Genomic DNA, 230686 nt, shown 5'->3' with positions numbered 1-230686 from the left:
CTCCGCCTGACTCAGGCCGCGCCCGGCAAGCAGGGCCAGCAGCAGGCTGGCAGAAAGCCCGATCAGCGGCGCCCCGCGCACCCGCAGCGCGTGAATATGGTCCACCAGCAACGAAACGTTATCCGCCGCCAGCCAGCGTTTTTCCTGCGGCAAGGCCTGCTGATCAAGAATAAAAAGCTGATTTTCGCTTACCCGCAGGCTGGTGGTCTGTAGTGTCTGCATATCGTTAAATCCCTGTTGCGTTGTTGTATCACATTGTGTCAGGATGAATTCCAGAAGTATAGACGTCTGAACGGCTTAATCAGAACTTTTGAGGATCGAGGCAATGTCGCAATACCATACCTTCACCCCCGGCGATGCCGTGGCTTACGCACAACAATTTGGCGGCATCGATAACCCGTCGGAGCTGGTGTCCGCGCAGGAAGTGGGGGACGGCAACCTCAACCTGGTCTTTAAGATTTACGATCTCCACGGCGTGAGCCGCATCGTAGTGAAACAGGCCCTGCCGTACGTTCGCTGCGTCGGCGAATCCTGGCCGCTGACCCTCGACCGCGCCCGCCTCGAAGCGCAAACGCTGGTGGAGCACTACCAGCACAGCCCGCAGCACACGGTGAAAATCCACCATTTCGATCCAGAACTGGCGGTCATGGTGATGGAAGATCTCTCCGATCACCGGATCTGGCGCGGCGAATTAATTCGTAACGTCGACTACCCGCAGGCCGCAAGCCAGCTGGGTGAATACCTTGCTCAGGTGCTGTTCCATACCAGCGATTTCTATCTGCATCCGCATGATAAAAAAGCGCAGGTCGCCCGGTTTACGAACCCGGAGATGTGCGAAATCACCGAGGATCTGTTCTTCAACGACCCGTACCAGATTCACGAGCGTAATAACTATCCGTCCGAGCTGGAGGCCGACGTGGCCGCCCTGCGCGACGACGTGCAGCTCAAACTGGCGGTAGCGTCGCTGAAGCATCGCTTCTTCTCTCACGCCGAAGCCCTGCTACACGGCGATATTCACAGCGGATCCATTTTTGTCGCCGAGGGCAGCTTTAAAGCCATCGACGCGGAATTCGGCTTTTTCGGCCCGATCGGCTTCGATATCGGCACCGCCATTGGCAACCTGCTGCTCAACTATTGCGGGCTGCCGGGACACCTGGGGATCCGCGATGCCGACGCGGCCCGCGAACAGCGTCTGCGCGATATTCAGGTACTGTGGAACACTTTCGCCGAGCGCTTCCAGTCCCTGGCGACGGAGCAAACCCGCGACGCGGCCCTCTCCTGCCCCGGCTACGCCAGCCTGTTCCTGAAAAAAGTCTGGCACGACGCCATTGGCTTCTGCGGCAGCGAGCTGATTCGCCGTAGCGTCGGCCTTTCCCACGTGGCCGACATCGAAACCATCCAGGATCCGGCCATGCGCCACGACTGCCTGCGCCACGCCATCACCCTCGGTAAAGCGCTGATCGTCATTGCCGATCGCATTGAGAACGCCGAGGATCTGATCGCCCGCATTCGTCAGTACGGCTAAGCCCGACAACACGCTCCCCGGTGGCACGCGGCTTACCGGGGCAACCGTGCCGCGACTATCCCTGATACTCAATCACCGACAGCCCGCCGTTATAATCGGTGCTGTAAATAATCCCTTGGGCATCCACAAACACATCGCAGGACTGAATCACCTGCGGGCGTCCCGGACGCGTATCCATCATGGTCGCCGGTGCAGCAGGTACCAGCGCCCCGGTTTCCACCGGCCGGTAAGGGTCCGAAATATCATAGGCCCGCACGCCAGCGTTCTGATAAGTGGCGAAAATCAACGTTGAGCTGACAAAGCTACCGGGGCGGTTTTCATGCAGGTTATGCGGGCCAAAATGGGCCCCTTTCGCCACATAATCGGTCTCCTGCGGCTGCGGGAAGGTAGAAATACTCACCGGGTTGGCCGGCTCACGGATATCAAACAGCCAGATCAGCTTCTCGCCATCCTGCTGGTTATCCAGCACCGCCTCATCCAGCACCACCAGCAGATCGCGGTCCGGCAGCGGCAGCGCCGTATGGGTCCCGCCACCAAACGGCGGGCTCCAGTTACGGTGGCTAATCAGCTTCGGCTGAGTGCGGTCCTTGACGTCGAGCAGCGTCAGGCCGCCGTCGCGCCAGCTACCGTATGCGGTATCCCCGGCGATAATGGCGTGATGCAGCGCGTAACGCTTGCCCTCCGGCCACTCCGCCGTCTCTCCCGCCGCCTGATGCATCCCCGGCAGCCACCAGCGCCCGGCCACTTCCGGCTTACGCGGATCCGCCATGTCGATAGTCAGGAAGATGTAGTCGCTAAAACCGTCGATCAGCGCAGAAACATAGGCCCAACGGCCGCCAACGTACCAGATCCGGTGGATACCGATCCCGTCGAGCGACAGAAAACCAATTTCGCGCGGCTTATCAGGACGGGAGATATCAAACACCCGCAGCCCGGCGCTCCAGCCGCGATCCTGCACATCGCTCACCGTTTCCCCCACCGAACGGGTGTAATACACTTTTTCGTCGGCAAAGCGGGTATCGGCGAACAGATCCCGGGCGTTGATCACCAGCAGAAGATCGTCATGGGCCTGCAAATGGACGTTCCAGGTTCCCGGCGGCGCGGCAATGTAGTTCACCGTCTGCGGATGGCACGGGTCGCGCACATCTACCACCGAAAACCCCTGCGACACCATATGGCCGATATAGGCAAAACCACGGTGTACCATTAGCTGGACGCCGTCCGGGCGTCCCCCCTGATCGCTATGCCCAATCAGCCGCATATTGCGGCTGTAATCGGGGCGCGGGAGTGCCGTCGCCATACCTGCTCCTTATTTGTTTTTTGCTTCCAGCGTGGCGAACCACGGGGCGATAAAGTCTTCGGTCTGACCCCAGCCCGGAATAATTTTGCCCAGCGAGGCCACGTTAACCGCCCCTGGCTGCGCCGCCAGCAGCGCCTGCGGAATCGCCGCCGCTTTGAAGTCATAGGTCGCAGGGGTCGGCTCGCCGGCAATTTTGTTGGCGATAAGCCGCACGTTTGTGGCCCCGATAAGCTTCGGATCCACCGCGACGCTGACCTTCCATGGGCTGCCGGCTTCACGCATCAGCTGCAAGTCCTGATTCGAGATGTCGATGCTGTAGAGTTTGATTTCGGTGCGGCCGTTCTCTTTCAGCGCCTTATAGGCCCCCTGGCTAAACGCATCCCAGGTGCCCCAGATCGCATCGATTTTGCCTTTCGGGTACTTGGCTAAAATGGCGCCGACTTTATTGGCGGTATCGCCCTGCACGTCGGAAGAGACCGCGCCGATCGACTCCAGCTCTTTAATTCCCGGGTTTTGCTTGAGCAAAGTCTGGTAAGCAGCCTGGCGGCGCTCCATCGGCGGGAAACCGGCCACCCACAGTTTGATAATGTTGGCTTTGCCGTTGAAATCCTTCACCAGCTGGCCGAAGGAGAGATCGGTCAGCGAAGCATCATCCTGCTGGGTGACGGTCACACCCGGGATCTCACCGCTGACGGCGGTGTCGAATACCGCCACTTTGATACCGGCATCCACCGCCTTTTTCACCAGCGCGGTAGAGTACGGATCGCGCCCCTGAGAGAGAATAATGCCGTCGTATTTCTGGCTAATCGCCTGATTCACGAAGTCCTGGAATTTGGCGTCATCGCCGTTGCTGAGGAAGGTGCTCATTTTAAAACCGAGCTTTTTGCCCTCCTGAATCGCCCCGGAGACAAACTGAGTGGTGTTATCGTCGGAGCCAAGATTGCGAATGACCGCGATACGAATCGGCCCTTCATGCCCGGCAATGGCCGCCGGGACCGGCGTCGGGGTTTCAGCAAAGGCCGCCGCAGAGTTGAACAACCCCAATGCGATGAGTGAATACGTTATCTTTTTCATGGTGTTTACCCTGTCATTTTTATGTGCGGCGCTGAAAGTAGGTCAGTGCTAGCGCGCCAGCCAGCACCAGCCCTTTAATAATGTCCATCGCGTAGTACGGCACCGACAGCATCACCAGGCCGTTGGAGAGGACGCCAAGAATCACCGCCCCCACCAGCGTACCCAGCGCGTTCGGTTTGCCGGAGCCCGCCAGCGAAAAGCCGATCCACGCCGCCGCCACCGCATCCATCAGGTAACCGCCGCCGGCGTTCACCTGAGAAGATCCGATACGCGATGCCAGTAAAATGCCGCCCAGTCCCGCCAGCAACGAGGCGATCACGTAGGCCGCCACTTTGTAGCGGGTAATGCGCAGGCCGGAGAGACGCGCGGCCTCAGGATTGCCGCCAATAGCGTACATCCTGCGCCCGTGGGTGGTGAAAGAGAGCGCCAGTTGGGCAATCACGGTCACCACCAGCATGACAATGACAATCGTCGGAACCTGCCCCAGCGCGCCAAAGGCCGCCGGAATGGTCCCTTCCGCCATATCGCCGCTCGGCAACACCATGTTCTCGGTGATCGAGCCGCCGTAGCTGTAGGTCATCGCCACGCCCTGGATAACAAACAGGCTGGCAAGGGTGGCGAGCATGTCGGGAATGCGCAGAATGACGATTAAAAAGGCGTTAAACAGCCCCACCAACGTACAGAGCGCGAGGGTGACCACAATCGCTTCCGTGGTGCCGAAGCCGTGCCAGACAAACAGGGAAATCACCAACGCGTTGGCCAGAGAGGCGGTCGACCCCACCGACAGGTCAAAACCGCCGATGGTCAGCGAAATGGACACGCCGATCGCAATCACCGTCACGATGGCGATGGAGCGCAAAATGTTAATGATGTTGAACGGGTCGAGGAAGTTGTCCGACGCGAGGCCAAACACCGCAATCAGCAGCACCACGGTCAGCAACATGCCCCACTTATAAAGAAAATCAAAAAACCGCTGACGGCCCGATACCGTCGCGTTCACTGCCAGGGCCTTACTCACGCTGCTGCTCCTCCGGTGGAGTAATAAAGAAGTGTCTCTTCCCGGGCTTCAGCGCCCGGTATTTCTGCCACGATGCGCCCGTCCCACAACACGCAAATACGGTCGCACAACCCCACCAGCTCTGAGAATTCACCCGAGGCGTAGATCACCCCTTTTCCCTCTCGTGCCAGCCCGTCGATCAGGGTGAACAGGTCGGTTTTTGCTTTCACATCGACGCCTTTGGTCGGCTCGTCGAAGATCAGGACGTTGGCGCTGCCGCGCAGCCATTTGCCGATCGCCACCTTCTGCTGATTCCCGCCGGAGAGGCGGCGCAGGGTCTGGGCCGGGCCGGTGGTGCGAATACCCACGCGGGCGATCACCTCCTCCGCCCAGCGCCACGCCTGGCGATGCCCGAACAGGCTCCAGCGCGAAAAGCTGCGATCGGCGCTGACCGCGAGGTTCATGCCGATCGGTTCATCGATAAAAATGCCCTCTTTGCGCCGCTCTTCCGGCACCAGCGCCAGCCCGCGCATCACCGAATCCGCCGGGTCACGCGGCCGCCATGGCTGGCTGTTCAGCTCGCCGTGGTTCAAACGACTTTTACTGGCGCCAAACAGCGCTTTGCACAGTTCGGTTTTCCCGGCCCCGGCTAAGCCCGCGATGCCAAGGATTTCGCCCTTGCGCAGACGCAGTGAAATATCCTGCAGCAACCCCTCGTCGTGCAGCCCCTCGACCTGCAGCAGAATCTCTTCGCTGTGGGGCGGGCGCGGCGGCGGGAAAATATCCTGCAGTTCGTGGCCGAGCATCTTCTCGACGATCTGCTCCCCGCTGAGATCCGCCATCGGGCCGCTTTCAATCAGCTTGCCGTCGCGCAGGACCGTCAGGGTGTCGCAGATCGCTTTCAGTTCGTGAATGCGATGGGAGATAAACACCACGCCAATCCCCTGCTGTTGCAGGCGACGCACCACCGTGAACAAGCGCTCACTTTCATGCTGGTCCAGCGGTGCGGTGGGTTCATCAAGAATCAAAAAGCGGCAATGATGCGACAGCGCGCGGGCCAGCAGGATTTGCTGCTTCTCTGCCAGGGTGCAGCTCTCGATAGTGCGGCGCACGTCGAGGCTGATATCCAGCTGAGCCAGCGCTTCACGCGCCTGCTCGCGCACCCGACGCCAGCGAAAACGCAGCCCCGGCTCCGCCAGACGATCCAGCATGATGTTTTCCGCAATGGTCAGGCCCGGCACCAGCGCCACATCCACCTCTTGCTGCACCAGGTGAATGCCCAGCAGCTTCGCATCCCGTGGGGAGCGAATGCTCACCGGCTGGTTATTGATAACAATCTCACCCTCATAATGGGCGTGCGTACCGCACAGCACCGCCATCAGCGTCGATTTCCCCGCGCCGTTGGCGCCGGTCAAGGCATGCACCGACCCGCCCCGCAGAGTGAAGGCGACCTGACTGAGCGCCCTGAAGCCGGAAAAGGCCAGGTTAATGCTGTTCATCTCCAGACGATTCACTGCCGTCCCCCGCAACCTTTGTCATTAATGTTCTGATTTAACGAATTTTTCACAGCTGCCCTTGACTGACAACTGCGTAAAAGGCATAAGATAAAACGAAATAATATTAGCCATCCGGATGTCCAGACATAACATCAGGTTAGCAAAACGAAATAAGGACAGCGTTCATGAGCAACAGCGATATCCGTGTGGTACCCGGCCCGGCCAACTATTTCTCCCATCCCGGTAGCCTCGCCCGGCTGCACGATTTTTTCAGCGACGAGCAGCTCTCCCGGGCAATCTGGATCTACGGTGAACGCGCCATCGCCGGTGCGGAATCCTTCCTGCCGGCGGCATTTCACGCCGAAGGGGCCAAAAAGGTGCTGTTTAAAGGGCACTGCAGCGAAAGCGACGTCGCGCGTCTGGTCGATGAGGCCGGCAACGATAGTCGCGTGGTGATTGGCATCGGCGGCGGCGCGCTGCTCGATACCGTCAAAGCGCTGGCCCGACGCCTGGGCCTGCCGGTGGTGGCCATCCCGACCATCGCCGCCACCTGCGCCGCCTGGACCCCGCTGTCGGTGTGGTACAACGATGCCGGCCAGGCGCTGCAGTTTGAAATCTTCGACGATGCCAACTTCCTGGTACTGGTGGAGCCGGAGATTATCCTCAATGCCCCGGCGGAATATCTGCTGGCAGGCATCGGCGATACCCTGGCGAAATGGTACGAAGCGGTGGTCCTCGCACCGAAACCAGACACCCTACCGCTGACCGTGCGCCTTGGGATTAACGCTGCGCTGGCGATCCGCGACGTGCTGCTGGAAAACAGCGAAACCGCTCTGGCGGACCAGCAGCGCGGCGAACTGTCGCAGGCGTTTCGCGATGTGACCGATGCCATCATTGCCGGAGGCGGAATGGTCGGCGGTTTAGGCGAGCGCTATACCCGCGTTGCCGCCGCGCACGCGGTACATAACGGCCTGACGGTACTGCCGCAGACCGAGAAGTTCCTCCATGGCACCAAAGTCGCCTACGGCATTCTGGTGCAGAGCGCCCTGCTGGATCAGGACGAGGTTCTGGCTCAGTTGGTGAATGCTTACCGTCGCTTCAACCTGCCCACCACCCTGGCGGAGCTGGACGTGGATATCCACAACCGGGATGAGCTGGACAAGGTGATTGCGCATACCCTGCGCCCGGTGGAGTCAATTCACTTCCTGCCGGTGGCGCTCAGTGCACAGCGGCTGGCGGCGGCCTTTGAGAAAGTGGAAAACTTCCGCAGACAGGTACATTGACGCCGCGCGAACTCGCTCTATACCTAATGATGGTTCTCCCACTCATTGTACGAGGTCATCATGCAGATCGATTTAACGGGTAAAAAGGCGTTGGTCACCGGAGCCAGTCGCGGCATCGGTCGTGCGATTGCGTTATCACTGGCGCAGGCGGGTGCCGATGTGGTGATTACTTATGAAAAGTCCGCCGGGAAAGCGCAGGAAGTGGCCGACGAGATCGTCGCCCTTGGCCGCCAGGGCGCGGCGATTCAGGCCGACAGCGCCAACGCTCAGGCGATTCAGCAGGCCGTCGCCCAGACGGTTGCCACCCTTGGCGGGCTGGATATTCTGGTGAACAACGCCGGGATCGCCCGCGGCGGCCCGCTGGAGTCGCTGTCTCTGGAAGATATCGATGCGCTGATCAACGTCAATATCCGTGGCGTCGTCGTCGCGACTCAGGCGGCACTGCCGCATCTGCCCGACGGCGGGCGGATTATTAACATTGGCAGCTGTCTCGCTAACCGCGTGGCCTCACCGGGAATTGCGGTCTACGCCATGACCAAGTCCGCCCTCAATTCGCTGACCCGCGGCCTCGCCCGTGACCTCGGCCCGCGCGGCATTACCGTTAACCTCGTACATCCAGGCCCAACCGACAGCGATATGAATCCCGCCCACGGTGAACAGGCTGAGTCACAGCGTCAGATGATTGCGTTAGGGAAGTATGGACAGGCGGACGATGTCGCCGCCGCGGTGACATTTCTGGCCAGCCCGGCCGCCGGGCAAATTTCCGGCACCGGTCTGGATGTCGATGGGGGACTTAATGCCTGAGAGGGTGGCTTAGCAACACTTCGCCCCCCCTTTGCCGCCGTATCGGGCATCCTGGCGCTCGCGGAAAAACTCTTCATAGGTCATCGGCGTCTGCTCAGGATGGGTCTGGCGAATATGCTCGACATAATTATCGTAATCGGGCACGCCAATCATCATTTTCGCCGCCTGGCCCAGGTACTTCCCGGCTTTTGAAAGCGTATCAAACATAGTGGTCTCTCTTAACGGCCCCTTTCCGCGAACGGAAAGGGGCAACATCTTAATGTGCGCTCTTGGTCTGAGTGCCCAGCGTTTGCGCATCGGCAGGCAATGGCTCGTACGGCGTCTCTTTCGCCGTCGGTTTGTTCTCTTTCAACGCCGCCAGCGCGGTTTTGATCGAGAACAGTGCCAGCACCACCACAACCACCATAAAGAAGATGGTGAGGCCAGCGTCCAGACGGTTGTTAAACACCAGCTGTGCCAGCTGCGATTCGGTGTACTGCGGCGGAATATTGCCGCTGTCGATCATCGCCTGGAACTTATTGGCAATCGCCAGGAAGCCCACTTTGGTGTCGGTGCTAAACGACTTCTGCCAGCCGGCGGTCAGGGTACAAATCAACAGCCAGCTCGTCGGCAGGAGTGCCACCCACGCATAGCGCTCGCGCTTCATCTTAAACAGTACCACTGCGCACAGCATCAACGCCATCCCCGCCAGCATCTGGTTGGCGATACCAAACAGCGGCCACAGGGTGTTAATGCCGCCTAACGGGTCAACCACCCCTTGATGCAGGAAGTAGCCCCAGGCCAGCACGCACAGCCCGGTCGCCAGCAGGTTCGCCGGCAGCGAGTTGGTTTTCTTCAGCCCCGGACTTATGACACCCAGCAAGTCCTGCAGCATAAAGCGCGCCGCACGCGTACCGGCGTCAACCGCGGTCAGGATAAACAGCGCTTCGAACAGAATCGCGAAGTGATACCAGAAGGCGACATCCATCAACCCGCCCAACGAGCCGTGCAGGATGTAGGCCATCCCCACCGCCAGCGTCGGTGCGCCACCGGCGCGCGAGATAATCGACTGCTCACCCACATCGCTGGCTATCTGGCGTAGCGTATCCGGGGTGATGCTAAAGCCCCAGCTGCTGACCACCTGCGCAGCAGACGCCACCACATCGGTAGTGCCCGCCGGTGCCAGCACCGCCATCGGGCTGTTCATGGCGAAGTAAACGCCCGGGTCGATAATACAGGCAGCCACCAGCGCCATGATGGCGACGAAGGATTCCATCAGCATACCGCCGTAGCCGATGAAGCAGGCCTGGCCTTCGTTGGCCAGCATTTTCGGCGTGGTGCCGGAGGAGATCAGGGCGTGGAAGCCGGATACCGCGCCGCAGGCGATGGTAATAAACAGGAACGGGAACATGCTGCCGGACCACACCGGGCCGGTACCATCAATAAATTTGGTAAGGGCAGGCATAGTCAGGGTCGGGCGCATGATCAGAATCCCGATCGCCAGCCCGACAATGGTGCCGATTTTCAGGAAGGTAGAGAGGTAATCGCGCGGAGCCAGCAGCAGCCACACCGGAAGCACGGCGGCAATAAAGCCGTAGCCCACCAGAATCCAGGTCAGCTGGACGCCGGTGTAATCAAACCACGGTGCCCAGGTCGGGCTTTCCGCAACCCATCCGCCGGAGACAATCGCGAACACCAGCATCACCAGGCCAATCACCGACACTTCACCAATGCGTCCCGGACGCAGGTAGCGAATGTAGACCCCCATAAAAATCGCCAGCGGGATGGTGAAGGCGACGGTATAGGTGCCCCACGGGCTGTGAGTCAGCGCTTTAACGACGATCATCGCCAGTACCGCGAGGATAATCACCATGATCATAAAGCAGGCCACCAGCGCCAGTACCCCGGCGGTCGGTCCCATCTCCTCTTTCACCAGCTCCCCAAGGGAACGGCCGTCACGGCGGGTGGAGACAAACAGTACCATAAAGTCCTGTACTGCACCGGCCAGCACTACCCCGGCGAGGATCCAGATCATCCCCGGCAGGTAGCCCATCTGCGCCGCCAGCACCGGTCCCACCAGCGGCCCGGCCCCGGCAATCGCCGCAAAATGGTGACCGAACAGCACTTTCTTATCGGTCGGGACATAGTCGAGACCGTCGTTATGCCGCACCGCAGGCGTCATGCGCGTGGGGTCAACCGCCAGCACGTTTTTGGCGATGTAGAGACCATAGAAGCGATAGGCAATCAGATAAATGCAGACAGCCGCGACGACAATCCATAGCGCATTGATCTGTTCGCCTCGGTTTAAGGCGATGTAGCCAAGAGCAAAGGCTCCAACAACGGAGAGCAATGCCCAGAAGAAATATTTCCCTGAATTATTCATCGTAGCGTTCCACCGGTAGAGTAATCAGAATGTTAAATTTTGTTTCTAGAACACAACCCGGAGTTTAACAACGTTGAAACCATACAGATGTCGTGCAGAGACAAGGATTTATCTCACATTGCTAGCGAGATCACTTCTGGTAGGAAAATGAATGTAAACAGGGGAGGATAATCTGCAACTGCATCATGGTTGATTCCCGGAGGCGGCGCTCGACGCGCCTTGTCCGGGCTACCCGCCCTCAGACAGCGGTGACCCCGTAGCCCGGTCAGCGCAGCGCCACCGGGAATCAGCCGCAGAGTATGTTCATTGGGTGCATGTCCGGGCCACCCGCCCTCAGACAGCGGTGACCCGTAGCCCGGTCAGCACAGCGCCACCGGGGAATCAGCCGCAGAATATGTTCATTGGGTGCATGTCCGGGCCACCCTCCCTCAGACAGCGGTGACCCGTAGCCCGGTCAGCGCAGCGCCACCGGGAATCAGCCGCAGAGTATGTTCATTGGGTGCATGTCCGGGCCACCGTCCCTCAGACAGCTGTGGCCCGTAGCCCGGTCAGCGTAGCGCCACCGGGAGATCAACCGCAGAGTATGTTCATTGAGTGGATGTCCGGGCCACCCGCCCTCAGACAGCGGTGACCCATAGCCCGGTCAGCGTAGCGCCACCGGGAGATCAACCGCAGAGTATGTTCATTGAGTGGATGTCCGGGCCACCGTCCCTCAGACAGCGGTGACCCGTAGCCCGGTCAGCGCAGCGCCACCGGGAGATCAACCGCAGAGTATGTTCATTGGGTGGATGTTCGGGCCACCCTCCCTCAGACAGCGGTGCCCCGTAGCCCGGTCAGCGCAGCGCCACCGGGAGATCAACCGCAGAGTATGTTCATTGGGTGGATGTTCGGGCCACCCTCCCTCAGACAGCGGTGACCCGTAGCCCGGTCAGCGTAGCGCCACCGGGGAATCAACCCAGTACGGCGGTGCCCAATCGGCAGGTACAGCAGCGGCGGCCGCGTTCATCGAACACCGCAATTTCCCAGCTCTGGCTCTGCCGCCCGAGATGCAGCGGACGGCACTCGCCGCGCACGCGACCGCTGGATACCGCCCGATGGTGGGTGGCATTCAGCTCGGTGCCGACCACGCACTGACCCTCTTCGGTCATCAGCCAGCCGGCCATTGACCCGAGCGTCTCCGCCAGCGCCGCGGACGCTCCGCCGTGCAGCAGACCAAACGGCTGATGGGTGCGGGCATCCACCGGCATCTCCGCCTCAATCAACCCGTCTTCCAGGCGGGTATAGATAATCCCCAGATGCGCCACCATCGTATTTTCACTGGTCGCATTCAGCGCCTCCAGCGTCAGCTGACGTTTCCAGGCCATTTATGCCCCCAACGTCGAGCCGCCATCGACCACGATATCCTGCAACGTGATATGGCTGGCGTGAGCGGAAGCGAGGAACAGGATGGTGCTGGCAATCTCCTGCGGGCGGGCAATTTTGCCCAACGGGATCCCGAGCTTAAACTGCTCACCAAACCCGCGAATACGGCTCTGCTCGGCATCATCGCTGACCCACAGCGTGCGCTGCATATCGGTATCGGTGGAGCCCGGAGAGACCAGATTACAGCGGACGCCGGATCCCGCCAGCTCCAGGCCGACGGTCAGCGCCAGGCTTTTCAACGCCGCCTTTGAGGCGCCATAGGCGCTCATCCCGATGCGCGGCGTATGCGCCGCATCGGAAGCCACGGTAACAATCGCCCCGCCCTGCTGACGACGGAACTGCGCCATCGTCTGCTGGAACAGGTTAAAGGCGCCGCCGACGTTGACCGCAAAGGTCTGCTGCCACGCTTCCTGGCTCAGCTCGTCGGTAGCCCCCATGCGCAAAATGCCCGCCGCATTGACCAGCACATCGAGCCGGGCGATCTCCGCCAGCAGTCGTCCGCACACCTCAGCCACCTGCTGCGCATTCGCGACATCCAGCATCTGGGTGGCAAACGGGTAGTCCTGCCCCTCAAAAGCAAGGTCAAAGCCGGTGACGTTAGCCCCGGCCTCGGTGAATGCCAGCGCCGTGGCGTAACCAATGCCTTTACCGGCGCCGGTCACCCACACGGTCTGTCCCTGAAAATCCAGCGCGGCCATTATTTCACCTCACGGCTGAGCAGCGCCCACCAGGCATCAAGGGTCGGTTTTTTCGCCAGCATCACGAAGTCGATGTCGCCGTGCACTCTACGCCAGCGCGCGGCCAGCGCCATCATGCGCACCGAATCCAGCCCGTAGTCGATCAGGTTTTCATCGTCCATCGGTTCATCGGACTCATCCAGCAACGGCAGAATCAGCGCCCGCAGCGCCGCTTTCGACGTCGGCAGCGGCAGCAGCTCTTCGGTCATCAGCACCCGACCGCAGCGACCGGCCACATACTTCAGCGACATCAGGTGCTCTTCACGGCTAAAGTCAGCCAGCGCATCGGCAACGAAGAACGGTTTAATATCCCGCATAAAGGCGTCGGTGGCGGTAGTCATACAGCCGATATGGGCATAGACGCCGGTAATGATCAGCTGATCGCGGCCGCTCTCTTTTAAGATTGCCTCCAGCGGCGAACGATGAAACGCACTGTAGCGCCACTTGACCAGCACGGTGTCGTCTTCATCCGGCGCCAGTGCCGCAATCACCTGCTGCTGCTCCGGTGAACGGGTCAGGCCCGGTCCCCACATATCATTGAGCAGCGCGCGGTCTTCATCGCTCTGGTCTTTCGGCTGGGCGGTGTAGAACACCGGAATATCGTTCTGTTTGCAGAAGTCACGCAGAGCGGCAATATTGGCGACCACTTTCGCCATCATGGCGCTGTCTTCGCCCCAGAAATTGAGGAAATACTCCTGCATATCGTGGATCAGCAGCGCGGCTCGGGACGGCTCAAAGCGCCAGTCCACTTTGTTTGCCGGGATATCGTTCGCTTCCGGCAATGCGTAAGCCTGTAATTTAGGGATGGCCATTCTGTCTTCTCCTTCAGCCCGGCTTGCGTTCGGCCAGCTGCTGACGTAATTGTTTTTTATCGACTTTGCCCACCGGCGTCAGCGGCAGCGCATCTACGCACTCAACGCGATCCGGAAGTTTAAATTCTGCGACCCCCTGCTCACGCAGGAAGCGGCGCACCGCCACCGCGCGCAGCGGTGATTTGACCACCAGCCAGGCGCAGCTCTTCTCGCCCAGCAGGTTATCTTCCATGCTGACCAGCGCGGCATGGATCACCTCCGGGTGGCGCAGCAGCAGGTTTTCCACCTCTTCTGCCGCGATCTTTTCGCCGCCGCGGTTGATCTGATCTTTTTCACGTCCCTGCACGGTGATGTACCCGTCCTCGTCGATCGAGATCAGATCCCCGGAGCAGTAGAAACCGTCCGCATCAAAGGCATCGGCATTGTGCTGCGGGCTTTTGTAATACCCGCGGAAGGTGTACGGCCCGCGGGTCATCAGACGGCCCACTTCACCGCGCGGCAGCGGGTTACCCTCGGCATCCGCCACCCAGACTTCATCGTCCGGGCACATCGGGCAGCCCTGGGTATTGATGATGCGCTCCTGGCTGTCGTTGAGGCGGGTGTAGTTCACCAGCCCTTCCGCCATGCCGAAAACCTGCTGCAGCAGGCAACCAATCTCGGTCTGGATCCGCGCCGCCAGCGTCGCCGACAGGCGCGCGCCACCGACCTGCAGCAGCTCCAGCGAACGCAGTTGCTGGTTGCCGGCCCCTTCGCGGATCGCCTGTAACCACAGGCTAACCGCCGGTGGCACCAGCGATGCCACGTTGATCTGGTGCTGCTCAATCAGCGGGAAACACAGCGTGGCGCTGGGATCGTTGGCCAGGATCACCTGACCGCCGGCGAGAAACACCCCAAGGGAACCCGGCGAGCTCATCGCGTAGTTATGGGCGGCGGGCAACGCATTCAGGTAGCGTGTCCCGGCGCTGATGCCGCAAATTTCGTTGCTGCGGCGGATGCTGTAGTCGTAGTCGTTATGGGTGCGCGGGATCAGCTTGGGCGTGCCGGTGCTGCCGCCGGAGAGCTGGAAAAAGGCCACTTCATCGGCAGGCGTGGGGTTGGCAATAAAGTTATCCGCCGGCTGGGCGATCGCCGCCGCCAGATCGTATTCGCCACGATCGTTACGTAGCAGTACCACCCGCACCGATGCATGTTGATCCACAAAACCGTTCAGAAACTGGTCGTCGGCAAACAGCGCATGCTCGCGATCGGCAATCAGCAGCGCCGGCTCGATCTGGCTGGCGTAAGCAGTAAGTTCGCTGCGTTGATGGCTGAACAACGCATTCACCGGGGCCACCCCGATGCGCAGCAGCGCAAACAATGTAATGTAGAACTCGGCGACGTTACCGAGCTGCACCAGCGCGGTTTCGCCACGCTTCAACCCCATGCGCTGGAGCGATGAGGCCAGGTTATCCACCTGTTGATTAAACTGGCGATAGCTGTGGCGGGCGTCACCGTCGATAATCGCGATAGCGTCGTTATTGGCGTGGCGGGTAATCAGATTGGTGAGCGGCAGATCCTGCCAGTAACCTTTTTCGCGATAGCGGGCGGCAAAGCTCTCCGGCCAGCGGGTAAATTCAATCATCATCGCCTCTTAATTCAAGCCGAACACGTTCAGCATGGTCGTCAGTTTGACGCCGGTTTCGCGCCACTCACCCAGCGGGGAAGAGGCCGGGACAATCCCTGCGCCAGCGAACAGACGCAGCGTGCGCTGGTGCAGACGGGCGCAGCGAATCGTCACCACCCACTCACCGTTACCTTCGTCATCACACCAGCCGACGATGCCGCCAAACAGCTGACGGTCAAACGGTTCCAGTTCGCCAATCAGGCGTTTCGCCACCAGGTGAGGGAAACCGCTGAGGGCCGGGGTCGGGTGTAACAGACAGGCCAGCGACATCGCGTTTTCCTGTGCCAGCGCCGTGCCTTCAATCGGCGTCGCCAGATGCCACAGAGTCGGCGTGTTGACCAGCTGTGGCGAGTCAGGCAGCGACAGCTCGCGGCAGCGCGGTGCCAGTACCGATTTCATCGCCTGGGTCACCAGTTCATGCTCATGACGATCTTTTCCTGACGCCAGCAGTTTGTTGCCGGCTTCACGATCCAGTACATCATCCGGCTGACGACGGGCCGAACCGGCCAGCGGCAGGGAGCTGAAATGCTCGCCTTCTTTACGCAGCAGCAGCTCCGGGCTGGCGCCCAGTAGCACGCCGCCATCCGATAACGGCACGTGGAAGTTAAAGCTGGCAGGGTTTTGCGCGATCAGGCGCTCAAGCAGCGCACCGCTGTCGACGCGATCGCGGGTGGTGATATCAATCAGTCGCGACAGGACGACCTTGTCGACTTCCGGCGTGGCGGTCAGCGCGGCAGCGCGTTCGACCATCGCCATAAAGGTATCCTGCTGCGGAATTTCCTGGCGTTCCACCACGTCCATCGGCGCCTGAACCGACGCGTAGCGTGCAGACTGTTGCTTTGCGGTACGGGAGAAGTTTTCCCAACGCTCGGGGATAAACAGCTCAGACGGTTGATGGGTATCAAACGGAATGGCGCCGACCATCACCGGTTTACGGATCCCGGCGGCCTTCGCCTCCCGGAATGCAGCCGCCATCTTATGCTGGAAGGTGCCGTCGAGCGACGCGCCATCCGCAGCAGAATGGTTAAAACGGCTAAAACATCCCGCAGTACTGAAACTGCGGTACGGCGACATAAAGAAGAAGCTTTCCGCTGACAGGGTCATTTTTTGTTCCCGCACATCCTCGGCCAGTGACGTTTCCATATCATCCTCCAAAAACGATAAAGATATTACGAATAATTATCATTTATATTTTGGTTGGCTAACCTAAAAGGTATTGCCTGGCATGTCAACCATACAAACAGCATGTTGTGCTACTTAGACTTGCATCCGCACGGTACAAAGTTGAAAATGAGACGCATTTATTTCAACCTAATCAGGATGCGAATTCGTGAATTTGTCCACTTTTTGCCGCCGTACCTTGCTGGCCTGCGGGCTGACCATTTTAGGAATGTCCTCAGTGCTGGCCGCCGACTGGCCGCGCCAGATAACCGATAGCCACGGCGTGCATACGCTGGAAAGCAAACCTCTGCGGATCGTCTCCACCAGCGTGACCCTCACCGGCTCCCTGCTGGCCATCGATGCGCCGGTTGTCGCCAGCGGCGCCACCACGCCAAACAACCGCGTAGCTGACGACCAGGGTTTCCTGCGCCAGTGGAGCAGCGTCGCCAAAGCGCGCAAGCTGACGCGTCTGTATATCGGCGAGCCCAGCGCCGAAGCGGTGGCGTCACAGATGCCGGACCTGATCCTGATTAGCGCCACCGGCGGTGATTCTGCGCTGGCGCTGTATGACCAGCTGTCGACCATCGCCCCGACGCTTATCATTAACTACGATGATAAAAGCTGGCAGGCGCTGCTGACCGACCTCGGACACATCACCGGCCAGGAGAAGCAGGCCGCCGAGCGTATTGCTGAATTTGATAAGCAGCTCGCCACCCTGAAGCAACAGATGAAACTGCCGCCGCAGCCGGTAAGCGCGTTGGTTTATACCGCCGCCGCCCATACTGCCAACCTGTGGACACCGGCATCTGCCCAGGGCCAGATGCTTGAACAACTGGGCTTCACCCTCGCCACCCTGCCTGAGGGGCTGCATGCCAGCCAGAGCCAGGGGAAACGCCACGACATCGTACAGTTAGGCGGGGAGAATTTAGCGGCGGGACTCAACGGCCAGAGCCTGTTCCTGTTTGCCGGTGACGAGAAAGATGCCGGGGCGATTTACAGCAACCCGCTGCTGGCGCACCTGCCGGCGGTAGAGAACAAGCGCGTTTATCCGCTCGGTATCGAAACCTTCCGTCTTGATTACTACAGCGCCATGCTGGTGCTGCAGCGTCTCTCTTCTCTGTTCGGCTAACGTCCCTTCCCGGCTGGCGCAACGCCTGGCTGGGATATTTCCATCGACTTAACTTTCGCTGACCGCTTCCGGGCGCTGGAACCGACGCAGTTCGTTCAGCAGTCCCATCAATATCACGCCGACAATCACTAACGCCCAGCCGCTGGCGCTCGCCGAGGCCATCGGGGTCATCATCGCCCCCAGCCCGCCCAGCAAGGCCGCGCCAATGGCGTCGCCGGTGACGTTCTGCGCGGTCCACAGGCCGTTAATACGCCCGAGCATCGCTTCCGGCGTCTGGGTCTGAATCAGGGTGTACTGCAGCAGCGAACTGATGGCGCTCAGCCAGCCGAACAGCGCCAGACACAGTGCCCCCAGCGCCCAGACCGGCATCACGCTGAACAGCGCAATCGCCACGAATGAGCCGACCGTGGTCATCAGCATCAGCGCGCCCGGCCGGGCGGTTTGCGCCAGCTGACCGCTGGTCAATGCCCCAAGCGCAGCCCCCAGCGGGATCGCCGCATACAGAAAGCCGATCTGCGAGGCTGACATCTGCCAGCCGTCGGCCAGCGCCGGATACAGCACCCGCACCGCGCTGGCCATTGTCAGCAGGCCGCCGAGCAGTGCAATCCCGCCGATCAGCGGACTATTGAAGAGGAATTTCAGCCCCGCCAGCAGCGACTTCAGCGGGTGCTCTCGCGGCTGCGGCGGCGGTGGCAGCAGCGGTAGGCGCAGCAGGGTCAAGGTGGTAATAAAGGTGCCTGCCGCCGCGAGGCCATAGTTCCAGGCCACGCCGCCGGTGGCCAGCAGCAGACCGCCGATCATCGGCGAAATCACCGAGCCCAGGCGTACCGTCAGCATGGTGATCGCCCCGGCCTGCATCAGGTTTTCGCGCCCCACCAACGCCGGTGTGGCCGCCAGCAGCGCCGTGACCCCGAGCGAAGCAAAGAAACCGTCCCAGATGCCCAGCAGATAAATCGTTATCAGCGAGGGTTCAGGCAGCAGCGCGTTGAGACACAGCCCGACAAACCCGATTCCGCAGGTGCCACGCGCCAGCAGAATCAACCGTTTACGCTCGTAGCGATCCGCCAGTACTCCGCCCACCATCAGACCGACAAACATCGAGCAGCCGGTCAACGTGACCGACAGCCCTACCTGCCAGGTCGAGTGGGTCATCATCTGGATTTGTACCGGGATCGCCACGCCCAGCAGGCCCAGCGATAAGATTGAGATAAAACGGGCAATAAAGACGGCGCGAAACGCCGGGTGGGTCTTCAGCAGGCTGAGGTTCAGCAGCCGGGATTGTCGGTTCATTACAGCGCCTTGTTATTATTTTCCATCTACGCGCGATCCTTCAGGCTGCGTCTTTGTTGGCTGCACTTTTTTAACCCGGTCATACGGTTAGCGTTACTTCCAGGCAGGCGTGCGTGTGGCGCCGCGATGCATTCTGATTGATTTTGCGTAAACCCAAAATTATTCGAGTTGCTTGTAGGCGGCAAAGCCGTAAATCCCAGGAGCTTACTCAAGTAAGTGACTGAGGCGAACGGGTGCAGCCAACATCCAGGCAACTTGAAGTATGCCGGGTATATACCATTCTTGTGGGCGATCATGCTAACATAACTGAATAGAATCGATAACGATAATTACTATCATTATCATATCAGGGATGTGAATTATGTCGTTTCCTGTGACCAGGGTGCGCGCCGTTGCCGTACCTGGTCTGTTACTCGTCTTAGCCGTGGCTATCGCCCTCAGTCTGCTCGTCGGGGCCAAACCGCTTCCATTGCACGTCGTTGTGGATGCCCTTTCGGGTACCTGCCGCACCGCCGACTGCACCATCGTCCTCGATGCCCGACTGCCGCGTACCCTGGCGGGGCTGCTGGCAGGCGCCGCGCTGGGTCTGGCGGGTTCGCTGATGCAAACCCTGACCCGTAACCCACTGGCCGACCCCGGCATACTCGGCGTCAACTCGGGTGCCAGCTTTGCCATCGTGCTGGGGGCGGCGCTGTTTGGTATCCACTCTCCGCAGGAACAGCTGCTGATGTCATTTTGCGGCGCGTTTGGCGCTTCGCTGCTGGTGGCCTTTACCGGCAGCCAGGGAGGCGGCCAGCTCAGCCCGGTGCGCCTGACGCTGGCCGGCGTGGCGCTGGCGGCCGTGCTGGAAGGACTCTCCAACGGCATTGCCTTACTCAACCCTGAAGTTTATGACCAGCTGCGTTTCTGGCAGGCCGGCTCGCTGGATATCCGCACCCTGCAAACGCTGAAAATCGTCCTGCTTCCGGTGCTGATCGCCGCCGCCGTCACCCTGCTGTTAAGCCGGGCGCTGAACAGCCTGAGCCTTGGCAACGATACCGCCACCGCGCTCGGCAGCCGGGTCGCTCGCACCCAGTTTATCGGCCTGCTGGCCATTACCGTGCTTTGCGGTAGCGCCACCGCGGTGGTTGGCCCCATCGCCTTTATCGGCCTGATGATGCCGCACATGTCACGCTGGCTGGTGGGCGCGGACCATCGCTGGTCGCTGCCGGTAACCTTACTGGCCACTCCTGCCCTGCTGCTGTTTGCCGATGTCCTCGGCCGCCTGCTGGTCCCCGGTGAACTCCGGGTATCGGTGGTCAGCGCCTTTATCGGTGCGCCGGTGCTGATCTGGCTGGTACGCCGCCAGTCGCGTGGAGGTGCAATGTGAAAACGCCTTCCCGCCGCCTGCTGCTCAGCTGCCTGATTCTGCTTGCCGCCAGCCTGATCGTCTCGCTTTTGGGACTCGGTAGCGGTCTGGTGCCGCTCAGCATCAATCAGGTCGTTTCCGCCCTGCTGGGGGATGCGCCGCGCAATATCACCATGGTAGTGACCGAATGGCGTCTGCCGCGGGTGCTGATGGCGCTGCTTATCGGCGCGGCCCTTGGCGTCAGCGGCGCTATTTTTCAGTCACTGATGCGCAACCCCCTCGGCAGCCCGGATGTGATGGGTTTCAATACCGGCGCCTGGAGCGGCGTGCTGGTGGCGATGGTGATGTTCGGCCAGAACCTGACGGCTATCGCCCTGGCGGCGATGGTTGGCGGCGTGCTGACGGCGCTGGTGGTCTGGCTGCTGGCGTGGCGCAACGGCATTGAAACATTTCGTCTGATTATTATCGGTATCGGCGTGCGCGCGATGCTGGTTGCCTTCAACACCTGGCTGCTGCTGCGCGCCTCGCTGGAAACCGCCCTCTCCGCCGGGCTGTGGAATGCCGGTTCCCTCAATGGCCTGACCTGGGGTAAAACCTGGCCTTCCGCGCCGCTGATTATGCTGATGCTGGTATGTGCCGCGCTGCTCGTTCGCCGCATGCGCCTGCTGGAAATGGGCGATGACACCGCCTGCGCGCTTGGCGTGCGGGTTGAACGTTCCCGTCTGCTGATGATGTTGGTAGGGGTGGTGCTCACCGCCTCCGCCACCGCGCTGGCCGGGCCAATTTCGTTTATCGCTCTGGTGGCGCCGCATATCGCCCGCCGCCTGAGCGGCACCGCGCGCTGGGGATTAACCCAATCGGCGCTCTGCGGCGCGCTGCTGCTGGCGCTGGCGGATTACAGCGCCCAGCGTCTGTTTATGCCCTATCAATTACCGGTGGGCGTCGTGACCGTCAGTCTCGGCGGCATTTATCTCATCGCGCTGTTAATTCAGGAGTCCCGCAAAAAATGACCGCTGAAACGACCCGTTTGCGTGGCGACCAGCTCACCCTGGCGTACGGCAAAAAGATCATCGCCGAATCGCTGAACGTTACCATTCCTGACGGCCATTTCACCGCGATTATTGGCCCCAACGGCTGCGGCAAATCCACGCTGCTGCGAACCCTGAGCCGCCTGATGACCCCGGTCAGCGGCCACGTTTATCTCGATGGCGAGCAGATCCAGCGCTACGCCAGTAAAGAAGTGGCGAAACGCATCGGCCTGCTGGCGCAGAATGCCACTACGCCTGGCGATATTTCGGTGCAGGAGCTGGTCGCCCGCGGTCGCTATCCGCATCAGCCGATGTTTACCCGCTGGCGTAAAGAGGATGATGAAGCGGTCAACAACGCGATGAAGGCCACCGGCATTACCGACCTGGCACAACAGAGCGTCGATACCTTGTCCGGGGGACAGCGGCAGCGGGCATGGATTGCAATGGTGCTGGCGCAGGAAACCGCCATTATGCTGCTGGATGAGCCCACCACCTGGCTGGACATCAGCCATCAGATCGATCTGCTGGAGTTGCTGAGCGAGCTGAATCGCGAGAAGGGATATACCCTGGCGGCGGTGCTGCACGACCTCAACCAGGCCTGCCGCTACGCGACCCATTTAATTGCGCTACGCGACGGAAAAATCGTCGCCGAGGGCGCACCGAAAGAGATTGTTACTGCCGAGCTAATCGAGCAGATTTACGGCCTACGCTGCACGATCATCGACGACCCGGTCGCCCACACCCCGCTGGTCGTACCGCTGGGACGCCGTTAAGCAAACATCCCCGGTTGCGTTGCGCTTACCGGGGCTACGTTCAGTGATGGCATGTGGATACGGTAGCCCGGATAAGGCGCTGGCGCCGCTATCCGGGAACCGGTTCAGGATTACCCCAGAATCTCCCGCACTACCGGGCCAATCGATTCGAAGGCCTGTGGCGAGATAATCTCCACGTGGGCGCAGTTCTGGCTAAAGACCTCCAGCTCTCCCACCCAGGGACCCCACACCACCTGCGGATCCATCCCTTCCTGACGGGTTTTCTCCGCGACAAACAGCGTGGCCTTGCCGTCGAATTTCGCGCTGTGCGCGGTGGTCAGCAGACGTACCGCATCGGCATAGTTGCCCTCGATCACGCTGAACAGCTCGCCGGAGGCCTGCCCTTGCTGAGCAGCCAGGAAGGCCTCGCGCTCGCGATCGATCTCCGCCAGCACTTCCGGATCCAGACCGTTGGCCTCTTTCTCCGCCCAGTTCTGCGTCTCCGGCGGCCAGGTATCCAGCAGACCGAGGAAGGCCACCGCTTCGCCGCGCTGGCGTAAACGGGCGGCGATGCCCTGCGCCAGCGTTCCTCCAAGGGAATAGCCGAAGAGGTAATATGGCCCGTGCGGCTGCTGTGCCAGCAGCGTTTGCAGATGCTGCTCGCAAACTTCATCCAGACAGGCCGCGCGCATCATTGGCCCTTCCGGTCGCGGCGACTGAATGCCGGTAATCGACCAGCGCGGGCTGAGATAGCGAGCCAGCACGCTGAACTGCCAGGCAAAGCCCGACGCCGGATGGAAACAGAACAATGTTGGTCCGTCGCTCACCCGCAGCGGAAGAATCGCATCGAAGCCCAGGCGCTGGGCCTGTTCATCGCTGAGATCGGAGGCCAGCAGCACGCTCAGTTTTCCGACCGTCGACGCCACCATCACCTGCCCCGGAGTGACCTGACGATCCAGTTCACGGCCGAGCTGCGCCGCCAGGCGCATTGCCAACAGCGAATGACCGCCAAGGGCAAAGAAGTCGGCGTCAATATCGTTGACCTCGCAGCCCAGCAATTGGCTGAACGCCTGGGCCACCGTGGTTTCAATCCCCGCCTCCGGCGGACGACCGCGCTGTTCGTTGCCGAGCGTCGGCAGCGGCAGCGCTTTGCGATCCAGTTTGCCGTTGGCGCTCAGCGGCAGTTCCGCCAGCTGAATCAGCACCACCGGCACCATATGCGGCGGCAGTTGCTCGGCCAGACGCGCTTTCAGCCCCGCGGTATCCAACGGCAGCCCGGACTCGGATACCAGGTATCCCACCAGTTGACGGGCATCGCCCCCGGTTGCTGCCGCCTGATTGAGGACGCAGGCATTCGCCACCGCCTGGGCAACATCCGGTAGCGCAGACATCACCCGATCGATTTCACCCAGCTCAATACGCTGACCGCGAATTTTCAGCTGATCGTCGCTGCGCCCGAGATACTCCACCGCGCCGTTCTCCAGCCAGCGCGCCACGTCGCCGGTCCGGTACATCCGCTCGCCGGCGGCATACGGGTCAGCAATAAAGCGCGAGGCGGTCAGATCCGGACGGCCCAGATATCCCTGTGCCAGCTGAATACCGGTCAGGTATAAATCGCCCGCCACGCCAGGAGGAACCGGACGCATGCTGGCATCAAGAATGCGCAGCCCGGTGTTCCACACCGGCCAGCCAATAGGCACGCTGTTGCCGGTCACCGCCGCCAGTTCCGCGCCACAGGCCGGATACCAGCTCACATCCACCGCCGCTTCCGTCGGGCCATACAGATTGTGTAACGGTGCGCCGGTCAATGCTTCCCATTCGCGGCACAGCCCGGTCGGCAGCGCTTCGCCGCTGCAGAAGACGCGCTTGAGCGTGCGGCAGGTCGCGACGTTTTCGCCATCCAGCGAGGCCACAAACGCGGCCAGCATCGACGGTACGAAGTGGGTCGTGGTCACGCCGTAGCGAGCAAAGAACTGCTGCATCGCCAGCGGATCGCGGTGGGCTTCCGGCTCCGCCATCACCAGCCGCGCGCCGGTAATAAACGGCCACCAGAACTCCCAGACCGACACATCGAAGCTGCATGGCGTCTTTTGCGCCACCACATCGTCGGCGCTAAGCGGGTAGTGATTCTGCATCCACAGCAAGCGGTTGACGATCGCGGTTTGCCCCACCATCACCCCTTTCGGGCGCCCGGTGGAACCAGAGGTAAAGATGATATAGGCGGTGTGATCGGCCTGTGACAGCGCCAGCGGCGCGGCATCGCCCGCCGCCAGCGGCTGCTGATAGCACAGACTTTCAAGGCCCGGAATATCACTAAAGCGCGCCAGCTGATCCTCAGAGGTAATCAGCAGGGTCGGACGCGCGTCCTCCAGCATCATGCGCAGACGGTCGTCCGGATAGCCGGTATCCAGCGGTAGCCAGGCTGCACCGGCTTCGACGATACCGTGCAGCGCGAGGGTCAGGAACACCGATCGCGGCAGCGCCACCGCCACGCTATCGCCCGGTTTCACACCGCGTTCACGCAGCAATTGCGCCAGCGCCACCACCTGCTGGCGCATTTCGCGGTAGCTAAACTGCCAGCGGGCATCCACCAGCGCCGGGGCATCCGGGGTTTTCTCCGCCTGCGCCGCGACCAGCGCGCTCAGCGTGGTCACCGGAAGCGCGACGCCGGTATTATTGACCTGCGCCAGCTGTTCCGTTTCGTCGTGTGACAGCATATTGGCTTCACCGCAGCGCAGCGCCGGATCGGCGGCAAACTGGGCCAGCAGCGCAGACAGGCGCGCCACGTGGTTGCGCAGCGTCGCTTCGTCATAGCGGGCTTTATTGGCCAGCACTTCCAGCGACAAGCCACCGGACTCATCCGGGAACAGCGCCAGTTCGAGATCGTTGACCGGGCCGGTCGCTAAGGTGTGGGTCACGGCCTCAACGCCATCAATATCCAGAATGTAATCAAAGACTTTAACGTTCAGCACCGGGCCAAACAGCGGCTCATCACCGGCGGCTTTGCCGCTATCGCGGACAATCTGTTCAGCGTCGTAACGCTGGTGACGACGCATTTTTTTCAGCTGTGCGGACAGACGCAGCGCCAGCTCGGCGAGGGTTTCCTGAGCGTCGATATGCACCGCCAGCGGCAGCACGTTAAGCACCGGGCCGCTGGCGGTCAGCGCCGCGGATCCCATACGCCGCATAAAGATAAACCCGGCGGCATAATCCATCCGGCTGCATAAGCGACCGAGCCACAGGATCGTCAGCGCCAGCGCCAGATCGGCACGCTGACACTGCGGCAGGCTGGTCGCCAGGCGGCTGAACAGACCGGCGTCAACATCCAGTTTTAACCGCCAGATGTCGGTGCTGGTCGCGCGTCCAGCCAACGGTGCAGCCGAGAGCGAGGCCGGGGACGGCAGCGCTTTTCGCTGCGCCATCCAGAACTGTTTATCCCGCTGCCAGGCATCGCTGCCGTAGTATTGCTGGTACTCTTCCACCACCTCGGCGAAAGGCGTAAAGGGAGATGCAGGCGTCTCTTCTCCACGTTGCCAGGCACGGTAAATCGCGGCGATCTGGCGGGTAATCGCTGGGAAACTGAAGCCATCTACCAGTAAATGGTGATAACGCTGATACCAGTACCAGCAATCATCCGCCACCCGTATCAGCTGGTGACACACCAGGGGATTGCCGCCATCGACCCGCAGATTCTGTCCAAGGTCGGCCTGCATTAGCGCCAGCGCGGCGGCATGGGGATCGTGCGCATCGCGCAGATCGTGAGAATCAGGTTCAGCAAAAGTGCGGCGCTCATCGACCCATTGCCAGGCTTCGCCGTTATCTTCGCAAAACCGCATGCTGAGGGTATCGGCCTGCGCCAGACCGCTGACGATAGCGCGTCCCAGCAGCGCCGGGTCAAGGTTGCCGCGCAGTTCAACATAGTGGGCCACGCTCCATGCACCGGGCAGCGTAGAGAGCCGCTCCGCCATCCAGATCCCGGACTGTGCCGCCACCAGCGGTAAACGAGTGGTCATCTTCGACTCCTTAGCGTGCATGGTGTGCGGGGGTGAGGGTTGTCCAGTTCTCGGCCAGCCAGGTGTGGCATGCCTCTGAGGGCTGCGGTGGGCAGACCACCGTCCAGCCTTGCGGCAGGGCGCAGTGGTGCGGCCACAGGCTGTACTGCTGCTGTTCGTTGCGCAGAATATAAAACTGCCCTTGCGGATTATCGAAGGGGTTGCTGAATTGCATACCAAACTCCTGTCTCTACTCGCCATCCTTCACGGTACTTTGGCGCAGGCTGCCGCCATCGCGTCATCGCAATGATGTTGAGTCTGAAGCGCGCTTTGTCAGTGGTCGCGGCTCAACGGCTGCCATAGCTGGATTAATCCTGCCGTCAGCCCGCCACGCCAGCAAAGCGCATCGTGCCCGCCGTCAACCTGACGCCAGAAAATCGTCTGCTGTGTGTGTTGTAATTGCGATAAAAGCGCCTGGTTGGCGCGAAAAATCAGCGGCTCACGCTCACCGGCTTCCAGCCAGATCCGCAGCCCCTGCGGGTGAAGTTGCCCCTGGCTCAGACGCTCAATCAGCAGGCCCGTTCCGGCGCCGCCGCGATGCGGCCACCAGTAGGATCCCGACTGACTCAGGACGCAGCCAAAGCGTTCCGGCCAGTACAGCGCGGCAAACATCGCCGCCAGACCGCCAAAGCTCTGCCCGGCGACCACGGTACGATCGGCGCGGTCGCTGAAAGGGGCGATGTGATGCACCTGGGGTAATAACTCTTCCTGCACCGCCAGCCAGAAATCCGCATTGCAGGGCAGTTCCCGGCCACGATGTTCGTTATCAATGACATCAATCAGCAAGTAGACCGCCGGCGGCAGTTTTGCTTCGCGTGTCAGCCCGGCCAGCGCCGGCCAGACCGGCATGCTTTCGGCCCAGAACTGGCCATCCAACAGCACCGCCAGCGGGCGTTCTTCGGGCGCGTCATCGCCGGTGGTGTAAATCCATATCCGCCGGGTGTTGCCCAGCCTGACGCTGCGCCATTCAATGCAAACCGGCGCAGACGCGGGAGTGTTGCGCGGCGACCAGCCGGGTTGTTCCGGCGCCTGCGGGAGCTCCAGCGCCGACACCGCGTGGCCGCGCCCGCCCTTCCAGCTTTGTGGGTTTAACGGGTCGGCAATCGCCCGCGGCAGCAGTTTGCGCCAGCCTTCGCGCAACAGCATGCGGTCCGGGCTGCCGGCGTTGAAAATCTCAGGGGCGAAGTCGTCTTCACGGTCGGAGGGAATAAAGCAGTAGCTGCCGCGCCAGGTCGGCGACAGGGTCGTTTGCCAGCGCCAGGCATCGGTGCCAGGCACACGCGTTAGGGTTTGCGGTACGGCATTCTGGTGATGGTCGGTCACGCCGGTGATGTAAATCCACACTCGCCGGGTCGAGGAAGTCTCTTCGCCACCCGCCGGATCCCGCCACCAGAATGTCACTAAACAGCGGTCATCACAGGCCTCGGACTGCGGTCCGGAGAGCGTCTGCCACCATTCATCACTTCCTGTTATTAACATCCCGTTATTAACCCTATGTTTATCGTGATTTTTCTCAACAAACGTAATTTTTATTGATAATATTATTGATAACTATTTGCATTTGCAATAGCGTATTACCGCCCTTTGGGAGAGTCACTTCTAATTACACAGGTCAGCGAAGGTCATTCGGTTAGCGACGGAATGCCTGGGCCATCAACTGACGACATTTTTTGCGGCCTCCCCTCCCGGTGGGATGGGACTTCAGGGGAAGGCGGCAACGAAAAGCAGGACGTAAAATGAATAACAAAATCAAATCATTGACCTTACTGGTCAACCTGGGAATTTACGGTGCGGCCTTCCCGCTGTGCGCAGAAGAGACCCTCGATAGCCAAAAAACGGCCACCGAAGAAACCATGGTGGTGACTGCCGCCGAACAAAACCTGCAGGCGCCTGGCGTCTCGACCATCACCGCCGATGAAATTCGTAAACGTCCACCGGCCCGCGACGTTTCAGAAATCATTCGTACCATGCCGGGCGTCAACCTGACCGGTAACTCCACCAGCGGCCAGCGCGGTAACAACCGTCAGATTGATATTCGCGGCATGGGCCCGGAAAACACCCTGATCCTGATTGATGGCAAACCGGTCACCAGCCGTAACTCCGTGCGCCTGGGCTGGCGCGGCGAGCGCGACACCCGCGGCGACACCAGCTGGGTTCCGCCAGAAATGATCGAGCGTATCGAGGTCATTCGTGGCCCGGCCGCCGCCCGCTACGGTAACGGCGCGGCAGGCGGCGTGGTCAACATCATCACCAAAAAAGGTGGCGATGAGTGGCACGGTTCATGGAACACCTATATGAACGCCCCGGAGCATAAAGACGAAGGCTCCACCAAGCGTACCAACTTCAGCCTCAGCGGCCCGCTGGGCGGCGATTTCAGCTTCCGCCTGTTGGGCAACCTGGACAAAACTCAGGCTGATGCCTGGGACATCAACCAGGGCCATCAGTCCGAGCGTACCGGCATTTATTCCGATACCCTGCCCGCCGGGCGCGAAGGGGTTAAAAACAAGAATATCGACGGTGTCGTGCGCTGGGATTTCGCGCCGATGCAATCCCTGGAGTTCGAAGCGGGCTACAGCCGCCAGGGCAACCTCTACTCCGGTGATACGCAGAACACCAACTCCAACGACCTGGTGAAAGAGAACTACGGTAAAGAGACCAACCGTATCTACCGTAACACCTACTCGGTGACCTGGAACGGTGCCTGGGATAACGGTATTACCACCAGCAACTGGGCGCAGTACGAACATACCCGCAACTCACGTAAAGGTGAAGGTCTGGCCGGGGGAACCGAGGGGATCTTCAGCAGCAATCAGTTCTCTGATATCGACCTGTCCGACGTGATGCTGCACAGCGAAATCAGCATTCCGTTCGATCTGTGGGTCAATCAGAACCTGACGCTGGGCACCGAATGGAACCAGCAGCGCATGAAGGATAAGGCGTCAAACACCCAAACCTTTATGGGCGGGACCATCCCAGGTTACGACAGCACCGGTCGTAGCCCGTACTCGAAAGCCGAGATTTTCTCTCTGTTTGCTGAAGACAACATGGAGTTGACCGACACCACCATGTTGACGCCGGCGCTGCGATTCGATCATCACAGCATTGTCGGCAATAACTGGAGTCCTTCCCTGAACCTGTCCCAGGGGCTTTGGGATGATTTCACGTTGAAAATGGGCATCGCCCGCGCCTACAAAGCGCCGAGCCTGTATCAGACCAACCCGAACTACATTCTCTACAGCCGCGGCCAGGGTTGCTACGCGAGCCAGGCCGGTTGCTACCTGCAGGGTAATGAAGACCTGAAAGCAGAAACCAGCATCAACAAAGAAGTTGGCCTCGAGTTTAAACGCGATGGCTGGCTGGCGGGCGTCACCTGGTTCCGCAACGACTACCGTAACAAGATTGAAGCGGGCTATTCGCCGGTTTACACCAACGGTAGCGGCACCGATCTCTACAAATGGGAAAACGTCCCGAAAGCGGTTGTTGAAGGTCTGGAAGGCACGTTGAACGTACCGGTCACGGAAACGGTGAACTGGACCAACAACATCACCTATATGCTGCAGAGTAAGAACAAAACCACCGGCGATCGTCTGTCGATTATTCCGGAATATACGCTGAACTCCACTCTGAGCTGGCAGATTCAGGAAGACGTTTCCGTGCAGTCGACCTTCACCTGGTACGGCAAGCAGCAGCCGAAAAAATATAACTACAAAGGTCAGCCGGTCACCGGCAGCGAGAAAAACGAGGTTAGCCCGTATAGCATCCTCGGCCTGAGCGCGACCTGGGACGTCACCAAATATGTCAGCCTGACCGGCGGCGTGGATAACGTCTTCGACAAGCGTCACTGGCGTGCCGGTAATGCCCAGACCACCGGCGGCGCGACCGGCTATATGTACGGCGCAGGGGCTGAGACTTTCAACGAACCGGGTCGTACCTGGTACATGAGCGTTAATACCCACTTCTGATTGTCCGCTTGATCTCCCCCGCCCTCTTCTCATGGAGGGCGGAGGGAGGAATCTGTTAACATCCTTCGATGCAAATCCAACACGCAATCATTCAGCTTGCCGGCCACTCGCTTATGCGGGTTGATTTCGATCCGGCGACGTTTCAGGCCACCGATCTCCTGTGGCTCCCTCACCATGCCCGGCTCGCTAACGGCGTGCGTAAACGGCAGACCGAGCATCTTGCCGGCCGTATCGCCGCAGCTTACGCCCTGCGGGAAGTGGGCGTAAAAGCGATCCCTGGGATTGGCGAGCAGCGCCAGCCGCTGTGGCCCGCGCCGTGGTACGGCAGCATCAGTCACTGCGAACATAGCGCGCTGGCGGTGGTCTCTGAGCGTCCGGTCGGCGTTGATATCGAACGGCTGTTTTCGCCGTCTCTGGCGTCGGAGCTGGAAAGCAGCATTATCAACCCGGCGGAGTGCGCGGTGCTAAACGCGAGCGGACTGCCCTTTGAACTGGCCCTGACGCTGGCGTTTTCGGCGAAGGAGAGCGGGTTTAAGGCGTGCCATCCGGACACTCAAGCCGGAACTGGTTTTAGCGACTTTCAGTTGGTGCATATAGAGGAAGGACGTGTGCTACTTCGGCTATCTACCGGGGAGTGTTGGCTGTCATGGATGAGGGACGATGAGTACGTCATTACACTCTGCGCGTGCTAAAAAGCGAAAACCCGCGCGGTCATCCGTACGGGTTAGTCATCCAACGCAGCGATAGAATCAGCGCATCTGCGTTGCCCGCTCAGCAATGGACGCGGCATCAAAACCGTGGTGTTTCCGCAGCCAGCCGCGATCTGCCGCCGCAGCATACTCACCATCAGGAATCCCGAGGCGCTTAAGCGTCATTCCCGCACCGGCTTCTGCCAGCACTTCTGCCACCAGGCTACCCAGGCCACCGTTGACGTTATGCTCTTCCACCGTAATTACCGCTTTGCACGGTTTCAGCGCAGCCAGCAGCGCGGCGGTGTCGCAAGGACGGATCGACGGAACACTGACCACTTTTGCCGCAATCCCGGCATCAGCCAGAATCTGCGCGGCATCAACGATTTCATGAACCGTAGAGCCGGTTGCCACCAGCGCAATATCTTCGCCTTCGCGCAAGGTCACTACAGCCCCCGGCACGAACTGATAATGTTCATCATGCAACTCCGGCAATGCTTTGCCGTCGAGACGGATATAGACCGGCCCTTGATAACCAATAGCATAATCAATAACCTGCCGACATTCTCGCGGTGAGGAAGGGGCAAAAATCTGGATATTACCGAAGCCGCGCATCACCGCCAGATCGTCAATCGCATGGTGAGTGCTCGCCAGTGGGCCGTAGCTGGCACCAGCATTAAGACCAAACAATTTGACGTTGGTATTGTTGTAGCAAACGTCGACTTTAATTTGCTCGTTAGCGCGGGAAATCAAGAACGGCGCGGCGTTACAGGTCACCGCCACTTTCCCGCCCAGCGCCAGCCCTGCCGCCATTCCGACCATGCTCTGCTCGGCGATACCCACGTTAACCAGGCGGCCTGGAAATTGTTTAATAAACGGGGCGATTTTCGCGGTCGACGTTGAGTCAGCAACGACGGGGACCAGATCGACACCACTCTCAACGGCATCAATAAACGCCTGAACCATCACGCTCGCCAGATGTTCTGCATTACTCATCTTTCAGTTCCTCCAGTGCCAGTGCAATTTCTTCGCCCTTCGGTACCCGGTGGTGCCATTCCGGACGCCCCTGGATAAAGGAAATACCAGCACCTTTGGTGGTGTTGGCGATAATCACGTTCGGTTTGCCTTCCTGTTTCAGAGCTTCCAGAGTCGCAACCACCGACGCCATGTCGTTACCCTGGCATTCGGTTACCGCCATACCAAAGGCTTTCCATTTTTCAGCCAGCGGATCGGTATTCATAATTTCGCGCGTCGGGCCGGCCAACTGGAGGTTGTTTTTGTCATTAATAATGACCAGGTTATCAAGCCCATAGTGTGCTGCAGCCAACGCAGCTTCCCAGTTACTGCCTTCAGCCAGTTCACCATCACCAGTGATTAAAAAGATGCGGCGGGAGCTGTTACTTTTTTTCGCCGCCAGCGCCAGCCCTACGGCGACAGGCAAACCATGCCCCAGCGCACCGGTGTTCAGCTCAATACCAGGGGTTTTCTGACGAACCGGATGGCCCGGAAGATGTGAATTCGCATGCTGGTAGGTTTCCAGCCACTCAACAGGGAAGAAACCGGCTTCGGCCAGCACACAGTAATAGCAGCCGACCGCGTGACCTTTCGACTGAATATAGATATCGCGCTGGTCATCAGCCAGACGGTCCGGCGCAACGTTCATAATACGAAAATAGAGTGCGGTGAGCAGTTCCACCTGCGACAGGTCGGCGCCGGTATGTCCGCCGGCCGGGCTGTTGGCATTAAGCCTGACAATGTGACGACGCACTGCGCGAGCTTTACGCTCTAGTGCCTGAACATCATAGCTATAGGGATTCATTTAATACCTCTGAATTTATTTTCAACTTGGAATATTTATTCCGTCAGGGACTAAAAAAACCAGACATCCCCAGGCAACGCATCGCAACTCTTCCGCCGCAGCATCATACTCAGGAACATTCTGCCTCCTTACCACCAGGCAGATCTGCGCCTGGGTACTTTTCAGTTGATCCGAAAGTCGATTGAATATATATTCATTATCGATTCTTTATTCAATTATGCTATCACTGTTTTGTTTTTGTCCATAGCTGATTTTGAGGATTGGCGAAAGTTAGATATCCATCACACTTAAATGTCTTCTCTTTTCGCGTATGATAATGAGCTCTAACATAATGGCTGCACGTAAATGATTTTCGGGGAAATATATGGCTAAGCAGGATGAACAACGGCTATTAGTTAAGATTGCCACGCTTTACTATCTTGAAGGACGCAAGCAGTCCGACATTGCTCAACTTCTCTCGCTTTCTCAGTCATTTGTCTCCCGAGCGATTACCCGTTGTCAAAAAGAAGGCGTTGTAAAAATTAGCGTTGTTCAGCCATCGAATATTTTCCTTAATCTCGAAAAAGGTCTTGAGGATCGCTACGGAATTAAGCAAGCCATCGTGGTCGATACCGAAGAGGACGCCAGCGATCACACGATCAAGCGCGCCATCGGCTCTGCAGCGGCCCACTATCTGGAAACGCGATTACGCCCGAAAGATCTGATCGGTGTCTCCTCGTGGAGCTCAACCATCCGCGCGATGGTGGATGAAGTACATGCGCAGAATCTTAAGGCCAGCGGCGTGATTCAATTGTTGGGCGGCGTAGGACCCAACGGGAACGTGCAGGCGACGATCCTCACCCAAACCCTGGCGCAACATCTCAACTGTGAAGCCTGGCTGCTCCCTTCCCAGAGCATTGAAGGCTCTACCGAGGAGAAAAATCGTCTCGTCGCCAGTAAAGATGTCGCCGATGTCATTGCGCGTTTCGACGAAGTGGACATTGCTATCGTCGGGATTGGTATTCTTGAGCCTTCGCAACTGCTGAAAACGTCAGGGAACTACTACCACGAAGATATGCTTCAGGTGCTGGCTGAACGTGGTGCAGTCGGGGACATATGCCTGCACTACTACGATAAAAATGGCCAGGCCGTGTTAAGCGACGATGAAGATCCTGTTATCGGCATGGCCCTTGAGAAGGTGAAGAAGTGCCCTAACGTGGTTGCCCTTGCCGGTGGTAGCGATAAGGTTGCGGCTATCAAAGGCGCGTTATCAGGTGGTTATATCGATGTCCTGGTCACCGACTACCCCACCGCACGACTACTTATCGCCGGCTAATTTTTCACTCTGCCACTTTACCGCAGCCTTTACGCTTTCTAATGAGCGTAAAGGAACTGCAAATAAATATTTATTTTTCAAAAAGATAATCACACACCCCAACGCTCTCGTCTATCTCTCCTCGCATGCTTCACCGATCGGATAAGTGTGATTGCCAGCACAATTGATGACTTTGCCTGTAGCCCGACGGGAAGTTTCTGGCTAAGGTATCAAATAAATAATCACTATCGAATATATATTCAGTGATTAAAAAAGTGAAAACGAATTGTCACATCATGGCCTGCTAAGACGCATTGCGATAAAGAGGACTATCTTGCTTACCCTCTCAGCGCCAGGACGAAGTGTGACTCAGGAGACGACCTAATGCAGGTAACATGTAAAGAGTTCATTATTGCCCTGGACGAAGGCACCACTAACGCCAAAGCTGTCGTGCTCGATAGCCGTGGCCACGTCGTGGCAAAATTCTCTCGGCCTCTGGCCATTCAAACGCCGCGAGAAGGCTGGGTAGAGCAGTCGGGCGAGGGTCTGGTTGAGGCCTCGCTTGACGTTATCGCTAAAGCGGTTGAGCACGTTGGTGCTGAAAACGTCGCCGCATTAGCGATTAGCAACCAGCGAGAGACTGCCATCGGCTGGTACCGTCAGAGCGGTAAACCGATTAACGCCGCCATCACCTGGCAGTGCACACGCAGCGCGACGTTTTGCGATGAACTGCGCCGCAACAACAAAGAACAGCAGATCAAAACCACCACTGGTTTGCCGATTGCCCCCCTGTTCTCAGCCTCAAAAATGCGCTGGTTACTGGAATCCGTTCCTGAGGGCCGCCTGCTGGCAGAGCGTGGAGAGATCTGCCTTGGCACTATCGACAGCTGGCTGCTGTGGAATTTAACCCAGGGCCAGGCGTTCTATTGCGATCACTCTAATGCCGCACGTACCCAATTGCTGAATCTGCAAACCGGGCAGTGGGATAACGAGATGCTGGCGCTGTTCCAGATCCCGCGCGCCGCACTGCCGGAGATAAAACCCTCCAGCGGATTATTTGGCTACACCCGCGGGCTTAGCGCCATTCCGGACGGTATTCCGGTGATGGCAATGGTTGGCGATTCCCACGCAGCACTTTTCGGGCATGCACTGGGCGAACCGGGCTGTGTGAAAGCCACCTACGGTACGGGGTCATCGGTGATGGCGCCGGTAAAATCCGCACAGTGCGACATCGACGCACTGGCCACCACCATCGCCTGGCACGACGGCGACAGTATCACCTACGGGCTGGAAGGTAATATTCCACATACCGGCGATGCCGTTGCATGGATGGCTGATAGCACCGGCCTGAGTGAGTTATCCGATGCCGAACTGGCCCACGAACTCAACACCCTTCCCGCCTCTGTGGAATCTACGCTGGGCGTCTATTTTGTACCGGCCTTAACCGGCCTGGGTGCGCCATGGTGGGATGACAGCGCCCGTGGCGTGATTTGCGGCCTGAGCCGCGGCGTCAAAAGAGCTCATCTGATCCGTGCCGCGCTGGAGTCCATTACCTATCAAATCGCCGACGTGGTCGTCGCCATGCGCCAACAGGATGACTTTCAGCTGACAGCATTAATGGTCGACGGCGGCCCGACAAAAAACGACTGGCTAATGCAGTATCAGGCCGATCTGTTGGGGTGCCCGGTAATGCGCAGTGACGTCGCGGAACTTTCAGCGATCGGCGCAGCCTTGCTCGCCCGCAAAGCCCTGAATCCAGGCTCCGTTACCGACCTGAAAGCGTTCTTAACCGAACATAGCGAATTCATCCCCGACATGGCCCGCCATCAACGCTTGCAGAAAAGATGGCTGGAGTGGCGCCATGCGGTGAACAGAACATTATGGAAACCGGCAACGTCCGCCTGATGCCCACCAGGGAATCTCGTATGTGACGACCCTTAATCACTAACAAAAGGAGACTTCCGGCCCATAAATTTGATTTTCAGGCCTTACGTTGTTTCACCGTACCCGACAATAACAACCAAGAGAGATAATTGTCATGAAATTACGTTTAACGCTTTTAACTGCTGCTACCCTGACCGCTTTTTCTTTTGCCGCCCATGCCGCAGAAAAAGGCACCATTATGATCATGGTAAACTCACTGGATAACCCGTATTACGCCTCCGAAGCCAAGGGTGCCAGCGAGAAAGCAAAAGAACTGGGATACCAGACGACTATCCTGTCCCATGGCGAAGATGTAAAAAAACAGAATGAGCTCATTGATACTGCCATCGGCAAAAAGGTTCAGGGCATTATTCTGGATAACGCTGATTCTACCGCCAGCGTCGCCGCCATTGAGAAAGCCAAAAAAGCGGGCATTCCCGTGGTATTAATCAATCGCGAAATTCCTGTCGATGATGTTGCACTTGAGCAAATTACACATAATAACTTCCAGGCAGGTTCGGAAGTCGCCAACGTATTTGTCGAGAAAATGGCGGAGAAAGGAAAATATGCCGAACTGACCTGTAACCTTGCAGATAATAACTGCGTTACCCGCTCTAAATCGTTCCACCAGGTCATCGATCAATACCCGGATATGGTCAGCGTTGCAAAACAAGATGCTAAAGGGACATTAATCGACGGCAAACGCATTATGGACAGCATTCTGCAAGCGCATCCTGACGTAAAAGGTGTGATTTGTGGTAACGGCCCCGTTGCTCTCGGCGTGATTGCCGCGCTGAAAGCCGCAAATCGCACCGATGTTGTGGTTGTCGGTATCGATGGCAGCAACGATGAACGCGATGCGGTGAAAGCCGGAACGCTACAGGCGACCGTCATGCTTCAGGCTCAGGCTATTGCCGCTCAGGGAGTCACCGACCTCGATAACTACCTGCAAAAAGGGGAAAAACCGGCGAAGCAGCGCGTTATGTTCCGCGGCATTCTGATCACACAAGACAATGCAGACAAAGTTCAGGACTTCAATATCAAGTCTTGAGTTCGGGTTGTTGCGCCCCTACGGGGGCGCACAGGAGAGTATTATGTATAAAAAAACCTGGCTGGTACTGGCTGTTCTTACTCTCGGAGGCTGCCGTATTGTCTCTCAGCAGGAGCTGGCCGATCTGAAATCCCCGCCCAATCCGCACATGACCAATATCGACCAGACCTGGCAAGACCAGGTGGTTCCTCAGGTCGTGGCTAAGGCTCGTCCTGTCGCTGAATTAATGACCGCCCTGCGTTCAGCGAAAGATATCGATAGTGCCTGTAAAAATTTAGGCTATCGCGCTCAGGATGAAAACCCGTGCATTTTTTACGTGAAAGTTGAAGGCAATATCACCAATATCGATTCCACTTCCCGTAGTGGAAAAATGACAATTCACGATACCAGTGGCAGCAATGTCGTCGTACAGATTGGTCCAACCCTGCGCGGCACGCTATTACGTGATGGGTATCAGGGAGCCAGTTATCAGGACTTTAACGACCAGGTTCTTTTTGGCGAATATGGCCGTGCAATTAACGAACATGCGGTAAAAATGATCGCCGCCGCGCAAGTTAAAATGGGCGATGCGACGCAAGTCTATGGCGTATTCTCAGCCTGGGATATTCCGCAATCCATCCCTGATATTACGCCAGCGAAGATTGTTCGTTTGGGAGGACAATAACATGCAACAGCAAGAACTCGTCACTCCCCAACCAGTCGAATCTGAAGTTATTATCGAAACCCGCGAATTATCTCGCGTTTATCCGGGCGTGATCGCCTTAGATAATGTGAACTACCGGGTCTATCGGAATAAAGTTAACGTTCTGATCGGTGAAAATGGTGCGGGTAAATCCACCATGATGAAAATGCTTGCTGGTGTTGAAACGCCCTCATCGGGTCAAATTATTCTTGATGGGGCGCCGGTCACACTTGGCTCAACCCATCAGGCAGAAAAGAATGGCATTAGCATTATTTTTCAGGAATTAAATTTATTCCCTAACATGAACGTCATGGATAATATTTTCATGGCTAACGAATTTTTTCAGAAAGGCAAAATCAACGAAAAATTCCAATACGCGCTAGCCAAAAAATTACTAGAAAGGCTGGAACTTGATGTCGACCCTTACACTCAACTTGGTGAACTGGGCATAGGCCACCAACAGATGGTCGAAATTGCGCGCGCGCTCTCTAAAGATACGCGTGTATTAATTATGGATGAACCTACTTCTGCACTCAGTCAGTCGGAAGTCAAAATCCTGTTTAACGTTATTGAACAACTCAAACGCCGCGGCGTTACCATTATTTATATTTCTCATCGTCTGGAAGAACTGATGGAAATTGGCGATCACATTACCATTTTCCGCGATGGCCGCTTTATCAGTGAACGACAGGTTAACGATGCCAGTATTCCCTGGATTATCGAACAGATGGTCGGCGATAAGAAAAAGCATTTCGACTACCAGCCCGCACCAAAGGGTGAAGCCGTTCTTGCCGTCGACGGTCTGACGGCCCTGCACCCTAGCGGAGGCTACAAGCTGAATGACGTGACCTTTACCTTAAGTAAGGGAGAAGTCATTGGCATTTATGGGTTGCTCGGCGCAGGACGAACGGAACTGTTTAAAGGACTTGTTGGGCTCATGCCTTGCCAGAATGGCAGCGTTCAGCTTAATGGCGAAAATATTGAAAAGTCCCCCTTTCAGGCACGCTTAAAAAAAGGACTGGCGCTCGTTCCTGAAGACCGACAAGGCGAAGGCGTGGTGCAGATGATGTCGATTCAATCGAACATGACCTTATCTGATTTTAGTTTGCAGGGTTTTCGTCGGGCGTGGAAATGGCTGAATCCGCAGAAAGAAATTACCTGCGTCAAAGAGATGATTCGTGAACTTGCTATCAAGGTTAGCGACCCCGACCTGCCAATTACCTCCTTAAGCGGTGGTAACCAACAAAAAGTGGTGCTTGGCAAAGCATTAATGACGAAGCCTGAGGTCGTTTTTCTTGATGAACCGACCCGCGGTATCGATGTCGGCGCTAAAACCGACGTTTACCACCTGATCGGCAAAATGGCCCACCAGGGCCTGGCTGTGATGTTCTCTTCATCTGAACTGGATGAAGTCATGGCGCTGGCTGACCGAATTCTGGTGATGGCCGATGGCCGTATTACCGCCGATTTACCGCGTCATGCGGTTACCCGCGAAAAATTAATCGCGGCTTCAACACCTCAAGATTAATCAGGCTGGAATCCATCATGAACCAGAAATATATGATTTATATGTACCTGCTGAAGGCCAGAACGTTCATCGCTCTGCTGCTGGTAATCGCATTCTTCAGCGTGATGGTACCGAATTTCCTGACCACATCTAACCTGCTGATTATGACTCAGCACGTGGCGATTACCGGCCTGTTGGCCATCGGCATGACGCTGGTTATCCTCACCGGGGGAATCGACCTCTCCGTCGGCGCCGTCGCCGGGATCTGCGGAATGGTCGCGGGAGCGCTGTTAACCAACGGACTGCCGTTATGGAACGGCAGCGTTATCTTCTTCAATGTGCCTGAAGTGATTCTGTGCGTTGCCCTCTTCGGGGTGATAGTCGGTTTTATTAACGGTGCCGTGATCACCCGTTTCGGCGTTGCGCCCTTTATCTGCACGCTGGGCATGATGTATGTCGCCAGAGGCTCTGCCCTGCTGTTTAACGACGGTAGCACCTATCCCAACCTTAACGGCATGGAGGTACTTGGCAACACTGGTTTCGCTACGCTGGGTTCCGGTACCTTGATGGGAATATACCTGCCAATCTGGCTGATGATCGCCTTCCTGCTGCTGGGCTACTGGCTGACCACCAAAACCCCTCTGGGCCGCTATATCTATGCGATTGGCGGTAATGAATCCGCCGCTCGTCTGGCCGGCGTTCCTATTGTTAAAGCAAAAGTGTTTGTTTATGCCTTCTCCGGTTTGTGTTCCGCGTTCGTTGGCTTAATCGTCGCTTCGCAACTGCAAACTGCCCACCCGATGACCGGCAATATGTTCGAAATGGATGCCATCGGCGCCACCGTGCTCGGCGGAACCGCGCTGGCAGGAGGTCGTGGCCGGGTTACCGGATCGATCATCGGCGCCTTCGTTATCGTCTTCCTTGCCGATGGCATGGTGATGATGGGGGTCAGCGATTTCTGGCAAATGGTCATTAAGGGCGTGGTTATCGTCACCGCCGTCGTCGTCGACCAGTTCCAGCAAAAACTACAGAACAAAGTCATCCTGATGCGCCGCCATGATGAAAAACTGGCAGCGGCCGGGGCCACCAGTTAATAAGGTTTTTATTACCCCGCCGGACCCACTTGCGTCCGGCCTACATGAGGGAAAAAACATGCAAAGAAATTTCCACAACAAAACGGTTGTTATCACCGGCGCATGCCGCGGAATTGGTGCCGGCATTGCTGAGCGTTTTGCACGTGATGGCGCAAATCTGGTGATGGTCTCTAATGCCGAACGCGTCCATGAGACGGCGGAAGTACTGCGTCAGCGCTACCAGGCCGACATCCTGTCATTGCAGGTCGATGTGACCGATGAGGCGCAGGTGCAGTCACTGTATGAACAGGCCGCGGGACGTTTCGGTACTATTGATGTCTCAATCCAGAACGCAGGCGTCATCACCATCGATTATTACGATCGCATGCCAAAAACCGACTTCGAGAAAGTGCTGGCCGTAAATACCACCGGCGTCTGGCTGTGCTGCCGTGAAGCCGCTAAATATATGGTGAAACAAAACCATGGCAGCCTGATTAACACCTCTTCCGGCCAGGGCCGTCAGGGCTTTATCTACACTCCGCATTATGCCGCCAGCAAAATGGGCGTCATCGGTATTACCCAAAGCCTGGCGCACGAGCTGGCGCCATGGAATATCACGGTTAACGCCTTCTGCCCGGGCATCATTGAAAGCGAGATGTGGGATTACAACGACCGCGTATGGGGAGAAGTCCTCAGCACCGAGCAAAAACGGTATGGCAAAGGTGAGCTCATGGCGGAGTGGGTCGAAGGAATTCCGATGAAGCGCGCCGGTAAACCGGAAGATGTCGCCGGTCTGGTGGCATTCCTGGCGTCGGATGATGCCCGCTATCTCACCGGACAGACCATCAATATCGATGGCGGCCTGATTATGTCGTAAACCGCTAGCCTGTCGTCCCCGGGTTGTGGCTAACGCCTTACCCGGGCTACACGCCGCTTCAGGCCACGAGATATTTATTCAGAGAGTAATGACTATGATTGCGAAAGATTTTGCCCAGCAACTGTTTAATCTGCAGGACCGTGTAGCCTTTGTAACAGGCGCAGGTAGCGGTATCGGTCAGATGATTGCCTACGGACTCGCCAGCGCCGGCGCTCGGGTAGTCTGCTTCGATCTCCGCGAAGATGGCGGCCTTGCTGAAACCGTTAAAAATATCGAAGCTATTGGCGGACAGACCTGCTTTTCTACCGGCGATGTACGCCAGCTCAGCGAGTTACGCGAGGGTGTCAAACTGGCTAAAAATCGCTTTGGTCGCCTTGATATCGCGGTCAACGCCGCAGGTATCGCTAACGCCAACCCGGCGCTGGAGATGGAAGCCGAACAATGGCAGCGGGTTATTGATATTAACCTCACCGGCGTGTGGAACTCCTGTAAGGCAGAAGCTGAACTGATGCAGGAATTCGGCGGTGGCTCGATCATTAATATCGCCTCTATGTCCGGCATTATCGTTAACCGAGGTCTCGATCAAGCTCATTATAACTGCTCCAAAGCTGGCGTTATCCACCTGTCGAAAAGCCTTGCCATGGAGTGGGTCGATAAAGGGATCCGCGTTAACTCTATCAGCCCGGGATACACCGCTACACCGATGAACACCCGCCCTGAGATGGTCCATCAGACCCGTGAATTTGAAAGCCAGACGCCAATTCAGCGCATGGCGAAAGTCGAAGAGATGGCAGGACCGGCGCTGTTCCTCGCAAGCGATGCCGCATCATTTTGCACCGGCGTAGATCTGGTCGTTGATGGTGGTTTTGTCTGCTGGTAAGCCTTCTGGAAATACAACGATACGGGGAGTGTCATTACAGCATTATGCAGGGTGGCGGCGCTATTGCTGTTAACCGGTCGATTTTCTTTCGCCGCCCATCCTGCGCCTTCATCAGTTAAAAAAAGGTGCCTGAAGGTTCCTTACCCAGCCTGCGGATAGGCGGGGATGACTCCCCGCATACCGGCTACTTCTTCGTTTCGTAAGCGAGAACGGCCTTAAACTCCATATGACGCTCTTTGATACTTAACTCACACAGCGAGTCGCGTACCATTAACGTCAATCCCAGTGCCGTCAGACATAACACCATGATTGCCACCAGGGCATACTTTGTCAGCATCTCGTTGCCTCCATGCGAAGAAGAGGCTACTATCCAACGTGCTAGGTTTGGATTGTAGGCCTCAGGTTGATGGGAACATCTCCTGGGGCTTCGTCTTTCTGAATCCTCACCTCAGCCTGAACTCAGAAAGCCTCAGGCACCCGCCGTCATCATACGCTTCCCTGCGTATACCACTGTCTATTTAACCAGCTAAAATCATTTTTCAGAAAACGTTCAGACGGCCTACATCCCTGGGAAGGTCACGCTGTTGCCCGGCGCTTCGCGATGCAGGTGGATAAAGTTCAGATGGCGCTCGTACTGATCGAGAATATCGGTGATCACCTGCTCCTTGCTGTAGTCCATCAGGTCATTGCCCTGGCTTCCTTCCAGCAGGAAGGTTTCCAGACGATAGTAGGTCGACTTGCCGCTACGCGCCCGGTAGGTAAAGCCGGGAATGGAATACTGCTGCGGCCAGATCTGATAAACAAAGTTCTGCTCATCGCCCATATGAACCAGCAGATCGAGGTGGCCCAGGTTGTCCCCCTCTTCCGGCGGCAGGCTTTTCAGTTCGACGTAAGCGCCGCGCAGCTTCAGCTCCTGCGCCACCTCTTCCATCGCCGGGAAGCACACTGTCTCCATCATCTGGAGGGTATAGCGCGTACCGGGGTAGTTCATCAGACGCGACAGGCGCTTCTTCCAGCTCAGACGATCCTGCACGCCCAGCGGACGTGGGGCAGTATCCCGATTGGCGCTCTCGCGGCGATAATCTTCCACCTTCAATGACTTATACAATCCCGCCATCACGAAAAAGATCACGAAACTAAACGGCAGTCCCATAATCACCGTGGCGTTCTGCAGGGCGGAAATACCGTTGGTCATCAGCATCCCGAGGGTCAGTAAACCAATCACCACTGACCAGAAAATCCGTAACCAGTTAGGCGCATCGCTGTTGATATCCTTCAGCTTCGAGGTGAAATTGCCCAGCACCAAGGCCCCGGAATCGGCGGAGGTGACATAAAACAGCAGGCCGGTGATCGTCGCGACCGAAGCGCTAAAGGTAAACGCCGGATACTGCGCCAGCAGGTTATAGAAGCCGCGCTCCGGATGCGCGACCGCCTCTGCGGCAAAGGCCGCATTGCCGTGGATGATTTCATACAGCGCACTGTTGCCGAACACCGACAGCCACAGCAACGTAAAGGTGAACGGAATAATCAGCGTCCCCAACACGAACTGACGGATGGTGCGCCCGCGCGAAATACGTGCCAGGAACAGCCCGACAAACGGCGACCACGCAACCCACCACGCCCAGAAGAACAGGGTCCAGTTGTTCATCCACTCTACCGGGCGGTCGAAGGCGAAACTGTTCAGCGTCATGCCCATAAAGCGATTCACATAGTCGCCGACGTTAAGCACCAGCGCATTGAGCAGAAACTCGGTATCGCCCATAAACAGGATGAACAGAATCAACCCCAGCGCCAGCATCACATTCAGCTCGGAAAGAATACGAATGCCTTTATCGACCCCGGAGGTCACAGAAATAGTCGCGATAATCACCGACAGCACGATAAGCGCCGCTTTCGCCCCCAGCGAATCCGGAATATCGAACAGCACGTTGAGGCCGTAGTTGAGCTGCACAACGCCAATCCCAAGAGTGGTGGCGATACCAAAAATCGTCCCGATAACCGCGGCGATATCCACGCTGTGGCCGATAGGACCATTAATCTTGTTGCCGAAGATCGGATAGAGCGCAGAGCGGATGGTGAGCGGCAAATTATAACGATAGCTAAAGTATCCCAGCGCCATCCCCATCAGGGCATACATCGACCAGCCGGTCAGCCCGTAATGAAACAGCGTCCACACCATCGCCTGGCGCGCCGCCTCCATGGTCTGCCCCGCCCCTTCCGGCGGCTGCATATACTGGGTCACCGGCTCGGCGACAGAGAAGAACATCAGGTCGATGCCGATCCCGGCGGCAAACAGCATTGCCGCCCAGCTCAGCACGCTAAACTCCGGTTTCGAGTGCTCCGGCCCGAGCTTCACCGACCCGAAGCGCGAGCAGGCAATGCACACCACAAACACGATATACAGCGTCGCGGCCAGCAGATAATACCAGCCAAAAGTCTTTGAAACCCAGTTCAGGGTACGGCCAATCCAGGCCGCGGAAAAATCGCTGAAGAAGAGAGTCATCAGGGAAAACAACAAAATCAGTCCCGCGGAAGTATAAAAAACCACCGGATTGACTTTGTCCTTTTCTCTGCTCGGCGAAAGGTCTGTCATCCATTCTCCTTACTGTTTTTGCAACTATTAGAATCAAAATCCGCAACAATTAAGACACACTTTATATTGAACGTCCAATCAAAAACCGCTTTAATATATAAACAAAGCTGATGAATAGAGTCTGAAATATGCCCAAACTGGGGATGCAACCGATACGGCAGCGGCAGCTGATTGACGCCACGCTGGCCGCCATTAATGAAGTGGGAATGCACGATGCCACCATCGCGCAGATTGCCCGACGGGCTGGGGTATCCACCGGCATCATCAGCCACTATTTCAAGGATAAGAACGGGCTGCTGGAAGCGACGATGCGTGATATCACCGGCCAGCTGCGCGAGGCGGTACTGAGCCGCCTGCACGCCCTGCCCGCAGCCTCTCCACAGGAGCGGTTGCGCGCCATCGTAGCGGGCAACTTCGATGACAGCCAGATAAGCAACGCGGCGATGAAAGCCTGGCTCGCCTTTTGGGCCAGCAGCATGCATCAACCGATGCTCTATCGCCTGCAGCAGGTCTGCAGCCGGCGCCTGCTGTCGAACATTGTCTATGAATTCCAGCGCGCCCTGCCGCGCGAAGCGGCGCAGGAGGCCGGTTACGGTCTTGCCGCGCTGATCGACGGGCTGTGGCTACGCGCGGCGCTAAGCGGTAATCCACTGGATAAAGCCCGCGCTGAAACGCTCGCCGAACACTTCATCAGCCAGTATTTGCCACCGACTTCTCACTAACGGAGGACCCATGTCCCGAATGGCCGAACAACAGCTTTATATCCACGGTGGTTATGTTTCCGCCACCAGCGGTAAAACCTTCGAGACCATCAACCCCGCCAGCGGGGAAGTTCTGGCGGTCGTCCAGGCCGCCGGTCGCGAAGACGTCGACCGGGCGGTAAAAAGCGCCCAGAAAGGGCAAAAAATCTGGGCGGCAATGAGCGCCATGGAACGCTCGCGCATTCTGCGCAACGCGGTCGATATTCTGCGCCAGCGCAATGACGAACTGGCGCGTCTGGAAACCCTCGACACCGGCAAACCGCTGAGCGAAACCGCCGCCGTTGATATCGCCACCGGCGCTGACGTGCTGGAGTACTACGCAGGCCTGATCCCGGCGCTGGAAGGCAGCCAGATCCCGCTGCGCGAGAGTTCCTTCGTCTATACCCGCCGGGAACCGCTGGGCGTGGTCGCCGGGATCGGCGCCTGGAACTACCCGATCCAGATAGCCTTATGGAAATCGGCCCCGGCGCTGGCCGCCGGTAACGCGATGATCTTTAAACCGAGCGAAGTCACCCCGCTCAGCGCCCTGAAGCTGGCGGAAATTTACCGTGAAGCGGGCCTGCCGGAAGGCGTGTTTAACGTGCTGCCGGGGATCGGCGCTGAAACCGGGCAGTATCTCACCGAGCACCCGGATATCGCCAAAATCTCCTTTACCGGCGGCATCGCCAGCGGCAAAAAAGTGATGGCCAACTCCGCCGCCTCCTCTCTAAAGGAAGTGACCATGGAGCTGGGCGGCAAATCGCCGCTGATCGTCTGCGAGGACGCTAACCTCGACCTCGCCGCCGACATCGCAATGATGGCCAACTTCTACAGCTCAGGCCAGGTCTGCACCAACGGCACCCGCGTGTTTATTCCGACACGCTTTAAAGCGGCATTTGAAGAGAAAATCCTCGCCCGCGTGGCGCGCATTCGCCCCGGCGATCTGTTTGAGGAAAGCACCAACTTCGGGCCGCTGGTGAGTTTCCCGCACCGCGAAAACGTGCTGCGCTACATCGAGAGCGGCAAACAGCAAGGCGCCCGTCTGCTGTGCGGCGGCGATGTCCTGAAAGGGGCCGCGTTCGACCACGGCGCGTGGGTCGCCCCGACGGTATTTACCGACTGTCACGATCGGATGACCATCGTGCGCGAAGAGATCTTCGGCCCGGTGATGTCGATTCTGACCTACGACGATGAAGCCGAAGTGATTCGCCGCGCCAACGCCACCGAATACGGCCTCGCCGCCGGTGTCGTCACCCCGGATCTCAACCGCGCCCACCGCATCATCCACCAGCTGGAAGCGGGTATTTGCTGGATCAACAGCTGGGGTGAATCCCCGGCGGAGATGCCGGTTGGCGGCTACAAGCACTCCGGCATTGGCCGCGAAAACGGCGTGCAGACTCTGCAGAACTACACCCAGGTAAAATCCATCCAGGTTGAGATGGGTCAGTTTCAATCCATATTTTAACCAGGAGGTCATTTTTGCAATTTGACTACATCATTATTGGTGCCGGTTCCGCCGGCAACGTACTGGCGACACGACTGACGGAAGATCCCGACACCACCGTCCTGCTGCTGGAAGCAGGCGGCCCGGATTATCGTTTCGACTTCCGCACCCAGATGCCCGCCGCGCTGGCCTTTCCGTTACAGGGCCGGCGTTATAACTGGGCCTACGAGACCGAGCCTGAACCGCATATGAACAACCGCCGCATGGAGTGCGGACGCGGAAAAGGCCTCGGCGGATCCTCGTTGATTAACGGCATGTGCTATATCCGTGGCAACGCCATGGATCTCGACAACTGGGCCACCGCGCCGGGGCTGGCCCAGTGGAGCTACCTCGACTGCCTGCCCTACTACCGCAAAGCGGAAACCCGCGATATCGGCGCCAACGATTATCACGGCGGCGATGGCCCGGTGAGCGTCGCCACACCAAAGCAGGACAACAATCCGCTGTTCCATGCAATGGTGGAAGCTGGCGTGCAGGCCGGTTATCCGCGTACCGAGGACCTTAACGGCTATCAGCAAGAGGGCTTTGGCCCGATGGATCGCACCGTGACGCCGCAGGGGCGTCGCGCCAGCACCGCCCGCGGCTATCTCGACCAGGCCCGCGAGCGTCCTAATCTGACTATCCGCACCCACGCGCTGACCGATCATATTATTTTCGCCGGCAAGCGCGCCGTTGGCGTCGAATGGCTGGAGGGCGATAGCACCGCGCCATCAACAGCCACCGCCAATAAAGAAGTGCTGCTCTGCGCGGGCGCCATCGCCTCACCGCAGATCCTGCAACGCTCCGGGGTCGGTAACCCGGAGCTGCTGCGTCAGTTCGCTATTCCGCTGGTCCACGCCCTGCCCGGCGTCGGTGAAAACCTGCAGGATCATCTGGAGATGTATCTGCAGTACGAATGCAAAGAGCCGGTGTCGCTTTACCCGGCGCTACAGTGGTGGAATCAGCCGAAAATCGGCGCCGAGTGGCTGTTCGGTGGCACCGGCGTCGGCGCCAGCAACCAGTTTGAAGCGGGCGGATTTATTCGCAGCCGGGATGAGTTCGCCTGGCCGAACATCCAGTACCACTTCCTGCCGGTAGCGATTAACTACAACGGCTCCAACGCGGTGAAGGAACACGGCTTTCAGTGCCACGTGGGGTCCATGCGATCCCCAAGCCGCGGCCACGTTCGGCTCAAATCGCGCGACCCGCATGATCATCCGGCGATTCTGTTTAACTATATGTCCAGCGAACAGGACTGGCAGGAGTTCCGCGACGCGATTCGCATTACCCGCGACATCATGAATCAGCCGGCGCTGGATAAATATCGCGGTAGGGAGATAAGCCCGGGCCTGGACTGTCAGAGCGATGCTGAACTGGATGAGTTCGTGCGCAACCACGCGGAGACCGCCTTCCACCCCTGCGGCACCTGCAAAATGGGCTACGACGAGATGGCGGTGGTCGATGGTGAAGGCCGGGTGCACGGGCTGGAAGGACTGCGGGTGGTCGACGCCTCGATTATGCCGCAGATTATTACCGGCAATCTTAACGCCACCACCATCATGATTGGCGAAAAAATGGCCGACGCCATTCGCGGCCGTCAGCCGCTGCCGAAAAGCACGGCGGCCTATTATGTCGCTAATGGCGCGCCGGTTCGACGCTGAGCATGGCGACGGTGTCGACGTCACGTTGAACGCGGCTGAACCATGCTGATATGCATGCCGGGCGCCTTGCCCGGCAATGCCAGAAAATCACGCGCAATCGCGACACGCTTCCAGCCGTTTTAGCTGTCGCCCATCGGCATCAAAATTATCTGCGGCCAGCCACCTGCGCAGCACCGCATCCCGCGCCGGCCATTCACTATCGATAATCGATAGCTGATCGCTGTCGCGGGTGCGTCCTTTACGCACCAACTTCTGTCGCAGGCACCCTTCCCAGGTGAATCCCAGCCGCTCCGCCGCCCGCCGCGAGGCGACATTCATCGAATCGCATTTCCACTCCAGCCGGCGATAGCCCTGCTCGAAGGCGTATTGCAGCAACAGCCACATCGCTTCCGTCCCCAGCGCAGTATTTTTCATCTGCCGCGACCAGGTAACATGGCCGATTTCAACCGTCCCCATCGCGCGGTCGATGGCCATATAGCTGACCAGCCCCACCGCTCGCCTGGTATGCAGGTCGATAACCGCATACGGCACCAGCGCGTCATCGTTCACTTTCCCGGCGACCCAGTGGGCGGTGGCCTCGAGGCTCTCTGGCCGTGTGCTGGCAAGCCAGGTCCAGTCGCTCTCATCGCCCAGCGCGTAGGCGGCAAACAGATCGGCGGCGTGGCGACGCACGTCCAGCGGTTCCAGCAGACAAAAACGCCCGCCCAGCGGCAGACGCTTCAGGACGCAGGCGCCTTGCCAGTCGGCGACCCTGTCGTTCACCCACTGACCATACTGATTCATTTCCGGCATGACCTTACCCCATTGATTGGTAACCAAATAGTTATATCAAGTTGCAATGTGCCCGGAAACCACGCCACCGTTTTTTTCGTTTATAACTCAAGCGTATTGGTTATTCTTTTTCCGCATAAGCTTATCGGTATTTTGACTTTACGACGGCAGTGAAGCGGCCTAACGTAGCGAAGCATAAATAATCAAAACAACATTTTTCAGGGATTGCTCATGACCAAAAAACTGCTGCCTTTACTGGTACTGACCGCGCTCTCCGCCAGCGTCCATGCCGCTACACCGCCAACTACCCTGGTCGTTGCCCAGGGACTCGACGATATTGTCAGCCTCGACCCGGCGGAAGCCAATGAGCTGTCCAGTATTCAGACGGTGCCGAGCCTCTATCAGCGCCTGGTTCAACCGGACCGCGACAACCCTGAAAAAATCACCCCGATTCTGGCGGAAAGCTGGCAGGCAGATCCGGCCGCCAAAACGCTGACCATCAAGCTCAAGCCCGACGCTAAATTTGCCTCCGGCAACCCGCTGCGCCCGGAAGATATTATTTTCTCTTACACCCGCGCGGTCACACTGAATAAGTCCCCGGCCTTTATCCTCAACGTGCTCGGCTGGCAGCCGGACAACATCGCCAGCCAGCTGAAAAAGGTGGATGACCACACGCTGGAGCTGCACTGGACCGCCGACGTCAGCCCGGCGGTTGCGCTGAATATCCTCTCCACGCCGATCGCCTCCATCGTCGATGAAAAGCTGGTGGCCCCGAACGTCAAAGATAACGACTTCGGCAACAGCTGGCTGAAAATGCACTCCGCGGGCAGCGGCGCGTTCAAAATGCGCGTCTATCAACCGCATCAGGCCATCGTGCTGGAAGCCAACGACAGCTCGCCGACCGGTGCGCCGAAGCTGAAAAACGTGATTATTAAGAACGTCCCCGACCCGGCGTCCCGCCGCCTGCTGATTCAACAGGGCGATGCCGACGTTGCCCGCGATCTCGGGGCCGATCAGATAGCGGCTCTGCAGGGCAAACCGGGCGTCACGGTGCTGAGTATCCCGTCCGCCGAGCAGAACTACCTGGCGTTCAACACCGGCAACAGCGCCAACCCGCTGCTGAAAAACCCGGCCTTGTGGGAAGCGGCACGCTGGCTGGTGGATTACGACGGCATCACCAAAGATCTGCTCAAGGGCCAGTATTTCGTCCATCAGAGCTTCCTGCCGGTCGGTCTGCCGGGCGCGCTGGACAACAATCCGTTTAAATTCGACCCTGAGAAAGCCAAAGCGATCCTCGCCAAAGCCGGGATCAAAGATGCCCACTTCACCCTTGATGTTGAAAACAAACCACCGTTCATCACCATCGCCCAGTCGATGCAGGCCAGCTTTGCTCAGGGCGGCGTGAAGATCGATCTGCTGCCGGCCGCCGGTAGCCAGGTGTATGCCCGGGTGCGCGCAAAGCAGCACCAGGCGGCGATTCGTCTGTGGATCCCTGACTACTTCGACGCCCACTCCAACGCCAGCGCCTTCGCATGGAATGATGGTAAATCCAGCACCGTCGCCGGCCTGAACGGCTGGCAGATCCCGCAGCTGAACAAAGAGACCCAGGCCGCAGTCGCCGAAGCGGACCCGGCAAAACGCCTCGATCTGTATAAAAAAATGCAGGAAGAGTTGCAGCGCAGTTCGCCTTACGTCTTCGTTGATCAAGGGAAAACCCAGATCGTGGTCCGCGATAACGTCAAAGGTTATCAGCAGGGTCTGAACGCCGACATGGTCTGGTATGACCGGGTAACCAAGTAACGCCTGGGGCAGGTACGATCAGGTAGCCCGGACAGGCGCAACGCGCCGCCTCCGGGAACGCAGGCCCGATACCTTATGTTTTCCCGGTGGCGCGACGCTGACCGGGCTACAACGGATCGCACCAGCTGATAACACTGCATTTTTTACCGACGGAATAACCATGTCTGCTGTTTTACCTACCAGAGCAGAGCGGCGCAGCGCGCGCCCTCTGCTCGCGCTGTTTCAGGGGCTGTTCACCCTGGCGCTGACCCTGCTCGGTCTGCTGCTGGTGACCTTTGCGCTCTCGGCGCTGTCGCCGGTTGACCGGGTGCTGCAAATCGTTGGCGATCATGCCAGCCAGTCTACCTACGATCAGGTTCGCCACCAGCTCGGACTCGACCGCGCCCTGCCGGTGCAGTTCTGGCACTACCTGGTCAACCTGGCCCACGGCGATCTGGGCATTGCCAGCTCCACCGGCCAGCCGGTGCTGCAGGATCTGCTCGCCACCTTTCCCGCCACACTCGAACTGGCCACGCTGGCGCTGATCGTCGGCGCGCTGCTTGGGGTTATCTCCGGCGTGCTGTGCGCGCGCTACGTGGGGTCGCCGTGGGATCTGGCGGTTCGCACCTTTACCCTGATTGGCAACTCGGTGCCCATTTTCTGGCTCGGCCTGCTGATGCTGGCGCTGTTCTACGCCAGGCTGCAATGGACGCCAGGCCCCGGACGACTGGACGATATTTATCAATATACCGTCGAGCCCCGGACCGGCTTCGTGCTGATCGACACCTGGCTCTCAGGCGATAAAGCCGCGTTCATAAACGCCATCGGCCACCTGCTGCTGCCGGTGCTGCTGCTGGGATACTATTCGCTGGCCAGCATTACCCGCCTGACCCGCTCCGCCTGCCTTAGCGAGATGAACAAAGAGTACATCCTGCTGGCCCGCGCCAAAGGCGCCAGCGAGATGACGATTCTGCTGCGCCACGTGCTGCCCAACATCCGTGGCACCCTGCTGACGGTGATCGCGCTGGCCTGGACCTCGATGCTCGAAGGGGCGGTGCTAACCGAAACCGTCTTCTCCTGGCCGGGAATTGGCCGCTACCTGACCACCGCGCTGTTTGCCGGCGATACCACCGCCATCATGGGCGGCACCTTGCTGATTGGCGCGAGTTTTGTCTTCATTAATAACCTCACCGACCTGCTGGTCCGGTTGACCGACCCGAGGGTGCGCTGATGCCGGCCTATCTGTTTTTGCGTCGCCTGCGTCGCTCCCCCGCCGCCTTTTGCGGGCTGGTGATTATCACGTTGCTGCTGCTGGTGGCGCTGTTCGCCCCCTGGCTGGCGCCGCTCGATCCCAACTGGCAGGATGCCGCCGCGCGGTTGCAGGGGCCGGGAGCGCAGCACTGGCTCGGCACCGACAGCTATGGCCGCGACCTGCTGTCACGTCTGATTTACGGCGCGCGCCCGGCGCTGGGGCTGGTGGCGCTGGTCACCCTTATCACCCTGCCCGTCGGTCTGCTGGTGGGGATTTTGTCCGGCTATTACGGCGGCTGGCTGGAGCGGGTTCTGATGCGTTTCACCGACGTGGTGATGTCGATGCCGCGCCTGATCCTCGCCTTTGCCTTTGTCGCCATGCTCGGGCCGGGGCTGGTTAACGGCGCGCTGGCGCTGGCCCTCACCACCTGGCCGGCCTATGCCCGTCAGGCACGCAGCGAAATTCAACGCCTGCGCCACAGCGATTATCTGGCCGCCGCCGAAATGATGGGAATTCGCGGCTGGCGCTTGCTGGTCGGCCATATTTTGCCGCTGTGCCTGCCTTCGGCTATCGTGCGGCTGGCGCTGGACCTGGCGGGGATTATTCTTGCCGCCGCCGGGCTGGGCTTCCTTGGCCTCGGCGCGCGTCCGCCGATGGCGGAATGGGGGGCGATGATTGCCGACGGCATGCAGGTCATTTTCGATCAGTGGTGGATTGCCGCCGCCCCTGGCGCGGTGATCCTGATTGCCAGCCTCGCATTTAACCTGCTGGGCGACGGCCTGCGCGATGTTCTGGAGCCACAACATGACTGATACCCGACTCTCCGTTCGCGGGCTGTGCATCGACTACCCTGCCGCCCGGGTGGTGAATAACGTCAATTTTAGCCTCGGCAACGAGCGGCTGGCGCTGGTGGGCGAGTCCGGTTCGGGCAAATCCATGACCGCCCGCGCCCTGATGGGGCTGGTACGCAAGCCGGGAGTGGTCAGCGCCGAGACGCTGAACGTGCTGGGTCACGACCTTCTGACCCTCAACGACCGCGGCTGGCGGGCGCTGCGCGGCAACGATATCGCCATGATTTTACAGGACCCACGCTATGCGCTGAACCCGGTGCAAAGCATTCAGGCGCAGCTGGAAGAAGCGTTAACGCTGCATCAGCGCCTGAGCCGCCGCGCCCGGCTGGAGGCGGTAAAAGCCGCCGTAAATGCCGTCGGCCTCGATCTCCCGGTGCTCAGCCGCTATCCCGGCGAGCTCTCCGGCGGGATGGGCCAGCGGGTGATGATCGCCATCGCGCTGCTTAACAACCCGAAAGTGCTGATTGCCGACGAACCCACCTCGGCGCTCGACTCCCGATTGCGTAATCAGATACTCGAACTGCTGGTGGAACAGTGCGAACAGCGGCAAATGGCGATGCTGTTAATAAGCCACGATCTGCCGCTGGTGGCGGAACATTGCCATCGGGTGCTGGTGATGTATCAGGGCATGCAGGTGGATGAGATGCTGGCGCGGGAACTGCCTCAGGCGACCCATCCCTATACCCGCACGCTCTGGACCTGCCGCCCCGATGCCGGCACCTATGGCCAGATGTTGCCGACGCTCGACAGAACCCTGGATTTTACGGAGGCGGCACATGGCAGTCGTTAATCTCGATGCATTGCAGGTCAATTTTGCCGATAAAACGGCGGTTTCCGCCGCCAGTTTCAGCGTTGAGGCGGGGGAAACCTTCAGCCTGATCGGTGCCTCCGGCTGCGGGAAGTCGACCATTTTACGGGTGCTCGCCGGTCTTCAGCGCGAGTGGCATGGCCGGGTCGAGCTCTTCGATAAGGCCATCACCCCCGGCGTGCGTTTTCAGGGGGCATTGCGGCGCAACGTGCAGATGGTATTTCAGGATCCCTACGCGTCGCTGCATCCCAATCATACGCTGTGGCGCACCCTGGCAGAGCCGCTGAAAATTCATGGTATCGACGAGATTACGCAGCGGGTGACCACCGCGCTGGAACAGGTAGGGCTGCCGGCGGATGCCGTCCAACGTTATCCGCATCAGCTCTCCGGCGGCCAGCGTCAGCGCGTGGCGATTGCCCGCGCCCTGCTGCTGCGCCCGCAGATCCTGCTACTGGATGAGCCAACCTCGGCGCTGGATATGTCGGTGCAGGCGGAAATTCTGAATCTGCTGAACCGCTTGAAACAGGAGCACGGAATGACCTATCTGCTGGTCAGTCACGATGCCGATGTGATTGCCCATATGTCAGACCGGGCGGCCTTTATGGCGCAAGGGGTGATTCAGCGCTTCTTCGATCGCGAAGCGCTGGTGAACGGTGAACATCGGATGGGGTAAGGTTTTCCCGGGTAAGGCGTTGACGCCGCTACCCGGGAATCGTACTGCGCGGAAGTTACTTCGCCAGGCTGGCAAAGCGGGTGAAGACGCTGTCAAAAATCGCCAGCCCTTTCGCCACCTGCTCGGCGCTGATGGTGCATGGCGGCACCACGTGGATACGGTTTTCCACCACAAACGCCAGCAGACCGGCCTCGGTTAACGCGCCTTTAATCGCCGCCATATCCGCGGCGGTTAACGCCGTTTTCTGCTCACGATTGCTGACCAGTTCCAGCGCCTGGAACAGACCACGGCCGCGCACATTACCGATAATCGCGTGTTTTTCCGCCAGCGCTTCCAGCCCCGGACGCAGCACTTCATTACCGATGGTCGCCGCGTTCTCCACCACTTTCTCTTCTTTCATCGCGTCAATGGTGGCGACAATCGCCGCCATCGCCAGCGGGTGGCCGGAATAGGTCAGCCCCCCGGCAAAGAAATGGTCGTCAAAGTAGCGGGCGATAGGCTCGCTGATCAACACCCCGCCTGCCGGTACATACCCGGCGTTCACCCCTTTGGCGAAGGTCACCAGATCCGGCACGATGCCGTCCTGTTCGAAGGCAAACCAGCTACCGGTACGCCCAAACCCGGCCATCACCTCATCGAGGATCAGCACGATGCCAAACTCATCGGCCAGTGCCCGCACGCCTTGCATATAACCGTCAGGCGGCACCAGGATCCCGGCGGTTCCCGGAATCGACTCCAGCAGAATCGCGGCAATGGCGGTCGGGCCTTCACACTCGATCATTCTGCGCAGATGGGCCAGCGCACGCTGACACTCTTCCTCTTCCGTCAGCGCGTTAAATTCGCTGCGATAGAGGTACGGGTTAAAGAAGTGCACGTGCCCACGTGAATATTCGTTCGGTACGCGACGCCAGTCGCCGGTGGCGGCAATCGCGCTACCGGTATTGCCGTGGTAGGAGCGGTAGGCCGACAGCACTTTATCGCGCCCGGTGTACAACCGCGCCATCCGGATGGCGTTCTCGTTTGCGTCCGCCCCGGCGTTGGTGAAAAACACCTTGCTGAAGCCTTCCGGCGCCAGCTCGACAATGCGTTTGGCCGCTTCGCCGCGCGCCAGGTTGGCGGTGGCCGGCGCAATGGTCACCAGCTCATCCATCTGCGCTTTCATGGCCGCCAGCACGCGAGGATGCTGATAGCCGATGTTGACGTTGACCAGCTGGCTGCTGAAATCAAGGTAGGTATTGCCTTCGTAGTCCCACAGCTCGCAGCCTTTAGCCCCGGCAATCACCAGCGGATTGACATTGCCCTGTATCGACCACGAATGAAAGACATAAGCACGATCCAGTTGGCGTACTTCATCGTTGCTTACCGTAACATCGTTCTGTAATGCCAGCTTCATACCCTGCCCTCTCTCATGTCGTTGTTGTTGGATTCATCATTGGCTGCACAGCGGGAAAACGGATAGAGCCAGTGCGAGGAAAATGATGTGACACCGTGTCACATCGCCATAGCGCGACTGGCTCTGTGCCCGTCGGGTGAGCGTTTTTATACTCGTCATACTTCAAGTTGCTTGGGTGTTGGCTGCCCCCGTTCACCCCAGTCACTTACCTGAGTAAGCTCCTGGGGATTTACGGCCTTGCCGCCTACAAGCAACTCGAATTATTTAGAGCATATGGTGGGACGACAACCTGCACAGGAGCATGAGATGACAACGAGCAAAGTGGTGTTTATTACCGGGGCAACCTCGGGATTTGGAGAAGCGGCAGCACAGGTCTTTGCCGAGGCGGGCTGGTCATTGGTCCTCAGCGGGCGTCGTGTCGAGCGGCTGAAGACATTACAGGATAAGCTCGCCGCGCAAGTCCCGGTGCATATTATCGAACTCGACGTCCGCGACAGCGACGCGGTGGCGGCAGCGGTGGCGGCGCTTCCCGCTGAGTTTGCCGATGTGACTACGCTTATCAATAACGCCGGGCTGGCGCTGTCGCCGCTGCCGGCGCAGAAGGTCGATCTGGAAGACTGGAAAACGATGATCGATACCAACGTCACCGGGCTGGTGAACGTCACTCACGCGCTGCTGCCGACGCTGATTAACCACGGCGCCGGTGCCAGCATCATCAATATCGGCTCTATCGCTGGCCAGTGGCCCTATCCGGGCAGCCACGTATATGGCGCCAGCAAAGCCTTTGTGAAGCAGTTTAGCTATAACCTGCGCTGCGACCTGCTCGGAACCGGCGTGCGCGTCACCGACCTGGCTCCGGGCATTGCCGAGACGGAATTTACCCTGGTGCGCACCAAAGGCGACCAGGCGGCGTCGGATAATCTGTATCGCGGCACCACCCCGCTGAGCGCGATGGATATTGCCGAACAGATGTTTTACATCGCCACCCTGCCGGACCATATGAATATCAACCGCGTTGAAGTGATGCCGGTACGTCAGGCCTGGCAGCCGTTCGCCATTGACCGCGATTAAGGTTTTAGGGTTTGTAGCCCGGACAGGTGCCTCAAGCATCTGTCCGGGCTACTGCATTGATTAGCGGCTGCTTTGTAAAAACTGTCTGACGCGTTCGGAATCCGGGTTGGTGAAAAACTTCTCCGGCGGCGCTTTCTCAATCAGCAATCCTTTTTCAAGAAACACCACTTCATCTGACACCTGACGAGCAAAATCCATTTCGTGGGTCACCACCACCATGGTGTATCCCTCTGCCGCCAGCGCCTTCATCACCCCCAGCACCTCATTGACCAGCTCGGGGTCCAGCGCCGACGTCGGCTCATCAAACAGGATCACCTCCGGCGACATCGCCAGCGAACGGGCAATCGCCACCCGCTGTTTCTGTCCGCCGGACAGGGTAATCGGCCAGGCATCGGCTTTGTGCGCCATCCCCACCTTTTCCAACTGCTGCAGGGCGATAGCATTGGCCTCATCGCGCTTCATGCCTTTGACACGAAGCAGCGCTTCGCTGACATTCTGCTGCACGCTCAGGTGCGGCCACAGGTTAAAGCTCTGGAACACCATCCCCACCCGCTCGCGAATCTTTGACAGCTGGCGGTGGGACATGGCCTTACCGTTTTGTTCGTCAATCCCCAGACGCTGGCCGCCGATGTGGATCTCGCCGCGGTCCGGCTGCTCCAGCCAGTTCATACAGCGCAGAAGCGTCGATTTACCAGAGCCAGACGAGCCTAAAATACTCACCACTGACCCCTTTTCAACCGTCAGGTTGATGTCGCGCAGCACCTCAATATTATCAAACTGCTTGGAGACGTTTTTAATACTCACAGCCGTTGTATCAGGCATGACTCATTCCTCTTTTGGCTCCCAGAGCGCTCAGTCGTTTGATCAGCAGCTCCAGCACAATGCTGACGGCCCAGTACAACGCAATGGCGACAATAAACGCGTTAAACGGGATGAAATAGGTCGCCTGGACGCTGTTGGCCGCGGCGGTAATCTCCTGAACGGTAATAATGCTCAAAAAAGCCGTATCCTTCAGGCAAATAATCAGCTGGTTACCCAGTAGCGGTAATGCTGATGAGACGATATTCGGCAAAATAATTCGCCGGAATATTTGATAACGCGAAAAACCCTGGGCGACGGCGGCTTCGATATAGCCCCCGGAAAATACCCGGCGCTGGCTGCGCAATATTTCAAAGAAATAGGCGCCGTGGTAGATAATTAACGCAATCAGCCCGGCGGTCCATGCTTCCATACTGATCCCGACTTCCGGTAATCCGTAATAGAGCAAATAGGCCAGAATCAGAAAAGGAATAGCTCGCATTAAGCTGACAAAGCCAATAATTAACCGGTTCAGGGTCTTTTTCTGATATTCGGTTAAATAGCACAAGACGATGCCGGCGATAAATCCAACAACGGCCGCCGTAATAAAAAGCTCAAGGGTGGCGAGCAATCCCGCGATAAAGCTGTCGCGCACTGACCAGATAACGGCCCATTGATTCATAGATCCTCCTGTGATTATCGCGCCAGGCGTTTAGCTTTGCGTTCCGCGATGCTTTGCAATTTCAGCAGCGTACCGATAAGCACGACGTACAGCAGACCCGCCGCAAGGATCGGCGACAAGGGTTCGTAAGTGACGGATGAAATTCGGTTGGTCACGCGGGTCAAATCGACCACGCCGATCACCGCGATCGCCGGGCTGCCTTTGATCAGGAACGACATTTCGTTGACCAGTGCCGGCAGGCTCTCGATCCACATCTGCGGCAACATGATGTAGCGGAAATAGGCCCAGCGCCCCATCCCCACGGACTCTGCCGCTTCGCGCTGCTCACGAGGGAAAGTACGGAAGGCGTTACGCCAGATTTCCGCGTTAAATGCCGACGTGTTGAGGGTCAGCGCGACAATAGCCGCCATGTTTTTATCGAGGTTGATCCCCACGGTAGGCAGCGAGAGAAACAGAAACAGCACCAGCGTCACCAGCGGCGTGGCGCGGGCCAGGCTGATATACACCACCAGCAGCTGATCGATAACCGGCAGGCGTAACATCCGCACCAGCGCAATCAGCAGGCCGATCATAACGCCAAAAGTAATCGCAATAGCCGAAATCCAGAGGGTCGTCCATGCGCCTTCAATCAGTAACTGCCAGGAAATTGCGTCCATAGGGCCCTCCTTCGCATTAACACGCGGCGGTTACCCGCCGCAATTTGTCAGAAACCAGCCAGCTTATGGAACTGTTCCGGGTTGGTAATCGGCTCTGTCGGGAGGTCATCGTAGGTTTCGCCAAACCATTTTTTCTGCAGCTCGGCGAGCTTGCCGGTCTCACGCATATGGTTCATAAATTTGGTCATATAGGCCAACAACTGCGGTGAGTTTTTCGGAATCGGCCATGCCATATAGCCAGGACCAGACACCGGTAATCCCTTGGCGAAGACCTTCGGTTTGGCTTTTGCGAGGTCGTTAACCGAAATGACCACGTTAATCACGTAATCGAGGCGCTTGTTAGCCAGGTCGGCGTAGGCTTCCGGGTAGGAAGGGTATTCCACCACCGGCCCCAGCTTGCCGCCGCCTTTCTCGAGCATCGCTTTCAGCTCCGGCAGACGCGCCAGCAGCGCGCTTCCCGCCTGAACCCCCACTTTTTTACCGCTGAGGTCGGCAATGGTATTCAGCGAATTATCACCGGCACGTTTGACAAAATAGTGCTGGGCGGACGCCCACGGCGGGGTGAAATCAAACACTTTCAGACGGTCGTCGGTAATCACCGCCCCGGTTAACGCCATATCGTACTGGCCGGTTGATACCGCCGCTAATAATCCGGTCCACGGCAAAATACTTTGCTCAACATGGAATTTTGCATATTTGCGCAATTCATCTAGCATATCTTTGTTGAAGCCATCGGCCTGGCCGTTATTCATAAAGTTAAAAGGCGCGTAATCATCTTCCGTCGCGACTTTCAGGGTGCCGGACTTTTCAATTTCCGGAAGATCTGCGGCGACTGCGTGATAAGAAAAGGCCATTGCCATTACGGCGCCAAGACACATTGAACCTAATGATTTTTTCATCAATCCACCCCTAAATTAATTCGCCAGACGTGTTCATTCCCGAACATGAAAAGGTTTTGCAAAATATGTGCCGATGGACGTTCCGGTCCGCGGCTGATGAATACATTTTTAATGTAGAGACGGTTTTAAATTTCTCGATAGAGCCAGATTCGCTACGGGGATGTGTCAGTCAATTTCAGGGTGGTATGGAATTTGCTCCAGTTCCTGTAGCACGCGTTTGCGTAAGGAGCTGAGCATGATCCGACACCTGTTACACGTTGATTTCGACCCGCACCGCGGTTTGCAGGAGCAGGTGCGCGAGACGCTGATTAACGCCATTCTGGGCGGGATTTTTTCCGCCGACACCCCGCTCCCTTCCTGCCGCCAGTTGGCCAGCCAGCTGCGGGTATCACGCAATACCACCGCGCTGGTGTTTGAAAGTCTGGTGAACGAGGGCTATCTGATCAGCCGCCCGCGCAGCGGGTATTATCTGCATCCGGATTACCAGCATTCCCCTGCCGCGACCATGGATACTGCACCGCCACGCGAGAGTTCTGCACCACGATGGGGCACGCGACTGCAGATCACTCCCAGCCAGCAGGAGTCGATTCTCAAACCGGCGGGCTGGATGAACTACCGCTATCCGTTTATCTACGGGCAGCCGGACACCCGCCAGTTCCCGCTGGCTACCTGGCGTTCGGCGGCCAACTGGCTGCACGGCGGCGTGCGTGACCCGGCATGGGTGGTGGACCATATCGACCAGGATGTGCCGATGCTGATTGAGCAGATCCGCACCCGGGTGTTGCCGAAGCGCGGGATTGTGGCGGCGCCGGATGAGATCCTGATTACCCTCGGTTCGCAAAATGCGCTGTACCTGCTGACCCGCCTGCTGATGTCAGCGAAGACCCGCGTGGGCGTGGAGAATCCCTGTTTTCGCGAGGCCATCAACACCTTCCTGCTCGCTGATACCGATATTGTGCCGCACCCGGTGGATGAACAAGGCATTGTTCTTAACGACGCCCCTTGCGATTACTACTACGTCACCCCCGGCCACCAGGTGCCGACCGGCGTGGCGATGAGCAAGGCGCGACGCAGCCAGCTGCTGGAACATGCCGCCCGCCACGACGCGGTGATTATTGAGGATGATTACGACTCGGAAAGTAACTTTATGCTCAACCCGCTGCCGGCGCTGAAGGCCAGCGACCGCAGCGGCAGAGTGGTATACGTCAGCAGCCTGTCAAAAGCGCTGTCGCCGGGCCTGCGGCTGGGCTTTATGGTCGCCGACCCGGACCTGATTGACGAAGCCCGGGCATTACGCCGGCTGGTGTATCGTCATCCGCCGACCAATATTCAATATCAGATGGCCCATTTCCTCGCCCAGGGTCACTACGAAACCCATCTGCGGCGCTACCATTACGACTCCGCCCAGCGCTGGGATCGCCTGCATAATGCCCTGCAACACTACATGCCGGAGTGCCGGATTATTGCCGGCAGCGAACATGCCAACGCCTTCTGGTTGGCGACTCCGGAGCAGATCAACACCCAGCAACTGACCTGGCGCGCCGCCCACGCCGGCGTGCTGATTGAGCCCGGCGCGCGGCATTTTCTTAGCGAGGCGCCACCGGGTAACTTCTTCCGCATGGGGTTCCACGCCATTAACCCCGACGCCATCGAGCAAGGGGTCGACGTGCTGCGCGGGCAGCTGGCGCAGATGGGTTAGCGGCCGCCACAGTACCTCTCCCGGAGGCGGCGCGTTGCGCCTGTCCGGGCTACAAAACCCAGACGGCGGCAGCCCCGTAGCCCGCCTCCGGGTGTGTCCCCCCCAGACCGCAGCAGCCCCGTAGCCCGGTCAGCGCAGCGCCACCGGGGAATGGTGCCCAGGTTACCAACCCCCAGACGGCGGTGACCCCGTAGCCCGGTCAGCGCAGCGCCACCGGGGAATGGTGCCCAGGTTGCCAACCCCCAGACGGCGATGACCCCGTAGCCCGGTCAGCGCAGCGCCACCGGGTGTGGTGTCAGGCGTCACCTATACCGCTTTCGCGTACTGCAGCATCACCTGCAGCAGCACGTTCGCCCCGGCGGTAACATGCTCCGGTGAGGCATACTCGATTTCGTTGTGGCTGATACCGTCCTTACAGGGGATAAAAATCATCCCGGTGGGCGCCAGATAGCTCATGTACACCGCATCATGCCCGGCCCCAGAGACAATCTCCCGCGCCGGATACCCCAGACGCTGCGCGGCCCCGGCAATCGCCGCCTGACACTCAGGGTGGAACGGTGCCGCCGGATAGTGGCTCACCTCTTTCAGCGCCACCGTCAGCCCGCTCTCCTGCTCGACGCGGTCGATAAACGCCCGCAGCTGGCAATCCATCTCATCCACCAGCGCATCGCTGAGATTGCGCATATCAATAGAAAACGTCACCTCACCCGGTACCACGTTGCGGCTGTTCGGATGGACCTGCACCATCCCTACCGTGCCGCGCCCCTCGGTGCTACGCCCGGCAATCGCCACCACTTCCTGCATAATGCGGGTCGCCACCTGCAGCGCATCCTGGCGCAGACGCATCGGCGTTGGCCCGGCGTGGGAGGCCTGGCCGGTCACCACGCAGTCGTACCAGCGGATCCCCAGCACGCCCTGCACGATGCCGATAATTTTCTCTTCATCTTCCAGAATCGGCCCCTGTTCGATATGCGCTTCGAAGTAGGCACCAATCGGATGATCCCCCGGCGTCTCGCTGCCGATATAGCCGATCCGCGCCAGCTCCTCGCCGACGGTTTTACCTTCTGCATCCCTGGCGGCGTAGATCGTCTCCAGCGGGAAGACCCCGGCAAACACCCCGGAGCCCATCATCACCGGCACAAAGCGCGACCCCTCTTCGTTGGTCCAGAACACCACTTCAATCGGCGCCTCGGTTTCCATCTCCAGATCGTTCAGGGTGCGCACCACCTCCAGCGCCGCCAGCACGCCGTAGTTGCCATCAAATTTACCGCCGGTTGGCTGGGTATCAATGTGGCTGCCGGACACCACTGGCGGCAGCGCTGGGTTACGCCCTTCCCGGCGCATAAACACGTTACCGATTTTATCCACGGTGACGCGCATCCCGGCCGCTTGTGCCCAGCCAATCACCAGATCCCGCCCCTGACGGTCGAGGTCGGTCAGGGTCAGGCGACAGCAGCCGCCCTTCGGCGTGGCGCCGATTTCCGCCAGCGTCATCAGAGAATCCCACAGACGTTCGCCATTAATACGGCAGGCGGCGGTCTCGGTTACGGGAGTAAAAAGGACATCACTGCTCATATTGGTCTCCTTGCATCAATGCGCTGGCCAGCGCGACCAGCAGACGATCGCTGCCGCGCGGCCCTAAAAGTGAGATACCCAGCGGCAAACCGCCCACCTGAGCGACCGGCAGCGTCACCTGCGGCCGTCGGGTCATCACCGAAATTAACAGTAGATCGTGAGAAAGACGGCGTACCGCTTCGATCTCTTCCGCCTGCGCCGTCAGCAGCGGCGCCCCGTCGGGAACGGTCGGCATCACCAGCACCGCATCACCGAGCTGCTGGTCCCACCAGGCGCTAAAACGTTCGCGCTGCTGGCAGGCAGCTTCAAACTGGGCGCTGGTCACCGCTTTACCCCAGAAGAAGCGCTCACGCACGTCCGGTCCCAGCTGCAGGCCATAACGCTCAATGGTCTCGCCCTGCGACTGCCACGCCTCGTAGCCCTGAATCTGGCGAAAGGCGAGATAGATCTCGTCCACGTCCGGCAGCGGCGCGCTCAGCGCGGTGACCGGCCCGAACTCACGGCTGATTCGTTGACGCACCGGCTGCAGCGCCTGCAGGCTGCGCAGCGGCAGGCGGGAAAACAGACCATCGTGGCTTGCCAGCTGCACATTCGCGATATCCGCAGACGCCTCGCCCAGCAGACAATCCGCGACGGTGGAGAAAACCGCGGCTGAACGGGCAAAAAAACCGCAGGTATCCATAGTGGCGCACAGCGGTTGGCAGCCGTCGAGGGAGAGACGACCGTGGGTTGGACGCAGGCCGTACAATCCGCAGTAGCTGGCCGGCGTGCGCACCGACCCGCCGGTATCGGTGCCGAGAGCAAAATCGCAGGCGTCATTCGACACCGCCGACGCCGACCCCGACGACGAGCCACCGGGAATATGGTTCGGCGCGGCACCGTTGCGCGGCGTGCCGTAATGCACATTGTGCCCGCTCATGGAGTACGCCAGCTCGCTGGTGTGAGTTTTGCCAATAAAGCGCGCGCCGTTGTCCAGCAACGTCTGCACCACCGGCGCGGTGCGATTTTTCATTCCCGACAGCGCCAGCAGATGCGGGTTGCCGCCGCCGGTCGGGTAGCCCGCCACATCGAACAAATCTTTGACCGCAAAGGTCATCCCGCTCAGCGGCCCGCTTAACGCATGGGCCACCGGATGCGCCGGATAGGGCATAAAGGCGCGAAGATCATCCTGCATAGTGGTTTCCTCTGTGCTTCAGGCGTACAGCGCCCGATGTTCAACGGACGGGCTCAGCGCCCGCCAGCGATGGCAGCTCACCACGTGGCGCGGCCCGACCTGTTCGGTGGCGGGCTGGCTCTGCGTACAGGCCGGCTGCGCGTGCGGGCAGCGTTCGGCAAAGGCGCAACCGGGCGGCAGCTGCGAGAGATCCGGTGGCGCGCCGGGAATGCAATGCAGCTCATCGCCCTTCTTCAGCCCCTCTTTCGGGCGGCTGCCCAGCAGCACCTGGGTATATGGGTGGCGAGGACGATATAAAATGTCCTCTATCGACGCCTCCTCGACGATGCGCCCGGCATACATCACCGCCACCCGGTCGGCGATCTCCACCGCCGCGCCGATGTCGTGAGTCACAAAGATAATCGACAGATCGCGCTGCTTTTGCTGCTCGCGCAGCAGGATCAGGATCTGGATTTGCACCGTGGCATCCAGCGCGGTGGTCGGCTCATCCGCCAGCAGCAGCTGCGGATTACAGGAGAGCGCGAGGGCAATCATCGCCCGCTGGCGCATCCCGCCGGACATCTCGTGCGGATAGGCATCCAGCCGCCGCTCCGGGCTGGGGATGCGCACCTGACGCAACGCCTCCAGCGCCCGCTCCCGCGCCGCCTGACGCGACAGCCCTTCATGACGACGCAGGCCTTCAACAATTTGCTGCCCGACGGTGTAGACCGGGTCGAACGCCAGCAGCGGCTCCTGGAAAATCATCGCACAGCGCGCGCCGCGGTAGCGTCGCAGCTGCGAGGCGCTCATGGTCAGCACCTCTTCCTCCCCGACTTTCAGGGTGCCGGAAAGGACGCTGCTTTTCGGCGGATGCAGGCGCATCAGGGCGCGCAGGGTGACGCTTTTTCCGGACCCGGATTCGCCAATCAGCGCCATCACTTCGCCTTTTTGCACATCGAAAGAGACGCCGTTGACCGCGTTGACCGTCTGACCGTCGCGGCGAAACTCGACCCGCAGATCGCGGATGTGGACATAAGCATCATGCGACATGGCTCACCTCCTGGATGGCGATGTTCTGATGCCAGGGCGAGGCGGGTTGCGCCATCAGGCAGGCGCTTTGATGCCCCTCGCCAATGTTTTCAAGCTTCGGCTTCACCTGCGAGCACACCGCTCTGGCATGCGGACAGCGGGTATGGAAGCGGCAACCGGAGGGTGGGGAAATCGGGCTTGGCGGATCGCCGTTCAATGGCGAGGTCAGAGTGCGGTGCTGCGGGTCCATCGACGGCATCGAGCTTAATAATGCGCGGGTATAGGGGTGGGCCGAGGCGGTAAACAGCTGTTCCGCGGGGCCAATCTCGACCACTTCACCGAGATACATCACCAGGATGCGGTCCGACAGCCAGCGCACCACGTGCAGATCGTGGCTGATAAACACATAGGTCAGCTCGAGGGTGCGCTTCAGCTCCTGCAGCAATTGCAGCACCTGAGCTTCCACCGATTTATCCAGCGCCGAGACCGCTTCATCGAGGATCACCAACCGGGGCTTCATCGCCAGCGCGCGGGCGATATTCACGCGCTGACGCTGGCCGCCGGAGAGCGCATGGGGATAACGGTGAGCAAAACGCCCCGGTTCAAGACCAACATGCGCCAGCAGATAGCGGGCATATTCGCTGGCCTCTTTGGCGCTGACGCCATGCACCCGCTGGCCGAAGGCAATGCTCTCTTCCATAGTCATGCGCGGATTCAGCGAGGCGTAGCTATCCTGAAACACCATCTGCACCTGGCGGCGATACGCTTTCATCGGCAGGCGCGATGAGCCGACCTCCAGACCATCAAAGATCAGCTCGCCGCTGTCCTGTTTCAGGAGCTGCATCAGCAGGCGCGCGGTGGTCGATTTCCCGCAGCCCGACTCCCCCACCACGCCGAGGGTTTCGCCTTTGAGCACCGTAAAACTGACGTCGTCCACCGCCTGCACCACGTCGCGGCCTTTGCCGCCGCCGGCGGGAAAGTGCTTGAGCAGATTATTGACCTTCAGCAGCGGCTGGGCCGGCCCGCCGAGGTCGGTATTGATAAAGGGTTGCATCGCTTACTCCTTAATCGCCATTGCCGCACGCAGGCGGTCCGCGAGGATATTGAACGAAATGGAGGTAATAAAGATCATCAGGCCAGGCAGCGCCGCCACCCACGGTTGGGTGTAGATAGCCGTGCGCAGGGTATTCAGCATCAATCCCCACTCCGGCTCAGGCGGACGCACCCCGAGGCCAAGAAACGACAACCCGGAGGCGAGGATCATGCACACCGAAATCAGCCCGGTGGAGAAGACGAAAATCGGCCCCAGTACGTTGCCCAGCACCTGAACGCGAATGATGGTGAAGGCGCTGGCGCCGGTGGCCCGGGCGGCCTCGATATAGTCCATATGCCGCACCTGAGCGGTGACGCTCTCAGCGATGCGCGCCACCTGCGGGACAAACACCAGCGTCAGCGACAGCAGCGCGTTACCAATGCCCGCCCCCAGCGCGCCGGAGAGCGCTATCGCCAGCAGCACCGAAGGGAAAGCGTAGAAGACGTCGACGGTGCGCATAATCAGGGTGTTGGTTTTCCCGCCCGCATAGCCAGCGATAATGCCGATCGCCCCGCCGATAAAGAAGGCGAAGACCACCGGCACAATGCCCATAAACAGCGACAGACGGGTGCCGAGGATCAGCCGCGACAGCATATCGCGCCCGAGTTCGTCAGAACCCAGCGGGAAACCGTCGGTGCCGATCGGCTTGAGGCGTAAAAACATCGATGTCTGATACGGATCTTTTACGATCAGCCACGGGCCAAACAGCGCCAGCGCCAACAGGATCAGGATAATGGCCCCGACGAAGACGCCGCCGGGGTCGCGCAGTAAACGGCGCATAACGCCGCGCCAGTAGCCTTGTCTGGCGGGGGTAACGGGCGTCACGGCCATGCTTTTGGGGGTCACAGTATCCACCATCGTCAGCTCCTCTTAATGCGCGGGTCGAGGCTGGTTTGCAGCATATCCACCAGCAGGTTGAGCACCACGAAGAACAGCGCCAGCACCCAGATGGTGCCCTGCAACAGCGGCAGGTCGCGCTGGAAAATGGCGGTATTGAGCAGCAGGCCGGTGCCGGGCCAGGAGAAGACCGTCTCCACCAGAATCGAGCCGCCCATCAGATAACCCACCTGCAGCCCCATCACCGCCAGCGCGGTTGGCGCGGCGTTTTTCACCACGTGCAGGAAGATCCGCGACTCGTTAAGCCCGCGGGCGCGCAGGCCGACGATAAACTCCTGGCTGAGAATGTCCGCCACCTGCGAACGCACGGTGCGGGCAATAATCCCGGTGGGGATCACCGACAGCGTGATCGCCGGCAGCAACATAAACTGCAGGTGCTCCCAGTCCCACTGCCAGCCCACTTCGCCAATCGGCCCGCCGCCGGTCGCCGGGAGCAGCGCGAACTTAACGCTAAAGACGATGACCAGCAGCATCCCCAGCCAGTAATGCGGCACGCTGACGCCAAACACCGACAGCACCGAAGCCAGACGGTCAATAATGCTGTTGCGGAAGTAACCGGCGACAAAGCCAAACAGGCTACCCAGCACAAAGCCGATCACCGTCGCCAGCAACGCCAGGCGCAGCGAGTAGCCGACGGCGGTCATCACTTCGCCGATCACCGGCCTTCCGGTCGCCACCGACATCCCCAGGTCGCCGTGCAGCGCCCGCCACAGCCAGTGGACAAACTGCAGCGGCAGCGGTTTATCAAAGCCGTAGGCCTGCATTAAGGTCTGACGCAGGGCTTCGGACGCATCCGGCGGCATCACCGAGACCAGCGGATCCCCCGGCGCTATCTGCACCAGCATAAAACAGATCACCGCCACCCCAAGCATGGTGGGGATGGCCAGCAGGATGCGATATAGCAGCGTATTGATCATCGGTAGCTCCCGTTACGATTACTCTTTCTTGCTCACCAGACTGAGGTCGATAAACCAGCTTTGCGGCTGGACTACGCCGGTGACCGCCGGAGATATCGCCCGCGGCCCAACGTCGTGGGCGACGAACAGGAACGGCACCTGATCGACCAGCGCGGCGTGCAGTTCACCGGCGGCTTTGTCCATCTCCGCCGGGGTAAAGGCGTGCTTCACTGCGGTGGCCAGTTTTTCGGTTTCCGGAGTGGAGAAATAGCCCCAGTTAGTGGCGACCGGCGGGAAGGCTTTGGCGGTGGAGAAGCGGATCAGGCCAAAGTAGGGATCGTTGACCGCGGCGCTGACGTTGATCGCATCGATCCCTTTCGCCGAGGGATCTTTCGCCCCGAGACGCCAGTTGGTGAACAGGGTGTTCCACTCATTCACTTTGATATCGACGTTAAAGAAGCAGCTTTTCAGGCTCTGCTGGATGTATTCGTTCATCGGCAGCGGCTGCATCTGCCCGGAGCCGGAGGCTGAGGTCGCCACCGTAACGTGCAGCGGTTTACTGGCGCTGAATCCGGCTTCGGTCATCAGTTTGCGGGCGGTTTCCGGGTCATATTTGATCTGGAAGGTTGGCTTGCCATGCCACAGGCTGTCGGCTTCATAAACGCCGGTGGCTTCGGTCATGTAACCGCCAAGGTAGCTTTTCAGCTCGGCGCGGTTCAGGCACAGGTTGGCGGCCTTGCGCACCCGAATATCTTTCCACGGGGAGCCCTCTTCGAAGGAGAACTGCCACGGCCACAGGTGCGGCTGGGTATTGGCGTAGATTTTAAAGCCCTGGGCTTTAATCTGGTCCACCGCATCCGGGGCCGGCGCTTCGATCCAGTCAACCTGTTTAGAGAGCAGCGCCGCGGTGCGGGCGTTGGCCTCCGGCAGCGGGATCAGCACCACTTTATCCACTCTTGGGATGCGATCTTTATTCCAGTAGTCGGGGTTTTTATCGAGGATCAGCTGCTGGCGGGGAACCAATTTTTCCATTTTGAACGGGCCGCTGCCCACCGCATGGGCGGCAAACTCGGTCCAGGCCAGCTTGCTGCGCGCGGCGGTATCGCCGGTGCTGGCCGGTACCGCGTCATACAGTTTCTGCCAGGCGGTGGGCGAGACGATAAACAAGTTGGTGATGTTGTACGGCAGCAGCGCATCCGGTTCCGAGGTGGTCAGCGCGACGGTGTGGTCATCAATTTTTTCCGCGCCGGTGAGGGTCGGCATGCGCGACAGCGTATTGCCAATCTGGCCCGGAGCATATTGCGGCGCGGCTTTGTTCAGCACTTTATCGACGTTCCAGACAATGGCATCGGGATTGACCTCAGTGCCATCATGAAACTTGACGCCCGGACGCAGGGTAAAGATCCAGCGGCTCTGATTTTGCGGGTCAACGTGCCACTCCGTCGCCAGGCCGGGTACCAGGCCACTTGGCTTCTCACCTTGTGACAGATCCCACTCCACGAGGGCATCGTACAGCGGAATTCCGGTGAAGCGGTTCCCTTCAAAACCCTGATCGGGCTGGCCGAGGGTCAGAGGAATATCGGCCGCGGTCATGGCGATCCGCAGCGTCGAGGCGTGGGCAGGTAACGCGGCAAGCAGCGCCAGCGCCCCGCTGACCGCGACGGCGAGACGGCATTGGCGTAAGCATAATTTTTTCATCAGCATCACATGGTCCCTGTTAAATAAATATTCGTTATTTAACAGGCAAGATGCATACCAGATCTGAATTGCCGTGAAATAAGTAGAAAATAAGGGGTAAAATAAGGATAACTTATATTATCTCAATGATTTTATTTGAAAAATAAACCTGACTTATCTTTTTGCACCGCCAGTGGGAATTCTGTTGCAGAATTGCACCAGCCGATTTTCCTGCACCCGATATCATCACGGTGCGTGACTTTATATAAAATAAATTCATCATTTTTATCCTGTTATTAATTCAGGACTGGATATACTGCCGGCTATTGCCGATCTTAAGGACCCGATGACCGTGCGCTTCTCTGCCCTTCTGCCGTTACTGCTTGTCTCTCTGCCCGCCGTTGCCAGCGGGAAATGCACCCTCACCGACCCCGCGCTGACGCTGCAAAGCTATACCGTCAATCCGCAGCGCGAGCGTATTGTGATGTACTGGAAAAAAGCGGATGGCGAGGCCTTTGGCTCACTGCGTGCGTTACTGGCAGATAGCCCGCAGGCCGATCGTATCCAGATGGCGATGAACGGCGGCATTTACGATAAGGCCTACGCGCCGCTGGGGCTGTATATCGAAAAAGGGGTGCAGAAGGTTCCGCTGAACCGCGCCTCCGGCGGCGGTAACTTTTTTATCCGTCCCGGCGGAGTATTTTATCTTCAGGGGCAAAAAGCAGGGATCGCCAGCCTCGATAAATTTAAGCCCTCTCCCGCCATTAGCTACGCCGTGCAGTCCGGCCCGATGTTAATTGAAAACGGCAAGATCAACTGGCGGCTGAAGCCTTCCGCCAGTTCACGCAAGCTGCGCAACGGCGTCGGAATTAACCGCCAGGGCAAAGTGGTGTTTATGCTGAGCGAGCGCGAAACCAATTTCTATGATTTCGCCTGCTATGCGCAGTCAACCCTCAACGTGCGCCAGATGCTCTATCTCGACGGCACCATCTCAAAGATGTACCAGAAAGGCGGCAGCATCCCGTGGCAGTACCACCCGTTCGTCACCCTGATCGCGGTAGAACGCAAATAACCGAAACGCCCCATCACTAGATCATAGCCCGGCCCAGCGAAGCGCAGGCCGGGCTAATCCAGGTGACACCACCTACATCCGCCGATGGCCCCACTCGCGCAGGCGTTGGAACAGTACGAACAGCGACGGGATAAACACGATGCCAATCACCGTTGCCACCAGCATGCCGCTGAAAACGGTGGTGCCGATAATGCGTCGGCTCTGGGCCCCGGCGCCGGTGGCGAGCATCATCGGCACAATCCCGATGATAAACGAGACCGCCGTCATCAACACCGCGCGAAAACGCCGGGTGGCCCCTTCGCGGGCGGCGTCGACCACCGACATCCCCTCCTCTCGCCTGGCCCGTGCAAACTCAACGATCAGAATCGCATTTTTGGCGGCGAGGGCGATGAGCAATATCAGCCCTATCTGCACGTATACATCGTTGGCGTACCCTGCCAGCCACAGCCACAACAGCGCCCCGCCGATGGCGAACAGCACCGACAGCATTACGCTGGCCGGCAGCGTCCAGCTCTCATACTGCGCCACGAGGAACAGCCACGCCATCGCCACCGCCGCCAGCACGATCCACACCGCCTGGTTCCCGGTTTGCTGCTCCTGCCACGAGATCCCGCTCCACGCGTAGTCATACCCCTGCGGCAGATGGGCCTGTAAAATCTGCTCCATCACGTTCATCGCCGTGCGGCTGCTGACGCCCTCACTCGCCGAACCGCTGACGGATACCGACGGGAACTGGTTATATTGCTGGATGAACGGCGCGCCCACGGTGGGCGTGATGGTCACCAGATTGCTCAGTCGAATACGCTCGCCGCTGTTGCTGCGCACAAACAGCTCGCCAATCTGCGACGCACGCTCGCGCCACTGCATCTCGTTTTGTATCACCACATGGTACACCCGGTTGTTGATACTGAAATCACCGACGCGGGTACCGCCAAACGCCGTTTGCAGGCTGTTGAAGACCCGCGATACCGGCACATCCAGCCGCGCAGCCTGATCGCGATCGACGTTGAGCGTCAACTGCGGCACGTTGCTGCTCCAGGTGGTGAACACCCGGTTCAGCTGCGGGTGCTGGTTGGCTTTCTGCAGCACCTGACGGGTCACCTGCTCCAGCTCCGCCGGAGACTGCCCGCCCTGGGCCAGAATACGTAAATTAAAACCAGATGCGGTCCCCAGCCCCGGCAGCGTCGGCGGCGCAAAGGTCATGATCGTCGCTTCCGGCATTCCCAGCAGCTGGCCCTGCAGCTTGTCCATCACCGTCTCCAGCGGCGGCCGCTGATCCCACGCTTTCAGCATCACTGAAATAAACCCGCCATTGGACGCGCTGGTGCCGTTAAGGATATTAAAACCCGAAACCTGAATCACATCCTCGACCGCCGGGTTCGCCAGCAGCAGCTCGCGCGCCTGGGTCATCACCGCTTCCGTGCGCTCCAGCGACGCGGCTTCCGGCAGCTGCACGCTGGCGAAGAAGTAACCCTGATCCTCTTGCGGCAAAAATCCCTTCGGCATATGCATAAAGCTGAACACCACCACCGCGGCGGCAGTGGCCGTCGCCATCATCGCCAGCCACGGACGACGGTTCATCCGCCCGATCAGCGCGCCATAACCATCGCGGACCTGATCAAGACCACGATTAAACCCGCGCCAGAACGCCGCCGGTTGAGCGGGTCGTGGGCGCAACAGCAGCGCGCACAGCGCCGGCGTCAGGGTCAACGCCACCACGCTCGATACCGTTACCGCCGTCGACAGGGTGACGGCAAATTGCCGGTACAGTTCGCCGACAATACCCGGTAACAGCGCCACCGGCACAAACACCGCCAGCAGGACCAGGGTGGTGGCAATCACCGGCCCGGCGATCTGCCGCAGCGCCTGCGCCGTCGCTTCCTGGCGGCCAAACCCTTCCGCCATCTTTGTCTCGACGCTTTCGACCACCACAATGGCGTCATCCACCACCATGGTCAGAGCCAGAATAATGGCGAATAAGCTCAGGGTATTGGCGCTGTAGCCCAGCAGATAAAGCACGGCAAAACTGCCAATCAGCGACACCGGAATCGCCAGGGTGACGATCAGCGTGGCCCGCCAGCTCTGCAGGAACAGCGAGACCACCACCACGACCGCCATCAGGGTCAGGGCCAGCGAGACGCCGATCTCTTTGATCGTCGCCGCCACAAAGCGGGTGGTATCGAATTTCACCTCCCAGGTCATATCGGCCGGGAAACGACTGTGCAGGCGGGTCAGCTCGGCGCGCACCGCCGTCGCCACCTGCAGGGCGTTCGCCGTCGGCGTCGGGTAGATGCCGAGATAGGCAGAGTCTTTGCCATTCAGCTGCGCCCCGGAGCTGTAGCTGCGCGCCCCCAGTTCGATGGTCGCCACGTCGCTAAGGCGCACCAGCTGTCCCAGTTCGCCGCTGCGGATAATAATCTGGCTAAAGCTTTGCGCATCGTTCAGTCGCCCGATGCCGTTGATGGTCAGCGTTTGTTGCTGACCGTTGAACACCGGCGGCGTCCCGACCTGGCCGGCGGCTCCCTGCACGTTCTGCTCACGCAGCGCCTGGGCGATATCATCGGTGGTCACGTTGAGAGCGTTCATGCGATCTGGCCGCAGCCAGATCCGCATGCTGTAGTCGCGGGCGCCGAACATCTGCACTTCGCCGACGCCGGGCAGACGGGCCAGCGCTTCCCGCACCTGAGTGCTGGCATAGTTGCTGACGAACAGCGGCGAGAGCGTTTCCAGCGGTGAATAGAGGCTGACGCCCATCAGCAGGTTACTCGCCCGCTTACGCACCTGCACCCCGTTCTGCTGCGCGTCGGCAGGCAGCTGCGCCAGCGCCTGGGAGACGCGGTTTTGCACGTCAATGGCCGCCAGATCGGCATCGGTACCGGCCGCAAAGGTCAGGCTCAGACTGTAGTTACCCTCATCGGAACTGGTGGATTCCATATACAGCATATGGTCCACGCCGTTGAGCTGGGTTTCCAGCAGCGCGGCGATAGCCTCAGCCACATCCGCCGCGCTGGCGCCAGGCCAGCTGGCGCTAACATTCACCACCGGCGGCGTAATTTGTGGATATTGCTCAACCGGAATCACCTTCAGCGCCACCGCACCAACAAACGTCAGCAGCAGCGCGATCACCATCGCAAAACGAGGACGGCGGATAAAAAACGTCAGCATCCTTTCACCTTCCCTAATTCAATAGCTGCACGTTGGCGCCGTCACGCAGGCGCTGAGCGCCTTCCGTCACCACCCGCTCGCCGGCGTTCAACCCTTTCGTCACGACAAACTGCTGTCCCTGCTGCCCGTCGAGCGTTAACCGACGCTGGGCGACGGTGGCGTTATCCGTCACCACCCAGCTAAAGAACCCCTGCGCATCCTGCTGGACGGCCGCCACCGGCACCATCAGACTCTCCTGCGGCTGACGCGGGCTGAAAATCACCGACACGCTGCCGCCCGGCAGCAGGCGATGCTGCGGATTCGCGAATTCCGCCCGCAGCACCACGCTGGCGGTGCGGCTGTCGATCCGGTTATCAACGGAGGTCAACACCCCCTCCTCACGCGTCCCCTCGGGGGCAATCTGCGCGACCCACGCCTGCTTCATCGCGCTGATATCGGCGTGCTGCCCGGCTTTGCTGTAAAACGCAGCCTCATCCAGGGCGAAAGAGACGCGAACCGGGTCAAGCTGCACGATGTCGACCAGCGTGCCGCTGCCCGGTCCCACCAGGCTGCCAACGTGAAAGCGGCTGTGGCCGATGCGCCCGCTCACCGGGGAGTCGATGCGGGTGTAATCGAGGGTGATTTGCTGCGTCGTCACGCGGGCTTTGGCCTGCTCAACGGCGGCAGCGGCAACATCGCGCTGCATCCGGGCGTTATCGACATCGTTACGGCTAATGGAGTGGTTATTTTTCAGTTGCTGATAGCGGCTTAGTAGCTGCTGGGCCTGACGTAATGACGCCTGGGCGCTTTTCAGCTCGGCGCTGGCCAGCGCCAGCGCGGCGCGCGGCTGGGCGTCATCGAGGGTAAACAGCCGGTCGCCCTGTTTGACGTACTGCCCGTCCTGGAAGTGGCGCTGCACAATACTGCCTTCGGTACGCGCGCGAATGTCCACGTCATGAATGGCTTCGATACGGCCGGGGATCTGGCGCTCAGCCGCATATGACTGGCGTTCGACAGCGGTCGCGCGGACCGGAGTTGCGGGGGCTGCGGTCGCCGTTAAGGCGTAACCGGCCAGGCCAACGGTCACCAGGACCAGGCGCATGATGTTTCTCATTGCGATTCCTTGCGGATGGTGCAGCGCCCTCCCCGGATGGCGAGGGCGCTGGCAGGTCAGACGGTTTTACGTAACGGGCGGGTCAGACGCTTCTCAACTTCCACCACCAGGAACATCCCCAGGCCAATGACCAGGGTGATCAGCCAGTAGCGCAGCGGCAGCGACTCGGTGCCAAACATCGTCTGCATAAACGGCAGGTAGATAATCGCCAGCTGCAGGAGCAGCAGCACGCCGCTGACCATCCAGATCCCTTTGTTGCGCAGGAGGCCAACATTCAGCGAGAAACTGTCGCTGCTGCGGCAGTTAATCATGTACAGCCACTGGGCGGTGACCAGCATCTGCAGCAACACGGTACGGATAAACTCCGGGCTATGGCCGCGCGGCGCAAGCCAGGCCTCAAGAATAAAGGCGGCAACGGCAATCATGGTGCCGACGAAGGCCACGCGCCAGACGGCGAAGGCATCCATCACGTGCTGGCCGGTTTTACGCGGCGGGCGATGCATCACGTTGCGCTCCGCGGCTTCAAACGCCAGGCCGAAGGAGAGCGTGGCGGAGGTCGCCATGTTCATCCACAGAATCAATACCGGCGTCAGCGGAATGATGTTCCCCGCCAGCAGGGCAATGATAATCAGCAGCCCCTGCGCCAGGTTGGTGGGCATGATAAACAGGATCGTTTTCTTCAGGTTGTCGTAGACCCGACGCCCCTCTTTGACCGAACTGGCGATGGTGGCGAAGTTATCGTCCGTCAACACCATGTCGGCGGCCTCTTTGGTCACTTCGGTCCCTTTGATGCCCATCGCGATACCGACATCGGCCTGGCGCAGCGCCGGGGCATCGTTGACGCCATCACCGGTCATCCCGACCACTTCGCCGCTCTCCTGCAGCGCTTTCACCAACCGCAGTTTATGCTCCGGACTGGTGCGGGCAAAAATGTCGTACGCCACCGCCGCTTTTGCCAGCTCGCGGTCATCCATATGCTCCAGCTGATAGCCGGTCATCGCCTGGCTGCTGTTGGTGATCCCCAGCATCTGGCCAATGCTCATCGCCGTCTGCGGGTGATCGCCGGTGATCATCTTCACGCGGATCCCGGCGGTCTGGCAGGCATGGATAGCATCAATGGCCTCCGGACGCGGCGGATCCATCATCCCGGCAATACCGAGGAACACCAGCCCCTCGCGCAGGTCATCATGGGTCAACGTGGTGCTGCCAGCGACTGCCGGTTTGCACGCGGCGGCAACCATGCGCAGCCCCTGGCTGGCGAAACGAGAAATCTCATTCTCCCAGTACTGCAGTTCGAACGGGGCGACTCCCTGCTTGGTCATCTGCTGGCGGCACATCGCAAAGATAACGTCCGGCGCGCCGGTGATTAACACCCGCTCTTGCTGGTCGATTTTCTGGTGCGTCGCCATGTACTTGTACTGTGAGTCGAACGGAATTTTCGCCACCAGCTGCGTCACCACCGCCGGCAGTTTTGCCTTCGCCGCCAGTACTTTTAACGCCCCTTCGGTAGGCCCGCCGGTGATCCCCCACAGGCCGCGCGCGTCCTGCACCAGCTGGCTGTCGTTACACAGGTCGATGGTGCGCAGATAGGTATCCAGTACGCTACCCGCTTTAATCTGCACCGGCTCGTCGCTGCCCTCGAGATAGATATTGCCCTGCGGCTCGTAGCTGTTCCCTTCCACGCGATAGCAGCAGTCGGCGGTGATAATCGCTTTCACCGTCATTTCGTTCATCGTCAGGGTGCCGGTTTTATCCGAGCAGACCACGGTCATCGCCCCCAGGGTTTCGACCGTCGGCAGCTTACGGATAATGGCGTGTTTACGCGCCATCGCCTGAACGCCCAGCGAGAGGATAATGGAGATAATGGCCGGCAGCCCTTCCGGTACGGCAGCCACCGCGAGGCTAATCAGCGACAGCAGCAGCTCGCCCATCGGGATATCGCGCAGCGCCAGGCTGAAGACAAACAGGGCGGCCATCATCGCGAGAATAATGACGAAAATCGCTTTACCCAGCTTATCCATCTGCACCAGCAGCGGCGTGCGGTGCTTCTCGATGCCGGCCATCATCTGGTTGATGTGCCCAAGCTCGGTATCCTGCCCGGTCTCGGTCACCACCCCCACGCCGCCGCCGGCGCTGATGGTGGTGCCAGAAAAGAGCATGTTGGTACGGTCGCCGAGCGGCAGCTCCCCTTGCAGCGCGGCGGTGGTTTTATCCACCACCGTCGATTCGCCGGTGAGGATCGCTTCTTCCACCCGCAGGTTGTGGGTTTCGATAAGACGCATATCCGCCGGCACGCGGTCGCCCGCCCGCAGAATGACGATATCGCCCGGCACCAGCTCGCGAGTCGGCAGGGTTTCGTGCTTGCCGTTACGCTGCACCCGCGCGTTGCTCGACAGCATGTTGCGAATACCCTGCAGCGATTTTTCGGCGTTGCTCTCCTGAACGTGGCCAATCAGCGCATTGATCACCGTGACCCCGAGGATCACCAGGGTATCCACCCAGTGCCCCATCGCGGCCGTGAGCACGGCGGCGGCCAGCAGGACAAAGATCAGGACGTCGTTAAAGTGGGCGAGGAAACGCAGCCAGGCCGGCTTGCTTTTCTTTTCAGGTAAGGCGTTAGGGCCAAAAGATTTCAGGCGCTCAGCCGCGTCGGCGCCAGACAGGCCCTCAGCGCGGCTTTTTTTCTGGGTCAGCACCTCGTCAACGCTCTGCTGGTACGCCTGCCGAGGCGTAGCATCACCGGCGGGTGTTGTATTATTAGAGTTCATCATTTTGGTCAAAATAAGTTTTCCTTTTAAATTCCGTGATTCGGAAAGCCTGAAATCATTTCTGGCCAATGAATAAATACATCGCAAGCGGACACGAACAAACGTGATTTAGTGCAATATTTAAACTCTCGCAAAATTAAAAAACTATGATAAGTTAATTCTTCATAGCAAATATCGCAGAGTAATATTAAACCCTAATCAAACGAGGTTAATATGTTTGGAATCTACCGCGGACGCCGCCTGGCACTGTACATCCTGCTAGCCATCATTATCGCTACCCTGGTGGGATATAGCACCTATACTTTTGTAAAACTGATGACCGGATAATGACGTTAACTGACATTTTAATGCTATTAATTTAATTACAAATAACACTCAAGTTATTAACGAAGAGGTGGAGATAAATAATATAAGAGCTACGACGAATGACGTAAAATAATAACAAGGGAAAGCATATTGCGTTAACCGGTCTTTTCCCGGACAATATGTTTTTTAACTGATGATTAACAAAATAATGAAGCATCCGCTCGAAACGCTACTGTCTGCCGCCGGTATTTTATTGCTGGCCCTGCTCTCATGTTTACTGCTGCCAGCCCCCTCACTCGGGCTGACGCTGGCGCAAAAGCTGGTTGATACCTTCCATCTGATGGATCTCAACCAGTTTTACACCCTGCTTTTTTGCCTGTGGTTCCTGGTGCTGGGTACGATCGAGTATGTGGTATTACGTTGGATCTGGCGTCGCTGGTTTTCTCTGGATCGCTAGGCCGGTAAAATCACGCATCCCGGCCACCAGCGCCTCGCACCAGGCCGCATAGTCATGGCCGCTGGATGACGGATGGAAGCTGACCCGATAGCCTTTTTCACGCAGCGCCTGCTCAAACGCGAGGGTATGACTGAAGACCCCGCCGTCAGGCCCTGAGGTCTCAAACCGCCCTGCCTGCAGCCAGAAGCGCACCGGGTAGCGCGGCGACTGTTGATACTGGCGGGTTAACCAGCAGGCCTCTTCATCTTTTGGCGCCCACCAGTAAGACCCCGACAGGCTCAGGACATTGGCAAACTGGCGCGGATAGCGCAGCGCCACCCACGAGGCCGCGAGCCCGCCGTAGCTGGAGCCCGCCACCACGGTTTTTTGCCGCGTCAGGTTCAGCCCCTGCTGACGCAGCCAGGGCAGCAGTTCATGGGCCATAAAGTCGGCAAAGAAGGGATTCGGCTGCAGCTCCTTCATCCGTCGCGCCTGATCGAGGCTATCGATAAACACCACGTTCACCGGCGGCAGCATATGGTGGGCAATCAGATTGTCCAGCACGTTGGCAAAGCGGTATTCATCCTGATAGGTTTTGCCATCAAGCAGCAGCAGCGTCCAGCGGGCGGGCTGCGGCAGACGTGGCCGATAGATCCGCACTTCCCGGGTATTTTGCAGAAAATCACTGCGCAGGTGGTGGCGAGTCAGGGTGCCGTAGCGCAGCGGTTGCGCCATCCGCCGTGGAGTACAATAGCGCGCCGGATCCAGCGCCAGCAAAGAATGGCGGCCCCAGCGATCGCTGGCATGGTTGACGGTGTGTGGATTGAGCGGATCGGCCTGAGCGCTGATCAGAATCGCTCGCCGAAGTTCATCCCCTTCCCCGTCAACCTGCGGCACATCCGGCGCCGGCTGATACTGCATCAGCGTATCAGCCGGGACAACATAGCTGCGAAACCAGACGTCAGAACCACCAAGTCGGAATAACGGGTCGTGCTCCCCCGCCGGCGATCCCAGCAGGAAGACATTGTTCTTCGCTCCACGCCACAGGAAAGTGACCCGCTTGTGCCCCGCCTCTACCGGCTCCACCATCGGCGTACCTTCAAGCTCACGCTCCTGCCAGAAAGCCGCGGTAGAACCGCCTGTCGCCAGGGTCTGCTTCAGCGCCTGCAAACGTGGGCTGATGGGATCCTGGGTCTGGCTTTTGCTCAGCGCGGTGGTCTCTTTCATCCGCCAGCAAAAACGCCAGCTGGCCCCTTCCTGGCCGTGGAAAACCAACGCCGAAGGGCGATTCACCGGCAGAGAAAACAGCAGCTGCTGCTCGCCGTCCGGCGGCCCGTCGGTCAGCAGCGTGCGCAGGCGTCGGTTATGTTCATCCAGCAACCGGGCGTCGGTTACGCCGTAAATCGTCGCCGTGACGTAATTCTCACCCAACATCGGCAGGTCAAAACAGACTTCACCGCTGGCATCGAATTTTCCCTGTAACTCCCCCTGCAGAGAGGGGGAATCGCCGTCGATCGCCGCCGCAGGCCGTGCACTCACCCCTACCTGCAGACCACTCCATGCCATCTTCATCGCCCGGTTTACTCTTGTCAGAATTCAGCAGTAACGCTAATGCAAATGGTAATGATTTGCAATAACACATCAAGTAATGGCAAGTCCGTTGGCGCTCCGCCGGTTACCCGGCGGCGGTCAGTTAGTGGGCGCTGTTGTGGTTATCTTTGCGGTAGGCACCCGGCGGCTGATGAAACGTGCGGGTGAAAATGCGGGTAAACGTCTGCTGCGAGTCAAAGCCGTATTTCAGGCAGATGTCATAAACCCGCTGATCGGTGTCACGCAGGTCGCGCGCCGCCATCCGCAGTTTACGTTCGCGGATATAGCGCCCCAGACTCTCCCCTTTGTACTGTAAAAAGAGACGTTGCAGATGCCATTTCGAATAACCGGAGTGGCGAGCAATATCGTCAATACGCAGCGGTTGATGCAGATTGTCATCGATCCAGCCGACAATCGTCTCAATGACTTGAGCTGAAATAGTCATCAGTTCTCTCCCCCGTTGAAGCACACTGGCAATTACTGCCACCAGCGATGAAATGATTGTGTGTTATCGGCAACCCAAACCGGCTCGCCCTGCATCGGCGTTAACAGCCGCCATGGTCGGTCTTTGCTCGCCGCAGCCAGCTTGATGTACGGGTCGTCCCAGCTGTGTTTTGCCAGCACGAAACGCCCGGCATGCCCCGGCAATACCGCGCGAGCGCGCAGATCGTCGGCGGCCTGCGCCGTTTCGTCAGGCATCATATGAATGTATTTCCAGTCCTGGTCGTACTGACCGTTCTCCAGAATCGCCAGATCCACGGCGCCAAACTGTTCGCCGATGGCTTTAAAATGCGGGCCGTAGCCGCTGTCGCCGCTGTAGTAAATCTTCTGCTGCGGGGTGACGAACATAAAGCTGGCCCACAGAGTCTGATTACGTTTCAGCCCACGCCCGGAGAAATGACGCGCCGGCAGTACATGAACCGTCAGTTCATCACTGACCGGCACCGCTTCGTTCCAGTCAGCTTCGCTGATTTTCGCCCCGTCCATGCCCCAGTAACGCAGATGCGAGCCGACGCCAAGCGGCGTCACCACGCGGTTGATTTTCGGCATCAGCGCTTTGATGGTGGCGTAGTCGAGATGATCATAGTGATCGTGGGAGATAATCAGCAGGTCGATCTCCGGCATGTTCTCTGCCCGCCAGGGATAGTCCCCGGAGAAGGCTTTATTGAGGAAGGAGAACGGCGCGGCGTAGCTGCTGAAGACCGGGTCGATCAGGATCCGCTTCCCGGCCAGTTGCAGATACCAGGAAGAGTGGCCGAGCCACACCATCACATCCTGCCCTACCGGCAGGCTGGCAAGATCGGTCTTCACCAGCGGCAGCGGCTGCGCCGGGCGCGCATTTTCACGTTTAACGACCAGAAATTCCCACCACGCGGCCAGCATATTTTTCTGTCCGGTAAAGCCTGGCGTGGGCAGCTGATTATGGAACTGGTTGTCACGATAGTTCGGCGACTGTTCCACCAGGCTGAGCTGAGCACCCTGCGGCGCACGACCAAACCCGGCATTTAACACAAACGGCAAAGCGGTTGCTGAGGCTAATAACATGATGGCGACCACGCTTAGAGTGACACGGTTCATAACCTGACCAGATGAAACCCTCTATCCTGAGGGTTGTGTGATAACACTTGATTATGAGTGAGTAAGCACTCATTATTAGGAAAGCAGCGAAAGTCGTCAAGACGATTTTCAAATTTTGACATACACCGTTGCAGTGCCATGTCCAGGCATGCTTAGATCGGGGTTTCATCACATGTGAGGTAAATTGTAGTGGCTCGTCCTAAGAGTGAAGATAAAAAGCAAGCGTTACTGGAGGCCGCAACCGCCGCCTTTGCCCAGTCGGGCATCGCCGCCTCAACCTCCGCCATTGCCCGCAGCGCCGGGGTGGCCGAGGGAACGCTGTTCCGCTATTTCGCCACCAAGGATGAGTTGCTCAACGAACTGTACCTCACCATCAAGAGCGGCTTAGTCCAGTCGATGATTGGCAAGCTGACGCCAAACGAAAAGCGGCCGAAAGAGAACGCCCGCAACATCTGGAACAGCTATATCGACTGGAGCATCCGTCATCCGATGGAGCACAAAGCGATCCGCCGGATGTCGCTGAGCGAGCGCATCACCGATGAAACCCGGAACCAGGTCAAAGAGATGTTTCCTGAGCTCAACGAGATGTGCCAGACCTCCATCAAACCGGTCTTTCAGAGCGAAACCTTCAGCGCCTTTGGCGATGCGCTGTTCCTTTCGCTGGCGGAAACCACCATTGAATTTGCCAGCCATGACGTGAAACGGGCGCCTGAAATCATCGCCCTCGGGTTTGAAACCATGTGGCTGGCCCTCCACGTGAAAGAACAGTAATGGATAATACTTCGCTGCACGCTTGCGCCCATCGTCTGGCCCTGGCCTACCCGTTTACCGAGCACTGCTGGCCGTTTGGCCCGGAGTACGACGTCTTTAAAGTTGGCGGGCGCATTTTTATGATCACCGTGACCCTGCGCGGTCGTGCGCTGGTCAATCTGAAAGCCGAGCCGCAAAAATCCCTGCTCAATCAACAGATTTACCGCAGCATTGAGCCGGGTTACCACATGAATAAAAAGCACTGGATCACGGTCGTGCCCGGTGAGGATATCAGTGAGGATCTGCTGGCCGAACTGGTTGATGATTCCTGGCATCAGGTGGTGAACAAGCTGGCAAAACGAGATCAGAAACGGCTGCGCCCGGAGCGATTTTCAGGCTAACACGATAAGTGTTATCGCATTTTTGTCTCTTATCATTCCCTCGCCTTCGCTGTACTCTTCTGTCACTAACCGCTCCGTCAGGGACGGGTTAACTTGAGCATGAAATAGTGAGGAAGAGTTATGGATATCATCTCCGTTGCCTTAAAGCGCCACTCCACAAAAGCCTTTGATGCCTCGAAAAAACTGACTGAGGCGCAAGCCAGCAGCCTGAAAACCCTGCTGCAATTCAGCCCGTCGAGCACCAACTCTCAGCCGTGGCACTTTATTGTCGCCAGCACCGACGAAGGGAAAGCGCGGGTCGCGAAAGCCGCCAGCGGCACCTACGTCTTCAACGAACGCAAAATCCTCGATGCCTCTCACGTGGTGGTGTTCTGTGCGAAGACCGTAATGGACGATGCCTGGCTGACCCGCGTGGTTGACCAGGAAGAGGCCGACGGCCGTTTCGCCAGCCCGGAAGCCAAAGCCGCGAACCATAAAGGCCGCGTGTTCTTTGCCGATATGCACCGCAAAGAGCTGCAGGACGACAATCACTGGATGGCGAAACAGGTTTACCTTAACGTCGGTAACTTCCTGCTCGGCGTGGCGGCCCTGGGGCTGGACGCAGTGCCGGTAGAAGGCTTCGATGCCGCAATCCTCGATGCCGAATTTGGCTTAACCGAACAAGGTTTCACCAGCGTGGTCATCGTCCCGGTGGGCCACCACAGCGTCGAAGATTTCAACGCCGCGCTGCCGAAATCACGCCTGCCGCAGGCGACGACCATCACCGAGATTTAACCCTCTCGCGCACGCCGCTCGCCGGCGTGCCAGATTTTTTCTGCATACCGGCCCAGGATCGCCAGCGACACCGCCAGGATCAGGAAGAACACCACCTTGTGCATGCTCTCCCAGAAATACTCGAAAAAGCGGGTGTAGAGATTAATGCCGAGGAACGTCAGGCCAAATCCGCGCAGCATCGCGTCTTCGGTTTTCAGACTGATGTAGATACAGATCCCCGCCGCTATGCCAAATAACAGCGCCCACGGCAGCCGCTGCGCCTGAGAAATGCTGTACCAGCGGTCGGGGTCGTGATAGCCGAAAATCGACAGGATCCACAGGGCGATAAACAACCAGGTCAACCCCATCGCTTTACTGACGGTCAGCAGCCGACGCTGCTGCAGCCAGTGGCGCAACAGCCAGCACAGCGCCAGCATCACGCCGGCAAACAGCACAAAGCGCAGCGGGTAGCTCATGCCTAGCCAGTAAGCGCCCCACCCCGATACGTAGCCGGTTTCCGCGCCAAACCAGTTACCCAGCGCCAGCAGAAAAAACAGCCACACCAGCCCGGAGCGGGCCGCGATACCAATGGCGCCATAAATGGCGCAGCCCACCAGAAACAACGGCGCGATGTGGCCGCTGCCGTTATCCAGCCGCTCGCCGAGTTGCCAAATCGCCACCGCGGTAAAGACCACGCCGACAAACAGAATCGCCTCGGTGCTGTAGTGCCAGTGCTGCTCCCGCCGCTGGCGACGAAAGCCCCACAGGTAGCAGCCGAGCGCAATTGCCGCCGGCAGCACGATGCGCGCCAGCGCCGAGTCGCGGAACATCACGGCCAGCCACGCCAGCAGTTCGTTATCGGCAAACAGACTGCCCAACGCAATCAACAGGCAGGCCAGCGCCGTCCAGAAGGCATAGCGGCTCAGGCGCTGCCAGTCAAAAGGCGTCACCTGCAACGTGCCCGCCAGCCGCTGGTGTTCTGCCTCGCTCAACGTCCCGGCGGCCTGCCACTCATCCAGCGCCCGGGCAATCACCCGATGTTGTTTTCTGGTTACGTTCATCTGCATTCCCTGTGGTTATCAGTAGAGGGCATCCTGCTTATCCAGCCAGGCCAGCGCCTGTTCGCCCGACTCGTCCATCGGCAGGTAAACCAGCAGCCGTGCGCCATTACGCGGGGCGGAATACCAGTACATCTGCTGCAGGCTGAAACGCCCGAGCTGCGGATGGTTGAAGTGTTTGACCTGATTCTCCACGCCGCGGACCTCATAACGTTGGTGCCACAGCGCTTCGAACTCTGCGGAAGCGGCGAAGAAGCGCGCCAGTTTATTTTCCCACAGCGGATCGCCCCGATGCTCGGCCATCGCCGCGCGGAAATAGGAGACAAAAGTCGGCAGCACATCGCGGTTTTCGATGCGGAAGCGCCAGGTGTCATTGGTCAGATAGAGGTAAATACAGTTGCGGTCTTCTTCGGCAAGCTGAGCGAAATCAATCCCCATCAGGCGGCAAAAGCTGTCGTTCCACGCGACGATATCGAAGTTGGGTTTCTGGATGCTCGCCGGCTGCGGCATCAGGCTGTCAATCAGCCGGCGGGTTCCCGGGCTGATGGCATCGCAGACCACGGCCGACGGCGCCTCCGGTGGCGTCAGTCCGGCCAGCACGAACAGGTGGCGGGTTTCCAGCGGGCTGCACTGCAGGGCGTTCGCCACCCCCACCAGCACTGCTTCCGACGGGTTCACCTCGCGCCCCTGCTCCAGCCAGGTGTACCAGGTGACGCCGACATCCGCCAGCATCGCCACTTCCTCACGGCGCAGGCCCGGCGTGCGCCGCCGTCCGACCCGCGGCAGGCCAAGCCGCTGCGGATCCAGGCTCTCGCGGCGGGCGCGCAGAAATGCCCCCAGCTGCTTACGGCTGTCATCGGGGGCGATCGACAGAGCTTCCCGTTGCGGCATTCCCGTCATATTTCCTCCAGCATGGTAGTACCAATACCAGTATAGACAGGAACTGGTACCCGTTTAATTTATCGGTAATGCTACGACCATCCGCTGAATGACGCAATGGAGCGATCCGATGAATTCGTCTGCTGTTTCACCCGGCCGTGCCGGTTTACTGCTGCTGTTGACCGGTCAGATGCTGCCGCTGATCGACACCTCAATTACTAACGTGGCGCTGGATTCGATTACCCACTCCCTCGACGCCAGCGCCACCCAACTGGAGCTGATTGTGGCGCTGTACGGCGTCTCGTTTGCGGTGTGCCTGGCGATGGGCAGCAAGCTAGGAGATAACTACGGCCGCCGCCGGCTGTTTATGTGGGGCGTAGTGCTGTTTGGCCTCGCCTCCCTGCTGTGCGGCATCGCGGGCTCCATCAGCGAACTGCTGGCGGCCCGCACGCTGCAGGGCGCAGGGGCGGCGCTGATCGTGCCGCAGGTTCTCGCCACCCTGCACGTTACCCTGAAAGGGACCGCCCATGCCCGCGCCATCAGCCTGTACGGCGGGATCGGCGGGATTGCCTTTATCGTCGGGCAGATGGGCGGCGGCTGGCTGGTATCGGCGGATATCGCCGGGCTGGGCTGGCGTAACGCCTTCTTTATTAATGTCCCGATCTGCCTGCTGGTGCTGGCGTTTAGTCAGCGCTATGTGCCGGAAACCCGCCGCGAGGCCCACGCCGCCATTGACTGGCAGGGGACCTTCAGCCTGGCGCTGATCCTCTGCTGCCTGCTGTTTCCGATGGCGCTGGGCCCGGAGCTGCACTGGCCCTGGACGTTACAGCTGATGCTGCTGGCGGTGCTGCCGCTGCTGGCCTGGATGCGGATGAGCGCGCTGCGTAAACAGCAGCGCGGCGAGCAGCCGCTGCTGCCTCCGCGCTTGCTGAAGCTCACCAGCATCCGCTTCGGGATGGCGATCGCCCTGCTGTTCTTCAGCGCCTGGTCCGGCTTTATGTTCTGCATGGCGCTGACCATGCAGTCCGGGCTGGGGATGTCCCCGTGGCAGTCGGGCAATAGCTTTATCGCCCTTGGGGTCGCCTATTTTGTCTCGGCGCTGTACGCGCCGAAGCTGATTGCGCGCTACAGCATGGGACGCATTCTGCTGACCGGGCTGGGGGTACAGATAGCCGGTCTGTTGCTGCTGATCGCCACCGTTCAACACTTCGGCCTGCACACCGCCGCGCTGGCGATGGTGCCGTCAACCGCGCTTATCGGCTACGGCCAGGCGCTGATCGTTAATAGCTTCTATCGTATCGGGATGCGCGACATCAGCGCCTGCGATGCCGGTGCCGGCAGCGCCATTCTGAGCACCCTCCAGCAGGCAACGCTGGGGTTAGGCCCGGCGATCCTCGGCTCGCTGTTTTTAACCCTCGCTCAGCGCAGCGGCGGTAACTATCCCCAGGCGCTGATCGACTTCCTGGCCGTCGAGGTGGTAATGATGCTGATATTAGGCGCCATTGCCCTGCGATTGCGCCGCCATCTGAGCGTTCACCCGGTGGCAGCGGCCTCGTAAACCCGGCGCATCACGTCTGATTTGCATAATATACATCCAGCGGTCATCATACCTGCTGGATGTACAGGAGACGTTATGCAGGAATTAATATCGCAAATTGCCGCATTAGGCATCAAAATCACCGCAACTACTTCACTCGTCATTATCTTCGGCATTATTTTACTGACGGCGATCGTCGTTCATTTCATTCTGCACAAAGTGGTGCTGCGCGCCTTCGAAAAACGCGCGCGGGCCAGTAGCCATTTGTGGCTGCAAATCATCACTCAGAACAAACTGTTTCACCGCCTCGCCTTTACCCTGCAAGGGATTATCGTCAACGTTCAGGCGGTACTGTGGCTACAAAAAGGCAGTGAAGCTGCCGATATCGTCACCACCGCCGCCCAGCTGTGGGTGATGATCTATGCCCTGCTCTCTTTCTTTTCACTGCTCGATGTGGTGTTCAATCTATCGCAGAAGTTCGCCACCGCTTCGCAGCTTCCGCTCAAAGGGATCTTCCAGGGGATTAAGCTGGTCAGCGCCATCATCATCGGCATTCTGGTGATTTCGCTGCTGATTGGTCAGTCGCCGGCGATTCTGATCAGTGGCCTGGGCGCCATGGCCGCGGTACTGATGCTGGTCTTTAAAGACCCGATCCTCGGCCTGGTAGCCGGGATTCAGCTCTCCGCCAACGACATGCTGAAACTCGGCGACTGGCTGGAGATGCCGAAATACGGTGCCGACGGCGCGGTAATTGATATTGGCCTGACCACCGTGAAGGTGCGTAACTGGGATAACACCATTACCACCATCCCTACCTGGTCGATGGTTTCAGACTCTTTTAAAAACTGGAGCGGCATGTCCGCCTCGGGCGGTCGGCGCATTAAGCGCAGCCTGAATATCGATACCACCAGCATCCATTTCCTTGATGAACAGGAGCAGCAGCGCTTAATTCAGGCAAAACTGCTTAAGCCCTACATGGATTCTCGCCATCAGGAAATCAGCGAGTGGAATCAGCAGCACGCCGCCGATAGTTCGGTGCTGAATCTGCGTAAGATGACCAATATCGGTACTTTTCGCGCCTATTTGCAGGAATATCTCCGCAATCACCCGCGGCTGCGCAAAGATATGACGATGATGGTTCGCCAGCTGGCGCCGGACGCCGACGGCCTGCCGATCGAAATTTACTGTTTCACCAGTACGGTTGTGTGGGCCGAGTATGAGGAAATTCAGGCCGATATTTTCGACCACATCTTCGCCGTGGTTGACGAGTTTGGCCTGCGGATCCACCAGTCGCCGACCGGCAACGATATCCGCTCGTTAGTGGCGGTGGGCAGAAGCTAACGATCAGGTACTGGCGCGGTCAATGACGCGCCAGTCCATCATCACCCGCTCGGCAGCGGCATCAGGATTATCGATTTTCTTCAGCAGCAGCGTCACCGCCTCGCGGCCAATCTCGCGGGACGGCTGTTCAACGGTGGTCAGCTGCGGCGAGACCATCTCCGCCAGTTCAGTGCCATCAAAGCCCATCACGGCAATATCGTCCGGCACCCGCAGCCCGGCCTGGGCTATCGCGCGTAACGCCCCCGCCGCCAGCGAATCTGCCACCGCAAACACCGCATCCGGCAACTCTTTCGCAGCCAGCAGCGTCTCCATGGCGGCTTTACCCGCGGCGGCGCTGAGATCGCTGGCATAGGCCACCTGTTGATAGCCCATTCCCCGGACATGCAGGACGTTTTTGTACCCGCGCTCGCGCAGGCGAGCATAGCGATAGCTCAGATCGTGGTTGATCAGGGCGATGCGCTGGCGCCCGCTCTCCGCCAGGCGTGACACCGCCCCTTGCGCCGCATCAATGTCGTTGATGCCGACGCAGGAAATCGTGCCGCTATCGGCGTATTCAGCGCACTGCACCCACGGCGCCTCGCCGATCATCATCGTCAGCTCCGGCAGACTGGCAAGGGCATTCATGGTAATAATACCGTCAACCACTTTGCCCGACAGCAGCCTCAGCCCCGAAGTGGAGCGCGCCAGATCGGAACCCGAATTACACAGCAGAATGCGGTAGCCGTGCTTTTCCGCTTCTTCTTCAATCCCCTTCACCACTTCCGCGCAGAAAGGGTTGGCGATATTCGACACCATCACCAGAATCATGTAGCTACGCGCCGTGCGCAGCTGGCGCGCCAGCAGGTTCGGCTGATAATTGCTCTCTTTTATCGCCTGCAGCACGCGTTCACGGTTCTTCGGCTTCACGGTATCACTGTTATTCAGCACCCGTGAGACGGTGGCCACCGACACCCCCGCCAGGCGAGCAATCTTCTGAATTGACATAACGGCTGCATTTCCTGCGATAAAAGTTATTGTGCGAAGGCTATCATAAATACGCCGTCGATGGAGGCGTGGCGGGAGAAATCGCGATGTTCACCGCGACCTGTCGCCAGCCGTTACGGGGAAAACAACAAATAATCGGGGCTATTTTCCGGGCGCGGTCAGCGCGATGATAGCGTCGTAAACCTGAGCGCCGGGACGGTGCTGTTTTACCGCCTGGCCTGACATAATAACTACGTTAAGGATGATGCCACCATGAAGATTAAAATTACGCTTCTCGCTATCGGCTGTTCACTCATTGCGCTCACCGGCTGTACCTCGTCTAAATCGTCACCAGAGCGTCACGCCTACTATTTCGTTGCCCACCGTTCCGATTTTGTCGGCGGCAATTACGCCGTGAACCGCCAGGAGAACTATCGTCTCAATCTCCCGACCTTCACCGAGGCGTATCAGCGCGGTCAGAAGGATCGGAGCAGCGGCGTCAGCGAAAGCGCGGCCCGCAGCAACGCCGAGGCGATCAAGCAGCAAATCGCCAAGGGGAGCCAGACGCAGCACGCCTTTAACGGCAACAGCAGCGATAAATGGGAACATCAGATGGAAAATAAAGACGCCGTGCTGTTCGGCAACGAACTTTCCGGCGCCTATCTGGATGGTTATCTCGGGGTGAAATAACGCCCACTGCGCCACCCCGGTGGCGCAACGTTTGCCTGCTATCGCGCGACGCGAACCCAGCGCTGCTGCTGGTGACTTTGCAGAATGGCGTCAATGATGTACATCACATCCGCCCCCTCATAGAACGAGGCGAATCGCCGCTGCTCTGCCTCCGGCATCTTCCCGGCACGCACCGCCTGATAAAAGCTCAGCATCATATTTTTAAAGGCATCCGGCCAGCCCTCGATATGGCCGCCGGGAAAATGGGCGCTGGCGGCGACATCGCGCTGCATCAGTCCGGGATCGTCGCTGAGCAACTGGTTTGGCTGCGCGCGCTGCCCAATCCACAAGCGTTGCGGAACCTCCTGATCCCACGCCAGCGAGCACTGGCTGCCGTTTAACTCCACCGCCAGGCGGTTCTTTCGCCCTGCGCTGACCTGCGATACGGTAAAGCAGCCTTTGCTGCCGTCCTCAAAGCGAAACAGCACCGACCCCATATCTTCGGTATCCACCTGCCGCGCTTCATGCTGCCGATCGTCTCCCGGCTGGCTGAAGGTTGCTTCGCCCGAAACCGCCGCCTGGCGCGTCGGCCAGACGATGGAGAGATCCGCCATCACCTCGGTGATGCGTTTCCCGGTCATGAACTGTACCGTGTCGCACCAGTGGGAGCCGATATCCGCCACCGCCCGTGAGGCACCGCCCAGCGCCGATTCCACCCGCCAGTTGTAGTCGGTTTGCCACAGCATCCAGTCCTGCAAATAGCTGCCGTGCGCTGAAAACAGCCGCCCGACCTGCCCTTCGCGCACCATGCTGGCGGCCTGCTGGACCATGGCAAACTGGCGGTAGACAAAGCTCACGCCGTGCACCACGCCGGCGCTTTCCGCCAGCGACACCAGCTCACGCGCCTCCTCCGGCAGCATACACAGCGGCTTTTCCGAGAACAGATGCAGCCCGGCGCGCAGCACCTGACGGTTAATCTCCGCGTGCAGATGATTCGGCGTACAGTTATGCACCACCTGCAATCCCGGATGCGCCAGCAGCGCCTCAACCTGCCCGTAAGCATGAGCGACATTCAGCTGCCGCGCTTTGTGCTGCGCCTGAGCCAGGTCGCTGTCACACAGCGCCACGACCTCGATATCCCCCACCCGGCGCAGCGCCTCGATATGTGCCGGGCCAATAAACCCGGTGCCAATAATGCCGACCTGAATCATCCTTGCGCCTCCTTGCCGTTGGCAAAATCATCAAACGCCCGCCCGGAGACCGGAATGATGTGGCGGCGGATAAACTCGCTGCCCTCACGCGCCCCGGCTTCAGCATCCTTCAGACAGCATTCCCACTCCAGCACCGCCCAGCCGTCGAAATCGTACTCGGTGAGCTTGCTGAAAATACCTTTGAAATCAATCTGCCCGTCGCCCGGCGAGCGGAAGCGCCCGGCCCGCTGCAGCCAGTTCTGGTAGCCGCCGTAAACCCCACTGCGCCCGTCGCGGCGGAATTCAGCATCTTTGACGTGGAAGGCTTTGATCCGCTCATGATAGATGTCGATGTAGGCCAGATAGTCCATCTGCTGCAGGTGTAAATGGCTGGGATCGTAGAGCATATTGCAGCGCGGATGGTTATCCACCCGCTGCAGGAAGCGCTCAAAGGTTACGCCGTCGTGCAGGTCCTCGCCGGGATGGATCTCGTAGCACAGATCGACCCCCTGCTCATCGAAGCTATCGAGCAGCGGCCGCCAGCGGCGCGCCAGTTCATCAAAGGCCTCATCAATCAGCGTCGGGTTGTGCGGCGGCCAGGGATAAAACTGCGGCCACGCCAGCGCGCCGGAGAAGGTCGCGTGGGCCTGCAGACCTAAGCGCCCCGAGGCGATAGCCGCCTGGCGCACCTTCTCCACCGCCCACTGCTGCCGCGCCTGCGGCTGACCGCGCAGCGCCGCCGGTGCGAATGCGTCAAACGCCGCGTCATAGGCCGGATGGACCGCCACCAGCTGCCCTTCAAGATGCGTGGACAGCTCGCTGATGGTCAGGCCATGCTCCGCCAGCCGCCCGCGAATATCATCGCAGTAGATCTGGCTCGCCGCCGCCTGCTCGACATCAAAAATCGCCGGATGATTACACGGGATCTGCAGCGCCTGATAACCCAACCCGGCGGCCCAGGCCGCGATCCCGTCCAGGGTGTTAAACGGCGCCTGCGGCCCGATAAACTGTGCCAGAAAAATCCCCGGTCCCTTGATCGTTTTCATACCACCTCCTTAAAATCAGTGCTGCTCTTTCTCGTTGTACTGGAAAGAGAAAAGGAAAATCAGTGCAATAACTGCAGCCGCCACCGCCGGGATCCACCAGAAGGTGACCCACGCCTGCGGCACGGTCTGCCCGGCCACCAGCTGGTTATACAGCGCGCCGGAAATTTGCGAGCCCAGCAGCATGCCGATGCCGTAGGTAAACATGACGATCATGCTTTGCGCCTGGCCTTTGACCTTGTCCCCCGCCACGCGGTCGGTATAGATAAAGCCGACGACAAAGAAGAAGTCATAGCACACGCCGTGCAGCAGGATGCCGAGATAGAGCAGGAAGCGCCCCTCTTCACTCACGCCGAGAGCAAAGAAGGCGTAACGGACAAACCACGCCGCCATCCCGACCAGCAGCATGTACTTCACTCCCAGACGGCGGAACAGCAGCGGGATCACCAGCATAAAGGCGATTTCCGACATCTGACCAAACGACATCGCAGTGCTGACGTCCGCCACGCCCGCATCCGCCAGATAAGAGGCGGTATAGGCGTAGTAGGTCCCCAGCGGAATAGAGATCAGCGTGGCGCAGAGCGAGAAGATAAAGAAGTGGCGCGTCTTCAGCAGCGCGAAAGCATCGGCGCACAACAGATCGCGAAATTTCACCGGGATGCCTTTGGCCGGTGCTGGGGTATGCGGCAGCGTCAGGCTATAGACCGCCAGCACCACCGAGCACAGCGCCGCCAGATTAAAGATAGTGGTGGTGTCAGAAATCCCGGTGACCCCGATACAGATCCCGGCAACGATCCAGCCGATGGTGCCGAAGACGCGCACCACCGGGAAGGTCTTATCGACGTTGCTCAGGCTGTGGAAGGCGATATTGTTGGTCAGCGCCAGCGTCGGCATATAGCACAGCGTATAGCCAAACAGCAGGCCGATCAGCAGCGCGCCATTCTGCGCCACCAGCGCCTGCGGGACGAACCACAGGATCACCGCGCCCGCCAGGTGCATCACCGCCATCACCTTCTGCGAAGCAAAGAAGCGGTCGACCAGCATCCCCAGCACAAACGGCGACAGGATCGAGGCAATCGGCCCGGCAGAAAACGCATCGCCAATCAGCAACGCCATATCGTAGCGGGTCATCACCAGCCCCAGGGTCACCGACCAGCTTCCCCAGATAAAGAACTGCATAAACATCATTAACGACAAACGCGGCACCAGAAACCGGTGCTGCACGCAGGCACTTTCACGACCTTCACTTGTGGATACCATGTTCACACCCTCAAAAAAGTAATCGATTACAAAACATCTCGAAATAGAAAGTAATCGATTACAAAAAGAAGATCCTTAGCGATATGCGTTAAGCGCGAAGACGATCACAATAATAAGCAGAGTGCCCCGACGGATGCCGGGGCAAGAGATATTACGCCGGACGGCGCAGCAGTTTGAAGACCACAAACAGGAACAGGATCCAGACCGGCAGCAGAATGGCCGACAGGCGCATGCCGTCGATGGTGCACATCAGCACCAGGATCAAGGCCAGGAAAGCAATGCACAGATAGTTGCCACCCGGCGCCAGCAGCGCTTTGAACTTCGACTCGCGGCCTTTACGTCGCTGCGCGGCGCGGAATTTCAGGTGCGCCATGCAGATCATGATCCAGTTCAGCAGCAGCGTCGCCACCACCAGCGCCATCAGCAGACCCAGCGCTTTTTGCGGCAGCAGGTAGTTCAGCAGCACCACCAGCGAGGTGATCACCCCGGAAAGGATCAGCGAATTGACCGGCACGCCGCGCTTGCTGACGCGAGCGAGAAACTTCGGCGCGTTGCCCTGAACCGACAGGCCGAACAGCATCCGGCTGTTGGAGTAAACGCCGCTGTTATAGACCGACAGCGATGCCACCAGGATGACGAAGTTCAGTGCAGAAGCCACCACGTTACTGTCAAGATTGTGGAAAATCATCACAAACGGGCTGCTGTCGGATTTGATCTCTACCCACGGGTAGAGCGCCAGCAGGACCACCAGCGAACCGATATAAAACAGCAGAATACGGTACACCACCTGGTTGACCGCCTTCGGAATGCTCTTTTCCGGATTCTGCGCTTCCGCCGCGGTAATACCGATCAGCTCCAGGCCGCCGAAGGAGAACATAATCACCGCCAGCGACATCACCAGGCCATGCCAGCCGGTGGCAAAGAAACCGCCATGACGCCACAGATTATCAAAGCCGGCTTTACTGCCGCCGTGGCCGCCAAACAGCATCCACAGGCCAAAACCGATCATGCCGATAATCGCCAGCACTTTGATCAACGCAAACCAAAACTCCGCCTCGCCGTACAGGCGGACGTTCACGAGGTTAACGGCGTTGATAATCACGAAGAAGGCCGCGGCCCAGACCCAGGTGGGGACATCGGGAAGCCAGTACTGCATATAGATGCCGGCGGCGGTCAGCTCCGCCATGCCCACCAGCACAAACATCACCCAGTAGTTCCAGCCGGAGAGGAAACCGGCAAACGGGCCCCAGTATTTATAGGCAAAGTGGGCGAAGGATCCGGATACCGGCTCTTCCACCACCATTTCGCCAAGCTGGCGCATGATCAAAAACGCTACGATCCCGGCGACCGCATAGCCAATTAACACCGCCGGACCGGCCATTTGAATCGCCGGACCAATCCCAAGGAACAAACCGGTACCGATGGCACCGCCCAGAGCAATTAACTGAATATGTCGGTTCTGTAAACCGCGATGAAGCGCCGGACCGCTATCTGCTGCGGTATCTGGCTGCGTTGACGCGTCTTTCACGTCGGTCACCTGTTAGTTTTTATGAAGGGGCACCTTTTTACACTTCTGCTGGCCCTACTTCAAGTTACAGATGCGCTGGCTTCGTTCGTGGATGACTCGATAGCGAGGAGCGAGCAGACCTGCCCGCTCCTGCATAGTGACTTAGAAGTCGTAGCCTACCGACACTTTGAACGTCCGTGGTTCGCCACGGAACAGATAGGTTCCGCTGTCATCCGCGCCGGACCAGTAGTTCTCATCCGTCACGTTATCCACGCCCGCACGCACCGTCATCTGGTTCTGATTCTCGTTCAGCGCCAGACGATAGCGCACGCCGAGATCGAGGGTGGTGAAGCTATCGATCTTCTTGGTGTTCGCCTGATCGGCGTACTGCGATCCGGAATGGTTGAGGCGGGCTGTTGCGGTCAGGCCATCGATGGGCTTGATGTCGTACTCTGCGCCCAGCACCGCATAGAATCCCGGTACGCCAATCGCGGTTTTACCATCGTTGATGCCATCTTTGGTTTTCGATAGCTCGGCTTCCAGCCAGGTGGCGCTGGCATTCAGGCGCAGGCCATACATCGGTTCGCCGAAGACGTTAAATTCAACGCCGCGGTTACGCTGCTCGCCGTTAAGGCCATAGTGTTTCTGGCTATCAAGGAATGCTGAGGGCATTTTAATCTCAAACAGCGCCAGCGAGCCGCCAATGCGGCCAAAATCAGCCTTCACCCCGACTTCATTCTGTTTGGAGTGAATGATGCCGATACTTTCACCATAGTTGGTCGCGGAGGTCGGAGCATTACTTCCCGGCTGCAGCGCTTCGGTATGGTTAGCGTATAAAGAGATAACCTCCCACGGCTTGTAGACCACCCCATAGGTTGGCATCCAGCGGCTGTCGTCATACGCATCGCTTTGCAAACCGGTGGTTTTGTCGTAGTTACGCACCACCACTTTTTGATGACGTGCGCCAACGGTAAACAGGAGCGTATCGTCCAGCACGCCCAGCGTATCGCTCAGCAACCAGCCCTGCGAACGGGTACGACCGCTGGTGAGCGGATCGTAATAGTCACCGCCGAAAGATGAATTCGCGGGAGGGGCAACCTGCTGGGTATCGTAGATATTTACCTGCGGGTTATCCGCAGCTTTAGACATCCGCCATGCCGTTTTATCGTTCTGGGTTTTCGCCGAATAGCCGACGTTCACTTTGTGCGAGACAAAACCGGTAGCAAACTCCCCGCGTATTCCGGCCATACCGCTGGCGGTATCAATGTAGCGGTTGGTATCCAGGCGTCCCGCGGTGGCGTTACCCTCGCGATCGATCAACTTAGACGCGCTGTATAAACCAATCTCATGGGCATGCTGAGCGCCCAGCGACGCATAGGCCGTCCATCTATCGACAATGTCGTACTCCACTCTCAGCATACCAAACTCATTTTCGATATCGCTGTAGGCCCAGTCTTGCGTGTAGTTATGGGTATTACCCGGGAGGCGCGGGATAAAATCGACAGCAGAAATGTTGATTCCCATCGGACCGCCATGGAACGTTTTCTTCTGATAACCAAAATCAAAAGAGCTCCGTAGACGTTCGCCGCGATAATCGAGGCCAATAGAGGCCAGGGTGGTTCTGCGCTTGTCATTCTCGACCGCCGCCTCACCTTCGCGATGCACCAGGTTTACCCGTGCGCCAAACTGGTTATCGTCACCAAAGCGGCGCCCTAAATCCAGCGAACCACCAACCTGAGAATCAGAGGTGTAATCCACACCGACGTGAGCCGTCGGGGTATCTTCCGCCCGCTTAGGCTCGAGGTTAATCATCCCCCCAACGCCTGAACTGGCGGCGCCGTTAAGCAGAGAGTTCGCCCCCTTAAAAATTTCTACCCGCTCAAGCATGGCGGTATCCACCACCTGACGCGGTACCACGCCAGCCAGCCCGCTGAGGGTCATATCATCGCCATCGAATTTGAGGCCGCGAATACGGTAGGTTTCAGCGTAGTTACCATAGCCCTGTACCGGCTGGACCCCGGCATCGTTACTCACCACGTCGGTAATGGTGTGCGCCTGCTGGTCCTGAATCAGCTTAGAGGTATACCCGATGATGCTAAACGGGACGTCCATCGCGTTTTGTTCACCCAGCATCCCAAGACGACCGCCGTTCGCTACCTGTCCGTCGAGATAAGCCGGCACCGCCAGATCGCCGCCAGATTTAAAATCACTGTCGGGAACCGCCTGGACAACCATCGTTTCTTCTGTTTTCTTGCGCTCGGCGTCGTTTTCCGCCGCCGTGGCGGAATGGGCGATCGCGCCAATGGTTAACGCCAGCAGCGTTTTCCGTAGCGGGAAAGCCGGATAGTGAGAGGTATGCATAATGTGTCCCATCGGTGAGGAAAGTAAAACAAAGGGCCCGCTGCCGGGCCCGAATTTCTTATTTCGCGTTCAGGTCGATACGGACAACGCTGTCCGGGCCTTTGGTCGAATGATCTTTGTTAAACGGCTGTTTGACGGTGACAAACAGCGTCTGGCCGTCGGCGGAGAGCAGCAGGCTGTTCGGGTTCGCCGGGATCGCCCAGCTGTGCTTCAGGGCATAACTGGTGCCGTCGAGGCTGATAACCTTGCCGGATTCGCGCTGGGAGATATAAATCTCATTGCGTACGGGGTTGAACTGCACCGCCAGCGAGTCGCCCACGTCCAGTTGCTTAATCACCTTGCCGCTATGAATGTCCAGCACCAGGGTGGTTTTGGCTTTCGAGTTGTCGGTGACGAACAGGCGGCCGGTCTTGCTGTCTTCGGCAAGGTTCAGCAACAACGCGGGCTTATCGCCGAGCGGTTTCCAGCGCTGCTCAATGCGGTTAGTGCGCGGGTTGATCACCAGAATTTCACCGCTGCCGTTGGCGGCATACAGACGTCCGGTTTGCGCAGAATAGTGCAGACCCGTCATCCATTTGCCGGTGTTTTTAATCCGCGTTTTCAGCTTCAGCGTGGTGGCATCCACCACCCAGATTTGCGCCGGATCGGCAACGGCGCCGACATACAGGGTGTTATCCAGCAGCAGGATCTGGCGCGCGCCGTACGGCAGGTCTTTGTCATTGCGCTCGCTGAACAGCAGGCGTTTTTTCACTTTACCGGTAGCGGTGTCGATGGCGCTGATGCCGCCATCCAGCGAGTTCGTCACGAACAGCGTGCTGCCGTCTGGCGTTATCTGTACCGCAAAGTTTTTCAGGTCGGTGTAGCTCAGGCCGATCGTCTTCAGGGTTTTCGGGTCGAGCTTATACACCGCCCCGCCCTGCACATCTTTAAACCCTTCCGCGCTGGCAACGTACAGGGCATCGCCCTTCGGGCTGAGCGCCATTTCGTACAGCCCCTCCGCCAGCTCGCGTTTCAGCGGCTGTGCGGCGGTAGTGGTGGTGGTTTTCTCTACCGCAGGCGGGGTGACAGGGGCGGAGCGGTGGGCAGCGCAGCCGCTTAAGACAGCAGAAATCGCCAGAGCTAATACCGGTATGGTGTATTTCATTGTGGAGATCCTTAACAAAATCAATGAGCCAGTGGTAGCTCCGCGCCGATATTATGATTTTCCGGCCTGACGAGAGTGAGCCCCACCCTGTGCCTTCGCTGTTTCCCTGTGAGCAAGTCACTGGCGCAGGTCAGTCCATGCTTAGCCTGCAAACAAAAAGAAGAATGAGAACTATACGCATTATCGAATCTCAGGCAAGTGCAATCACCCTGATTAAGAGGTAAAAACGATAATATTTTTAATTTACATCATGATATGTCGATAGTTTTGTCGCCAGATTACCGCGGGGTCGACTGCCGGTTTAGCGCTATTCAGAGGCGCAGCCCAACGCCTGTGATATAAGGAATCTGGCAAAGCGAAGTAGATATGCTTCCCGCATAAACTCAAATAAAATAAACAATCCCAAGAAAAGTTAAGAAGACCAAAGATAAAATAAACTCACCTGCATTGTACCGTTCATCACCTTACTCCGGGCAGAGTCGACACCAGGTTAATACAATTAAAGTTAATTTCAGTTTATTTCTCTGGCACAGCTGTTAACGTTCAACGCCAATATAAGACTGCTGTAGTTGTAGTAATGCGCGGATAACAGAGCGGCAGTTTCTGCCCCGCAGCAGGTGGTGAAGAACCACCAACGGACAAGGGAGTTGTGCTGTGATAAATACTGGAATCAAAATTTTGCTGGGACTGACGGCCTGCCTGGCAGGGGGAAATGTCTATGCTTCGTGCGAAATGGTGCAGCGTTCAGACCTTTCCGTACCAGCTTCACCGATAATCGGTACTGTAGCGTTGAATGCCACAGTATCTGCACCAGCCGATATGCCGCTAGGTACCATACTTTATCGAGGGGTATTCAACCGTCCGATTCAGGTAGCCATAAAATGTACTGAGCAGGGCCAGTTTTATACCTTACAGAAAATGGCAACATCGGCTGGCACTCTGGGCAAAGCCGAAGACTTTAACTCCCCCGTCCCTGTCGGCTCGGTAGTTTTTAAGACATCCATGCCCGGCGTGGGGTTTGCTTTAAATAGCGGTTACACCGTTTATGATGTTCCGCACGCAGCAGCAGTATGTGTTAACTCTAGTAATTGTATCTGGAACGGTGACAGCATAGTAAATGCCGCATCAATTATGTATTTAATCAAAACCGGGCCGATTACCCCGGGAACTATCATCGGAGCCTCACTTCCCGTTTATTCGGAACTGTTCGGTCAGGATGGTTTCATGGTCACGACAATGGCAATGCCATTTACCGGCAGTATTACCGTGCCCCCCCCCAGCTGCACCACGCCGGATGTCGCCGTAGAGATGGGTACCTGGAGCGTGGGAGATTTTCGCGGAAAGGGCTCGGGTACTGAGTGGCAAGATGCCAGCATCCGGATGACGGGGTGCGACAATTTTTACGGTTATCGCGCAGGCCATAATCTGGATAATGGCGGAACCGCTAGTCTGAGCGAACCGGTCTACAAAAATAAATATACCGTTAGTCTCTCCCCCCAGTCCGCGGCCATCGACAGCAACAGCGGCATTATGTCCGTCGCGGAGGGCGATAATTCAGCCAGCGGCGTGGGCATTCAAATAGGAATGGGGTCAGTGGCTAGCGCGGAATCCCGGCTGGTAACATTTGGTAATCCTTACCAGCAAGATATATCCAGCGCGGGTAGCACCATGACGTTTCCGCTGGCAGCCCGCTATATTCAAACGAATGAACGCCTCAGGCCAGGAAAGGCTGACGGAAAAGTCACTTTTACCATTGCATATAAATAGCTGAGCGTTTAATTACCGCCAAAGATCAGCTTTTGATTGTTTGCTTTACTACTTTTGATACAAACCACCTGACGGGAGCTGCTGCTGAGACATCTGCCATAATTTATCGCATGCTTCGCCCCCTGCCAGCGCCAGTCTGAAGTAAAAAAACATTCAAAAAAATACGATTAATAACAAAAACCAACCGCCCTCCAATAGTGGATTCACTATTAACCAAAGATTTATTAAGAATAAAAAACAAAACTTCAATTTCATTTTCTCTCTCTAGCCACTAACATACGCAAAATAATATTCATTAAGCTATAAAATTGCCCAAAACATCATGGCGCAACACCTGAAGATAACGCAATCAAATACAAAAAATTCAGCCTGGAGATAAAGTTTTTATGCGTTTTAATTTTCACATTAAATATTTATTGTCATTGTCCATGCTGTGCTCGCCATGGGCTAACGCTATAGTGCAATGTCAGCAGGATATTCCTGAAAAAAAAGAAACGTTAAGCATCATTGCAAATAATATAACCATCGGACCCGACATGCCATTAGGCACCGTGTTATATGGCGGTACCATTTCCGCTCCGATTGAATTACATCTGAAATGTAGTTCACCGACCCCTGAGAGCGGCAGTGTTAAATGGATGTTAGGTTTAGAGTCAGTCAATTTCCCTTTATCTTCCTGGTCCGGGTCGCCATTCGGCGGCCAAATATATGAAACCAATATTCCCGGCGTTGGTATTGCCGTGTGGTATGCCGGAAAAGCCGTGACAAAAGAATCCCCCGTGATGGCGTTTGAGAATCTAATTACCACCACCGAAAATCAAGCATTTTATTTTGGCATGTCCAGCATCTTTGATATTTCATTAATGAAAATAGGTAATACTCCTCCCGGAAATTACACCATTGATTCTTCCTCGTTCCCGAGCATGGTGAAATACTATGAAGCAGGGTCGAATATGGCTGGAAACTTCCCGATCATCGCCAGACGTTATCAGTTATCGGGCTCAATCAATGTCTCAGCCAGAACCTGCACGACGCCGGATGTCAAAGTTCCTCTGGGGACACATAGCGCGTCAGTGTTCTCCGCCGCCGATGGCACACCGTGGGTGGACGCATCGATTAGACTGACCGATTGCCCTGTTTTTTCGGGCTATCACTCGGCTTATAGTCGGGTCAATTTAGCCACGGGTGATATTCCCCCCACAACCAATAACCAGATCAGCATCAGCCTTGCGCCTGTGAACGGTATTTTTGATGCAGAAAATGGCGTGATTAATATTACGCCATCCGATGAATCGGCCAGAGGTGTTGGTATACAGATTGCTCATGGTACGCCCGGTACACCATCCCCTGAACCTTTTGCTTTTAACCGCCCGTCTGTCGTTAATTTGCCTAAAACGGGCGACAGTACAATAACCTACCCACTTGTTGCGCGTTATGTTAAGACATCATCGGCATTTAGTTCAGGGAAGGCGGATGGGCGCGTCACGTTTACGGTTAACTATTACTGACGCTCCGGTAACAGGTCAGCCGCACATTAGTAGCGCACCATCACCGATTTCAGTTCGGTGTAATCATCGATAAACGCGCTACCGAATTCACGCCCTGTGCCCGACCCTTTCATGCCGCCGAACGGCACCGCCGGGTCGAGAAAGGTGTGCATGTTCACCCAGACGATCCCGGCGTTAATCGCCTCAGAGTAGCGCAGCGCCTTGCGGATATTATCCGACCAGACGCTGGCGGCGAGGCCAAACGGCGAGGCGTTGATGCGGGACAGCGCATCCGCTTCGCTCTGGTAACCGATAAAACTACACACCGGGCCGAACGTCTCTTCCTGCATCAGGGTGCTGTTTTCGCTACGCACCTTCACCGCCGTCGGCAGGACAAAATAGCCCTCGCCGGGCAGCGCTTCGCCGCCGCAGACGATGGTGTCGCCCTCTTGCCGCGCCGTCTCAATCAGCTGCAGGACTTTCTCAAACTGCTGCCGGTTGGCCAGCGGCCCCATTGGCGTTTGCTCGTCCAGCGGCGAGCCGGGACGCAGCGCTGAAAGTCGCTGTTTCAGTAGCTCAAGAACCGCATCCAGCTTGCCTTCCGGCAGATAAAACCGCTCGGCGGCGGCGCAGATTTGCCCCTGGTTGAGATAGCCCGCTTCGATAATGCCGTCGGCCATCGCTTCGGGGGTGAGATCGTCGAGGAACAAGGCGGCATTTTTACCCCCCAGCTCCAGAGTGACGCGTTTCCCGGCCCCGGTCGCCGACTGCTGGACCTTCCCGCCGGTGACCACCGAACCGGTAAAACTGACCTTCGCACAGGCCGGGTGGGTAATCAGCCGCTGGGCGATATCCCCCCCGGCGCCGTTAACCACGTTGATCACGCCATCGGGGATCCCTGCCGCTTTGGCCAGCTCCGCCACCCGCAGCAGGGTCAGCGGCGTATATTCGCTCGGCTTCAGCACGATGGTGCAGCCGCACACCAGCGCCGCCGCCAGCTTCCAGATAGCGATCATGATCGAAAAATTCCACGGCACGATCCCCACCACCACGCCCAGCGGCTGGCGACGGGTAAACGCCGTGTACTTCTCGCCGGCCATCGACGGAAGCGACACATCCAGGGTTTCCCCGGTGACTTTCCCGGCCCAGCCGGCAAAGTAGCGCAGGAACGCCACCGATTGATCCAGCTCGAGCATCCGCGCCAGGGAGATGGTTTTCCCGGAGCACAGGCTCTCCAGCTGCGCCAGCTCCTCGCGATGCGCTGCCAGCTGGTCCGCCAGTTTCAGCAGCAGCGTGCCGCGCTGTAGCGCCGGCATCTCACGCCAGACGGCAAACGCCTGGCTGGCGCTCGCCATCGCCTGGGCCGCCTGATCCGCGTTCGCGGATGTCACGTTCGCTATCGCTTTACCGGTGGCGGGATTGACGACCGTCAGCGTCGGTCCGTTGCCCGGCAAGGCTTCCCCGGCAATAAACTGGCCATGGGGTTGGCGTAAAAACGCGGTTACTTCAGCAAGCAAGGTTACGTCGCTCATCGGTGGCATCCGTGGTTTCAGAAAATGTTCCCCATCCCACCACATCCGGTTCGCGCAGCCTATCGTTCTAAAGTACGTCATTCTTTCGGACGATATTCAGCCCCCCGCCGCCATGCTGTGATGGGTGCCTTAGCCAGGCGAGACAGGGTAACGCTATGAATATCAAAATCGATGCGCTGAACTACTATGGCGCCACCAAAAAATACCAGCTGCATTTTCCGGCGCTGCAGGACGATATCGAAGCCGACGTGGTGATCATTGGCGGCGGCTTTTCCGGGATCAACACCGCGCTGGAGCTGGCGGAACAGGGCATCACCAACGTGGTGGTGCTGGAAGCCCGCCATTTAGGCTACGGCGGCACCGGGCGCAACGGCGGCCAGGTGATGGCCGGTATTGGTCACGACATTGAAGCAGTAAAAAAACATGTGGGGAAAGAGGGGCTGGAGACGCTGTTTAAAATCTCTAACCTTGGCGCGGGGATCATTCGCGAGCGCATTCAAAAATACAATATCGACGCCGACTTCGTCCCCGGCTACGGCTATCTGGCCTACAACCAGCGTCAGCTGAAGACGCTGCGCCAGTGGGAGAAAGAGTTCAAGGCCGCCACCCCGGATGAAGATATCGCCCTCTATACCGGCAGCGACGTGCAGCAGGTAGTCGGCTCCGACGTGTACTGCGGCGCGCTCAAGCACATGGGCGGCGGGCAGATCCACTCGCTGAATATGCTGCTGGGGTCGGCGCAGGCGGCGCACTCGCTGGGGGTGAAGATTTTCGAATCCTCGCCGGTGGTTGAGGTGGATTACGGTAAAACGGTCCGCGTCCGCACGGCGATGGGCAGCGTCAAGGCCGCCAAACTGCTGTGGGCCTGCGACAGCTTCCTCAACAATATGGAGCCGGAGATTTACAACAAGACCCTGGTGACCTACTCCTATCAGGTGTCGACCGAGCCGCTGTCCGATGCGCTGATTGAACGCATCAGCCCGCTACGCGGCGCCTTCAGCGATATTCGCCCGGTGATCAACTACTACCGCATTACCCGGGAAAACCGCCTGCTGTTTGGCAGCGCCACCCGTTATCTTGAGTATACGCCCAACGATTTCGCCGCCTGGAACCGCACCCTGCTGGCGGAGGTCTTCCCCTATCTGAAGGATGTCAAAATCGACTTCGCCTGGGGCGGCCCGATGGCCTGCAGCGCCAACCTGTTCCCGCAGATCGGCACCCTGCGCGAGCACAATAACGTCTTCTACGTTCAGGGTTACTCCGGCTTCGGCGTTACCCCCTCGCACATCGTGTGCAAAATTCTCGCCGAGGGCATCAATGGCGGTTCCGATCGCTACCGCCTGATGAGCAGCATTCCCCACGCGACAATCCACGGTCGTGACAGCCTGCGCACGCTGCTGGTCACCGCCGGAAAACTGATGCATCAAACCGCCGGTTACTGGAAAGGCCGGAGTTAACCAGGAGAACATCATGCACGCATTTAAACTCGATCAACCCGTTCCCGAACTGCAGCCTATCGGCAGCGTCAGCCTGCTGGGCGCGACGCCGACCGCCGGCGATCCGCAGGTAGCGGGCGCCATGATTTACGGTGAACCGCAGGACCCCTTTACCTGCGGTCTGTTTTCCTCCACCCAGGGGAGCTTTACCATGACCTATCCGTTTACCGAACACGCCACCGTCCTCGAAGGCGAAGTGGAGCTGACCGTCGCCGGCGGCCAGCCACAGCGCTTCGTGGCGGGCGACAGCTGGTTTGTCAAACAGGGCACCGAAGTGGAGTGGAAAATCCTGACGCCGCGCTTCGTTAAGCACTACCTGGCCAACGTCGAAAGCCGCTAATGCCCCCGCTACTCCCCGGCGCACGGCGGCGGGGAGTAGCATCTGCTCTACATCACAGAATCAACCGCCGTTCTCCACCTTCAGGACGATATTCATTGAGCCGGATGCCAACCTAAATTATGACTATCCGGAATGGTGCTTGCTTTGCGCCACTCCCTGCCCTTCCCTATTTTGTGCAGAGGTTGACTATGTTCAGTAAAAGACTCGCCAGCCATCTCGAACGCGGCGTCGTCGGCTTTCCCACTACCCTCGCCAGCTCCGTCGGGCTGATTATGGCCAGCCCGGTGATCCTCACCGTGACCAGCGGTTTTGGCATGGGCGGCGACACCTTTGCCCTGGCGGTGCTGCTGGCGTTTATCATGATGCAGGCACAGGTCACCACCTTTGCCGAGGCGGCCACGCTGATCCCCACCACCGGTTCGGTCTATGACTATATCGCCTGTGGGATGGGGCGTTTTTTTGCGATCACCGGCGCGCTGTGCGCCTATCTGATCGTCCATATTTTTGCCGGAACCGCAGAAACCATTCTCGCCGGAGTGATGGCGCTGGTGAACTTCGAATCCATCAGCAGCCAGATGGCGGTGCACCAGAACACCTGGATGGTGGGCGTCGGGATGGTGGTGGTGTTCGGCCTGCTGAACGCCATTGGCGTGGAGATCTTCGGCAAGGTGGAAGTGGTGCTGACCTTCGGGATGTGGAGCACCCTGACCATCTTCGGCCTGTGCGGTATTTTTATGGCGCCGGTGACCCACCTTTCCGGCTGGTTCGGAACGCCGCTGAACGTCAGCGACCTCTCCGGGCTGTTCGGCTATATCGGCATGGCGATGTTTATGTTCGTCGGCTGCGAACTGGTCACGCCGATGGCCCCGGAAATTAAACAGGCCCACCGCACCATTCCGCGCGCCATGGCGCTCGGTCTGTTCGGCGTCGCCAGCTGCATGTTTATCTACGGCGCGGCCATTAACCGCCAGGTCGAAAACGTGGTGCTGGATGCGGCGACCAACGTCCATCTGCTGGATACGCCGATGGCGATCCCGGCCTTTGCCGAGCGGGTGATGGGCCATGCGGGCCAGTACTGGCTCGGCGTCGGGCTGCTGCTGGCGGGCTGCGCGACCATCAACACCCTGATGGCCGCCGTGCCGCGCATTATCTACGGGATGGCGCTGGACGGCGCCCTGCCCCGCTTCCTCACCTGGCTGCACCCGCGCTTTAAGACGCCGGTCATCGCCATTGCCATCGGCGTGGCGATCCCTTGCCTGCACGCCTGGTACCTGAACGGCGATATCGACCGGATCGTTCCGCTGATCCTCGCCGCCGTTTGCGCCTGGGGCGTGGCCTATCTGCTGGTGACCCTGTCGGTGGTGCTGCTGCGTATCCGCCGCCCGGACCTGCCGCGGGCCTATCGCTCACCGTGGTTTCCGCTGCCGCAGATTATCTCCAGCGTCGGGATTATTATCGCCATCATCAACATCACCCCGCCGGGCATGGACAGCCGCGACGTGCTGGTGCCGTTCGGCATCATGCTCGGGCTGACCGCCGCCTACGCGCTGTTCTGGACGGTGTGCGTTCAGCGGGTTAACCCATTCCGCCCGGTGCCCGTCGAAGAGGTGGTGGAACGCGCCATCGGCAACTATGAGAAACAAAACCATGGGGAGATGACGCCCGATGTCCTCCGTCCCCTCATTTAGCACGCCGTTAATGAATGCAGTCCAGCGCGATCTCGCCGGCTGGCCAGGCGAAAAGCTCAGCGAGCGCAGCGCGGTACTGCACCTTAACGCCAGCACCGATGTCACCGTCAGCGTTCGCCAGAAACGGCTGTTTATGGCGAGCATTCACAGTTGCGAATTTGTCGTTGAGGGGCCGGTCTCCCGGCCCGCTCAGGGGAAGATCCGCGCCCATCAATCCGGCTGGCTGAAACGCCAGCCGGTCACCTTTCGCGGCAGTAAAACCGCCGCTGAACTCGCCCGCTATCTCAACGGTTTTCCCCGCTTGCAGCAAACGCTCAGCGAACTGGACTATCGCCGCTTTACCTTTACCCTCGACGACCAGCGCTGGCGCTGCTGCATTGAGCCGTGGGCCGCCAGTGAAGTGGTCTGCAAAATGCCGCCGCTGCGCCGCTATCTGCGCCTCGAAAAGCAGCAGCGCATGCTGCTGTTGAGCGTCATGAGCATGATGCATCAGGCGGTCAATCAGTGGATGCAGGAGACGCTAACAACAGAAGAGCGTTCGCAGGAGAACGCTTCTCCGCGCTGATTGCGGAGAAGCGTGGGGCCGTTAGTTCAGGCCAAACTGACGCGCCAGGGTATCAAGCGCCTGGCGCTGAAAAGCGCTAAATGCTTCACGCGGTTGCTGCTGTTGAATAAATTCCAGCAGCGGATCCTCCACCGCGGTTCTCACGCCGCTCAACGCTTCCATCACCGCCAGCCCGCAGAACGGCACGTAGGATTCGGCGTAGCCCCCTTCATGCACCATCACCAGCTTACCGTCGCACAGCCGATCCGCCGCCGCCTGTACCTGTTCAGTCATCGCGCGGAAGCTGTCGCTGTGCAGCTGCATCCGCGCCAGCGGGTCCATGGCGTTCGCATCGTAGCCGCAGGCCACGATAATCAGCTCCGGTTCAAAGCGGGTCAGCGCCGGGATCACGATGGTCTCCAGCGCATAGCGCCAGCTGTCGTCTCCTGCGCCGGCCATCAGCGGAATATTGATGTTATAGCCTTCGCCCGCGCCGGTGCCGCAGTCGTCTTCCCCGGCATAGCCTGGCGGGAAGCAACCGTCCTGGTGCAGCGAAATAGTCAGGACATCGTCGCGTTGCAGATAGATATGCTGCGTCCCGTTGCCGTGGTGCACATCCCAGTCGAGGATCGCCACTTTGCCCAGGCCATGCAACGCCTTCGCCCGCTCCACGGCAATGGGAATATTGGCGAGGAAACAGAAGCCCATCGACTGGTCAGGCAGGCAGTGGTGTCCCGGCGGCCGCGACAGCGCGTAAGCGTTATCCAGTTCACCGCGTAATACCGCCTCTACCGCGGCGCTGGCCAGCCCGGCAGACAGCGCGGCTATCTCGTAGCTGCCCGGCCCCAGCGGTGCCTCTTTCCCCAGCATGCCGCCGCCGTTATCGCTGATCGCCTTAAAGCGCTCAAGATAATGGGCCGGATGAATGCGCTGCAGATCCTCCTCGCTCGCGGCCGCCGCGCTGTACAGCTGCAGCTGGGCGGTCAGACCCGAAACATCCATCAGGTTTTTCATTCGCCGCTTAGTCTCCGGCGACTCGGCATGGCCTCCCCCTGCCGGCGGCTGTACCCAGCCCCCGACCGGTAAGGTCACCGCATGCAGGCCGGTGCTGTGCCAGAAACAACGCTCATCAAAGAAGAAACCGGTTTTTCTTTTCACTCTATCCTCCTGTTAGATCACGCTTTCCGGCGGGCGAAGCCGCCAGAATCAATCCTGCCGAGAGCAAGGCGCAGCCGCCTGCCGCGGCCAGCAGCGCGTCGGCGCTGGAAAAATGTTGCAGCAGCGTCCCGGCCAGCGCCGGACCGGCGGCCATACCGCCGCCAATCACCAGATTGATGCTGTTCATCAAGCGGCCGCTGTTATCCAGCCCGGCGACGCGGGCGAGAATAAACGGCAGGACAAAGGTCCAGGTGAATTTGAACAGCACCGCCGCCAGCGCGAAGCGCAGCAGCAGCGGGTGGCTGATAAGCAGAACAATGCTGAGGATCAGCAGTCCGTAGCCCAGCCAGACCGCCATGCGGTCCGGGCGCTGCGTGCCGCGTAAGGCCGCGCCGCCGGCGCCAAGAATGCCGAACACCGTCGCCACCGCCAGGACCAGGCCAATCTGCGACGCCGTCAGGCCTGCCGCGCTCCCGATGGTGCCGATAAAGGTCCATACCGCGCTGAGGCTGATATAAAAGGTCAGGACCGCCAGCACCGCGAGAAGCTTACGCAGCGGCGCGACGGCGGGCTGCCGGCGGGAAGCCGACATCGGCTGAAAGCGCGGTGGAAACGCCGCTACCAGCGGCAGGCAGCAGAGCATGATGGCGGCGAGGATCAGATACACCACCTTCAGGCCGAAACTGGCAAACAGACCGGGGAGGATCAACAGTCCCACCATTCCCAGCAGCAGCTGGCCCAGCACCCAGAAGGCATACACCCGCGAAGGATTGGCGGTGCCCGCCGCGCAACTGATGCACAGGATCATCAGCGTGCCGCCGGCCAGCGAAGCGATAAAGCGGGCCAGCAGCAGCGTTTCATAGTGGCTTGCCGCCGCCGAGGCCAGGTTCGCCAGCAAAAACACCACTCCGGCCGCCAGCGCCACGCGGCGCCAGTTGAGGCGGCTCATCCACCACCATGCCGGGAGGGTCGCCAGGCTCATCGCCCCCAGCTCAGCCGAGAACAGATAGCCGATGTGCCCGGGGGACAGTCGCCACTCGCTGGCTAACTGCGCGGCCACCGCCGGAGCGGTCATCAGGATCCCCGGCGCAATCGCGGCAAAAATCACGATGGCGCACAGCAGGCGAGCGGTAAATACCAGGCCGGTCGGCCGGGATAAGCTGTTTTCAGTAACGGGTGTACTCGACATCGTGATGCGTGCTCCAGTCAAAAAAAACCGCCCCCCGGACAATAGCCCAGGGAGTGATACCGTCTGGCATCAGGAAAATACCGCCATTGACGGCGGCGCGCGGGATGCGATGAGTCAGATTACAGATGCAGCGTGCGCTGAGCGGATGGCATCCAGGTTCGGGAAACGAGCTCGGTACGATTGACCACGTCGGTCTTGGCGAAAATATTGCGTAAGTGGGTTTTCACGGTGGAGAGCGAAATATCCATCTGGCGGGCGATCAGCTTATTACTGGCCCCTTCGCGCACCATACCGACCACTTCACGCTCTTTGGCGGTCAGCATCATTGGCAGGTCATCTTCCTGCTCGAGACAGTCGTGAATAGCCAACTCCACCAGCGGCAGTACCGCCTGGGCGCGCAGGCGCTCTTCGCTGGAGAACGGCGCGTCGCGCATTAAGGAGATACCGGCAATAATGCGTCGGTCGCGGCGGATAAAGACTTCCGTCATGTCGCGGACGTTATTCGGCAGCATAAACTCGTGATAATAGTGACGGTGGCGGTCGCACACCCCCGGCGTCATCGCCGCCATGGTAATCGCCTGGTGGCTAAAGCGGGATGGCAGCAGCGGGTCCAGCGGCTGAAAACATTCCAGATATTGTTGATGCGTATTGGCCGAAATATTATGCAAAATATAGTCTTCGGGTTTTAAACGCTGATTAACCCGATAAAAAACCGCCGATGACAGTGGAATTAACTGTGAAATAGTCTGTAAACAACGGGCAATTATCGCATCATTACGACTGGCTTTTAATAAAGCAGACATGATTCCCCTCCCGTCGAGGTGAAAGTGCGTTAAACGCGGATGAAGACCAGATAGATGAAGCATACATTTCACATTTAAGTAACACAATCATTAACATATTAACAGTGTGATATGGGTTACAAAAAATTATTCAACACACTGTTAATTAAAGAGTTAATAATCCACATACCGTGTTGTTATCGACATTACATTAAAACATAAACAAAAGTTATTAACCTTATGGCCGCTCGCCGCGTCAGGGTTTTGCTCCCGCCGTTTTTTTATCAGTAACTCGTCCTTTAGAACGAGTGATTTTTTTAAGCGCTACTCTATACCTAATAAATATTTTCTTATCCGCTGCTTAACCATTCCCGGAAGCGCAGCTTTGTGCTGCCCAAATAATAGCGTTCGCCGGAAAAATAAATACGGAGCCATTGATGCTGAATATCGCCGCGCTACGCCAGCAGCAAATTCCGCTGGCCATTGAACCCCGGGCAACGGTGCCCTTTCATATTCTGATCAAGCCGATTGGCCCGGCCTGCAATCTCGCCTGTCGCTACTGTTACTACCCGCAGGGCGACACCCCGGTGCAAAAAATGGACGATGCAATGCTGGCGTCGTTTATTCGCCGCTATATTGCCGCCCAGCCCCCCGGCGCACGGGAGATCAATTTTGTCTGGCAAGGCGGCGAGCCGCTGCTGGCCGGCCTGAGCTTTTATAAAAAAGCGCTGGCGCTACAGCAGCAGTATGCCCCGCCGGGAGTGACGATCAGCAACAGCCTGCAAACCAACGCGACGCTAATCAACGATGCGTGGTGCCGCCTGTTTCATGAGCATCGCTTTACGATTGGCGTCAGCCTCGAAGGTAGTGAAGCGCTGCAAAACCAGCACCGCCCGGATAAGCGCGGCCAGGCCAGCTATCCGGCGGCGCTGCGCGGCATCGCCCTGCTGCATCAGCATCAGGTGGAATTCAATTTACTGGTGGTGGTGCATGACGCGATGACCCGCCATGCGGCCGCCATTTACGACCACGTTGTCAGCCTGGGCGCTCGCTATCTGCAATTTCAGCCGCTGATGAGCGAAGGCGACGCCCTGCAGCAGGGCTACCAGCTGAGCGCCGACAACTGGGGACGCTTTATGGTGGCGGTCTGGCATCAGTGGCGCAAACGCTGCGATATGGGGCGGGTGTTCGTGATGAATATCGAACAGGCGTGGGGGCAATACTTCACCCATACCAGCGCCACCTGCGTCCACGCGGCCCGCTGCGGCAGCAATCTGGTGATGGAGCCAGACGGCCAGCTGTACGCCTGCGACCATCTGATTAACGACCGTCATCACCTCGGCGCGCTCAGCGAACAGACGCTGGCCCAGGCGGTCGATAGCGCCACGCACCTGCCCTTCGGGCGCGAAAAAAGCCGCCGCCGGGAGTGTCAGAGCTGCCCGGTGAATATGGTCTGCCAGGGCGGCTGTCCCGCCCATCTCAACGACGCCGGTTACAACCGGCTGTGTGCCGGCTACTTCCGCTTTTTTAACGCAATCCTCGCCCCGTTGCGCCCGTATTCCCGGGACATGAACGGCCTGCGGGCCTGGCGAGCCGCCTTTGTCGACAGCCAGCAGCCTGCTGGCTAACCGATACCACTCCCGTGTCGCGCCGTCTGCTTAGCGGGTGCGCCACCTTCCGAGCCAGTACAGGAGAATACGCAGTGAATAAAACAGCAGTGGCCGCCACCCTGGGCATGATCCTCTCCGGCGCAGCGCACAGTGCGCAAACCGAACGCCCCAACGTGATCGTTATTATCGCCGACGACATGGGCTATTCCGATATCAGCCCCTTTGGTGGCGAAATCCCGACGCCCAACCTGCAGGCGATGGCCGAACAGGGCGTGCGTATGAGCCAGTATTACACCTCGCCGATGTCCGCCCCGGCGCGTTCGATGTTGTTAACCGGCAATACCAATCAACAGGCGGGTATGGGCGGCATGTGGTGGTACGACAGCACCATCGGTAAAGAGGGCTACGAGCTGCGCCTCACCGACCGCGTCACCACCATGGCGGAACGCTTTAAAGATGCCGGCTATAACACCCTGATGGCCGGGAAATGGCACCTCGGTTTCGTGCCCGGCGCCACGCCGAAAGACCGCGGGTTTAGCCACTCGTTCGCCTTTATGGGCGGCGGCACCAGCCATTTTAACGACGCGGTACCGCTGGGCACGGTCGAGGCGTTCCACACCTACTACACCCGCGACGGCCAGCGCGTGTCGCTCCCCGACAACTTTTACTCCAGCGAAGCCTACGCCAGCCAGATGAATGAGTGGATCAAACAGACCCCGTCGGAACAGCCGGTGTTCGCCTGGCTGGCCTTTACCGCGCCCCATGACCCGCTGCAGGCGCCGGACGAGTGGATCGCACGTTTTAAAGGCCAGTATGAACAGGGCTACGCCGAGGTCTATCGCCAGCGCATTGCCCGCCTGAAGGCGCTGGGGATCCTCCATGACGACACGCCGCTTCCTGGCCTCGATCTCGATAAAGAGTGGGAAGCACTGACGCCGGAGCAGCAAAAATACACCGCCAAAGTGATGCAGGTCTACGCGGCGATGATCGCCAATATGGACGCGCAGATAGGCTCGGTGATGGCGACGCTGAAGCAGACCGGGCGTGATAAAAACACCGTGCTGCTCTTTTTAACCGATAACGGCGCCAACCCGGCGGAAGGCTTTTACTACGAATCGGAACCGTCGTTCTGGAAACAGTTCGACAACAGCTACCAGAACATCGGGCGCAAAGGCTCATTCGTCTCCTACGGCCCGCACTGGGCCAACGTCAGCAACGCCCCTTACGCCCGCTACCACAAAACCACCAGCGGCCAGGGGGGGATCAACACCGACTTTATGATCTCCGCTCCCGGAATTGTGCATAACGGTAAGATCGACACCTCCACCATGGCGGTGTACGACGTCGCCCCGACCTTATATGAGTTCGCCGGTATCGATGCCACTAAACCGCTGGCGAAAAAACCGGTGCTGCCGATGGTCGGCGTCAGCTTTAAGCGCTATCTGACCGGCGAAACCCAGCAGCCGCCACGCTCCTCCTACGGCGTCGAACTGCATAACCAGGCCGCCTGGGTTGACGGCGACTGGAAGCTGCGGCGGCTGGTGAAAACCTTCCCGCAGGCCGGCGATGCGCCATGGGGGCTGTTCAATCTTAAACTCGACCCGCTGGAGACCCACGATGTCGCGGCGCAATATCCGCAGCGGGTGCAGGCGATGAGCGATGCCTATGCGGCGTTTGCCAAACGCACCATGGTGGTCCACGCCGACGGCAAGCTGATTGACTACGCCGGTATTGACAGCAAAACCGGCCGCTATCTCGCCGTCGATCCCCAGACCATGGAGGCCGTTCCAGCCCCGCAGGCCATTCCTGTGAGCCAGGGCAACTGAACGACCCCGGCTCTCGTTCTTCCGGACGATAGCCGGGATCTGGCCCCCTTTTTAAGGTAGGAAAAACGCAGGTAACGGGAGAAACAGAATGGCTAGAGTGGTGGTGGTAACCGGCGGTGGAACCGGCATCGGCGCCGCCTGTGCGCGGCAGATGTCGGCGGCGGGCGATACGGTCATTATTATCGGACGCCGCCTCGCCCCTCTGCAGGCGCTGGCACAGGAGACCGGCGCGCTGGCGCTGACCGGCGATGCCGCCAGCGGTAGCGACTGGCAGCACCATCTGCTGCCGGCCATTCTCGCGCAAGCGGGCGGTATCGACGTCTTGCTGTGCTGCGCCGGCGGAATGGGCAACAGCGCGGCGGCGCAGACCAGCGACCAGCAGTGGCGTCAGGCGCTGGAGAGCAATCTCGACAGCGCTTTCGCCAGCGTCCGCGCCTGCCTGCCGTCGTTGATGACCCGTCGTGGCAACGTGCTGTTTGTCGCCTCGATCGCCTCTCTCGCCGCCGGTCCCGAGGCCTGCGGCTACGTCACCGCCAAACACGCGCTGATCGGCCTGATGCGCTCAGTCGCCCGGGATTATGGCCCACAGGGGGTACGCGCCAACGCTATCTGCCCCGGCTGGGTCACCACGCCGATGGCCGACGAGGAGATGCAGCCGCTGATGGCCGCTCAGGGCATCAGCCTTGAGCAGGCCTATCGCCAGGTGTGCCGCGATGTGCCGCTGCGCCGTCCCGCCAGCGCCCAGGAGATCGCCCTCGCCTGTCAGTTTCTGTGCTCCCCGCAGGCATCGATCATCAGCGGCGCTACCCTGGTTGCCGACGGCGGCGCCAGCGTGGTGGATGTCCCGACCCTGGCGTTCTCTTCCCCTTAGTCAATAAGCAAAAAGGAACTCACATGACCGCAGAAGCCGTATTTATTCAGGTCGGCGCCCTGGCCGATGGTTTTGCCCCGCACGGCAACGTGTTGCCCGTCGCCACGTTACCCAGCGGGGAATCTCTGACCTTTTATCTGCCGGACGGAATCCGCCATCAGCTGCAGATTGCCGATGCACACAACCTTATCTGGAACGGGCAGCCGGTTGCCGGGCGCATCACCGCCCTGCGCCCCGACGTACTGTTTATCGACTTTCTCGATCCCGATCGGCAGCACGCCAGCATCAGCGCGGTGTGCAATCTGACGCAGCACAACGCCACCCTGGTTTACGGCGCGCTGCCCACCGAGCAAGCCGCTCGCCTGGATGCCTTCAGCCGCGTCGAGCAGGGTCTGCCGCTGACGGCGGTTGAGGTGAGTTTCCATTTTGCGCGTCTGAACCGCGAGCCGGGGCCGCTGCCGGCGTTCACCGGGGCGCTGGTGGGGATGCGCAACCAGTACACCTACAGCCCGACCGAGCGCTACGAGCATATTTATCTCAACGATAATTTCTATGCCTGGCAGTGTCTGGATGGGGTGGAAAAGGGGCTGGCGGATGTCGACCGCTGTCATTATGTGCAGGTGGCAGACGATCTGACGCTGTTCGTCTGGCGGGAAAAAATCATCCCGACGTTAGGGGTGATCCTGATCGATCTTCAGCAGATGCGCACCGACGGCAAGATCCTCGGCTATCAGGGCAGCGATTTTGCCGCGCTGAGTAATTTCCCGGTCGGGGCCAGCGCGGAGATCCTCAATGTCACGACGCATCGGTCATAACCGGCGATAACGGGACTGACGTTGAAACACCGGAGCCGGCTGGCTCCGGTGCCGTAGGTCAGGCGCTGGCAATTTCCAGACGCGCCAGCTGCGCGGCGTTGAGCGTCAGCTGTGCCGCACGGGCAAAGCTTTCCACCTGAGCCACGCTGGTCGCACTGGCGATCGGCGCACTCACCCCTTCACGATGCATCAGCCAGGCCAGCGCCACTTCGGCGGGTTTCGCCTTGTGCTGGGCGGCCACCTCGTCCAGCGTATCGAGAATGCGCATACCGCGCGGGTTGAGATATTTACCAATGCCGCCGCGCTGGCTTTGCGTCAGATCGGACTGCTGGCGGTATTTACCGGTTAAGAAACCGGAGGCCAGGCTGTAGTAGGTGACGACGCCAATATCGCGCGTGGTGCACAGGTCGCACAGCGCCCCTTCAAACGCCGAACGGTGATAAAGATTGTACTCCGGTTGCAGCACCTGCCAGGCCGGCAGCCCCTCTTTGCGTGCCACCTCCAGCGCGGCGGAAAGCTGCAGCGCATCGAGATTGGACGCGCCGGTAGCGCGGATTTTCCCGCTCTGCTGCAGGCCATGAAACGCCTCCAACGTCTCCGCAAGCGGGGTTTCCGGGTCCGGCCAGTGAGCAAAATAGAGGTCGATATAATCGGTGTTCAGACGACGCAGCGATGCTTCCACAGCCTGTTGGATCCAGGCTTTCTTCAGCCCTTTTTGCCCCGGAAGCCCTAAATCAGCCCCCACTTTGGTGAAGATTTTCACCTTATCGCGCATGCCGGGACGCGCCTGCAACCAGCGGCCGATAATGGTTTCAGATTCGCCGCCCTGATTGCCATCCACCCAGCGGGAGTAGACATCGGCGGTATCAATGGCGTCAAAGCCGTGATCAACGAAAGCATCAAGAATGGCAAAACTGGTTTTCTCATCGCAGGTCCAACCAAAAACGTTGCCGCCAAAGACCAGCGGGGCGATGGAAAATCCGGTTTTGCCCAAGGGACGTGTATTCATGCCGTTCACTCCTTATCGCTTATATTCTGCATCCTTCGGTACACCGCAAGGGCTGGAAAGGACAATCATGGGATAGTAAGAAAAGGAATCTTGAGGCGGGCTAATCCGTGCCCGCCGGACGCATTACCACATTATGTTCCGGAATAGACGTCAAAGCTAAAATATTTACCCGACAGTTTTTTATAGGTCCCGTCGGCCAGAATGGTGGCAATCGCGCCGTTAATTTCCTGACGCAGGGCGTCGTCTTCTTTGCGCAGGCCAATCGCCGCGCCGGCACCGAACAGCGTATTATCCTGCAAACTTCCGCCGACGAAGGCGAAATCTTTGCCCTGAGGCTGCTGCAGGAAGCTATAGTCCGCCATCATCCCGGACAGCACCGCGCCATCGATACGCCCGGATTCCAGATCCCGCACCACGCTGTCAGCTCCCTGATAGGCCACGATATTGATGCCCGCCGGGCGCCAGTGCTGGTTGACGTAGGTTTCCTGCGCCGACCCTTGCTCCACGCCGATGGTTTTGCCTTTCAGCTGCTCTGGCGTGTTGCCCGTCAGGGTGTTTTTGCGCGCCACGAGGAACACCGGGCCGTTATACAGTTTATCGGTAAAGCCAATCTGTTCTTTACGCTTTTCGGTCATATACATCCCGGAGAGAATCGCGTCGAATTTGCGCGCCTTCAGCGCCGGGATAATGCCGTCGAAATTGCTTTCGACCCACACGCATTTTGCCTTGAGCTGCGCGCAGATAGCGTTGCCTAAATCAATATCAAACCCCGCCAGCTTGCCCTGCGGGTCTTTCCATTCAAAGGGCGCGAAAGTGGGATCGACGCCAAAGCGAATTTCCTTTTGCCCTGCGGCCAGCGCCGATGTTGAGGCCATCAGCGCAACCCACAGCAGAAGAGATTTTTTCATTTTTTATCAGCTCCAGAGATCAACGGCAGTGTGTTTCAACTAACCGGGCGAAGAATGACGCGCCGGTGGTAATAATGTCATCGTTAAAGTCATAGCCAGGGTTATGCACCATGCAGCTCCCTTTACCGCCCTTCTCGCCGTTGCCCAGCAGGAAGTAACAGCCGGGACGCGCCTGCAGCATAAAGGCGAAATCCTCGCTGGCGTTCATCGGCGCCACCGAAGGCAGCACCTGCTCGGGGCCAAAGACCTCCAGCGCCAGCGATTTGGCGAACGCCGTCTCCGCGTCGCTATTGGTCAGCACCGGATAAGAGTCGTAGACCGCAACCTCGCTGGTTGCGCCATAGCTCTTGGCGGTGAACTCGGCGATCTCATGGATACGTTTAATCAGCAGATCGCGCACTTCCGGCTTCATCGCGCGCACGGTCAGCTCCATCACCGCGCTTTCCGGGATGACGTTGGAGGCAATACCGGCCTGGAAAGTCCCGACGGTGACAACCGCGGTTTCTCCCGGCGGCACGTTGCGGGCAACAATGCTTTGCAGCGACATCACCAGCGCCGAGCCGGCGACAATCGGGTCGATGGCACGTTCCGGGTGAGCGCCGTGACCGCCGTAGCCGTGAATGGTTATCTTCACCGTATCCGCCGAGGCCATAAAGTTACCGGCATAGAAGCCCAGCTTGCCGACCGGCAGCCCCGGCATATTGTGCAGCGCGAAAACGCTATCGCAGGGGAAGCGTTCAAACAGACCGTCTTTAATCATCAGATCCGCCCCGCCGATGGCCTCTTCCGCCGGCTGGAAAATCAGGTGCACGGTGCCGTTAAACTGGCAGGCTGGCGAGGCAATATACTTCGCTGCCGCCAGCAGGATGGTGGTATGACCGTCATGGCCGCAGGCGTGCATTTTTCCAGGAACGGTGCTGGCCCACGGCAGATCGGTGGTTTCAAAGATCGGCAGCGCGTCCATGTCGGCGCGCAGACCAATCGTGCGCCCCGGCTGGCCTTTTGTTAATGAGCCCACCACTCCGGTTTTACCCAATTCACGAGTGACCGCGTAGCCCCATTCCGCCAGTTTTTCCGCCACCAGCTCGCTGGTATTAAACTCCTCCAGACTTAATTCCGGATGGGCATGTAAATAATGACGGATCGCAATCATTTCATCTTCAGCGGCTTTAATTTCTGGAATCACAAAATCGGTCATGCCGGTCTCCGGGAATAAGGAATAAATGTCCTGAATAAATCAGGCTTCAGACAAACGGTTGCTGGGGAGCGAGAAAGTCGGAAGCAGTAGCGTCAACGAACAGGTTCAGACAATTAACTTATCTGGATAACTATTTAATGCAAGTAGGATTTCTGATTTCTGCAGCCGACCTCATCGCATTTACTCATGATTATTCAGCATGTTATCTTTCAGCGTCGTCAGAAATGAAGTTGCCAAAACACCGCCAGCCATCACGGAACATCCACAACACAAATCACGCAATATTCAGTTAAACAGACCATGGTTAAGGCTAAGTTTAAATATAAACTTTTAATACTTGGATTATTAACGCGTTTTTACTCTACGATTATCGGTCTTAAATCAGCGTGTCATTAGCAGGGATGAACTCAAGCAGCGTCATGGTTGCAGGATGCACAGACGCGCTCGCCCCGTGGCGTTATGCAGGCCCCGTGAGCGAGTGAGAGATAATGACAGCGCTTTATGAATGACCTGCCGAATACAGTAGAACTTAACAATGAAATATCAGGCTCTTATCATTGCATCAGCGCTGGCGATGGCCGGCTGTAGCGCACAGGGCGACACTGCCAGTCAGCAGCGCGCCAGTATCCAGAAAATACGTAGTGAAACGCTGAGTAAACTCTATACGCTGCACCCGGAAGCGCGCAGCGATATTCAGCACTCCGACGGCTATGCGGTATTTTCCAGCAACAGCAGCAAAATTTTGGTCTTCGGATTTGGTAGCGGCTATGGCGTGGTGAAAAATACCCACACCGGCAAAGATACCTATATGAAAATGGCGCAGGGCGGCGCGGGTCTGGGCGTGGGCGTGAAGCAGCAGCGGACCGTGCTGGTATTCCATGATAAAGAGGCGCTGAATCACTTTATCACCCAGGGCTACGTCGTTGGTGCCGATGCTAACGCGGCCGCCAAATATGACGATAAAGGCGTCGCCCCGGTCGCCGCGTCGGCCAACGGCATCGCCAAAGATACCGCTTCGCTGCCGTCGAAGGTGAATGTGTACGAAATCACCGAGAAAGGCTTGGCCGCCCAGGCGATGCTCAATGGCTATAAATACTGGCCAGATGATGAGCTAAATAAGTAATCATCGGTATGGTCAGCGCAAGAGGTTGTCACGCAGCCTCTTGCGCCAGCGACCGGTGTCATTTAGTTCAGGAACTGCAGATTAAGTCCGGCGAAAATTTGCCAGCGAGGCTGCCCCGGGCCACGGTCGGCAACGCTACCCTGTGGCTCAATGAAGAAGTTGTATACCGTTTTTTGGTGTTTTATCACCTGGCCAATCCCCAGCCCCAGCGGCACGCTGTAGTTATCGTTGTGAAGGTTGTAAACCCAAATCGGCGCAGAGCGAAGGTAAGTCCCTCCCCCCAATTGGTAGAAAAGAAACGGTTGAAACGTAGCCAGATTAACATCGCTACGATCATCATCGCCGGCAAAGCTATGTTGCCACGACGCGAGATAACCATACTGGAAGGTTGGACTGCTGGCATCAAACAGCACGTTGACCAGACCACCGGACCATTTCCCCGATCCAACGGCATCATCGGAGGCGGTAGGCGCGGTAATTTGTGGCCCGAAACCAAAACTCACCGCCGGGTTGCCGGTATCAATGAGCCAGGACGTAAAGAGGTTAAGATCGCCAACGCCGGTCTTGTGGCCGCCGGTCGGAGGAGCAGGATAGGTGTTGACCGGCAGCGATGCACGTAGCAACCAGTCGCTCTGCCCTAAAGAAAAGGGGGTCGCGTATCGGAACCAGAACTGATTGGCGTCTTTGTTTGTGCCGCTGACATCGCCAATATAGTAGTTCTGCATGTTGAATGCGGTCATGTTGGCAAGCGGGTTGTTGGCCTGCGCCGCGCTGCCGCCGCTATCCGCCGCCCAGCTATTACCTGCCAGCAAAGCCAGTGCACTGAAAGCCACTATATTTTTCATTGATATACCAGAGTCGAAGAGGTTATTTGAAGCGTAGACGATTTATGAAAACGGGAAGGGCCAGGGCGGGATTTAATGTTATTTCAGTGGATTATGGTGCTGCAGACGATAAGCGATGTGTATCGTTCTGGTGCGTTCGGGGGAAATGACAAAATACCCGCTTGCGTAAGCTCACATTGTAAAAGGGCAACCTCGTCAAATAACACAAGGCTGCCCTGGGGGATGACGTGAAATACTGGCTGACTCTCGCTTAGTGCGACAATAGCCCGTTCACCAGAATCGAGGTAATGATGCCGCTTGCCGCCGCAATCAGCACATAGTTGCCGTCAATATAGGACCAGTGCTGGCCCTGCGGGGGTGCAGGCAGACCGCGATCGTTCCAGTCATTCACCCGATAATCATTGCCGCGGTAATGTTCCGGTGCCGGCTGTCCTTTACGGAAATCATGGCCATTCCACGCAAAGTGGTCTTGCTCATGACGATCCTGATGCGGCTTACTTTGCCCACGATTATCGGCATGCTGGTCGCGATCCGGGCCACGGTTATCGCCGCCCTGATAGCGGTTGTCACCATGTCCCTGCGGGCCATTATTACCCTGCCCCTGCTGGCGATTAGCATCCGGGCCACCACGATTGTCGCCCTTCTGCCACTCTTGCTGTTGGCCAGGTTTATAGTTGTCATTCGGGCCATCGGCGTAGGCCAGTGAACTGAATGCACAAGCTAACATGACGGCCAGAGAAATCATCTTTTTCATAGTACACCTCCTGATATGGCTTTATTTTTACCGCCAGAATGTGGAGGAATAGTGAGTATCAGGATATCCAGGAGGATTCCTGGCAGATTGGATTCGCGTGAAAATAGCCGCTACGGCGAGCCGGGAAACACGATCGCCAATAAAAAAGGCCGCTTTCGCGGCCTTTATCAGGGATATTGTCAGTACTGGCTAGGTGACGTTGATTATTCAGTGACTTTATTTTTTAAGTCTTCAGCGCCCTTTTTGGTATCGTCCCAGCCTTTAGCTGCACCGTCTTTAGTGGCATCCCACCCTTTTTCGGTGGCGGCTTTGGTTTTATTCCAGCCTTTTTCCGTGCCTTCTTTGGTTTTATCCCAGCCCTTTTCCGTCCCTTCCTTGGTCTTATTCCAGGTTTTTTGAGCGCCTTCGCTCACCTGGCTGCCGACGCTATCGCTTTTGCCTTGTGCCGCATGTTCGGATTTCAGCTTCAGCTCATCGCCCTCGTTCTGGGCCTGATGCAGTTTTTCCTTGGCGGTATTCGCCTGTTCATGAGCCGCCGCGACGGTATCATCAGTTGCGTGTGTTGTCGCAGCAAAAACCGGGGCTGCTACCAGAATCGCAGATAATGCAATTATTGCTTTTTTCATCATGTCCTCTCTAACGTTCTTAATGTTATGAGTCACCTACAGAATGGCATAACATTCCGGTCATGACTTTAGGGATAGTTCTTAAAACTATTTCTGGCCGCATTCACCCGTTTTCAGGCTAAACCTTTCGACATTCCGGTACGGGCGTATACCTTCCAGTAAGTTTGTAACATTCCATTAAAATCCATGGCCATATACCTGCCGTTTATTTTCATACGCGAATAATTATCAAAATCATTCTATTATAAATTCGCAACGGTACTCATTTATGGCAATGAAATCAGTAAGATCGCTCATATTATTCAACGCACTCATCGGCACTCCTTTGCTGAGCTATGCCAGTCAGTATCCGCTTACGGTCACCGACCTCGACGGCCGAACCATTACCCTCCAGCATGAACCGCAGCGCATTATTTTGCAGGACGGACGGGATCTGATGGCGCTGGCGCTGCTGGACCGCGATGACCCGTTTAAACGGGTGGTGGCGTGGAATAATCTCGCGAAAAAACAGGATATTGCCACCTGGGAAATGCTCAAGCAGAAGTGGCCGCAGTCGGCCGCCATTCTGGATATGGGGTTCAGCGACAAAGGCAATGTCGACCTGGAAAGCGTGCTCTCCCGCCAGCCGGACCTGATGATTGCCCAGTTGCGCGCGAAGCCGGCGCTGACCGAAAGCGGCATCATCGGCAAGCTGGCGGCGCTGAATATACCGGTGCTGTTTGTCGATTATGAGATCAACCCGGCCAGGGACACCGCGCCCAGTATCGACCTGCTAGGCCAGGTCCTCAACCGCGAAAGCAACGCCAAAGCCTATACCGACTACTACCGCCAGCATCTGCAGGCCATTGTGCAGAAAACGGCGGCTATCACCCCGAAAGCGACGGTGTTTGTCGAAGCGCTGGCCGGCAATAGCGATGCCTGCTGCTTCACCCACGGGCATAGCGGCTGGGGCGGTCTGGTCGAGGCGGTGGGCGCCAACAATATTGGCTCACAGGTGCTGCCCGGCGCCTCCGGCTTTGTGTCGCTGGAAAAAATTATCAGCATGAAGCCCGACGCTTACATCATGACCGGCTCAAAACGCGGCAACAGCCAGGTGCTGCCGCTGGGTTATCAGGTCAGCCCGCAGGCGGTCAATACCCAGGCTCAGACGCTGCTGTCACGCACCGGCGTCAGCAATATCCCGGCGGTAAAAGGCCAGCACGCTTACGGGGTTTACCATCATTTCTACAACCACCCGTGGAATATCGTGGGGATGGAGTATCTGGCGAAAGATATCTATCCGCAGCCCTTTAGCACCCTCGATCCGAATGCGACCTACCACTACATCGTGCGCCATTTCACTACGCTGCCCGATCTGCCGTTCGTCTTTTCCTGGAAACAAGGTGAGTAACCCCGCATGAGTTCAACCACTGAACCCGGTATCCGCACGGCGACCATCGACGCGGATGACGTCATGGCGCACTATCGCCGCATCCTGCGCCGCCGCCTCGGCCTGATGCTGGTGCTGCTGCTGTTGATAGTCGCTTCCCTGTTGCTCGATTTTGTCCTCGGGCCGTCCGGCATATCGCTGCATACCCTGTGGCAAACCCTGACCGCTCCCGGCAGCACCGGCGCCGGAACCCAGGTGATCGTCTGGGATATCCGCCTGCCTTACGCGCTGATGGCGGTGGTGGTTGGCCTCGCGCTGGGGCTGGCGGGAGCCGAGATGCAGACCATCCTCAATAATCCCCTCGCCAGCCCTTTCACCCTCGGGGTCTCCTCGGCGGCGGCATTTGGCGCGGCGCTGGCTATCGTGCTGGGGATCGGCATTCCCGGCATCCCCGCCCAGTGGTTTGTTTCGGCCAACGCCTTTATCTTCGCCCTGCTGGCGGCGCTGCTGCTGGACGGCATCACCCGCTGGACCCAGGTCGCGACCTCGGGGGTGATTCTGTTTGGTATCGCGCTGGTCTTTACCTTCAACGCGCTGGTGTCGATGCTGCAGTTTGTCGCCAACGAAGATACCCTTCAGGGCCTGGTGTTCTGGACCATGGGCAGCATCGATCGCGCCTCGTGGCAAAAGGTCGGGATTTTGCTGGCGGTGCTGGCGGTGGTGATGCCCCTGTCGATGCTCAACGCCTGGAAACTGACCGCGCTGCGCCTCGGTGAAGACCGGGCCGTCAGCTTTGGTATTCACGTCCGTCGCCTGCGGCTGACCACGCTGCTGCGCATCAGTATTCTGTCGGCGCTGTCGGTGGCCTTCGTCGGGCCGATTGGCTTTATCGGACTCGTGGCCCCGCATATCGCGCGCCTGATGTTTGGCGAGGACCATCGGTTTTATCTCCCCGCCAGCGCCTGCATCGGGGCACTGGTGCTCTCGCTGGCGTCGGTGGCCTCAAAAAATCTGCTCCCCGGCGCCATTATTCCGGTCGGCATCGTGACCTCGCTGGTCGGCGTCCCCTTCTTCCTGAGCATTATTTTGCGCCATCGGGGGAACGTATGAGCCAGCACGCTCCAGAACCAACCGGGCTGACGATCGGCCATTTCAACGCCGGTTATCCAAAACGCCAGGTGATCCGCGACCTCACGGTTCCCCACCTGCCACGTGGCAAAATCACCGCCCTGCTCGGCCCTAACGGTAGCGGGAAATCAACCCTGATGCGGGCCATTGCGGGTCTTGGCCCCTCCACGGGAGAGCTGTCGCTGGCCGGGGAAAACCTGCTGACGCTGCCGTTCGCCCGGCGAGCGGAAAAAGTGGTCTATCTGCCGCAAACCTTGCCGGCCGGGGTACATCTGCATGTGCTGGAGTCGATTATCGTCGCCCAGCGTGCGGCGGGCGGCCTTCATCAGGCCGATAACCCGGCAGAAGTGATGTCCCTGCTGCGCCTGCTGGGCATTGAGCACCTGGCGCTCAGCTATCTCGATCAGCTTTCCGGCGGGCAGAAACAGCTCGTCGGTCTGGCACAGTCGCTGATCCGCCAGCCGGCGTTACTGCTGCTCGATGAGCCCCTGAGCGCATTGGATTTAAATTACCAGTTTCATGTGATGGACCTGGTGCGCAAGGAGACCCGCCGTCGGCATATCACCACCCTGGTGGTGGTGCACGATATTAATATTGCCCTGCGGCATGCCGATCATATGGTGATGTTAAAAGAGGGGCGGCTGCTGGCCGACGGCCCGCCGTCGCAGGTGATTACGCCGGAGATTTTAGCGGCGGTGTACGGCGTTCGCGGCCGTGTGGAACCCTGTTCTCAGGGGATCATGCAGGTGATTATTGACGGTCTGGCAATCCCGGCGGGATAAGCAAACGGCCCGGGTTTTGTCGCCCGGGCCGTTCGTCGTCTGCCAATTAATGGTCGAGATAGAGATAGTTTTCCCAGCTCTTCATGCGGATCAGGATCTTTCTGATCAGCAGCAGTTCTTTCATATGGTCGGAGTAGACCGCCGCTTCAACCGTCGCCCCTTGCGGTAGCTTATAGTTTTTGAAGCGATCGTCGGTGACCTTCATCACCACCAGCGCACGCCCCTGGGTGTTTAGCGCCGCGGTCGTCAGCAGTTTTCCCTGTCCCTGGAACTGGCTTTCACCAATTGCCGGCAGCACAGCGGCCACTTCGCCCTGGAAGACGGTGCCCGGGATCGCCGGGAACATCAGCTCAGCCGTTTCGCCTTTTTCCAGGCGCTGCAGCGAGTTCTGACGGAAGGCGGCCACGTACAGTCGATCTGCAGGTGCCACCATCGGCACAAACGTCATCACCGGCGCCAGTCCCAGCGCGGTCGACATGGTGCCAGGACGCAGGCCAACGGTGCTGACATAGCCGTCGGAAGGTGCGCGCACCACGGTGTTGTCGAGTTTAAACTGGGCCTTGCGCAGTTGCGCCAGCAGCGAGGCGACGGTGGTATTCTCCCCCTTCACAACCGAGTTCAAATCGTTCTTCGCCCGCACCACTTCAGCCTGGGCGGCTTTAACGCTGGCCTCATCGGCTTTCCAGGTCTGAAGACGGGTATCCACCATCTGATCGGAGAAGGCGCCTTTGTTGTGCCCTTCCTGATAACGCGCATATTCGCGCTGCGCCTGGTCACGTTCGGCCACCGCTTTATTGAGGTTGGCCTGCGCGCTGTTCAGTGCGGAATTCAGCGACAGCGCGTTCTGGCTGGCCTGTTTCACCTGCGCTTCCAGATCATCGACCTTCGACTGATACGGCGTCGGGTCGATGGTAAACAGGATGTCATCTTTATGCAGCATCTGGTTGGCTTTCACCGGCACCGTTAAGACACGACCGCGCACCTGCGAAACAATCGGGACGGTACGAAAAACCTGATTCCCCACTTCGGTAAACGGCGCGTTATAGTTCATACCAAAAATCACGCCGCCAATCAGTATCACGCCGCCCAATACCGCGGTCGGTACTGTCCATTTATTTAATGGAATGTGGAATATTTTAAATATCGCAATACACAGCGCGGCATAGGTCAGAAGCATTAACGTTTCCATTATTTTGCCTCCTTTTCTTTCAGCAGCGTTAATTCCTGCTGTACCCCGTCAAGGCGGGCCAGCACCGTTTCTAAGCGCTGATGCAGATCGTCCTGGTTTTCTTCGATTCTTTTCATGCCCCAGCCCCGGTCATCGCGCCACAGGGTGGCCCAAATCCACAGCAGCGGCCACAGCACGTGCAGGGTAAATAAGCTCACCCACCCGGCGTAATGAATCGCATCCTGATGCGGATGGTTTCTTTTTTTCGCAATTTCATAAGGGATATCATGAATAACAATTACCCCGTAAAACAGGATCAGGACTACCGCAACCAGGATAGCCAATGCTACATAATCCAGGGTCATAGAATAACTCCAGAGAAAATTTAAAAATAAATGGAAAACTGAATTAAGGCGTAGTGATACCAGGAAATAATTAATTGTTATTTCCCGCTCAGTTATTAATCAGAATTTTTCAGGGATTTTCCGGTCAATGGAAATAAGCTGCCCTTTTTTCACCGTAATATATCCCCCCGCTTTCAACGCCGCCAGCACCTGATAGACATAGCTTCTTGAAAGGTTCGTTCGTTTAATAATAAACGCGGACAAGCTTTCACGCTTTCCGGTATCAATTTCGCTGCGGTACAAATAGCGTGACAACATCGATTTGATGGTCTGAAACCCAGACAGATTGCCCCTTTCGTTGCTGGCATCCAGGGTGAAGACGCTCATGTAAACCAGAATCTGCGCCAGCTCTTTCATATACTGCGGTGACGAGTGGAAGAAAATACGTTCAAAGTCGCTGACCGCCACTTGAGTAAACCGGCATTTTTCCAGGCACTGATAGACTAATTTGACCGACGGACAATAGTACTCCAGTAACCCCAGCGGCATATTTTCGATAACAATCCCCAACAGGTTTTGCTCATCGTCAACGGCGAGGGTCATTTTCCCTTCCAGCACAAAGTAGATAAACCCCTCTGCGGGCTGGAAACGGTCTCCGGCGGCCAGTTCCACAGACTCACCACAGGCGATAACCTCAGGCAAGTGGGTCGTGAGTTCCAGCGTCTGGTAAAAAGAGTGGATATTGCCAAAACGACTCGTCATCTTTTCGTGCGCTCTCCTTTACCAACCGGCAGCGGGCAAATCATTGCTGTAGAAAATATACAGAAGAACCTCAGGCAGTAAAAGTCCACAGCTGGAGTTCTGCCGCTATCGTCTTGTTTTATCGCCTCCAGAGGCTCGTTTCTTGCCCTGCCTCGCACTTTATCAGCCCCGGGATTCCGATCGCTGGCGGGCTATGCTTTAATTAGCTAAACCGTTTTAATTAAGTTTAGCAAGAAGGTGGAATGAATATGAAAACGAACGTATGGGTACTGGGCGACGCCGTGGTGGATCTGCTGCCGGAATCGGAAGGTCGCCTGCTGCAATGTCCCGGCGGCGCACCTGCCAACGTGGCGGTGGGGATCGCCCGCCTCGGCGGCCACAGCGGGTTTATCGGCCGCGTCGGCAACGACCCTTTTGGCCGCTTTATGCGTCAAACCCTGCAGCAGGAGCAGGTCAACGTCAGCCATATGCGACTCGACGAGCACCACCGCACCTCCACCGTGGTGGTCGAGCTTGACCCCCGCGGCGAGCGAAGCTTCACCTTTATGGTCCGCCCCAGCGCCGACCTGTTCCTGCAGCCGGACGACCTGCCGACCTTTGCCGCCAACGAGTGGCTGCACGTCTGCTCTATCGCCCTCAGTGCCGAACCCAGCCGCAGCACCACCTTCGCGGCGATGGCGCAGATCAAACAGGCCGGCGGACGGGTCAGTTTTGACCCCAATATCCGCCCGGACCTGTGGCAGGACCCGGCGCAGCTGCACGCCTGTCTCGACCGCGCCCTGGGCCTGGCGAATGTGGTGAAGCTCTCCGAAGAGGAGCTGGAATTGATCAGCGGCAGCCCTGATTTAGCCCAGGGCGTCGCGATTCTGAGCCAGCGCTACCAACCCGATTTGCTACTGGTCACCCAGGGAAAAGCCGGCGTGCTGGCGGTGTTCCAGCAGAAGCTGGTGCACTTCAGCGCTAAGCCGGTGGTCAGCGTCGATACCACCGGAGCAGGAGATGCGTTTGTCGCCGGGCTGCTCGCCAGCCTTGCCGCCAATGGGATGCCGCAGACGCTGGAGGCGCTGGAACCCACCATCGCCCTCGCGCAGACCTGCGGGGCGCTCGCCACCACCGCCAAAGGGGCAATGACCGCCCTGCCTTATCAGCACGATCTTCAGCGCCAGTTTTGATCCCCCCGGGCCGCCCATCGCGGCCCACTTTGTTGCATCCATCACAATTATTAAACCGGTTTAGCAAATTATATTCACAGCGCGCAATTATCGCGTTTAACATAGCGCCTAAACCGGTTTAGCAAAAACACATAATCTTCATTTTCACTTTTGGGATGCGACCAGAATGTTCAGAAAAAGCACACTCGCAGTTCTTATCGCTTTGCTAACCGGCGCCGGCTCAGCCCATGCGCAGACCGATCTCAGCAGCATCGAAGCGCGTTTAATCGCGCTGGAAAAACGGTTGCAGGATGCAGAAAACCGCGCACAAACGGCGGAAAACCGCGCCGAGTCGGCAGAGAAAAAAGTCCAGCAGTTGACCACGCAACAGCAACAAACCCAGGACACCACCCAGGAGGTCGCACAGCGCACCGCGAAGCTGGAGAAAAAATCCGCCGAGACCAGCGGCTTTGAGTTCCATGGCTATGCCCGTTCCGGGGTGATCATGAACGACTCCGGCGCCAGCACCCAGTCCGGGGCCTACATGACGCCGGCTGGGGAAACCGGCGGGGCCATCGGCCGTTTGGGCAACCAGGCCGACACCTACGTTGAAATGAATCTCGAGCATAAACAGACTCTGGAGAACGGCGCGACGACCCGCTTCAAAGTGATGGTGGCCGACGGACAAACCACCTACAACGACTGGACCGCCAGCACCAGCGATCTCAACGTTCGCCAGGCGTTTGTCGAGCTGGGCAACCTGCCCACCTTCGAAGGCCCGTTCAAAGGATCCACCCTGTGGGCCGGGAAACGCTTCGACCGCGACAACTTCGATATTCACTGGATCGATTCCGACGTGGTCTTCCTCGCCGGGACCGGCGGCGGGATTTATGACGTGAAGTGGAACGACAGCCTGCGCAGCAACCTCTCGCTGTACGGGCGCAACTTCGGCGATATCGATGAGGCCAGCAACAGCGTCCAGAACTACATCGTCACCATGAACAACTTCGCCGGGCCGGTGCAGATGATGGTCAGCGGCTTGCGGGCGAAAGACAATGACGATCGCAAAGATACCAACGGCAATCTGGTGAAAGGGGACGCGGCAAATACCGGGGTGCATGCGGTGCTCGGTTTGCACAACGACAGTTTCTACGGCCTGCGTGACGGGACCAGCAAAACCGCCCTGCTCTACGGGCATGGGTTGGGGGCTGAGGTCAAAAGCATCGGTTCCGACGGCGCCCTGCGTCCGGGAGCCAATACCTGGCGCTTCGCCAGCTACGGCACCACGCCGATCAGCAAAAACTGGGCTATCGCTCCGGCAATCCTCGCCCAGAGCAGTAAGGATCGCTATGTCGATGGCGACAGCTACCAGTGGGCCACCGTCAACATGCGCCTGATTCAGGAGATCAACCCGAACTTCGCCCTCGCTTACGAAGGCACCTATCAGTACATGGATCTCAAACCGGAAGGCTATAACGACCGTAATGCGGTGAACGGCAGCTTCTATAAACTCACCTTCGCCCCGACCTTCAAGGTCGGTAACATCGGTGACTTCTTCACCCGCCCGGAGATCCGTTTCTACACCTCGTGGATGGACTGGAGCAAAAAACTGGATAATTACGCCAGCGACGACTCGCTGGGCAGCAGCGGCTTTAAATCCGGCGGCGAATGGTCGTTCGGTATGCAGATGGAAACCTGGTTCTGATAAACCACGCCTGACACCAGAGCAAGCCGGGGCAGCGAGCACCATGCGCCGCCCCGGAACAATAATGACGCAGACACTGCGCCCCCGTGAATACGGAAACAATAGCTAATACATTCAGAGGGTACTATGGATTTTGAACACATTTCCCGCTCGCTGCTTCCCCTGTTGGGAGGCAAGGAAAATATCGCCAGCGCCGCGCACTGCGCCACGCGCCTGCGTCTGGTGCTGGTCGATGACTCGCTCGCCGATCAGCAGGCCATCGGTAAAATCGAAGGGGTAAAAGGCTGTTTCCGTAACGCCGGACAGATGCAGATTATTTTCGGCACCGGGGTGGTGAATAAAGTCTACGCCGCCTTTATCCAGGTGGCTGGGGTTGGCGAATCCAGCAAATCGGAAGCCGCCGACATGGCGGCGAAAAAACTGAATCCGTTCCAGCGCATCGCCCGCCTGCTGTCGAATATCTTCGTGCCGATCATTCCGGCGATCGTCGCCTCCGGCCTGCTGATGGGCCTGCTGGGGATGGTCAAAACCTACGGCTGGGTCGACCCGAGCAACGCGATCTACATTATTCTCGATATGTGCAGCTCGGCGGCGTTTATTATTCTGCCAATATTGATTGGCTTTACCGCCGCCCGCGAGTTTGGCGGTAACCCCTATCTGGGGGCGACGCTCGGCGGCATTCTGACCCACCCGGCGCTGACCAACGCCTGGGGCGTTGCGGCGGGTTTCCACAGCATGAACTTTTTTGGTCTGGAAGTGGCGATGATCGGCTACCAGGGGACGGTGTTCCCGGTGCTGCTGGCGGTGTGGTTTATGAGCATCGTCGAGAAGCAGCTGCGCCGGGTGATCCCTGACGCGCTGGATCTCATCCTCACGCCATTCCTGACGGTGATCATTTCAGGCTTTATCGCCCTGCTGATTATCGGCCCGGCCGGACGCGCGCTGGGTGACGGCATTTCGTTTATTCTCAGCACGTTGATTACCCATGCCGGCTGGCTGGCAGGGCTGCTGTTTGGCGGTCTCTATTCGGTTATCGTTATTACCGGGATCCACCACAGCTTCCACGCCATCGAGGCCGGGCTGCTGGGCAATCCCGCCATCGGCGTGAACTTCCTGCTGCCGATTTGGGCCATGGCTAACGTCGCTCAGGGTGGCGCCTGCCTGGCGGTGTGGTTTAAAACCAAAGATGCCAAAATCAAAGCCATTACCCTGCCGTCGGCATTTTCTGCGATGCTGGGGATCACCGAGGCGGCGATTTTCGGGATTAACCTGCGCTTTGTGAAGCCGTTTATCGCCGCGTTAATCGGCGGCGCGGCGGGCGGTGCTTGGGTGGTATCCATGCATGTCTATATGACGGCGGTGGGCCTGACGGCGATCCCCGGCATGGCGATCGTGCAGGCCAGTTCGCTGCTGAACTACATTATTGGGATGGTTATCGCCTTCGGCGTTGCCTTTACCGTCTCTCTGCTGCTGAAATACAAAACGGACGCTGAATAATGTCACTTCCCTCACGGCTGCCTGCGATTTTGCAGGCCGTTATGCAAGGCCAGCCGCGTGCGCTGGCCGACGAGCACTATCCTCGCTGGCACCATGCGCCGGTGACCGGGCTGATGAACGATCCCAACGGTTTTGTGACCTTCAACGGTCGCTACCACCTGTTTTATCAGTGGAACCCCCTCGCCTGCGACCATACCTTTAAGTGCTGGGCGCACTGGAGCTCCGCCGACCTGCTGCAGTGGCAGCATGAACCGATCGCCCTGATGCCCGACGAAGAGTATGACCGTAACGGCTGCTATTCCGGCAGCGCGGTGGATAACAACGGGACGCTGACCCTGTGCTACACCGGCAACGTTAAATTCAGCGACGGCAGCCGGACCGCCTGGCAGTGCCTGGCGACGGAAAATGCCGACGGCACCTTCAGCAAACTCGGCCCGGTGCTGCCGCTGCCGGAGGGCTACACCGGGCACGTGCGCGACCCGAAAGTGTGGCAGCACGAGGGCCGCTGGTACATGGTGCTGGGTGCTCAGGATCGGCAAAAGCACGGCAAAGTGCTGCTGTTCAGCTCCCCCGACCTGCACCAGTGGACTCACGAAGGCGAAATCGCGGGCTACGGGATCAACCACCTCACCGACGCGGGCTATATGTGGGAATGCCCGGACCTGTTTCCCCTCGGCGACCAGCAGATCCTGATTTGCTGCCCGCAGGGCGTCACCCGCGAGGCGGAACGTTTTCTCAATAGCTACCCGGCGGTGTGGATGGCCGGCGATGTCGATTACGCCAGCGCCCGCTTCAGCCACGGTGAGCTGCACGAGCTGGATGCCGGGTTCGAGTTTTATGCCCCGCAAACCATGCAGACCCCCGATGGCCGTCGGGTGCTGGTCGGCTGGATGGGGGTGCCGGATGGCGAAGAGATGCACCAGCCAACGCTGGCTAACGGCTGGATCCATCAGATGACCTGCCTGCGCGAGCTGGAGTGGCACAACGGCACGCTGTATCAACGCCCGCTGCGCGAGCTGACCGCCCTGCGCGGCGACGCCCACGGCTGGCAGCCGCAGCCTCTGCCGCTGGAACCGATGGAAATCGAACTGGCAACCGCCGGCGACGCGGCGTTCAGCATCGATTTCGGCGGCGCGTTAACGCTGGAGCGCGATGCCCACGGCATTCGTCTCGCGCGACGCAGCCTCGTCAGCGACGAGATGCTCTATCGCTACTGGCGCGGCGATATTCAGACGTTGCGGATTTTCATCGACCGTTCAAGCGTGGAAATCTTTATTAATGACGGTGCGGGAGTGATGAGCAGCCGCTTCTTCCCGCGCTATCCAGGGGAAGTGGTGTTCAGCGGTGCGACGCCGGCGACATTCTGCTACTGGTCGCTGAGGTCATGCATGGTAGTATAAGCGTTTTACTTTCAGGCGCATGCTGTCGTGATGAAAACCAAACGCGTTACTATTAAAGATATCGCCGAGCTGGCGGGTGTCTCAAAGGCGACCGCCAGCCTGGTGCTGAACGGTCGCGGTAAAGAGCTCCGCGTGGCGCAGGAAACCCGCGACCGTGTGCTGGCGATCGCCCGCGAACAACATTACCAGCCCAGTATTCACGCCCGCTCGCTGCGGGATAACCGTAGCCATACCATCGGCCTGGTGGTCCCTGAAATCACTAACTACGGGTTTGCCGTTTTCTCCCACGAACTGGAAATGCTGTGCCGCGAGGCCGGCGTTCAGTTGCTCATCTCCTGCACCGATGAAAATCCGGCCCAGGAGAGCATGGTGGTCAATAACATGATCGCCCGCCAGGTTGACGGGCTGATTGTCGCCTCGTGCATGCACAACGATGCCGATTACCTCAAGCTCAGCGAGCAGCTGCCGGTGGTGCTGTTTGACCGCTGCCCCAGCGAGAGCACGCTGCCGCTGGTGATGACCGACTCCGTCAGCCCGACGGCGGAACTGATTTCGCGCATTGCGCCGCAGCATCGCGACGAATTCTGGTTCCTCGGCGGGCAGCCGCGGCTGTCGCCATCGCGCGATCGTCTGGCCGGTTTTACCCAAGGGCTGGCGAACGCCGGGGTGGAGCTCCGCCCCGAGTGGGTGATTAACGGCAACTATCATCCCAGCTCCGGCTACGAGATGTTTGCCGCGCTCTGCGCGCGCCTTGGACGACCGCCAAAGGCACTGTTCACTGCGGCCTGCGGCCTGCTGGAAGGGGTGCTGCGCTATATGAGTCAGCACCATTTACTGGATTCCGGGATCCATCTGGCGAGCTTCGACGACCACTATCTGTACGATTCGCTGTCGCTGCGTATCGACACCGTGCAGCAGGATAACCGCCAGTTGGCCTGGCACTGCTACGATCTGATAAGCCAGCTGATTGAGGGCAATACGCCCGAGCCGCTACAGCGCTACCTGCCGGCGACGCTGCAAATTCGCCATCGTTGATTTACCCGCGCGATGTGAGTGATGGCATTGAAAAACGTCAGATGAGTCTTTAGCAGATAATTGACTTTGCCGCGTTAAACTGACGCGGCATCGAATGCGTCGAGTACGCTACTGGCGTAGTGCCATCATCACTTCCGGCGCACCTTCAAAAATGAACGGATTGAGGAACATCCTTCCCCAAAATAGTTTTCTATCTACTTCACTTAGTTCTACCTCATCGCAAATGGCTTTCCAGTTCATACGGACCGTTTCGAGATAATGCGAAATAAGCTCAGTGGCTTCACGTTCACTCAGCAAAAATCGGGAAGCTGCCGACAGGCATACGGCAAGATTACTCATCCGATTTTCACCAACGATCAGCATCGCCTGCGTGGCTTCATTGCCTGCGCGTCCTTGAGGACAAATATCATATGCAGGCGTCAGGCTAAGCGCTTTACCATCCCAGAATGCCGCATGATTTCTGGCATGATCGTCGGTGTTGCCGCAAATAACGTTGAAGACGAGACGACCAAACAGTTCCCGTAGCGTTTCTTTAGGTGCGCTAAAACGCTGGCGTATGATATCCGTCAGCTCCTCGTAGCTTGCATACCTTGCCATCATCTCATCAAGGCCCAAAATGGTCAGCGCAGAAACCATCAGGCGACGCTGCCATCCGGTCTGGCTTCGCAGGCGATCGAAACGCTCAATAAGCAGAACATCTTTACCGGCTGTATGACGAAAGAGAACAGGTGCAACATTTAAACCAACGCTGGCAGCCAGGCGCATGGCGATATATTCACCTTTAACAACGTTATAGGTGTCCGTCGAAGAAGAGAATTTGGCAATAAATTTACGCTCCCCGAATTCAATCATCGCTTTTGGCCGCGCGCCACCAAGTGAAGTACCATGAAATAACGCCTGTTCAAGATCAACGGTTAACGGTATACCGTTTTCCACCATCGACGCGGCCTGCATAAGTTCTTCAAGCGATGCCCCTCGCGGCGAACGTGGAACGTACTCCGTCGATGAACGCTGGAAATCAAGGCCACCAATCCGGTCAGAGCCGGACTCAAGTAAGTAGGTCATTTCATCCAGCGTGTTGGGATCGCTATTTCTCCCTTGTGCCCCCATCAGCCGGTTCAGAATCACTCTCCGCCCCCAGGCGTCAGGTGCAGCATCGCGTAACGCACTCGCCTGCAGTAAGCCTGGCGCAGGGAAAATAGCGCCTCTGACCAGCGGAAGTTCCGGCGCATAAACCGCTATCGCCTCTTTTCGCTCCAGATAACTGCGACCGTAGTTGAAGATAAAACGATGGTTATCCCTGCTTAATACGCCTGCGACAACCGGCTCCGTGGCGCCGGGAAACCAGATCCAGACATACACCTGTGCAATATGATTATCAGAAATCATCATTTATCTCTTTCCTTGAGTGATGGACTGCGCGTGGCATCAGCGACAGCGTTTTCTCGGCGTTTGCGAGATGCAATGACATAGCCGATCTGTCGGGTGTAAACAGCGGCACCCCCACGATGGTCGCCAGTTCAAACACGGCACCAATCGCACATCCCATATCCCCTTCTTCAGCACGATAGACGAGCCCGCGCGATACGCCGGCACGTTCCGCCAGCTCTTCAATGGTGAGTTTGGATTCGATGCGTGCGGTACGGATCATCATACCCAGCAGTCGGGCAGCATCGCGACTGTAACGGGAGTAGGTTCGAGCTGAAGGCTTTGCCATGGTGAATCTCTTGTCTTATTAATAGCGCATATCTTGCAAGTATATCCTGTTTATAGAACATCACAATTCAACCGACTGAAGCAGGCACAATGTAATGATGTCCTATAAATGACTCAAAAGTTAATAATACGCACTATTAATAGAACAAATTCATGCATCAAGGCCGGTGATCCGCACCAGGTGGACGGTGAGCCACAGCAGCTCGTTCCCGCCGAGGGTCATATCGAGCTGGGCCTTGACGTAATCGCGGATCAGCAGCGCGCAGCGGTAGGCTTCCGGGTACTCCTTAATCACCTGCACCAGCAGGAAACTGTCCCGCGCGCCGTCCAGTTCCCCTTCCTGTAAACGCTGCAGGAAGAACTGCATATGGACCAGAAAGCGCGAGTAGTTAATCGATTCGGTGTCTATCTCCTGCTTAAAGTGATACTGCACAAGATTAAAAATATCCTTCAGCATTTTCACCGACTGCATGGTCTGTGCCACGTCATCGCCCTCGCTCTGGCCGTTGACCAGATGAAACGCGATATTGCCGGCTTCCTCTTCCGGTAGTTCAATGGCGTACTGCTGGCGAATAATCGTCACCGCCTCGCTGGCGATGCGGAACTGCTGCGGGTAAAAGCGCCGGACTTCCGGCAGCAGGCGGTTTTGAATGGCGATCCCTTTGCGGCTGCGCTCGATGGCAAACGTCAGGTGGTCGGCGAGGGTAAAGAAAATCTGCTCGCGGACCTTGCTGGCCAGCTGCATATTGGCACGGGAGAGAATCATCGCCGCCATTTCGATCACCTCATCCGGGATCGCCGACAGCGCCTCCAGATAGCCGCTGCGCGTGCCCAGCGTCTGGGTCACGAACAGCTTCTCGATCTTCTCCGCCGCTATCTCATCCCCCGGTCGGCTGTTAAAGCCAATGCCTTTCCCCATGACGATAACCTCCCGGTTATCGTCATCAGCAGAGAGCACAAGGCTGTTATTGAGCACCTTCTGAACAATCATGGTTGAGACTCGTGGTGGTTGCCGTTTTGCCTGATGACATCCTTATACCACCAGAAGCTGAGCTTGCGGATCCTTTGCAGACTCTTCAGCGACTCCTCGCCGCGGTCGACATAAATAAACCCGTAGCGCTTGGCATAGCCCTGGTGCGTGCTGACCACGTCAATTGCCGCCCACGGGCAGTAGCCCATCAGCTCGACGCCGTCGGCAATCGCCAGGCGCATTTGCTCGATATGCGCCGCAAGGAAAGCGATACGGTAATCATCATTCACCGTCCCGTCGTGCTCCAGCTTATCCGGCACCCCCATACCGTTTTCGCTGATCAGAATCGGCAGGCCGTAGCGCTCGCACACTTTGCGCAACGTCAGGCGCAGGCCGACCGGGTCCACCACCCAGCCGTAGGGCGTTTTATCGACCCACGGATTTTCCGCCGGACGATACACCCCGGTTTCCCCCAGCATAATTTGCTGATCGCCGGCGCGCGGCGCGACATCATTGCCGTCTCCCCGGCTGGCCACGATAGTGGCCGTCGAGTAGTAGTTGATGGCGATAAAATCAGGGCGCCCCTGCTGTAAAATCAAAGCATCTTCCGGCAGCATTTCCGGCGCGAGGCCGCGATCCTCAAGATAGGCCCACGCCAGGGCGTTGTAGCGCCCGTGCACCGCAACATCGAGAAAGCTCCAGCAGCGCAGCGTTTCCCAGTTATGCGCGGCGATGGCATCTTCCGGTTTACAGCTGCCGGCGTACATCGAGGTGGTATTGATCGCCGGGCCGATGCGCAGCCCAGGAAACTCACGGTGGCACAGGGCAAAGATCTGCGCCTGAGCCAGCATCATATGGTGGTTATGCTGGTACAGCGCCTTTTTGTCCGGCAGCGCCCGATCGGCAGGTACGCCAATTGCGCCTGGGTGGAGGATCATGGTGTTCTGTTCGTTGATCGTCAGCCACAGCGGTACTTTATCGGCAAACTCGTTGAACAGCAGCCGGGCATAGCGGACAAATGCTTCGCCGGTCTCGCGACGCATCCAGCCCCCTTTGAGCTCCAGCGCCCACGGCAGGTCAAAGTGGTACAACGTGACGATCGGCGTGATCTGGTGGCGGACCAGCGCGTCGATCAGACGGTGGTAAAATGCCAGCCCGGCGGGGTTAACCGGGCCGTCGCCGTCGGGGATCACCCGCGACCAGGCCACCGAAAAGCGGTAGGCCTTCAGCCCCATCTGCGCCATCAGAGCAACATCCTCCTCCACGCGATGGTAGTGGTCGCTGGCGACACGAAAATCCGCCGTGCCCGGCGGGTGGCTGAGCATATCGACAACTGACGGTCCCTTACCGTCTTCGTTCCACGCCCCCTCGACCTGATAGGCCGAGGTCGAAGCTCCCCACAAAAAATCGTCCGGGAATCGGGCCTGCTGTTGGTAGATCATGCCTGAGCCTCCTTCGCGGATTGCACCATCAGCGACTCGCCATAATTCACCTGTGTGGCGGCGGTAACACTGAGCTGGCAATGTTCGTCGCCATTGACCACCACCACCGGGGTAATCACATCGTATCCGGCACGCTCGATGGCGGCGATATCAAAGCGGATCAGCTCCTGCCCGGCTTCCACCACATCCCCGACTTTCAGCGAGGAGCTGAAGTGCTGGCCGTTGAGGTTAACGGTATCAATCCCGATATGCACCAGCAGTTCAAGCCCACTTTCGCTTTGTAAACCAACCGCATGGCATGACGGCAGGAACATCATCACCTTGCCGTTAAACGGCGCTTTCAGGCATCCCTCCTGCGGGCGAATCGCGACCCCTTGCCCCAGCAAGCCGCTGGCAAAAACGTCATCATTCACGTCGCTTAACGGCACGACCTGACCACGCAGCGGGCTGAGCACCTCGATGTCGCCATCGTTTTTCGGGCTGATGACAGGCGGCGGCGTCGGCTCAGCCGCATCTTGCTCCTCGGACGCATCTTTAAAGGCGATAAACCAGGTCAGGGTAAAGGTCACCACAATGGAGATCGCGCAGGTTACCAGCGCATGGACGATGTTCATCGGGTTTTCACCGATAAACGCCGGCAGCGCCGCCAGGCCAGGCGAGACAAAGGCGTAGCGCACCAGCCCGCTAAAGCCCGCGTACATCCCGGCGCAGCCGCCGCCAATCATCGCGGCAATCATCACGCGGCGGAACTTGAGCAGCACCCCGTACAGCGCCGGTTCGGTGATCCCCAGCAGCGCGGTAAAACCAGATGACGAGGCCAGCTGGCGCAGGTTGCTATTTTTGGTTTTCAGCGCCACGCACAGCGTCGCCGCGCCCATCGCCACGTTCGACGCCAGCATCCCCGGGCCGTTAATCATTTCGAAGCCATTTTTACTGAGCTGCCCGGTGGCAATCGGCGTCATCGCCCAGGCGGTACCGGTAATAATCAGGAAGGGTTGCAGGGTGCCCATCAGCATCGGGATTAACCAGCTGGCGTGGCGGTCGATAGCGCCTGCTCCGGCGGCCACCAGATCGTTAAGCAAAATGCCCGCCGGCCCCACCACCACCAGCGCCAGCGGCGCGGTGATCAACAGGATCAGCATCGGCTTGATGAAAAACTTGATAATCGAAGGCGACACTTTTTCGGCAAAGCGCTCCACCCACGACATCAGCCACACCGTCAGGATGATCGGCAGCACCGACCCGGCGTAATCGGAAAGCAGCACGTTGATGCCGACAAAATCGACCGCTTTACCGGCCGCCAGCATCTGGCCGATGCCCGGATGCAGCAGCACGCCGGCGAGGGTCATCGCCAGAATCGGGTTGCATTCAAACTTCAGCGACGCCCCGTAGGCCAGCAGCACCGGCAGGAAGAAAAAGGCGGCGTCGGCAATGATATTCAGCAACTGCCAGGTCGAGCTGGTTTCGCTGATCGCTCCCGTCAGTTTGAGGATCGCCAGCAGCGCTTTGATCATCCCCGCGCCGGTAATCGCCGGGATAACCGGGGTAAAGGTGGTGGAAATGACGCTGATAATGCGCGCGACGATACCGGCCGGTTTGGCGTTTTTATCGCCGCCGGCCGGGTTTTTCTTCTCCGGCAGCGCTTTATTGAGCAGGCGGTACACCTGCTGCACTTCATTGCCGATGACAATCTGGAACTGGCCGCCCTTCTCCACCACGCTGATGACGCCGGGAATGGTGCCAATCTGCGCATCGTTGACCTGCGCGCGGTCGTTGAACTCCATGCGCAGCCGGGTTGCGCAGTGGGTGAGCATACGGATATTTTCCGCACCGCCCACCGCGTGGAGGATTTTTTCTGCTGTTTCGTTATAGTTCATAGTGTTCCCTGGTGTTGGGGCAAAAAAAAAGACCAAAACAGAGACGCTCCCCATATACGGGAGAGCATTCCTATTTTGGTCTTGCCTGCTTTCGCAGTAGCACGCCATCATAAAAATGGGTTATTTCGGCGGATTATCTAAGCGGCCTTTGCCGATTTCAATGGCGACCGAACAAAAGTGTGAACTGGATTAAGTAAATTCTTAAGTCAATATCAACCCAGAGCCTGGTGGCGTAACCAGCTCTGCAAAAGTTTCGCGTTCGCCGTCATATCGCTGTCCTGGCGCACGCAAAGGTAGTAATCCCGGCCATCCTCGATGGTGGCGTCGATGATTTTCACCAGCTCGCCGCTGTTCAGATAGGGCGCGATCAGCGGTTCGCGCATCAGGGCGCAGCCGAGGCCCGCCTGAACGCCCGCCAGGGTCAGCAGGCCATCTTCAAACAGCGGCCCCGTCGAGCGCGGCGGGCGTTTCACCCCCTGCTGAACAAACCACTGGTTCCACGTCGTGCGCTCCTCGTCATGGAGCAACGGCATCTGCAGTAGCTGTTCCGGCGTATCGATATGCCCGTGCAGGCGGATAAACGCCCGGCTGCATACCGGCACCATTCTGCCGGATATCAACTTTTCGCTCTGATATCCGGCCCACTGCCCGTCGCCAAAACGAATCGACATGTCCGATGCATCGCTCAGATAGTTACGATGGTTGGCATAGACCACGTTGATTTCGGTATGGGGGTTGGCGTGGACAAAAGACGGCAGGCGAGGAATAAACCAGCCCATCCCGAACAGCGGGATCAGGCTGATCGTCACCTGCTGAGTTTGCACCTGATCCACCAGATGCTCGGTGGCCTGGCGCAGCACATTAAACGCCGCGCGGATCGAGCGGTAATACTCCCGCCCCTGCTGGCTCAGGGTCAGCCGCCGGCCCTGCCTTTCGGTCAGCGAAATTTGCAGGTACTCCTCCAGCACTTTCAGCTGATGGCTCACCGCCGAGGGTGAAATAGCCAGCTCCCGGGCGGCCTGCGTCACGCTGCCCAGACGGGCGATAGCCTCAAACGCGCGCACCGCCCGCAGCGGCGGATCGTTGGTCAACGTGCTTTCGGTGGTGAGTTCCGGCCCCGCCAATGATTCTGTTTTTTTCATATGTTGATTTTCTTAGTGCAGTCCACGTTTTTGTCACTCATTTAATATTATTAAAAATCATAAATATACAAATAATCACAAACTTCATAAGAAAGAATATATCCGTATTTTACAATTTAATTCATTTATTAGATGGTAGCCGTAATTTGAGCACATTGTCGGGTTATTCAGTTGGACACTCTCATACAACAACTTATAAACGGGGTCATGCTCGGCAGCATCTACGCCCTGATCGCCCTTGGCTATACCATGGTGTATGGCATTCTGCGGATTATTAACTTCGCCCACGGCGATATCCTGATGGTCGGCGCGTTGACCACGCTGTCCGGGATGAATGCGTTGAATGCCCATTTCCCCGGTCTGTCGCCGCTGGCGCAACTGGTGCTGGCGTTGATGCTGGCAATGATCGTCTGCGGCCTGCTGGCCATGGCGGTGGAGCGCTTTGCCTACCGTCGCCTGCGCAACGCGCCGCGCCTGGCGCCGCTGATCTCCGGGATCGGCGTTTCGGTGCTGCTGCAAACCGTGGCGATGATCGTCTGGTCCCGTAACCCGCTAATGTTCCCGCAGATCCTGCCGATGGACCCGATCGCCGTGACCCACGGCAGCGCCGGACACCCGCCGGCGATCGTCACCGTGACCGGCATCGTCACCGTCGCGCTGGCGCTGGCGGTGATGCTCGGCCTGTGGCTGCTGGTGGAATTTACCCGCCTGGGCCGCGGCATGCGCGCGGTGGCGGAAAACCCGCGTATCGCCACGCTGATGGGCGTTAACCCCAACGCCATTATTGCCCTGACCTTTGCCATTGGCGGCGCGTTTGCGGCCCTGGCCGGGGTGATGATGGCCAGCAACTACGGCAATGCCAGCTTCTCGATGGGCTTTCTGCCCGGCATTAAAGCGTTTACCGCCGCGGTACTCGGCGGCATCGGCAACATTCGCGGAGCCATGGTCGGCGGCCTGCTGCTGGGCCTGATCGAATCCCTGGGCGCCGGTTATCTCGGCGACCTGACCAACGGCGTCTTCGGCAGCAACTATCAGGATATCTTTGCCTTTATGGTGCTGATTCTGGTGCTGGTCTTCCGCCCTGCCGGTTTGCTCGGCGAACGCGTCGCGCACCGGGCTTAGGAGAGAACAATGACAACAGCACAACTCGATACCCCTCTCGTCTCCCGCCGCTTCTGGTCCGGCATGACCCTGTTCATCTGCGCGCTGCTGGTCGCCCCCATCGTCGCCAGCCAGCTCGGCGGTAACTATTGGGTGCGGGTCATCGACTTCGCCCTGCTGTACATCATGCTGGCGCTGGGGCTGAACATCGTGGTCGGCTACACCGGCCTGCTGGATATGGGCTTTATCGCCTTTTACGCCGTCGGCGCCTATCTGGCAGCACTGCTGGCCTCGCCGCATCTGCTGGAAGTATTCCCGGTCTTAAATCAGTGGTTCCCGGATGGCCTGCACACCTCGTGGCTGGTGATTATTCCGCTCGCCGCGCTGGTGGCGGCGGGCTGCGGTATCGTGCTCGGCGCGCCAACGCTGAAGCTGCGCGGCGACTACCTGGCGATCGTCACCCTCGGGTTCGGCGAAATTATCCGCATTCTGATGCGCAACCTCGACCGCCCGGTCAACATCACCAACGGCGCCAAAGGTATTTCCGGGGTCGATACGCTGAATCTGTTCGGCCTGAAGTTTAGCGGCGTCTATCACTGGTTCGGCGTTAAAGTCCCGGCGCTGTGGCTGTGGTACTACCTGCTGATGCTGGTCATCGTGGCGATTATTTTCGTCTGTCTGCGCCTGCAGCACTCACGTATCGGCCGTGCCTGGCACGCCATTCGTGAAGATGAAGACGTTGCCCGCGCGATGGGCATTAATCTGCGCAACTACAAGCTGCTGGCCTTCGCCATCGGCGCCTCCTTCGGCGGCGTCGCCGGGGCGTTGTTCGGCGCATTTCAGGGCTTCGTTTCGCCGGAATCCTTCACCCTGCAGGAATCGATTGCGGTGCTGGCGATGGTGGTGCTGGGCGGGATGGGCCACATTCCGGGGGTGATCCTCGGCGCGGTGCTGCTCACTGCGCTACCGGAGCTGCTGCGTAGCCAGGCCGCCCCGCTACAGCAGGCGCTGTTTGGCGAGGTGCTGATCGACCCGGAAATTCTGCGCCAGCTATTTTATGGCCTGGCGCTGGTGCTGGTGATGCTGTTACGCCCGCAGGGCATCTGGCCCGCGCGCCATCAAGGAGCCAAAGCATGAGCCTGTTAAGCGTGCGCCATATGTTCAAGCGCTTCGGCGGCCTGACGGCGGTCGATAACGTGTCGCTGACGATCGATGACGGCGAAATCTACGGCCTGATTGGCCCCAACGGCGCAGGCAAAACCACCTGCTTCAACCTGATTACCGGGCTGTACCCGGCGGACAGCGGCGAGTTTGCCATCGCCGGAGAGCCCTATTCGCCGAAAAATATCGAGAAGGTCACCGCCGCCGGGATCGCCCGTACCTTTCAGAATGTGCGGCTGTTCAACGAGATGTCGGTGCTGGAAAACGTGATGGTGGGCCGCCACGTGCGTACCCGCAATGGTCTGTGGGCCGCCCTCTCCCGCCATAAACGCGCCCGTGCCGAAGAGGCGCAGACCCGCGAGCTGGCGTGGCACTGGCTGGAGTATACCGGCATCGCACAGTTCGCCCACTACCGCGCCTGCGACCTTGCCTATGGCCACCAGCGGCGGCTGGAAATTGCCCGTGCGCTGGCTACCGAACCGCGCCTGCTGGCGCTGGATGAACCCGCCGCCGGCATGAACGCCGCCGAGAAGATGGCGCTTGGCGAACTGCTGCTGCGGATTCGCAACGACGGTAAAACGCTGCTGATGATTGAGCATGACGTCAAGCTGGTGATGGGGATCTGCGATCGCCTGATGGTGCTGGATTACGGCAAAACCTTAACCAGCGGCACGCCGGATACCGTCCGCCGCGATCCGGCGGTTATCGCCGCCTGGCTGGGAGGCAATGCCCATGTCTGATTTATTAACCGTTAACCAACTTGCCGTCCATTACGGCGGTATCCAGGCGGTACGCGACGTCTCCTTTAGCGTTAAAGAAGGCGAGCAAACCACGCTTATTGGCGCCAACGGCGCGGGCAAAAGCTCAACCGTTCGCGCCATTACCGGGCTGGAACCCTTTAGCGGCGACATCCTGTTTAATGGCAAGCCGATACGCCAGCGCCGGGCCGACGCCCTGCTGCGCGAAGGGCTGGTGATGGTGCCGGAAGGTCGCGGCATCTTTGCCCGTATGACGGTGCTGGAAAACCTGCAAATGGGCGCCTGGCTACGTCGCGATAGCGCGGCGGTCCGCCAGGAAATGAGCGATATTTTCGCCGCTTTTCCGCGCCTTGCCGAACGTCAGCATCAGCTGGCCGGACTGCTTTCCGGCGGTGAACAACAGCTGCTGGCGCTCAACCGCGCCCTGCTCAGCCAGCCGCGTCTGCTGATCCTCGACGAACCGTCGATGGGTCTGGCGCCGTTGATGGTAGAGAACATTTTCCGGGTGATTGCCACCCTGCGCCAGCGTGGCGTGGCCCTGCTGCTGATTGAGCAGAACGCCCGTCTGGCGCTGGAGGCAACCGACAGCGCCTGGGTTATGGACAGCGGCAGCATCGTCGAGCGCGGTCCGTCGCAGACGCTGCTGGCCGACGACCGGATTGCACAGATTTATTTGGGCGAAATGCCCGCTTAACACACCAACCAGCCTCAGGGAAAAACAATGAAAACAGCAACAATCAGTGCGCTCAGCGCCGCTATTCTGCTCAGTGGTTTTGCCTCATCCGCCGTATGGGCGCAGGCGCAAGAAACCGTGATTATAGGCCTGGCAGGCCCGCTGACCGGCCCTTCCGCGCGTATCGGCAAGGACCTGGAAAACGGCGCGCAGCTCGCCATTGACGATATCAACAAACAGCACCCGACCATCGGCGGCAAGGCGGTAACCTTCAAGCTGCAATCGGAAGACGATCAGTCCGACCCGCGTACCGCCGTTGCCGTCGCCCAGCGCCTGGTCGACAGCGGCGTCGCCGGCGTGGTCGGTCACTGGAACACCGGCACCAGTATTCCCGCCGCGCGCGTCTATCATGATGCCGGGATTGCCCAGGTGGCGCCGGTTGCGACCGGGCACGCCTATACCAAACAGGGCTTCGACACCAGCTTCCGCGTAATGGGCCACGACGATGACGGCGGCCAGTTTGCCGGACAGTACGCGGTACAAACCCTGAAGGCCAAGCGCATTGCGGTTATCGATGACCGTACCGCCTTCGGTCAGGGGCTGGCGGATGAGTTTATTAAGTCGCTGGAAGCGCAGGGTATCAACATCGTTGACCGTCAGTATGTCGATGACAAAACCATCGACTTCAGCGCCGTCCTGACCGCGATCCGCAGCAAGAACGCCGATCTGATTTTCTTCGGCGGCGTCGATAGCCAGGCCGCTCCGCTGGCGCGCCGCATCAAACAACTGGGCATGAACGCCACCCTGATGGGCGCGGGCGGTTTCGTCAGCCAGACCTTCCTCCAGCTGGCGCAGAAAGAAGGCGACGGCGTGGTCGCGCTGGAGCCGGGATTGCCGGTCGATCAGATGCCCGGCGGCAAAGCCTTTGAGCAGGCTTACCAGTCGCGCTATCACACCCATATCGAGCTGCACGCGCCGTTCGCCTACGACGCCACCCGCGTGCTGGTCGCCGCCATGGAAAAAGCCGACTCCGTCGACCCGGCCGACTACCTGCCGGCGCTGCGCGCCATTAGCTATTCCGGCGTCACCGGACAAATCGCCTTTGATAAAGAGGGCAACCTGAAAGCGCCAAGCTTTACCGTTTACAAAGTCGTCGACGGTAAATGGCAGCCGCAAACCGTACTCGGTGGCGCAAAAACGCAGTAACGCAGTGAGGCAATGTGATGAGTGATAATAATGAGCTGGGCATTCTCGCCCGCCGCAAAATTGAAGCTGAAATAATCAAGCCGATTTACGACATCCTGGTGCGCGAGATAGGTAAAGCGCGCGCCCAGGCGGTCATCGGTGAAGCCATTGAAAACGCCGCCATTGAGGCGGGAAAAACCTTTGCCAGCCAGGAGCCTGACGGCGCGAATATCCAGAGCTTTGTCGCCCTGCAATATCTGTGGGAGAAAGACAACGCCCTGGAGGTCAAGGTACTGGACGCCGACGACCAGCAGTATAACTACAACGTTAACCGCTGCCGTTACGCCGAGATGTATCACGAGATGGGGCTGGGAGAGATTGGTCACCTGCTCTCCTGCGCCCGCGATGACAAATTTATCGTCGGCTACGCGCCGGAGGTGGAGCTGACCCGCACCACCACCATTATGCAGGGCGGAAAGTGCTGCGACTTCCGCTATCGCGTGAAAAAGGACAAACCATGATAACCGTCAACGGCGAGCGCCTGTGGTCAACGCTGAGCGAGATGGCGAGGATTGGCGCCACCCCGGCCGGCGGCGTGACCCGGCTGACCCTCAGCGACGAGGATCGCCAGGCGCGCGACCTGCTGCGCGAGTGGGCGCGGGAGGCCGGTTTTCCCTGCGAAGTCGATAGCATGGGCAATATGTTTATCCGCCGCGCCGGTAAAAATCCGCAGCTGGCCCCGGTATTGACCGGTTCGCATGTCGATTCCCAACCGCTCGGCGGCCGCTATGACGGCATTTACGGCGTGCTGGCCGGGCTGGAGGCGCTGCGCACGCTCAACGAGCGCGGCGTTGAAACCGAACGCGATATCCTGCTGGTCAACTGGACCAACGAGGAAGGGGCGCGCTTTGCACCGGCGATGCTCGCCTCCGGGGTCTGGGCCGGGCAGTTCAGCGAAGCTTACGCGCTGGCCCGTGAAGACCGCGACGGCATCAGCGTCGGCGCGGCGCTGGAGGCTATCGGCTATCGCGGCGAACGTCCTACCGCCGCCTTCCCGCTGCACGCCTGCTACGAAGTGCATATCGAACAGGGGCCGATCCTGGAACAGGAAGGCATTGATATCGGCCTCGTCCACGCGGCGATGGGTCAACGCTGGTTCAACGTCTCGCTGGACGGCTTTTCCGCCCACGCCGGAACCACGCCGATGGGCAGCCGCCGCGATGCCCTGACCGCCTTCGCCGAACTGGCGCTGGCGGTTGAGCAAATCGGCATCGCCCACAACCCCGACGGGCGGGCGACTATCGGCATGGCGCAGGTGATACCGGGATCGCGCAACGTGGTGCCGGGGCGCGTGGAATGCAGCGTCGAGTTTCGCCATCCGCAAACCCCGGCGCTGGAAGCCATGGAGCGGGAGCTGCATCGTGCCGCTGAAGCGCTGGCAGCGCGTGGCGTGACAGCAAACGTCGAGCGGATTTTCGATTATGCCCCTATTGCCTTTGATGCCGGGTGTCTCGCCCGTAGCGAACAGGCGGTCGCGGCACTCGGCTACAGCGCCAGACCGATGGTCTCCGGCGCCGGTCACGATACCTGCTATATCAGCAAGGTCGCGCCCGCCAGCATGATTTTTATCCCCTGCGAGAAGGGAGTGAGTCATAACGAAGCGGAGAACATTCAGCCCGGCTGGGCAGAGAAAGGGGCCAACGTGCTGCTGCACAGCCTGGTGCTCGCCGCGTCATAAAAGTCACCATCCAGTCTCTTTATCGTCATGGCGCCACGCGGTGCCATGACGTCACTCCGTTGCACCACGACGCTCGGCCCTGCGCTAAAGGATCGGCAACATCAAGCATAACCAAATCAAAACAATAAGTTATATTGTTTAACCCGATGACCTAAAACACATTTATTTCTGTATTTTCTGCTAAGATCAGGCAATAGATAACATATAGTAGAGTCACTGAGCGCTCATAGCGCCATCGCTCGCCGTGGTGATTTCGTGTAACCGCGCTCAATTTGTTCTTTTTTACTGCTGACGCTTCGGGTTCGTGTGAAAACAAAAAAGAAATCCACAACGTCGTCCAATGTCCTGCGCTATATCTGGGGCTCCGCGCTGGCGACCATTTTTTTAACCACCATAACGTCCTTCTGGCTACTTTCCGGCTCCTGGTCGATGTGGAAAAGCGCCCATAACAACGTCATTCAGTTTGACGTTTTTTACCGCGTGCTGCAGGTCTCCAACGACCTCGCCGGCGAGCGTGCCTTTGTCAACGAGCTGGTGCTTAGCCCGGCGGCAGAAAAAGAACAACGCTGGCAGGCGCTTATCGAACACCGAAAAATCACCGACCGCGACCTGCAGACGATCCCAAAAGACCTGCTGTCACCGGCCCTGATGGCCGATATGGTGCAGCAACTGGAACATTCCCGTCGTCTTGCCAGTACTTTCCGTACCCAGGTACTGAGCGACCCGGATACCGCCAACCACACCATTCTCGACATGGTGGTGGCCACCGACTTCTACCATAAAGCGTTGTTTGAGCGGACCTCTGAATTTCTGCTGCTGGAACCCAGCGCCCTCGGCCCGATCCTGCGCGCCCAGGCGCTCGGGGAATTGCGGGACGCCACCGGCCGGCTCGGTTCACAGGTGCTGATCCCGCTCGCCACGGACACCCCAATCCCCCAGACCAACCGGGAAGCGCTGATCCGTGGCATCGAGAGAATCAATACCGCCTGGTGGATCCTGCAAACCCAGGGCGATGAATCCACCTATCTGCCGCATTTCCAGAGTAAGCTGGATAGCACGCGCCGCGCCTTCGAAAAAGAGGGTATTGCCTTAATTAATCAGCTAAAAACTGAGAGTGATAATGGTATGCCCTACAGCGTGGATGCCGAAGGTTTTGCCACCCGCTACCACGCCAGCCTCAGCGCCTTCGATAATTTGCTCGATACCTATATGACCGGCGTGAAAGATCACTACACCGCTACCGAGCACCAGGCATTGCGGAGTTTCCTGTTACGACTGGTGGTGCTTGGGTTGATCTATGCCCTGACCATCGCGATGATTTTCTACATTCGCTCCCGGGTGTTACGACCGATTCTGCGCTTAAACGATATCGCCGCGGCGCTGATTGCGGGTAAACAGCTGCATGTGCAGATCGATGACGACACCGCCGAAGAGGTGCAGGAACTGTTTTCCTCGCTGGGCACTTTAGGGGAGAAACTGCATGAAGATGCCCTGCTCAGCCGTAAATATCAGCGCGAGTCGGAAGAAGACCCGCTGACCCACCTGTATAATCGCCGGGCCTTTACCAACCAGGCCAATGCCCGCATCAGCCAGTCCAGCAAGGCGCTTCCGGCGTGGTTAATCATGCTGGATGTCGACCGCTTTAAGTCGATTAACGATAACTGGGGGCACCCGATGGGTGATGAAGTGCTGGTGGCTCTCGCCAATACCTTGCAGAAGTGCAGCCGCCCGGAGGACGTGGTGGGCCGTCTGGGGGGAGAAGAGTTTGCGGTGCTGCTGTTAGCCAAAACCGCGGATGAGGTTGCCCGCTACGCCAGCACTATTCAGCAGGAAATCCGCAAGCTGACGTTCCATACCACCGGGAATCACACCTTTAAAGTCACCGCCAGTTTCGGGGTCTCCCGGGGCTGGCAGTGCCCGCTGACCGAGCTGCTGTCGCAGGCCGACAGCGAGTTGTATAAAGCCAAAAACAGCGGCCGCGACCGGATTTGCGGCCTCCCCTGAGTACCGCCTGAACCGCAGAACCCGGCATAACGCCAGGTTCTGCGGCCCGGTCGATCAATGCTTCTTGCGGTTACGGCGCATATCGATCGTCACCGCGGCGACGATAATAATCCCTTTGATAATATCCTGAACGTAAGCATCCACGCCGACAAAGGTGAAGCCGCTTTTGATTAAGCCGAGGATCATCGCGCCAATCAGGGTGCCGGTAATTCGCCCGACTCCGCCCATCAGGCTACTGCCGCCGATCACCGCCGCGGCAATGGCGTCCAGCTCATAGGACATGCCCATGCTCGACTGGCCGCTGCTGACGCGCGCCGCCAGCACCACCCCGGCAAGGCCGGACAGCGCCCCGGCGATGGTATAGACGATCACCAGATACTTATTCACGTTGATGCCGGACACTTTTGCCGAGGTCATGTTGCCGCCGATGGCGTACACATATTTACCGTAGCGGGTGTGCTTCAGCGCGATGTGAAACAGGGCGGCAATCACGAAGAAGATAATCACCGGCATCGCGCCCTGACCAATCGAGGTAAAGCTGTCAGACAGGAAGCTAATCGGGTTTCCCTGGGTGTAGTACTGCGCCAGACCACGTGCAGAAACCATCATCCCGAGGGTGGCAATAAACGGCGGAATACCGGTGCGGGTGACCAGAAAACCGTTGGTTAACCCGCACAGCAGCCCGACGCCAATCCCGGCGCAAATCGGGATCACCGCCGGCAGATTCACCAGCGCGGGAAACATCGGCGACAGGCTATCCGAAGTCTGCGCCAGGCTGGCCGCCACCACGGCCGCAAGGGCAATCACCGACCCGGAGGAAAGGTCTATCCCGGTGGTAATGATGACCTGCGTCACCCCGACGGCGATAATCCCGATAATCGCCACCTGCAGAACAATCAGAATCAGTCGGTTGGTGTTCATCAGGAAGGACTGGTCCCGGACAAACCAGCCGGCGATTTCAAAGGTCAGGGCAATCGCCACCATGACGATAAATATTCCGGTATCTTTCGGCAGTTTATGGCGCAAATTCCCCAGAAAAGAGGGACGCTCAGTTGCCGGTGCTGCGGTCAATTTCATATTGCTCATTCTCTACGCCTCAATGGGATGCCAACGACAAAATGGTTTCCTGATCGGCCTCGTCTTTATTGAGGATGCCGGTGATCCGCCCTTCGTGCATGACCATCACGCGGTCACTCATGCCAAGAATTTCCGGGAGTTCTGAAGAGACCATAATGACGGCGACACCGCGGTTCGCCAGCTCGCTAATCAGATGATAAATTTCAGCTTTCGCCCCCACGTCAATGCCGCGGGTCGGTTCATCGAGTATTAATATTTTCGGCTGCGCTAACAGCCAGCGGGCAATCAGGACCTTCTGCTGGTTGCCGCCGCTGAGGTTATTAATAATCTGATCCATAGTCGGGGTTTTAATATTCAGACGGCGGATCTGTTCCATGCAGTCTTCCGCCATCTTCATATGTTTGACGAACCCGCTCTTGCCAACATATTCCGGCATATTGACGATGCTCATGTTCTCCATCACCGAGAGCACCAGGAACAGCCCGGATTTTTTGCGGTCTTCGGTCAGCAGCGCCATCCCTTTTTCAATCGCCACGGAAGGCGAGCTAATCGTGACCGGCAGGCCATCAATCAGCACGTCGCCGCTGTCAAAGTGGGTCATGCCAAACAGGCTTTCCATCACCTCGCTGCGCCCGGCACCGACCAGCCCCGCCACGCCGAGGATCTCCCCCCGCCGGACGCTGAAGTTAATGTCATCAAAATACCCTTTGCGCGACAGATGCCGAACCGTCAGGACATCCTCGCCAATGGTGTTGTTGAATTTCGGGAACAGCTGGGTTAATTCGCGGCCCACCATCTGGGTAATTAACGACTGGCGGGTAAATTCCGCCGTCTGTTTGCTGCTGACCCAGGCGCCGTCGCGAAAGACGCTAATTTCATCGGTGATGGTGAAAATCTCGTCCATCTTATGGCTGATGTAGATAATGGCTTTGCCCTGCTCGCGTAAATCACGAATGATCGTGAACAGGTGGGCCACTTCCCCTTCGGTAAGCGCCGATGTCGGTTCATCCATAATCACGATATCGGCATTCCACGACACCGCTTTGGCAATCTCCACCATCTGCTGGGCGGCAATGCTCAGGTCGCCCACCAGCGCATCGGCGGAGAGGCGGATATTCAGTTTGTTGAGCAGCGCCTGGGTCTGGCGGGTCAGCTGGCGATGGTCGACAAAGCCGTATTTCATCGGCTCCCGGCCCAGCCAGATATTTTCCGCCACCGTCATATGCGGCACCAGATTCAGCTCCTGGTGGATCATCGAGATCCCCGAGCGCAGCGCATCCATCGTATCCTGGAACTGCACCGGCTCGCCTTTCACCCGAATCGCGCCTTTATCGGGACGGTAGATCCCGATCAGGCACTTCATCAACGTGGATTTTCCAGCGCCATTCTCCCCCATCAGCGCGTGCACCGTTCCCGGGCGCACGCGTAATGAGACATTGTCGAGCGCCTTCACGCCGGGAAAGAACTTGCTGATACCTTCGGCTTCAAGTGCAAAAGCGTTCATACTTCACCCTCCGTACCGCCGTTCCCGGCCCGATTATTTTTGGTTACGGCTGACGAAGTCAGACATATTCTCTTTGGTAATCAGCTGGTAAGGCACATCGATGATTTTTTCGACTTTCTCGCCGTTGGCCAGTTTCACCGCCGCATCCACCGCGCCTTCGCCCTGCCCTTTCGCGTCCTGGAAAATAGTGGCGATCATCTTGCCGTTTTTCAGCATCTGTAATGCGTCTGGGGTGCCGTCGACGCCGGCAATCAGGATGTGGTTCGGGTTACTGCCCAGCGCCTGCAGGGCACCGATCGCCATCTCATCGTTGTTGGAGGCGATGGCCTGAATATCTTCCCCGCTGGTCATCCAGTTACTCACCACGTCCACGGCATCGTTGCGCATAAACTTGGCGGTCTGTTTCTGGACGATTTTAATATCCGGGTATTTCGCGACCACCTCTTCCACCCCTTTGGTGCGGTCGCGGGTAGATTCGTTAGCCAGGTCTCCCAGCAGAATCGCCACGTTGCCTTTACCGTTCATCGCTTTCGCCAGCGCTTCCATCTGCAGACGACCGGCCAGCACTGAATCGGAGCCGACGTAGGCCATTTTGTCGGTCAGCGGCACCTGTGGACGACGGTTAACGAACACCAGCGGAATACCGGCTTTAGTGGCCTGGTCGATAATCGGTTTCACCGCGTTGGTATCGACCGGGTTGACGATGATCGCGTCAACGCCCTGGCCAATGAAGTTCTGCACCTGCTGAAGCTGCTGCGCGACATCGCCCTTGGCATCTTCAACCTGCGATTTCACGCCCTCTTTCTGCATCTCTTTCTGCATCGCGGTACGCAGAATAGTCAGGAAGTTATCATCGAAAAGCGCCATCGAGACGCCTACGGAAAGGTCTTTGGCCATCACGGCGGCGGGCAACATACAGATTAACAAAGAGGCAACAATCGTTTTCTTGATGTTCATAGTTGATCCTTGGGGTTCGGTGATATGCCGGTGCATTGAGATAAAATGAAAAATTCATTTCGTCATGTTGCTTTCTGATGCCGATCGACGCCAGGAGCAGAGGGACAACCTCTGAGAGCCCTGTTTTTGTTCATGTTTATGATTACTGCTAAATTCAGTTGATTTTTAATGAATTATTAAAACAGCAGTTCATTAACCATGCGATTTGTCGACAGCCTCAATTCAGTTGTTTTGTTTCATTAACATCAAATATGAAACTTTTATAATTAAATAACTGAAATGAAAATTTTAAAACCGCCTGGTAACAGAACTTTGACAGATATCTAACATTGCTGCATAAACGAGCAAAAAATGAGAGGCAGGTTACAGATTGCGCATAAGTCAGCACCCGGAAGGTGGCATTTAAGCAAACAAGATTTCTCACATTAACTACGTGGTTAATTGAAACGTCAGGCACTATTTTCACCCCGCCGTGACGGTGAGATTCCCAAAGCTGGCGCAGAGGCATAGACTGCTCGCTTCCGTCATTATTTCGTGCAGGCAACCTGCCATGTCCCGTCGATTTTCGCTTAAGCTCGCCCTCCTGACCGTGGCGCTCGCCCTGCCCGCGCTGGCGCAGGCCGCGCCAGATATTGAAGTGGGTTTTTCACCAGAAGGCTCGGCCCGGGCGCTGGTGCTGCAAACCATCAATCAGGCCCACACCTCGATCCAGATGATCGCCTACGCGTTTCAGGCGCCGGATATTGCCCGCGCGCTGGTGGCTGCCGAGGCCCGCGGGGTGAAAGTGCAGATCGTGGTCGATAAAAAACGCAATCGCGTGAAGGCCAGCCAGGCCATGATGCAATATGTTGTTGAGGGCGGTGTGGCGCTGCGGGTAGACGGCCATTATCACATTCAGCATGACAAGATGATGATTGCCGATGGCGACACCGTGGAAAGCGGATCGTTTAACTATGCCCCGTCCGCCGAAACGGAGAACAGCGAAAACGTCGTGGTTATCCATCATCAGCAGGCGCTGACCCGGCAGTTTATCGCCCACTGGCAATCCCGCTGGGATCAGGGAGTGGCCTACGCCGGTTAACTTTGCGCAGGATGGCAGGATTATGCGTGGGGGATGTTCAGAAACGCCCCTCGCCATGCGTGCGCAAGGGGCGTGATCTTTCAGAGCAGTTTATTTCTGCGGACGCATCGCCGGGAACAGGATCACGTCGCGGATGGTGTGGCTGTTGGTAAACAGCATCACCATACGGTCGATACCAATCCCCAGACCCGCGGTCGGCGGCAGACCATACTCCAGCGCCGTCACGTAGTCTTCGTCGTAGAACATCGCTTCGTCGTCACCGGCCGCTTTCGCGTTAACCTGGTCCTGGAAACGTTGCGCCTGGTCTTCCGCATCGTTCAGCTCGCTAAAGCCGTTACCGATTTCACGTCCGCCAATGAAGAATTCAAAGCGGTCGGTGATTTCCGGATTAACGTCATTACGACGCGCCAGCGGAGAAACTTCTGCCGGGTATTCGGTAATAAAGGTCGGTTGAATCAGGTGCGCTTCTGCCACTTCGTCAAAGATCTCGGTGACGATACGGCCCAGGCCCCAGCTCTTCTCAACATTAATACCGATGGATTTGGCGATGGCTTTCGCCGCGTCGAAGTTATCCAGATCCGCCATTTCGGTTTCCGGGCGGTATTTCTTGATAGCTTCACGCATGGTCAGTTTTTCAAACGGCTTGCCGAAATCGAAGGTCTGATCGCCATAAGGCACCTGCGTTTTACCCAACACGGTTTGTGCCAGCGTACGGAACAGCGATTCGGTCAGTTCGATCAGATCTTTGTAATCCGCATACGCCATGTACAGTTCCATCATGGTGAATTCTGGATTATGGCGAACGGAGATCCCTTCGTTACGGAAGTTACGGTTGATTTCGAACACCCGCTCAAAGCCACCAACCACCAGGCGTTTCAGGTACAGTTCCGGCGCGATACGCAGGTACATGTCCATATCCAGGGCGTTGTGATGGGTGATGAACGGACGAGCAGACGCCCCGCCGGGGATCACCTGCATCATCGGGGTTTCGACTTCCATAAAGCCGCGGGCGACCATGAACTGGCGCATCGTCGCGAGAATTTGCGAACGGACTTTAAAGGTGTGACGCGATTCGTCGTTGGCGATCAGATCCAGGTAGCGCTGACGATAGCGAACTTCCTGATCCTGCAGGCCGTGGAATTTATCCGGCAGCGGGCGCAGGGCTTTGGTCAGCAGGCGCAGTTCGGTGCAGTGAATGGAGAGTTCGCCGGTCTGGGTTTTAAACAGCTTACCGCGAGCGGCGATGATGTCGCCAAGGTCCCACTTTTTAAACTGGTCGTTGTAGATGCCTTCCGGCAGATCGTCGCGCGCCACGTACAGCTGGATGCGGCCGCCGACGTCCTGCAAGGTAACAAAGGAGGCTTTCCCCATGATGCGGCGCGTCATCATACGACCCGCTACCGAGACTTCAATATCTAACGAGGTGAGCGCGTCGTTATCCTTGCCATCGAATTCAGCGTGCAGTTGGTCAGACGTATGGTCACGACGAAAATCGTTCGGGAACGGGATACCCTGCTCACGCAGCGCAGCCAGCTTTTCACGGCGGGTTTTCAGTTCATTATTAAGGTCAATTGCCTCATCGGCACTTTGTGCTTGTTGTTCAGACATGTTGGTTCCTCATAACCCTGCTTTCAATCTTGCTTCGATAAATTGAACCAGGCCACTATCCGGCGCAGCCTGGTGCGTGCGGGTCTCTGCACCAGTACGCCGCCGATCTCTGACGTCACCGCCAAAGAGCGAACGATAGAATATTTACGATCCTGGCTTTACTTAAGGCTGATATCACTCAGCAATTACAGAATTAAAGCTTTTTCATTCACTGGCTCGCCATCTCGCCAGAATATCCTCCTCCTAACAGATGAATGATGCAAGACGCAGATCGGCCAGCGCCTCGCCGGGCACTATTGGTAGCCCGGACAAGGCGCAACGCGCCGCCTCCGGGACAGCGGTAAGTTTGCTCCCAGGATTCCCCCGGTGGCGCTACGCTGACCGGGCTACGGGCTAGCACTATTGGTAGCCCGGACAAGGCGCTACGCGCCGCCTCCGGGACAACCGCCGGTTTGCCTCCTGGCTTCCCCGGTGGCGCTACGCTGACCGGGCTACAGGCTTGCGCTATTGGTAGCCCGGACAAGGCGCTACGCGCCGCCTCCGGGACAACGGCCTGTTTGCCCCCTGGATTCCCCCGGTGGCGCTACGCTGACCGGGCTGCAAGCTTGCACCGTCGGTGACCCGGACAAGGCGCAATGCGCCGCCTCCGGGACAGCGGCAAGTTTGCCCCCTGGGTTGTTCCCCGGTGGCGCTACGCTGACCGGGCTACAGGCTTGCGCTATTGGTAGCCCGGACAAGGCGCAACGCGCCGCCTCCGGGACAACCGCCGGTTTGCCCTCTGGCTTCCCCGGTGGCGCTACGCTGACCGGGCTACGGGCTTGCGCTATTGGTAGCCCGGACAAGGCGCAACGCGCCGCCTCCGGGACAACAGCCAGTTTGCCCCCAAGATTCTCCCGGTGGCGCTACGCTGACCGGGCTACGGGCTTGCGCTATTGGTAGCCCGGACAAGGCGCTACGCGCCGCCTCCGGGACAGCGGCAAGTTTGCCCCCAGGATTCCCCGGTGACGCTACACTGACCGGGCTACGGGCTTGCGCTATTGGTAGCCCGGACAAGGCGCTACGCGCCGCCTCCGGGACAACCGCCGGTTTGCTCCCAGGGTTCCCCGGTGGCGCTACGCTGACCGGGCTACAGGCTTGCGCTATTGGTAGCCCGGACAAGGCGCTACGCGCCGCCTCCGGGACAACCGCCGGTTTGCCTCCTGGCTTCCCCGGTGGCGCTACACTGACCGGTCTACAGGCTTGCGCCGTCGGTGACCCGGCGTTTACCCACGCTGCACACCGCGCCGAAGGCCAGGATGACAATCACCGCCACACACCCCAGCGTCCACTCCCCGATTTGCGAGAAGAAATGCTGCCAGGCGGTAATCGCCGTCTCGCTGAGCTGGGATTCGGTGGTCTGTTGCGCCACGATCCCCGCCAGCCAGTTGGCCACCGCTCCGGTCGCCAGCATATAAATCCCGGTCAACACGCCGGTCACCCCCGGCATGTTCAGACGGGTGATCTGCGCCATCGCCACCGGGTCGATAAACAGCTCGGCAAAGCCCATCAGCGCCAACCCGGTGACCATCAGCCCCATTGAGGCCTGCCCATCGGCGGCACCGTGGCGGGCGTTGAGGGCCAGCACCATAAATCCGCAGCCCATCAGCACCAGACCAAAAGCAAACTTCAGCCAGACGCGAAACGCCGAGCGGGTGCTGCCTTCCGGGCGCATCAGCCATGCCAGCACCACCCCTGCGGCCATCACCGCCACCGCATTCACCGACTGGAACAACGCCGTCGGCACTTCAATATTCAACAGATGACGATCGACAAAACGATCGATAAACAGGCTGATCGAACTACCGCCCTGCTGCGCCAGAACCCAGAACAGGGTGCCGGTCAGCATCAGCAGTACGATTTGCCACAGCGCCCGGCGGTGTTCCGGGGAGGAGATCATGATCCGCGCCACCATCTGGGCGGCAAACACGCAGACGATCGCCAACAGATAGCCAGACCAGTTGTTTTCCAGCAGCAACGTGAAGAAAACCGGCGCGACGCACAGCATCACCACCAGCCAGCCCCAGGTGGGCAGCACAAATTTCACCGCGCACAGCGCCTGTTTATCGACGCCGCGGGTGTGGCTGAAATGCCGATGGCCGCTCAGGAAAATCAGCAGCCCGATAAACATACCGATCCCCGCCAGCGCAAAGCCGATGTGCCAGCCGTACCATTGCGCCGTCAGACCGCAGGCAATTGGCGCCGCGATGGAGCCGACGTTCCCTGCCGCGTACAGCAGTGAAAAACCGCCGTCGCGTCGACGATCGTCGGTGGCGTACATCTCGCCAAGCAGGCAACTGATGTTGGATTTGAACAGACCATAGCCGCAGATAATGATCGCCAGCGCGAGGTACAGGCTCCAGGTGGCATCGGATTCGACGCCCAGCACCACATGGCCGAGCGTCATCAAAAGCGCACCGGCAATAACTGCCGTGCGATTGCCGAGCAGGCGGTCGGCAAGCCAGCCGCCGAGAATGGGGGTCACGTAAACCAGAGAAGCGTAAGCACTGAACAGACTGATGGCGTGGCTGTCATCAAAGCCAAGTTGATGGGTGAGATAGAGGATGAGTAAGGCACGCATGCCGTAAAAGCTGAAGTATTCCCAGATTTGGATCGCTACGATGTAATAGATCGCGCGCGGTTGTGAGGGTGTTTTCATGAGGTCTCCTGCAGCGTGAAAAAAGGGAAGTGGCAAGCCACTTCCCCTGGAGCTTCAATTACTTATTGTTTTCTTCTTGCAGCACTTTAACGGTGTAACGACCATCCGCCTGACGATAGGCACCGTGGATGTCGGTTTCGAAGCCCGGGTAGTGGGCGCCGATTTCGCACAGCATCTGCAGGAATTCCAGGACCGGACGGCTCTCTTCGGTGATCATTTCACCTGGCATCACCAGCGGAACTCCCGGAGGATACGGCAGGATCATGTTGGCATTGACACGGCCAACCATCTCTTCGAGATACACTTCTTCAGTTTTACCGTGCAGCTCTTTCTGGAACGCAGCGTACGGTGTTACCACCATGGCCGGCAGCACTTCGAATGCGCGGAACATCAGGTCCGGCAGGTTGTGGTGCGCGATCAGTTTGTGAATGTTCTGCGCCAGTTCCTGAACACGCATGTTTTCATAGAACTCTGGATCTTCACGATACAGTGACGGCAGCATGTTTTTCACACGCAGGTTCAGGTCGAACGCACGTTTGAAGTCGGTCAGAGCACGCAGCAGGCTCAGTGCTTTGGTTTTGTCGATACCGATGCTGAACAGGAACAGCAGGTTGTACGGACCGGTTTTCTCAACCACGATGCCGTGTTCGTCGAGGTATTTCGCCACGATGCTGGCCGGAATACCGAACTCGCCCATGGTGCCGTCTTTCTTCATCCCCGGAGTCAGCAGCGTGACTTTGATCGGGTCGAGGTACATGTGTTCGTTATCGATGTTTTTGAAACCGTGCCATGCGCTATCGGATCGCAGCGGCCAGCATTCCGGGCCATCGATATGTTCCGGCTGCCAGACATCGAAGAACCAGCCTTCAGACTCGCCTTTCAGACGTTTGATCTCTTTACGGAACTTGATAGAACGTTCGATAGAGCCATCAATCAGACGTTTACCGGCGTTGCCTTTCATCATTGCGGCAGCGGTTTCTGTTGACGCCACGACACCGTAATGCGGAGAAGTGGTGGTGTGCATCATATAGGCTTCGTTGAAGGTCTCTTCGTTGACATCACCTTTTACGTGAATCATCGAAGCCTGAGAGAAGGCCGCCAGCAGTTTGTGCGTGGACTGGGTTTCGTAAATCACTTTCCCTTCAACACGGCCACCGCTCATCCCGCATTTCCCGGCATAGATTGGCGAGAAGTTGGTGTAAGGCACCCAGGCGGAGTCAAAGTGGATGGATTTCACATCCAGCGTTTTCTTGATGAAGTCGGTGTTGTACAGCAGACCATCATAGGTGGAGTTGGTGATAACGGCGTGTACCGGCCAGGTAGCGTTCGGCGTCTCTTTCACGCGTTTAGCGATAGTCGCGTGCTGGAATTCGCTCTGCGGAATACCACCGAGGATGCCGTAAGCGTTACGGGTCGGACGGAAGTAAATCGGCGTAATGTCGCTCATCATCATCAGATGGGTCAGCGATTTGTGGCAGTTACGGTCAATCAGCACGGTGCTGCCGGCTGGTGCAGAGTACATACCGACGATTTTGTTCGCGGTTGAAGTACCGTTGGTCACCATGTAGCTGCGTTCTGCGTTGAAGACACGCGCGATGTACTCTTCCGCTTCTTTGTGCGGGCCGCTGTGATCCAGCAGTGAACCCAGTTCAGAAACTGAAATCGAGATATCGGACTTCATGGTGTTAGAACCGAAGAAGTCATAGAAGATGCTGCCTACCGGGCTTTTCTGGAAAGCGGTACCGCCCATGTGGCCAGGAGTACAGAAGGTATATTTGCCTTCACGCACATATTTGAACAGCGCTTTGGTCAGCGGCGGCAGAATAGTGTCGATGTACTCATCGGTATTCTGTTTGATTTTATCAGCGATATCATCGGCGGCGCCCAGTGCATATTCGAAGAAGCGCACCTGCATACGCAGATCGTTAAGGCTGACGTCCAGGGTAGAGTAGGTATTGGCGAAAGCATACAGCGGCATATATTCGTTCAGTTTGCTGATTTCTTCGCACAGTTCGAGATTGTACTTATCCCAGTCGAAGATCACGCCGCACAGGCGGGCGTTATTTTCGATCAGCTTCAGTAAATCTTCGCGGTCGTTCGGATAGACAATACGGAAGTCCAGGCGTTCAAGGGCGCGATGCAGTTCACGGATAGGCTCTTCTTTAAAGTAGACGCCCATGTGATTCATGATTGCGATAACGTTCATAGTCGAATCTCCAGATATGGAGAGCCCCTCCCGTCACGAGATGACAGGTGCAGGAAGGAGCTCCAGGAAAAGGGGTTACTGATTAATGTGCGCTGGCGGCAGAGCTGTCAGTGTTGTCATTTTCGTGCTGACGCTGGTGCATTTTGCGACCGTAGAACATCAGGATGATCAGGCTGACGATAAAGGTACCGGCCAGTTCGAAGGAGCTTGCACCCATCAGGGCGATGAAGCAGAACGCACAGCCCAGTACGGAACAGATCAGGCTGACAAGGTTGCGAATGTTGATGCCTTCGAAGCGAATCAGGTCAACGCAGGAGTAGAAGTAAGGCAGCATGGTCAGCAGTACGGCGATACCGGTGAGCTCACCGAACAGGTCAGAGGCTTTACCACCGCTGGAGTTCATCAGGGTGATCAGCACCATCAGCGCGGTCATTTTCACCGCGGCCAGCAGCAGGCCTTTTTTCGGGATACCGTTGTTATCAACTTCGCCATACACTTTCGGGAAGTTACCGTCGTTAGCGGCACGTACACCGGCCTGGCCCACCAGCATCATCCAGGAACCAAGAGAGGTCAGACAAGCAAAGGCGGTGAAGGCGGAAACCACTGGCGCAGCCCAGCCACCGAGAATAGTCGAAGCACTGATCGCGAACGGTGCACCGGAAGCTGCCATCTGAGCGGCAGGGTACATACCGGCGATAACCTGAGTTGCTGCGATATAAACCACACCCGCCATCGCGGTGCCGAGCATGGTTGCCAGCGGAACGGTACGTTTCGGGTTTTTCACCATACCGGTACTAACGGCCGCGGATTCAACACCCACGAAGGCCCACAGGCAGAGCAGAATACTTTTGATAACCGCGTGGCTGTCCGGGGTGCTGGATGTGTTCCAGTTCGCCTGATAGGTCGCGGCATCAAACCAGTGCCAGCCGATAACCGCAGTCATCACCACCGGAATTAATACCAGCACCAGACCGATAGTGGTCAAACGGCTGACCCAGGTACCGCCGAGCATATTCACGAAGGTAAATATCCAGACGATCGCAATACACGCGATACCGGCTGGAATCGGGTTATTCAGAATCGGGAAGAAGGTCGAAAGATAAGAGACGGCGGTAATACCGATTGCCAGGTTACCAATCCAGTTTGCATGATAATAAAGGACACCGGTCTGGAAACCGAACGCGGGAGATATTTCCCCGGCATAGGCAATTGGGCCACCCTGCTGTGGGTTTTTGGTTGCCAGTCGGGCATATACATAAGCCAGCGACATTGCCCCAATAATAGAAATAACCCAACCCCAGATAGCAATACCACCGATGCTGGCAAGGTTCGCAGGTAATAGTGCAATACCGCTCCCCATCATATTACCAGCGACCACGCCGGTACAGGCAAATAGCCCTATCTTCTTGGCAGAACTCATGTTTGCTTTTCTCCTAAGTTTATTTTGGAGGTACAGATCATGATATAGAACCTTTAATTGACCCGACCAACTGCCAACCAGATTAAGGATTCATAGGTAAAAAGTCCTAAAGATAAAGTGAAATAACTACAAACATCAGACAAATGATATTTTGACATTTTTATGGCAACATATCAGGATGACATGTTGATATCATAAAAAGATAAACATTGATTAAAAACAGTTAGTTAGAGATGGGGTTTGATGTTGGAATTGTGTTATTGGAGGGGATTTTATTGCTCAATAGATATAACAACTCAAGCTCTCAGAAGAAACATAAATTTAACCTCATCATGTTCATAATATTGCGCATGATGAGGGTTTACTTAGAACTTATCCCATTAGACTATTTTATTTGCCATTTTGGCCCTGGGCAGTGCTCACCATCCTCACGTACTTCGTGTACGCTCCGGTGGTTTCGCTCTGTCCGTGTCCAAACTGGCTGCAACAATATTCGCCTTATGGGATATGCTCCTATTCTGCAGAGAGGAAGTTATCGAGATACGGCACGACGCGGGTCACTGAGGTCTGGAATACCGCATTTTCAATCCAGTACAGTGTGTTTTCACCAGGACGTAAATTAAACGCGGTCAGATAGGCATCGGCTGCTTCCCGGTTCTCTCCTTTCATTTCGTAGACTTTGCCTAACAGCACGTAATTCACCCACGACATTTCCAGATCGATCCCGGTATTAATAGCTTCATACGCCTCGTCGACTTTCCCCTGACCTAAGAGATCCACTGTTTTAATTTGATAAAATACCGCCATGTTTTTTATCCCCGGCATCTCGCCGACCCGTGAGATTTCAGCATACAGCGCGTTGAGCTGTTCTTTATTCAACGGTTGCTGCGAATGGCGTAAAACATCAACCAGCGTTTTTTCGGCATAGGCATAACAAAACTCCGGTGAGTCTTTGGTCACATCGTCAAGCAGTGCGCTGGCCTTACCTAATGAATCAACATCGCCGTTCATTAATAGTTGATGTGACTCGTAGAACTGAGTCAGCGCCGTACTGTGCGAGGGCTGATATTGTTTCAGCATCGCCTGCATGCGATCGGACCAGGGCTGCTTAAGCGCTTCCGACAGGCTGCTCAACAGATCGTTTTGAATCGCCAGCTGGTTATCGCTGGTGATGAAATAACGCTTGTCCATCATCATCGAGCCGTCGGCGTTATCGACCATCTGCACGGACATAAAACACTGCTGCGCGCGATAGTGGCGCTGGTTCACGAACTCAATGGTCAACGATTTGCCCGAACTGCTGGGCTCGTTGATGTTGTAGTCGGTTTTGTCATGCACCATAAACGTCGAGAAGGTGTTGAGCGAGGTCGCCACCAGGCTGCCTAAGCCCACCGCATAGGCGTGCTGCGACGCCCAGTTAGTACAGGAGCCGCCTTTCAGCAGGTGAATATCGATATCACGCGGGTTCAGCAGCAGGCGGGCTTTGGTCACCGGCGGTCGCGACTCCATCGTCGACAGCGCGACCAACGCCACGCAGGTCCCGAGAGCCAGCAGGAACAGGATCCAGACGCCAAAGGTGGTGATGCGTCGGCGTTTTTCTGATTTAACCGGCGTCGGCTGACTGTGCAGCCCCTCGTCAGAGAGTACGGGCGCAGCAGGTTCACTCGCCACAGCCGTGGCGGCAGCGGCGGTGGCGGTCGGCGGAGAGATAACCGGCGCGGGGGCTTCCCCTTCTTCCGTACACCAGATCACCGGTACAGTGAGCTTATAGCCGCGCTTGGGTACCGTCGCAATATATTCGGGGCTACTATCATCCCCATCTTTCAGCGACTTACGGAGCTCAGAAATGCTTTGTGTTACGACGTGGCTGGTCACCACGTTACGGGTCCAGACATTATCAATGAGCTCGTCCCGGCTGAGAACTTCATCAGGATGGCGAGCAAAAAAGACCAAAAGATCGATTAAACGCGGTTCAAGAGTAAGCTGACGCCCCTTCCGGCTAATTTGGTTATCGGAGGGGGTAACCAGCCATTCTCCCACGCGAACAACAGGTTGTTGCATAAAAAAGCGCCCAAAACGAAGAGGGAAAGGCGCGATGATAGCACATTTCCCATACCTAATAATGATAGGGGTCATTACCTTGAACGCGTTATATCAATCTACAATTATTTAACTTATCCAGTTTTTATACCCAGACATCGCAATCAATAACCGATTAACTCCTGTTTATTTTATCAAGAAACCGTTCAGAATTACCGATCGATACCGCCGCGGAAGCGCCGTTATAGCACCAGAAGGTGCGGTTATCGATACTGTGCCACCGCGCGTTCCAGCGCGCCAATGTCCGGGCTGGATAACAGCGGTTGAAGCTGCAGTAACGTCTCTTCGGGTAATTCATAGAGTCGGAGCTTCAACAGTCGCGCGATATCCGCTTCAGGAAAACGCCGCTTAATCTCGCAGGCCGGGTTGCCCCCCACCACCGTATAAGGCGGGACATCTTTAGTCACCACCGCCCCCGCGGCCACCACCGCCCCTTCGCCAATCGTGATGCCCGGCATAATCATCGCCCGCATGCCAATCCAGCAGCCATCTTTCAGCACGGTATCGCCGCGAGGCTGATAGGCCTCTTTGACGGAAGCCGTAAACGGATAGAAGCTGATCCAGTCGAGCCGGTGGGTACTGTTGCCGCCCATCAGGATGACCGCTTCCGCGGCGATGCAGACAAAATTGCCGATAATGAGCTTATCGACGTGGCCTAGCGGCCCCCACTCCTCGCTGGCACTATCGTCATGCAGATGACGCACGACGCAACGTTCAAAGCCCCGATCCCAAAAATCGCTGTAGTAGCTATGGGTGCCATGAATAATTATATTCGGGTTCTTGACCGTCTTGTGCAGGCGTTCGGTTATCGCCCAGTGTTTGTCTGCCATCGTGGCATTCCTTCTTGCTTTTTATATGATGACTGCATGCAGGTGAATCATCATAAGCTAAAAGATTCGACGCCGGAACAACCACTTAATAGCGTGAAGGGACACCATCAGGGCAGGTTTTAAAACGCCGATGAAGCCACATATATTGCTCTGGCGCCATCAGGATGCACTGCTCAATAATTTTATTCATCCAGCTGGCCGTGCTTTCTGCGCTCTCAAGCGGCGGGGTAGATTCTGGCGTCAACGAGATCAATTCATAACCACCACCATTAGGTTTGCGGCGCGGAACAAAAGGGACGATCGCCGCTTTAGACATTTTAGCCAGAATCCAGGTGCCGGTCGTGGTGGCCGCCTGCTCGACGCCAAAAAATGGCGCGAACACGCTGCTTTCCGGGCCATAGTCATGGTCCGGCGCGTACCACAGGATCTCCCCCTCTTTCAGAACCCGCACCATCCCTTTCAGGTTTTTGCGATCCAGCATGGTCTTATTTGAGCGTAACCGCCCGCGGGTCTGTAACCAGTCAAGCACCGGGTTATCGTTGGGACGGTATACGCCAACGCCCGGCGTATGCATGCCGAACATCCGCGCCCCCAGCTCGAGGGTCAAGAAATGCACGCCGATCAGCAACACCCCCTGCTTTTGTTGCTGCAGGTTAATCACTTCTTCGACGCCGCTGGTCTCGGTCCAGCGTGCAATGCGGCTGGCAGGCCAGAACCACGCCATGCCCGTTTCCATCAGCCCCATCCCCAGGGATTCAAAATTTTGCCGCACCATCTCATGGCGCTGAGCGGCGCTCATCTCAGGAAAGCACAGCTCGAAATTGCGCTCGGCAATATTGACGCGACGCTTCATAAAGCGCATCGCCAGGCGCCCCATCGCCGTGCCCAGGCGGTAGATGAGCGGATAAGGCAGCTGCACCGCCAGCCATAGCAGACCCGCCCCCAGCCATATCAGCCAGTATTTTGGGCGAAAAAAAGAGAGTGAAAATTGCGGTAAAGGCGACATGGCATTCCTGCTTATTCAATATAAGGAAGACGACAACATGGCATGGCGCACGCGGGGTATCCCACAGCGGAGGCGGTTTTATTTAATCGATGGCAATATTGTCGTCGCGAATAATAATAAAATTATATCGCTGAACCGGGCGCAGGATACTCTGTTGTGTGTAACAAATTTATTATTAATTAAATTATTCAGTCATTCGTGAAATAGCATATCGCCAGTCCACATAAAAATATCTTTTTTATTATCTATGGTTGTCATTCAACAACGTGAACATCCGCTCGCCCCCTTACGGAGGCGAACGGCGAATTTACTGCACCCGATCCGCATCGGCCGTGGGCAGGCTCGTCAGGACCATCCGCGAACGGTGGCTATAGTAATAGATCCCGATCAGCAGCACGGTAAACGGAATGCCGAACCACAGCGTCATGCGGAAGAAATCGGTGAACGCCGTGGAGATCAGCAGCGCCAGCATCAGACAGGCTCCCAGCAGCGGAGTCCAGGGATAGCCCCACAGCCGAAACTTCAACGCCGTTTGCCGATGCTGACGACGGAAGAACAGATGGGTAATAAAGATCATCAGCCAGGTGAAACAGGCGCCATAGACCGAAATGGACATCATGGCGGCAAACGCCTGCTGCGGGTAGAGCACGCTCAGCACGATGGAGATCATGATCCCGACGCACGAGATAGCCAGCGCGTTCACCGGGATCCCACGCGCGCTGATCCGCCCAAATCCGGCCGGTGCCTGGCGGGCCCGCGACAATGAGAACATCATGCGGGTGGTGATATACAGCTGGCTGTTCATCGCCGAGAGCGCCGCAATCAGGACAATAAAGTTAAAAATACCGCCGGCATACGGCAGATGAATCACGTTCATCGCTACCAGGAAGGGGCTTTCGCTGGTGCCGGACTGACGCCACGGCACAATCGCCAGCATCAGCGCGATCGACAGCATATAGAAGATAAACAAGCGCAGGATGGTCCCTTTAAACGCCGACTTCACCGCCACTACCGGGTTTTTCGCCTCGCCAGCCGCCACGGCGATCATTTCGATGCTGAGATAGCTGAAGATAGCGACAATGGTCGCAAACCACATGCCGCTCACCCCAAACGGCATAAACCCACCGCTGGCGGTAAAATTGTGCAGGCCGTAGGTCGGGTTAGCCGAGAAAGCGAGGATCCCCAGGCCAATCAGGATAAACGCCACGATCGCCAGCACCTTGACCGTCGAGAGCGCATACTCCACCTGACCGAACCATTTCACACCGATGACATTAATCACGATAACCACGGCAGAGAACAACAGCACCCACGGCCAGACCGGCGTATCCGGGAACCAGAACTGCATATACATCCCGATCGCGGTAACTTCGGTCCCCACCGCCAGCACCACGCAGGACCAGTAGGAGTAACGCACCAGAAATCCGCACAGCGGGCTCAGGTAAAACTCGGCATAGTCACCGAAGGAGCCTGGGGTCGGATGCTCTGAGGTCATTTCCGCCAGACAGCCCATCAGCAGCAGCGCAATCACGCCGCCAATCAGGTAGCTCAACAACACCGACGGCCCGGCCATTTGAATCGCATAGGCGCTGCCGAGGAACAGCCCGGTGCCAATCGCACCGCCAATCGCCAGCATCGACATCTGCCCGGCGGTCAGCTGCTTCTGCAGCCCGTCCTGGCGCTGCGCAATCTCATCAAAACGCTTACGATCTTTCATCGGTTCCTGCCTTAGCGACGGGCGGTGGTGACATCGAGGATCGCGGCGGTGACGTAATCAATATTGTCACCATTAAGGCCGGGCAGACACATCCGCCCTGGGGCCACCAGATAAATGGAATAGCGCTCACGCAGTTCGCTGACCTGGCGTTCGTTGAGGCCGGTATAGCTGAACATGCCGCGCTGATCGCGGATGCGCCGGTAGTCCAGCGCAGAGGCACCCTGCTCCAGCCCGGCGGACAGACGCTGGCGCATCTGCTGGATCCGCTCGCGCATGGTGGTGAGCTCCGCCTGCCACTGCTGACACAGTTGCGTATCGGCTAATATCGTTTCAACAATGCGGCTACCGTGGGTCGGTGGGCAGGAGTAGCTCCGGCGGATCAGGGTTTTGAGCGCCCCCTGCACATTTGCAGCTTCGCTGGCGCTGGCGCAGCGAACCGTCAGTCCCCCGACTCGCTGGCCGTACAGGGCAATGTTTTTCGAAAACGAGTTGGCGACGATAAAATCCAGATCGCTCTCCAGCGCCAGCCTCAGCGCATAGCAGTCCTCCTCCAGCCCGGCGCCAAAGCCCTGATAGGCGATATCGAAGAATGGCAACAGCCGCTGCGTCTGCATCATAGTCAGCAGGGTCTGCCACTGGCCGGGGTTCAGGTCGGTGCCGGTCGGGTTATGGCAGCACGGATGTAACAGCACCGCCGTCCCGGCGGGCAACGCCTGCAAGGCCGCCAGCATCTCGGCAAAGCGCAATTCGCCGCTCTGGTTGTCGAAATAGGGGTAATGGTTGACCTGAAGCCCCGCGCCGGAAAAAATGGCCTGATGGTTGGCCCAGGTCGGGTCGGAAACCCAAATCTCTTTCCGTTGTAAAAAATGCACGAGCAGGTCTGCCGCCAGCTTCAATGCCCCCGAACCGCCCACGGTTTGTACCGTCGCCAGCGCGTGCTGCGCAGCGCCTGGCCCCAACAACAACGTCTGGATCTGGCTGGCAAAGCGCGCACTGCCTTCAATCGGCGGGTAACCGTGCGGCTGCTGCAAAGCAAGCAGTCGCTGCTCTGCCTGCTGAACGGCCCCCATCAGCGGAATCGCCCCGCGCTCGTCGTAATATAAGCCAATGCCTAAATTCACTTTTCGCGGATGGCGGTCCTGCAAATACGCCTCCATCAGCGACATAATAGGATCGGGAGTCGATAGTTTAATTTCTGAGAACATAGGTATCCTTAGCCATAATTAATTATGGCCAGCAGGTGAATATTTATTGTTGTTTTCAGGCCGTCGCGCTGACGGTGATCTCTATTTTCATGCCGGGCACCACTAATTTATCCACAATAACCGTAGAACGGTTCGGATAAGGTGCATTGAAATAACGCCGATAAATATCATCCAGCATTGCCACATCATTAACATCGGTAAGATAAATAATGACCTGTAATACATTATCGCTATGACTCCCGGCCGCCTGAAGCGTGCGGGCGAGATTATCAAAGGTCAATGTGATCTGCTTTTCCGCCGCGCCGGTTTCGATGGTGCCATCGGTGCGGACCGGGCCGTGTGCAGTAAAAAGCATCCCGCCACCGCGCGTCGCCCAGGAAAAGGGCTGGCCGATATCCGGCAGGTCGGTCTGAATTACGTCTCGCATAAAGGCTTCCTGTAATTGCAAAGTACGCTAAAAAGTGCGCCATCAGTGGCAAACAGCGCATCAAGGATGGAGTAGTGATTGGCATTCTCTATTGCCATTTTCCCGATCGACCTTCCCTGCTGGCACAGCTGTTGGGCATAGTATTCACTCTGTGCTATCAGCTCTGGTCGCTCGCGACTCCCGTAAAACAGCGTCAGCGGCGCGGCCTGTGCCGGCACATGGCGCAGAGGGCTAAGCTCGCGCACTTCCTGCGCCGTCAGCTGTAATTGGTGATTCACCGCGGTGGTCAGCAGCGGTTCGAGTTCAAAAATTCCGCTGATCGCCAGCACCGCCTCCACGCCCGGATGTGCCTGCCAGCAGGCTGCCAGATGCCCACCGGCAGAGTGACCGCTGAGATACACCGGGCCAGCCACGCCCGGCTGGCGAGCAATGGCATCCAGCGCCGCGCCAATTTGATGGTGGATCATCGTCAACGTGGCCTGCGGCGCTAACGAATATTCCGCCAGCATCACATCGAAACCCAGCGCCAGCGGGCCGGTGGTAATAAAGGCAAAATCCTCTTTATTACAGGATTGCCAGTAGCCACCGTGGATAAATACAATGGTTCCCGCTTTCTCTTTCGGAGAAATAAACCAGTCAATACGCTCCCGCGCCTTTTCACCATAAGAAAAAGTCATGATATTTTCGCAACGTTGATAAGCCAACTGACTCCGCCGCTGAAAGTCAGCCAGTATTTCCGCTTCATTATCTACGGTGGTGCTGTTGTCATAACTTCCGACGCTGAGTTTCATATATTAAACTTTGTTTATTATTTAAGATGTGGCTTAACTATTAGCAATGAGAAAATTTATTGTCAAGCGTGGTTAAAGTGGAATGCGTGAAGGTTAATAGAATTTAATTTTTCGCCTGAATAAGTTTTACCAGTGAAACTTTTCCCGGGTGATTAGGCCATTGAGAGGGGACTGATGAGGTGTCACCATTCACTTTTCGCCACCGACATCTTGCTGTTGACCTCCTCCACGCCATCGTACTGTGACCGAGTCAACGTCCTGAGACACCGCTAAGGGTGTCCCGATTGTGCAAACACCGGGAAACGTCCATACTCAACAGCTTAAATGAGCCATTATTTTGATATTAATTTGGCCGTAGCAATGTCGGGTCTTAAAATATATAGAATGGGATGCAGACCAATGAAATATAAATTAGTTAAGCAGCTTGTCCATGATGATGTCTTAAGAAACAGCTTCATTAACTTAGCCATTAAGACCTTTGATCTCTCTTTTAAGGCATGGTACAAGCAAGGCTACTGGACTGAATCCTATATTCCTTATGCTTTCGTCGACAATAATAATAAAGTCATTGCCAATGCCTCCGCCAATATCATTGACCTGCAGTGGCAAGGCCAGCCCAGGCGCTATATTCAGATTGGCACCGTCATGACCGCCATCGACCATCGGGAAAAAGGATTAGCCAGCCAGTTAATAAACCAGATTCTGGCGGACTGGCAGGACCGCGTCGACGGGATTTTTCTGTTTGCCAACTCCACCACCGTTGATTTTTATCCAAGATTTGGGTTTGAGCGCACGGATGAATACCAGTACACCCTGCCGGTTATGCCGACCGCCGGGGATTTTCACAAGCTCGATATGGATAACGCGGGCGATGTTGAACTTCTTAAATCTTACTACCAGAAATCCAATCCGTTTTCTCAACTCACCGCGCACAATAACTTCGGGTTGTTGATGTTTTATTGTTCAGCGTTTATGAAACACTGCATCTATTACTCGGAGAAAAATAAAGCCGTGGCGATAGCGATGCAGAGCGAACATGCGCTGCTGTGCTTTGATATTTTCTGTGACAGTACGAGTTCGATGTCCACCATCGTGAATGAACTGGCCTCGGATCAGACCCGGCAGGTTATTTTAGGTTTTACCCCGAAGGAAGACCGGGCGGGTGAATATGACAAGATAGAGATCGATGATTTTCTGTTCATCTATTCAGCAAAAGAGAATATTTTCAAAGACCGTAAACTGATGTTCCCCACCCTCGCGCACGCCTGAGCGCCATTCAGCCATTCATGCTGCCCGGGCGGCGTGAACGGCCGGGCGTCAATCCGTCAGGGCGTGACCACGAATAACGATTTACAACGTGGGCACATCAAGGCGGCACCGTTTTTAACCTTGCTGAGCGGATGCCGTGATTTATGTCGGCATTCCGGACATCTTACCGTCGTCCCTGCAGAGGAACGAAAACGCTTCACTGCGTTATCAAAGAATGACATAGACCTTACCCGCTGATTGAGTGTGGTTTATCATAGCACTGGCTGATTAAAAAACACACAACCCATACTGCCGATGGCGCAGCGAAACAGGGAGAAAAAATCAGGAGATGGTGAGGATGGCGGAAACAAGACGCGTACCATCTCCGATCGAAAGGCGTTTTTGCGGGGTCATGCCATACGCCGGTCGCACAACGGCGACCGTTATCTTTTCAATATCAATGTATTATATCAGTGCCTATACAAGGTGCCGTCACTGTGTCCAGATCCAATCCGGCCTGCTTCAATTAAAATTTCATCGATAACGTCTTCAAGGCATGCTGAACCATGGTTCTCACAAATCCGATGAACCTGGGTCAATATTTCCTCCTGGGACATCTCTCCGCGCAGCGCCGACATCAGCATCACCGATGCCCAGCGCCGAACTTCCGGGTGCGTAATCATGCGATTTACCTCCAACCGACCATCTACCACTATAAATTATAGGCGCTATGATGCCGTTCATCACCGCGATGCACGATAATTCCCTTGCGGCCCTGGCGCCAGCCTCACCGGCGCCAGGACTGTGGCAAACGCGTACCGACGCTATTTTTGCGCGCGGCGCGAGACGTAGTCCCGGGGGGCTTCCCCGGTGTAAATCTGCCGCGGACGGTAGATATTCAACGGCGCTTCGTGCATTTCGTTCCAGTGCGCAACCCAGCCCAGAGTGCGCCCGACGGCGGTAATGACCACAAACATCGAAGAAGGCAGCCCCATCGCTTTCAGGATCACCGCGGTGTAGAAATCGACGCTCGGCGACAGGCCGTTCTCAATAAAGTACGGATCGGTCAGCGCCACCTCTTCAAGGGCCATCGCCACCTGCAACAGCTGATCGGACATTCCCAGCTCCGCCAGCACCCGATGGCAGGTTTCACGCAGGATCGCGGCCCGCGGATCGAGATGTTTGTAACGTGAATTACCAAAGCCCAGGCGACGGAAGGCTTGCGGGTCCCGTTTCGCTTTGCTCATGAACGCCGGCACCTGGTCCACGCTCTCGATAGCGTCCAGCATCTGCATGCTCGCCTCGTTGGCGCCGCCGTGCATCGGCCCCCACATGGAGGCCAGACCGGCCGCCACGCAGGCAAACAGGTTAGCTCCGGAGGAACCCGCCGCCCGTACCGTGGTGGTGGAAGCACACTGCCCGTGATCAGCATGGAGGACCAGAATCTGGTTCATCGCCTGCTCAATCACCGGATTCACAACGTATTTTTCCGCCGGGATCGCAAACAGCATATGCAGGAAATTCCCGGCGTACGCCAGGTCGTTCCTCGGGTAGACCGCCGGCTGTTCGATAGAAAACTTATAGCTCATTGCCGCGATGGTCGGCATTTTGGACAGCAAGCGGGTGGCAGCCAGTGCGCGATGGTCCGGATTTTCGACGTCCAGCACATCATGGTAGAACGCCGCCAGCGCCCCCACCATGGCGCACATCAGCGCCATCGGATGGGCATCGCGGCGAAATCCGCTGCACATTTTCGACATCTGCTCATGGACCAGCGTATGACGGGTAATTTTCTCCCGGAAGGCTTGATAGTTCGCCTCATCCGGCGCCTCCCCTTGCAGCATAATACAGGCGACCTCAATGAAGTCGCACTGCCGGGCCAGCTGATCGACCGGATAACCCCGGTGCAGCAGGATGCTGTTTTCGGTATCAATATAGGAAATGGCCGACTCACACCCGGCGGTATTGCTAAAGCCGGGGTCGAAGCTGCACATTCCTGACGATGCAAGCGCCCGGGCATCGAGACCTACCTGCCCCAGCGTTCCGGACACCGTATTCAGGGGGATGGACTGCTGCCCATCCAAAGAAAGTGTTACTGGCGTAGTCCCCATCTTTTCAATTCCCCCTCTGCAGCATATCGTGAGCACCCTGAAGCCATTCTTCAGGCCGAATTTCCAACATAGCCAGAGTGCTGCGGCTATTCTTTGATATAAACGGTTAAAAGCGTGATAAAAAGCGGGTTTTAGCCAATCAATATGATCATCACTGAGTAAGGATCGCCGTGTTAGCCGATACGCTTATTTTTATCGTCGCCGCCATTCATATCTACATCCTGATTCTCGAGATGTTTTTATGGCAGAGCAAAATGGGCCGCAAGGCCTTCAACCTCAGCGCCGACTTTGCCCGCGATACCCGGGTGATGGCCGCCAATCAGGGGCTGTACAACGGTTTTTTAGCCGCCGGATTGTTGTGGGGATTGTGGGGCGCAGAGCAGGGTCTGGAGTTTAAGGTTTTCTTTCTGATCTGCGTGATTGTCGCCGGGATCTTCGGTGCCGCGACCGCCAGTCGGAAAATACTGTATGTGCAGGCGCTGCCTGCGGTGGCAGCGCTGATTGCGCTGTGCGTTCGCTAGCCTGGTGCAAGATCGGCGTGCTAAAGAATGCCTAATTCAATCAATGCCGCGAAAGCAAGCAGGATGAACAGAATAACGGAAAGAGGTGTGTTCATATGTTGCCTCCCTGGCACGACCATTCTTATTTTTATCATGAGCATGATCTTTCCGTAATTCGTTGAGATAGTTCACAAAAAATTTGATTTAAGCTTATCATCTTACGGAAAACAGCGGTCAGGCGGGCAACAGCTAACACAAGGAGAGTAAACAATACGATTTATGGATGATAACTGCCGCGAACAGCCAGAGAAAAACCGCCCGCAGGCGGTTTAATAACCAGAAGGTGAGCCTATTTTGCGTAGCCTAAAAACTGCCCCTCTTTCATCACCGCCACTTTGCCGGTCGTATAGGCAATGATGGTGTACAGCCCCTGGGAATAGGTCGTCGCTTTTGCATTCACCTCATCCTGCGCGGCAGGCTTGCCGTCCACCGTCAGGATGCCCGTCGCGTCACGCTTAATCGTCATTCCGTCATAGTGCTTTGTAAACGCGACAGATTTTTTGGCTGCCTGCGCTTTCTGTGGATACATGGCCTGGGCATTTTCTAAGGCCTGTTTTTCCGCCGCGTTCATGATCGCGGCCTGGCGATTCTGTTCTGCGATATAGCACGCATCCCGGCTAACCCCCTTCGCCTCACAATTTGCCATCCGGGAGGCTTCACTTGAGCAACCGGCCAGCGCCGACACCATTGATGCAATAACGATTAACTTTTTCATGCAACCCTCATTAACGTGTTTTCAGTTGTGGACGTCGGCTCTGATGGCCTGTTAATCCGCGAGCGAATATCCGCGATCTGAAAAAGGCAGACGTTGATGTAAGTCATGCCACAGAGGGGGTTTCATTAAGATTTTTCTGCAACATCGATGGTTGTTATCAGGGTTGGTTGTTGAGGATGCAGATCGGGGAAATTGCGGTGATGTTTGATGTTAACGACACAACTACGACACAAGGAGAAAAGCTGGATGGGGAAATATTAGCAATAACATTGAGATTAAATGGTACGCCCTACAGGGTTCGAACCTGTGACCTACGGCTTAGAAGGCCGTTGCTCTATCCAGCTGAGCTAAGGGCGCATTAAAATGCGGGGGTTTCGTGGAGTGAAACCGCCTGGAATTATACGGTCAACGCTCGGTGAGTCAATGCCTTTTGCCATCATACTGCCGCGATAACGCTAACTTGCCTGGATATACTGCAAAGGTTGGTCAAAGTTCAGCCAACGCCGATTTTCAGCACTTCTTCGCCATTTTCGACAATAAACCGTCAAAACAGGCCATTTATCGGCCAAATACCCCTGATAAAAAGAGTGTCTTTAGCCTTCTGTTCTGTCAAAGAGGGATAAAATCTTAAACGAGGACTGACAGCGGGGCTGGCTTCTGACAAAATATCCGCATCCCCCTTTCGTTACGATACAGATGGAATCCTCTCTCTGATGGCAGCAAAAATTATTGACGGTAAAACGATTGCGCAGCAGGTACGCTCTGAGGTTGCGGAAAAAGTGAAGGCTCGCACCGCGGCCGGAAAACGCGCCCCAGGGTTAGCCGTCGTGCTGGTCGGCAGCAACCCGGCATCGCAGATTTATGTCGGTAGCAAGCGCAAAGCGTGTGAAGAAGTGGGTTTTATCTCCCGCTCATACGATCTCCCGGAAACCACCAGCGAGGCGGAATTACTGGAGCTTATTGATACCCTGAATGCCGACAACACCATCGACGGTATTCTGGTCCAGCTGCCGCTGCCTGCGGGCATCGACAACGTCAAAGTGCTGGAGCGCATTGCCCCGGACAAAGACGTCGACGGTTTCCACCCTTACAACGTCGGTCGTCTGTGCCAGCGCGCTCCGCGTCTGCGCCCGTGCACGCCGCGCGGCATCGTTACCCTGCTTGAGCGTTACAACATCGACACCTACGGCCTGAACGCCGTGGTTATCGGGGCGTCAAACATCGTGGGTCGTCCGATGAGCATGGAGCTGCTGCTGGCGGGCTGCACCACCACCGTCACCCACCGTTTTACCAAAAACCTGCGCCAGCACGTCGAAAATGCCGACCTGCTGATCGTCGCCGTTGGTAAACCAGGCTTTATTCCGGGTGAGTGGATCAAAGAAGGCGCTATCGTTGTTGACGTCGGTATCAACCGTCTGGAAAGCGGCAAAGTGGTCGGGGACGTGGTCTTCGAAGACGCCGCAGAGCGCGCCTCTTACATTACCCCAGTGCCTGGCGGCGTCGGCCCGATGACCGTTGCAACACTCATTCAGAACACGCTGCAGGCGTGCGAAGAATATCACGACATACAGGAGGCCTGAGATGGCAAACTTTTCTCTGGGCAAACACCCACACGTTGAACTGTGCGATTTACTGAAGCTGGAAGGCTGGAGTGAAAGCGGCGCGCAGGCAAAAATTTCCATTGCCGAAGGTCTGGTGAAAGTAGATGGTGCGGTAGAAACCCGCAAACGCTGCAAAATCGTCGCCGGCCAGACGGTGAGTTTTGAAGGCCAGAGCGTGACCGTAACCGCCTGAACCTGAAAAATAAAAATGCCCGGCTTGCCGGGCATTTTTTTAGCGCTTACTTACGGCGCCAGGTGGTACCCTGTGGGCCATCTTCCAGCACGATCCCCATCTCGTTCAGACGATCGCGCGCCGCATCCGCCGCCGCCCAGTCTTTCGCTTTACGCGCATCCAGACGCTGCTGGATCAGCTGTTCGATTTCCGCCACTTCACCGTCGTCAGCCTGAGCGCCGCTTTGCAGGAACAGATCTGGCTCCTGCTCCAGCAGCCCCAGCACGCCGGAGAGCTTGCGCATATGCGCGGCCAGGGCGTTCGCCGCCGCGGCATCTTCCGTCTTCAGGCGGTTCACTTCACGCGCCATATCAAACAACACGGAGTAGGCTTCCGGGGTGTTGAAATCGTCATCCATCGCCTCGATAAAGCGCGCTTCAAAGGCTTCGCCGCCGCTGGCTGCGACCGACGGGTCGGTTCCACGCAGCGCGGTGTACAGACGCTCCAGCGCCGAACGTGCCTGCTTGAGGTTCTCTTCGCTGTAGTTCAGCTGGCTACGATAGTGGCCGGACATCAGGAAGTAGCGAATGGTCTCGGCGTCGTAATACTTCAGCACATCACGCACGGTGAAGAAGTTACCCAGCGATTTTGACATTTTCTCGCGGTCAACCATCACCATCCCGGAGTGCATCCAGTAGTTAACGTACTCGCCGTCATGCGCGCAGGTCGACTGGGCGATTTCGTTCTCGTGGTGCGGGAACATCAGATCCGAACCGCCGCCGTGGATATCAAAATGGTTACCCAACTGCTTGCAGTTCATCGCCGAACATTCGATGTGCCAGCCCGGACGACCGTTGCCCCACGGGGAAGGCCAGCTCGGCTCGCCCTCTTTCGACATTTTCCACAGAACGAAGTCCATCGGGTTGCGCTTCACGTCAACCACATCAACGCGGGCACCGGCCTGCAGCTGGTCGAGGTCCTGGCGTGACAGCTGGCCGTAGTTCGGATCGGTCGGGACCGAGAACATCACGTCGCCGTTGTCCGCCACATAGGCATGGTCACGGGCAATCAGTTGCTCGGTGATCTCAATGATCTCGGGGATATGATGGGTGGCGCGCGGTTCAACATCCGGACGCAGAATATTGAGCGCATCGAAATCCTTGTGCATTTCAGCAATCATGCGATCGACCAGCGCCACAAAGCTTTCGCCATTCTCATTAGCGCGCTTAATGATTTTGTCGTCGATATCGGTAATGTTGCGCACGTACTTCAGCTGATAGCCAAGAAAACGCAAATAACGCGCCACGACGTCAAAAGAGACGAAAGTACGGCCATGACCAATATGACAGAGATCGTAAACGGTAATTCCACACACGTACATGCCCACTTCCCCGGCATGGATAGGTTTAAACTCTTCTTTTTGGCGCGTCAGTGTATTAAAAATTTTTAACATCGAAGATTCCGTGTAGACGTGTGTGGATATAAGTCGCGTATTCTAACCTTAATTCAACCCCGAAGCAGCACACAATGCAAGGTGATCGAACCCTGCGGTTATGCTATAACAGCCCCCTATGTCATGCCCAATTACGGGCTTAAGCACCACAATCACCGGAACAGGATGCAAAAATGGTTACTTTCCACACTAATCATGGCGATATCGTAATCAAGACCTTTGACGACAAAGCGCCGGAAACAGTTAAAAACTTCCTGGACTACTGCCGCGAAGGTTTCTACAACAACACCATTTTCCACCGTGTTATCAACGGTTTCATGATCCAGGGCGGCGGCTTTGAGCCGGGCATGGAGCAGAAAAACACCAAGTCCCCGATCCAGAACGAAGCCAACAACGGTCTGAAAAACACCCGTGGTACTCTGGCAATGGCCCGTACTCAGGCGCCGCACTCCGCTACGGCACAGTTCTTTATCAACGTGGCTGATAACGACTTCCTGAACTTCTCTGGTGAAAACCTGCAGGGTTGGGGCTACTGCGTATTTGCCGAAGTGGTTGAAGGCATGGACGTAGTCGACAAAATCAAAGCAGTTGCGACCGGTCGCAGCGGCATGCATCAGGATGTGCCGAAAGAAGATGTTGTGATCAAAAGCGTCACCGTTAGCGAATAATTCGTGGCGACACTTTTTATTGCGGATTTGCATCTGCAAACAGAAGAACCGGCGATCACCGCCGGTTTTCTACGCTTTTTAGCCGGTGAAGCCCGCAAGGCGGATGCGCTGTATATTCTTGGCGATCTGTTTGAAGCCTGGATCGGCGATGACGACCCCAACCCGCTGCATCAGGAGATCGCTGAAGCGATCAATGCCTTAACCCAGTCCGGGGTGCCCTGCTACTTTATTCACGGCAATCGCGATTTTCTCGTCGGCCAGCGCTTCGCGCGCGCCTGCGGCATGACGCTGCTGGATGAAGAAGAGGTGCTTGACCTCTACGGTCGTCAGGTCCTGATTATGCATGGCGACACACTGTGCACCGACGATGCCGGCTACCTGGCGTTCCGTGCCAAAGTGCATACGCCGTGGATCCAGCGACTGTTTCTGGCCCTGCCGCTGTTTATTCGTCGTCGCATCGCCGCCAGAATGCGCGCCGACAGCAAAGCCGCCAACAGCAGCAAATCGCTGGAGATAATGGACGTTAACCCGCAGGCCGTGGTCGATACCCTGCAGCGCCATCGGGTACAGTGGCTGATTCACGGGCATACTCACCGCCCGGCGATCCATACGTTAGATGCCAACGGCCAGCCGGCGTTTCGCGTTGTCCTCGGCGCCTGGCACAGCGAAGGCTCGATGGTCAAAGTCACTCAAGACGACGTCGAACTGATCCCGTTCCCGTTTTAATTTCCGCCGCATTTTCACCGCTTCTCAGGTGACGCAACCGTTTTCCTTACCGAAAGATCATGTTATTCTCTGTGGCCTCTAAAGCAGTGTGAAGCACACCCACAGGAGTTTTAAGACGCATGTCTTCCCGCAATAATTCGGCGCGTATCGCCATCGTGATGGGGTCCAAAAGCGACTGGGCTACCATGCAGTTTACCGCAGAAATCCTTGATGCCCTGAACGTTCCGTACCATGTTGAAGTGGTCTCCGCACACCGGACGCCCGATAAACTGTTCAGCTTCGCCGAAGGCGCGGAAAGCAACGGCTATCAGGTGATTATTGCCGGAGCGGGCGGCGCGGCGCATCTGCCGGGCATGATTGCGGCGAAAACCCTGGTGCCGGTATTAGGCGTCCCGGTACAGAGCGCGGCGTTAAGCGGCGTCGACAGCCTCTACTCTATTGTTCAGATGCCGCGCGGGATCCCGGTTGGTACGCTTGCCATCGGCAAAGCCGGTGCTGCCAATGCCGCCCTGCTGGCCGCGCAGATTCTGGCACAGCACGATGCGGAGCTGCATCAGCACCTGAGCGCCTGGCGCCAGGCCCAGACCGATGAAGTCCTCGAAAACCCAGACCCGCGGGGTGCGGCATGAAGCAGGTTTGCATCCTCGGCAACGGTCAGTTAGGGCGCATGCTGCGCCAGGCCGGTGAGCCGCTGGGTATCGCCGTCTGGCCGGTCGGCCTCGAAGCCGACCCTGAAGCGGTGCCGTTTCAGCAGAGCGTGATCACCGCTGAAATCGAACGCTGGCCGGAAACGGCGCTGACCCGCGAGCTGGCACGCCACCCGGCGTTTGTTAACCGCGACGTCTTCCCGATCATCGCCGACCGTCTGACGCAAAAACAGCTGTTTGATAAGCTGGGGCTGGCCACCGCACCGTGGCAACTGCTGGCGGATAAAAATGAATGGCCGGCGGTATTTGCGCGTCTTGGCGAACTGGCTATTGTGAAACGTCGCGTCGGCGGTTACGACGGACGTGGGCAATGGCGCCTGCGTGCAGACGACATCGCGCAGCTGCCGGACGAAAACTACGGTGAATGCATCGTTGAACAGGGCATCAACTTTTCTGGCGAAGTGTCGCTGGTGGGCGCCCGCGCTCACGATGGCAGCACGGTGTTTTACCCGCTGACCCGCAACCTGCATCAGGATGGCATTCTGCGCACCAGCGTGGCCTTCCCGCAGGCGAATGCCCGCCAGCAGGACCAGGCGGAAAGTATGCTCACCGCCATCATGAACGAACTGAACTACGTGGGTGTGATGGCGATGGAATGCTTTGTCACCGCCGAAGGCCTGCTGATTAACGAGCTGGCGCCGCGCGTGCACAACAGCGGCCACTGGACGCAGAACGGCGCGTCTATCAGCCAGTTCGAGCTGCATCTTCGGGCTATTACCGACCTGCCGCTGCCGCCGCCGGTGGTGAACAGCCCTTCAGTGATGATCAACCTGATCGGGACCGAGCTGAACTACGACTGGCTGAAGCTGCCGCTGGTACATCTGCACTGGTACGACAAAGAAGTGCGTCCGGGCCGCAAAGTCGGGCACCTGAACCTGACCGACAGCGACACCGATCGCCTGAGCGCCACCCTGGAAGCCCTGAAACCGATCCTGCCGCCGGAGTATGCAAGCGGCATCTTCTGGGCGCAGTCTCAGCTCACCTCGCTCTCCTGAGCCGTTCGGGCGGCTAATGCAGGCTACGCCTCTGCCGCCCGGATGATAACGGCTATTTGCCGGGGAATTGATCTTCACCCTTCCCCGGCATGCCATCTGGCGCGTAGAATCCCCTCCTTGCTTTAAAAATGCTTTCAGTTTTGACTTCAAAAGGATGACCCATGAAAAATGGGACGGATTACCGCGCCATTCTCACGGCGGATACGCCACTCATTGACGTCCGCGCCCCGGTAGAGTTCCAGCAAAGCGCGCTGCCTGCGGCGCTTAACCTGCCGCTGATGAACGACGAAGAACGCGCCGCCGTCGGCACCTGCTATAAACGTCAGGGGGCGGATGCCGCGCTGGCGCTGGGCCATCAGTTGGTTCATGGCGAGATTCGGGAAAGCCGCCTCGCCGCCTGGCGTGAAGCCTGCTTGCGTTATCCGCAAGGCTATCTGTGCTGCGCCCGCGGCGGCCAGCGCTCGCACATCGTGCAGCAATGGTTGCGCGACGCCGGGATTGACTACCCGCTGATTGTCGGCGGCTACAAAGCGCTGCGCCAGGCCGCGATCCAGTCCACCGAAGAACTGGTCCAGCGCCCGATCGTGTTGATCGGCGGCTGCACCGGCAACGGCAAGACCCAGCTGGTTTGCTCCCGGCCCGACGGCATCGACCTCGAAGGCCTCGCCCATCATCGCGGTTCATCCTTCGGCCGTACCCTGCGCAAGCAGTACGCTCAGGCCACCTTTGAAAATCACCTGGCCGTCGAGATGCTGAAAAAGGCCGAACAGCATCGTCGGTGGGTGCTGGAAGATGAAGGCCATATGATTGGTGCCAACCATCTGCCGGAGTGTATGCGTAACCGGATGGCGCAATCGCCGCTGGCGGTAGTGGAAGACCCGTTTGATATCCGCCTGGAGCGCCTGCGGGAAGAGTATTTTGACCGTATGCACCGTGACTTTATGGCGGCATATGGAGAGGAGCAAGGCTGGCAGGAATACAGTGAATATCTGCATCACGGTCTGTTTGCCATTCGCCGCCGCCTGGGGCTGCAGCGTTTTGCCCAGCTTACCGCCCTGCTCGACGGGGCGCTGGCGGAGCAGTTACGCAGCGCCAGCACCGACGCCCATTTCGCCTGGCTGGTTCCGCTGCTGAACGAGTATTACGATCCGATGTATCGCTATCAGCTGAGTAAAAAAGCGAGCAACATTATCTTCCGCGGCAGCTGGCACGAGGTCGCCGCCTGGCTGGATAACTAGCATAAACCGGCATCCCGGCTGAGCGCAGCGCCAGCCGGGATAGAGGGTGACTTAGAAGTCGTAGCGTAGACGCACCAGGTTCATATCTCCCAGGTTGTCGGTGCTGGACGTAAAGACGTGTTCGTAATCGACGCGGAAGCCATAATCCAGCTGGACGCTGATCCCCAGACCGTTATCAATGCGCTGATAGTTGCGGCCGTTGACGTATTCCAGGCGGTCACCCATAAAGTACGGCTGAATGGTTTTCACCGCGTACTGACCAACCGGAATGGTATAACCGGCGAAATACTCAATCCCCCAGGCATCCCCGGCGAAATAATCATAAACGTCGGTTTTCTTGGTGGTCATAAAGTTCTGATACCAGCCGCCGCCGAAGGAGAAGGTCCAGTTATCCGGTTTCCAGCTCAGCGCGGTACCGAGGATATTCTGGTCATAGGTTTTGTTGTCCGAGGTTGACGGGTCACGCATCTCGGCGCGAGTGTAGTTCCACGCGGTACCCCAGGTCAGGTCCTTGGTGATGTGATAATCCACGCCCACCGAACCGCCGCCTTTACGCTTATAGCGCAGGCCATTTCCCGGCAGATATTCATTATCTTCAAACAGATAAGAGGCATAGAGATCGACATCGCCCGCGCTTTTCTTGTACTTCAGCATATTGCGCGAACGGTAGGAGCCATCGTAATCGCCGTTGATCCCGTTCCCCGGCGCCTGGGCCACCATGTCGTAATCCCAGATATCGGTTTTCGCCCCAACCACATCATAATAAATGCTGTTTTGCTGGCCGTAGGTTAAGGTCCCCCAGGTATCGCTCTTCAGCCCGGTATAGAGCATACGGCGTGAGGTGTCATTGGCGCCTTCCGCGTAGTGGTTATCCCAGTCAAACAGCGCCGGAATATTCACCCCCAGCTCGTAATAGCTGATCCAGCTAATATCATCAAACAGATAGTAGTCAGCAGCGAAGCGAAAACGTGTCCCGCCATCAAAGCCGTTTCGTTTATAGGATCCCTTGTCACCGTCGCCAGACATCATGTTGAACTGCGGACGAATACTACCGCCGACGGTAAAGTTCAGGCGGCTCAGCGGATCGCCGGCCTGCGGGTCCTGCTTCAGCAGCGTAATTTCGGCCTGGGATGCAAAAGAAGTTAACGCCAGTGTTGCGCCGATCGTTATCGCCAGCGTTTTTATTTTATGTGCCATGCTTTTTCCTTGAGTAATAAGCAACCTTATAGTTTCAAGCTGAATATTAACCGCGAATTGGCATGACGTGTTGTCGGGTTTTTAATGTTTAGTGCTGTTAAAAATCAGTCACTTATCATTTTATGCCCTTAAAAAAAATGCGCCAGCATTTCTGCCGGCGCATCATCAAACTGTCACGAAATTAGTGGCTGAACTGGCGGAACAACGCCTTGCCTTTTAACAGGCGTAAGCCCAGCCAGCCGCCGCACAGCGAGAGCAGGAAGGCCCCGCACAGCGGCAGCATTACCCACAGCCGCCAGTCAGGGGTCCACGGGAAATCAAACACCTTCGTTTGCAACATCGCCAGCGCGACCTCCGCGCCGATGGCGGCGACAATTCCGGAGACCACCCCCAGCAACGCGAACTCCGCCCATAAGGTGGTTCGCAGCAGGGTTTTCCCGGCCCCCAACGTCCGCCAGACCACCAGCTCCTGATAGCGCTGGCGCAGGCCCACCTGCACCTGTGCCAGCAGCAACAGAATGCCGCAGGCGGTAACCAGCACCACCATCACCTCCAGCGCCCGGCTGACCTGAGTCAGCACCTGGCCCACCTGACGCAAAATAGCGCCAATATCCAGCAGGCTGACGGTCGGGAATTCGCGGTTAAGCTGGGTCAACAGCGTCGTGCCGTTATCCCAACGAAAGCTGGTCAGCCAGCTCTGCGGTTGACCATCGAGCGCTGCGGGCGGGAAAATAAAGAAGAAGTTTGGCCGCAGGCTCTCCCAGTCCACCTTCCGCACGCTGGTTACCCTGGCGCTGAAATCCTGGGTATCGCCGGTAAAGGTCACGCTGTCGCCGAGCTTCACGCCCAGCCGCTGCGCCAGCCCCTCTTCAATCGACACTTCCCCGGCTTTTGGCGGCCAGGTACCGGCCACCAGTGGGTTATGGTCCGGCCGCTCGCTGCGCCAGGTGAGATTCAGCTCGCGGTTCAGCGCTTCGTCTTTATTGCCCTCTGCCGACTGACCGTTAATTTGCGTGAGGCGGGCGCGTACAATCGGATAAAACTCGGTGGCCGTCACATGATGTCCGGCAAGGAACGCTTTCACCGGGTAGACCTGCTCCGGCGCGATGTTGATCAGGAAGTAGTTAGGGCTTTCCGGCGGCAGCTGCTGCTGCCAGCGATCCAGTAGATCGCCGCGCAGCACCAGCAGCAGCGCTAATAACATAAACGACAGCGAGAACGCCGCCAGCTGGCTCAGGGTCGACCACGGCTGGCGCAGCAGACGGTTCACCGCCAGGCGTAACGGCAGCGCCTTCAACGTTACCCGCTTCAGCAGCCACAGCAGCCCCCAGCCCAGCAGGCCGCACAGCAGCGCCAGCACCACCGCTCCCGCCAGAACCGCCCACAGCAACGGACTGCCGCCCATTAGCCACGCCAGCAGGATCACCACAATCACGCAGACCAGCGGAATATAGCGCTTCAGCGGCCAGACGTTGGCGACCACATCCTGGCGCAATACTCGCAGCGGCAGGGTGGCCAGCAGCAGCCGATACGGGCGCAGCCCCACCAGCAGCGAAATCACCACCATCGCGCCGATGGCCCACAGCCACGGCCAGCCGCTGGCCGGCGGCAGTGCAGCCGGCAGTACTGGTTTTAGCATCACCAGCAAGATTTGCTCCAGCCCTACCCCCAGCGCACCGCCGGTAATCACCGCCAGCGCCAGCAGCATCAGCCACTGGCCGACGATCAGCTTACGCAGCTGCGCTCGCCCGGCGCCAAGGGTTTTGAGGATCGCCACCAGGTCGTAACGGCTGCGGCAGTAGTGGCTCATGGCCACCGCCACCGCGGCAATCGCCAGCAGCAACGTCAGCAGTGCCGACAGCAGCAAAAATTGCTGCGAGCGCTCCAGCGATTTGCCTAAAGCGCTGTCATCCTGTTCGAGGCCAATCCAGCGGTGTTCCGGCCCCAGTTTTGGCAGCAGCCACTGTTCGTAATCCGCCAGCTGCGGCGCGCTCCCGGCAAACTTATAGCGCCACGAGACGCGACTGCCGGGCTGCACGGCCCCGGTTTTCGCCACGTCGGCGGTATTCATCATCAGCCGGGGAGCCATCTGGAAGGGGTTAAACCCGGCATCCGGCTCCTGAATGACCTCGCCGGCAATCCGCAGCGTGGCGTCACCCACATCGATGGTATCGCCGGTTTTGAGATTCAGCAGCGCCATCAGACGCGGCGCCAGCAGCACGCTGCCGGCCTGCGGTTTCAGGCCCGCCGGCTGGGTATCCAGCTTGCCGTAAAGCGGATAGGTATCGTCCACCGCCTTCACATCTGCCAGCTGCGGCGTGTTGCCGGCAAAGGTCATGGTGGCGAAATTGAGCTGCTCGCCGACGGTCAGGCCGATCCGACGCGCCTCGTCAATCCATGCTGCGGGCACTTCACGTGAACTACGTAGCGTGCGGTCCCCGGCCATAAATTCGCGGCTTTGCTGACTGAGCCCCTTTTCCATCCTGTCGCTTATCGACCCCAGCGCCAGCACGCAAGCCACCGCCAGGCTTAACGCCAGCCAGACGATCAGCAGCGAAGGCGAACGCCATTCGCGCCAGAACCAGCGGGCAATCATGCTTCCTCCTGTAACTGGCCATCCACCAGCCGCAGGCGTCGATCGCAACGGGCCGCCAGCAGCGGATCGTGGGTCACCAGGATAAGCGTGGTGCCGTGTTCGCGATTGAGGGAGAACAGCAGATCGGCAATTTTGTCGCCGGTATGGCGGTCAAGGTTACCGGTCGGTTCGTCGGCAAACAGCAGGGCCGGGCGACCGTTAAAGGCACGGGCCAGCGCGACCCGCTGCTGCTCGCCACCAGAGAGCTGCGCCGGAAGATGGTGAAGGCGTTTGCCCAGCCCCAACTGCTCCAGCAACGCCTGGGCGCTGCCCCGGCTCTGGTTGTCGGTCTCACCGCGCAGCAGTGCCGGCAGTTCAACGTTTTCGAGGGCGTTAAGGGTTGGGATCAGCATAAACGATTGGAAGACAAAGCCGACATGCTTCGCGCGCAGGCGCGCCCTCGCCTCTTCATCCATAGTATGCAGCGGCTGCCCCAATAAGGAGACTTCACCGCTGCTGCCATCGTCCAGCCCGGCAAGAATGGCCAGCAGCGTTGATTTACCGGAACCCGACTCGCCAATCAGGGCGATGGTCTGCGCCGGTTTGACAACCAGCTCAACTCCGGTAAGGATGGAAAGCTGATGCTCTCCCTGACCGACGGACTTCTTAAGATGATGAACTTCAAGTATGTTTTCCGCTGGCATTTGCCTTTCCTGTTTTTGATTTTTTTTGTCTGCCGCGCCACGGCGGCAGAGAAGCTATTAGTGCTTGGCGATAGCCTTAGCGCTGGCTATCGGATGGCGGCCACCGCCGCATGGCCTGCGCTGCTCAATGACAAGTGGCAGGACAAAACGCCGGTGATCAACGCCAGCATCAGCGGCGACACGTCGCAGCAAGGGCTGGCAAGACTGCCCGCGCTGCTCAAACAGCATCAACCACGCTGGGTGCTGGTCGAACTAGGCGGCAACGACGGATTGCGCGGTTTCCCGCCGCAGCAAACCGAGCAAACTTTGCGTACCGTTATCCAGGATATCAAAGCCGCCAACGCCCGGCCGCTGCTGATGCAAATTCGCCTGCCCGCGAACTATGGCCGTCGGTATAATGAAGCCTTTGGCGCTATCTATCCGGCCCTGGCCAAAGAGTTTGATATTCCTCTGCTGCCCTTTTTTATGGAGGAGGTCTATCTGAAACCACAATGGATGCAGGATGACGGGATCCACCCTAATCGTGATGCCCAGCCTTTTATTGCCGACTGGATGGCAACCCGGTTGGCTCCCTTAGTTAATCATGACTCCTGATCCTCAGGCGTCGCTTGCAGGTAAAGTTATGCAAAAATCGGTTTTAGTTACCGGCTGTTCCAGCGGTATTGGTCTTGAAAGCGCGCTCGATTTAAAACGTCAGGGCTTTAACGTGCTGGCCGCCTGCCGCAAAGCGGAAGACGTGGCGCACATGCAGACCCTCGGGCTGACCGGTGTGCTGCTGGACCTCGACGATCCCCAGAGCGTGGAGCGCGCCGCCGAAGAGGTCATCGCCCTGACCAACAACCGTCTGTACGGCCTGTTTAACAACGCCGGATACGGGGTATATGGCCCGCTCGCCACCATCAGCCGTCAGCAGATGGAAGCGCAGTTTTCCGCCAACTTTTTTGGTGCCCATCAGCTGACGATGCTGCTGCTGCCGGCCATGGAGCCACACGGCGAGGGGCGCATTGTTATGACTTCCTCGGTGATGGGGATCATCTCCAGCCCCGGTCGCGGTGCCTACGCGGCCAGCAAATATGCGCTGGAAGCCTGGTCCGATGCGCTACGCATGGAACTGCGCTACAGCGGCATTAAGGTCAGCCTGATTGAGCCCGGCCCCATCAGCACCCGTTTTACCACGAACGTGAACCAGACCCAACGCGACAAGCCGGTGGAAAACCCGGGTATCGCCGCACGCTTTACCCTCGGCCCGGAAGCGGTAGTGGAAAAAGTGCGCCATGCTTTCACCAGCGAGAGACCAAAATTGCGCTACCCGGTCACCATGGTGACCCACGCGGTGACGCTGCTTAAGCGTCTGCTGCCCACGCGGATGATGGACAAAATTATTCAGGGCTGAGTTGAAGCTCCGGCTGCCGCCCCCATGTATATACCCAAAATAATTCGAGTTGCTTGTAGGCGGCAAAGCCGTAAATCCCCAGGAGCTTACACAGGTAAGTGACTGGGGTGAACGGGTGCAGCCAACACCCAGGCAGCTTGAAGGATGAAGGGTATACCCAAAATCGACTAAAGAGATGCGCTCATGTCAGTACAGAATGTTATCAATATCACCGAAGCTAACCTGCACCAGACGCTGGAACAATCCACGACTGCGCCGGTACTGTTTTATTTCTGGTCAGCACGCAGCCAGCACTGCGAGCAGCTGACGCCGGTTCTGGAAGGACTGGCCGCGCAATATAACGGTCAGTTTACCCTGGCGAAGGTGGACTGCGACGCCGAGCAGATGCTCGCCTCTCAGTTTGGCCTGCGCTCCATCCCGACGGTTTACCTGTTCCAGAACGGCCAGCCGGTTGACGGCTTCGAAGGCCCGCAGCCGGAATCGGCCATCCGCGCGCTGCTGGATAAAGTCCTGCCGCGTGAAGAAGAACTCAAAGCCCAGCAGGCGCTGGCGCTGATGCAGGAAGAGAAATATCTGGAAGCACTGCCGCTGTTGAAAGACGCGTGGCAGCTGTCAAATCAGGATAGCCAGATTGGCCTGCTGCTGGCGGAAACGCTGATCGAGCTACAGCGCTCTGACGAAGCCGAAGCGGTGCTGAAAACCGTGCCGATGCAGGATCAGGACACCCGTTTCCAGGGGCTGGTCGCGCAGATTGAACTACTGAAACAGGCCGCGGACACCCCGGAAATTCAGCAGCTGCAACAGCAGGTTGAACAGAATCCCGATGATGCGTCCCTGGCGGCCCAACTGGCACTGCAGCTGCATCAGGTCGGTCGTAACGACGAAGCGCTGGCGCTGCTGTTCAGCCATCTGCAGAAAGATTTGGACGCCGGTGACGGCCAGGTTCGTAAAATGCTGCAGGAGATCCTTGCCGCGCTGGGTACCGGCGACGCGTTAGCCGCGAAGTACCGTCGTCAGCTCTATTCCCTGCTGTACTGATCGTCACGCCCCGCACGTCTTCCCGGTGGCGCTTCGCTGACCGGGCTACGGATCTTACCCTGTAGCCCGGCACCGCCTCCGGGGCTGTAACTTATGCACTTTTTTTCAACTGCGTCACCACCAGCTGATGGCGAGCGTTGAAGAACTTCCGGTAGGTCAGATACCCGGCGATAATCGTCGACAGACTGGCGGTCGACAGCAGCATAAACGTCACCATAATCTGATACTTAATCGCCTTCACCGGGTCGATCCCGGCAAAAATCAACCCCGACATCATGCCGGGCAAACTCACCAGCCCAACCGTTTTGGCCGAATCTATCGTCGGTATCAACGAGGCGCGAATGCTGTCGCGAATTAGCCCTGCCGCCGCCATTTTCGGCGTGGCACCAAGGCTGAGCTTCTCCTGAATTTGCTGCTGCTCGCTGCTAAAGCGCTGGCCCATATTGTTGTAGCACAGCCCGACCGCCACCATCGCGTTGCCGGCCACCATGCCGGCGATGGGGATCACCTGCATCGGCACAAACGTAATCGACCCCGAAAAGACCAGCACCGCCAGCGTCAGCCCGGCGCCGGTGGTAATCGCAATAAATGACGATATAAAGGCCTTATCAATATATTTACTGCGCTTTTGCGCATTCCACGCCGCGTTAAAGCAAATAAACAACACCATTAACAACGTCAGCAGTACGTGGTTAACATTAAAAATATATTTCAGAACGTAGCCGACAATAATCAGCTGGACCACCGCCCGACACACGCTCCAGATAATATCTTTTTCCAGCGCCAGCTTTTCCCGATAGCTCACGATAATAGCGATCAACACCAGAACCATCGAAAGCGCCAGCGACTCATTGGTAATATTATGCCCGTTCATGGCTCACCTCCTGAACATTACCCGCCGCCGGCTGCAAGGTTATCACTTCATCGGCATGGGCAATCTCATTGCTATCGTGGGTGACCCACAGCACCGCCATATTTTTTTCCTTCACATAACCATGAATAATATCGTTGACGTTGCGTTTATTGTTTTCATCCAGCGCGCTGGTCACCTCATCCAGCAGTAAAATCTGCGGCAGAAACTGCAGATTACGGATTAACGACACGCGCTGTTTTTCACCGCCGGAAAGCTCGTGGATCGATTTTTCTAGCGTATTCGCGGCAAGATCGAAGCGCTGTAAATCAGCGATCAGCGCCGCAGGGTCCGGTTGCTGCTGACGGATCTGCCAGGGGAATATGAGATTGTCATACACCGAGTCGCCAAACAGCGCCGGGGTCTGGGCGCAATAAGAGACCTGCTGGCGGTAAGTTTCCGGAGAGAGCGTCGTAATATCCCGGTCCTTAAAAAAAAGGTGCCCCGACGTTGGGCTAAGTAACGACGCGATAATTTTTAGCAACGTACTTTTTCCACAGCCGGAAGGTCCGGTGATCAGCGTAAATTCGCCCGCCCGAAGCTGAAGATTGATATTATTCAGGATGATCGTCTCATCGCTGCGAAAACCCACATTTTCAAGACGCAAAATAGCGTTATTGTCCGTCATTATTGATCCACTTAAGTTTGCAAAACTCTGGTAGTTTACTCCACTTTTCTTTCACCAGGATGAGGAGAAAGATATACTCAGTTTAAACATGCGCTTTTTTTCCCGGCGCGTCATCAGGCTATAAAACAGGAGGTTTTTGATGCTGATTTTTATCCCAGTCCTCATTTTTGTCGCACTGGTTATTGTGATCGCCGGCGTAAAAATTGTCCCGCAGGGCTACCAGTGGACCGTCGAGCGTTTCGGCCGCTATACCATGACGCTACAGCCAGGCATGAGTCTGGTGGTGCCGTTTATGGACCGCATCGGCCGTAAAATTAATATGATGGAACAGGTGCTGGATATTCCCTCGCAGGAGGTTATTTCCCGCGATAACGCCAACGTCACTATCGATGCCGTCTGTTTTATTCAGGTTATTGACGCGCCAAAAGCGGCCTATGAGGTCAGTAATTTGCAGCTCGCCATCATCAACCTGGCGATGACCAACATTCGTACGGTCCTCGGTTCGATGGAGCTCGACGAAATGCTCTCCCAGCGCGACAGCATCAACACCCGCCTGCTGCATATTGTCGATGAAGCCACCAACCCGTGGGGCGTGAAGATTACCCGCGTCGAAATTCGCGACGTGCGCCCGCCGGCGGAGCTTATCTCCTCCATGAACGCCCAGATGAAGGCCGAGCGTACCAAACGTGCCTACATTCTTGAAGCCGAAGGGATACGCCAGGCGGAAATCCTTAAAGCCGAAGGGGAAAAACAGTCGCAGATCCTTAAGGCGGAAGGTGAACGCCAGTCGGCCTTCTTGCAGGCCGAGGCCCGCGAACGTTCCGCCGAAGCGGAAGCCCGCGCGACGCAGATGGTCTCATCGGCGATTGCCTCCGGGGATATCCAGGCCATTAACTACTTCGTTGCCCAGAAATATACCGATGCGCTGCAGAAAATTGGTTCCGCCGATAACAGCAAAGTGGTGATGATGCCGCTTGATGCCAGCAGCCTGATGGGCTCGATTGCCGGGATCAGTGAATTGATCAAAGAAGGGTCCGGCGAACGGAAAAAATCATGATTGCGCTCATTATTGCCCACCCGCATCTTTTCTGGCTGAGCCTCGGCGGGCTGTTGCTGGCGGCGGAAATGCTGGGCGGCAACGGCTATCTGCTGTGGAGCGGCGTCGCTGGCGTGATCACCGGGTTGTTGACCTGGATGTTACCTTTCGGCTGGGAGTGGCAAGGGACGCTGTTTGCCACCCTGACTATGCTGGCAGCCTGGCTGTGGTCGCACTGGCTGCGCAGGCAGGTGGCGCGACAGAAGCCCGCCGATGCGCAGCTCAATCAGCGAGGAAATCAGCTGATTGGCCGCACCTTTATGCTGGAGAATGCTTTGGTGAACGGACGCGGTCATGTTCGCATCGGCGACAGCTCATGGCCGGTGATCGCCGATGAAGACCTTGCCGCCGGCAGCCGTATTGAGGTGCTGGCCGTCGAAGGGATTACGCTACGGATCCGCGCCGTGACGCCTCGCGGCTAAGCCTGGGCCTTGCGATGGCAGCAGCCGGAAAGATTGTCGATAATCGGGCAATCCGCGCTGTCATCGCCGGGGCAGGATTCCGCCAGCGCCAGCAGGTGGCTGCGCATACTTTGCAATTCGCTGATGTGCCGCTCGATATCGGCCACTTTCTCCAGCGTCCGTCGTTTGACGTCGGCACTATGCCGCGACGGATCGTTAAACAGAAAGATCAGTTCACGACACTCCTCAAGATTAAACCCAACCTGCCGCGCCTGGCGCAGTAAGGTCAGTTCATCCAGATGCCGTTGGCTGTAGCTACGGTAGCCGTTATCGCTGCGCAGCGGCGGCGTGACCAGCCCCTTCTCTTCATAAAAGCGGATCGCTTTACTGGTTAAGCCGGTTTTTTTTGCCACATCGCTGATATTCACATGTCCTCCACCAGTTGGCCGCCTACAGAGCATCATTATACCCCACTTCCCTCCATCGCCACCACGCAACGTCTCAGAAAACCGCCCTCTTTTCTGAGTAGCGCGTCCGGAGCATCATTTTTTGTAACAATCGCCTGTTATAAGTGATCGTTTTCGCAATTTTGAATCTTTTATCTTTTAATTCTACGCGGGTAGAATTATTAATTTATGCGAAAAATACAATATCTACGCGAGTAGAATTCAAAAAGTTAAAACCTGTGACTTTTGTCGACAGATTACTTCAAGGAGTTCTTATGAACACACATTCATCCTCTGTTCCCCTGACTGACAGCCAGCAGGCTGCCCAAGAGCGTCTGGAAACACCCGAAGGGCGCCAGGAATTCTGGCGAGCGACATTTTCCTGCTGGTTAGGCACGACAATGGAATATGCCGATTTTGCCCTCTACGGACTTGCCGCTGGCATTATCTTTGGCGATGTATTTTTCCCACAAGCCACCCCTGTCATGGCGCTTCTCTCCAGCTTTGCCGCTTATTCCGTTGGTTTTATTGCTCGCCCCATCGGCGCGCTTCTGTTTGGCTGGATAGGCGACCGGCACGGTCGTAAAATTGTCATGGTGATCACCATCGGCTTGATGGGATTATCAACTATGTTAATCGGCTTAATTCCCAGTTACGCGCAAATTGGCGTATGGGCACCAGCATGCCTGGTTATTCTGCGATTCTCTCAAGGGCTAGGGGCCGGAGCAGAACTTTCCGGCGGCACCGTGATGCTTGGTGAATACGCCCCCGTGAAGCGCCGCGGTCTGGTCTCTTCCATTATTGCTCTCGGTTCCAACAGCGGCACCTTACTGGCTTCTCTGGTCTGGCTCATCGTATTACAGATGGACAAAGATGCTTTGCTCAGTTGGGGATGGCGCATTCCTTTCCTCTGTAGCATTCTCATCGCCGCGACGGCGCTGTTCATTCGCCGCCATATACGTGAAACACCGGTCTTTGAACGCCAAAAAGAGCTTCTCAGAGCTGAACGTGAAAAATCGCTGCTCCGCGGCCAGGAAATGAAACAGCACGACACTCGTAGCTTCTGGCGGCGTACCCGTGCGTTCTGGATGATGGTCGGCTTACGCATCGGCGAAAATGGCCCTTCCTACCTCGCTCAGGGCTTTATCATTGGCTATGTCGCAAAGGTTCTGATGGTTGATAAATCGGTCCCAACGGTGGCGGTATTTATCGCGTCTATTCTGGGGTTTGCCATTATTCCGTTGGCGGGTTGGCTTTCCGATCGCTTCGGCAGACGCATCATCTATCGTTGGTTTTGTTTATTACTGATCCTTTACGCATTTCCGGCCTTTATGCTCCTCGACTCCCGTGAACCGTGGATTGTTATCCCCACCATAATTACCGGTATGGGACTCGCTTCGTTGGGTATTTTCGGTGTCCAGGCGGCCTGGGGCGTTGAGCTTTTTGGCGTAACTAACCGCTATACCAAAATGGCCTTCGCCAAAGAGTTGGGCTCGATTATGTCGGGCGGTACCGCGCCGCTGGTGGCCTCGGCGCTGCTCTCGTTCTACGGACACTGGTGGCCTATTGCAGTCTACTTCTCATTGATGGCCACCATTGGTCTGGTGACCACCTTTTTCGCCCCAGAAACGCGCGGACGGGATCTCAATTTACCCGAGGACGCAATTTGAGCGCAGAGAACGGTGGGTGTGCGCTCTTTACCGAAGATTTTTGGGTTACAACACCTTATGCTGTGCGGAAAAGAGAATGCTCTGAACTCAACCAGGTAGGTGCCTCGTGACCCAATCACATTCACAACGCGTAACACGTTCCGATGTCGCAAAAGAGGCGGGAACATCTGTCGCCGTCGTGAGTTACGTTATTAATAACGGTCCACGCCCCGTCGCTGAAGCAACCCGACAACGCGTATTGCAGGCGATTAAGAAAACCGGTTACCGACCCAATGGTATCGCCCGCGCTCTGGCTTCGGGGAGCACGCAAACCTATGGGCTTGTGGCTCCGGATATCTCAAACCCGTTTATTGCCTCCATGGCACACGCCCTGCAGCGCGAAGCGTTTGCTGACGGAAAAGTTCTCCTGCTGGGGGATGCTGGCGACAACAGTGGGCGTGAGCGTGAACTGATCAACAATATGCTCAATCGCCAGGTCGACGGTCTGATTTATACCAGCGTTGACCGGCATCCGTATATTGAGTTGATTGAGCAAAGCGGCACCCCCTGCGTGATGTTAGATCGCGTCGATGCTGGATTAAACGTCAGCGTTATTCAGGTGGATGAACAGCTGGCGGCCTGGCAGGTGACGAAACATCTTATCGATCACGGCTACCGCGATATCGGCATTATCTGTGGCCCGCGTGAAATGCTCAACACCCAGGATCGTATTCGGGGATGGCAGTTAGCGCTGGAAGAATCGTCGCTCGCTGTCACTCCGGCCTGGATTTTTTCGACCAACTATACGCGGGCTGGAGGCTATGAAGCGGCAAAGCGTATGTTGCAGGGTAATCCTCCGCGTGCATTGTTCGCCACTAATGAGCAGCAGGCACTCGGCTGCTTACGCGCGCTGGCAGAGCACGGGCTGCGTGTTCCCCAAGATGTAGCGCTGGTCTGTTTTAATGCAACACAAGAATCGGCTTACAACGTCCCTTCCTTAACAGCCGTCCGCCAGCCCGTCGACAAAATGGCTCGGGCGGCGGTCGACATGCTGAAAAATTGGGATGGCAAGGTTCGCCGCGTTGAATTTGAGTTTTATTTACAAGTGGGAGAGTCGTGTGGCTGCCAGGGAAATGAAGTACAACCTGAGACAAGATGAAAATGAATCCATGCGCGTGATTATCGACTGCGATCCGGGAAACGGTGTTCCGGGCGCCAATATCGATGACGGTCTGGCACTGGCGCTGGCGATTGCCGCACCGCAAATTACTCTGGAAATGATCACCATTGTGGCAGGTAATACACCGGTAGAAACCGGCTACGCCGTCGCCAGAGACCTCGTCCAACAGTTAGATATCTCCGTTTCGGTTTACCGCGGCGCCGCCCGAGCCCTTAGAGAAGACCCGCACCCCTGGCGCGAAAAACTCGACCATGGCGTGGATCGCTCTGGCTTACGCCAGCTATGGTCAGACGTCCCCCCGCCACCAACGTGCCATGCCGTGCGGCCTCTGGCGCCTCAAGCCATTGGCGAGCTAATCTACAATTATCCCGGTGAGATAACACTGATTGCCACCGGGCCACTCACTAATGTGGCAATGGCGCTGCAACTCTATCCCGAAATCGTTCATAAGGTTAAAAACATCGTGATCATGGGAGGGGTGTTCAACGTTACGGGCTATATAAAGGACACAAATTTTGGTTTGGATCCTGAGGCGGCACACTGCGTCCTCACCAGCGGTGCACCTGTCATACTGGTGCCGATGGATGTCACCACGAAAACACAAATGCTTCATAGCGATCTGGATCGTCTGACAGCGGTAAAAAACGGACTTAGCCGCTACCTGGCCCAGACCATTCGCCCGTGGATCACCTACTCAATGCAAACCCGTAACCTGCCCGGTTGTTGGATTCATGATGTTTTAACCGTTGCCTGGTTACTTGATCCGACAATGGCGACGACGACAGAAGATTACCTCGATGTCTCTCTGGAAGGCATCACTCGCGGTATGACCTGCCGCTATGGGCGTGATGGTCTGCGCCTGGATGTAGGTATCCCCGAACCGCAAGGCACGACAATACGCATTCTCGAAAGTATCGATAACAACCATCTTCTGGCGCTGCTCGAACACTATATTCACCGTTACAACACCTAGTGTTCCGGCATTGGCAAGAGGAATGTCATGCGCTTCGCGGGCAGGTTTTTATGGAGGAAAAATGAATACGTTAGCGACCATCTTATCCGGTGGGGGAGAATCTATTTTCATTACGCTATGCAAAATTGGTGTGGCTTTTATTCTCGGTGGAATCATCGGCCTGGAGAGAGAATCAAAAGGTAAGCCGGTTGGCTTTAAAACCTGCGTGATTATTTCCGTAGCCAGTTGCGTTCTGACGATCGTCTCGATCCAATCAGCAGAATATTACGCTGAGATCTCTGTCAATATCCGCAGCGATCCTATGCGACTAGCGGCACAGATCATCAGCGGCGTCGGATTTCTCGGCGCGGGCGTGATCCTCCACCGACATGATGATGCGATATCCGGGCTGACGACAGCAGCAATAGTATGGGCTTCCGCAGGAGTAGGCATTACCAGCGGCGCGGGTTTTTATCTTCATGCCCTTCTCGCCACAGGATTATTCCTGTTGGCAATCAAGCTCAGTTATTTCGTCATCTTTTTACAAACTAAAAACCAGTCACCCGGTAAAGTAAAAATCCGTATTATTCTTGATGAAAAATCCGGCTTAAAAACGCTAATAGAGAGTATTACGCAGCAAAAAAATATTATCGAAGCCATCACGATTCGTGATTTAAAAAAAGGAAAAATAGAGGTCAACCTCAAAGTAATAATTAGAAGAAAAATGACCTTACCCGAACTGTACAGCAACCTTTCCTCTCTAGAACATGTCTGCGCGATTGCGCTGGAACACTAAAAACGTCCCCCACATAAACACCTTGACCTTCCCCTTGCTGGAAGGTTTAACCTTCATAATACTCGATGAAAGGGTTGGTTCGGTCAGTCATTGACCGGGTAATTATACAGGAGATTTAGTATGTCTAACACTATCGACCTGACGCTCGACGGCCTCAGCTGCGGTCATTGCGTCAAACGCGTTAAAGAGAGCCTGGAGCAACGTCCTGACGTTGAACAGGCAGAGGTGACCATCACCGAAGCGCACATTACCGGCAGCGCCAGCGCAGAGGCGTTAATCGACACCATTCAGAAAGCCGGATACGGCGCGGAGCTCAGCCACCCAAAGGCTAAACCGCTGGCGGAATCGATAACCCCGTCGGAAGCACTGACAGCGGCCTCTTCTGAGCTTCCGGTAGCCCATGATGAAGATGACAGTCAACAGTTGCTGATCAACGGCATGAGCTGCGCCAGCTGCGTCTCCCGGGTATCAAACGCGCTTGCCGCGGTGCCGGGCGTGGTACAGGCACGGGTAAACCTCGCGGAACGCACTGCGCTGATTATGGGCAGCGCGTCCGCCACTGAATTAGTCAAGGCGGTGGAGAAGGCCGGCTACGGCGCAGAAGCGATCGAAGATGACCTGGAACGCCGCGAACGGCAGCAGGAAACCGCCATCGCCACCATGAAACGTTTTCGCTGGCAGGCGATAGTCGCGCTGCTGGTCGGTGTCCCGGTGATGGTCTGGGGGATGATCGGCGACAACATGATGGTCTCCGACGATAACCGTTCCCTGTGGCTGGTTATCGGCCTGGTCACCCTGGCGGTGATGGTCTTTGCCGGCGGGCACTTCTATCGCAGCGCGTGGAAAAGCCTGAGAAACGGCACCGCCACCATGGATACGCTGGTGGCGCTAGGAACCGGCGTCGCCTGGCTCTACTCGATGAGCGTCAACCTGTGGCCGCAGTGGTTCCCGATGGAAGCGCGCCATCTCTATTATGAAGCCAGCGCGATGATCATCGGTTTGATTAACCTTGGCCATATGCTGGAGGCCCGCGCCCGCCAGCGCTCCTCCAAAGCGCTGGAAAAACTGCTCGACCTGACGCCACCGTCGGCACGGGTTGTCACCGAAGAAGGCGAAAAAAGCGTACCGCTGGCTGATGTGCAGCCGGGGATGACCCTGCGCCTGACCACCGGCGACCGCGTCCCGGTAGATGGAGTGATAAGTCAGGGCGAAGCCTGGCTGGATGAAGCCATGCTGACCGGCGAGCCGATCCCCCAACAGAAAGCGGACGGCGATACGCTGCATGCCGGTACGGTTGTTCAGGACGGAAGCGTGCTCTTTACCGCCAGCGCCGTCGGTAGCCAGACCACCCTCGCCCGTATTATTCGCATGGTGCGTCAGGCACAAAGCAGCAAACCGGAAATCGGCCAGCTGGCGGATAAAATCTCTGCCGTGTTCGTGCCGGCAGTGGTGGCGATTGCGCTGTTCAGCGCGGCCATCTGGTACTTCTTCGGGCCGGCGCCGCAAATTGTCTACACCCTGGTAATTGCTACCACGGTGCTGATTATCGCCTGTCCTTGTGCGCTGGGCCTGGCGACACCGATGTCGATTATCTCCGGGGTCGGTCGCGCCGCTGAATATGGCGTACTGGTCCGCGACGCCGATGCGCTGCAGCGCGCCAGTCAGCTGGATACTATCGTGTTTGATAAAACCGGTACCCTCACCGAAGGTAAACCGCAGGTGGTGGCGGTGAAAACCTTTACCAACATTGATGAGGCCACCGCACTGCGCCTGGCGGCGGCGCTGGAGCAAGGTTCCAGCCACCCACTGGCCCGGGCGATTCTGGATAAAGCGGCCGACAGCCAGCTGCCGATCGTCAATAACTTCCGGACCCTGCGCGGGCTGGGGGTCACCGGCGAAGCGGAAGATCGCACGCTGCTGTTGGGTAACCAGGCACTGCTCAATGAACAGAACATTGCCACCGCCGAGGTAGAGCACGAGATAACCACCCAGGCCTCGCAAGGGACCACGCCGGTACTGCTGGCGGTTGATGGCCAGGTTGCTGCGCTGTTCGCCATTCGTGACCCGCTGCGTAGCGATAGCGTCGCCGCGCTGGCTCGCCTGCATCGCCAGGGCTACCGTCTGGTAATGCTGACCGGGGACAACCCGACAACCGCCAACGCCATCGCCAAAGAGGCAGGCATTGACGAGGTCATTGCCGGCGTGCTGCCGGATGGTAAAGCCGATGCGATCAAGCGTCTGCAAAGTCAGGGACACCAGGTGGCGATGGTGGGCGACGGTATCAACGATGCCCCGGCACTGGCCCAGGCTGACGTCGGAATTGCGATGGGTGGCGGGAGCGATGTAGCCATTGAGACCGCGGCGATTACCCTGATGCGCCATAGTCTGAACGGCGTTGCCGATGCGCTGGCCATTTCGAAAGCCACGCTGCGCAACATGAAGCAGAACCTGCTGGGGGCATTCGTTTACAACTCGCTGGGTATTCCGATTGCTGCCGGGATTTTATGGCCGCTGACCGGCACCCTGCTCAACCCGGTAGTGGCGGGCGCAGCCATGGCGCTGTCGTCCATTACCGTGGTCAGCAACGCCAATCGTCTGCTGCGCTTTAAACCGAAAGACTAGATGTTATAACCCATACGCGCTAGCATGAAGGCTTCACACTACGGAGCGCGTATGGGCCTGTTAAACCGAATAAAAATGCTGTGGCGAGCCGCCGTCGGCTCGTCTTATTCCTGGCCTGCTTTGGATATCACCCTTCCCGGAAAGCGTTATCTGCATCTGGTTGGCAGTATCCATATGGGCACCCGCGACATGTCCCCTCCCCCTGCCAGACTGCTGAAAAAAATTCGCCAGGCCGACGCGCTCATCGTCGAGGCGGATATTTCCGGCAACGAAACCCCCTTCAGCGACCTTCCCGTCTGTCCTCCCCTTGCGGAGCGCTTAACCGCGGAACAGATCGTTGAGCTGGAAGCCCGCGCGGCGGAAATGGGGCTTTCGACGGCGCTGTTTGACAGCCAGCCGTTGTGGCAGGTCGCCATGGTCCTGCAGGCAACGCAGGCTCAGAAGCTGGGACTGCGCCCGGATTACGGTATTGATTACCAGTTGCTGATGGCGGCGCGCGAGCATCATGTGCGGGTGATGGAGCTTGAAGGCACCGACAGCCAGATTGCGCTGTTGCGCGACCTGCCGGATGGCGGGCTGGCGCTGCTGGACGACACTCTGACCCATTGGCACACTAACGCCCGTCTTCTGCAGGTGATGATCGGCTGGTGGCTGGAGCAACCGCCGGCCAAAGGTGCCACCGTTTTGCCGACCACCTTCAGCCAGTCGCTGTACGATGTGCTGATGCACCAGCGCAACCTGGCGTGGCGCGAGACGCTGCTGGCGCTGCCGCCGGGGCGCTATGTCGTCGCCGTTGGCGCGCTGCATTTATACGGGGAAGGAAATCTGCCTGATATGCTGACGTAAAAAAATGGCCAATATTTCTATTGGCCCGTCAAAGAGGAATTTCATCATTATTATTATCCCGGAATTTACATTCCGGATCGTTCGATTGTCGCTCAAAGTAACCATCACTGCCAATACTATTGCGCAAGATAGTACTATTTTTTACACATTCGACAGGCGTATCCTGAGCGCACCTGAGATCGGTTGGTAAGAAGGACAGATATGACTCCCGCCGTTAAGTTACTCGAAAAAAACAAGATTGCCTTTAAGATTCACAGCTACGATCACGACCCCAATGAAACCAACTTTGGTGACGAGGTGGTGCGCAAACTGGGGCTGAATGCGGACCAGGTATATAAGACGTTGCTGGTCGCGGTGAACGGGGATATGAAGCATCTGGCCGTGGCGGTGACGCCGGTGGCCGGGCAGCTGGATTTAAAAAAGGTGGCCAAAGCCCTGGGCGCAAAGAAAGTGGATATGGCAGACCCGATGGTCGCCCAGCGCGTCACCGGCTATCTGGTGGGCGGTATCAGCCCGCTTGGGCAGAAAAAGCGCCTGCCAACGGTAATCGATGCCCCCGCCCAGGAGTTTGCCACCATCTATATTTCCGGCGGCAAACGCGGGCTGGATATTGAGCTGGCGGCCAGCGATCTGGCGAAGACCCTTGGGGCCACCTTCGCCGATATCGCCCGTCGCGATTAATCTCGCCCCCGCGCATACATCAGAAAACCCCGGAGGCGGCGCAAGCGCCTGTCCGGGCTACAAAACCCAAAACCGCACAGGCCTGTAGCCCGGTCAACGTAGCGCCACCGGGGCATTCCCGGAGGCGGCGCAGGCGCCTGTCCGGGCGACAAAACCCAAAACCGCACAGGCCTGTAGCCCGGTCAACGTAGCGCCACCGGGGCATTCCCGGAGGCGGCGCAGGCGCCGTGTCCAGGCGACAAAACCCAAAACCGCACAGGCCTGTAGCCCGGTCAGCGCAGCGCCACCGGGGCATTCCCGGAGGCGGCGCAGGCGCCGTGTCCGGGCGACAAAACCCAAAACCGCACAGGCCTGTAGCCCGGTCAGCGTAGCGCCACCGGGGCATTCCCGGAGGCGGCGCAGGCGCCGTGTCCAGGCGACAAAACCCAAAACCGCACAGGCCTGTAGCCCGGTCAGCGCACGTAGCGCCACCGGGGCATTCCCGGAGGCGGCGCAGGCGCCGTGTCCAGGCGACAAAACCCAAAACCGCACAGGCCTGTAGCCCGGTCAGCGCAGCGCCACCGGGGAGTGCCTCCGGCGTTACTGCCAGCTCACCTCGCCTTGCGGCTCATAAGCTGCCGCGTCCAGCGGCGAGTTCTTCTGAATATACTCTTTCAGGACTTCGGCATCGATAAACCCGGTATTGACGTAGCCGGGCTTGGTATCAATATGCGGATAGCCATCACCGCCGGTCCCGTTGAAGCTCAACGTTGCCATACGGTAGGTCTTCGCCGGGTCGACCGGTTCACCTTTGATTTTCAAATCATTGAGCTTGCCGTCTTTCGCCACGAAGCTGACGTTAGCGAACTGCGGATAAGCACCGGAATCCGGCTTCATCTGCGCCACCGCCGTCAGATACTGCGTCACTTCCTGGCCGTTCATATCGACATACACCAGCACGTTGCCGAACGGCTGCACCTTCATCACATCTTTATAGGTGATGTCGCCGGCCTCGATGGAATCACGGATACCGCCGCCACTCATTACGGCGAAATCGGCATTGCTGCGCGCCATTTGTGCCGCCAGCAGCAGATGTCCCATATTGGTCTGCACAAAACGAACCTTGCTGCGATCGCCCTCAAGATGCCCGTTGACGCTGCCGATTTTCACCTGCAGCTGCGCTTTGCCCTTATTCTGGAACGGCGTCAGCAGTGACAGCATTTGCGGGTTCTCGACAATTTGCGGCGTATAGAGCACACGTTCGCTCTGGCCGTTATCGTAGGTGACCTTCTTCTTCAGGTTGACCGGGATCAGCTGATAGTGCACCAGCTTCATTTCGCCGTTGCGGAACTCAAAATCCGCGCGGCCTACGTATTTGCCCCACTCATGGGCCTGAACGATCCAGATACCGTTCTGCTTGTCCGGCGCGCACGGCGTTCCCGGCACATAATCGACCTGCTTTTTATTCTCCGACGCCATACAGACCGGATCCTGCGAATGGCCGCCGACGATCATCGCCAGCGATCCCGCTGGCAGGCTACGGGCCATTTCGACATCGCCCGGGGCATTCGAACCGTGATTCCCGTTGTCATAGTGGCCCATGTGGGTGGTCGCCAGGATCACATCCGGTTTTTCAGTCTGCTGCAGCTCCTGGATAACCAGTTTGGCTTCATCCGCCGGCTTGCGGAATTCGATATCAGTGAAATACTCCGGGTTACCGATTTTCGCCGTATCATCGGTAGTCAGGCCAATGACCGCAATTTTCAATCCACCGCGTTTAAACAGCGCCCAGGGTTTGAACAGCCGCTCGCCGGTGCTTTTCTGGTAAATGTTGGCAGAAAGGAACGGGAATTTAGACCACTTTTCCTGCTGGCGCAGCACGCTGAGCGGGTTATCGAATTCATGGTTCCCCACCGCCATCGCGTCATAGCCAATCAGGTTCATGCCGCGAAAATCCGGCTCGGCGTCCTGCAGATCCGACTCTGGCACGCCGGTATTAATATCGCCGCCGGATAACAACAGAACGCTGCCACCCTCAGCCGCAACCTCTTTGCGAATACCATCCACCAGCGTTTTTTGCGCGGCCAGACCATATTCCCCGTAGTCACTACGCCAGAAATGGCCATGGTGATCGTTGGTATGCAGGATGGTGATGTTATAGGTTTTATCCTGCTCGTAAGCCTGTGCAGACAAGCTCCCCAGCGACAGCGCGGCGAGTAACCCCAGCGCCACGCTCCGTTTTAAAAAATGCATCTCTCTCTCCCTGACTCAATATACAAGTGCTGAAAGTATAGCGAGTTACATCCCCTGACAAATATGTTTTCCGAATTGAGACTTCCTTCAAACCTTAGGGGCAGGTATGTTAGTCAGATAATAATTACACCTGCATCCACAATAACACTCTCTAAGTGAACCTATGGCGACGAATCAGACTATCCAACCCTTATCCGGCCCCGCTGCTGCGCCGCAAAAAGCACGCACGTCATTTGGCATCCTGGGGGCTATCAGCCTTTCCCATCTGCTTAACGATATGATCCAGTCGCTGATTCTGGCGCTTTACCCGCTGCTACAGTCGGAATTTTCCCTGACCTTCGTGCAGATCGGCATGATCACCCTGACCTTCCAGCTGGCCTCTTCGCTGTTGCAGCCGGTGGTCGGCTACTGGACCGATAAACACTCGATGCCGTGGTCGCTGCCCGTCGGCATGTGCTTCACGCTCTGCGGCCTGGTGCTTCTGGCGCTGGCGGGAAGTTTCGGGATGGTGCTGCTCGCTGCCGCGCTGGTGGGTATCGGCTCGTCGGTGTTCCACCCGGAGTCGTCGCGCGTGGCACGCATGGCCTCCGGTGGCCGTCACGGTCTGGCTCAGTCGCTGTTCCAGGTGGGCGGTAACTTCGGTAGCTCACTGGGTCCGTTGCTGGCGGCGGTGATTATCGCTCCCTACGGCAAAGGCAACGTCGCCTGGTTTGTTCTGGCCGCGCTGCTGGCTATCGTGGTACTGCTGCAAGTCAGCCGCTGGTATGCCGCGCAGCACCGAATGAATAAAGGCCAACCTAAGACTATCGTCGCCAGCCCGCTGCCAAAGAATAAGGTGATTCTGGCGGTCGGGATCCTGCTGATGCTGATTTTCTCGAAATATTTCTATATGGCGAGCATTAGCAGCTATTACACCTTTTATCTGATGCATAAATTCGGATTATCGATCCAGAATGCCCAGATTCACCTGTTTATCTTCCTGTTTGCCGTCGCGGCAGGCACGGTGATTGGCGGGCCTGTCGGCGATAAAATTGGGCGTAAATATGTTATTTGGGGCTCTATCCTCGGCGTCGCGCCCTTTACCCTTATTTTGCCGTATGCCACGCTGGAATGGACCGGGATTTTAACCATGATTATTGGTTTTGTCCTCGCGTCGGCGTTTTCCGCTATTTTAGTGTACGCTCAGGAGCTGATGCCGGGGCGTATCGGCATGGTTTCTGGTCTGTTTTTCGGTTTTGCCTTTGGGATGGGTGGCCTTGGCGCCGCGGTGCTGGGGCTGTTAGCGGACCATACCAGTATCGAACTGGTCTATAAAATCTGCGCTTTCCTGCCACTTATCGGCATATTGACGATATTCCTCCCTGACAACCGCCATAAATCTTAAATATCCGGCGGCTAAAGTGAAACTTTGGCCGCCAACATCCCTGATACCATCAGCACTTCTGCGTATTATCTGCCGTCGTTTTCCCGTCTGTGCTTTTTTGCGTGCTAATTCCCTTTTTCTGCATAATTCAACAATTATTCATAAACAAAACAGCCAAAACTGTCATAAACTATTACTCGGTTTTTTAGGTTTATACGCAAAATCATTCGGGTTAGTTCAAAGCGAACGCAGAGGCGCCTGATGGATGCAGTGCCTGAAAATGGACTGGCTCACCACATACAAGGAGACGGAATGCACCACGCAACACCGCTTATCACCACCATTGTCGGCGGGCTGGTCCTCGCTTTTATATTCGGCATGATTGCCAATAAGTTACGTATTTCTCCACTGGTGGGATATCTGTTAGCAGGTGTGTTATCCGGTCCCTTTACCCCAGGCTTCGTTGCCGATACCAAGCTAGCGCCAGAACTGGCCGAGCTGGGCGTCATCTTGTTGATGTTTGGCGTCGGGCTGCACTTCTCTTTAAAGGATTTGATGGCGGTAAAGTCCATCGCCATTCCCGGCGCGATTGCCCAGATAGCTGTGGCAACGCTGTTGGGTATGGCGCTGTCAGCCGTGCTAGGCTGGTCGTTGATGACCGGCATCGTGTTTGGCCTGTGTCTTTCTACCGCCAGTACCGTGGTGCTGCTGCGCGCGTTGGAAGAACGGCAACTGATTGACAGTCAACGAGGGCAAATCGCCATCGGCTGGCTGATCGTCGAAGATTTAGTGATGGTGCTGACCCTCGTTCTGCTGCCCGCCGTCGCCGGGATGGCAGAAAAAGGCGACGTCGGCCTGGCCTCGCTGGCCGTCGATATGAGCATCACCATCGGGAAAGTGATCGCCTTTATCGCCATTATGATGCTGGTTGGCCGTCGTCTGGTGCCGTGGATTATGTCCCGCAGCGCCGCCACCGGCTCCCGCGAACTGTTTACTCTGTCGGTGCTGGCCCTGGCGCTCGGCATCGCCTTCGGGGCGGTTGAGCTGTTCGACGTCTCCTTCGCGCTCGGTGCCTTCTTCGCCGGCATGGTGCTGAATGAATCCGAACTCAGCCACCGCGCCGCGCACGATACGCTGCCGCTGCGTGATGCCTTTGCGGTTCTGTTCTTTGTCTCCGTTGGCATGCTGTTCGACCCGATGATCCTGCTGGAACAGCCGCTGGCGGTCCTGGCAACCCTGGTGATCATTATCTTCGGTAAGTCTGTCGCTGCCTTTTTCCTCGTGCGGATGTTCGGCCACTCGCCGCGCACTGCGCTGACTATCGCCGCCAGCCTTGCGCAAATCGGTGAGTTCGCCTTTATTCTGGCCGGGCTTGGTATGGCGCTGGATCTGCTGCCGCAGGCCGGACAAAATCTGGTGCTGGCCGGGGCGATTATCTCGATCATGCTCAACCCGGTGCTGTTCACCCTGCTGGAAAAATACCTCGATAAAACCGAAACCCTCGACGAGCAAACCCTCGAAGAAGTCCTCGAAGAGGAGAAACAAATTCCGGTCGATATATGCAACCACGCGCTGCTGGTCGGCTTCGGGCGCGTCGGGAGTCTGCTGGGTGAAAAACTGATGGCGCAGGGGATCCCGCTGGTGGTGATCGAAACCTCCCGCACCCGGGTGGACGAACTGCGCGCACGGGGTATCCGCGCCGTGCTGGGCAATGCCGCCAATGAAGAGATCATGAATCTGGCGCATCTGGATTGCGCCCGCTGGCTGCTGCTGACCATCCCTAACGGCTATGAGGCCGGAGAGATCGTCGCCTCAGCGCGAGAAAAATGCCCGAACATCGAAATTATTGCCCGCGCCCATTACGATGATGAAGTGGACTATATTACCGAACGTGGGGCCAATCAGGTGGTCATGGGCGAGCGAGAAATCGCCCGCGCGATGCTGCTGCTGCTGGAAACGCCGCCGGCAGGTGAAGTGGTCACCGGATAACGGTTGTTTACGGCGTCTTAGCAGGCCTCTCCAGAACGGAGAGGCGCTTGCGCAAAGGATGTCTGTCCCTGTAGTTCCCCTCCAGCCCGGCGAGGGGACAACGCACTTAACGTTCCCAGTATGCCTCTTCCAGGCTATCTTCCCGTTCCGGCAGGCCACGGCTTAAGCGCGGCGAATGCTGGTTTAAGACCTGATAGCTCACCCGGTTAGCATATTTGCACACCTGCGCCAGCGACGAGTAGGTCAGCCATTTGCACTTGTGCTTGCTGGAGTTCGGAACGTTGTTGCGGTGATAGTTGTTAGCAGTGATGTCATGCAGCAGCGCCGCCAGCGCGCCATCACCCGCGCCGTTGGTATTCATGATTTTCTCAGGGCCGCCCATGTAGGGCGCAATATGCGAGTAGATCCGCAGCGGATTCTCACAATCCTGATGACGCATGGCGCGGCTGAATTCAAACTGGTTAAATTCGGCAATCGCCCCTGGCAGCAGCGGATGTTGGGTTTTACGCCGGGCTTCCTCTTCGGTGAAACCAGCCATATACAAGCCCGCAGGCCCCGCAGTGCACAGTACCAGATCCACCCACTCCAGCGCCTTATCGGAGGCCAGCAGCGGATCGGACAGGCCGGTTAACGCTTCCGCCTCTTCTTCGTTCATCGCCAGGATGGAGACGTGCTCCGTCAGGAACTGTTGCCACCATTCCGGGTTGTCGGCAATCACATACTTGGTGCCCAGCGTCAACACCACCGGGACGTCATGCTTTTTGGCATATTCGATGGCTTTCATCGTGGCATCCGGCATCGGTTCACCCGGTTTGCAACGCACCAGATAAGAGGTCAGCACCAGCGCGGAGGCGCCAGCAATCACCGCTTCCGGGACACTTTCCGGACGCAGCTTATTCATGTGGCCCGGGCTGATCGCAAAGGTGCGTTCGCCGGCATCGCTAATCAGAGTAAAACAGCGGCCAATCGCCCCGTCCACGCCTTGCAGGTAGTTCAGGTCGGTACGGCTGGAGGTGTTGCACAGATAGCGGTAGGCGTAGCCGCCGATTTCGATATTGCTGCACATGACGCCGAGCAGCACCGAGCGGTCATCCGCCAGCACAGAATAGTTGTGCATGGTATTGCCGATCGTCCCACCGGCAAACTGATGGGTAATCAGGTTATCGCGGAGCAGTTCCTGATACAACGCTTCGGCGACGTCATCTTCAATCACCAGAGAGTGGCCGGCACTCAGGCCATAGCGCTGGATAAACGCCTCATCGACTTTCGCTTCGATATCGACCAGCGTTTGGTCGATACCCACCACCCAGGCGATGTTAGATTCATTTTCCGGCTGAATTTGTTGCAGCAGCGGATCGCGCGCATTAACGGGAAAATAGTGTTTGGATTTGCGTTTACCGGGAAATTTCATAGTGGTGATTTAGTGGCTGTGGACAAGCGAGGAATAATAGCATATTCCCCGCGCCACGCACGATCAGCGATATGCCGCCGTCAGGTCCACCATCATTTCAATATGCGCGTCGTTATCATTGAGCGCCGGAATGTATTCATATTTCTGCCCGCCAGCCTCCAGGAAGATTTCCTGATTCTGTACCGCAATCTCCTCCAGCGTTTCGAGGCAGTCGGCAGCAAAGCCCGGACAGATAACCTGAATGTGTTTGACCCCCTTCTCCCCCAACATTTTTAAAGTCTCGTCGGTATAGGGCGTCAGCCATGGTTCGCGGCCAAAGCGCGACTGGAAGGTCATCATGGCGCGGTCCGGTGAAAGACCCAGCGCCGACACCAGTTCACGCGTGGTATCGCGACAGCGCTGCGGGTAGTCATCCCCTTCATGGGCAAAGCGCTGGGGGATCCCGTGATAGGAGAGCAGCAGCACATCGGGCTCGCCATGCACCGCGAACGAGGCACGAACGCTTTCCGCCAGCGCCTTGATGTAGCTGGTGTCATCGGCGTAATCACGAATAAACGACACGCCCGGAACCGCCCGCTTTTTGGCCAGAATGCGCGCCAGTTCATCCCACACCGCCGCCACGGTGGAACAGGAGTATTGCGGATACATCGGCAGCACCACGATATGGTTCACGCCCTGTGCCAGCAGTTCATCTACCGCGCTTTCCAGCGCAGGCGAGCCGTAGCTCATGCCTAAGGCCACCGGCGTATCGGGTAAACGTGCGGCCAGCGCCTGCTGCTGCCGGCGGCTGTAGACCAGCAGCGGAGAGCCTTCTTCCATCCATACCGATTGATATAGTTTTGCGACCCGCGGTCCACGTAGCGGCAGGATCACGCCACGCAGTAACGGCCACCACAGCAGACGAGGCGTATCCACCACGCGCGTGTCGCTGAGAAACTGTCGCAGGTAGCGCTTCACCGCATCGGGCGTGGGCGCATCGGGAGTGCCTAAGTTGGCTAACAAGATACCTGTTTTCGTCTGCTGCATTACCGCCTCTTAACCATTTGAATCGCTGACAATTGTAGCTGAAATGGCGCTAAACGGAACCAATCATAGAAAAAGGTAGAATGAGAGGTGTTCTCATCCCGCCGTGGCAGGATGAGAACCAACGGGATTAACCGAGGATTTTTTCCAGTTCTACGCGGACTTCAGCAACCGCTTTGGTGCCGTCGACTTTCGCGTATTGGGTGTTGCCCGCTTCAGCTTCTTTCTGATAGTAACCGATCAGCGGAGCCGTCATCTGATGGTATTCCACCAGGCGCTTACGTACGGTCTCTTCCTGGTCATCTTTACGCGTGCTCAGGTCTTCACCGGTCACGTCGTCTTTGCCTTCCACCTTCGGCGGATTGAATTTGATGTGGTAAACGCGGCCAGAAGCTGCGTGTACGCGACGACCGATGATGCGATCGACGATCAGCTCGTCCGGTACGTCAAACTCCAGTACGAAATCAACCGCGATACCCGCTTCTTTCATAGCGTCAGCCTGCGGAATGGTGCGCGGGAAACCGTCCAGCAGGAAGCCGTTACGGCAGTCTTCCTGAGTGATACGCTCTTTCACCAGCGCGATAACCAGTTCGTCGGTTACCAGCTTGCCTGCGTCCATGATGTCTTTCGCCTGTTTACCCAGCTCAGAGCCAGATTTCACAGCAGCGCGCAGCATGTCACCGGTAGAGATTTGCGGAATACCGTATTTCTCCATGATGAACTGAGCCTGAGTTCCTTTACCCGCGCCCGGAGCGCCAAGCAGAATAATACGCATTACGAAAATCCCCTCAAAAGTCGATTCAATTTTTCAAAAACGATAAACCATACCACCAGAACGCAGATGGCTCAAGGAAGGCAGAGCGGCTGAAACGGTTAATGGAGGGTTTATTTTGCCTGAAAGGCAGATTTTAGACGATCTGAGAAGAGGCCCTCAGCGGCCCGCGTCTCTGATGAGTCGGGGCCGCTGAGGGCAAACAGCAGGGAGATTACGATGCCAGCAGCTGATTCATCCGGCGAATAAACTGGTTCGGATCTTCCAGCGTACCGCGCTCCGCCAGCAGGGCCTGATCGAGCAGCAGCTCAACCCACTCGCTGAACCGGGCATCTTCCTGGGTATCCGCCGCGCGTTTCACCAGCGGGTGCGCCGGGTTCAGTTCGAAGATGTACTTCACTTCCGGCGCGGACTGGCCCGCAGCGGCGAACAGCTTCGCCATCTGGGTGCTCATTTCGTCCGCGTCAGTGGTGACGATAGCCGGGGTATCGGTAAGACGGTGCGTCAGACGGACCTCTTTCACACGCTCGCCCAGCAGGGTTTTCACGCGGTCAACAAACGGCTCCAGCGCCTTTTCTGCCTCTTTGGTGCTTTCATCCACCTCATCGGCCAGTTTTTCCAGCGACTCGTCGGTTTTCGCCACTGACTGGAAGGCTTTGCCATCGAACTCGGTCAGATAGCTCATCATCCACTCGTCGATGCGCTCAGACAGCAGCAGGACCTCGATCCCTTTCTTACGCAGCAGCTCCAGGTGCGGGCTGCTCTTCGCTGCCGCATAGCTGTCGGCGGTGATGTAGTAAATCTTCTCCTGCCCTTCTTTCATGCGGGAGACATACTCTTCCAGCGACACGGTCTGGGCGGAGGAGTCGGTATGGGTAGAGGCAAAACGCAGCAGCTTCGCGATAGTCTGCTGGTTCGCATTGTCTTCCGCCGGGCCTTCTTTCAATGCCAGACCAAACTGCTGCCAGAAGGTCTGATATTTTTCGGCGTCGTCTTTCGCCAGTTTCTCCAGCATCTGCAGCACACGCTTGGTCAGCGCGGTACGCAGGTTGCGGGTGACGCTGCTGTCCTGCAGGATTTCACGCGAGACGTTGAGCGGCAGATCGTTGGAGTCCACAAGGCCACGGACAAAGCGCAGGTAGTTCGGCATAAACTGCTCGGCTTCATCCATGATGAAGACGCGCTGCACGTACAGCTTCAGACCGTGTTTATGATCGCGGTTCCACATATCCCACGGTGCCTGGGAAGGGATATACAGCAGGCTGGTGTACTCCTGCTTGCCTTCCACACGGTTGTGGCTCCAGGTCAGCGGGTCGCTGTAGTCATGGGCGATGTGCTTATAGAATTCGTTGTATTCGTCGTCTTTAATTTCCGACTTATTACGGGTCCACAGCGCCTGAGCTTTGTTGATTTTTTCCCAGGAGATCACGGTTTCGCCGTCAACCTCTTCACGCTTTTCGATCTCTACCGGCAGCGCAATATGGTCGGAGTATTTGCTGATGATCGAACGTACGCGCCAGTCGTTAAGGAAATCATCTTCGCCTTCACGCAGGTGCAGAGTGATTTCGGTACCGCGATCGGCTTTGGTGATATCGGCCACGGTGTAGTCGCCTTCACCGGCTGACTCCCAGAACACGCCGTTTTCTGCGCTATCGCCCGCCGCACGAGTGCGCACGGTGACTTTATCCGCCACGATAAACGCCGAGTAGAAGCCGACGCCAAACTGACCAATCAGCTGGCTGTCTTTGGCCTGGTCGGAGCCCATTGATTCGAGGAACGATTTGGTCCCGGATTTGGCAATGGTCCCGAGGTGGTCGATAACGTCTTCACGGTTCATCCCGATACCGTTATCGGCGATGGTCAGGGTGCGGTTGTCTTTATCAAACGAAACGCGCACGCGCAGTTCACCGTCACCTTCGTACAGGTCGGGCTGGGACAGCGCGCGGAAGCGCAGCTTGTCCGCCGCATCGGAGGCGTTGGAAATCAGTTCACGCAGGAAAATTTCTTTATTGGAATAAAGAGAATGGATCATCAGGTGCAGAAGCTGTTTTACCTCTGACTGAAAACCACGAGTTTCTTGTCCTTTCATCTAAATCAACCTCAACAATGCCATTGTTAATGGTAAAAAAACCGATGAAGGGGAGATGGGGACGGGAGGGGAAATTTTCAAGCGGAGGCCCCGAAAAGCGCCTCCGTTTGGTTAAAAACGAATCTTATGTCGCCCGGCCAGGGAGTGGGACAGCGTGGTGCCGTCGACCATTTCCAGCTCGCCGCCGACGGGAACGCCATGGGCAATGCGGCTGGCTTCTACGCCATACTGCGCGCAGAGCTCGGCGATATAATTGGCGGTCGCTTCACCTTCCACCGTGGGGTTGGTGGCGAGGATCACTTCCTGCATCGATTCGTCACGCAGGCGCTGCTCCAGGCGATCGAGCCCAATGTCATCCGGTCCAATCCCATCGAGTGGTGACAGGTGGCCCATCAGGACAAAATAGCGGCCCGAAAACTGCCCGGTCTGCTCAATCGCGTAGATATCCGCGGGGCTTTCTACCACGCAGATCTGCCCGTTTTCACGGCGGCGCGGGTTGCTGCAAATATTGCACACTTCCTGCTCGGTGAAAGTGCGGCAATCGGCACAGTGGCCGATTTCCGACATTGCACGCGTTAACGACTGCGCCAGACGCATCCCGCCGCTACGATCGCGCTGAAGCAGCGTGAACGCCATGCGCTGCGCTGACTTCGGGCCAACGCCCGGCAGACAGCGCAATGCTTCCATAAGCTGAGTTAACAGCGGGCTGGTTTGCATCAGAATGGCATCTTAAAGCCAGGCGGCAGCTGCATACCGGAGGAAACGGAGGCCATCTTCTCTTTCTGGGTCTCTTCAATGCGACGCGCCGCATCGTTGAACGCCGCAGCCACGAGGTCTTCCAGCATGTCTTTGTCGTCTTCCAGCAGGCTCGGGTCGATTTCCACGCGACGGCAGTTATGTGCGCCGTTGATGGTCACTTTAACCAGACCGGCACCGGATTCACCGGTGACTTCCAGCTGGGCGATCTCTTCCTGCATTTTCTGCATTTTGTCTTGCATCTGCTGGGCCTGTTTCATCAGGTTACCCAGGCCGCCTTTTCCACCAAACATAGGCTTCTCTCTCAGTAAGTCATCGTTAAGGATGCTGACCGCAAGTTAAACTTGCAATCAAATGGGGCGAATACTCTCTTCATCCAGGTCCGCATCGAAGAACCGACGCAGCGTCTGAATGTTGTTATCCGCAATAATCGCTTCGCGCGCTTGCGCGAGCTTCTCTTCATAAATTGCCTGCCGCCACTCCAGCGGCGTGCGCATCGCAGGATTATCGTCTTCTACGATGGTCAGTTCAACCGGTGAACCGTACAATATGCCAAGCGCTTCGGCCAGCTTTTGCTGCGCACCGGCGGAATTCAGATGCCGCTGGCTCGGACGCAGATGCAGGCAGATTCGCTGACCCTCCTGCTCTTTCCAGGAATTCAGCGCCACCTGCTCCACCAGCTTCGGTACGGCAAGCTGATGGACCTCTGCCGCCCAGCTATCGCGCTCGACGGCTTCCAGCGCCAGCCTGGCCGCCAGCTCCGGCGTTTTTTCATGCTCCAGCGCTTTCTTCAGCGCTTTCGGCGTCGCCACCTCTTCTTTCACGGTTTCGACGACGGTGGTCGATGTCCAGCGATAGGCTTCTTTTTTAGCCGGTGCTTTTTCCTGTACCGCCGCGACGGCAGGACGCGCCTGCACGCGCTCGGTAATCGAACTTAAGCGCTCCAGCGCAGCGTTATTCACCGGCCGCGCGCGGGATGCGGCTGCCGGTTCACTCTTTTTTGGTGTGGGTGCTCCCTGACCACGCTGCAGCTGGCTGCGAGCCGCCAGCACCTGGCTGGTGGTTTGCGGCAAATTCTGCGGCGGTTGCGACTGCCCGACGGGGGCTGACGGCGCGGCGGCCTGAACCGGTGCGACCGGTATCGCTGGCGCGGGTTTTACCTCGGGTTCTGGCAGCGGCGTACGCGGATGAAACGCCAGCGCACGCAGTAACGTCATTTCGACGCCCATGCGTCGGTCTGGCGCATAGGGCAGCTCTTTACGGCCAATTAACAGCGTCTGATAGTATAGCTGGACATCTGCAGGCGGCACGGTGCGCGCGAGTTCGCGCATGCGCAGTTCAATGGCGGCCATGTCCGCGCCCAGCGCCGAAGGCGACAGCTGAACCATCGCAATGCGGTGCAGCAGGCTCTGCATCTCAACCAGCAAGGCTTCCCACTCAACACCGCGGGAAGCGGCATCGTTGACGCCCGCCATAACGCGTTCGCCATCGGCAGCCACCAGCGCTTCAATCAGCGACAGCGCCTGATCGTCGTCGAGCGTACCCAGCATGGTACTGACCGACTCCGCCGTCAGGCGGCCATCGCCGCTGGCAATCGCCTGGTCGGTGAGACTTAACGCGTCGCGCAGGCTGCCATCCGCCGCACGCGACAGCAGCTGCAGCGCGCGGGATTCAAAGGCAATCTGCTCTTCACCGAGAATATGTTCAAGCTGATGGCGGATCTGTTCGACATCCAGCGCCTTAAGATGGAACTGCAGGCAGCGCGACAGGATCGTCACCGGCAGCTTCTGCGGATCGGTGGTCGCCAGCAGGAATTTGACGTGCGCCGGCGGCTCTTCCAGCGTTTTTAACAACGCGTTGAAGCTATGGCGCGACAGCATATGGACTTCGTCGATCAGATAGACCTTAAAGCGGCCACGGGCCGGCGCGTACTGGACGTTATCCAGCAGGTCGCGGGTATCTTCGACTTTGGTTCGAGAAGCGGCATCGATCTCAATCAGATCGACAAAGCGCCCCTGCTCTATTTCCCGGCAGTTATCGCATACACCGCACGGCGTGGCGGTAATACCGGTTTCGCAGTTCAATCCTTTCGCAAGCAGGCGGGCGATCGAGGTTTTCCCTACGCCACGGGTGCCGGAAAAGAGATAAGCGTGATGAATGCGCCCTAACGATAAGCCATTCGCCAGTGCGGTCAGCACATGTTCCTGGCCGACGACGTCAGCAAAGGTTTGTGGGCGCCATTTACGGGCTAAGACCTGATAACTCATGGGCTGGCTCTGAAACGCTGGAAGGTGAAATCACGAGGGGGTCATGCTATCACAGCCCCGCCCGATCGGCGAGGCTATGTATCTGGAAATGCTTCGAGCCTGTCTCAGTAGACGTAATTGGCGCAGGCAGTTTTAACACGGACAGCGCGGAAAAACCGGAGCGTACATGTAGTACGTGAGGATTTTGAGCACTGCCCAGGTTCAACATGACAAGCAAAATAGTCTAATGCGCAGGCTCTTAGTGGCCCGGGAAAGGAACCAGGCTATAGCAATTGATGCCCAGTTTTTCCAGACGCTGCTCACCGCCCAGATCGAACAGATTGATAATGAAGGCTGCATCATGCACTTCGCCACCCAGACGACGGATCAGCTTCACCGTCGCGTCAATGGTGCCGCCGGTTGCCAGCAGATCGTCGACCACCAGCACTTTATCACCGGCTTTGATCGCATCAACATGGATTTCCAGCTGATCGGTGCCGTATTCCAACTCGTAGCTTTCGGCAATGGTTTCACGCGGCAGCTTACGGGGTTTACGTACCGGCACAAAGCCCACACCCAACGCCAGCGCAACCGGGGCGCCAAACAGGAAACCACGCGCTTCGGTCCCAACCACCTTGGTAATACCCGCGTCTTTATAACGCTCGGCCAGAAGTTCAATGCTGAGCGCATAGGCTTTCGGGTCTTCCAGTAAGCTGGTGACATCACGGAAAAGGATGCCAGGCTTCGGGTAGTCCTGGATGCTTTGGATGCTGTTCTTCAGATATTCAAGCTGCTGTGCAGTTGCGGTCATAAGTTTATGCCTGATTAAAACAGTGTTACTCACGGGCGTGCAAAATGGGCCAAAGAAACATTTGTTCAACCTTTGACCAGGCATGCCCGCGCTCGAAAACGCCAGAATTTACTGTCTGTCAGCGACAATTGCAACCTTCATTATTGTGCATCAGTGCTTTTGTTGCTTTGCATCAACCACCGGAATGCGCCACATAAATATCAGCAGGCAGGTCAGTATTACCAGCAGCAAGATGCGCACCCATGTAAGCTTAACCAGCCACAGCGAAAGGGCAAAGGTCAGCAGGATCATGACTATCGCCCGCGGCTTGGCGCCAGGCGGCATCGCGCGGTACTGCTGCCAGTGGCGAAGATAGCCGCCAAACCAGGAACGATACAGCAACCAGTAGTGAAAACGCGGTGATGAACGGGCAAAACACCAGGCCGCCAGCAGAATAAACGGCGTGGTTGGCAACAAAGGCAAAAAGATGCCCAGCGTCCCCAGGGCTACCGCCAGCCAGCCAATGATGATTAAAATAATACGTGGCATAATGCGAATCGTTATCAAGCAGAGATGGCTACTGTAGCACAGTTGTTTATCGAGGTAGGGAGGAGTTCATTGAAAACAACCCGGCTTTTACAAACGCTGGAAAATCAGCTGGCCCAGTTGGCGGTACAGCTTGCACCGCTGGCGCAGCATGCGACGCTCAGCGCCCGTTTCGACCGGCAGTTGTTTCGCACCCGCAGTACATTGATGCAGTCTTGTCTTGAAGAAGCGCAGCAGCATTTTGCTGAGCTGCGCCAGGCGGTGGAGAACCAGCAGCTGCCGCAGGTGAGCTGGCTGGCGGAACGGCTGGTCGCGCAAATCGCCGCCCTGAACCGGGAGGCGGCCACCTGGTCTCTGCGTCAATGGGATAGCGCTTCCCCCGGACTGCAACGCTGGCAGCGGCGGCGGTTGCAGCATCAGGAGTATGAACGTCAGCTGCTGGCGATGAGAAACGATCGCCAGCGTCAACTGGCGCAAGCGACAACGCTTGAGGATCAGCAACGGCTGGCCAAAGAGGTGGACGCCTATGCCGGACGCCTGGCGCGCTGTCGCGATGCACTGGAAAAAATAGAAGCCGTACTGGCACGTATCACGCGCTAACAGAAGGAAACGCAATGTCCCTGGAAACCGCCCCGGATGAGGTCAAACTGGCCGTTGATTTGATTATGCTGCTCGAAGAGAACCAGGTCCCGGCACGGACGGTGCTGGGTGCACTGGAGATAATCAAACGAGATTATGAGAAAAAACTAAGCCAGCCAGGCACCCAGACCAGCGAATAAAGCAACGCTAACTCACATCGTTAATCAACAAGGGCGGCACCCTGGCCGCCCTTGTTGATCGTCAATCTACCGCACTTTAACCGATAGCCGGTGACGGATCGTCGCCTTTGACTTCCCGCTTCAGCTCGGTCACTTCATCACCTTTTTCATTACGCAGATGCACTTCCAGCTGGTTGAAGGCGATATTAATGTCGTTCTCACGGCACAGGCGGTCAATCGCCCGGTTCAGCTCATCCACCGTGTAGCTACGATCGCGCAGTTCACGCACGTACAAACGCAGCTCATGATCCAGCGTGCTCGCGCCAAACGTGGTGAAGAATACCGATGGCGCCGGCTCCTGCATCACTTTCGGGTGTTCGTGCGCCGCCTGAAGCAGGACCTCTTTCACCTTATCGAGATCGGAGCCATACGCCACCCCAAGGCGGATCACCACGCGCGTCACGGTGTCGGACAGCGACCAGTTGATCAGGCGCTCGGTCACGAACGCTTTGTTCGGGATGATCACCTCTTTACGATCGAAGTCGGTAATGGTGGTGGCGCGAATACGGATTTTGCTGACAGTACCGGAGAAGGTACCGATCGTCACCGTATCGCCGATGCGCACCGGGCGTTCGAAGAGGATAATCAGGCCGGAAACGAAGTTCCCGAAGATCTCCTGCAGGCCGAAGCCCAGACCAACGGAGAGTGCCGCCGCCAGCCATTGCAATTTATCCCAGGAAACCCCCAGCGCGCCGAACACCGTCATCGCACTGATGGCGATGATCGCGTAGTTCATAATCGAGGTGATCGCATAGGAAGTCCCCTGGCGCATATTCAGCCGCGAGAGGATCAGAACTTCCAGCAGACCCGGCAAGTTACGAATCAGCGCCCAGGCCACCATCGACGCGACAATAGCAAACAGCAGGCTGCCCATCGTCACGTTACGCACCACGCTGGCGCCTGCTTCGGTGCCGCTGTAGTGCCACAGCGTAATGCTATCGAGATAGGCAAACACGGTAATCAGATCGGACCAAATCGCCCAGAACACCACGCCAAACAAGGCGACCATGACCAGCATGGTAATACGCAGCGTTTGTTGGTTAACCTGCTCCAGAGCAATCGTCGGCTCTTCCTGCGGCTCAGCCCCTTCGGCCCCCTCTTTCACCAGGTGCTGACGACGAGCCAGCGCACGGCGCCAGGCGATACGTCGCGCGGCAACGCTCAGGCCACGCAGCACGGTCTGGTACAGCAGGTTCCACAGCATCACCAGATAGACGGTTTCGATCCAGCGGCCCGCAAGACGCAAGGTGGTATAGAAGTAGCCCATTGCCGTCAGCACCATCAATGCAATCGGCACAATAGAAAGCACGGTGATGGTGAGCAGACGCAGGCTGTGTGATTCTTTGTCACGCCAGCTATCGCGGCACATTGGCCACACCAGCACCGCAATCAGCAGCAGGTTCATCAGGATAACGAACTGTCCCAGAACGTCATCCATCAGGTTCAGCGGCGACAGCTCGGACATCACCGACCAGAAATTCAGCGGCAACAGCGCCAGGCTCACGCGGACAATCTGACGACGCCAGTGGCTGGTCAACTGGGCAGGCATATTGAAGTGGCTGACCGCCACGCCATCTTTTTCCAGTACTTTCCAGCACAGACCGAACACCAGCCAGAACAGGGCCAGCTTTTTACTGTAGGCCCACAGCAGTTCGCTGATATTCAGCTGCATGGTCAGCAGAATCAGACCCACAGCCAGAATCAGCAGCACCACAGGCAAGGCGCGAATCAGATCGATCAGAATCGCTTTCGGCGTATGGAGCTGCGTATCGTTACGCAACTGTCCGACCTGCGACGCCAGCTTAGCCTGGTAGTTACGCAGCCACTGCAGACGCCAGCGAATCACCCCGGCAATCAGCAACAATGGCAGACCGGCGAGGAAGGCGACAAACACCGCAGGCCAGGCTTTCTCCCAGTTTACGGTGATTTTCATCGCCTTAAATTGCTCTTTCAGCGCCTCCGGGAAGGATTTAATCCAGTCCCAGTCCATCGGTTTATTGCTGTTCACCCAGAAAATCTGCTGGGTGAGGATCGCTTTGAGGTTGCTGGAGACGCTCATTAACTGCTGCTGGTTGATCTGCAGGTTAATCGCCATCATCAGCTGGTTGCCGAGCTGCTTATTAAACTGATCGAGCAGCTCACGACGCATATCCACGACATCCAGCAGCGCATCATGCACCTCCGGCGTCACATCAGCGCTATGCCCCTCTTCCAGTTTGGCCACGAAGTTGTCGCTCTGGAACAGCGCGTCACGCTGCTGGTTGACCTCGAATTGCTCCAGACGCAGGTCGGCAATCCGGTTGGTCATATCGCTCAGCTCTTCCGCCGACGGCAGCGTCTGCTGCTGCTGGTAGAGAATACGGGACAGCAGCAGGCTCCCCTTAAGGACGGAAATCTGCTCTTTGATATCGCGTTCAGATTGCAGCGCCCGATCGAGCCAGTTTTTGACCTGAATGTTGCGCTGCACGAGCTGGTTGCCGTTTTCCGTCGCCGAGATCAGCTTCTGGCTGAGCTGGTGGTTGATCTCCAGCTCCTGCTTGACCAGCGGGTTGGCCTGAATACGAGCGGTCTCATCAGGCGTTACCGCTTCCTGAGCCGTTTTTTCGGTTAGCGTCAGGCGTTTGCTGTTGACCGCCTCCTGCAACAGCTGCAGCTGATGCTCCAGGCGGTTGCTGTTGGCGCTGACATAGTCACGTTGTTTTTGCAGGGTATCCTGCAGGACCGTGTTGCCTTCGAGGCTCTTGCGCTGCTGATCGATCTGCGCATTCAGCAATGCCTGCTGTGCCAGGAGCAATCCCTGCTGGCTCGGCCGCAACGCCTCTTCGCCAACGGTGGTGCCATTCAGCCGGTTACGTATTTGCTGGAGCTGCTGGGACGCCGAATACATGGCGTTTTGCACACGTTCCGGCTGCGTTTGCAGGGAGACCAGCTGGCTGTTGTAGGTTGCCAGGTCGTTCTGGGCGGTCTGGAGATCGTCCAGAGTCTGGGTGACCCGCGATTCCAGCTGACGCAAAGAGAGCGTGCTGAGCGTTTTGCGCGTGGCTTCATCGTCAGGCACATCGCTGAGGGCGTTGAGGTTATCAACCGCCTGACGCATCTTCGCCGGCGCCTGTTCTACCTGCTGGCGCAGCTGGGTGGTTTCGGCCTTTATCCGCTCGATTTTATCGAGTGCTTCAAGCGTTTGAACCAGGTCTTGCTGAATTAACTTATCCTGTGGAGTCAGTTCTTTTTGTTTATTCAGGGTATTAAGTTGATTCTGAACATCAGATCGGTCGGGAACATCAGCAGCCTGGGCCTGGTTAATGCTAAGGCAGCTAACAAATAACAACAGTAGAATGACAAACGCGGAAGTGGCATTACGCCTACGAATAGTATGCAGCATAGTGTTAGCACGAGTGGTTGCAAAAGCCGGAGAATACCGGGGATCGTTACAGCGCGCAGAATAGCACTTCTGCCACCGCGCGAATAGCAGTCAGCAGCAGCAAAAAACCACCTTTTTTGTCCTGTCAGCTCAGTTAATTCTTAATTTCCGCTGGCTCCCGGAGAGAAGGACAGAGCTGATACATTTCTAAAAGAATAGAAACATAGTTACGGGCTTCTTTTTTGAGATCGAAAGAATCTGGCGCAAAAAGCCAGTTTTCCATCAGTCCGGAGAGATAGCTGCGCATTAAAACGGCGGCCTGACGGGTGAGCAGGTTGGCGGGCAGCAGTTTGGCGGCAATACATTCACGGAGTGTATGTTCTATGCGATCGTAGCTTTCGAGACATAAGCTGCGTTGTGCGTTTTGCACTACCGCCATCTCACCGACGAATTCGCACTTATGGAATATAATTTCCATCATCAGTCGTCTACGCTCTTCTGTCACCGTAGCTTCAAGGATATAAACTAAGATTTCACGGACAACTGAGAGTGGATCGCTGGGGAATTTTGCCCGATACTCAACTTCAAGATCGCTAATACTTGCGTCCGACAGCACCCAGATTTCGTTAAATAGATCTGATTTATTCTTAAAATGCCAGTAGATAGCCCCCCTCGTCACCCCGGCAGCTTTTGCAATTGCTGCTAACGAGGTAGATGATACGCCTTGCTGCGAAAACAAACGCAAAGCCACATCCAGTATGTGTTGCCGGGTTTCAAGTGCCTGTTGTTTGGTTTTTCGTGCCATAGGTTGATGAGTTTACAGAGGTTACGTTTACATACATTTGTGAATGTATGTACCATAGCATGACCATAATAGAAACACAGTAGTGGGTTTGTGGTCGTTTGAGCCACTGAACAATTTGAAATTGGACACTCGAGGTTTACATATGAACAAAAACAGAGGGTTAACGCCTCTGGCGGTCGTTCTGATGCTCTCAGGCAGCTTAGCGCTAACAGGATGTGACGACAAACCGGCTCAGCAAGGGGCTCAGCATATGCCGGAAGTCGGTGTAGTGACGCTCAAATCCGCACCTCTGCAAATCACCACTGAGCTACCGGGCCGTACCAGCGCCTACCGTATTGCAGAAGTCCGCCCTCAGGTAAGTGGCATTATTCTGAAACGTAACTTTACGGAAGGTGGCGATATCAAGGCCGGCGAGTCTCTCTATCAGATCGACCCCGCGACCTATCAGGCCAGCTATGAAAGTGCGAAAGGCGATTTAGCCAAAGCACAGGCGGCGGCCAATATCTCCCAGCTGACGGTTAAACGTTATCAGAAACTGCTTGGTACCAAGTACATCAGTCAACAAGACTATGATACTGCGGTCGCCGATGCTCAGCAGAACAATGCTGCCGTTGTCGCCGCGAAAGCTGCGGTAGAAACTGCACGTATTAACCTGGCTTATACCAAAGTCACGTCGCCGATCAGCGGCCGCATTGGTAAATCTGCGGTTACCGAAGGTGCGCTGGTGCAGAACGGTCAAACCACCGCCCTGTCCACCGTTCAGCAGCTGGATCCGATCTACGTTGACGTAACCCAGTCGAGCAACGATTTCCTGCGTCTGCGACAAGAGCTGACAAACGGCACGCTGAAACAAGAAAACGGCAAAGCCAAAGTCGAGCTGGTGACCAGCGACGGGATTGAGTATCCGCAAGCCGGTACGCTTGAGTTCTCCGATGTCACCGTTGATCAGACAACCGGTTCAATCACTTTACGCGCCGTCTTCCCGAACCCGGACCACACGCTGTTACCAGGTATGTTCGTGCGTGCTCGTCTGCAGGAAGGCACCAACCCGGATGCGCTGCTGGTTCCACAGCAGGGTGTCACCCGTACACCACGTGGCGATGCCAGCGTGATGGTGGTGGGTGAAGGCGATAAAGTGGAAACCCGTCAGGTCAATGCCACCCAGGCAATTGGCGATAAATGGCTGGTGACCAGCGGCGTGAAATCCGGCGATCGCGTGATCGTTACCGGGCTGCAAAAAGTAAAACCAGGCGTGCAGGTAAAAGCGCAGGAAGTGACCTCTGACGATAAACAGCAAGTTGCCAGTAACGCGCAGTCAGAACAAACCAAGTCTTAACTTAAACAGGAGCCGTTAAGACATGCCTAATTTCTTTATCGATCGCCCCATATTCGCATGGGTGATCGCCATTATCATCATGCTAGCGGGTGGTCTTGCGATCATGAAGCTGCCAGTTGCGCAATATCCAACGATTGCGCCACCGGCCGTTTCGATCACCGCAACCTACCCCGGCGCTGATGCGAAAACGGTGCAGGACACCGTGACACAGGTTATCGAACAGAACATGAACGGTATCGATAACCTGATGTACATGTCCTCCAACAGTGACTCAACCGGTACGGTACAGATTACCCTGACCTTCCAGTCAGGTACTGATGCAGATATCGCGCAGGTACAGGTGCAGAACAAACTGCAGCTCGCCATGCCGCTGCTGCCGCAGGAAGTACAGCAACAGGGCGTGAGCGTGGAGAAATCCTCCAGTAGCTTCCTGATGGTTGTCGGCGTTATCAACACCAACGGCACCATGACGCAGGAGGATATTTCCGACTACGTGGGCGCCAACATGAAAGATGCGATCAGCCGTACGTCTGGTGTGGGTGACGTTCAGCTGTTTGGTTCCCAGTACGCGATGCGTATCTGGATGGATCCGAACAAACTGAACAACTTCCAGCTGACGCCGGTCGATGTGATCAGCGCGATTAAAGCGCAGAACGCCCAGGTTGCAGCCGGTCAGTTAGGCGGTACGCCGCCGGTGAAAGGCCAGCAGCTGAACGCCTCGATCATCGCGCAGACCCGTCTGAAATCCGCTGACGAATTCAGCAATATTTTGCTGAAAGTGAACCAGGATGGTTCGCAGGTTCGTCTTCGTGATGTCGCCAAGGTTGAACTGGGTGGTGAGAACTACGACATCGTCGCGAAGTTTAACAACCAGCCGGCTTCCGGTCTGGGTATTAAACTGGCGACCGGCGCGAACGCGCTGGATACGGCGAATGCCATTCGTGCCGAACTGGCAAAAATGGAGCCGTACTTCCCGTCAGGCCTGAAAATTGTTTACCCGTATGACACCACGCCGTTCGTGAAAATCTCTATTCACGAAGTGGTGAAAACGCTGGTGGAAGCGATCATCCTGGTATTCCTGGTGATGTATCTGTTCCTGCAGAACTTCCGCGCGACGTTGATTCCAACCATCGCGGTACCGGTCGTATTGCTGGGGACGTTCGCGATCCTCGCCATCTTCGGCTTCTCGATAAACACCCTGACCATGTTTGGTATGGTGCTGGCGATCGGTCTTCTCGTCGATGACGCCATCGTGGTGGTCGAAAACGTCGAGCGTGTCATGGCGGAAGAAGGCCTGCCGCCGAAGGAAGCAACCCGTAAGTCTATGGGCCAGATCCAGGGCGCGCTGGTGGGTATCGCCATGGTGCTGTCGGCGGTATTTATCCCGATGGCCTTCTTCGGTGGTTCAACAGGGGCGATTTACCGTCAGTTCTCCATCACTATCGTCTCCGCGATGGCGCTGTCGGTACTGGTTGCATTGATCCTGACCCCGGCGCTGTGCGCCACGATGTTAAAACCTATCGCCAAAGGCGGTCACGGCGAGCACAAAGGCTTCTTTGGCTGGTTTAACCGCATGTTCGATAAGAGCACGCACCACTACACCGATAGCGTAGGTAACATTCTGCGCAGTACCGGTCGCTACCTGGTGCTGTATCTGATCATCGTCGTCGGAATGGCGTGGCTGTTCGTTCGTCTGCCAAGCTCGTTCTTACCAGATGAAGACCAGGGCGTATTCCTGAGCATGGCGCAGCTTCCGGCTGGCGCGACGCAGGAACGTACGCAGAAAGTGCTCGACGAGATGACGGACTACTATCTCACCAAAGAGAAAGACAACGTTGAGTCGGTGTTTGCTGTTAACGGCTTCGGCTTCGCCGGTCGTGGTCAGAACACCGGTATCGCGTTCGTCTCGCTGAAAGACTGGAGCGAACGTCCTGGTTCAGAGAACAAGGTTGAAGCGATTACCGGTCGTGCGATGGCCCGTTTCTCGCAGATTAAAGATGCGATGGTCTTCGCCTTTAACCTGCCGGCTATCGTGGAACTGGGTACCGCAACCGGCTTCGACTTCCAGCTGATCGACCAGGGTGGTTTGGGCCATGAAAAACTGACCCAGGCACGTAACCAGTTGTTTGGTGAAGTAGCGAAGCACCCTGACCTGCTGGTCGGCGTGCGTCCAAACGGTCTGGAAGATACACCGCAGTTCAAGGTGGATATCGACCAGGAGAAAGCGCAGGCGTTGGGCGTATCTATCAGCGACATCAATACCACACTGGGCGCGGCCTGGGGCGGTAGCTATGTCAACGACTTTATCGACCGCGGTCGCGTGAAGAAAGTGTACGTCATGTCTGAAGCGAAATACCGTATGCTGCCGGAAGATATTGGCAACTGGTACGTTCGCGGTAGCGACGGGCAGATGGTGCCGTTCTCGGCCTTCTCGACGTCACACTGGGAGTACGGTTCTCCGCGTCTGGAACGCTATAACGGTCTGCCATCGATGGAAATCCTTGGTCAGGCGGCACCGGGCAGAAGTACCGGTGAAGCGATGACCATGATGGAAGAACTGGCCAGCAAACTGCCTTCGGGTATTGGCTATGACTGGACCGGTATGTCCTACCAGGAACGTCTGTCCGGTAACCAGGCACCAGCGCTGTATGCCATTTCACTTATCGTGGTATTCCTCTGTCTGGCAGCGCTGTATGAAAGCTGGTCGATACCGTTCTCGGTCATGCTGGTTGTGCCACTGGGGGTTATCGGCGCCCTGCTGGCGGCAACGTTCCGTGGCCTGACAAACGACGTTTACTTCCAGGTGGGCCTGCTGACAACCATTGGCTTGTCGGCGAAGAACGCGATACTTATCGTCGAATTCGCCAAAGATCTGATGGATAAAGAAGGCAAAGGTCTGATTGAGGCAACGCTGGAAGCGGTACGTATGCGTCTGCGTCCTATCCTGATGACCTCACTGGCATTTATCCTCGGGGTTATGCCGCTGGTTATCAGTTCCGGTGCAGGCTCCGGTGCACAGAACGCCGTAGGTACTGGCGTAATGGGCGGGATGGTGACCGCGACGGTACTGGCAATCTTCTTTGTTCCAGTGTTCTTCGTGGTGGTTCGTCGCCGCTTCAGTAAGAAAACGGAAGACATTGAGCACAGCCATCCGGTTGAGCATCATTAATCTCCCATGACTAAGGGCCGCATATGCGGCCCTTTTTTTATGTGCCTCAGACCACTTTCCGACGTCCTGAGCCAGCGAGATCGCCGCCTTATATTAAAGGGCACACATTGCCACGGTTTATTTTACATTCTGATATACAATTTCTTGTGATAAGCTCTGCTTTATTCCACTCGGATTATTCTTTTCCTGGCTTATCAGTGATAAGAATATTCTTAACTCTGAATTCGTTGAAGATAGTCTTGTAACCGCAGGAAATCATTAGTTAAATCAATGACCCATAAGCCTTGTTACCCGCTACTGACCCCTGACCGGATGCTGTAATAATAAATTCGGATATTTTTAAGATAAATTAACCGCGATAATTGTAATTTTTCGTAATAGCACGGTGAAATCTTTTTAAGAGTGGATTATAGTTAAAACAACAGGATTACAATGTATGTGTCAGGTCTGTTAGTCGTGTTCATCCCACAACGGTGCTTGCTGGTCGTCGTTTAAACCACTCATAAGGGGATGCGTTATGGACGAATACTCGCCAAAAAGACATGATATCGCGCAACTTCGATTTCTTTGCGAAACCCTGTATCATGACTGCCTTGCAAACCTGGAAGAGATCAACCACGGCTGGGTGAATGACCCGACGTCGGCTGTCAATCTTCAGCTTAATGAATTGATCGAACACATCGCCACGTTCGCGCTTAATTATAAAATTAAGTACGCTGAGGATAATAAACTGATTGCTCAGCTGGACGAATACCTGGACGACACGTTTATGTTGTTCAGTAGTTATGGCATTAACACGGGCGATCTCCAGAAATGGCGTAAATCGGGGAATCGGTTATTCCGTTGTTTCGTGAATGCCAGCCGGGAGAACCCGGCAAGTCTTTCTTGTTAGTATTATTACAATCTAAAGGTGATTTTATGTCTGGTGAACCATTAACCAAAACAGACTATTTGATGCGCTTACGTCGCTGTCAGACAATTGATACGCTGGAACGCGTAATTGAAAAAAACAAATATGAACTTTCCGATAACGAACTGGCTGTATTTTACTCAGCGGCCGATCATCGTCTTGCCGAATTGACCATGAATAAGCTTTACGACAAAATCCCAACATCTGTGTGGAAATTCATTCGTTAATTCATTTTACGTATCTATACGCAGGTTAATTGCGTTGCTCCTCTTACGCAGGACTTAATTGTGATATCTCTCGCATAAGTCATTAATAATGCTTATGAAACCGGTCTCTTTTTTTTTATATTATGGTGCCCATTTCATTAAGGAAAGCACCATGAGTGAAGAAAAACGTAAAATGATCGCTGGCGAGCTGTATCAGCCAGGAGACGCAACGTTACGAGCCGATCGCCAGCACGCCAGGCAATTACTGCATCGCTACAACCATTCGGCACCCGATGAACGTGAATGGCGGGCAACATGCCTTACCGAGCTATTTGGCAGGGATCATGACGCCTATATTGAACCCAGTTTCCGCTGTGATTATGGTTACAATATATTCCTCGGTACCAATTTTTACGCCAACTTTGACTGCGTGATGCTCGACGTTTGCCCGATTCATATCGGTAATAATTGCATGTTGGCGCCCGGCGTCCATATCTATACCGCCACGCATCCACTGGATGCGGTCGAACGCAACAGCGGTAAAGAGTACGGCAAACCCGTGACGATTGGCCATAATGTCTGGATTGGCGGTCGGGCGGTGATTAATCCCGGTGTGACGATTGGCGACAACGCGGTTATCGCTTCCGGTGCCGTGGTGGTGAAAGATGTTCCGGCTTACGCCGTCGTCGGCGGCAACCCGGCGCAAATCATTAAGATGCTGACACCGCAAAAATCGTAACTGTTATGCTTTTCTGCAACTGATCTGTTACTTTCCCGAGAGATTGCTGCAACATAAAATAGCCTTCAGGCTAGCGCGTTATGAAGCAGAACCGGGGAGCAAAATGACAGAAATACAGCAACTGCTGACAAACACCATTGATGAACTCAATGCGCAAGAGAAGCGTGACAACCGTCCGCGCTTCAGTATCAGTTTTATCCGCAACCATCCGTGGCTGTTCGTCGCGATGTACGCCGCTTTCCTCGCAACCTTCGTGGTCATGTGGCGTTCAGAAACACTGGCAGATTCCGTCTGGTTGCTGGTGGTGCTGTTTGTCCTGCTCAACGGTTTCTTCTTTTTCGACGTCTACCCGCGCTATCGCTATGAAGATATCGATGTCCTGGATTTTCGCGTTTGCTACAACGGCGAGTGGTACAACACGCGTTACGTTCCGCAGCAGCTGATTGAGCGTATTCTGCAATCGCCCCGCGTGGCCGGCGAGCAAAAAAGCCAGCTTGAGAAAATGGTCGCCACCAAAGGTGAGCTGTCGTTTTACGATGTCTTCAGCCTGACCCGCGTCGGGACTGCGCAATAAGACGATTTAACGTCCGTATCGCCGGACCAAAGTGCGAAGCGGAGGTATTACCGTACCCCAGCACCAACCCGCTTCGCGCCTGCGCGGCATTAAGGTAAAACCGGCTTAACGCCGCCGGAGCCTGCTGATACTGCCGCGCCTTCTCGACTATCGCGCCATCGTCGATCCCGTCGATGGCCACCGTCAAATGCAGACCGCCCTCCCCGCCCAGAATCTCACAAGGTTGAGTAAGCTCCATCTCAAGAGCCTCCCGCAGCTGCAGTTGTCGTCCACGATACAAGCGACGCATCGCCGCCAGATGACGGGCGTAATGCCCCTCTTCAATAAACAGCGCCAGCGCACGCTGTTCGGCGCGGTGACCGCCGCGCAGCAGCGACCCTACAATCCCCTGCGCCGCTTCCGCCAGCGCAGGAGGCATCACCACGAAACCAATACGCAGCGCCGGAAACAACGTTTTGCTGAAGGTACCTAGATAGACTACCGGCGCCTGCTTTAGCATGCCTGACATCGCCTGAATCGGCTCACCGCTGTAGCGAAACTCGCTATCGTAATCATCTTCAATGATCCAGGCATCGTGCTGCCGGGCATAGTCCAGCAGCGCCAGACGCCGTCGCGCGCTCATGACCGCCCCACACGGATACTGGTGTGAGGGCGAGGTGAAAATCAGGCGCGGAGTCGTGCTGTCGTTAACATCCGGGCACATCCCTTCGCTATCGACCGGCATCCCTTTGATATGCAGCCCGGCCTTCAGAAAGACGCTCTTCGCCCCAGGATAACCCGGCTCTTCGACCCACGCGGTATCGCCCGCGACGCTCAGCAGATGCGTACAAATGTTCACCCCTTCCAGCGCGCCTTCGGTGATCACTACCTGTCGGGCATCGCAGCGGATCCCTCGCGACAGCGCCAGATGGCGCACAATCGCCTCCCGCAACGCAGGATCGCCCGCCGCATCGCCATA

200 protein-coding genes, 1 tRNA gene, 1 pseudogene and 1 other annotated feature (2 of these 203 running past the window's edge) are annotated in these 230686 nt (G+C 57.5%); of the genes and pseudogenes, 94 read left to right on the top strand and 108 right to left on the bottom strand.

The window, feature by feature from the left end; all coding sequences use genetic code 11:
- A protein-coding gene (gene mtnA, locus EDF82_RS12765) for an S-methyl-5-thioribose-1-phosphate isomerase (RefSeq protein WP_123755918.1) crosses the window boundary here: on the bottom strand, window positions 1-222 show its beginning. The gene continues 807 nt to the left of window position 1, outside the view; only the first 222 of its 1029 coding nucleotides appear in the window; the start codon lies at window positions 220-222; the stop codon falls past the left edge of the window.
- 103 nt (window positions 223-325) lie between these two features.
- Here mtnA and mtnK point away from each other — a divergent pair, with 103 nt between their 5' ends.
- Complete coding sequence (mtnK, locus tag EDF82_RS12760; protein ID WP_123755917.1) at window positions 326-1525, top strand: S-methyl-5-thioribose kinase; 1200 nt, start codon at window positions 326-328, stop codon at window positions 1523-1525.
- Window positions 1526-1580: 55 nt separating this feature from the next.
- Here mtnK and EDF82_RS12755 read toward each other — a convergent pair whose 3' ends face one another.
- From EDF82_RS12755 to EDF82_RS12740, 4 genes are read right to left on the bottom strand one after another with little or no spacing between them, the layout of a single operon-like run.
- A complete protein-coding gene (locus EDF82_RS12755; protein ID WP_123755916.1) occupies window positions 1581-2825 on the bottom strand; it encodes an LVIVD repeat-containing protein in 1245 nt (414 codons plus the stop codon).
- Window positions 2826-2834: 9 nt separating this feature from the next.
- Window positions 2835-3899: a sugar ABC transporter substrate-binding protein gene (locus EDF82_RS12750; protein ID WP_123755915.1), complete on the bottom strand. Its 1065-nt coding sequence runs from the start codon at window positions 3897-3899 to the stop codon at window positions 2835-2837.
- 19 nt (window positions 3900-3918) lie between these two features.
- Entirely contained in the window at window positions 3919-4917 is a 999-nt protein-coding gene (locus EDF82_RS12745) for an ABC transporter permease (RefSeq protein WP_123755914.1), read from the bottom strand.
- Window positions 4914-6395 carry a sugar ABC transporter ATP-binding protein gene (locus EDF82_RS12740; protein ID WP_123755913.1) on the bottom strand — a complete coding sequence of 494 codons (1482 nt, stop codon included), beginning with the start codon at window positions 6393-6395 and terminating at the stop codon, window positions 4914-4916. The genes EDF82_RS12745 and EDF82_RS12740 overlap by 4 nt, the downstream gene beginning before the upstream one ends.
- A 182-nt stretch (window positions 6396-6577) precedes the next feature.
- Between EDF82_RS12740 and EDF82_RS12735 the strand changes: the two genes are divergently transcribed.
- Both EDF82_RS12735 and EDF82_RS12730 read left to right on the top strand, forming a co-directional pair.
- Window positions 6578-7675 carry an oxidoreductase gene (locus tag EDF82_RS12735; RefSeq protein ID WP_123755912.1) on the top strand — a complete coding sequence of 366 codons (1098 nt, stop codon included), beginning with the start codon at window positions 6578-6580 and terminating at the stop codon, window positions 7673-7675.
- Between the two features lie 60 nt (window positions 7676-7735).
- Entirely contained in the window at window positions 7736-8479 is a 744-nt protein-coding gene (locus tag EDF82_RS12730) for an SDR family NAD(P)-dependent oxidoreductase (protein ID WP_123755911.1), read from the top strand.
- A gap of 9 nt (window positions 8480-8488) precedes the next feature.
- On the opposite strand, the gene EDF82_RS12725 is transcribed toward EDF82_RS12730, so the two are convergent.
- From EDF82_RS12725 to entC, 7 genes are all read right to left on the bottom strand, one after another.
- Window positions 8489-8686, bottom strand: a complete 198-nt coding sequence (locus tag EDF82_RS12725; protein WP_032688939.1) for a YbdD/YjiX family protein — start codon at window positions 8684-8686, stop codon at window positions 8489-8491.
- Between the two features lie 49 nt (window positions 8687-8735).
- Entirely contained in the window at window positions 8736-10841 is a 2106-nt protein-coding gene (cstA, locus tag EDF82_RS12720; protein WP_123755910.1) for a pyruvate/proton symporter CstA, read from the bottom strand.
- A gap of 950 nt (window positions 10842-11791) precedes the next feature.
- The gene (entH, locus tag EDF82_RS12710; RefSeq protein WP_123755909.1) at window positions 11792-12205 is read right to left on the bottom strand and encodes a proofreading thioesterase EntH; all 414 of its coding nucleotides are present in this window, start codon (window positions 12203-12205) and stop codon (window positions 11792-11794) included.
- A complete protein-coding gene (entA, locus tag EDF82_RS12705; RefSeq protein ID WP_123755908.1) occupies window positions 12206-12961 on the bottom strand; it encodes a 2,3-dihydro-2,3-dihydroxybenzoate dehydrogenase EntA in 756 nt (251 codons plus the stop codon).
- Complete coding sequence (locus EDF82_RS12700) at window positions 12961-13812, bottom strand: isochorismatase (RefSeq protein ID WP_123755907.1); 852 nt, start codon at window positions 13810-13812, stop codon at window positions 12961-12963. The genes entA and EDF82_RS12700 overlap by 1 nt, the downstream gene beginning before the upstream one ends.
- A 13-nt stretch (window positions 13813-13825) precedes the next feature.
- On the bottom strand, window positions 13826-15433 hold the full coding sequence (gene entE, locus EDF82_RS12695; RefSeq protein WP_123756227.1) for a (2,3-dihydroxybenzoyl)adenylate synthase EntE: 1608 nt from the start codon (window positions 15431-15433) through the stop codon (window positions 13826-13828).
- A 9-nt stretch (window positions 15434-15442) separates the two neighbouring features.
- A complete protein-coding gene (entC, locus tag EDF82_RS12690) occupies window positions 15443-16618 on the bottom strand; it encodes an isochorismate synthase EntC (protein WP_123755906.1) in 1176 nt (391 codons plus the stop codon).
- Window positions 16619-16865: 247 nt separating this feature from the next.
- Between entC and fepB the strand changes: the two genes are divergently transcribed.
- Window positions 16866-17765: a Fe2+-enterobactin ABC transporter substrate-binding protein gene (gene fepB, locus EDF82_RS12685; protein ID WP_154143608.1), complete on the top strand. Its 900-nt coding sequence runs from the start codon at window positions 16866-16868 to the stop codon at window positions 17763-17765.
- Window positions 17766-17813: 48 nt separating this feature from the next.
- Here the strand turns inward: fepB and entS are convergent, their stop codons facing one another.
- Window positions 17814-19055 carry an enterobactin transporter EntS gene (gene entS, locus EDF82_RS12680; protein WP_123755904.1) on the bottom strand — a complete coding sequence of 414 codons (1242 nt, stop codon included), beginning with the start codon at window positions 19053-19055 and terminating at the stop codon, window positions 17814-17816.
- Window positions 19056-19416: 361 nt separating this feature from the next.
- Here entS and fepD point away from each other — a divergent pair, with 361 nt between their 5' ends.
- From fepD to fepC, 3 genes are read left to right on the top strand one after another with little or no spacing between them, the layout of a single operon-like run.
- The gene (fepD, locus tag EDF82_RS12675; RefSeq protein ID WP_123755903.1) at window positions 19417-20424 is read left to right on the top strand and encodes a Fe(3+)-siderophore ABC transporter permease; all 1008 of its coding nucleotides are present in this window, start codon (window positions 19417-19419) and stop codon (window positions 20422-20424) included.
- Window positions 20421-21413, top strand: coding sequence for an iron-enterobactin ABC transporter permease (gene fepG, locus EDF82_RS12670; protein WP_123755902.1), 993 nt, complete (start codon window positions 20421-20423; stop codon window positions 21411-21413). The genes fepD and fepG overlap by 4 nt, the downstream gene beginning before the upstream one ends.
- Window positions 21410-22204, top strand: coding sequence for an iron-enterobactin ABC transporter ATP-binding protein (gene fepC, locus EDF82_RS12665; protein ID WP_123755901.1), 795 nt, complete (start codon window positions 21410-21412; stop codon window positions 22202-22204). Before fepG ends, fepC begins: the two co-directional genes overlap by 4 nt.
- 110 nt (window positions 22205-22314) lie before the next feature.
- On the opposite strand, the gene entF is transcribed toward fepC, so the two are convergent.
- The 3 genes from entF to fes all read right to left on the bottom strand — a co-directional run bounded on the left by entF (window position 22315) and on the right by fes (window position 27762).
- Window positions 22315-26196, bottom strand: a complete 3882-nt coding sequence (gene entF, locus EDF82_RS12660) for an enterobactin non-ribosomal peptide synthetase EntF (protein WP_123755900.1) — start codon at window positions 26194-26196, stop codon at window positions 22315-22317.
- A gap of 10 nt (window positions 26197-26206) precedes the next feature.
- Window positions 26207-26410, bottom strand: a complete 204-nt coding sequence (locus EDF82_RS12655; RefSeq protein WP_123755899.1) for an MbtH family NRPS accessory protein — start codon at window positions 26408-26410, stop codon at window positions 26207-26209.
- Between the two features lie 98 nt (window positions 26411-26508).
- Window positions 26509-27762: an enterochelin esterase gene (gene fes, locus EDF82_RS12650; protein ID WP_227540131.1), complete on the bottom strand. Its 1254-nt coding sequence runs from the start codon at window positions 27760-27762 to the stop codon at window positions 26509-26511.
- A gap of 209 nt (window positions 27763-27971) precedes the next feature.
- Here fes and fepA point away from each other — a divergent pair, with 209 nt between their 5' ends.
- On the top strand, window positions 27972-30197 hold the full coding sequence (gene fepA / locus EDF82_RS12640) for a siderophore enterobactin receptor FepA (protein ID WP_123755897.1): 2226 nt from the start codon (window positions 27972-27974) through the stop codon (window positions 30195-30197).
- 68 nt (window positions 30198-30265) lie between these two features.
- Entirely contained in the window at window positions 30266-30889 is a 624-nt protein-coding gene (gene entD, locus EDF82_RS12635; protein ID WP_123755896.1) for an enterobactin synthase subunit EntD, read from the top strand.
- 57 nt (window positions 30890-30946) lie between these two features.
- Here entD and EDF82_RS12630 read toward each other — a convergent pair whose 3' ends face one another.
- Complete coding sequence (locus EDF82_RS12630) at window positions 30947-31882, bottom strand: transketolase family protein (RefSeq protein ID WP_123755895.1); 936 nt, start codon at window positions 31880-31882, stop codon at window positions 30947-30949.
- The gene (locus EDF82_RS12625; protein ID WP_123755894.1) at window positions 31875-32705 is read right to left on the bottom strand and encodes a transketolase; all 831 of its coding nucleotides are present in this window, start codon (window positions 32703-32705) and stop codon (window positions 31875-31877) included. Before EDF82_RS12625 ends, EDF82_RS12630 begins: the two co-directional genes overlap by 8 nt.
- A gap of 364 nt (window positions 32706-33069) precedes the next feature.
- Here EDF82_RS12625 and EDF82_RS12620 point away from each other — a divergent pair, with 364 nt between their 5' ends.
- The 8 genes from EDF82_RS12620 (at window position 33070) to EDF82_RS12585 (ending at window position 41992) form a co-directional block, all read left to right on the top strand.
- Window positions 33070-34020, top strand: coding sequence for a sugar-binding transcriptional regulator (locus EDF82_RS12620; protein WP_123755893.1), 951 nt, complete (start codon window positions 33070-33072; stop codon window positions 34018-34020).
- A 363-nt stretch (window positions 34021-34383) separates the two neighbouring features.
- Window positions 34384-35904 carry a glycerol kinase GlpK gene (locus EDF82_RS12615; RefSeq protein ID WP_123755892.1) on the top strand — a complete coding sequence of 507 codons (1521 nt, stop codon included), beginning with the start codon at window positions 34384-34386 and terminating at the stop codon, window positions 35902-35904.
- Between the two features lie 133 nt (window positions 35905-36037).
- Entirely contained in the window at window positions 36038-36973 is a 936-nt protein-coding gene (locus EDF82_RS12610) for a D-ribose ABC transporter substrate-binding protein (protein ID WP_123755891.1), read from the top strand.
- Between the two features lie 43 nt (window positions 36974-37016).
- Complete coding sequence (locus EDF82_RS12605) at window positions 37017-37637, top strand: DUF2291 family protein (RefSeq protein ID WP_123755890.1); 621 nt, start codon at window positions 37017-37019, stop codon at window positions 37635-37637.
- A gap of 1 nt (window position 37638) precedes the next feature.
- The gene (locus tag EDF82_RS12600) at window positions 37639-39183 is read left to right on the top strand and encodes a sugar ABC transporter ATP-binding protein (protein WP_123755889.1); all 1545 of its coding nucleotides are present in this window, start codon (window positions 37639-37641) and stop codon (window positions 39181-39183) included.
- A gap of 17 nt (window positions 39184-39200) precedes the next feature.
- Window positions 39201-40256, top strand: coding sequence for an ABC transporter permease (locus EDF82_RS12595; protein WP_123755888.1), 1056 nt, complete (start codon window positions 39201-39203; stop codon window positions 40254-40256).
- A 58-nt stretch (window positions 40257-40314) separates the two neighbouring features.
- Window positions 40315-41112 carry an SDR family oxidoreductase gene (locus EDF82_RS12590; protein WP_123755887.1) on the top strand — a complete coding sequence of 266 codons (798 nt, stop codon included), beginning with the start codon at window positions 40315-40317 and terminating at the stop codon, window positions 41110-41112.
- A 94-nt stretch (window positions 41113-41206) separates the two neighbouring features.
- On the top strand, window positions 41207-41992 hold the full coding sequence (locus tag EDF82_RS12585) for an SDR family oxidoreductase (RefSeq protein WP_123755886.1): 786 nt from the start codon (window positions 41207-41209) through the stop codon (window positions 41990-41992).
- A 184-nt stretch (window positions 41993-42176) separates the two neighbouring features.
- Here the strand turns inward: EDF82_RS12585 and EDF82_RS12580 are convergent, their stop codons facing one another.
- Complete coding sequence (locus EDF82_RS12580; protein ID WP_049267697.1) at window positions 42177-42329, bottom strand: Hok/Gef family protein; 153 nt, start codon at window positions 42327-42329, stop codon at window positions 42177-42179.
- Between the two features lie 222 nt (window positions 42330-42551).
- Window positions 42552-44585: a choline transporter gene (locus tag EDF82_RS12575; protein WP_123755885.1), complete on the bottom strand. Its 2034-nt coding sequence runs from the start codon at window positions 44583-44585 to the stop codon at window positions 42552-42554.
- Window positions 44586-44713: 128 nt separating this feature from the next.
- On the opposite strand from EDF82_RS12575, the gene betI reads away from it, so the two are divergent.
- From betI to betA, 3 genes are read left to right on the top strand one after another with little or no spacing between them, the layout of a single operon-like run.
- Window positions 44714-45307 (top strand): transcriptional regulator BetI, encoded by a 594-nt coding sequence (gene betI, locus EDF82_RS12570; RefSeq protein ID WP_123755884.1) that lies wholly within the window; start codon window positions 44714-44716, stop codon window positions 45305-45307.
- A gap of 10 nt (window positions 45308-45317) precedes the next feature.
- Window positions 45318-46790 (top strand): betaine-aldehyde dehydrogenase, encoded by a 1473-nt coding sequence (betB, locus tag EDF82_RS12565; RefSeq protein WP_123755883.1) that lies wholly within the window; start codon window positions 45318-45320, stop codon window positions 46788-46790.
- A gap of 14 nt (window positions 46791-46804) precedes the next feature.
- A complete protein-coding gene (betA, locus tag EDF82_RS12560; protein ID WP_123755882.1) occupies window positions 46805-48469 on the top strand; it encodes a choline dehydrogenase in 1665 nt (554 codons plus the stop codon).
- 87 nt (window positions 48470-48556) lie between these two features.
- Here betA and EDF82_RS12555 read toward each other — a convergent pair whose 3' ends face one another.
- Complete coding sequence (locus tag EDF82_RS12555) at window positions 48557-49261, bottom strand: GNAT family N-acetyltransferase (RefSeq protein ID WP_123755881.1); 705 nt, start codon at window positions 49259-49261, stop codon at window positions 48557-48559.
- A gap of 210 nt (window positions 49262-49471) precedes the next feature.
- Between EDF82_RS12555 and EDF82_RS12550 the strand changes: the two genes are divergently transcribed.
- The 5 genes from EDF82_RS12550 to EDF82_RS12530 all read left to right on the top strand — a co-directional run bounded on the left by EDF82_RS12550 (window position 49472) and on the right by EDF82_RS12530 (window position 54603).
- Window positions 49472-51040, top strand: a complete 1569-nt coding sequence (locus EDF82_RS12550) for an ABC transporter substrate-binding protein (RefSeq protein WP_123755880.1) — start codon at window positions 49472-49474, stop codon at window positions 51038-51040.
- A gap of 160 nt (window positions 51041-51200) precedes the next feature.
- Complete coding sequence (locus EDF82_RS12545; RefSeq protein ID WP_227540126.1) at window positions 51201-52250, top strand: ABC transporter permease; 1050 nt, start codon at window positions 51201-51203, stop codon at window positions 52248-52250.
- Window positions 52250-53083: an ABC transporter permease gene (locus tag EDF82_RS12540; protein ID WP_123755879.1), complete on the top strand. Its 834-nt coding sequence runs from the start codon at window positions 52250-52252 to the stop codon at window positions 53081-53083. Before EDF82_RS12545 ends, EDF82_RS12540 begins: the two co-directional genes overlap by 1 nt.
- Window positions 53076-53912 (top strand): ABC transporter ATP-binding protein, encoded by an 837-nt coding sequence (locus EDF82_RS12535; protein WP_123755878.1) that lies wholly within the window; start codon window positions 53076-53078, stop codon window positions 53910-53912. The genes EDF82_RS12540 and EDF82_RS12535 overlap by 8 nt, the downstream gene beginning before the upstream one ends.
- Window positions 53899-54603 (top strand): ABC transporter ATP-binding protein, encoded by a 705-nt coding sequence (locus tag EDF82_RS12530; RefSeq protein ID WP_123755877.1) that lies wholly within the window; start codon window positions 53899-53901, stop codon window positions 54601-54603. Before EDF82_RS12535 ends, EDF82_RS12530 begins: the two co-directional genes overlap by 14 nt.
- 55 nt (window positions 54604-54658) lie before the next feature.
- On the opposite strand, the gene EDF82_RS12525 is transcribed toward EDF82_RS12530, so the two are convergent.
- Entirely contained in the window at window positions 54659-55996 is a 1338-nt protein-coding gene (locus EDF82_RS12525) for an aspartate aminotransferase family protein (RefSeq protein ID WP_123755876.1), read from the bottom strand.
- Window positions 55997-56302: 306 nt separating this feature from the next.
- Here EDF82_RS12525 and EDF82_RS12520 point away from each other — a divergent pair, with 306 nt between their 5' ends.
- Complete coding sequence (locus EDF82_RS12520; protein ID WP_123755875.1) at window positions 56303-57067, top strand: SDR family NAD(P)-dependent oxidoreductase; 765 nt, start codon at window positions 56303-56305, stop codon at window positions 57065-57067.
- A gap of 60 nt (window positions 57068-57127) precedes the next feature.
- On the opposite strand, the gene EDF82_RS12515 is transcribed toward EDF82_RS12520, so the two are convergent.
- Genes EDF82_RS12515 through EDF82_RS12500 form a run of 4 tightly spaced genes read right to left on the bottom strand, consistent with a single transcriptional unit; the run spans window position 57128 to window position 60102 of the window.
- Window positions 57128-57889, bottom strand: coding sequence for an amino acid ABC transporter ATP-binding protein (locus tag EDF82_RS12515; protein WP_123755874.1), 762 nt, complete (start codon window positions 57887-57889; stop codon window positions 57128-57130).
- A complete protein-coding gene (locus tag EDF82_RS12510; protein ID WP_123755873.1) occupies window positions 57882-58547 on the bottom strand; it encodes an amino acid ABC transporter permease in 666 nt (221 codons plus the stop codon). The genes EDF82_RS12515 and EDF82_RS12510 overlap by 8 nt, the downstream gene beginning before the upstream one ends.
- Before the next feature lie 14 nt (window positions 58548-58561).
- Complete coding sequence (locus EDF82_RS12505) at window positions 58562-59203, bottom strand: amino acid ABC transporter permease (RefSeq protein WP_123755872.1); 642 nt, start codon at window positions 59201-59203, stop codon at window positions 58562-58564.
- A 47-nt stretch (window positions 59204-59250) separates the two neighbouring features.
- Window positions 59251-60102, bottom strand: a complete 852-nt coding sequence (locus EDF82_RS12500; RefSeq protein ID WP_123755871.1) for a transporter substrate-binding domain-containing protein — start codon at window positions 60100-60102, stop codon at window positions 59251-59253.
- Between the two features lie 235 nt (window positions 60103-60337).
- Here EDF82_RS12500 and EDF82_RS12495 point away from each other — a divergent pair, with 235 nt between their 5' ends.
- Complete coding sequence (locus tag EDF82_RS12495) at window positions 60338-61801, top strand: PLP-dependent aminotransferase family protein (protein ID WP_123755870.1); 1464 nt, start codon at window positions 60338-60340, stop codon at window positions 61799-61801.
- Between the two features lie 306 nt (window positions 61802-62107).
- Here EDF82_RS12495 and EDF82_RS12490 read toward each other — a convergent pair whose 3' ends face one another.
- Genes EDF82_RS12490 through EDF82_RS12460 form a run of 7 tightly spaced genes read right to left on the bottom strand, consistent with a single transcriptional unit; the run spans window position 62108 to window position 70148 of the window.
- Window positions 62108-63376 (bottom strand): Zn-dependent hydrolase, encoded by a 1269-nt coding sequence (locus EDF82_RS12490; protein ID WP_123755869.1) that lies wholly within the window; start codon window positions 63374-63376, stop codon window positions 62108-62110.
- Window positions 63366-64550 (bottom strand): amidase, encoded by a 1185-nt coding sequence (locus EDF82_RS12485; RefSeq protein ID WP_123755868.1) that lies wholly within the window; start codon window positions 64548-64550, stop codon window positions 63366-63368. Before EDF82_RS12485 ends, EDF82_RS12490 begins: the two co-directional genes overlap by 11 nt.
- Window positions 64551-64568: 18 nt before the next feature.
- Window positions 64569-65579 (bottom strand): ABC transporter ATP-binding protein, encoded by a 1011-nt coding sequence (locus EDF82_RS12480; protein WP_123755867.1) that lies wholly within the window; start codon window positions 65577-65579, stop codon window positions 64569-64571.
- Window positions 65569-66612, bottom strand: coding sequence for an ABC transporter ATP-binding protein (locus tag EDF82_RS12475; RefSeq protein WP_123755866.1), 1044 nt, complete (start codon window positions 66610-66612; stop codon window positions 65569-65571). The genes EDF82_RS12480 and EDF82_RS12475 overlap by 11 nt, the downstream gene beginning before the upstream one ends.
- Before the next feature lie 3 nt (window positions 66613-66615).
- Window positions 66616-67509, bottom strand: a complete 894-nt coding sequence (locus EDF82_RS12470; RefSeq protein ID WP_123755865.1) for an ABC transporter permease — start codon at window positions 67507-67509, stop codon at window positions 66616-66618.
- Window positions 67510-67511: 2 nt separating this feature from the next.
- Window positions 67512-68465, bottom strand: a complete 954-nt coding sequence (locus EDF82_RS12465; RefSeq protein WP_123755864.1) for an ABC transporter permease — start codon at window positions 68463-68465, stop codon at window positions 67512-67514.
- Between the two features lie 18 nt (window positions 68466-68483).
- On the bottom strand, window positions 68484-70148 hold the full coding sequence (locus EDF82_RS12460) for an ABC transporter substrate-binding protein (RefSeq protein ID WP_123755863.1): 1665 nt from the start codon (window positions 70146-70148) through the stop codon (window positions 68484-68486).
- Between the two features lie 319 nt (window positions 70149-70467).
- Here EDF82_RS12460 and EDF82_RS12455 point away from each other — a divergent pair, with 319 nt between their 5' ends.
- Window positions 70468-71193, top strand: coding sequence for a phosphodiester glycosidase family protein (locus tag EDF82_RS12455; protein WP_123755862.1), 726 nt, complete (start codon window positions 70468-70470; stop codon window positions 71191-71193).
- A gap of 72 nt (window positions 71194-71265) precedes the next feature.
- Here the strand turns inward: EDF82_RS12455 and EDF82_RS12450 are convergent, their stop codons facing one another.
- Genes EDF82_RS12450 through EDF82_RS12440 form a run of 3 tightly spaced genes read right to left on the bottom strand, consistent with a single transcriptional unit; the run spans window position 71266 to window position 78231 of the window.
- Window positions 71266-74358: an efflux RND transporter permease subunit gene (locus EDF82_RS12450; protein WP_123755861.1), complete on the bottom strand. Its 3093-nt coding sequence runs from the start codon at window positions 74356-74358 to the stop codon at window positions 71266-71268.
- 13 nt (window positions 74359-74371) lie between these two features.
- Window positions 74372-75451 carry an efflux RND transporter periplasmic adaptor subunit gene (locus tag EDF82_RS12445; protein WP_123755860.1) on the bottom strand — a complete coding sequence of 360 codons (1080 nt, stop codon included), beginning with the start codon at window positions 75449-75451 and terminating at the stop codon, window positions 74372-74374.
- 56 nt (window positions 75452-75507) lie between these two features.
- A complete protein-coding gene (locus EDF82_RS12440) occupies window positions 75508-78231 on the bottom strand; it encodes a cation-transporting P-type ATPase (RefSeq protein ID WP_187043008.1) in 2724 nt (907 codons plus the stop codon).
- Window positions 78232-78733: 502 nt separating this feature from the next.
- On the opposite strand from EDF82_RS12440, the gene EDF82_RS12435 reads away from it, so the two are divergent.
- On the top strand, window positions 78734-78982 hold the full coding sequence (locus EDF82_RS12435) for a DUF1158 domain-containing protein (protein WP_123756225.1): 249 nt from the start codon (window positions 78734-78736) through the stop codon (window positions 78980-78982).
- Here the strand turns inward: EDF82_RS12435 and EDF82_RS12430 are convergent.
- The 3 genes from EDF82_RS12430 to EDF82_RS12420 form a co-directional block, all read right to left on the bottom strand.
- Entirely contained in the window at window positions 78941-80533 is a 1593-nt protein-coding gene (locus tag EDF82_RS12430) for an esterase family protein (protein ID WP_123755858.1), read from the bottom strand. The two genes, EDF82_RS12435 and EDF82_RS12430, sit on opposite strands and share 42 nt — an antisense overlap.
- Window positions 80534-80654: 121 nt before the next feature.
- The gene (locus tag EDF82_RS12425; RefSeq protein WP_123755857.1) at window positions 80655-80996 is read right to left on the bottom strand and encodes a RamA family antibiotic efflux transcriptional regulator; all 342 of its coding nucleotides are present in this window, start codon (window positions 80994-80996) and stop codon (window positions 80655-80657) included.
- Window positions 80997-81028: 32 nt separating this feature from the next.
- Window positions 81029-82129 carry an MBL fold metallo-hydrolase gene (locus tag EDF82_RS12420; RefSeq protein ID WP_123755856.1) on the bottom strand — a complete coding sequence of 367 codons (1101 nt, stop codon included), beginning with the start codon at window positions 82127-82129 and terminating at the stop codon, window positions 81029-81031.
- 189 nt (window positions 82130-82318) lie between these two features.
- Between EDF82_RS12420 and EDF82_RS12415 the strand changes: the two genes are divergently transcribed.
- The 3 genes from EDF82_RS12415 to nfsB all read left to right on the top strand — a co-directional run bounded on the left by EDF82_RS12415 (window position 82319) and on the right by nfsB (window position 84054).
- Entirely contained in the window at window positions 82319-82900 is a 582-nt protein-coding gene (locus EDF82_RS12415) for a TetR/AcrR family transcriptional regulator (RefSeq protein WP_123755855.1), read from the top strand.
- Entirely contained in the window at window positions 82900-83280 is a 381-nt protein-coding gene (locus tag EDF82_RS12410; RefSeq protein ID WP_123755854.1) for an MmcQ/YjbR family DNA-binding protein, read from the top strand. The genes EDF82_RS12415 and EDF82_RS12410 overlap by 1 nt, the downstream gene beginning before the upstream one ends.
- 120 nt (window positions 83281-83400) lie before the next feature.
- A complete protein-coding gene (nfsB, locus tag EDF82_RS12405) occupies window positions 83401-84054 on the top strand; it encodes an oxygen-insensitive NAD(P)H nitroreductase (RefSeq protein WP_123755853.1) in 654 nt (217 codons plus the stop codon).
- Here nfsB and EDF82_RS12400 read toward each other — a convergent pair.
- The gene (locus EDF82_RS12400; RefSeq protein ID WP_123756224.1) at window positions 84051-85094 is read right to left on the bottom strand and encodes a DUF2157 domain-containing protein; all 1044 of its coding nucleotides are present in this window, start codon (window positions 85092-85094) and stop codon (window positions 84051-84053) included. The two genes, nfsB and EDF82_RS12400, sit on opposite strands and share 4 nt — an antisense overlap.
- 18 nt (window positions 85095-85112) lie before the next feature.
- On the bottom strand, window positions 85113-85991 hold the full coding sequence (locus EDF82_RS12395) for a helix-turn-helix transcriptional regulator (protein WP_123755852.1): 879 nt from the start codon (window positions 85989-85991) through the stop codon (window positions 85113-85115).
- A gap of 109 nt (window positions 85992-86100) precedes the next feature.
- Here EDF82_RS12395 and EDF82_RS12390 point away from each other — a divergent pair, with 109 nt between their 5' ends.
- The gene (locus EDF82_RS12390; RefSeq protein WP_123755851.1) at window positions 86101-87528 is read left to right on the top strand and encodes an MFS transporter; all 1428 of its coding nucleotides are present in this window, start codon (window positions 86101-86103) and stop codon (window positions 87526-87528) included.
- Between the two features lie 75 nt (window positions 87529-87603).
- Window positions 87604-88848, top strand: coding sequence for a mechanosensitive ion channel family protein (locus EDF82_RS12385; RefSeq protein ID WP_123755850.1), 1245 nt, complete (start codon window positions 87604-87606; stop codon window positions 88846-88848).
- A 3-nt stretch (window positions 88849-88851) separates the two neighbouring features.
- Here the strand turns inward: EDF82_RS12385 and EDF82_RS12380 are convergent, their stop codons facing one another.
- Window positions 88852-89832, bottom strand: coding sequence for a LacI family DNA-binding transcriptional regulator (locus EDF82_RS12380; protein WP_123755849.1), 981 nt, complete (start codon window positions 89830-89832; stop codon window positions 88852-88854).
- Between the two features lie 252 nt (window positions 89833-90084).
- On the opposite strand from EDF82_RS12380, the gene EDF82_RS12375 reads away from it, so the two are divergent.
- A complete protein-coding gene (locus EDF82_RS12375) occupies window positions 90085-90501 on the top strand; it encodes an Exc2 family lipoprotein (protein WP_123755848.1) in 417 nt (138 codons plus the stop codon).
- 38 nt (window positions 90502-90539) lie between these two features.
- On the opposite strand, the gene EDF82_RS12370 is transcribed toward EDF82_RS12375, so the two are convergent.
- The 6 genes from EDF82_RS12370 to EDF82_RS12345 form a co-directional block, all read right to left on the bottom strand.
- Complete coding sequence (locus tag EDF82_RS12370; protein ID WP_123755847.1) at window positions 90540-91691, bottom strand: Gfo/Idh/MocA family protein; 1152 nt, start codon at window positions 91689-91691, stop codon at window positions 90540-90542.
- The gene (locus EDF82_RS12365) at window positions 91688-92716 is read right to left on the bottom strand and encodes a sugar phosphate isomerase/epimerase (protein WP_123755846.1); all 1029 of its coding nucleotides are present in this window, start codon (window positions 92714-92716) and stop codon (window positions 91688-91690) included. Before EDF82_RS12365 ends, EDF82_RS12370 begins: the two co-directional genes overlap by 4 nt.
- Window positions 92717-92731: 15 nt before the next feature.
- The gene (locus EDF82_RS12360) at window positions 92732-93937 is read right to left on the bottom strand and encodes an MFS transporter (protein WP_187043051.1); all 1206 of its coding nucleotides are present in this window, start codon (window positions 93935-93937) and stop codon (window positions 92732-92734) included.
- Between the two features lie 187 nt (window positions 93938-94124).
- Window positions 94125-95501 carry a phenylalanine transporter gene (pheP, locus tag EDF82_RS12355; RefSeq protein WP_123755844.1) on the bottom strand — a complete coding sequence of 459 codons (1377 nt, stop codon included), beginning with the start codon at window positions 95499-95501 and terminating at the stop codon, window positions 94125-94127.
- A 141-nt stretch (window positions 95502-95642) separates the two neighbouring features.
- A complete protein-coding gene (locus tag EDF82_RS12350) occupies window positions 95643-97841 on the bottom strand; it encodes a TonB-dependent siderophore receptor (RefSeq protein WP_123755843.1) in 2199 nt (732 codons plus the stop codon).
- Between the two features lie 58 nt (window positions 97842-97899).
- Window positions 97900-98985 (bottom strand): YncE family protein, encoded by a 1086-nt coding sequence (locus tag EDF82_RS12345; RefSeq protein WP_123755842.1) that lies wholly within the window; start codon window positions 98983-98985, stop codon window positions 97900-97902.
- 654 nt (window positions 98986-99639) lie between these two features.
- On the opposite strand from EDF82_RS12345, the gene EDF82_RS12340 reads away from it, so the two are divergent.
- The gene (locus EDF82_RS12340) at window positions 99640-100752 is read left to right on the top strand and encodes a fimbrial protein (RefSeq protein ID WP_123755841.1); all 1113 of its coding nucleotides are present in this window, start codon (window positions 99640-99642) and stop codon (window positions 100750-100752) included.
- Window positions 100753-101138: 386 nt separating this feature from the next.
- Window positions 101139-102260, top strand: coding sequence for a fimbrial protein (locus EDF82_RS12335; protein WP_123755840.1), 1122 nt, complete (start codon window positions 101139-101141; stop codon window positions 102258-102260).
- A gap of 26 nt (window positions 102261-102286) precedes the next feature.
- Here EDF82_RS12335 and EDF82_RS12330 read toward each other — a convergent pair whose 3' ends face one another.
- Complete coding sequence (locus tag EDF82_RS12330) at window positions 102287-103780, bottom strand: aldehyde dehydrogenase family protein (RefSeq protein ID WP_187043013.1); 1494 nt, start codon at window positions 103778-103780, stop codon at window positions 102287-102289.
- A gap of 146 nt (window positions 103781-103926) precedes the next feature.
- On the opposite strand from EDF82_RS12330, the gene EDF82_RS12325 reads away from it, so the two are divergent.
- The 4 genes from EDF82_RS12325 (at window position 103927) to EDF82_RS12310 (ending at window position 107860) form a co-directional block, all read left to right on the top strand.
- A complete protein-coding gene (locus EDF82_RS12325) occupies window positions 103927-105228 on the top strand; it encodes an FAD-binding oxidoreductase (protein ID WP_123755838.1) in 1302 nt (433 codons plus the stop codon).
- A gap of 13 nt (window positions 105229-105241) precedes the next feature.
- Window positions 105242-105607 (top strand): cupin domain-containing protein, encoded by a 366-nt coding sequence (locus EDF82_RS12320; RefSeq protein ID WP_123755837.1) that lies wholly within the window; start codon window positions 105242-105244, stop codon window positions 105605-105607.
- 188 nt (window positions 105608-105795) lie between these two features.
- A complete protein-coding gene (locus EDF82_RS12315) occupies window positions 105796-107295 on the top strand; it encodes an APC family permease (RefSeq protein ID WP_123755836.1) in 1500 nt (499 codons plus the stop codon).
- Window positions 107273-107860, top strand: a complete 588-nt coding sequence (locus tag EDF82_RS12310) for a DUF3156 family protein (protein WP_123755835.1) — start codon at window positions 107273-107275, stop codon at window positions 107858-107860. Before EDF82_RS12315 ends, EDF82_RS12310 begins: the two co-directional genes overlap by 23 nt.
- Before the next feature lie 21 nt (window positions 107861-107881).
- On the opposite strand, the gene EDF82_RS12305 is transcribed toward EDF82_RS12310, so the two are convergent.
- The 3 genes from EDF82_RS12305 to EDF82_RS12295 all read right to left on the bottom strand — a co-directional run bounded on the left by EDF82_RS12305 (window position 107882) and on the right by EDF82_RS12295 (window position 110989).
- Window positions 107882-108997, bottom strand: coding sequence for a class II histone deacetylase (locus tag EDF82_RS12305; RefSeq protein WP_123755834.1), 1116 nt, complete (start codon window positions 108995-108997; stop codon window positions 107882-107884).
- Window position 108998: 1 nt separating this feature from the next.
- Window positions 108999-110186, bottom strand: a complete 1188-nt coding sequence (locus EDF82_RS12300; RefSeq protein ID WP_123755833.1) for an MFS transporter — start codon at window positions 110184-110186, stop codon at window positions 108999-109001.
- Window positions 110187-110305: 119 nt separating this feature from the next.
- Window positions 110306-110989, bottom strand: a complete 684-nt coding sequence (locus EDF82_RS12295) for a LuxR family transcriptional regulator (protein ID WP_123755832.1) — start codon at window positions 110987-110989, stop codon at window positions 110306-110308.
- Between the two features lie 416 nt (window positions 110990-111405).
- Between EDF82_RS12295 and EDF82_RS12290 the strand changes: the two genes are divergently transcribed.
- The 4 genes from EDF82_RS12290 (at window position 111406) to EDF82_RS12275 (ending at window position 116090) form a co-directional block, all read left to right on the top strand.
- The gene (locus EDF82_RS12290) at window positions 111406-112596 is read left to right on the top strand and encodes an anaerobic sulfatase maturase (RefSeq protein ID WP_123755831.1); all 1191 of its coding nucleotides are present in this window, start codon (window positions 111406-111408) and stop codon (window positions 112594-112596) included.
- A 74-nt stretch (window positions 112597-112670) separates the two neighbouring features.
- On the top strand, window positions 112671-114404 hold the full coding sequence (locus tag EDF82_RS12285) for an arylsulfatase (RefSeq protein WP_123755830.1): 1734 nt from the start codon (window positions 112671-112673) through the stop codon (window positions 114402-114404).
- 88 nt (window positions 114405-114492) lie between these two features.
- Window positions 114493-115275 carry an SDR family NAD(P)-dependent oxidoreductase gene (locus tag EDF82_RS12280; RefSeq protein WP_123755829.1) on the top strand — a complete coding sequence of 261 codons (783 nt, stop codon included), beginning with the start codon at window positions 114493-114495 and terminating at the stop codon, window positions 115273-115275.
- A gap of 23 nt (window positions 115276-115298) precedes the next feature.
- Window positions 115299-116090: a MoaF C-terminal domain-containing protein gene (locus EDF82_RS12275; RefSeq protein ID WP_123755828.1), complete on the top strand. Its 792-nt coding sequence runs from the start codon at window positions 115299-115301 to the stop codon at window positions 116088-116090.
- A 58-nt stretch (window positions 116091-116148) separates the two neighbouring features.
- Here EDF82_RS12275 and EDF82_RS12270 read toward each other — a convergent pair whose 3' ends face one another.
- From EDF82_RS12270 to EDF82_RS12260, 3 genes are all read right to left on the bottom strand, one after another.
- Window positions 116149-117099 carry an aldo/keto reductase gene (locus EDF82_RS12270; RefSeq protein WP_123755827.1) on the bottom strand — a complete coding sequence of 317 codons (951 nt, stop codon included), beginning with the start codon at window positions 117097-117099 and terminating at the stop codon, window positions 116149-116151.
- Between the two features lie 131 nt (window positions 117100-117230).
- Window positions 117231-118007, bottom strand: coding sequence for an ABC transporter substrate-binding protein (locus EDF82_RS12265; protein WP_123755826.1), 777 nt, complete (start codon window positions 118005-118007; stop codon window positions 117231-117233).
- A gap of 19 nt (window positions 118008-118026) precedes the next feature.
- Window positions 118027-119205 carry a M20 aminoacylase family protein gene (locus EDF82_RS12260; RefSeq protein ID WP_123755825.1) on the bottom strand — a complete coding sequence of 393 codons (1179 nt, stop codon included), beginning with the start codon at window positions 119203-119205 and terminating at the stop codon, window positions 118027-118029.
- 535 nt (window positions 119206-119740) lie between these two features.
- Between EDF82_RS12260 and EDF82_RS12255 the strand changes: the two genes are divergently transcribed.
- The gene (locus tag EDF82_RS12255; protein ID WP_123755824.1) at window positions 119741-120328 is read left to right on the top strand and encodes a YSC84-related protein; all 588 of its coding nucleotides are present in this window, start codon (window positions 119741-119743) and stop codon (window positions 120326-120328) included.
- 62 nt (window positions 120329-120390) lie between these two features.
- Here the strand turns inward: EDF82_RS12255 and EDF82_RS12250 are convergent, their stop codons facing one another.
- From EDF82_RS12250 to EDF82_RS12240, 3 genes are all read right to left on the bottom strand, one after another.
- Window positions 120391-121173, bottom strand: a complete 783-nt coding sequence (locus tag EDF82_RS12250) for a hypothetical protein (protein WP_123755823.1) — start codon at window positions 121171-121173, stop codon at window positions 120391-120393.
- A 250-nt stretch (window positions 121174-121423) separates the two neighbouring features.
- The gene (locus tag EDF82_RS12245; protein ID WP_123755822.1) at window positions 121424-121927 is read right to left on the bottom strand and encodes an RcnB family protein; all 504 of its coding nucleotides are present in this window, start codon (window positions 121925-121927) and stop codon (window positions 121424-121426) included.
- Between the two features lie 203 nt (window positions 121928-122130).
- A complete protein-coding gene (locus tag EDF82_RS12240) occupies window positions 122131-122553 on the bottom strand; it encodes a hypothetical protein (RefSeq protein ID WP_123755821.1) in 423 nt (140 codons plus the stop codon).
- Window positions 122554-122821: 268 nt separating this feature from the next.
- Between EDF82_RS12240 and EDF82_RS12235 the strand changes: the two genes are divergently transcribed.
- From EDF82_RS12235 to EDF82_RS12225, 3 genes are read left to right on the top strand one after another with little or no spacing between them, the layout of a single operon-like run.
- Window positions 122822-123943, top strand: a complete 1122-nt coding sequence (locus tag EDF82_RS12235) for an ABC transporter substrate-binding protein (RefSeq protein WP_123755820.1) — start codon at window positions 122822-122824, stop codon at window positions 123941-123943.
- Between the two features lie 6 nt (window positions 123944-123949).
- Complete coding sequence (locus EDF82_RS12230; protein WP_123755819.1) at window positions 123950-125032, top strand: iron ABC transporter permease; 1083 nt, start codon at window positions 123950-123952, stop codon at window positions 125030-125032.
- The gene (locus EDF82_RS12225; protein WP_123755818.1) at window positions 125029-125832 is read left to right on the top strand and encodes an ABC transporter ATP-binding protein; all 804 of its coding nucleotides are present in this window, start codon (window positions 125029-125031) and stop codon (window positions 125830-125832) included. Before EDF82_RS12230 ends, EDF82_RS12225 begins: the two co-directional genes overlap by 4 nt.
- A gap of 46 nt (window positions 125833-125878) precedes the next feature.
- Here the strand turns inward: EDF82_RS12225 and EDF82_RS12220 are convergent, their stop codons facing one another.
- The 3 genes from EDF82_RS12220 to EDF82_RS12210 form a co-directional block, all read right to left on the bottom strand.
- On the bottom strand, window positions 125879-127021 hold the full coding sequence (locus tag EDF82_RS12220) for an HlyD family secretion protein (protein ID WP_123755817.1): 1143 nt from the start codon (window positions 127019-127021) through the stop codon (window positions 125879-125881).
- The gene (locus EDF82_RS12215; RefSeq protein ID WP_123755816.1) at window positions 127021-127365 is read right to left on the bottom strand and encodes a DUF3302 domain-containing protein; all 345 of its coding nucleotides are present in this window, start codon (window positions 127363-127365) and stop codon (window positions 127021-127023) included. The genes EDF82_RS12220 and EDF82_RS12215 overlap by 1 nt, the downstream gene beginning before the upstream one ends.
- Window positions 127366-127464: 99 nt before the next feature.
- Window positions 127465-128106 carry a helix-turn-helix domain-containing protein gene (locus tag EDF82_RS12210; RefSeq protein ID WP_123755815.1) on the bottom strand — a complete coding sequence of 214 codons (642 nt, stop codon included), beginning with the start codon at window positions 128104-128106 and terminating at the stop codon, window positions 127465-127467.
- 248 nt (window positions 128107-128354) lie between these two features.
- On the opposite strand from EDF82_RS12210, the gene EDF82_RS12205 reads away from it, so the two are divergent.
- From EDF82_RS12205 to EDF82_RS12185, 5 genes are all read left to right on the top strand, one after another.
- Window positions 128355-129278, top strand: a complete 924-nt coding sequence (locus EDF82_RS12205; protein ID WP_123756223.1) for an aminoimidazole riboside kinase — start codon at window positions 128355-128357, stop codon at window positions 129276-129278.
- 166 nt (window positions 129279-129444) lie between these two features.
- Entirely contained in the window at window positions 129445-130962 is a 1518-nt protein-coding gene (locus EDF82_RS12200; protein ID WP_123755814.1) for a carbohydrate porin, read from the top strand.
- A gap of 126 nt (window positions 130963-131088) precedes the next feature.
- Window positions 131089-132459: a sucrose-specific PTS transporter subunit IIBC gene (locus EDF82_RS12195; protein ID WP_123755813.1), complete on the top strand. Its 1371-nt coding sequence runs from the start codon at window positions 131089-131091 to the stop codon at window positions 132457-132459.
- Window positions 132459-133859 carry a sucrose-6-phosphate hydrolase gene (locus EDF82_RS12190; RefSeq protein WP_123755812.1) on the top strand — a complete coding sequence of 467 codons (1401 nt, stop codon included), beginning with the start codon at window positions 132459-132461 and terminating at the stop codon, window positions 133857-133859. Before EDF82_RS12195 ends, EDF82_RS12190 begins: the two co-directional genes overlap by 1 nt.
- A 30-nt stretch (window positions 133860-133889) precedes the next feature.
- A complete protein-coding gene (locus tag EDF82_RS12185) occupies window positions 133890-134894 on the top strand; it encodes a LacI family DNA-binding transcriptional regulator (RefSeq protein ID WP_123755811.1) in 1005 nt (334 codons plus the stop codon).
- A gap of 108 nt (window positions 134895-135002) precedes the next feature.
- Here the strand turns inward: EDF82_RS12185 and EDF82_RS12180 are convergent, their stop codons facing one another.
- From EDF82_RS12180 to EDF82_RS12155, 6 genes are all read right to left on the bottom strand, one after another.
- Entirely contained in the window at window positions 135003-136283 is a 1281-nt protein-coding gene (locus EDF82_RS12180) for a type II toxin-antitoxin system HipA family toxin (RefSeq protein WP_187043052.1), read from the bottom strand.
- A complete protein-coding gene (locus tag EDF82_RS12175; RefSeq protein ID WP_123755809.1) occupies window positions 136273-136611 on the bottom strand; it encodes a helix-turn-helix domain-containing protein in 339 nt (112 codons plus the stop codon). Before EDF82_RS12175 ends, EDF82_RS12180 begins: the two co-directional genes overlap by 11 nt.
- Before the next feature lie 150 nt (window positions 136612-136761).
- Window positions 136762-137601, bottom strand: a complete 840-nt coding sequence (gene licT / locus EDF82_RS12170) for a BglG family transcription antiterminator LicT (protein WP_123755808.1) — start codon at window positions 137599-137601, stop codon at window positions 136762-136764.
- Window positions 137598-139022, bottom strand: coding sequence for a glycoside hydrolase family 1 protein (locus EDF82_RS12165; RefSeq protein WP_123755807.1), 1425 nt, complete (start codon window positions 139020-139022; stop codon window positions 137598-137600). The genes licT and EDF82_RS12165 overlap by 4 nt, the downstream gene beginning before the upstream one ends.
- Window positions 139019-140899, bottom strand: a complete 1881-nt coding sequence (locus tag EDF82_RS12160) for a beta-glucoside-specific PTS transporter subunit IIABC (protein WP_123755806.1) — start codon at window positions 140897-140899, stop codon at window positions 139019-139021. Before EDF82_RS12160 ends, EDF82_RS12165 begins: the two co-directional genes overlap by 4 nt.
- A 212-nt stretch (window positions 140900-141111) precedes the next feature.
- On the bottom strand, window positions 141112-142041 hold the full coding sequence (locus EDF82_RS12155) for a LysR substrate-binding domain-containing protein (RefSeq protein WP_123755805.1): 930 nt from the start codon (window positions 142039-142041) through the stop codon (window positions 141112-141114).
- A 171-nt stretch (window positions 142042-142212) separates the two neighbouring features.
- On the opposite strand from EDF82_RS12155, the gene EDF82_RS12150 reads away from it, so the two are divergent.
- From EDF82_RS12150 to EDF82_RS12115, 8 genes are all read left to right on the top strand, one after another.
- On the top strand, window positions 142213-143163 hold the full coding sequence (locus tag EDF82_RS12150) for a branched-chain amino acid ABC transporter permease (RefSeq protein ID WP_123755804.1): 951 nt from the start codon (window positions 142213-142215) through the stop codon (window positions 143161-143163).
- 9 nt (window positions 143164-143172) lie between these two features.
- A complete protein-coding gene (locus tag EDF82_RS12145) occupies window positions 143173-144279 on the top strand; it encodes a branched-chain amino acid ABC transporter permease (protein WP_123755803.1) in 1107 nt (368 codons plus the stop codon).
- Entirely contained in the window at window positions 144276-145043 is a 768-nt protein-coding gene (locus EDF82_RS12140) for an ABC transporter ATP-binding protein (RefSeq protein WP_123755802.1), read from the top strand. The genes EDF82_RS12145 and EDF82_RS12140 overlap by 4 nt, the downstream gene beginning before the upstream one ends.
- A complete protein-coding gene (locus tag EDF82_RS12135; protein WP_123755801.1) occupies window positions 145036-145755 on the top strand; it encodes an ABC transporter ATP-binding protein in 720 nt (239 codons plus the stop codon). The genes EDF82_RS12140 and EDF82_RS12135 overlap by 8 nt, the downstream gene beginning before the upstream one ends.
- Window positions 145756-145782: 27 nt before the next feature.
- Entirely contained in the window at window positions 145783-146940 is a 1158-nt protein-coding gene (locus EDF82_RS12130; RefSeq protein ID WP_123755800.1) for a branched-chain amino acid ABC transporter substrate-binding protein, read from the top strand.
- 17 nt (window positions 146941-146957) lie between these two features.
- The gene (locus tag EDF82_RS12125; protein WP_123755799.1) at window positions 146958-147440 is read left to right on the top strand and encodes an L-2-amino-thiazoline-4-carboxylic acid hydrolase; all 483 of its coding nucleotides are present in this window, start codon (window positions 146958-146960) and stop codon (window positions 147438-147440) included.
- On the top strand, window positions 147437-148657 hold the full coding sequence (locus EDF82_RS12120; protein ID WP_123755798.1) for a Zn-dependent hydrolase: 1221 nt from the start codon (window positions 147437-147439) through the stop codon (window positions 148655-148657). The genes EDF82_RS12125 and EDF82_RS12120 overlap by 4 nt, the downstream gene beginning before the upstream one ends.
- A gap of 306 nt (window positions 148658-148963) precedes the next feature.
- Window positions 148964-150661, top strand: coding sequence for a diguanylate cyclase (locus tag EDF82_RS12115; protein ID WP_123755797.1), 1698 nt, complete (start codon window positions 148964-148966; stop codon window positions 150659-150661).
- A gap of 54 nt (window positions 150662-150715) precedes the next feature.
- Here the strand turns inward: EDF82_RS12115 and EDF82_RS12110 are convergent, their stop codons facing one another.
- From EDF82_RS12110 to EDF82_RS12100, 3 genes are read right to left on the bottom strand one after another with little or no spacing between them, the layout of a single operon-like run.
- A complete protein-coding gene (locus EDF82_RS12110) occupies window positions 150716-151738 on the bottom strand; it encodes an ABC transporter permease (protein ID WP_187043053.1) in 1023 nt (340 codons plus the stop codon).
- A gap of 19 nt (window positions 151739-151757) precedes the next feature.
- The gene (locus EDF82_RS12105) at window positions 151758-153242 is read right to left on the bottom strand and encodes a sugar ABC transporter ATP-binding protein (protein WP_123755795.1); all 1485 of its coding nucleotides are present in this window, start codon (window positions 153240-153242) and stop codon (window positions 151758-151760) included.
- 33 nt (window positions 153243-153275) lie between these two features.
- On the bottom strand, window positions 153276-154199 hold the full coding sequence (locus EDF82_RS12100) for a sugar ABC transporter substrate-binding protein (RefSeq protein ID WP_123755794.1): 924 nt from the start codon (window positions 154197-154199) through the stop codon (window positions 153276-153278).
- A gap of 550 nt (window positions 154200-154749) precedes the next feature.
- On the opposite strand from EDF82_RS12100, the gene EDF82_RS12095 reads away from it, so the two are divergent.
- Window positions 154750-155280, top strand: a complete 531-nt coding sequence (locus EDF82_RS12095; protein ID WP_123755793.1) for a phospholipase D family protein — start codon at window positions 154750-154752, stop codon at window positions 155278-155280.
- 90 nt (window positions 155281-155370) lie between these two features.
- On the opposite strand, the gene lysS is transcribed toward EDF82_RS12095, so the two are convergent.
- The 11 genes from lysS to EDF82_RS12035 form a co-directional block, all read right to left on the bottom strand.
- A complete protein-coding gene (gene lysS / locus EDF82_RS12090) occupies window positions 155371-156888 on the bottom strand; it encodes a lysine--tRNA ligase (RefSeq protein WP_123755792.1) in 1518 nt (505 codons plus the stop codon).
- Between the two features lie 1231 nt (window positions 156889-158119).
- Window positions 158120-159583, bottom strand: a complete 1464-nt coding sequence (gene dtpD / locus EDF82_RS12085) for a dipeptide permease DtpD (RefSeq protein ID WP_123755791.1) — start codon at window positions 159581-159583, stop codon at window positions 158120-158122.
- 58 nt (window positions 159584-159641) lie between these two features.
- On the bottom strand, window positions 159642-161789 hold the full coding sequence (gene cadA / locus EDF82_RS12080) for a lysine decarboxylase CadA (RefSeq protein ID WP_123755790.1): 2148 nt from the start codon (window positions 161787-161789) through the stop codon (window positions 159642-159644).
- 82 nt (window positions 161790-161871) lie between these two features.
- Window positions 161872-163209, bottom strand: a complete 1338-nt coding sequence (cadB, locus tag EDF82_RS12075; protein ID WP_123755789.1) for a cadaverine/lysine antiporter — start codon at window positions 163207-163209, stop codon at window positions 161872-161874.
- A 513-nt stretch (window positions 163210-163722) separates the two neighbouring features.
- Window positions 163723-165270 (bottom strand): lysine decarboxylation/transport transcriptional activator CadC, encoded by a 1548-nt coding sequence (gene cadC / locus EDF82_RS12070; protein ID WP_123756222.1) that lies wholly within the window; start codon window positions 165268-165270, stop codon window positions 163723-163725.
- Between the two features lie 242 nt (window positions 165271-165512).
- On the bottom strand, window positions 165513-166139 hold the full coding sequence (locus EDF82_RS12065; RefSeq protein ID WP_123755788.1) for a CatB-related O-acetyltransferase: 627 nt from the start codon (window positions 166137-166139) through the stop codon (window positions 165513-165515).
- Window positions 166140-166224: 85 nt separating this feature from the next.
- Window positions 166225-167145, bottom strand: a complete 921-nt coding sequence (locus EDF82_RS12060) for a Kdo(2)-lipid IV(A) acyltransferase (RefSeq protein WP_123755787.1) — start codon at window positions 167143-167145, stop codon at window positions 166225-166227.
- Between the two features lie 307 nt (window positions 167146-167452).
- The gene (locus EDF82_RS12050) at window positions 167453-168862 is read right to left on the bottom strand and encodes an amino acid permease (protein WP_123755785.1); all 1410 of its coding nucleotides are present in this window, start codon (window positions 168860-168862) and stop codon (window positions 167453-167455) included.
- Window positions 168863-168873: 11 nt separating this feature from the next.
- Entirely contained in the window at window positions 168874-170067 is a 1194-nt protein-coding gene (locus EDF82_RS12045; RefSeq protein WP_123755784.1) for an amino acid aminotransferase, read from the bottom strand.
- 55 nt (window positions 170068-170122) lie between these two features.
- Entirely contained in the window at window positions 170123-170494 is a 372-nt protein-coding gene (locus EDF82_RS12040) for a RidA family protein (RefSeq protein WP_123755783.1), read from the bottom strand.
- Window positions 170482-171285 (bottom strand): alpha/beta hydrolase, encoded by an 804-nt coding sequence (locus EDF82_RS12035; RefSeq protein WP_123755782.1) that lies wholly within the window; start codon window positions 171283-171285, stop codon window positions 170482-170484. Before EDF82_RS12035 ends, EDF82_RS12040 begins: the two co-directional genes overlap by 13 nt.
- A gap of 399 nt (window positions 171286-171684) precedes the next feature.
- Between EDF82_RS12035 and EDF82_RS12030 the strand changes: the two genes are divergently transcribed.
- On the top strand, window positions 171685-172554 hold the full coding sequence (locus EDF82_RS12030; protein WP_123755781.1) for a GNAT family N-acetyltransferase: 870 nt from the start codon (window positions 171685-171687) through the stop codon (window positions 172552-172554).
- A 56-nt stretch (window positions 172555-172610) separates the two neighbouring features.
- On the opposite strand, the gene EDF82_RS25655 is transcribed toward EDF82_RS12030, so the two are convergent.
- The 3 genes from EDF82_RS25655 to EDF82_RS12020 form a co-directional block, all read right to left on the bottom strand.
- Window positions 172611-172775 (bottom strand): YnfU family zinc-binding protein, encoded by a 165-nt coding sequence (locus tag EDF82_RS25655; RefSeq protein ID WP_217426878.1) that lies wholly within the window; start codon window positions 172773-172775, stop codon window positions 172611-172613.
- Between the two features lie 228 nt (window positions 172776-173003).
- Entirely contained in the window at window positions 173004-173216 is a 213-nt protein-coding gene (locus EDF82_RS12025; protein ID WP_123755780.1) for a hypothetical protein, read from the bottom strand.
- A gap of 141 nt (window positions 173217-173357) precedes the next feature.
- A complete protein-coding gene (locus EDF82_RS12020; protein ID WP_123755779.1) occupies window positions 173358-174644 on the bottom strand; it encodes a citrate synthase in 1287 nt (428 codons plus the stop codon).
- A gap of 170 nt (window positions 174645-174814) precedes the next feature.
- Here EDF82_RS12020 and EDF82_RS12015 point away from each other — a divergent pair, with 170 nt between their 5' ends.
- On the top strand, window positions 174815-175165 hold the full coding sequence (locus EDF82_RS12015; RefSeq protein ID WP_123755778.1) for a DUF1304 domain-containing protein: 351 nt from the start codon (window positions 174815-174817) through the stop codon (window positions 175163-175165).
- 328 nt (window positions 175166-175493) lie between these two features.
- On the opposite strand, the gene EDF82_RS12010 is transcribed toward EDF82_RS12015, so the two are convergent.
- On the bottom strand, window positions 175494-175919 hold the full coding sequence (locus tag EDF82_RS12010; RefSeq protein ID WP_123755777.1) for a hypothetical protein: 426 nt from the start codon (window positions 175917-175919) through the stop codon (window positions 175494-175496).
- A gap of 280 nt (window positions 175920-176199) precedes the next feature.
- Window positions 176200-176276 (bottom strand) — tRNA-Arg (locus tag EDF82_RS12005).
- 356 nt (window positions 176277-176632) lie between these two features.
- On the opposite strand from EDF82_RS12005, the gene folD reads away from it, so the two are divergent.
- Complete coding sequence (gene folD / locus EDF82_RS12000) at window positions 176633-177499, top strand: bifunctional methylenetetrahydrofolate dehydrogenase/methenyltetrahydrofolate cyclohydrolase FolD (RefSeq protein ID WP_123755776.1); 867 nt, start codon at window positions 176633-176635, stop codon at window positions 177497-177499.
- 1 nt (window position 177500) lies between these two features.
- Complete coding sequence (gene ybcJ, locus EDF82_RS11995; protein WP_123755775.1) at window positions 177501-177713, top strand: ribosome-associated protein YbcJ; 213 nt, start codon at window positions 177501-177503, stop codon at window positions 177711-177713.
- A gap of 46 nt (window positions 177714-177759) precedes the next feature.
- Here ybcJ and cysS read toward each other — a convergent pair whose 3' ends face one another.
- Entirely contained in the window at window positions 177760-179145 is a 1386-nt protein-coding gene (gene cysS, locus EDF82_RS11990; protein WP_123755774.1) for a cysteine--tRNA ligase, read from the bottom strand.
- Window positions 179146-179318: 173 nt separating this feature from the next.
- On the opposite strand from cysS, the gene ppiB reads away from it, so the two are divergent.
- The 5 genes from ppiB (at window position 179319) to mnmH (ending at window position 183479) form a co-directional block, all read left to right on the top strand.
- Window positions 179319-179813: a peptidylprolyl isomerase B gene (gene ppiB, locus EDF82_RS11985; RefSeq protein ID WP_123755773.1), complete on the top strand. Its 495-nt coding sequence runs from the start codon at window positions 179319-179321 to the stop codon at window positions 179811-179813.
- 3 nt (window positions 179814-179816) lie between these two features.
- Window positions 179817-180539: a UDP-2,3-diacylglucosamine diphosphatase gene (lpxH, locus tag EDF82_RS11980; protein ID WP_123755772.1), complete on the top strand. Its 723-nt coding sequence runs from the start codon at window positions 179817-179819 to the stop codon at window positions 180537-180539.
- 119 nt (window positions 180540-180658) lie between these two features.
- Window positions 180659-181168 carry a 5-(carboxyamino)imidazole ribonucleotide mutase gene (purE, locus tag EDF82_RS11975; protein ID WP_123755771.1) on the top strand — a complete coding sequence of 170 codons (510 nt, stop codon included), beginning with the start codon at window positions 180659-180661 and terminating at the stop codon, window positions 181166-181168.
- Window positions 181165-182241, top strand: coding sequence for a 5-(carboxyamino)imidazole ribonucleotide synthase (gene purK, locus EDF82_RS11970; protein ID WP_123755770.1), 1077 nt, complete (start codon window positions 181165-181167; stop codon window positions 182239-182241). Before purE ends, purK begins: the two co-directional genes overlap by 4 nt.
- 161 nt (window positions 182242-182402) lie before the next feature.
- On the top strand, window positions 182403-183479 hold the full coding sequence (gene mnmH, locus EDF82_RS11965) for a tRNA 2-selenouridine(34) synthase MnmH (protein WP_123755769.1): 1077 nt from the start codon (window positions 182403-182405) through the stop codon (window positions 183477-183479).
- A gap of 51 nt (window positions 183480-183530) precedes the next feature.
- Here mnmH and EDF82_RS11960 read toward each other — a convergent pair whose 3' ends face one another.
- The 3 genes from EDF82_RS11960 to ybbA form a co-directional block, all read right to left on the bottom strand.
- Window positions 183531-184676: a porin gene (locus tag EDF82_RS11960; protein WP_123755768.1), complete on the bottom strand. Its 1146-nt coding sequence runs from the start codon at window positions 184674-184676 to the stop codon at window positions 183531-183533.
- A gap of 181 nt (window positions 184677-184857) precedes the next feature.
- Complete coding sequence (gene ybbP, locus EDF82_RS11955; protein ID WP_123755767.1) at window positions 184858-187272, bottom strand: putative ABC transporter permease subunit YbbP; 2415 nt, start codon at window positions 187270-187272, stop codon at window positions 184858-184860.
- Entirely contained in the window at window positions 187269-187955 is a 687-nt protein-coding gene (gene ybbA, locus EDF82_RS11950) for a putative ABC transporter ATP-binding protein YbbA (protein ID WP_123755766.1), read from the bottom strand. The genes ybbP and ybbA overlap by 4 nt, the downstream gene beginning before the upstream one ends.
- Here ybbA and tesA point away from each other — a divergent pair.
- The 3 genes from tesA (at window position 187926) to EDF82_RS11930 (ending at window position 190386) form a co-directional block, all read left to right on the top strand.
- Window positions 187926-188549 (top strand): multifunctional acyl-CoA thioesterase I/protease I/lysophospholipase L1, encoded by a 624-nt coding sequence (gene tesA, locus EDF82_RS11945; RefSeq protein ID WP_187043054.1) that lies wholly within the window; start codon window positions 187926-187928, stop codon window positions 188547-188549. The genes ybbA and tesA overlap by 30 nt on opposite strands.
- On the top strand, window positions 188539-189348 hold the full coding sequence (locus EDF82_RS11940) for an SDR family oxidoreductase (protein ID WP_187042101.1): 810 nt from the start codon (window positions 188539-188541) through the stop codon (window positions 189346-189348). Before tesA ends, EDF82_RS11940 begins: the two co-directional genes overlap by 11 nt.
- Window positions 189349-189531: 183 nt before the next feature.
- The gene (locus EDF82_RS11930; protein WP_123755763.1) at window positions 189532-190386 is read left to right on the top strand and encodes a co-chaperone YbbN; all 855 of its coding nucleotides are present in this window, start codon (window positions 189532-189534) and stop codon (window positions 190384-190386) included.
- 91 nt (window positions 190387-190477) lie between these two features.
- Here the strand turns inward: EDF82_RS11930 and fetB are convergent, their stop codons facing one another.
- The gene (gene fetB, locus EDF82_RS11925; protein ID WP_123755762.1) at window positions 190478-191260 is read right to left on the bottom strand and encodes an iron export ABC transporter permease subunit FetB; all 783 of its coding nucleotides are present in this window, start codon (window positions 191258-191260) and stop codon (window positions 190478-190480) included.
- Window positions 191247-191924 (bottom strand): iron ABC transporter ATP-binding protein FetA, encoded by a 678-nt coding sequence (gene fetA, locus EDF82_RS11920; RefSeq protein WP_123755761.1) that lies wholly within the window; start codon window positions 191922-191924, stop codon window positions 191247-191249. The genes fetB and fetA overlap by 14 nt, the downstream gene beginning before the upstream one ends.
- A gap of 139 nt (window positions 191925-192063) precedes the next feature.
- Between fetA and EDF82_RS11915 the strand changes: the two genes are divergently transcribed.
- Both EDF82_RS11915 and EDF82_RS11910 read left to right on the top strand, forming a co-directional pair.
- Window positions 192064-192981, top strand: coding sequence for an SPFH domain-containing protein (locus EDF82_RS11915; RefSeq protein WP_123755760.1), 918 nt, complete (start codon window positions 192064-192066; stop codon window positions 192979-192981).
- Complete coding sequence (locus EDF82_RS11910; protein ID WP_123755759.1) at window positions 192978-193442, top strand: NfeD family protein; 465 nt, start codon at window positions 192978-192980, stop codon at window positions 193440-193442. The genes EDF82_RS11915 and EDF82_RS11910 overlap by 4 nt, the downstream gene beginning before the upstream one ends.
- Here the strand turns inward: EDF82_RS11910 and cueR are convergent.
- The gene (gene cueR, locus EDF82_RS11905) at window positions 193439-193849 is read right to left on the bottom strand and encodes a Cu(I)-responsive transcriptional regulator (RefSeq protein WP_123755758.1); all 411 of its coding nucleotides are present in this window, start codon (window positions 193847-193849) and stop codon (window positions 193439-193441) included. The two genes, EDF82_RS11910 and cueR, sit on opposite strands and share 4 nt — an antisense overlap.
- Before the next feature lie 293 nt (window positions 193850-194142).
- Between cueR and EDF82_RS11900 the strand changes: the two genes are divergently transcribed.
- The 7 genes from EDF82_RS11900 to ybaK all read left to right on the top strand — a co-directional run bounded on the left by EDF82_RS11900 (window position 194143) and on the right by ybaK (window position 202593).
- Window positions 194143-195537 (top strand): MFS transporter, encoded by a 1395-nt coding sequence (locus tag EDF82_RS11900; RefSeq protein WP_123755757.1) that lies wholly within the window; start codon window positions 194143-194145, stop codon window positions 195535-195537.
- Window positions 195538-195643: 106 nt separating this feature from the next.
- A complete protein-coding gene (locus tag EDF82_RS11895; RefSeq protein ID WP_123755756.1) occupies window positions 195644-196675 on the top strand; it encodes a LacI family DNA-binding transcriptional regulator in 1032 nt (343 codons plus the stop codon).
- Window positions 196650-197669: a nucleoside hydrolase gene (locus EDF82_RS11890; protein ID WP_123755755.1), complete on the top strand. Its 1020-nt coding sequence runs from the start codon at window positions 196650-196652 to the stop codon at window positions 197667-197669. The genes EDF82_RS11895 and EDF82_RS11890 overlap by 26 nt, the downstream gene beginning before the upstream one ends.
- 61 nt (window positions 197670-197730) lie before the next feature.
- On the top strand, window positions 197731-198444 hold the full coding sequence (locus tag EDF82_RS11885) for an MgtC/SapB family protein (protein WP_123755754.1): 714 nt from the start codon (window positions 197731-197733) through the stop codon (window positions 198442-198444).
- 120 nt (window positions 198445-198564) lie between these two features.
- Complete coding sequence (gene copA, locus EDF82_RS11880) at window positions 198565-201066, top strand: copper-exporting P-type ATPase CopA (RefSeq protein ID WP_123755753.1); 2502 nt, start codon at window positions 198565-198567, stop codon at window positions 201064-201066.
- A gap of 51 nt (window positions 201067-201117) precedes the next feature.
- Complete coding sequence (locus tag EDF82_RS11875; protein WP_123755752.1) at window positions 201118-201912, top strand: TraB/GumN family protein; 795 nt, start codon at window positions 201118-201120, stop codon at window positions 201910-201912.
- Between the two features lie 201 nt (window positions 201913-202113).
- Window positions 202114-202593 carry a Cys-tRNA(Pro)/Cys-tRNA(Cys) deacylase YbaK gene (gene ybaK, locus EDF82_RS11865; RefSeq protein ID WP_123755750.1) on the top strand — a complete coding sequence of 160 codons (480 nt, stop codon included), beginning with the start codon at window positions 202114-202116 and terminating at the stop codon, window positions 202591-202593.
- A 93-nt stretch (window positions 202594-202686) separates the two neighbouring features.
- Here the strand turns inward: ybaK and EDF82_RS25165 are convergent, their stop codons facing one another.
- Both EDF82_RS25165 and ushA read right to left on the bottom strand, forming a co-directional pair.
- Complete coding sequence (locus EDF82_RS25165) at window positions 202687-203109, bottom strand: hypothetical protein (RefSeq protein WP_148060393.1); 423 nt, start codon at window positions 203107-203109, stop codon at window positions 202687-202689.
- A 63-nt stretch (window positions 203110-203172) separates the two neighbouring features.
- Complete coding sequence (ushA, locus tag EDF82_RS11860; protein WP_123755749.1) at window positions 203173-204825, bottom strand: bifunctional UDP-sugar hydrolase/5'-nucleotidase UshA; 1653 nt, start codon at window positions 204823-204825, stop codon at window positions 203173-203175.
- 163 nt (window positions 204826-204988) lie between these two features.
- Between ushA and EDF82_RS11855 the strand changes: the two genes are divergently transcribed.
- Together EDF82_RS11855 and ybaL are read left to right on the top strand one after the other, a co-directional pair.
- A complete protein-coding gene (locus EDF82_RS11855) occupies window positions 204989-206209 on the top strand; it encodes an MFS transporter (RefSeq protein ID WP_123755748.1) in 1221 nt (406 codons plus the stop codon).
- Window positions 206210-206500: 291 nt separating this feature from the next.
- Window positions 206501-208177, top strand: coding sequence for a YbaL family putative K(+) efflux transporter (ybaL, locus tag EDF82_RS11850; RefSeq protein WP_123755747.1), 1677 nt, complete (start codon window positions 206501-206503; stop codon window positions 208175-208177).
- Window positions 208178-208283: 106 nt separating this feature from the next.
- Here the strand turns inward: ybaL and EDF82_RS11845 are convergent, their stop codons facing one another.
- The 9 genes from EDF82_RS11845 to EDF82_RS11805 form a co-directional block, all read right to left on the bottom strand.
- The gene (locus tag EDF82_RS11845; RefSeq protein ID WP_123755746.1) at window positions 208284-209588 is read right to left on the bottom strand and encodes an inosine/guanosine kinase; all 1305 of its coding nucleotides are present in this window, start codon (window positions 209586-209588) and stop codon (window positions 208284-208286) included.
- A gap of 63 nt (window positions 209589-209651) precedes the next feature.
- Complete coding sequence (gene hemH, locus EDF82_RS11840; RefSeq protein WP_123755745.1) at window positions 209652-210614, bottom strand: ferrochelatase; 963 nt, start codon at window positions 210612-210614, stop codon at window positions 209652-209654.
- 127 nt (window positions 210615-210741) lie between these two features.
- Window positions 210742-211386, bottom strand: a complete 645-nt coding sequence (gene adk / locus EDF82_RS11835; protein WP_123755744.1) for an adenylate kinase — start codon at window positions 211384-211386, stop codon at window positions 210742-210744.
- A gap of 211 nt (window positions 211387-211597) precedes the next feature.
- On the bottom strand, window positions 211598-213472 hold the full coding sequence (gene htpG, locus EDF82_RS11830) for a molecular chaperone HtpG (protein ID WP_123755743.1): 1875 nt from the start codon (window positions 213470-213472) through the stop codon (window positions 211598-211600).
- A 111-nt stretch (window positions 213473-213583) separates the two neighbouring features.
- Complete coding sequence (gene recR, locus EDF82_RS11825) at window positions 213584-214189, bottom strand: recombination mediator RecR (RefSeq protein WP_004858810.1); 606 nt, start codon at window positions 214187-214189, stop codon at window positions 213584-213586.
- On the bottom strand, window positions 214189-214521 hold the full coding sequence (locus EDF82_RS11820; protein ID WP_004858807.1) for a YbaB/EbfC family nucleoid-associated protein: 333 nt from the start codon (window positions 214519-214521) through the stop codon (window positions 214189-214191). The genes recR and EDF82_RS11820 overlap by 1 nt, the downstream gene beginning before the upstream one ends.
- A 57-nt stretch (window positions 214522-214578) precedes the next feature.
- Complete coding sequence (dnaX, locus tag EDF82_RS11815) at window positions 214579-216495, bottom strand: DNA polymerase III subunit gamma/tau (protein ID WP_123755742.1); 1917 nt, start codon at window positions 216493-216495, stop codon at window positions 214579-214581.
- Window positions 215185-215249, bottom strand: a sequence feature (DnaX frameshifting element). (Overlaps the previous gene by 65 nt.)
- 238 nt (window positions 216496-216733) lie before the next feature.
- On the bottom strand, window positions 216734-217285 hold the full coding sequence (apt, locus tag EDF82_RS11810) for an adenine phosphoribosyltransferase (protein ID WP_004129935.1): 552 nt from the start codon (window positions 217283-217285) through the stop codon (window positions 216734-216736).
- A gap of 150 nt (window positions 217286-217435) precedes the next feature.
- Window positions 217436-217813: a DUF454 family protein gene (locus tag EDF82_RS11805; RefSeq protein ID WP_123755741.1), complete on the bottom strand. Its 378-nt coding sequence runs from the start codon at window positions 217811-217813 to the stop codon at window positions 217436-217438.
- A 69-nt stretch (window positions 217814-217882) separates the two neighbouring features.
- Between EDF82_RS11805 and priC the strand changes: the two genes are divergently transcribed.
- Both priC and rsmS read left to right on the top strand, forming a co-directional pair.
- Window positions 217883-218410, top strand: a complete 528-nt coding sequence (gene priC, locus EDF82_RS11800) for a primosomal replication protein N'' (protein ID WP_123755740.1) — start codon at window positions 217883-217885, stop codon at window positions 218408-218410.
- A gap of 14 nt (window positions 218411-218424) precedes the next feature.
- Complete coding sequence (rsmS, locus tag EDF82_RS11795; RefSeq protein ID WP_123755739.1) at window positions 218425-218589, top strand: pleiotropic regulatory protein RsmS; 165 nt, start codon at window positions 218425-218427, stop codon at window positions 218587-218589.
- Window positions 218590-218665: 76 nt separating this feature from the next.
- Here rsmS and mscK read toward each other — a convergent pair whose 3' ends face one another.
- Together mscK and acrR are read right to left on the bottom strand one after the other, a co-directional pair.
- Window positions 218666-222010, bottom strand: coding sequence for a mechanosensitive channel MscK (gene mscK, locus EDF82_RS11790; protein WP_123755738.1), 3345 nt, complete (start codon window positions 222008-222010; stop codon window positions 218666-218668).
- A gap of 133 nt (window positions 222011-222143) precedes the next feature.
- Window positions 222144-222794: a multidrug efflux transporter transcriptional repressor AcrR gene (gene acrR, locus EDF82_RS11785; RefSeq protein ID WP_123755737.1), complete on the bottom strand. Its 651-nt coding sequence runs from the start codon at window positions 222792-222794 to the stop codon at window positions 222144-222146.
- A 142-nt stretch (window positions 222795-222936) separates the two neighbouring features.
- Between acrR and acrA the strand changes: the two genes are divergently transcribed.
- From acrA to maa, 5 genes are all read left to right on the top strand, one after another.
- Window positions 222937-224130, top strand: a complete 1194-nt coding sequence (acrA, locus tag EDF82_RS11780; protein ID WP_123755736.1) for a multidrug efflux RND transporter periplasmic adaptor subunit AcrA — start codon at window positions 222937-222939, stop codon at window positions 224128-224130.
- A 22-nt stretch (window positions 224131-224152) separates the two neighbouring features.
- Entirely contained in the window at window positions 224153-227299 is a 3147-nt protein-coding gene (gene acrB / locus EDF82_RS11775) for a multidrug efflux RND transporter permease subunit AcrB (RefSeq protein WP_123755735.1), read from the top strand.
- Between the two features lie 517 nt (window positions 227300-227816).
- On the top strand, window positions 227817-228191 hold the full coding sequence (tomB, locus tag EDF82_RS11770; protein ID WP_123755734.1) for an Hha toxicity modulator TomB: 375 nt from the start codon (window positions 227817-227819) through the stop codon (window positions 228189-228191).
- Between the two features lie 26 nt (window positions 228192-228217).
- Window positions 228218-228436, top strand: coding sequence for an HHA domain-containing protein (locus EDF82_RS11765; protein WP_004858783.1), 219 nt, complete (start codon window positions 228218-228220; stop codon window positions 228434-228436).
- A 151-nt stretch (window positions 228437-228587) separates the two neighbouring features.
- On the top strand, window positions 228588-229154 hold the full coding sequence (maa, locus tag EDF82_RS11760; RefSeq protein ID WP_123756221.1) for a maltose O-acetyltransferase: 567 nt from the start codon (window positions 228588-228590) through the stop codon (window positions 229152-229154).
- Here the strand turns inward: maa and EDF82_RS25445 are convergent.
- Window positions 229126-229224: pseudogene (locus EDF82_RS25445) on the bottom strand (hypothetical protein); the annotation flags it as partial. The gene maa and the pseudogene EDF82_RS25445 overlap by 29 nt on opposite strands.
- 33 nt (window positions 229225-229257) lie before the next feature.
- Between EDF82_RS25445 and EDF82_RS11755 the strand changes: the two are divergent.
- On the top strand, window positions 229258-229728 hold the full coding sequence (locus EDF82_RS11755; RefSeq protein ID WP_123755733.1) for a YlaC family protein: 471 nt from the start codon (window positions 229258-229260) through the stop codon (window positions 229726-229728).
- On the opposite strand, the gene EDF82_RS11750 is transcribed toward EDF82_RS11755, so the two are convergent.
- A protein-coding gene (locus EDF82_RS11750) for a PLP-dependent aminotransferase family protein (protein WP_123755732.1) crosses the window boundary here: on the bottom strand, window positions 229697-230686 show its 3' portion. It continues 468 nt past the right edge of the window; the window shows 990 of its 1458 coding nt (coding positions 469-1458); the start codon falls outside the window, past its right edge — the gene reads right to left on this strand; it ends in the stop codon at window positions 229697-229699. The two genes, EDF82_RS11755 and EDF82_RS11750, sit on opposite strands and share 32 nt — an antisense overlap.

Origin of the sequence: Klebsiella sp. BIGb0399 (genome assembly GCF_003752615.1) — a bacterium.
Taxonomy (GTDB): domain Bacteria; phylum Pseudomonadota; class Gammaproteobacteria; order Enterobacterales; family Enterobacteriaceae; genus Klebsiella; species Klebsiella lignicola.
The sequence above is the reverse complement of the archived record's forward strand: the minus strand, read 5'-3'. Positions and strand labels throughout refer to the sequence as shown.

Bases quoted from the DNA above. Each gene is read 5' to 3' on its own strand.
- EDF82_RS12140 (WP_123755802.1), top strand. From the start codon at position 144,276: ATGAGCCTGTTAAGCGTGCGCCATATGTTCAAGCGCTTCGGCGGCCTG.
- EDF82_RS12050 (WP_123755785.1), bottom strand. From the start codon at position 168,862: ATGAAAGATCGTAAGCGTTTTGATGAGATTGCGCAGCGCCAGGACGGG.
- EDF82_RS12435 (WP_123756225.1), top strand. From the start codon at position 78,734: ATGAAGCATCCGCTCGAAACGCTACTGTCTGCCGCCGGTATTTTATTG.
- fetB (WP_123755762.1), bottom strand. From the start codon at position 191,260: ATGAACGGGCATAATATTACCAATGAGTCGCTGGCGCTTTCGATGGTT.
- EDF82_RS12205 (WP_123756223.1), top strand. From the start codon at position 128,355: ATGAAAACGAACGTATGGGTACTGGGCGACGCCGTGGTGGATCTGCTG.
- EDF82_RS12400 (WP_123756224.1), bottom strand. From the start codon at position 85,094: ATGAACGTAACCAGAAAACAACATCGGGTGATTGCCCGGGCGCTGGAT.
- EDF82_RS12730 (WP_123755911.1), top strand. From the start codon at position 7,736: ATGCAGATCGATTTAACGGGTAAAAAGGCGTTGGTCACCGGAGCCAGT.
- EDF82_RS12250 (WP_123755823.1), bottom strand. From the start codon at position 121,173: ATGAAAAATATAGTGGCTTTCAGTGCACTGGCTTTGCTGGCAGGTAAT.
- EDF82_RS12105 (WP_123755795.1), bottom strand. From the start codon at position 153,242: ATGAACGCTTTTGCACTTGAAGCCGAAGGTATCAGCAAGTTCTTTCCC.
- mnmH (WP_123755769.1), top strand. From the start codon at position 182,403: ATGAAAAATGGGACGGATTACCGCGCCATTCTCACGGCGGATACGCCA.
- EDF82_RS12620 (WP_123755893.1), top strand. From the start codon at position 33,070: ATGGCTAAGCAGGATGAACAACGGCTATTAGTTAAGATTGCCACGCTT.
- EDF82_RS11805 (WP_123755741.1), bottom strand. From the start codon at position 217,813: ATGCCACGTATTATTTTAATCATCATTGGCTGGCTGGCGGTAGCCCTG.
- EDF82_RS12525 (WP_123755876.1), bottom strand. From the start codon at position 55,996: ATGAAGCTGGCATTACAGAACGATGTTACGGTAAGCAACGATGAAGTA.
- ybcJ (WP_123755775.1), top strand. From the start codon at position 177,501: ATGGCAAACTTTTCTCTGGGCAAACACCCACACGTTGAACTGTGCGAT.
- EDF82_RS12330 (WP_187043013.1), bottom strand. From the start codon at position 103,780: ATGCCACCGATGAGCGACGTAACCTTGCTTGCTGAAGTAACCGCGTTT.
- EDF82_RS12725 (WP_032688939.1), bottom strand. From the start codon at position 8,686: ATGTTTGATACGCTTTCAAAAGCCGGGAAGTACCTGGGCCAGGCGGCG.
- entH (WP_123755909.1), bottom strand. From the start codon at position 12,205: ATGGCCTGGAAACGTCAGCTGACGCTGGAGGCGCTGAATGCGACCAGT.
- purK (WP_123755770.1), top strand. From the start codon at position 181,165: ATGAAGCAGGTTTGCATCCTCGGCAACGGTCAGTTAGGGCGCATGCTG.
- EDF82_RS12320 (WP_123755837.1), top strand. From the start codon at position 105,242: ATGCACGCATTTAAACTCGATCAACCCGTTCCCGAACTGCAGCCTATC.
- EDF82_RS12290 (WP_123755831.1), top strand. From the start codon at position 111,406: ATGCTGAATATCGCCGCGCTACGCCAGCAGCAAATTCCGCTGGCCATT.
- cysS (WP_123755774.1), bottom strand. From the start codon at position 179,145: ATGTTAAAAATTTTTAATACACTGACGCGCCAAAAAGAAGAGTTTAAA.
- EDF82_RS12210 (WP_123755815.1), bottom strand. From the start codon at position 128,106: ATGACGAGTCGTTTTGGCAATATCCACTCTTTTTACCAGACGCTGGAA.
- EDF82_RS12010 (WP_123755777.1), bottom strand. From the start codon at position 175,919: ATGAAAAAGTTAATCGTTATTGCATCAATGGTGTCGGCGCTGGCCGGT.
- EDF82_RS12430 (WP_123755858.1), bottom strand. From the start codon at position 80,533: ATGAAGATGGCATGGAGTGGTCTGCAGGTAGGGGTGAGTGCACGGCCT.
- ybbA (WP_123755766.1), bottom strand. From the start codon at position 187,955: ATGCCAGCGGAAAACATACTTGAAGTTCATCATCTTAAGAAGTCCGTC.
- EDF82_RS12505 (WP_123755872.1), bottom strand. From the start codon at position 59,203: ATGGACGCAATTTCCTGGCAGTTACTGATTGAAGGCGCATGGACGACC.
- EDF82_RS12255 (WP_123755824.1), top strand. From the start codon at position 119,741: ATGAAATATCAGGCTCTTATCATTGCATCAGCGCTGGCGATGGCCGGC.
- cadA (WP_123755790.1), bottom strand. From the start codon at position 161,789: ATGAACGTTATCGCAATCATGAATCACATGGGCGTCTACTTTAAAGAA.
- EDF82_RS12375 (WP_123755848.1), top strand. From the start codon at position 90,085: ATGAAGATTAAAATTACGCTTCTCGCTATCGGCTGTTCACTCATTGCG.
- EDF82_RS12275 (WP_123755828.1), top strand. From the start codon at position 115,299: ATGACCGCAGAAGCCGTATTTATTCAGGTCGGCGCCCTGGCCGATGGT.
- EDF82_RS12095 (WP_123755793.1), top strand. From the start codon at position 154,750: ATGTCCCGTCGATTTTCGCTTAAGCTCGCCCTCCTGACCGTGGCGCTC.
- acrA (WP_123755736.1), top strand. From the start codon at position 222,937: ATGAACAAAAACAGAGGGTTAACGCCTCTGGCGGTCGTTCTGATGCTC.
- EDF82_RS11820 (WP_004858807.1), bottom strand. From the start codon at position 214,521: ATGTTTGGTGGAAAAGGCGGCCTGGGTAACCTGATGAAACAGGCCCAG.
- EDF82_RS12230 (WP_123755819.1), top strand. From the start codon at position 123,950: ATGAGTTCAACCACTGAACCCGGTATCCGCACGGCGACCATCGACGCG.
- lysS (WP_123755792.1), bottom strand. From the start codon at position 156,888: ATGTCTGAACAACAAGCACAAAGTGCCGATGAGGCAATTGACCTTAAT.
- EDF82_RS12160 (WP_123755806.1), bottom strand. From the start codon at position 140,899: ATGAACTATAACGAAACAGCAGAAAAAATCCTCCACGCGGTGGGCGGT.
- purE (WP_123755771.1), top strand. From the start codon at position 180,659: ATGTCTTCCCGCAATAATTCGGCGCGTATCGCCATCGTGATGGGGTCC.
- EDF82_RS12530 (WP_123755877.1), top strand. From the start codon at position 53,899: ATGGCAGTCGTTAATCTCGATGCATTGCAGGTCAATTTTGCCGATAAA.
- nfsB (WP_123755853.1), top strand. From the start codon at position 83,401: ATGGATATCATCTCCGTTGCCTTAAAGCGCCACTCCACAAAAGCCTTT.
- ybaK (WP_123755750.1), top strand. From the start codon at position 202,114: ATGACTCCCGCCGTTAAGTTACTCGAAAAAAACAAGATTGCCTTTAAG.
- EDF82_RS11845 (WP_123755746.1), bottom strand. From the start codon at position 209,588: ATGAAATTTCCCGGTAAACGCAAATCCAAACACTATTTTCCCGTTAAT.
- fepD (WP_123755903.1), top strand. From the start codon at position 19,417: ATGTCGTTTCCTGTGACCAGGGTGCGCGCCGTTGCCGTACCTGGTCTG.
- ushA (WP_123755749.1), bottom strand. From the start codon at position 204,825: ATGCATTTTTTAAAACGGAGCGTGGCGCTGGGGTTACTCGCCGCGCTG.
- EDF82_RS12410 (WP_123755854.1), top strand. From the start codon at position 82,900: ATGGATAATACTTCGCTGCACGCTTGCGCCCATCGTCTGGCCCTGGCC.
- EDF82_RS12510 (WP_123755873.1), bottom strand. From the start codon at position 58,547: ATGAATCAATGGGCCGTTATCTGGTCAGTGCGCGACAGCTTTATCGCG.
- EDF82_RS12605 (WP_123755890.1), top strand. From the start codon at position 37,017: ATGTATAAAAAAACCTGGCTGGTACTGGCTGTTCTTACTCTCGGAGGC.
- EDF82_RS12420 (WP_123755856.1), bottom strand. From the start codon at position 82,129: ATGAACCGTGTCACTCTAAGCGTGGTCGCCATCATGTTATTAGCCTCA.
- EDF82_RS12265 (WP_123755826.1), bottom strand. From the start codon at position 118,007: ATGAAAAAATCTCTTCTGCTGTGGGTTGCGCTGATGGCCTCAACATCG.
- EDF82_RS12465 (WP_123755864.1), bottom strand. From the start codon at position 68,465: ATGATCAATACGCTGCTATATCGCATCCTGCTGGCCATCCCCACCATG.
- EDF82_RS12395 (WP_123755852.1), bottom strand. From the start codon at position 85,991: ATGACGGGAATGCCGCAACGGGAAGCTCTGTCGATCGCCCCCGATGAC.
- betI (WP_123755884.1), top strand. From the start codon at position 44,714: ATGCCCAAACTGGGGATGCAACCGATACGGCAGCGGCAGCTGATTGAC.
- folD (WP_123755776.1), top strand. From the start codon at position 176,633: ATGGCAGCAAAAATTATTGACGGTAAAACGATTGCGCAGCAGGTACGC.
- EDF82_RS12485 (WP_123755868.1), bottom strand. From the start codon at position 64,550: ATGCAGGATGATCTTCGCGCCTTTATGCCCTATCCGGCGCATCCGGTG.
- EDF82_RS12490 (WP_123755869.1), bottom strand. From the start codon at position 63,376: ATGAGCAGTGATGTCCTTTTTACTCCCGTAACCGAGACCGCCGCCTGC.
- EDF82_RS12300 (WP_123755833.1), bottom strand. From the start codon at position 110,186: ATGTCGAGTACACCCGTTACTGAAAACAGCTTATCCCGGCCGACCGGC.
- EDF82_RS12540 (WP_123755879.1), top strand. From the start codon at position 52,250: ATGCCGGCCTATCTGTTTTTGCGTCGCCTGCGTCGCTCCCCCGCCGCC.
- EDF82_RS12460 (WP_123755863.1), bottom strand. From the start codon at position 70,148: ATGCTGATGAAAAAATTATGCTTACGCCAATGCCGTCTCGCCGTCGCG.
- EDF82_RS11915 (WP_123755760.1), top strand. From the start codon at position 192,064: ATGCTGATTTTTATCCCAGTCCTCATTTTTGTCGCACTGGTTATTGTG.
- EDF82_RS12175 (WP_123755809.1), bottom strand. From the start codon at position 136,611: ATGGCAAAGCCTTCAGCTCGAACCTACTCCCGTTACAGTCGCGATGCT.
- maa (WP_123756221.1), top strand. From the start codon at position 228,588: ATGAGTGAAGAAAAACGTAAAATGATCGCTGGCGAGCTGTATCAGCCA.
- EDF82_RS12125 (WP_123755799.1), top strand. From the start codon at position 146,958: ATGAGTGATAATAATGAGCTGGGCATTCTCGCCCGCCGCAAAATTGAA.
- EDF82_RS11875 (WP_123755752.1), top strand. From the start codon at position 201,118: ATGGGCCTGTTAAACCGAATAAAAATGCTGTGGCGAGCCGCCGTCGGC.
- EDF82_RS11765 (WP_004858783.1), top strand. From the start codon at position 228,218: ATGTCTGGTGAACCATTAACCAAAACAGACTATTTGATGCGCTTACGT.
- EDF82_RS12455 (WP_123755862.1), top strand. From the start codon at position 70,468: ATGACCGTGCGCTTCTCTGCCCTTCTGCCGTTACTGCTTGTCTCTCTG.
- EDF82_RS12345 (WP_123755842.1), bottom strand. From the start codon at position 98,985: ATGAAATACACCATACCGGTATTAGCTCTGGCGATTTCTGCTGTCTTA.
- EDF82_RS12060 (WP_123755787.1), bottom strand. From the start codon at position 167,145: ATGTCGCCTTTACCGCAATTTTCACTCTCTTTTTTTCGCCCAAAATAC.
- EDF82_RS12740 (WP_123755913.1), bottom strand. From the start codon at position 6,395: ATGAACAGCATTAACCTGGCCTTTTCCGGCTTCAGGGCGCTCAGTCAG.
- entS (WP_123755904.1), bottom strand. From the start codon at position 19,055: ATGAACCGACAATCCCGGCTGCTGAACCTCAGCCTGCTGAAGACCCAC.
- entC (WP_123755906.1), bottom strand. From the start codon at position 16,618: ATGGAAACGTCACTGGCCGAGGATGTGCGGGAACAAAAAATGACCCTG.
- EDF82_RS12215 (WP_123755816.1), bottom strand. From the start codon at position 127,365: ATGACCCTGGATTATGTAGCATTGGCTATCCTGGTTGCGGTAGTCCTG.
- EDF82_RS12470 (WP_123755865.1), bottom strand. From the start codon at position 67,509: ATGGTGGATACTGTGACCCCCAAAAGCATGGCCGTGACGCCCGTTACC.
- EDF82_RS12040 (WP_123755783.1), bottom strand. From the start codon at position 170,494: ATGCGAGACGTAATTCAGACCGACCTGCCGGATATCGGCCAGCCCTTT.
- EDF82_RS12030 (WP_123755781.1), top strand. From the start codon at position 171,685: ATGAAATATAAATTAGTTAAGCAGCTTGTCCATGATGATGTCTTAAGA.
- EDF82_RS12165 (WP_123755807.1), bottom strand. From the start codon at position 139,022: ATGATCTACCAACAGCAGGCCCGATTCCCGGACGATTTTTTGTGGGGA.
- EDF82_RS11890 (WP_123755755.1), top strand. From the start codon at position 196,650: ATGAAGTACAACCTGAGACAAGATGAAAATGAATCCATGCGCGTGATT.
- rsmS (WP_123755739.1), top strand. From the start codon at position 218,425: ATGTCCCTGGAAACCGCCCCGGATGAGGTCAAACTGGCCGTTGATTTG.
- EDF82_RS12100 (WP_123755794.1), bottom strand. From the start codon at position 154,199: ATGAACATCAAGAAAACGATTGTTGCCTCTTTGTTAATCTGTATGTTG.
- EDF82_RS12245 (WP_123755822.1), bottom strand. From the start codon at position 121,927: ATGAAAAAGATGATTTCTCTGGCCGTCATGTTAGCTTGTGCATTCAGT.
- EDF82_RS11940 (WP_187042101.1), top strand. From the start codon at position 188,539: ATGACTCCTGATCCTCAGGCGTCGCTTGCAGGTAAAGTTATGCAAAAA.
- EDF82_RS12425 (WP_123755857.1), bottom strand. From the start codon at position 80,996: ATGACTATTTCAGCTCAAGTCATTGAGACGATTGTCGGCTGGATCGAT.
- EDF82_RS12595 (WP_123755888.1), top strand. From the start codon at position 39,201: ATGAACCAGAAATATATGATTTATATGTACCTGCTGAAGGCCAGAACG.
- EDF82_RS12495 (WP_123755870.1), top strand. From the start codon at position 60,338: ATGATCCGACACCTGTTACACGTTGATTTCGACCCGCACCGCGGTTTG.
- EDF82_RS12190 (WP_123755812.1), top strand. From the start codon at position 132,459: ATGTCACTTCCCTCACGGCTGCCTGCGATTTTGCAGGCCGTTATGCAA.
- entF (WP_123755900.1), bottom strand. From the start codon at position 26,196: ATGACCACTCGTTTACCGCTGGTGGCGGCACAGTCCGGGATCTGGATG.
- EDF82_RS12545 (WP_227540126.1), top strand. From the start codon at position 51,201: ATGTCTGCTGTTTTACCTACCAGAGCAGAGCGGCGCAGCGCGCGCCCT.
- EDF82_RS12180 (WP_187043052.1), bottom strand. From the start codon at position 136,283: ATGATTTCTGATAATCATATTGCACAGGTGTATGTCTGGATCTGGTTT.
- EDF82_RS12200 (WP_123755814.1), top strand. From the start codon at position 129,445: ATGTTCAGAAAAAGCACACTCGCAGTTCTTATCGCTTTGCTAACCGGC.
- hemH (WP_123755745.1), bottom strand. From the start codon at position 210,614: ATGCAGCAGACGAAAACAGGTATCTTGTTAGCCAACTTAGGCACTCCC.
- EDF82_RS12575 (WP_123755885.1), bottom strand. From the start codon at position 44,585: ATGACAGACCTTTCGCCGAGCAGAGAAAAGGACAAAGTCAATCCGGTG.
- EDF82_RS12065 (WP_123755788.1), bottom strand. From the start codon at position 166,139: ATGGCAGACAAACACTGGGCGATAACCGAACGCCTGCACAAGACGGTC.
- fepB (WP_154143608.1), top strand. From the start codon at position 16,866: ATGTCCTCAGTGCTGGCCGCCGACTGGCCGCGCCAGATAACCGATAGC.
- EDF82_RS12600 (WP_123755889.1), top strand. From the start codon at position 37,639: ATGCAACAGCAAGAACTCGTCACTCCCCAACCAGTCGAATCTGAAGTT.
- mtnK (WP_123755917.1), top strand. From the start codon at position 326: ATGTCGCAATACCATACCTTCACCCCCGGCGATGCCGTGGCTTACGCA.
- ybaL (WP_123755747.1), top strand. From the start codon at position 206,501: ATGCACCACGCAACACCGCTTATCACCACCATTGTCGGCGGGCTGGTC.
- EDF82_RS12500 (WP_123755871.1), bottom strand. From the start codon at position 60,102: ATGAAAAAATCATTAGGTTCAATGTGTCTTGGCGCCGTAATGGCAATG.
- EDF82_RS12390 (WP_123755851.1), top strand. From the start codon at position 86,101: ATGAATTCGTCTGCTGTTTCACCCGGCCGTGCCGGTTTACTGCTGCTG.
- EDF82_RS12325 (WP_123755838.1), top strand. From the start codon at position 103,927: ATGAATATCAAAATCGATGCGCTGAACTACTATGGCGCCACCAAAAAA.
- EDF82_RS12240 (WP_123755821.1), bottom strand. From the start codon at position 122,553: ATGAAAAAAGCAATAATTGCATTATCTGCGATTCTGGTAGCAGCCCCG.
- EDF82_RS12555 (WP_123755881.1), bottom strand. From the start codon at position 49,261: ATGCCGGAAATGAATCAGTATGGTCAGTGGGTGAACGACAGGGTCGCC.
- EDF82_RS12480 (WP_123755867.1), bottom strand. From the start codon at position 65,579: ATGTCGCATGATGCTTATGTCCACATCCGCGATCTGCGGGTCGAGTTT.
- tesA (WP_187043054.1), top strand. From the start codon at position 187,926: ATGAACTTCAAGTATGTTTTCCGCTGGCATTTGCCTTTCCTGTTTTTG.
- EDF82_RS12630 (WP_123755895.1), bottom strand. From the start codon at position 31,882: ATGAGTAATGCAGAACATCTGGCGAGCGTGATGGTTCAGGCGTTTATT.
- tomB (WP_123755734.1), top strand. From the start codon at position 227,817: ATGGACGAATACTCGCCAAAAAGACATGATATCGCGCAACTTCGATTT.
- EDF82_RS12615 (WP_123755892.1), top strand. From the start codon at position 34,384: ATGCAGGTAACATGTAAAGAGTTCATTATTGCCCTGGACGAAGGCACC.
- EDF82_RS12135 (WP_123755801.1), top strand. From the start codon at position 145,036: ATGTCTGATTTATTAACCGTTAACCAACTTGCCGTCCATTACGGCGGT.
- EDF82_RS12520 (WP_123755875.1), top strand. From the start codon at position 56,303: ATGACAACGAGCAAAGTGGTGTTTATTACCGGGGCAACCTCGGGATTT.
- EDF82_RS12045 (WP_123755784.1), bottom strand. From the start codon at position 170,067: ATGTTCTCAGAAATTAAACTATCGACTCCCGATCCTATTATGTCGCTG.
- EDF82_RS12315 (WP_123755836.1), top strand. From the start codon at position 105,796: ATGTTCAGTAAAAGACTCGCCAGCCATCTCGAACGCGGCGTCGTCGGC.
- mscK (WP_123755738.1), bottom strand. From the start codon at position 222,010: ATGCTGCATACTATTCGTAGGCGTAATGCCACTTCCGCGTTTGTCATT.
- EDF82_RS12185 (WP_123755811.1), top strand. From the start codon at position 133,890: ATGAAAACCAAACGCGTTACTATTAAAGATATCGCCGAGCTGGCGGGT.
- dtpD (WP_123755791.1), bottom strand. From the start codon at position 159,583: ATGAAAACACCCTCACAACCGCGCGCGATCTATTACATCGTAGCGATC.
- EDF82_RS11900 (WP_123755757.1), top strand. From the start codon at position 194,143: ATGAACACACATTCATCCTCTGTTCCCCTGACTGACAGCCAGCAGGCT.
- fepA (WP_123755897.1), top strand. From the start codon at position 27,972: ATGAATAACAAAATCAAATCATTGACCTTACTGGTCAACCTGGGAATT.
- recR (WP_004858810.1), bottom strand. From the start codon at position 214,189: ATGCAAACCAGCCCGCTGTTAACTCAGCTTATGGAAGCATTGCGCTGT.
- EDF82_RS12735 (WP_123755912.1), top strand. From the start codon at position 6,578: ATGAGCAACAGCGATATCCGTGTGGTACCCGGCCCGGCCAACTATTTC.
- EDF82_RS12385 (WP_123755850.1), top strand. From the start codon at position 87,604: ATGCAGGAATTAATATCGCAAATTGCCGCATTAGGCATCAAAATCACC.
- EDF82_RS12610 (WP_123755891.1), top strand. From the start codon at position 36,038: ATGAAATTACGTTTAACGCTTTTAACTGCTGCTACCCTGACCGCTTTT.
- cstA (WP_123755910.1), bottom strand. From the start codon at position 10,841: ATGAATAATTCAGGGAAATATTTCTTCTGGGCATTGCTCTCCGTTGTT.
- EDF82_RS12700 (WP_123755907.1), bottom strand. From the start codon at position 13,812: ATGGCCATCCCTAAATTACAGGCTTACGCATTGCCGGAAGCGAACGAT.
- EDF82_RS11930 (WP_123755763.1), top strand. From the start codon at position 189,532: ATGTCAGTACAGAATGTTATCAATATCACCGAAGCTAACCTGCACCAG.
- EDF82_RS12380 (WP_123755849.1), bottom strand. From the start codon at position 89,832: ATGTCAATTCAGAAGATTGCTCGCCTGGCGGGGGTGTCGGTGGCCACC.
- EDF82_RS12120 (WP_123755798.1), top strand. From the start codon at position 147,437: ATGATAACCGTCAACGGCGAGCGCCTGTGGTCAACGCTGAGCGAGATG.
- dnaX (WP_123755742.1), bottom strand. From the start codon at position 216,495: ATGAGTTATCAGGTCTTAGCCCGTAAATGGCGCCCACAAACCTTTGCT.
- EDF82_RS12145 (WP_123755803.1), top strand. From the start codon at position 143,173: ATGACAACAGCACAACTCGATACCCCTCTCGTCTCCCGCCGCTTCTGG.
- apt (WP_004129935.1), bottom strand. From the start codon at position 217,285: ATGACCGCAACTGCACAGCAGCTTGAATATCTGAAGAACAGCATCCAA.
- EDF82_RS11960 (WP_123755768.1), bottom strand. From the start codon at position 184,676: ATGGCACATAAAATAAAAACGCTGGCGATAACGATCGGCGCAACACTG.
- ppiB (WP_123755773.1), top strand. From the start codon at position 179,319: ATGGTTACTTTCCACACTAATCATGGCGATATCGTAATCAAGACCTTT.
- htpG (WP_123755743.1), bottom strand. From the start codon at position 213,472: ATGAAAGGACAAGAAACTCGTGGTTTTCAGTCAGAGGTAAAACAGCTT.
- EDF82_RS12370 (WP_123755847.1), bottom strand. From the start codon at position 91,691: ATGATTCAGGTCGGCATTATTGGCACCGGGTTTATTGGCCCGGCACAT.
- EDF82_RS12155 (WP_123755805.1), bottom strand. From the start codon at position 142,041: ATGAAAAAAACAGAATCATTGGCGGGGCCGGAACTCACCACCGAAAGC.
- EDF82_RS12580 (WP_049267697.1), bottom strand. From the start codon at position 42,329: ATGCTGACAAAGTATGCCCTGGTGGCAATCATGGTGTTATGTCTGACG.
- fetA (WP_123755761.1), bottom strand. From the start codon at position 191,924: ATGACGGACAATAACGCTATTTTGCGTCTTGAAAATGTGGGTTTTCGC.
- EDF82_RS12625 (WP_123755894.1), bottom strand. From the start codon at position 32,705: ATGAATCCCTATAGCTATGATGTTCAGGCACTAGAGCGTAAAGCTCGC.
- EDF82_RS12195 (WP_123755813.1), top strand. From the start codon at position 131,089: ATGGATTTTGAACACATTTCCCGCTCGCTGCTTCCCCTGTTGGGAGGC.
- EDF82_RS11910 (WP_123755759.1), top strand. From the start codon at position 192,978: ATGATTGCGCTCATTATTGCCCACCCGCATCTTTTCTGGCTGAGCCTC.
- EDF82_RS12335 (WP_123755840.1), top strand. From the start codon at position 101,139: ATGCGTTTTAATTTTCACATTAAATATTTATTGTCATTGTCCATGCTG.
- EDF82_RS12280 (WP_123755829.1), top strand. From the start codon at position 114,493: ATGGCTAGAGTGGTGGTGGTAACCGGCGGTGGAACCGGCATCGGCGCC.
- acrR (WP_123755737.1), bottom strand. From the start codon at position 222,794: ATGGCACGAAAAACCAAACAACAGGCACTTGAAACCCGGCAACACATA.
- EDF82_RS12350 (WP_123755843.1), bottom strand. From the start codon at position 97,841: ATGCATACCTCTCACTATCCGGCTTTCCCGCTACGGAAAACGCTGCTG.
- EDF82_RS12270 (WP_123755827.1), bottom strand. From the start codon at position 117,099: ATGAATACACGTCCCTTGGGCAAAACCGGATTTTCCATCGCCCCGCTG.
- EDF82_RS12130 (WP_123755800.1), top strand. From the start codon at position 145,783: ATGAAAACAGCAACAATCAGTGCGCTCAGCGCCGCTATTCTGCTCAGT.
- entE (WP_123756227.1), bottom strand. From the start codon at position 15,433: ATGATTGAATTTACCCGCTGGCCGGAGAGCTTTGCCGCCCGCTATCGC.
- EDF82_RS12515 (WP_123755874.1), bottom strand. From the start codon at position 57,889: ATGCCTGATACAACGGCTGTGAGTATTAAAAACGTCTCCAAGCAGTTT.
- EDF82_RS12225 (WP_123755818.1), top strand. From the start codon at position 125,029: ATGAGCCAGCACGCTCCAGAACCAACCGGGCTGACGATCGGCCATTTC.
- EDF82_RS12475 (WP_123755866.1), bottom strand. From the start codon at position 66,612: ATGCAACCCTTTATCAATACCGACCTCGGCGGGCCGGCCCAGCCGCTG.
- EDF82_RS12220 (WP_123755817.1), bottom strand. From the start codon at position 127,021: ATGGAAACGTTAATGCTTCTGACCTATGCCGCGCTGTGTATTGCGATA.
- EDF82_RS12235 (WP_123755820.1), top strand. From the start codon at position 122,822: ATGGCAATGAAATCAGTAAGATCGCTCATATTATTCAACGCACTCATC.
- EDF82_RS12550 (WP_123755880.1), top strand. From the start codon at position 49,472: ATGACCAAAAAACTGCTGCCTTTACTGGTACTGACCGCGCTCTCCGCC.
- EDF82_RS12260 (WP_123755825.1), bottom strand. From the start codon at position 119,205: ATGACCGATTTTGTGATTCCAGAAATTAAAGCCGCTGAAGATGAAATG.
- EDF82_RS12365 (WP_123755846.1), bottom strand. From the start codon at position 92,716: ATGAAAACGATCAAGGGACCGGGGATTTTTCTGGCACAGTTTATCGGG.
- EDF82_RS12020 (WP_123755779.1), bottom strand. From the start codon at position 174,644: ATGGGGACTACGCCAGTAACACTTTCTTTGGATGGGCAGCAGTCCATC.
- EDF82_RS11855 (WP_123755748.1), top strand. From the start codon at position 204,989: ATGGCGACGAATCAGACTATCCAACCCTTATCCGGCCCCGCTGCTGCG.
- EDF82_RS12535 (WP_123755878.1), top strand. From the start codon at position 53,076: ATGACTGATACCCGACTCTCCGTTCGCGGGCTGTGCATCGACTACCCT.
- EDF82_RS12655 (WP_123755899.1), bottom strand. From the start codon at position 26,410: ATGCAATTCAGCAACCCCTTCGATAATCCGCAAGGGCAGTTTTATATT.
- cadB (WP_123755789.1), bottom strand. From the start codon at position 163,209: ATGAGTTCTGCCAAGAAGATAGGGCTATTTGCCTGTACCGGCGTGGTC.
- fepC (WP_123755901.1), top strand. From the start codon at position 21,410: ATGACCGCTGAAACGACCCGTTTGCGTGGCGACCAGCTCACCCTGGCG.
- EDF82_RS11755 (WP_123755733.1), top strand. From the start codon at position 229,258: ATGACAGAAATACAGCAACTGCTGACAAACACCATTGATGAACTCAAT.
- cadC (WP_123756222.1), bottom strand. From the start codon at position 165,270: ATGCAACAACCTGTTGTTCGCGTGGGAGAATGGCTGGTTACCCCCTCC.
- entA (WP_123755908.1), bottom strand. From the start codon at position 12,961: ATGGCCGCGCTGGATTTTCAGGGACAGACCGTGTGGGTGACCGGCGCC.
- EDF82_RS12585 (WP_123755886.1), top strand. From the start codon at position 41,207: ATGATTGCGAAAGATTTTGCCCAGCAACTGTTTAATCTGCAGGACCGT.
- EDF82_RS12590 (WP_123755887.1), top strand. From the start codon at position 40,315: ATGCAAAGAAATTTCCACAACAAAACGGTTGTTATCACCGGCGCATGC.
- copA (WP_123755753.1), top strand. From the start codon at position 198,565: ATGTCTAACACTATCGACCTGACGCTCGACGGCCTCAGCTGCGGTCAT.
- EDF82_RS12755 (WP_123755916.1), bottom strand. From the start codon at position 2,825: ATGGCGACGGCACTCCCGCGCCCCGATTACAGCCGCAATATGCGGCTG.
- EDF82_RS12295 (WP_123755832.1), bottom strand. From the start codon at position 110,989: ATGTCTGCTTTATTAAAAGCCAGTCGTAATGATGCGATAATTGCCCGT.
- EDF82_RS12035 (WP_123755782.1), bottom strand. From the start codon at position 171,285: ATGAAACTCAGCGTCGGAAGTTATGACAACAGCACCACCGTAGATAAT.
- EDF82_RS12025 (WP_123755780.1), bottom strand. From the start codon at position 173,216: ATGATTACGCACCCGGAAGTTCGGCGCTGGGCATCGGTGATGCTGATG.
- EDF82_RS12445 (WP_123755860.1), bottom strand. From the start codon at position 75,451: ATGAGAAACATCATGCGCCTGGTCCTGGTGACCGTTGGCCTGGCCGGT.
- adk (WP_123755744.1), bottom strand. From the start codon at position 211,386: ATGCGTATTATTCTGCTTGGCGCTCCGGGCGCGGGTAAAGGAACTCAG.
- ybbP (WP_123755767.1), bottom strand. From the start codon at position 187,272: ATGATTGCCCGCTGGTTCTGGCGCGAATGGCGTTCGCCTTCGCTGCTG.
- entD (WP_123755896.1), top strand. From the start codon at position 30,266: ATGCAAATCCAACACGCAATCATTCAGCTTGCCGGCCACTCGCTTATG.
- EDF82_RS12450 (WP_123755861.1), bottom strand. From the start codon at position 74,358: ATGCTGACGTTTTTTATCCGCCGTCCTCGTTTTGCGATGGTGATCGCG.
- EDF82_RS12310 (WP_123755835.1), top strand. From the start codon at position 107,273: ATGTCCTCCGTCCCCTCATTTAGCACGCCGTTAATGAATGCAGTCCAG.
- EDF82_RS12750 (WP_123755915.1), bottom strand. From the start codon at position 3,899: ATGAAAAAGATAACGTATTCACTCATCGCATTGGGGTTGTTCAACTCT.
- licT (WP_123755808.1), bottom strand. From the start codon at position 137,601: ATGATTGTTCAGAAGGTGCTCAATAACAGCCTTGTGCTCTCTGCTGAT.
- EDF82_RS12110 (WP_187043053.1), bottom strand. From the start codon at position 151,738: ATGAAATTGACCGCAGCACCGGCAACTGAGCGTCCCTCTTTTCTGGGG.
- betB (WP_123755883.1), top strand. From the start codon at position 45,318: ATGTCCCGAATGGCCGAACAACAGCTTTATATCCACGGTGGTTATGTT.
- EDF82_RS25655 (WP_217426878.1), bottom strand. From the start codon at position 172,775: ATGTCATTCTTTGATAACGCAGTGAAGCGTTTTCGTTCCTCTGCAGGG.
- acrB (WP_123755735.1), top strand. From the start codon at position 224,153: ATGCCTAATTTCTTTATCGATCGCCCCATATTCGCATGGGTGATCGCC.
- EDF82_RS11885 (WP_123755754.1), top strand. From the start codon at position 197,731: ATGAATACGTTAGCGACCATCTTATCCGGTGGGGGAGAATCTATTTTC.